The sequence below is a fragment of the Streptomyces sp. NPDC005784 genome, assembly GCF_042871525.1.
GTDB lineage: Bacteria > Actinomycetota > Actinomycetes > Streptomycetales > Streptomycetaceae > Streptomyces.
In genome coordinates this window covers 38,863-205,003 of record NZ_JBIAIQ010000004.1, presented here as the reverse complement: position 1 = coordinate 205,003, position 166,141 = coordinate 38,863, and the positions used below count along the sequence as shown (strand labels likewise).

General features: G+C 70.8%; 143 protein-coding genes and 1 pseudogene. 87 read left to right on the top strand and 57 right to left on the bottom strand.

Annotated features, from left to right (window positions below):
* The first annotated feature begins 295 nt into the window (after window positions 1-295).
* Window positions 296-2,419, top strand: coding sequence for a restriction endonuclease (locus ACFYR3_RS08790; protein ID WP_389282166.1), 2,124 nt, complete (start codon window positions 296-298; stop codon window positions 2,417-2,419).
* Between the two features lie 84 nt (window positions 2,420-2,503).
* Here the strand turns inward: ACFYR3_RS08790 and ACFYR3_RS08785 are convergent, their stop codons facing one another.
* Entirely contained in the window at window positions 2,504-3,733 is a 1,230-nt protein-coding gene (locus ACFYR3_RS08785; protein WP_355847455.1) for a serine hydrolase domain-containing protein, read from the bottom strand.
* 366 nt (window positions 3,734-4,099) lie between these two features.
* Between ACFYR3_RS08785 and ACFYR3_RS08780 the strand changes: the two genes are divergently transcribed.
* Window positions 4,100-4,630: a hypothetical protein gene (locus ACFYR3_RS08780; protein ID WP_355847458.1), complete on the top strand. Its 531-nt coding sequence runs from the start codon at window positions 4,100-4,102 to the stop codon at window positions 4,628-4,630.
* A 341-nt stretch (window positions 4,631-4,971) separates the two neighbouring features.
* On the opposite strand, the gene ACFYR3_RS08775 is transcribed toward ACFYR3_RS08780, so the two are convergent.
* A complete protein-coding gene (locus ACFYR3_RS08775) occupies window positions 4,972-6,078 on the bottom strand; it encodes a serine hydrolase domain-containing protein (protein ID WP_355847461.1) in 1,107 nt (368 codons plus the stop codon).
* Between the two features lie 95 nt (window positions 6,079-6,173).
* Window positions 6,174-7,292 carry a hypothetical protein gene (locus tag ACFYR3_RS08770; RefSeq protein ID WP_389282163.1) on the bottom strand — a complete coding sequence of 373 codons (1,119 nt, stop codon included), beginning with the start codon at window positions 7,290-7,292 and terminating at the stop codon, window positions 6,174-6,176.
* A gap of 156 nt (window positions 7,293-7,448) precedes the next feature.
* Between ACFYR3_RS08770 and ACFYR3_RS08765 the strand changes: the two genes are divergently transcribed.
* Window positions 7,449-8,603, top strand: a complete 1,155-nt coding sequence (locus ACFYR3_RS08765) for a cystathionine gamma-synthase (protein ID WP_355847466.1) — start codon at window positions 7,449-7,451, stop codon at window positions 8,601-8,603.
* Between the two features lie 216 nt (window positions 8,604-8,819).
* Here the strand turns inward: ACFYR3_RS08765 and ACFYR3_RS08760 are convergent, their stop codons facing one another.
* The 3 genes from ACFYR3_RS08760 to ACFYR3_RS08750 all read right to left on the bottom strand — a co-directional run bounded on the left by ACFYR3_RS08760 (window position 8,820) and on the right by ACFYR3_RS08750 (window position 10,266).
* On the bottom strand, window positions 8,820-9,068 hold the full coding sequence (locus tag ACFYR3_RS08760) for a hypothetical protein (protein ID WP_355847469.1): 249 nt from the start codon (window positions 9,066-9,068) through the stop codon (window positions 8,820-8,822).
* A complete protein-coding gene (locus tag ACFYR3_RS08755; RefSeq protein ID WP_355847780.1) occupies window positions 9,065-9,562 on the bottom strand; it encodes a sigma factor-like helix-turn-helix DNA-binding protein in 498 nt (165 codons plus the stop codon). The genes ACFYR3_RS08760 and ACFYR3_RS08755 overlap by 4 nt, the downstream gene beginning before the upstream one ends.
* 197 nt (window positions 9,563-9,759) lie before the next feature.
* Window positions 9,760-10,266 (bottom strand): MarR family transcriptional regulator, encoded by a 507-nt coding sequence (locus tag ACFYR3_RS08750; RefSeq protein WP_355847472.1) that lies wholly within the window; start codon window positions 10,264-10,266, stop codon window positions 9,760-9,762.
* 165 nt (window positions 10,267-10,431) lie between these two features.
* On the opposite strand from ACFYR3_RS08750, the gene ilvA reads away from it, so the two are divergent.
* From ilvA to ACFYR3_RS08735, 3 genes are all read left to right on the top strand, one after another.
* Window positions 10,432-11,661, top strand: a complete 1,230-nt coding sequence (gene ilvA, locus ACFYR3_RS08745; protein ID WP_355847475.1) for a threonine ammonia-lyase — start codon at window positions 10,432-10,434, stop codon at window positions 11,659-11,661.
* A gap of 187 nt (window positions 11,662-11,848) precedes the next feature.
* Complete coding sequence (locus ACFYR3_RS08740) at window positions 11,849-12,883, top strand: ATP-binding cassette domain-containing protein (RefSeq protein ID WP_355847478.1); 1,035 nt, start codon at window positions 11,849-11,851, stop codon at window positions 12,881-12,883.
* Entirely contained in the window at window positions 12,880-13,737 is an 858-nt protein-coding gene (locus ACFYR3_RS08735; protein ID WP_356785616.1) for an ABC transporter permease, read from the top strand. The genes ACFYR3_RS08740 and ACFYR3_RS08735 overlap by 4 nt, the downstream gene beginning before the upstream one ends.
* Before the next feature lie 140 nt (window positions 13,738-13,877).
* Here the strand turns inward: ACFYR3_RS08735 and greA are convergent, their stop codons facing one another.
* The gene (gene greA / locus ACFYR3_RS08730; protein ID WP_355847484.1) at window positions 13,878-14,375 is read right to left on the bottom strand and encodes a transcription elongation factor GreA; all 498 of its coding nucleotides are present in this window, start codon (window positions 14,373-14,375) and stop codon (window positions 13,878-13,880) included.
* A gap of 210 nt (window positions 14,376-14,585) precedes the next feature.
* Complete coding sequence (locus tag ACFYR3_RS08725; RefSeq protein ID WP_355847487.1) at window positions 14,586-14,987, bottom strand: DUF4307 domain-containing protein; 402 nt, start codon at window positions 14,985-14,987, stop codon at window positions 14,586-14,588.
* Between the two features lie 151 nt (window positions 14,988-15,138).
* Here ACFYR3_RS08725 and mca point away from each other — a divergent pair, with 151 nt between their 5' ends.
* Both mca and ACFYR3_RS08715 read left to right on the top strand, forming a co-directional pair.
* Window positions 15,139-16,020, top strand: a complete 882-nt coding sequence (gene mca, locus ACFYR3_RS08720) for a mycothiol conjugate amidase Mca (RefSeq protein ID WP_355847490.1) — start codon at window positions 15,139-15,141, stop codon at window positions 16,018-16,020.
* Window positions 16,013-16,306 (top strand): hypothetical protein, encoded by a 294-nt coding sequence (locus ACFYR3_RS08715; RefSeq protein WP_355847492.1) that lies wholly within the window; start codon window positions 16,013-16,015, stop codon window positions 16,304-16,306. The genes mca and ACFYR3_RS08715 overlap by 8 nt, the downstream gene beginning before the upstream one ends.
* A gap of 157 nt (window positions 16,307-16,463) precedes the next feature.
* Here ACFYR3_RS08715 and ACFYR3_RS08710 read toward each other — a convergent pair whose 3' ends face one another.
* Entirely contained in the window at window positions 16,464-19,658 is a 3,195-nt protein-coding gene (locus ACFYR3_RS08710) for a tetratricopeptide repeat protein (RefSeq protein ID WP_355847495.1), read from the bottom strand.
* 201 nt (window positions 19,659-19,859) lie between these two features.
* Between ACFYR3_RS08710 and ACFYR3_RS08705 the strand changes: the two genes are divergently transcribed.
* The 6 genes from ACFYR3_RS08705 to ACFYR3_RS08680 all read left to right on the top strand — a co-directional run bounded on the left by ACFYR3_RS08705 (window position 19,860) and on the right by ACFYR3_RS08680 (window position 30,460).
* Window positions 19,860-21,515, top strand: a complete 1,656-nt coding sequence (locus ACFYR3_RS08705; protein ID WP_389282157.1) for a recombinase family protein — start codon at window positions 19,860-19,862, stop codon at window positions 21,513-21,515.
* A 151-nt stretch (window positions 21,516-21,666) separates the two neighbouring features.
* Window positions 21,667-23,718: a thioredoxin domain-containing protein gene (locus tag ACFYR3_RS08700; RefSeq protein ID WP_355847501.1), complete on the top strand. Its 2,052-nt coding sequence runs from the start codon at window positions 21,667-21,669 to the stop codon at window positions 23,716-23,718.
* Window positions 23,719-23,902: 184 nt separating this feature from the next.
* Window positions 23,903-25,165: a glycosyltransferase gene (locus ACFYR3_RS08695; protein ID WP_355847504.1), complete on the top strand. Its 1,263-nt coding sequence runs from the start codon at window positions 23,903-23,905 to the stop codon at window positions 25,163-25,165.
* Window positions 25,162-26,838, top strand: coding sequence for a glycosyltransferase family 39 protein (locus ACFYR3_RS08690; RefSeq protein ID WP_355847507.1), 1,677 nt, complete (start codon window positions 25,162-25,164; stop codon window positions 26,836-26,838). Before ACFYR3_RS08695 ends, ACFYR3_RS08690 begins: the two co-directional genes overlap by 4 nt.
* Complete coding sequence (locus ACFYR3_RS08685) at window positions 26,835-28,037, top strand: glycosyltransferase family 2 protein (protein ID WP_355847510.1); 1,203 nt, start codon at window positions 26,835-26,837, stop codon at window positions 28,035-28,037. Before ACFYR3_RS08690 ends, ACFYR3_RS08685 begins: the two co-directional genes overlap by 4 nt.
* Window positions 28,038-28,180: 143 nt before the next feature.
* Window positions 28,181-30,460, top strand: a complete 2,280-nt coding sequence (locus ACFYR3_RS08680; RefSeq protein ID WP_389282387.1) for a galactose oxidase-like domain-containing protein — start codon at window positions 28,181-28,183, stop codon at window positions 30,458-30,460.
* 114 nt (window positions 30,461-30,574) lie between these two features.
* On the opposite strand, the gene ACFYR3_RS08675 is transcribed toward ACFYR3_RS08680, so the two are convergent.
* From ACFYR3_RS08675 to ACFYR3_RS08660, 4 genes are all read right to left on the bottom strand, one after another.
* Window positions 30,575-31,300, bottom strand: coding sequence for a Mut7-C RNAse domain-containing protein (locus tag ACFYR3_RS08675; protein ID WP_355847513.1), 726 nt, complete (start codon window positions 31,298-31,300; stop codon window positions 30,575-30,577).
* A 4-nt stretch (window positions 31,301-31,304) separates the two neighbouring features.
* Window positions 31,305-31,967 carry a TetR family transcriptional regulator gene (locus ACFYR3_RS08670; RefSeq protein ID WP_355847516.1) on the bottom strand — a complete coding sequence of 221 codons (663 nt, stop codon included), beginning with the start codon at window positions 31,965-31,967 and terminating at the stop codon, window positions 31,305-31,307.
* Between the two features lie 5 nt (window positions 31,968-31,972).
* Window positions 31,973-33,538 carry an MFS transporter gene (locus ACFYR3_RS08665; RefSeq protein ID WP_356785606.1) on the bottom strand — a complete coding sequence of 522 codons (1,566 nt, stop codon included), beginning with the start codon at window positions 33,536-33,538 and terminating at the stop codon, window positions 31,973-31,975.
* A gap of 197 nt (window positions 33,539-33,735) precedes the next feature.
* On the bottom strand, window positions 33,736-34,449 hold the full coding sequence (locus tag ACFYR3_RS08660) for a hemolysin III family protein (RefSeq protein ID WP_355847522.1): 714 nt from the start codon (window positions 34,447-34,449) through the stop codon (window positions 33,736-33,738).
* A gap of 324 nt (window positions 34,450-34,773) precedes the next feature.
* Between ACFYR3_RS08660 and ACFYR3_RS08655 the strand changes: the two genes are divergently transcribed.
* The 7 genes from ACFYR3_RS08655 (at window position 34,774) to ACFYR3_RS08625 (ending at window position 42,320) form a co-directional block, all read left to right on the top strand.
* Window positions 34,774-36,591: a phosphoenolpyruvate carboxykinase (GTP) gene (locus ACFYR3_RS08655; protein WP_355847524.1), complete on the top strand. Its 1,818-nt coding sequence runs from the start codon at window positions 34,774-34,776 to the stop codon at window positions 36,589-36,591.
* Between the two features lie 245 nt (window positions 36,592-36,836).
* Window positions 36,837-37,799 (top strand): serine/threonine-protein kinase, encoded by a 963-nt coding sequence (locus ACFYR3_RS08650; RefSeq protein ID WP_389282152.1) that lies wholly within the window; start codon window positions 36,837-36,839, stop codon window positions 37,797-37,799.
* Window positions 37,786-38,250 (top strand): hypothetical protein, encoded by a 465-nt coding sequence (locus ACFYR3_RS08645; RefSeq protein ID WP_355847527.1) that lies wholly within the window; start codon window positions 37,786-37,788, stop codon window positions 38,248-38,250. The genes ACFYR3_RS08650 and ACFYR3_RS08645 overlap by 14 nt, the downstream gene beginning before the upstream one ends.
* Window positions 38,251-38,365: 115 nt before the next feature.
* Window positions 38,366-39,550: a hypothetical protein gene (locus ACFYR3_RS08640; RefSeq protein ID WP_355847530.1), complete on the top strand. Its 1,185-nt coding sequence runs from the start codon at window positions 38,366-38,368 to the stop codon at window positions 39,548-39,550.
* A gap of 17 nt (window positions 39,551-39,567) precedes the next feature.
* On the top strand, window positions 39,568-40,329 hold the full coding sequence (locus tag ACFYR3_RS08635) for a hypothetical protein (RefSeq protein ID WP_355847533.1): 762 nt from the start codon (window positions 39,568-39,570) through the stop codon (window positions 40,327-40,329).
* A gap of 27 nt (window positions 40,330-40,356) precedes the next feature.
* Window positions 40,357-41,163, top strand: a complete 807-nt coding sequence (locus tag ACFYR3_RS08630) for a PP2C family serine/threonine-protein phosphatase (RefSeq protein WP_355847536.1) — start codon at window positions 40,357-40,359, stop codon at window positions 41,161-41,163.
* A complete protein-coding gene (locus tag ACFYR3_RS08625; RefSeq protein ID WP_355847539.1) occupies window positions 41,160-42,320 on the top strand; it encodes a hypothetical protein in 1,161 nt (386 codons plus the stop codon). Before ACFYR3_RS08630 ends, ACFYR3_RS08625 begins: the two co-directional genes overlap by 4 nt.
* A 209-nt stretch (window positions 42,321-42,529) precedes the next feature.
* Here ACFYR3_RS08625 and ACFYR3_RS08620 read toward each other — a convergent pair whose 3' ends face one another.
* The 6 genes from ACFYR3_RS08620 to ACFYR3_RS08595 form a co-directional block, all read right to left on the bottom strand.
* Window positions 42,530-43,138, bottom strand: coding sequence for a hypothetical protein (locus ACFYR3_RS08620; RefSeq protein ID WP_355847542.1), 609 nt, complete (start codon window positions 43,136-43,138; stop codon window positions 42,530-42,532).
* Window positions 43,125-44,669 carry a VWA domain-containing protein gene (locus ACFYR3_RS08615; protein WP_355847545.1) on the bottom strand — a complete coding sequence of 515 codons (1,545 nt, stop codon included), beginning with the start codon at window positions 44,667-44,669 and terminating at the stop codon, window positions 43,125-43,127. Before ACFYR3_RS08615 ends, ACFYR3_RS08620 begins: the two co-directional genes overlap by 14 nt.
* Window positions 44,666-45,838 carry a toxic anion resistance protein gene (locus ACFYR3_RS08610; RefSeq protein WP_355847548.1) on the bottom strand — a complete coding sequence of 391 codons (1,173 nt, stop codon included), beginning with the start codon at window positions 45,836-45,838 and terminating at the stop codon, window positions 44,666-44,668. Before ACFYR3_RS08610 ends, ACFYR3_RS08615 begins: the two co-directional genes overlap by 4 nt.
* Window positions 45,839-45,850: 12 nt before the next feature.
* The gene (locus ACFYR3_RS08605) at window positions 45,851-46,924 is read right to left on the bottom strand and encodes a substrate-binding domain-containing protein (RefSeq protein ID WP_355847550.1); all 1,074 of its coding nucleotides are present in this window, start codon (window positions 46,922-46,924) and stop codon (window positions 45,851-45,853) included.
* A gap of 235 nt (window positions 46,925-47,159) precedes the next feature.
* The gene (locus tag ACFYR3_RS08600; protein WP_355847553.1) at window positions 47,160-47,582 is read right to left on the bottom strand and encodes a hypothetical protein; all 423 of its coding nucleotides are present in this window, start codon (window positions 47,580-47,582) and stop codon (window positions 47,160-47,162) included.
* A 124-nt stretch (window positions 47,583-47,706) separates the two neighbouring features.
* Window positions 47,707-48,918, bottom strand: a complete 1,212-nt coding sequence (locus ACFYR3_RS08595; RefSeq protein WP_355847556.1) for a pyridoxal phosphate-dependent aminotransferase — start codon at window positions 48,916-48,918, stop codon at window positions 47,707-47,709.
* Window positions 48,919-49,044: 126 nt separating this feature from the next.
* On the opposite strand from ACFYR3_RS08595, the gene ACFYR3_RS08590 reads away from it, so the two are divergent.
* The 3 genes from ACFYR3_RS08590 (at window position 49,045) to ACFYR3_RS08580 (ending at window position 52,536) form a co-directional block, all read left to right on the top strand.
* Window positions 49,045-49,674: a hypothetical protein gene (locus tag ACFYR3_RS08590; RefSeq protein ID WP_355847559.1), complete on the top strand. Its 630-nt coding sequence runs from the start codon at window positions 49,045-49,047 to the stop codon at window positions 49,672-49,674.
* Between the two features lie 46 nt (window positions 49,675-49,720).
* A complete protein-coding gene (locus ACFYR3_RS08585) occupies window positions 49,721-51,499 on the top strand; it encodes a P-loop NTPase fold protein (RefSeq protein ID WP_355847562.1) in 1,779 nt (592 codons plus the stop codon).
* Between the two features lie 137 nt (window positions 51,500-51,636).
* The gene (locus ACFYR3_RS08580; protein WP_355847565.1) at window positions 51,637-52,536 is read left to right on the top strand and encodes a serine protease; all 900 of its coding nucleotides are present in this window, start codon (window positions 51,637-51,639) and stop codon (window positions 52,534-52,536) included.
* Between the two features lie 20 nt (window positions 52,537-52,556).
* Here ACFYR3_RS08580 and ACFYR3_RS08575 read toward each other — a convergent pair whose 3' ends face one another.
* The gene (locus ACFYR3_RS08575) at window positions 52,557-54,185 is read right to left on the bottom strand and encodes an amidohydrolase family protein (RefSeq protein WP_389282147.1); all 1,629 of its coding nucleotides are present in this window, start codon (window positions 54,183-54,185) and stop codon (window positions 52,557-52,559) included.
* A 42-nt stretch (window positions 54,186-54,227) separates the two neighbouring features.
* Entirely contained in the window at window positions 54,228-55,505 is a 1,278-nt protein-coding gene (locus ACFYR3_RS08570; protein WP_389282145.1) for an amino acid deaminase, read from the bottom strand.
* Window positions 55,506-55,815: 310 nt separating this feature from the next.
* Between ACFYR3_RS08570 and ACFYR3_RS08565 the strand changes: the two genes are divergently transcribed.
* From ACFYR3_RS08565 to ACFYR3_RS08545, 5 genes are all read left to right on the top strand, one after another.
* Window positions 55,816-56,991: a sugar kinase gene (locus ACFYR3_RS08565; RefSeq protein ID WP_389282385.1), complete on the top strand. Its 1,176-nt coding sequence runs from the start codon at window positions 55,816-55,818 to the stop codon at window positions 56,989-56,991.
* The gene (locus ACFYR3_RS08560; protein ID WP_389282143.1) at window positions 56,988-57,755 is read left to right on the top strand and encodes an IclR family transcriptional regulator; all 768 of its coding nucleotides are present in this window, start codon (window positions 56,988-56,990) and stop codon (window positions 57,753-57,755) included. Before ACFYR3_RS08565 ends, ACFYR3_RS08560 begins: the two co-directional genes overlap by 4 nt.
* Before the next feature lie 7 nt (window positions 57,756-57,762).
* Window positions 57,763-58,173, top strand: a complete 411-nt coding sequence (locus ACFYR3_RS08555; RefSeq protein WP_355847577.1) for a RidA family protein — start codon at window positions 57,763-57,765, stop codon at window positions 58,171-58,173.
* A gap of 156 nt (window positions 58,174-58,329) precedes the next feature.
* Window positions 58,330-59,853, top strand: a complete 1,524-nt coding sequence (locus ACFYR3_RS08550) for a gluconate:H+ symporter (protein WP_355847580.1) — start codon at window positions 58,330-58,332, stop codon at window positions 59,851-59,853.
* A gap of 157 nt (window positions 59,854-60,010) precedes the next feature.
* Window positions 60,011-60,820, top strand: a complete 810-nt coding sequence (locus tag ACFYR3_RS08545; protein ID WP_389282140.1) for a hypothetical protein — start codon at window positions 60,011-60,013, stop codon at window positions 60,818-60,820.
* Between the two features lie 79 nt (window positions 60,821-60,899).
* On the opposite strand, the gene ACFYR3_RS08540 is transcribed toward ACFYR3_RS08545, so the two are convergent.
* Together ACFYR3_RS08540 and ACFYR3_RS08535 are read right to left on the bottom strand one after the other, a co-directional pair.
* Window positions 60,900-62,270, bottom strand: a complete 1,371-nt coding sequence (locus ACFYR3_RS08540) for a M14 family metallopeptidase (protein ID WP_389282138.1) — start codon at window positions 62,268-62,270, stop codon at window positions 60,900-60,902.
* A 379-nt stretch (window positions 62,271-62,649) separates the two neighbouring features.
* Window positions 62,650-64,335, bottom strand: coding sequence for a chitinase (locus ACFYR3_RS08535; RefSeq protein WP_389282383.1), 1,686 nt, complete (start codon window positions 64,333-64,335; stop codon window positions 62,650-62,652).
* 378 nt (window positions 64,336-64,713) lie between these two features.
* Here ACFYR3_RS08535 and ACFYR3_RS08530 point away from each other — a divergent pair, with 378 nt between their 5' ends.
* From ACFYR3_RS08530 to ACFYR3_RS08460, 15 genes are all read left to right on the top strand, one after another.
* Window positions 64,714-65,595, top strand: coding sequence for a hypothetical protein (locus ACFYR3_RS08530; protein ID WP_356786812.1), 882 nt, complete (start codon window positions 64,714-64,716; stop codon window positions 65,593-65,595).
* A 191-nt stretch (window positions 65,596-65,786) separates the two neighbouring features.
* Entirely contained in the window at window positions 65,787-66,500 is a 714-nt protein-coding gene (gene cpaB, locus ACFYR3_RS08525) for a Flp pilus assembly protein CpaB (RefSeq protein WP_389282136.1), read from the top strand.
* Window positions 66,501-66,980: 480 nt separating this feature from the next.
* Window positions 66,981-68,600, top strand: coding sequence for a CpaE family protein (locus tag ACFYR3_RS08520; protein WP_389282134.1), 1,620 nt, complete (start codon window positions 66,981-66,983; stop codon window positions 68,598-68,600).
* 344 nt (window positions 68,601-68,944) lie between these two features.
* Complete coding sequence (locus tag ACFYR3_RS08515; protein ID WP_389282133.1) at window positions 68,945-69,247, top strand: TadE/TadG family type IV pilus assembly protein; 303 nt, start codon at window positions 68,945-68,947, stop codon at window positions 69,245-69,247.
* A gap of 18 nt (window positions 69,248-69,265) precedes the next feature.
* A complete protein-coding gene (locus tag ACFYR3_RS08510) occupies window positions 69,266-70,606 on the top strand; it encodes a CpaF family protein (RefSeq protein ID WP_355847598.1) in 1,341 nt (446 codons plus the stop codon).
* A 238-nt stretch (window positions 70,607-70,844) separates the two neighbouring features.
* The gene (locus ACFYR3_RS08505; RefSeq protein WP_261702240.1) at window positions 70,845-71,786 is read left to right on the top strand and encodes a type II secretion system F family protein; all 942 of its coding nucleotides are present in this window, start codon (window positions 70,845-70,847) and stop codon (window positions 71,784-71,786) included.
* Window positions 71,787-71,799: 13 nt separating this feature from the next.
* On the top strand, window positions 71,800-72,690 hold the full coding sequence (locus ACFYR3_RS08500; RefSeq protein ID WP_261702241.1) for a type II secretion system F family protein: 891 nt from the start codon (window positions 71,800-71,802) through the stop codon (window positions 72,688-72,690).
* A complete protein-coding gene (locus ACFYR3_RS08495; RefSeq protein ID WP_389282130.1) occupies window positions 72,690-74,126 on the top strand; it encodes a sensor histidine kinase in 1,437 nt (478 codons plus the stop codon). Before ACFYR3_RS08500 ends, ACFYR3_RS08495 begins: the two co-directional genes overlap by 1 nt.
* Window positions 74,119-74,850, top strand: a complete 732-nt coding sequence (locus tag ACFYR3_RS08490; RefSeq protein ID WP_355847607.1) for a response regulator transcription factor — start codon at window positions 74,119-74,121, stop codon at window positions 74,848-74,850. The genes ACFYR3_RS08495 and ACFYR3_RS08490 overlap by 8 nt, the downstream gene beginning before the upstream one ends.
* Before the next feature lie 102 nt (window positions 74,851-74,952).
* Window positions 74,953-75,156, top strand: coding sequence for a hypothetical protein (locus ACFYR3_RS08485; protein WP_355847610.1), 204 nt, complete (start codon window positions 74,953-74,955; stop codon window positions 75,154-75,156).
* Window positions 75,153-75,758, top strand: a complete 606-nt coding sequence (locus tag ACFYR3_RS08480; protein ID WP_355847793.1) for a pilus assembly protein TadG-related protein — start codon at window positions 75,153-75,155, stop codon at window positions 75,756-75,758. The genes ACFYR3_RS08485 and ACFYR3_RS08480 overlap by 4 nt, the downstream gene beginning before the upstream one ends.
* A 15-nt stretch (window positions 75,759-75,773) precedes the next feature.
* The gene (locus tag ACFYR3_RS08475) at window positions 75,774-76,367 is read left to right on the top strand and encodes a hypothetical protein (RefSeq protein ID WP_355847613.1); all 594 of its coding nucleotides are present in this window, start codon (window positions 75,774-75,776) and stop codon (window positions 76,365-76,367) included.
* 3 nt (window positions 76,368-76,370) lie between these two features.
* Entirely contained in the window at window positions 76,371-77,018 is a 648-nt protein-coding gene (locus ACFYR3_RS08470) for an OmpA family protein (protein ID WP_389282127.1), read from the top strand.
* 85 nt (window positions 77,019-77,103) lie between these two features.
* The gene (locus ACFYR3_RS08465) at window positions 77,104-77,727 is read left to right on the top strand and encodes a dihydrofolate reductase family protein (protein WP_389282125.1); all 624 of its coding nucleotides are present in this window, start codon (window positions 77,104-77,106) and stop codon (window positions 77,725-77,727) included.
* Between the two features lie 40 nt (window positions 77,728-77,767).
* Complete coding sequence (locus ACFYR3_RS08460; RefSeq protein WP_389282123.1) at window positions 77,768-78,664, top strand: LLM class flavin-dependent oxidoreductase; 897 nt, start codon at window positions 77,768-77,770, stop codon at window positions 78,662-78,664.
* A gap of 26 nt (window positions 78,665-78,690) precedes the next feature.
* Here the strand turns inward: ACFYR3_RS08460 and ACFYR3_RS08455 are convergent, their stop codons facing one another.
* Window positions 78,691-79,203 (bottom strand): DinB family protein, encoded by a 513-nt coding sequence (locus ACFYR3_RS08455; RefSeq protein ID WP_389282121.1) that lies wholly within the window; start codon window positions 79,201-79,203, stop codon window positions 78,691-78,693.
* An 85-nt stretch (window positions 79,204-79,288) separates the two neighbouring features.
* Here ACFYR3_RS08455 and ACFYR3_RS08450 point away from each other — a divergent pair, with 85 nt between their 5' ends.
* Window positions 79,289-80,077 (top strand): class I SAM-dependent methyltransferase, encoded by a 789-nt coding sequence (locus ACFYR3_RS08450; protein WP_389282119.1) that lies wholly within the window; start codon window positions 79,289-79,291, stop codon window positions 80,075-80,077.
* A 222-nt stretch (window positions 80,078-80,299) separates the two neighbouring features.
* On the opposite strand, the gene ACFYR3_RS08445 is transcribed toward ACFYR3_RS08450, so the two are convergent.
* The 3 genes from ACFYR3_RS08445 to mgrA form a co-directional block, all read right to left on the bottom strand.
* Window positions 80,300-81,451 carry a winged helix DNA-binding domain-containing protein gene (locus ACFYR3_RS08445; protein ID WP_355847631.1) on the bottom strand — a complete coding sequence of 384 codons (1,152 nt, stop codon included), beginning with the start codon at window positions 81,449-81,451 and terminating at the stop codon, window positions 80,300-80,302.
* A 358-nt stretch (window positions 81,452-81,809) separates the two neighbouring features.
* Window positions 81,810-82,154, bottom strand: a complete 345-nt coding sequence (locus tag ACFYR3_RS08440; protein WP_355847633.1) for a DUF192 domain-containing protein — start codon at window positions 82,152-82,154, stop codon at window positions 81,810-81,812.
* A gap of 411 nt (window positions 82,155-82,565) precedes the next feature.
* Complete coding sequence (gene mgrA / locus ACFYR3_RS08435; RefSeq protein ID WP_355847636.1) at window positions 82,566-83,603, bottom strand: L-glyceraldehyde 3-phosphate reductase; 1,038 nt, start codon at window positions 83,601-83,603, stop codon at window positions 82,566-82,568.
* Window positions 83,604-83,747: 144 nt separating this feature from the next.
* Between mgrA and ACFYR3_RS08430 the strand changes: the two genes are divergently transcribed.
* The 4 genes from ACFYR3_RS08430 to ACFYR3_RS08415 all read left to right on the top strand — a co-directional run bounded on the left by ACFYR3_RS08430 (window position 83,748) and on the right by ACFYR3_RS08415 (window position 88,840).
* Window positions 83,748-84,521, top strand: a complete 774-nt coding sequence (locus ACFYR3_RS08430; protein WP_355847639.1) for an isoprenyl transferase — start codon at window positions 83,748-83,750, stop codon at window positions 84,519-84,521.
* Between the two features lie 320 nt (window positions 84,522-84,841).
* Window positions 84,842-86,167 carry a PhoH family protein gene (locus ACFYR3_RS08425; protein ID WP_355847642.1) on the top strand — a complete coding sequence of 442 codons (1,326 nt, stop codon included), beginning with the start codon at window positions 84,842-84,844 and terminating at the stop codon, window positions 86,165-86,167.
* A gap of 410 nt (window positions 86,168-86,577) precedes the next feature.
* Entirely contained in the window at window positions 86,578-87,294 is a 717-nt protein-coding gene (locus ACFYR3_RS08420) for a transglycosylase SLT domain-containing protein (RefSeq protein WP_355847645.1), read from the top strand.
* Between the two features lie 136 nt (window positions 87,295-87,430).
* Entirely contained in the window at window positions 87,431-88,840 is a 1,410-nt protein-coding gene (locus ACFYR3_RS08415; RefSeq protein WP_355847648.1) for an AI-2E family transporter, read from the top strand.
* A 165-nt stretch (window positions 88,841-89,005) separates the two neighbouring features.
* Here ACFYR3_RS08415 and ACFYR3_RS08410 read toward each other — a convergent pair whose 3' ends face one another.
* Both ACFYR3_RS08410 and ACFYR3_RS08405 read right to left on the bottom strand, forming a co-directional pair.
* Window positions 89,006-89,539: an alkyl hydroperoxide reductase gene (locus tag ACFYR3_RS08410; RefSeq protein WP_389282115.1), complete on the bottom strand. Its 534-nt coding sequence runs from the start codon at window positions 89,537-89,539 to the stop codon at window positions 89,006-89,008.
* Window positions 89,540-89,545: 6 nt separating this feature from the next.
* Window positions 89,546-90,100 carry a peroxiredoxin gene (locus ACFYR3_RS08405; protein WP_356781109.1) on the bottom strand — a complete coding sequence of 185 codons (555 nt, stop codon included), beginning with the start codon at window positions 90,098-90,100 and terminating at the stop codon, window positions 89,546-89,548.
* Between the two features lie 299 nt (window positions 90,101-90,399).
* Here ACFYR3_RS08405 and ACFYR3_RS08400 point away from each other — a divergent pair, with 299 nt between their 5' ends.
* The 4 genes from ACFYR3_RS08400 to ACFYR3_RS08385 all read left to right on the top strand — a co-directional run bounded on the left by ACFYR3_RS08400 (window position 90,400) and on the right by ACFYR3_RS08385 (window position 93,515).
* Complete coding sequence (locus ACFYR3_RS08400) at window positions 90,400-91,308, top strand: LysR substrate-binding domain-containing protein (protein ID WP_355847796.1); 909 nt, start codon at window positions 90,400-90,402, stop codon at window positions 91,306-91,308.
* A 179-nt stretch (window positions 91,309-91,487) separates the two neighbouring features.
* A complete protein-coding gene (locus tag ACFYR3_RS08395) occupies window positions 91,488-92,576 on the top strand; it encodes a MarR family transcriptional regulator (RefSeq protein WP_355847656.1) in 1,089 nt (362 codons plus the stop codon).
* 53 nt (window positions 92,577-92,629) lie between these two features.
* Window positions 92,630-93,082, top strand: coding sequence for a roadblock/LC7 domain-containing protein (locus ACFYR3_RS08390; RefSeq protein WP_355847659.1), 453 nt, complete (start codon window positions 92,630-92,632; stop codon window positions 93,080-93,082).
* Window positions 93,083-93,086: 4 nt separating this feature from the next.
* The gene (locus ACFYR3_RS08385) at window positions 93,087-93,515 is read left to right on the top strand and encodes a hypothetical protein (protein WP_355847662.1); all 429 of its coding nucleotides are present in this window, start codon (window positions 93,087-93,089) and stop codon (window positions 93,513-93,515) included.
* Between the two features lie 142 nt (window positions 93,516-93,657).
* Here ACFYR3_RS08385 and ACFYR3_RS08380 read toward each other — a convergent pair whose 3' ends face one another.
* The 5 genes from ACFYR3_RS08380 to ACFYR3_RS08360 form a co-directional block, all read right to left on the bottom strand.
* Entirely contained in the window at window positions 93,658-95,988 is a 2,331-nt protein-coding gene (locus tag ACFYR3_RS08380; RefSeq protein WP_355847664.1) for an FtsX-like permease family protein, read from the bottom strand.
* Window positions 95,985-96,674, bottom strand: a complete 690-nt coding sequence (locus ACFYR3_RS08375) for an ABC transporter ATP-binding protein (protein ID WP_355847667.1) — start codon at window positions 96,672-96,674, stop codon at window positions 95,985-95,987. The genes ACFYR3_RS08380 and ACFYR3_RS08375 overlap by 4 nt, the downstream gene beginning before the upstream one ends.
* Window positions 96,675-96,679: 5 nt before the next feature.
* Window positions 96,680-97,207, bottom strand: coding sequence for a PadR family transcriptional regulator (locus ACFYR3_RS08370; protein WP_355847670.1), 528 nt, complete (start codon window positions 97,205-97,207; stop codon window positions 96,680-96,682).
* Window positions 97,208-97,411: 204 nt separating this feature from the next.
* Entirely contained in the window at window positions 97,412-97,675 is a 264-nt protein-coding gene (locus tag ACFYR3_RS08365) for a hypothetical protein (protein ID WP_389282111.1), read from the bottom strand.
* Window positions 97,672-97,830: a hypothetical protein gene (locus ACFYR3_RS08360; protein ID WP_389282109.1), complete on the bottom strand. Its 159-nt coding sequence runs from the start codon at window positions 97,828-97,830 to the stop codon at window positions 97,672-97,674. Before ACFYR3_RS08360 ends, ACFYR3_RS08365 begins: the two co-directional genes overlap by 4 nt.
* A 318-nt stretch (window positions 97,831-98,148) precedes the next feature.
* Here ACFYR3_RS08360 and ACFYR3_RS08355 point away from each other — a divergent pair, with 318 nt between their 5' ends.
* Window positions 98,149-100,467: a transglycosylase domain-containing protein gene (locus ACFYR3_RS08355; protein ID WP_389282107.1), complete on the top strand. Its 2,319-nt coding sequence runs from the start codon at window positions 98,149-98,151 to the stop codon at window positions 100,465-100,467.
* Between the two features lie 101 nt (window positions 100,468-100,568).
* Here the strand turns inward: ACFYR3_RS08355 and ACFYR3_RS08350 are convergent, their stop codons facing one another.
* The 5 genes from ACFYR3_RS08350 to ACFYR3_RS08330 form a co-directional block, all read right to left on the bottom strand.
* On the bottom strand, window positions 100,569-102,032 hold the full coding sequence (locus ACFYR3_RS08350) for a catalase (protein WP_355847678.1): 1,464 nt from the start codon (window positions 102,030-102,032) through the stop codon (window positions 100,569-100,571).
* 279 nt (window positions 102,033-102,311) lie between these two features.
* Window positions 102,312-104,471, bottom strand: a complete 2,160-nt coding sequence (locus ACFYR3_RS08345) for a SpoIIE family protein phosphatase (RefSeq protein ID WP_389282104.1) — start codon at window positions 104,469-104,471, stop codon at window positions 102,312-102,314.
* Window positions 104,472-104,883: 412 nt separating this feature from the next.
* The gene (locus ACFYR3_RS08340) at window positions 104,884-105,576 is read right to left on the bottom strand and encodes a DUF402 domain-containing protein (protein ID WP_356781117.1); all 693 of its coding nucleotides are present in this window, start codon (window positions 105,574-105,576) and stop codon (window positions 104,884-104,886) included.
* 115 nt (window positions 105,577-105,691) lie between these two features.
* Window positions 105,692-107,095, bottom strand: a complete 1,404-nt coding sequence (locus tag ACFYR3_RS08335) for a class II fumarate hydratase (RefSeq protein WP_356781118.1) — start codon at window positions 107,093-107,095, stop codon at window positions 105,692-105,694.
* Between the two features lie 213 nt (window positions 107,096-107,308).
* Window positions 107,309-108,976 (bottom strand): fumarate hydratase, encoded by a 1,668-nt coding sequence (locus ACFYR3_RS08330; protein ID WP_355847690.1) that lies wholly within the window; start codon window positions 108,974-108,976, stop codon window positions 107,309-107,311.
* A 249-nt stretch (window positions 108,977-109,225) separates the two neighbouring features.
* Here ACFYR3_RS08330 and ACFYR3_RS08325 point away from each other — a divergent pair, with 249 nt between their 5' ends.
* Window positions 109,226-109,954: a DUF1707 domain-containing protein gene (locus ACFYR3_RS08325; RefSeq protein WP_355847693.1), complete on the top strand. Its 729-nt coding sequence runs from the start codon at window positions 109,226-109,228 to the stop codon at window positions 109,952-109,954.
* Between the two features lie 214 nt (window positions 109,955-110,168).
* Window positions 110,169-110,540 (top strand): WhiB family transcriptional regulator, encoded by a 372-nt coding sequence (locus tag ACFYR3_RS08320; protein WP_355847696.1) that lies wholly within the window; start codon window positions 110,169-110,171, stop codon window positions 110,538-110,540.
* A 675-nt stretch (window positions 110,541-111,215) separates the two neighbouring features.
* Here the strand turns inward: ACFYR3_RS08320 and glpX are convergent.
* Window positions 111,216-112,247, bottom strand: a complete 1,032-nt coding sequence (gene glpX / locus ACFYR3_RS08315; protein ID WP_355847699.1) for a class II fructose-bisphosphatase — start codon at window positions 112,245-112,247, stop codon at window positions 111,216-111,218.
* A gap of 126 nt (window positions 112,248-112,373) precedes the next feature.
* Here glpX and ACFYR3_RS08310 point away from each other — a divergent pair, with 126 nt between their 5' ends.
* Complete coding sequence (locus ACFYR3_RS08310; RefSeq protein WP_355847702.1) at window positions 112,374-112,892, top strand: DUF4245 domain-containing protein; 519 nt, start codon at window positions 112,374-112,376, stop codon at window positions 112,890-112,892.
* A 170-nt stretch (window positions 112,893-113,062) separates the two neighbouring features.
* Here ACFYR3_RS08310 and ACFYR3_RS08305 read toward each other — a convergent pair whose 3' ends face one another.
* The 4 genes and pseudogenes from ACFYR3_RS08305 to ACFYR3_RS08290 all read right to left on the bottom strand — a co-directional run bounded on the left by ACFYR3_RS08305 (window position 113,063) and on the right by ACFYR3_RS08290 (window position 116,906).
* On the bottom strand, window positions 113,063-113,653 hold the full coding sequence (locus ACFYR3_RS08305) for a malonic semialdehyde reductase (RefSeq protein ID WP_355847705.1): 591 nt from the start codon (window positions 113,651-113,653) through the stop codon (window positions 113,063-113,065).
* A 268-nt stretch (window positions 113,654-113,921) separates the two neighbouring features.
* Window positions 113,922-114,179 (bottom strand): exodeoxyribonuclease VII small subunit, encoded by a 258-nt coding sequence (locus tag ACFYR3_RS08300; protein ID WP_389282100.1) that lies wholly within the window; start codon window positions 114,177-114,179, stop codon window positions 113,922-113,924.
* A gap of 9 nt (window positions 114,180-114,188) precedes the next feature.
* Window positions 114,189-115,397: an exodeoxyribonuclease VII large subunit gene (gene xseA / locus ACFYR3_RS08295; protein ID WP_355847711.1), complete on the bottom strand. Its 1,209-nt coding sequence runs from the start codon at window positions 115,395-115,397 to the stop codon at window positions 114,189-114,191.
* Window positions 115,398-115,530: 133 nt separating this feature from the next.
* Window positions 115,531-116,906 (bottom strand): annotated as a pseudogene (locus tag ACFYR3_RS08290) (APC family permease).
* 137 nt (window positions 116,907-117,043) lie between these two features.
* Here ACFYR3_RS08290 and ACFYR3_RS08285 point away from each other — a divergent pair.
* Both ACFYR3_RS08285 and ppgK read left to right on the top strand, forming a co-directional pair.
* Window positions 117,044-118,057, top strand: a complete 1,014-nt coding sequence (locus tag ACFYR3_RS08285) for a 4-hydroxy-3-methylbut-2-enyl diphosphate reductase (protein WP_389282097.1) — start codon at window positions 117,044-117,046, stop codon at window positions 118,055-118,057.
* Between the two features lie 29 nt (window positions 118,058-118,086).
* Entirely contained in the window at window positions 118,087-118,836 is a 750-nt protein-coding gene (gene ppgK, locus ACFYR3_RS08280; RefSeq protein ID WP_355847720.1) for a polyphosphate--glucose phosphotransferase, read from the top strand.
* 45 nt (window positions 118,837-118,881) lie between these two features.
* Here ppgK and ACFYR3_RS08275 read toward each other — a convergent pair whose 3' ends face one another.
* Window positions 118,882-119,352, bottom strand: a complete 471-nt coding sequence (locus ACFYR3_RS08275) for a DUF6542 domain-containing protein (RefSeq protein ID WP_389282095.1) — start codon at window positions 119,350-119,352, stop codon at window positions 118,882-118,884.
* A gap of 305 nt (window positions 119,353-119,657) precedes the next feature.
* Between ACFYR3_RS08275 and ychF the strand changes: the two genes are divergently transcribed.
* Window positions 119,658-120,746, top strand: a complete 1,089-nt coding sequence (gene ychF / locus ACFYR3_RS08270; protein ID WP_355847726.1) for a redox-regulated ATPase YchF — start codon at window positions 119,658-119,660, stop codon at window positions 120,744-120,746.
* Window positions 120,747-120,880: 134 nt separating this feature from the next.
* Here ychF and ACFYR3_RS08265 read toward each other — a convergent pair whose 3' ends face one another.
* The 3 genes from ACFYR3_RS08265 to ACFYR3_RS08255 form a co-directional block, all read right to left on the bottom strand.
* Window positions 120,881-121,144, bottom strand: coding sequence for a type II toxin-antitoxin system RelE/ParE family toxin (locus tag ACFYR3_RS08265; RefSeq protein ID WP_355847729.1), 264 nt, complete (start codon window positions 121,142-121,144; stop codon window positions 120,881-120,883).
* Window positions 121,137-121,406, bottom strand: a complete 270-nt coding sequence (locus ACFYR3_RS08260) for a type II toxin-antitoxin system Phd/YefM family antitoxin (protein WP_355847732.1) — start codon at window positions 121,404-121,406, stop codon at window positions 121,137-121,139. Before ACFYR3_RS08260 ends, ACFYR3_RS08265 begins: the two co-directional genes overlap by 8 nt.
* Window positions 121,407-121,562: 156 nt before the next feature.
* Complete coding sequence (locus tag ACFYR3_RS08255; RefSeq protein WP_389282092.1) at window positions 121,563-121,802, bottom strand: hypothetical protein; 240 nt, start codon at window positions 121,800-121,802, stop codon at window positions 121,563-121,565.
* A 71-nt stretch (window positions 121,803-121,873) separates the two neighbouring features.
* Between ACFYR3_RS08255 and ACFYR3_RS08250 the strand changes: the two genes are divergently transcribed.
* Window positions 121,874-124,063: a DEAD/DEAH box helicase gene (locus ACFYR3_RS08250; protein ID WP_389282090.1), complete on the top strand. Its 2,190-nt coding sequence runs from the start codon at window positions 121,874-121,876 to the stop codon at window positions 124,061-124,063.
* A gap of 49 nt (window positions 124,064-124,112) precedes the next feature.
* Here ACFYR3_RS08250 and ACFYR3_RS08245 read toward each other — a convergent pair whose 3' ends face one another.
* The 3 genes from ACFYR3_RS08245 to ACFYR3_RS08235 all read right to left on the bottom strand — a co-directional run bounded on the left by ACFYR3_RS08245 (window position 124,113) and on the right by ACFYR3_RS08235 (window position 126,453).
* On the bottom strand, window positions 124,113-124,409 hold the full coding sequence (locus tag ACFYR3_RS08245; protein ID WP_355847738.1) for a hypothetical protein: 297 nt from the start codon (window positions 124,407-124,409) through the stop codon (window positions 124,113-124,115).
* Window positions 124,410-124,484: 75 nt separating this feature from the next.
* On the bottom strand, window positions 124,485-125,525 hold the full coding sequence (locus ACFYR3_RS08240; protein ID WP_389282088.1) for a glycoside hydrolase family 25 protein: 1,041 nt from the start codon (window positions 125,523-125,525) through the stop codon (window positions 124,485-124,487).
* A gap of 241 nt (window positions 125,526-125,766) precedes the next feature.
* A complete protein-coding gene (locus tag ACFYR3_RS08235; protein WP_389282086.1) occupies window positions 125,767-126,453 on the bottom strand; it encodes a BTAD domain-containing putative transcriptional regulator in 687 nt (228 codons plus the stop codon).
* 708 nt (window positions 126,454-127,161) lie between these two features.
* Between ACFYR3_RS08235 and ACFYR3_RS08230 the strand changes: the two genes are divergently transcribed.
* The 19 genes from ACFYR3_RS08230 to ACFYR3_RS08140 all read left to right on the top strand — a co-directional run bounded on the left by ACFYR3_RS08230 (window position 127,162) and on the right by ACFYR3_RS08140 (window position 151,470).
* Window positions 127,162-128,178 carry a hypothetical protein gene (locus ACFYR3_RS08230; RefSeq protein ID WP_355847747.1) on the top strand — a complete coding sequence of 339 codons (1,017 nt, stop codon included), beginning with the start codon at window positions 127,162-127,164 and terminating at the stop codon, window positions 128,176-128,178.
* Complete coding sequence (locus ACFYR3_RS08225) at window positions 128,175-128,381, top strand: hypothetical protein (protein WP_355847750.1); 207 nt, start codon at window positions 128,175-128,177, stop codon at window positions 128,379-128,381. The genes ACFYR3_RS08230 and ACFYR3_RS08225 overlap by 4 nt, the downstream gene beginning before the upstream one ends.
* A gap of 23 nt (window positions 128,382-128,404) precedes the next feature.
* Window positions 128,405-130,510 (top strand): phage tail sheath subtilisin-like domain-containing protein, encoded by a 2,106-nt coding sequence (locus ACFYR3_RS08220; protein ID WP_356781135.1) that lies wholly within the window; start codon window positions 128,405-128,407, stop codon window positions 130,508-130,510.
* A 91-nt stretch (window positions 130,511-130,601) separates the two neighbouring features.
* On the top strand, window positions 130,602-131,072 hold the full coding sequence (locus ACFYR3_RS08215; protein ID WP_261702309.1) for a phage tail protein: 471 nt from the start codon (window positions 130,602-130,604) through the stop codon (window positions 131,070-131,072).
* Window positions 131,073-131,082: 10 nt separating this feature from the next.
* Window positions 131,083-131,877, top strand: coding sequence for a hypothetical protein (locus ACFYR3_RS08210; RefSeq protein ID WP_355847756.1), 795 nt, complete (start codon window positions 131,083-131,085; stop codon window positions 131,875-131,877).
* Entirely contained in the window at window positions 131,874-132,047 is a 174-nt protein-coding gene (locus ACFYR3_RS08205; protein WP_355847759.1) for a hypothetical protein, read from the top strand. Before ACFYR3_RS08210 ends, ACFYR3_RS08205 begins: the two co-directional genes overlap by 4 nt.
* A gap of 106 nt (window positions 132,048-132,153) precedes the next feature.
* Window positions 132,154-133,785 (top strand): hypothetical protein, encoded by a 1,632-nt coding sequence (locus tag ACFYR3_RS08200; RefSeq protein WP_389282082.1) that lies wholly within the window; start codon window positions 132,154-132,156, stop codon window positions 133,783-133,785.
* 5 nt (window positions 133,786-133,790) lie between these two features.
* Window positions 133,791-135,623 (top strand): hypothetical protein, encoded by a 1,833-nt coding sequence (locus ACFYR3_RS08195; protein WP_389282080.1) that lies wholly within the window; start codon window positions 133,791-133,793, stop codon window positions 135,621-135,623.
* Between the two features lies 1 nt (window position 135,624).
* Window positions 135,625-137,421 carry a hypothetical protein gene (locus ACFYR3_RS08190; RefSeq protein WP_356781139.1) on the top strand — a complete coding sequence of 599 codons (1,797 nt, stop codon included), beginning with the start codon at window positions 135,625-135,627 and terminating at the stop codon, window positions 137,419-137,421.
* Window positions 137,422-137,429: 8 nt separating this feature from the next.
* Window positions 137,430-138,179, top strand: a complete 750-nt coding sequence (locus ACFYR3_RS08185; RefSeq protein ID WP_389282078.1) for a hypothetical protein — start codon at window positions 137,430-137,432, stop codon at window positions 138,177-138,179.
* Window positions 138,180-138,193: 14 nt separating this feature from the next.
* Entirely contained in the window at window positions 138,194-138,511 is a 318-nt protein-coding gene (locus tag ACFYR3_RS08180) for a hypothetical protein (RefSeq protein ID WP_355847772.1), read from the top strand.
* Window position 138,512: 1 nt separating this feature from the next.
* Window positions 138,513-139,694: a hypothetical protein gene (locus ACFYR3_RS08175; protein WP_389282076.1), complete on the top strand. Its 1,182-nt coding sequence runs from the start codon at window positions 138,513-138,515 to the stop codon at window positions 139,692-139,694.
* Window positions 139,695-139,707: 13 nt separating this feature from the next.
* Window positions 139,708-140,346 (top strand): phage baseplate assembly protein V, encoded by a 639-nt coding sequence (locus ACFYR3_RS08170; protein ID WP_355847777.1) that lies wholly within the window; start codon window positions 139,708-139,710, stop codon window positions 140,344-140,346.
* 158 nt (window positions 140,347-140,504) lie between these two features.
* Complete coding sequence (locus ACFYR3_RS08165; protein ID WP_355845082.1) at window positions 140,505-140,870, top strand: GPW/gp25 family protein; 366 nt, start codon at window positions 140,505-140,507, stop codon at window positions 140,868-140,870.
* Between the two features lie 3 nt (window positions 140,871-140,873).
* A complete protein-coding gene (locus ACFYR3_RS08160) occupies window positions 140,874-142,478 on the top strand; it encodes a baseplate J/gp47 family protein (protein WP_355845079.1) in 1,605 nt (534 codons plus the stop codon).
* A complete protein-coding gene (locus ACFYR3_RS08155; RefSeq protein WP_389282073.1) occupies window positions 142,475-146,470 on the top strand; it encodes a hypothetical protein in 3,996 nt (1,331 codons plus the stop codon). The genes ACFYR3_RS08160 and ACFYR3_RS08155 overlap by 4 nt, the downstream gene beginning before the upstream one ends.
* A gap of 11 nt (window positions 146,471-146,481) precedes the next feature.
* Complete coding sequence (locus tag ACFYR3_RS08150; RefSeq protein WP_355845074.1) at window positions 146,482-147,021, top strand: hypothetical protein; 540 nt, start codon at window positions 146,482-146,484, stop codon at window positions 147,019-147,021.
* Window positions 147,022-147,033: 12 nt separating this feature from the next.
* Window positions 147,034-148,929, top strand: a complete 1,896-nt coding sequence (locus ACFYR3_RS08145) for a DUF6519 domain-containing protein (protein ID WP_389282071.1) — start codon at window positions 147,034-147,036, stop codon at window positions 148,927-148,929.
* Window positions 148,930-148,941: 12 nt separating this feature from the next.
* Entirely contained in the window at window positions 148,942-151,470 is a 2,529-nt protein-coding gene (locus tag ACFYR3_RS08140) for a VWA domain-containing protein (RefSeq protein ID WP_389282069.1), read from the top strand.
* Window positions 151,471-151,532: 62 nt separating this feature from the next.
* Here ACFYR3_RS08140 and ACFYR3_RS08135 read toward each other — a convergent pair whose 3' ends face one another.
* Entirely contained in the window at window positions 151,533-152,651 is a 1,119-nt protein-coding gene (locus ACFYR3_RS08135; protein WP_355845065.1) for a threonine synthase, read from the bottom strand.
* Window positions 152,652-152,800: 149 nt separating this feature from the next.
* Between ACFYR3_RS08135 and ACFYR3_RS08130 the strand changes: the two genes are divergently transcribed.
* The 6 genes from ACFYR3_RS08130 to ACFYR3_RS08105 all read left to right on the top strand — a co-directional run bounded on the left by ACFYR3_RS08130 (window position 152,801) and on the right by ACFYR3_RS08105 (window position 159,550).
* Complete coding sequence (locus tag ACFYR3_RS08130) at window positions 152,801-154,105, top strand: DUF4190 domain-containing protein (RefSeq protein WP_389282067.1); 1,305 nt, start codon at window positions 152,801-152,803, stop codon at window positions 154,103-154,105.
* 148 nt (window positions 154,106-154,253) lie between these two features.
* Window positions 154,254-155,006 carry a GntR family transcriptional regulator gene (locus ACFYR3_RS08125; RefSeq protein WP_355845059.1) on the top strand — a complete coding sequence of 251 codons (753 nt, stop codon included), beginning with the start codon at window positions 154,254-154,256 and terminating at the stop codon, window positions 155,004-155,006.
* Between the two features lie 426 nt (window positions 155,007-155,432).
* Window positions 155,433-155,615 (top strand): SPOR domain-containing protein, encoded by a 183-nt coding sequence (locus tag ACFYR3_RS08120; RefSeq protein ID WP_266454873.1) that lies wholly within the window; start codon window positions 155,433-155,435, stop codon window positions 155,613-155,615.
* Window positions 155,616-155,660: 45 nt separating this feature from the next.
* Complete coding sequence (locus ACFYR3_RS08115; protein ID WP_355845056.1) at window positions 155,661-156,068, top strand: (deoxy)nucleoside triphosphate pyrophosphohydrolase; 408 nt, start codon at window positions 155,661-155,663, stop codon at window positions 156,066-156,068.
* 106 nt (window positions 156,069-156,174) lie between these two features.
* Entirely contained in the window at window positions 156,175-156,606 is a 432-nt protein-coding gene (locus ACFYR3_RS08110; RefSeq protein ID WP_355845053.1) for an ATP-binding protein, read from the top strand.
* Window positions 156,607-156,853: 247 nt separating this feature from the next.
* Window positions 156,854-159,550: a SpoIIE family protein phosphatase gene (locus tag ACFYR3_RS08105; protein WP_356781148.1), complete on the top strand. Its 2,697-nt coding sequence runs from the start codon at window positions 156,854-156,856 to the stop codon at window positions 159,548-159,550.
* Window positions 159,551-159,554: 4 nt separating this feature from the next.
* On the opposite strand, the gene ACFYR3_RS08100 is transcribed toward ACFYR3_RS08105, so the two are convergent.
* Window positions 159,555-161,078 (bottom strand): hypothetical protein, encoded by a 1,524-nt coding sequence (locus ACFYR3_RS08100; protein ID WP_389282064.1) that lies wholly within the window; start codon window positions 161,076-161,078, stop codon window positions 159,555-159,557.
* Between the two features lie 318 nt (window positions 161,079-161,396).
* Between ACFYR3_RS08100 and ACFYR3_RS08095 the strand changes: the two genes are divergently transcribed.
* The gene (locus tag ACFYR3_RS08095) at window positions 161,397-161,720 is read left to right on the top strand and encodes a hypothetical protein (RefSeq protein WP_355845044.1); all 324 of its coding nucleotides are present in this window, start codon (window positions 161,397-161,399) and stop codon (window positions 161,718-161,720) included.
* 39 nt (window positions 161,721-161,759) lie between these two features.
* Here ACFYR3_RS08095 and ACFYR3_RS08090 read toward each other — a convergent pair whose 3' ends face one another.
* From ACFYR3_RS08090 to ACFYR3_RS08075, 4 genes are read right to left on the bottom strand one after another with little or no spacing between them, the layout of a single operon-like run.
* Complete coding sequence (locus tag ACFYR3_RS08090) at window positions 161,760-162,530, bottom strand: succinate dehydrogenase/fumarate reductase iron-sulfur subunit (RefSeq protein ID WP_355845041.1); 771 nt, start codon at window positions 162,528-162,530, stop codon at window positions 161,760-161,762.
* A 37-nt stretch (window positions 162,531-162,567) separates the two neighbouring features.
* Window positions 162,568-164,544 (bottom strand): fumarate reductase/succinate dehydrogenase flavoprotein subunit, encoded by a 1,977-nt coding sequence (locus tag ACFYR3_RS08085; RefSeq protein WP_389282062.1) that lies wholly within the window; start codon window positions 164,542-164,544, stop codon window positions 162,568-162,570.
* A gap of 18 nt (window positions 164,545-164,562) precedes the next feature.
* On the bottom strand, window positions 164,563-165,384 hold the full coding sequence (locus tag ACFYR3_RS08080; protein WP_355845035.1) for a hypothetical protein: 822 nt from the start codon (window positions 165,382-165,384) through the stop codon (window positions 164,563-164,565).
* Between the two features lie 44 nt (window positions 165,385-165,428).
* Entirely contained in the window at window positions 165,429-165,752 is a 324-nt protein-coding gene (locus tag ACFYR3_RS08075) for a hypothetical protein (protein ID WP_355845032.1), read from the bottom strand.
* Between the last annotated feature and the right edge of the window lie 389 nt (window positions 165,753-166,141).

Genomic DNA, 166,141 nt, shown 5'->3' with positions numbered 1-166,141 from the left:
GCGGCCCGCCCCGCCAGCGTTTGCCACCCCCCCCCCCCCTCTCTGTCGCCCCGCCGCCCCCCCCCCCCCGCCGGCGCGCGGGCGGGCGCGCGGCCCCCCCCCCCCCCCCCCCGCCTTCGTGCTTCCGACGTGCTTCCGACGGGATGTGACCTGCGCGGATACCCCGGGCGGGCGGCCCTCGCAGGATGGATGTGCGGGACGCCGATTACTGGATAGAGTCACCCTTTTACACATGGTTGTGGGGACAGCCAAGGGGGCCTCTCGGCTGCCGACATCGGGGGAGGGCCTGCAGCACATGAGTCGTCGCTCTACTGGTTTCGTCGGCGTCTGGGCCGAGGTGCAACGGCAGCAGCAGCGCCAGCTGGAACTCGACGCCAGACGGCGGCGGCAGGAAGAACAGCAGGCCCGGGCCCAGCAGCGGCGAGCCGCCCAGGAGTACCGCGAGTACCGGCAGGCCGAGGCACAACGCCGTACCGAAGAACTGGACGCACAGGTCGCCTCGCTGCAGGGCCTTCTCGCCGCGGGTTGCCGGGCCCCCGCCTTCCGGGCCGCCTCGCTCCTGCGCGCCGAACAGATCCAGCCCTTCGCCCCGGGACCGCTGGCGCAGCCGGTCGTCATGCCGGGCATCGGCCAGTACCAGGCGCAGAGCGGCTGGACCGCGAACCGCCGGGCGCAGGCGCAGGCCGAGGCGCAGGCGCGCTTCGAGCGGGACTGGCACGCGGCCCAGGCCGCCGAGGCGCACCGGCAGCGGCAACTGGCTTCGTACCAGCGGGAGTACCAGCAGTGGGCCGATGCCCTTCTGGCTGACGTGCGTCGGCACAACGCCGGTGTCGTCGAGGTGTCCGAAGGGGTCCGCCGCAGGGATCCCGACTCCGTGATCGAGTACTTCTCCGCCGCTCTCTACTCCTCGTCGGCCTGGCCGGAGGGCTTCCCGCGCCAGATCGCCGCCGCCTATGACGCCGCGGCCGGGCAGCTGGTGCTGGACTGGGAGCTGCCCGGGTACGACGTCGTCCCCGAGGGGAAGTCCGTCCGGTACCTGTCCGGGGCCGATCAGGACAAGGAAACCCCTCGTCCTGTGACCCAGCGGCGGAGCCTGTACCGGGAGGTTCTCGCGCAGTGCGCGCTGCTCGTGCTGCACGAACTCTTCGGAGCCGATGACCAGGGCGCACTCGAATCGGTGGTCCTGAACGGCTTCGTGGACGGACACGATCCCACGACGGGCCGGCCGGGCCACATCTTCCTCACGACGGTCATGGCCGCCCGCTCTTCGTTCCTCGAACTGCACCTGGCGCAGGTGGACGCGGGCAGCTGTCTGGCCGACGGACTGCGCGGGCAGCTGTCGGCCCGGCCGGACCAGCTCACTCCCGTACGGCCGAGCCGCCGGCCGCAGGATGTCGGCAACCGCGTTGTCGCACACGGCAGCGACGAGGAACCCGATCTGTACGCCATGGATCCGATCGAGTTCGAGGAACTCGTGGCCGACCTCTTCCGGGCCATGGGGATGCAGGCGGTGACGACCCAGCGCTCGAACGACGGCGGCGTGGACGTCGACGCGCTGGACCCGACACCGATCCGGGGCGGCAAGATCGTCGTGCAGGTGAAGCGCTACCGCAACACCGTGCCGCCCACCGCCGTACGCGACCTGTACGGGACGGTGCAGGACGCGGGCGCCAACAAGGGTGTGCTCGTGACGACGTCGGGGTTCGGCCCCGGCTCGCACACCTTCGCCAACGGCAAGCCGCTGGAGCTGATCCCGGGACCTGAACTCGTGGACCTGCTGCATCGCCATGGCCTGCGGGGAAGGCTGGGCGACGGCGGCCGTTCGCCCGCGGCATCGCCGGCGCAACCGGCGCAGCCGTCGCCGTCGACCATGCAGGCACAGGCCGGTCCGGCGACACCGTCGGCACCGTCGGATCCGGGGACCCGGCTGCCCGACGACCACAACATCCTGGGCATGTCGTGGACCGGACGTGTCGCGCTGGACGTCTGCGCACTCGTCTGCCGGGGCGGACGCGTCCTCAGCTACGATCACTTCGTCTTCTACAACAACCCGCGGACACCGGACGGTTCGGTGCGCGCAGTGCCCGCGGCGCCGCCCGACAAGGCCGCGATCCGGGTCTCCTTCGACGGGCTGCCGGCGGAGGCCGACCGGTTCGTACTCGTGGCCGCCATCGACCCCGAGGTCAACCCGGACGCGGACCTGTCCGGTTTCACGGACGCCGGCATCCGGCTGCTCGATCCGAACCTGGCCGAACTGGACCGGCTCGACGTCTCCGACGGCCGGCCGGGCGAGACCGCCCTGGTGCTCGGCTCCTTCCGCAGAAGGGCCGACGGGGACTGGAAGTTCGTCCTCGGCGGCAAGGGCTACACGGGCGGTCTGGAAGAACTCGTACGGGACTTCGGCATCGCGGTGGAGTAGGGCCGCGGGCGGTCCCAACTCCCGTTGACCGCCTGTGGTCCCCCTGCCTGTGGCAGAGGGACCACCCTGCACAGCCTCCGGAGTTCAGGGCGAGACGACCGCGCCGTCGTAGACGTTGTTCGGCGTGACGATCTGTGTGATGGCCCTGGCGAGCAATGTGGACGGCTCCTGGCCCTGGGGGGAGGCGTCGGTGTTGATCATGATGACCAGGGTGGCCTTCTTCGAGGGCAGGTAGACGGTCACGGTCTCGTATCCCGGCAGGGAGCCGTTGTGCCCGATCCATCCGTTGGCGTCGAAGATGCCGAGGCCGTAGGTCGTTCCCGGGAAGCCGGTCGGCAGTGTTTCGAGGCGCTCCGCCTGGCTCTCGGGGCTGAGCAGGGTGCCGGTGGCGACGATCTTGGCCCAGCGGCGCAGGTCGTGCAGGTTCGAGATCATCGCCCCGGCCGCCCAGGCCCAACTGGGGTTCCAGTCGGTGGCGTTCGCGATGCCACCGCTCAGCGTCTGGTCGGTGTAGCCCTGCGGGTGCGGCTTCGGGAACTCGTTCCCCTTCGGGAACAGCGTGTCGCGCAGACGAGCCGGGCGGAGGACCCGCCGGTCGATGAAGTCGCGGAGCTTGTGACCGCTGACCTTCTCGACGACCAGGCCGAGCAGGATGAGGTTGGAGTTGCAGTACTGGAACTGCGTGCCGGGCGTGAAGGTGTTCGGATGCTTGTAGCCGTACGCGAGCAGTTCCCGCGGGGTGAAGGTGCGCTGCGGGTTGCTCAGCAGGTCGTGTTCGAAGTCCGCGTCGGAGGTGTACGGGAACAGGCCGCTGCGCATCTCGGCGAGCTGACGCAGCGTGATGTGGCGGCCGTTCGGTACGCCGTGGATGTAGCGGGAGATCGGGTCGTCCAGCCGGACACGGCCGTCGTCGACGAGCTTGAGCAGCGCGGTGACGGTGAAGGTCTTGGTCTCGCTGCCGATCCGGACGTAGGAGTCGACGGACATCGGCTTGCGGGTGGCGAGGTCGGCGACACCGGTCGCGCGGACGTAGTTCCCCTTGCCCGGCATCCACAGTCCGATGACGACACCGGGGATGTGGGCCTGCGTACGGACGTCCTCGATGGCCTTGTCCAGCCGGGCGTTCAGCTGGGGGCTGAGGCCGTGCTGCGGGCCGTCGTCGTCGCCGTACCCGTCGGCGTCCACTGCGCGGACGCCTGCTGCGTGGACTCCCGCCGCGTGTTCGGCCGCGGCGGGAGTGGCTGTCATCGGGGCCAGGACGGACGCCACGAGCAGTGCCGAGGCGAACGGGAGGCGGTAGGAGATACGTCGCATGTCGGGGCGCCTCTTCCGGGTCAGGGGAGCAGACGGCAACACCACCATCCGCACCCCCGGCAAAAGCCAGGGTCCGATGCGCGTTCCGTCAAGTCCACTCATTCGGAGCCACGGGCGTCGGCGACACGGCCCAGCCCCCCGTCCGCCACAGGCCTCAAGACCGCCCGCACCCACCCGCGCCCCCGCCCCCGCCGGGCGACCGAACCCATCCCCTTGCATGACAGCCCGGCAACCGCACCGGGGGCGCTGTCCTCAGGAATCGGGTCCTTCGCGAGCGCTCTTTGCCGTGACGTGAGCGAAGTTGTGCGGGATTCGGGCTGGCGTCCCGTCGGAATCGTTTGGGGGGACGGTCGTTCGGGGGGACGGATGAACGGTTGGGATCGGCTCCGGGAGGGAGCGCGGGCAGGTCGTCCGCTGCTGCTGATCGCCGGCCTGTTCGCCGCGGGCACCGTCGTGACCTGGCTCGCGGTAACTCAACTTGCCTACGCCACGGGTGTGGCGGGCACGTCCGGGTACCTCCGGGTCGAGGCCTGCTCCTGGAGCTACACCGGGGGCCACCGCTATCCGCACTGCCACGGCACCTTCCGCTCCGCCGACGGGACCGTGGTGGACCCCGACGCCACGATCGACACCGGCCTGCCCGTCGGAGGAACGGTCGCGTTGCAGCGAACAGCTTCCGCCGGATACGAGCAGACGGGCGTCGGCGCCTCGTTCGGGTGGCTGGCGCTCTCCCTGTTCGGCCTGATGGTGCTGGTCCTGGGGACCCTGCTCGTACGCGCCAGGTCGGGTGCGCGCGGCAGACCTGGCGCCCTGCTGGTGCTGCTGGGCGTACTGGGCGCCGTGATGCTGCTCAGCGCGTTCATAGGCGGAGTGGCCGGCGTGGTCGAGGCGTTCTGAGGTTGCGATTGCGGCCTCCATGGGCCCGACTGTTCGGCTACGGCCGACGACGTCGACACCTCGACGGACGGGCCGTCGGGGCTCTTTTCCGCGTCGCGCACCTACTGCTCGCACGACGGGTACACCGCGACGGTTGCCCCTCGGCACCGCTGGACCAAGCTCGACAACGGTTCCCTCTTCCACTGGAAGAACACCCTCGACACGGAAACGCGCGCCTACACCTCGTAAGACTGCGATCACCTTGGACCGCGTGGACGGCTCCGGCGTCCGGGACGCGCACGGCGCCGGAGTTGCATCATGCGGACGTGGCGGCGAGCCCGTGCCGCCGCACCGCCATTGGATCAGGTCCGCAGACCCTGGAGTCCGTCGTAGGCGGCCATCACCATTTCCAGTCCCCGGTTGTCGTCCGCGGGCTCGCGCATCTGATTCGTCACGTAGGCCACCGTCATACGGATTTCGGGATCGATCACGACCAACGAACCACCCCAGCCGCCCCACCCGTAGGTGTTGCCGAACAGTCCGTAGCCCATGCCCCAACGGATGGGCATGCCCAGGAGGCGGTCCTCGCCGCTGAACTGCTCCTCCCTTGCTCGGTCGCAGCCCGACCGCGACAGCAGCCGTGTCGCGCGTACCGCCCCTCCGCAGGCCATCACCGACTGCACGAGACCGACCGAGCGGGCGTTGCCGAATCCGTTCGCCGCGGGGATCTCCGCACGACGCCAGGCCACGCTGTTGCCGTCGCGGACCCGTATACGGGTGGCGGCGGTGGGAGGCGCCTTGCTGCTGGGCGCGCTCGCGGCGTAGTCCTCGTCCTGGGAGGACGGCGGGATCGCGAGTGCCACCCGGTCGTCGTGCTCGGCGGGCAGCCCGATGTGGAAGTCGGCGCCCAGCGGTCCGGCCACCTCCTCCGCGAAGAACTCACCCAGGCTGCGGCCGGTGATCCGGCGTACGACCTCGCCCACGAGGAACCCCTGGGTGAGCGAGTGGTACCCGGCCGCGCTGCCCGGCTCCCATTGCGGAGTCTGTGCCTCCAGACGTGCCGTGGCGGACGGCCAGTCGTAGAGCTCCTCGACCGGCCCGTCCCAGTCAGGCAGGCCCGCGGTGTGTGCGAGCAGGTGCCGCACCAGCACTTTTTCCTTGCCCGCCCTGGCGAACCCGGGCCAGTAGTGGCCGACAGGCGCGTCCAGGTCGAGCTCGCCACGGTCGGCCAGGATCAGCGCGCACAGCGCCGTCATCGTCTTGGTGACGGACCAGACGCTGGTGATCGTGTCCCGCTGCCACGGGATCGAGCGGTCCGCGTCGGCGAACCCGCCCCACACGTCCACCACCGGTTCGCCGTCCACGAAGACGGCCACCGAGGCGCCGGCGTCCCCCTCGTCCAGCAACGCGGACAGTGCGTTGGGCACGGCGGTGAAGAGGTCGTCGTACGAGCCCTGGATGTCGGCCATGCGTGGTATTTAGCCCGCAAGGGCGAGGCTGGGCAACCGAATATTTTTGGCCACGGACCCGCGGTGTCGTGTCGCCCTCGCCTCGCGTGGCGCCGTCAGTGCGACAGCGTCGCCGGGCTTCCGCCGTTCGCCTCGTATCCCGCTACCGCCAGGGCGCGGTATATCGCGTAGTCCGCGGCCGGGTCGGGGGTCAGGGTCCAGGGCAGGGCGCCGACGTGGCCGTCGATGTGCACCAGCTGGTCCATGGCCTCGGACCAGCGCTCGCCGCGGACGAGGAAAAGGACCAGCAGGTGGCGGACGTGGGCGAGCATCGGGTCGTCGGGGCGGGCAGCGTGGACCGCGTACAGCGCGCCGTGGACGGCCTTGGTCACGACCTCGCTCTGGTAGAAGCTGCGGACCAGGTTCACCTCGGGGAGGTGCTCGAACACCGCGAAGAGCGGCATCGCCGCGAGGAGGGAGCCCTGCGGCGCGCGTGCCGCCGCGGCCTCCGCGAAGGAGTACGCCGTCTCGCGCGAGCCGTGCCACTTCTCGCACCAGTAGTGCAGGGCCGCCAGATGCGCGCCCATGTGGGAGGGCGCGCGGTCCAGGATCTTCATCCAGAGCTTCTCGAACTCCGGCTGGGAGTAGGCGAGTCCACGGGCCACCGACAGCTCGATGATGTACGGGACCGGGTCACCGGGGGACAGTAGCGCCGCATCGCCGCACGCGGACCGCGCCTCCTCCATGATGATCCGGAAGTCGTCGGTCCCCGGCGTCGACGTCCGCCATGCCTGCTGCACCAGGAACTCGGCGTGCACCGCCGCGCCGCCCGCGTCCTTGGGGGCCTCGGCGCGCCACACCCGCAGCCACTGCCCGCCGGGCGTCTCGCTGACCCCGCCGGGGCGCTGCTGAAGCTCCAGCGACGCGGCGCCCGCGAAGGCCTGCACCCGCTGCCAGCGGGTCTCGCCCTCCGTCTCCGTGCCGGCCAGCAGCTGCGAGGCCGCGCGGTAGTCCTGGGTCCGCTGCACCACGTCCAGCACGTTCAGCAGATCCGCGTCCGGGCCCGGCATGCGGATGTCCAGCTCCTCCTGGCGCAGGAACCCGTAGTTCGCCGGGTCAGCGGCGTCCGGGTCGCCGGGCGAGACCAGCTGTACACCGGCGCGCCTGCGCCGCAGCACCGGCAGCAGCACCAGGCTGAACATGGCCAGCGACATCAGGCCCCACAGAATCTCCATGCCTCAAGCGAACCAGACGGGTCCGACAATTGGCCAACCCGGTCCCGCCTCGGGTTCCGTCCACGGTCCCGCCCCGGATCCCGAAGCGGGACCCGGCGGTCCCCGCGAGGGGTGTACGACGTCATGAACGCCGGGGGAGCACTACGCTCGGGACTCATGAGCGACAGGCACATCAGTCAGCATTTCGAGACACTCGCGATTCACGCGGGCAACACCGCCGATCCCCTCACCGGCGCGGTCGTCCCGCCGATCTACCAGGTCTCGACCTATAAGCAGGACGGCGTGGGCGGGCTGCGCGGCGGTTACGAGTACAGCCGCAGCGCCAACCCCACCAGGACCGCCCTTGAGGAGAACCTCGCCGCCCTGGAGGGCGGTCGCCGCGGCCTCGCGTTCGCGTCGGGACTGGCGGCCGAGGACTGCCTGTTGCGTACGCTGCTGAGCCCCGGCGACCACGTGGTGATCCCCAACGACGCGTACGGCGGCACCTTCCGGCTCTTCGCGAAGGTCGTCTCGCGGTGGGGCGTGGAGTGGTCGGTGGCCGACACCAGCGACCCCGGCTCGGTACGCGCGGCCCTCACCCCGAAGACCAAGGCGATCTGGGTCGAGACGCCCTCCAACCCCCTCCTCGGCATCACGGACATCGCCGTGGTCGCGCAGATCGCGCGTGAGGCCGGTGCCCGGCTCGTCGTCGACAACACCTTCGCGACGCCCTACCTCCAGCAGCCGCTCGCCCTCGGCGCCGACGTCGTCGTGCACTCCCTGACCAAGTACATGGGCGGCCACTCGGACGTCGTGGGCGGCGCCCTGATCACCGGCGACCAGGAACTCGGCGAGGAGCTCGCGTACCACCAGAACGCGATGGGCGCGGTCGCCGGGCCCTTCGACTCCTGGCTCGTGCTGCGCGGCACCAAGACGCTCTCCGTGCGCATGGACCGGCACAGTGAGAACGCGGGCCGGGTCGCCGAGATGCTGACCCGGCACGCGCGCGTGACGCGCGTTCTGTACCCGGGTCTCCCGGAGCACCCTGGTCACGAGATCGCCGCCAAGCAGATGAGGGCGTTCGGCGGCATGGTCTCCTTCCAGGTCGAAGGCGGCGAGGAGGCGGCCGTCGAGGTCTGCAACCGCGCCAAGGTGTTCACGCTCGGTGAGTCGCTGGGCGGGGTGGAGTCCCTGATCGAGCACCCGGGACGCATGACGCACGCCTCGGTCGCCGGTTCGGCGCTGGAGGTCCCCGCCGACCTCGTCCGCATCTCCGTGGGCATCGAGAACATCGACGACCTGCTCGAGGACCTTCAGCAGGCCCTGGGCTGAGCGGGAGCCGTCGTCCGGCCGGAGGGCACGGCCGGCGCTCCCCGGGGCGGCGGGAGCGGTCGTCCCTCCGGAGGACCACGGTTGGACCAGGTTTGGGCCAGGTTTGGGCCACGGTTTCAGCAGGCCCGCGGTCGAGCGGAGACCTTCGTCCGGTCGGCGGTCACCAGCCCCGTCGGTGGCGGAGGCGGGTCGTCAGCCCGTCAGCGACGGGGCCGGTCACCAGCCCGTCAGCGGTGGGGTCGTCTGCGACGGCGGCTCCACCCACGGCCGGGCCGTCGCCGCCCAGACCACGAAGACGACGGCCGCGGTGATCAGCACCAGCCACAGCAGTCGCCGGGCCACCCTCCTGCGGCGCAGCATGCGCCCTCCGCGGCGTACGACCTCGCCGTACAGGTCGGGGGGCACCGGGGGCGGTGACTGCTCCATCATCTGTCGTACGGCCGCCTCGCGCTCCGGCAGATTCATGACGGGGCCACCTCCACCCTGGTCGGCGCCGGGCCGCGGGGCGGGTGCAGCAGGGTCGCCATGGCGCGGGCGCAGATCGCCCCTACACGTTCTGTGGGGAGCCCGAGCAGGGCCGCTGCCTGCTCCTCGGCGACCCCCTCGTACAGCCTGAGGACGAGGATCAGCCGTTCCTGGGGCGTGAGCGGGGCCAGGACGTTGCCCGGGGAGGGGCGCTGCCGCCCGAAGCTCCCGTACTGGTGCCAGGCGGTGCGCTGGAAGCGTGCGGCCAGTTCCCGGCGGGCGCTGTCGTAGGGGTCCTCGCCGTGCAGCCGGTCCCAGGAGGCGTACGTATGGGCGAGGGCGAACGTCAGCAGTCGCCGCGCGCGCGGGTTGGCGTCCCGGGGCTCCGCGGTGAGCAGCGTGGCGGTGTGCAGCAGCCGCCCTGCCGCGCCCGCCACGAACGCCTCGAACTCCCGGGCCCGGCGGACGCCTTGGGACGCACGCCGTTCTCGCACCATGCCTCCCGCCTGAGGGCAACCTTGAGGAAGGGCCCGCGGCCGCGTGCGACCCGTCGCACCGTGTACGACTAGGACCCGGTCTCATATGAGGCCAGGTGCCGCCTTCCGGTCAAGGGTTCGGCCCACATGCACGCGCGCGTGGAGGGGTGGGGAGGCCCGGGGGTACCGGGCACGGAGCACCGTCTCCGCGCAGTTCAAGAGGTCGGTTCGGACTCCGGCACCGGCATGCCCTGGGCCGCCTGGCGGGCGGAGAGCGCGCTGTTGAAGCGTGTGAGGAGCGCGCAGAACACCTCGCGCTCCTCCGGTGCCCATTCGTGTGTCAGCTCTGCCATCAACTGACGCCGGGAAAGCCGTACTTCGTCGAGCCTGGACTGGCCGCGCGGGGACAGCTGGAGCACCACGGCGCGTCCGTCCTCGGGGTGCGAGGTGCGCTTGACGAGCCCGGTGTCGACCAGCGGGGCGACCTGCCGGGTGACCGTCGAGGAGTCGATGCCCATGCTCGCCGCGAGCGCCTTGACGCCCATCGGCCCTTCTTTGTCGAGACGGTTGAGCAGCAGGTACGCGGCCCGGTCCATGGAGTTGCGCACCTGCCCCACCCCGCCGAGCCGGGTCTGTTCCGCACGGCGCGCGAATACCGCGACCTCGTGCTGCAGGGTTTCGAGAAGACCGGTGTCACCGACGGTCGTCATGTCCATCGACATTTCTGGTGTTGTGGGCATGGCCGGGGGCTCAATTCATGCGTGGGGAGCTGGGTTGGGGGACAGGGTACGCGGCCGGGGCGCGGGCCGTACCGGGGCTGCGCAAACACAGTCTCGGAGCGTGGTCACGCCGGGAGTGCGCCCGCGTGAACTGCGAGACTGGTGGTCATGAGCTACAGCACGGCTGACTCCTTTCCCAGTGTGACTCTCGACGACGTACGCGGCGCGCAGAAGATGCTCACGGGTGTGGCGCGGGTGACCGCGATGGAGGGCAGCAGGTACCTGTCCCAGCTGGTGGGCGCACCGGTGCAGTTCAAGTGCGAGAACCTCCAGCGGACGGGCTCGTTCAAGCTGCGCGGGGCGTACGTGCGGATCGCGGGCCTGCTTCCCGAGGAGCGCGCCGCGGGTGTCGTCGCCGCGAGCGCCGGCAATCACGCGCAGGGCGTCGCGCTCGCGTCCTCGCTGCTCGGCGTGCGGTCCACCGTGTTCATGCCGACCGGCGCACCACTGCCGAAGGTCGCGGCCACCCGTGACTACGGCGCCGAGGTGAGGCTGCACGGGCAGGTGGTCGACGAGACCCTGGCCGCCGCGCAGGAGTACGCGCGGAAGACGGGCGCCGTGTTCATCCACCCCTTCGACCACCCCGACATCATCGCGGGCCAGGGCACGGTCGGCCTGGAGATCCTGGAGCAGTGCCCCGAGGTACGCACGATCGTTCTGGGGATCGGCGGCGGCGGGCTGGCGGCGGGCGTGGCCCTCGCGGTGAAGTCGCTGCGCCCGGACGTACGGATCATCGGGGTGCAGGCGGAGGGTGCGGCGGCGTACCCGCCCTCGCTGGCAGCCGGACGGCCGGTGTCGATCGAGAACCCGGCCACGATGGCCGACGGCATCAAGGTGGGCCGGCCCGGCGACGTGCCGTTCCGCCTCGTCGAGGAGCTGGTCGACGAGGTCCGTACGGTCTCCGAGAACAACCTGTCCAGCGCGCTGCTGCTGTGCCTGGAGCGCGCCAAACTGGTCGTCGAACCGGCCGGCGCGAGCTCCGTCGCGGCACTGCTGCGCGCGCCCGGGTCCTTCGAGGGCCCGGTGGTGGCACTGCTGTCGGGCGGGAACGTGGATCCGCTGCTGATGCAGCGCATCCTGCGGCACGGCATGGCGGCGGGCGGCCGCTATCTGGCGGTCACGCTGCGGCTCACGGACCGGCCCGGCGCCCTGGCCACACTTCTCGGGGTGTTGTCAGTGGCGGACGCTAACGTCCTGGACGTGAGCCATGTACGGACCGATCCACGGCTCGGGCTCACGGAGGTGGAGGTCGAGCTGCACCTGGAGACGAAGGGGCACGACCACTGCGCCGAGGTGAATCTGGCGCTGCGCGAGGCGGGTTACACGGTCATCGACTGAGGTCGGAGCCACCCGCGGAGTCCGGTCGTCCCACTAGGGAAAAATCCATTGAGAGACGCGATACATCGCGTTATGGTGTGTGTCTGGGTCGGCGCCCGGGCGGGGCCGAGCCGGAAGCTTTTCTCGTTGCGTAAAAGTCTGAATTGCGTGCAAATCCGAAAAATCCCCAACGACGTGGAGAACTCTCATGCCAGGCGCCATCTACGCCGAAGGCCTGGTGAAGACCTTCGGTGACGTAAGGGCTCTGGACGGCGTAGACCTCGATGTTCCGGAAGGCACCGTGCTCGGCCTGCTCGGGCCGAACGGCGCGGGCAAGACGACCGCGGTCCGCTGTCTTACGACCCTGCTGCGCCCCGACAGCGGCAGGGCCGTCGTCGCGGGCATCGACGTGGTCAAGGACCCCGACGCGGTACGGCGCAGGGTCGGCCTCTCCGGACAGTTCGCGGCGGTCGACGAGTACCTGACCGGCCGCGAAAACCTCCAGATGGTCGGACAGCTGTACCAGATGAAGGCGAAGGCCGCGAAGATCCGCGCGGCCGAGCTCCTGGAGCAGTTCCACCTCGCCGACGCCGCCGACCGCACCGCGAAGACGTACTCGGGCGGTATGCGCCGCCGCCTCGACCTGGCGGCGGCCCTGGTCGTGTCACCCCCGGTGATGTTCATGGACGAGCCGACGACCGGCCTCGACCCGCGCAACCGTCAGCAGCTGTGGGACGTCATCAAGCAGCTGGTCTCCGGCGGTACGACGCTGCTGCTGACCACCCAGTACCTCGAAGAGGCCGACCACCTCGCGCACGACATCTGCGTGGTCGACCACGGCCGCGTCATCGCCCGCGGCACCGCCGACGAGCTCAAGGCGCAGACCGGTGGCGAGCGCGTCGAGGTCGTCGTGCACGAGCGTGAACACATGGAGACCGCCTCCGAGGTGCTGCGCGGTTTCGGCAAGGGCGAGACCACGGTCGAGGAGCACACCCGCAAGCTCACCGTGCCCGTCACCGGCGGCGCGAAGCTCCTCGCGGAGGTGATCCGCGAGCTGGACTCCCGCGGCATCGAGATCGACGACATAGGCCTGCGCCGCCCCACCCTCGACGACGTCTTCCTCTCCCTCACCGGCCACGTGGCCGAGGAGAAGGCCGAGGAGAACGGCGGGTCGGCGGACGCCCGGGCCGGCAAGGGCAAGGAAGCCCGGACCGACAAGACCAAGAAGGAGGCCGCGAAGTGAGCGCCGTCAGCGACGCCGTGCAGGTCACGGCACCCTCGAACCCGGTCGTCCAGTCCATCCGGGATTCCCTGGTCATTGCCAGGCGGAACCTGATAAGGATGTCCCGGATCCCTGAGATGGTCATCTTCGGACTCATCCAGCCGATCATGTTCGTGGTGCTGTTCACCTACGTCTTCGGCGGGTCCATGAAGATCGGCGGCAGCACCAGCGCCACCGACTACACCAACTTCCTGATGGCCGGCATCTTCGCCCAGACCGTCACCTTCGCCACCGCGGGCGCCGGAGCGGGCATAGCCGACGACATGCACAAGGGCCTCATAGACCGCTTCCGGTCGCTGCCCATGGCGCGGGGCGCGGTGCTCACCGGCCGCACCCTGGCCGACCTCGTGCAGACCGCGCTGACCCTGCTGGTCCTCGCGATCGTCGCCCTGATGGTCGGCTGGCGGGTCGGCTCGAACGGCAGCACCGACGCGTTCCGTGTCCTCGGGGCCTTCGGGCTGCTGCTCCTGCTGGGGTACGCGTTCACCTGGATCGGCGCGCTCATCGGCCTGTCCGTGCGGACACCCGAGGCGGCCACCTCCGGCGGGCTGATCTGGCTCTTCCCGGTCACGTTCATCTCGAACGCGTTCGTGGACACCAGCAACATGACCCCCTGGCTGCAGCATGTCGCGGACTGGAACCCGTTCAGCGCCACCGTGCAGGCCTGCCGCGTCCTGTTCGCCAACCCCGGGGTGTCGACGTCCGACGCCTGGCCCATGCAGCACCCGGTCTGGGCCTCGGCGATCTACTCCGTCCTGATCGTGCTGATCTTCCGGACACTCGCGGTCCGCAAGTACCGCTCGGCGACGGCGTGACGCGGACATCGGCCCGGACATCGACCCGGTGACGCGGACATCGGCCCGAACGTCGACGTAGACATCGGCCCGGACGTCGACGCGGATATGACGATGCCCCCGGCATGCGGCCGGGGGCATCGTCGTCGCTGGTCCTGGGCTCAGCCCTGGTACGGCACGGCCTTGAGGATCTTCACCGAGGCGAGCTTGCCGTTCGGCAGCTCGTACTGGGCGTCCTCGCCGACCTTCTTGCCGTTCACGCCGGAGCCCAGCGGGGACTGCGGAGAGTACGTCTCGATGTCGGAGCTCGCGTACTCGCGCGAGCCGAGCAGGAAGTCCAGGGCGTCGTCCTCGTCGCCGTCGAAGGCGATGGTGACGACCATGCCCGGTGCGACCACGCCGTCCGCAGCGGGAGCCTCGCCGACCTTGGCGTTCTCCAGGAGCTGGGTCAGCTGGCGCACTCGGAGCTCCTGCTTGCCCTGCTCTTCCTTGGCCGCGTGGTACCCGCCGTTCTCGCGCAGGTCGCCCTCCTCGCGCGCGGCGGCGATCTTGCCGGCGATCTCCGTGCGCGCAGGACCAGACAGGTACTCCAGCTCGGCCCTGAGCTGGTTGTACGCCTCCTGGGTCAGCCAGGTGACGTTCTCGCTGGTCTGGGTCACAGGTGCTCCTCGTAGGTACTGGGATACAAAGCATCGCCCTACCCAGAAGCATGTTCTCTCACGGGTGGGCGAAACCACGAGCCTAACAATTCAGCGGCTCTGAGGGGAGGACATAAGACATCAGAATTGCATCAACGCAGGTCAGCTACTAGTTGCTGAGAGTGATGCAGGTCTGTGTCGATGCCGTCGGGTCCGGGTCGGCGGTGCCGCTCAGCCCGTGTGACAGCCGAGGAGTTCCGCTGTGGAGCCGCGGGCCGTCGTACGCAGGGTAACCACCTTGTCGAGGCGGGAGGAGCCCTGGTCGAAGCGGAAGTCGGCGCGGCCCACCTCGAGGCCGTCGGCGCTCTGTGAACGCAACGTGCAGTAGCCGTTCGTGCCCGAGTCCTTGTGCACCTCCAGGTGCACCTCGACCGCGCTGTCCGAGACCGCCTTGAAGGTGATCACCTGGGCGCTGATCTTGGTCCCGGCGATGTAGTCGTAGCCGAACCAGCCGACCAGACCGATCAGGGCGACGCCCAGGACGCTCCCGATGATCTTGAGCTTCCGGTCGGCACGCTCGTCCGCGGAGCGGCCGTACCGGCCCTCGGGCAGCTGCGTGCTCGCCGTGCTCATGATCGTCCTCTCGGCTGGGATCCGTGAGAAGGGCCCCGGAATTATTCGCCCCCCGATTCCGTCACTATAGAAGCCGCCCAAAGCGCTGATTCACGCCGGGCGCCGACAGCCGACCTACTCAGGCGACAGCCGACTGACCGAGGATTGAGTCTTGACTGACCAGCTGCGACTGATGGCCGTTCACGCCCACCCCGACGACGAGTCGAGCAAGGGCGCGGCCACCATGGCGAAGTACGTGTCCGAGGGGGTGGACGTGCTGGTCGTGACCTGCACGGGCGGGGAGCGCGGCTCCATCCTCAACCCCAAGCTTCAGGGCGACAAGTACATCGAGGAGCACATCCACGAGGTACGCAAGAAGGAGATGGACGAGGCCCGCGAGATCCTCGGCGTCAAGCAGGAGTGGCTCGGCTTCGTCGACTCGGGCCTGCCCGAGGGTGACCCGCTGCCCCCGCTCCCCGAGGGCTGTTTCGCCCTGGAGGACCTCGACAAGGCGGCCGGCGAGCTGGTCAAGCAGATCCGCTCGTTCCGCCCGCAGGTGATCACCACGTACGACGAGAACGGTGGCTACCCGCACCCCGACCACATCATGACCCACCAGATCTCGATGGTGGCGTTCGAGGGCGCGACGGACACCGAGAAGTACCCGGAGTCCGAGTTCGGACCGGCGTTCCAGCCGCGGAAGCTCTACTACAACCAGGGCTTCAACCGCCCGCGCACCGAGGCGCTGCACCACGCGCTCCTGGACCGCGGAATGGAGTCGCCCTACGGGGACTGGCTGAAGCGCTGGAGCGAGTTCCAGCGCGCCGAGCGCACGCTGACCACGCACGTTCCGTGCGCGGACTTCTTCGAGATCCGTGACAAGGCGCTGATCGCGCACGCCACGCAGATCGACCCCGACGGCGGCTGGTTCAAGGTCCCCATGGACATCCAGCGGGAGGTCTGGCCGACCGAGGAGTACGAGCTCGCGAAGTCCCTCGTCGATACATCCCTCCCCGAGGACGACCTCTTTGCGGGCATCCGCGACAATGCCTGACATGAGCGCAAGCCTGGCACTGACGCACCTCGTCCCCCTCGCCAAGGAGGTCGACCAGAACAAGGTCACCCCCGGCGTCCTCGGCTTCATCGTCTTCGCGGCGATGGCCCTGGCCGTCTGGGGCCTGATGAAGTCCATGAACCGCCACATGGGCAAGGTCACCTTCGAGCAGGACCCCGAGAACAAGGCGGCGGGTTCCGGCGGCGCGGAGCGGTCCGCCTCCGGTAAGGCGACGTCCGGCACCGGCACCGGCACCGGGGGGAAGGCCGCTCCCGCGAAGGGCTGAGCCAACCCCTGCGGGAGTGCCGGTCCTTATGGGAGTGCCGGTCCTTACGGGAGCGCTGGCCCTTACGGGAGTGTCGGCGCCCGCGGGAGCGCCCGCCTCTGCGGGAACTCCTGCCCCCGCGGGAACTCCTGCCCCCGCGGGAGCGCCTCGCCACTCCTTACGTCACCACGGTCACGCCCATCACCTCGCGGGCGTGCCGTCCCGGCACCATGCCCAGGCGCCAGGCCTGCCAGCCGGCGTCCAGGTCCACTCCCCGCTCCAGCAGCAGCTGATACGCCTCGATGAAGTCGTCGAGCCTGCCGTCGCGGGTGGGGTGGCCGGCGCGCGAGAGTTGCGACAGTTCCTCATGGGCCACCGCGGTCCCCACCTCGTGGCCGCCCGGGGCCGCGTACGGGAGCAGGGTGCAGCGCAGGAAGCGGGCCCAGTCCTCCCCTCGATGGTCGCCGTACGAGGCGAACAGGCCGACCGCCTCGTCGCACAGGGAAAGCGCCTGCTGGGTGCGGGCGTTGCCCGCGTCGACGACGGCGAGCTCCAGACAGGTCCACGCCTCGCCGTGTGCCACCCCGATGCGCTGGAAGTCCGCGCGGGCGTCGACGAGGAGCTGGCGGGCGAAGCCCGAGTTCCGCAGCGAGCCCGTCTGCGCGGCGCGCTGGTCGCGGGTCACGCGGGCCGAGTGGTGACGCGCGCAGGCCAGGCCGTAGACGTCCCGCATACGGGAGAACATCGTGCGGGAGCGCTCCAGTTCGCGCACCGCCTGGTTCAGGTTGCCGGTCTCCTCCAGGGCCTGGCCCAGGTAGTAGACCGTCCATGCCTCGCCGCGCGCGTCCTCGTTCTCGCGGTGCCGGGAGGCCGCCTGGCGCAGCCCGTCGACCGCGGAGGACGGGTCGCCCCCGACGAGCCGGGCGCGGGCCAGCTGAGTGAGTGCCCAGGCCTCGCCGCGGGCGTCGCGCGTACGCCCGTACAGGTCGAGCGCCTCGCGCAGTTCACGCTCGGCGCGCGGCACGTCGCCCATGCGCAGGCCCAGCTGGCCGAGCTGGAAGTGGGCCCAGGCCTCGCCGTGCACCGAGCCGCTCTCGCGATGCAGGACCAGGGCCTCGGTGAGGAGGTCGAGAGCCTGCACGAGCCGGGATCTGTCGCGCTCCACCGCCGCCAGCGCGTGCATCGTCCAGGCGCGGTCGGCCGCCAGCTCGGGTGAGGCCTGAAGGTCCATGGCCTCCTGGAGCTTGGCCGCCGCCTCGATCAGGTTGCCCTGGTGGTGCAGCGTGATGCCGAGGGAACACAGCGCCCTGGCCGCCCCCGCGTCGTGATGGGCCTCGAAATAGAGGTCCACCACCGCCGCCAGGGTCGTCCGCGCCTTGTCCAGCTCGCCGAGCTGGCGGGCCGCGATACCGGTCCGCCACTGGACCGAGCGGACGAGGAGCCCCTGGTCGACGGCCTGGGTCAGCTCGCTGATCTCGCCCAGCCGGTAGAGGTCGCCGCGCAGCAGGCAGTAGTCGCACAGGGCGCCCAGCAGGTTGAGCACCGCCGCCTGGTTCACCCCCTCCGCGTGCCGCAGCGCCGCCGTGATGAAGCTCGACTCGTCGTCCAGCCAGCGCAGCGCGGCGTCCAGGGAGGTGAAGCCGTGCGGCCCGAACTGGTCGGCGCGCGTCGACGTCTTGCCGTCCACCAGGCGGATCACCGAGTCTGCGAGCTCCGCGTAGTTCACGATCAGGCGCTCCTGCGCCGCCGTGCGCTCCGAGGGCTCCTCCTCGTCGAGGAGACGGGCCGCGGCGAAGGCCCGCACGAGATCGTGCAGGCGATAGCGGCTGCCGCGCACATGGTCGATCAGGCCCGCCCTGGAGAGGGCGGTCAGATGACGGACGGCCTCGGGTTCGTCCGTCGCGAGGAGGGACGCCGCCGCTGCCGCGCCCAGTGAGGCGCGACCGGCCAGGGCGAGCCGGCGCAGCAGGCGGCGCGCCATGTCCGACTGGTCCGTGTAGCGCAGCCACAGCACCCGCTCGACGGGTTCCACGGGGCCGTAGGCCGCGAGGTCGGTGGCGAGTGCGCGTGGGGTGCGCGGGCCGAGCGAGGAGCCGGCGACACGCAGGGCCAGCGGCAGGCCGCCGCACAACTCCCTTATCCGGTCGGTGGATTCGGCGTCGTACGGACCGGACGTGTCCTCCGCCGCCGCGGCCAGCAGCTCCTCGGAGCCCGCCGCGTCCAGGGCCTCGACGGGGAGCTGGTGCACCCAGGCGGGGAGGTCGGCGGGCAGATCGAGGGGCTTGCGTGCGGTGACCAGGACCAGGCTGTCCGAGCGCTCGGGGACCAGCGTGCGCACCTGCTCGGCGTCGCTCGCGTCGTCCAGCACGATCGTCACGGGCAGGCCCGTCAGATGCTGGTGATACAGCTCGCTCAGACGTCTGACCTGCTGGTCCTGCGAGGAGCGCTCGCGGAAGAGGAGCTGTTCGCGCGGGGCGCCGAGCCGGTTCAGCAAGTGGAGCAGCGCGTCGCGGGTGGGGAGAGGCGGGTCGTCCGGGCTGTCGCCCCGCAGGTCGACCACGCACGCGCCGCGGAACTGGTCCTTGAGGGCGTGCGCCGCCCGTACCGCGAGCGTGCTGCGGCCGGAGCCGGGCGCGCCGTGCAGCACCACGACCGTCGGCCTCGTCTCCGTGCTCGCCCGAGCCGCGTGCACCCACTGCGCGACCCGCGACAGCTCGGTCCGGCGCCCGGTGAACGGGCCTTCCCGCTCCGGAAGCTGACCGAAGGACTGCTCGAGCACACTGCGCCGGCGGGCAGCCGCGCTCTTGTCCGTGCGCCGTAACTGGGGCGCACCCTTCTTGGCGCCGGTGGAAGCGTTGAGGACTCGCTGCTGGTCGAGGTACGGGCGGACGCCCCGTACCTCCAGGGCCGTCAGCCATTGGAGGCGCAACTGCTCGGGGCCTCCGGGCTGCCCCAGGGCTCCGGCCCGGCGGCTCGCGGCCGGCACGTGTGAGGCCGTCACCTTGAGGACGGTCGCCGCCGCGCCCGCCACGGCCACCGTCGCTCCGGTGCCGACGGCCGTGCCCGCGCCGGTGCCGAGGGCCAGGTCGGCGACGACGGCCGCGAGCGCGCCAACGGCCGCCACCAGCAGGGGAGTTCCGGATCCCTCGCGCGCGAACCGCTGCCCGAAGGTCTGCCGGCCCGCTTCCGACTCGTCCAGCGCCCGTGTGTACGCCGTGTACTCCCCGGCGGCGGTCTCCGCCATCGCGTCGAGCGCGGCCCGCGCCCGCGACAGCAGCGCGCCCCCGTCCACGCGCCCTCCGGAGCGGCGTACCTCCTCCTCGACGGACCGGACCAACAGCCGCTCGGCCTCCGCCCGATGGCCGTCCCGCATGTCACGTCCCCCTCCGACAGCAACTCCCTGGCCTACGAGTGTCCTTCGGGGAGGACGCGAACGCGAGAGGGCCGTCGATCAATCCCGCCGGGAGATTGTCCGGAGTATCCATTACTGCCGGTGGATAGTGCTGCATTTCAGAAAAGTAGGAGTCAAAGATCCATTCCTCCCTATTCTTTCTCTTGATCGGGAGGGACTGACATGCGCGAGGATCACGCGACATTGGCCGGGCTGGGGTTCAGCCCGGACGACTTGGCGTCACTGGGGGTGGACAAGCCCGCGACGGCGGAGCCGTCCGGACTCATGGATGCCTATCTGCGACGCAGCACCAAGAAGGAGGACCTGGCCACGCTGCGAGGTCACGTGCGAGATGTGGTGCGCTGGGCGCAGGCGAACGGGCTCCAGATCCGGCACATTTGGTTTGAACAGCTCTCGGCGTCCAAGAGCTACGTACGGCGGCGGGAGTTCGAAAAGGCCACCCAAGCGATCATGGACGGGAAGTCCGGGACGCTCGGCGTTTGGAAGACGGACCGCTTCGACCGGCGGGGCATGGGTGCGGTCGGCAGGATGCTCGACGAGTTCGACCGTCGGCAGGCACGGCTCGTGTCCGTCTCCGAGGGCCTGGACTCGTCGAGGGGCGGTCGGATGGTCTTCGCCATTTTGAGCGAGCGCGCCCGGGAGGAAGCCAAGGACATGGCACAGCGCGTCAAGATCGGTCATGAGTCGCACAAGGCGGAGGGGCGACGAGGCACGGGCAGGCCGCCGTTCGGGCTCCGCAGCGCACCGGGGAGCGGCAAGGTCGAACCCCACTCCGAGGAGTACGGCACGGCCCGCAGGCTGGCGGACCTGCTGCTCGAGAAGTGGACGACGAAGAACACGGCCCACAAGCTCAACGAGGAAGGGCACCGGACCCGGAGCGGCGCCACATGGTCGCCCACGGCGGTGAGCAAGCTCGCTCAGTCCCCGCTCTTCGCGGGCATGGTCCCGGTCCGGAGGCGCAGGACGGACGAGCACGGCAACCCTCTGGACATTTGGGAGGGTTACGGCGAGCCGCTGCGCGACGAGATGGGCGAGATCGTCATGTGCGGTACGGGGGTGGTGACGCCAGCCGAGTGGTTCAGGGTCAAGGCGCTCATCGCGGAGCGGACCGACACACGCTGGGCGAAGGGAAAGCCGGAAGGGAAGTACCTGGGGACGGGGAGCTACCGGTGCGGTCGGATGCGCGAAGGGGCGGGTTCGGGGGAGCCGCGGCTCTGCGGCGGCCGTATGAGCCATCGGGGAGGACGCTATCGATGTGAGGTGCGACAGATGCGCGGCAGATCAGTCTGTCAGGGCGTCGTGACCCTCGCCGATCGCATCGATCGGGCTGTTGGGCAAGCGTGGATCGACCACGTCGCCGCCCTTGAGCCCGACAACCCCGTAGTCATCGCGTTGGCACGCCGGTGGCTCGCCTTCGCGGCTCCCGAGACGCAGGTGCGGAAGGAGGAAGCGCAGAAGGCGCTTGAAGCCGCACGCCAGCGGGTGAGGAAGCTCGAAGACGACTTCTACGTGTACGGGAAGATGGACGAAGAGCGATTCGAGGAGCTCAGTGAGGGGCAACGCACCGTCATCGAGAGCATGACCGCAACCCTGGACGGGCTGGACGCGGAAGCCGCCCTGTCGCCGGTGACGATCGAAAGCCTGCGTGAGGCGTGGAAAACTGCGGACATGGCGGACAGACGGATGCTTCGCAAGTGCGCCCTCGGCGACAAGGGCGTCACGGTCAGGCCGGCCACCCGGCAAGGGGATCACACCCCGATCTTGGAGCGGCTCGAATTCGACTGGCTCTCGCAGAAGGACCTCGCCACCAGGCCGTGAAACCGGATGGAGACCGGGCCGTCCAGCAACGGTCGGAAAGCCCTTCCGTGGATGGACGCGAGCACGACGGGCACCAGGTCCAGGGTCCGAGACCGCTGCCGTTCCCTCGTGGCACGTGGGCATGGCTTTGCCGCGTGCGTAAGGATGGAGTATGGCCAACCGACTTGCGCACGCGACATCCCCGTACCTCCTCCAGCACGCGGACAATCCCGTCGACTGGTGGCAGTGGGAGCCCGCCGCCTTCGAGGAAGCGCGTAGGCGCGACGTGCCGGTCTTCCTGAGCGTGGGCTACAGCGCGTGTCACTGGTGTCATGTGCTCGCTCACGAGAGCTTCGAGGACGTGGTGACGGCGGCCTTCATGAACGAACATTTCGTCAATATCAAGGTGGACCGGGAAGAGCGGCCGGACGTCGACGCCGTCTATATGGAGGCGGTGCAGGCGGCAACCGGGCAGGGCGGGTGGCCCATGTCTGTCTTCATGACCCCCGAAGGCGAGCCCTTCTACTTCGGTACGTACTTCCCGCCCGAGCCCCGCCACGGTGCGCCGTCTTTCCGCCAGGTGCTCGAAGGTGTTCACGGCGCGTGGGCGACCCGACGTGACGAGGTCGGGGAAATCGCCGAGAAGATCACCCGTGATCTGGCCGAGCGGGAGCTGGATCACGGAGCGGGCGGGCTTCCTGGTGAGAGTGAACTCGCTCAGGCGCTGCTGGGAATCAGCCGGGACTACGACCCGTCCAGCGGGTGGCTCGGCAGTGGGGACACCAAGTTCCCGCCGAGCATGGTGATCGAGTTCCTGTTGCGGCACCACGCCCGGACGCAGTCCGAGGCAGCTCTGGAAATGGCCGAGGGAATCTGCGACGCCATGGCGCGCTCGAGCCTCTTCGACCAGTTGGGCGGGGGCTTTCACCGCTATGTGCTGCGTCAGCGCCCAAGTGGACCTCTGATCCCGCACTTCGAAAAGATGCTCTACGACAATGCGCTGCTCTGCCGGGTCTACGCACATCTCTGGCGTTCCACCGGGTCCGAGCTCGCCCGGCGGGTCGCTCTGGAGACCGCGGACTTCCTGGTGCGTGAACTCCGTACGAACGAGGGCGGGTTCGCCTCCGCGCTCGACGCCGACAGTGATGACGGCACCGGCAGGCACGTCGAGGGCGCGTACTACGTGTGGACGCCCGAGCAACTGCGTGAGCTGCTCGGGGACGCCGACGCCGAACTCGCCGCCCAGTACTTCGGGGTCACCGAGGAGGGCACCTTCGAGGAGGGCGCGTCCGTACTGCAACTCCCGCAACAGGAAGGCGTCTTCGACGCCGAGAAGCTCGCCTCCGTGCGGGGGCGGCTGCTCGCGGCGCGGGCCGGGCGGCCCGCCCCCGGGCGCGACGACAAGGTGGTCGCCGCCTGGAACGGGCTCGCGGTGGCCGCTCTGGCGGAGACCGGCGCCTACTTCGACCGCCCCGATCTGGTGGAGGCCGCGATCGGCGCCGCCGACCTCCTCGTACGGCTGCACATGGACGACCGGGCGCGGCTGGCCCGTACCAGCAAGGACGGCCGGGTCGGCGCCCACGCCGGGGTGCTGGAGGACTACGCGGACGTCGCCGAGGGTTTCCTCGCGCTGACGTCCGTGACCGGGGAAGGGGTCTGGCTGGAGTTCGCCGGGTTCCTGCTCGACCATGTCCTGGCGCAGTTCACGGACGACGGTTCGGGTGCCCTGTACGACACGGCGGCCGATGCCGAGCGGTTGATCCGCCGCCCGCAGGACCCCACCGACAACGCCACGCCCTCGGGGTGGAGCGCGGCGGCCGGAGCGCTGCTGTCGTATGCCGCGCAGACCGGCGCGGAGCCCCATCGCACCGCCGCCGAGCGGGCGTTGGGCGTGGTGAAGGCGCTCGGGCCGCGGGCGCCCCGTTTCATCGGGTGGGGGCTCGCGGTGGCCGAGGCGCTGCTCGACGGTCCCCGGGAGGTCGCGGTGGTGGGAGAGGGAAGCGATCCGGCCACAACGGCCTTGCGGCGCACGGCACTTCTGGGCACCGCGCCGGGTGCCGTGGTGGCGGTGGGGACGCCGGAGAGTGACGAGCTACCGCTGCTTTCCGGCCGCTCTCTGGTGGACGGCAAGCCGGCCGCGTATGTCTGCCGTAACTTCGCGTGCGACGTCCCGACGACCGATCCCGACCGACTTCGCACGGCTCTGAACGGCCGAAACGCGTGACTACCAACCGGTTCAAACGCCCCTAGAGCGCCGATTGTTCAGCAAGTCGACCGAGTGTGATGAAACACGCTCTTCACCGGAAGAACCTGTGCGCTTCACAGACCGCCCATAGTCTCGGCCCGGTGACGCGACGGCAGTGACACGCTGTCGCGACTGGGGGTATTTGGGGATCTGGGGGGATCTGTTGCTCACGTCTGTCTTTATCGCTGCCGTTTCTCTGGCGCTCTTCTGGATGGCGGCCTTCACCCTGTGGTGGCAGATGCACGCGTGGCGTACGCCCGAAGTGCTGGCCTCCACCCGGTTCAGCAGTCCGGACGGGGGTGAGAGCCTGTCCTTCTCGCTGCTGCTGCCCGCGCGGCACGAGCAGGCCGTGCTCGACCACACCATCCAGCGGCTGCTGGTATCCAGCCACGCCGACTTCGAGATCATCGTCATCGTGGGGCACGACGACCCGGAGACCACCGAGGTGGCCCGGAGTGCCGAGGCGCGCGATCCGCGGGTCCGTGTCGTCGTCGACCACCACGAGAAGAAGAACAAGCCGAAGGCCATGAACACGGCCCTGCCGCACTGCCGCGGCGATGTGGTCGGGGTCTTCGACGCCGAGGACCAGGTCCATCCGGAGTTGCTCGCCCATGTCGACCACGCGTTCCGCACGACGGACGCGGACGTCGTCCAGGGCGGGGTGCAGCTCATCAACTTCAACTCCAGCTGGTACAGCCTGCGCAACTGCCTGGAGTACTTCTTCTGGTTCCGCTCGCGCCTTCATCTGCATGCGCAGAAAGGGTTCATCCCGCTCGGCGGCAACACCGTCTTCGTACGGACGAAGGTCTTGCGGGAGGCTGACGGCTGGGATCCCAACTGCCTCGCGGAGGACTGCGATCTGGGCGTACGGCTGTCCAGTGTCGGCAAGAAGGTCGTCGTCGCGTACGACTCCGACATGGTGACCAAGGAGGAGACGCCGGGCTCCCTGATGTCGCTGCTCAAGCAGCGCACCCGGTGGAACCAGGGCTTCCTGCAGGTCTACCGCAAGCGCGACTGGAAGCAACTGCCGGGCTTCGGGCAACGGTTGCTCGCCCGCTACACGCTGATGACGCCGTATCTCCAGGCGATCTCCGGAGTGATCATCCCGCTCAACGTGGCGGTCGCGCTCTTCCTCGACGTGCCCGTCGGGATCGCCTTCATCACGTTCCTGCCGGCCGTGACCGCCCTGGTCACCTTCGTCTTCGAGATCGTCGGACTGCACGACTTCGGCAAGCAGTACGGGCTTCGCGTTCGGCCCGTGCACTACCTGAAGCTCGTCGTCGGCGGTCCCTTCTATCAGGTGCTGCTCGCGGGTGCCGCCGTGCGCGCCGTCTGGCGCGAACAACGGGGGCGCAACGACTGGGAGTTGACCAGTCATGTCGGCGCGCATCTCACCGACGTGATCCGAGAGGACGTTCCTGCGTGACCTCCACACTTCCCGCGGCGACCACACCCACGGTCCCCGCGCAGCGGCCTCGTGCGCCCAAAATCGTCCCGGCATCCCTGCGCGTACCGCGTTTTCGCGGCTCCCGCTCCGATCTGATCCTGTGTGCGGTGCTGCTCGCGGCGATCCTCGTCGTGCAGGGCTGGAACATCGCCGCCTACCCGACCCTCAGCGACGACGAGGGCACCTACCTGGCCCAGGCCTGGGCCGTCCAGCAGGGCAAGGGCCTGGCCCACTACACCTACTGGTACGACCACCCGCCGCTCGGCTGGATCCAGATAGCCGCGCTGACCTGGATTCCCGCGCACCTCAGCCCGTCGCTGATGACGGTCGGCTCGATGCGTTTCGCGATGCTCGTGGTCAGCGCGGTGAGCGCGGTCCTGCTGTACGTCCTCGCGCGCCGACTGTCACTGCCGCAGTGGGCGGCCGGCCTCGCGATGGTCCTGTTCGGGCTCTCCCCGCTCTCGGTCGTGCTCCAGCGGGAGATCTTCCTCGACAACATCGCGGTGATGTGGACGCTGCTCGCGTTCTGCCTGGCCGCGTCGCCGAGCCGTCATCTCTGGCACCACTTCGGCGCGGGCCTCGCGGCCGCCACCGCCGTGCTGACCAAGGAGACGATGCTCGTCGTCCTGCCCGCGCTGTTCATCACCATGTGGCGGCACAGCCATCGGGACACCCGCAAGTTCGCGCTCACCGGCGCCGTCACGGCCTGCGTGCTGATCGGCACCGCGTACCCGCTCTTCGCCCTGCTCAAGGGTGAGTTGTTCCCGGGCGGCGGACATGTCTCGCTCTGGGAGGGCATCACCTACCAGATGAGCCGCCCCGGCTCCGGGTTCATCCTGGAGAGAGGCACCGGCTCGTACGGGGTGCTTCACTCCTGGCTGTACTACGACCGGGTCCTGCCGCTCGGCGGGCTCGCGGGCGCCCTGCTGCTCCTGGCCACCCTCCGCTGGTCGGTGACCGCGCGCGCCCTGGCCGGACCCGCGCTCACCGTGGCGATCCTCGCCCTGGTGGCCATGCGCCCGAACGGCTACCTGCCCGCGATGTACGTCATCCAGGCGCTCCCCTTCCTCGCCCTCGTCCTCGCCGGAGGCACCGCGAGCGTCGCGCACGCGGTGCTGCGCAGACGGCGGACCGCCGAGGAGCGGACGTATGTGACGTGGGGACGGCGCGGGCTGGCCGCGGTGCTGGTGGTGGCCGCCGGCGCCTACGTCGTGCCCCATTGGTACGACGGTGACCGCACGGCCGTGACCGCCGACGCCAACGCCCCCTACCGGGCGGCCTCTTCGTGGCTGAGGACCGAGGTGAAGGACCCGCGGGACACCCGCGTCCTGGTCGACGACGCGCTCTGGCTCGACCTCGTGCACGACGGCTACCGGCCGGGCCTCGGCGCCATCTGGTTCTACAAGGCCGACCTCGACCCCGCGGTCACCAAGACGATGCCGCGCGGCTGGAAGGACCTCGACTACGTGGTCGCGTCCCCGACCGTACGGCGCGACGCGGTCGACCTGCCCAACGTGAAGGCCGCGATCGAGCACTCCACGGCCGTCGCCACCTTCGGCACGGGCGAGGACCGGATCGAGATCCGGCGGATCGACGACACCGCCGACACCAACGACCACACCAACACGGCCCGTTCCGGAGGCAGTCGATGAGCAGCTTCGAGAGCACTGTCCCGGACGAACTGGGCGATCCGGCGGTACGCGGCGCCGAGGTCCCGGAGCCCGGTGCCGTCACCATTGTCGTACCGACCTTCAACGAGTCGGCGAACATACGGGAGTTGCTGCACCAGATAACCGAGTCCGTGCCGGCGCGGCTGCCCTGCGAGGTCGTCTTCGTGGACGACTCCACGGACGACACCCCCGAGGTGATCTCCGAGGCCGCGCGGGACTGCCCGTTCCCGGTGACCGTGCTGCACCGCGAGGTGCCCGAGGGCGGGCTCGGCGGCGCGGTCGTCGAGGGGCTGAAGGCGGCGAGCTCCCAGTGGATCGTCGTCATGGACGGGGACTGCCAGCATCCGCCGTCCCTGATACCGGAGTTGGTCGCCTCGGGCGAGCGTGCGAACGCGGGCCTCGTGGTCGCCAGCAGGTACATCAAGGGCGGCAGCCGGGAAGGACTCGCGGGCGGCTACCGGATCGCGGTGTCACGCGGCGCGACCTGGCTGACCAAGACGCTCTTCCCGCGCAAGCTGCGGGGCATCAGCGACCCGATGAGCGGGTTCTTCGCGATCCGCCGCAGCGCGGTCACCGCCGAGGTCCTGCGGCCCCTCGGCTACAAGATCCTGCTCGAACTCGCCGTACGCAGCCGGCCCCGCCAGGTCACCGAGGTGCCCTTCGTCTTCCAGGACCGCTTCGCGGGCGAGTCCAAGTCGAGCGCGCAGGAGGGCTTCAGGTTCCTGCGTCACCTCGTCGGGCTGCGCACCGCCTCGCCGGTCGCCCGCATGGTGGTCTTCGGGCTGATCGGCGCCACCGGCTTCGTGCCGAACCTGCTCGGTCTGTACGCGCTCACCGCCGCCGGACTGCACTACGTACCGGCGGAGATCCTCGCCAACCAGCTCGGTGTGGCCTGGAACTTCCTGCTCATCGAGCAGCTGCTGTTCCGCGAGCGCCGCAAGCACCGGGGCCGCTGGGACCGGACGGGCCGGTTCGCGTTGCTCGCCAACGCCGACCTGGTGCTGCGCATCCCGCTGATCGCGTTCTTCGTCCACCAGTTCGGCATGGGTGCCCTGTCCGCCACGGCGCTGGCCCTGGTGACGACCTTCGTTGTGCGCTTCGCCGGGACCGAAGCGCTGGTCTATCTGCCGCGCCGCAGCGAGAGCGGTCGTGGGAGCCGTACGGCAAGGAGAACCGTGTGAAATTCCGGGTGAGACCACGACGGAGAACCGTCCTGCTGGCCGTGACGGGCCTCGCCGCCGGGCTGCTGCTCGTGTCACCGCAGCCCGCGTCGGCCGTCAACCTCGTCACCAACCCGGGCTTCGAGACCGCCGGTACGGACGGCATGCCGTCCTGCTGGGAGAAGTCCGGCTGGGGCGACAACGACTTCAGCTTCGCGACCGTGACCGACGCCCACTCCGGCTCCAAGGCCATGAAGGTCACGCTGACCCGCCGGGTCGACGGCGACCGAAAGGCGCTGATCACGGAGTCCACCGCGTGCGCGCCGGTGGTCACCGCAGGCAAACAGTACGACCTGGGTCTGTACTACAAGACGACGACGCCGGACGCGGCGATCACGCTCTTCCGGCACGACACCACGGCGGGCTGGCAGTACTGGACCGACCTCAAGACCCTGGACATGGCGGCGGCCTGGACGCAGGCGACGGTGCGCACCCCGGCCGTCCCGGCGGGCACCGACCGCATCACCTGGGGCGTCTCCGTGTACGGCACGGGTTCGGCGACCACCGACGACTACACGATGGAACAGGTCTCCGACCCCATTCCGCCGGCCACCTGCACGGGAACGGCCGAGGAGTGCGCGAACGGGAAGTGGACGGTCCTGCCCACGCAGAACCCGGTCCGCTCCATGCACTCCGTCGTGCTCAACAACGGCAAGGTGCTCTTGATCGCGGGCTCCGGGAACAGCGAGGAGAACTTCGACGCGGGCACGTTCACGTCGGCGGTGTACGACCCGGCGACCGGCTCGTACAAGGTGATCCCCACGCCCAAGGACATGTTCTGCTCCGGGCACGTCCAGCTCGCCGACGGGCGGGTGCTGGTGATGAGCGGCAACAAGGCGTTCCCGGTCGCGGGCGGGCACGGGTACGAGGGGTACAAGGACTCGTACATCTTCGACCCCGTCACCGAGACGTACAGCAGGACGAACGACCTGAACGACGGCCACTGGTATCCGTCCGCCACCGAGCTGGGCAACGGCGACATCATCTCGTTCGGCGGGCTGCGCGAGGACTCGTCGGGTTCGGTGACCGCCGAGCGCTGGTCGAACGCCCAGCAGCAGTGGCTGCCGCTGTGGCAGGTCAACCAGACCTGGTCGTTCTGGGGGCTGTACCCGTCGATGATCCTCATGCAGGACGGGCGGCTCTTCTACTCGGGCAGTCATGTCTTCGGCAACGGCACCCCGGGGACGGGATCGGCGATCTACGACTACGACGCCAACACCACGACCGCGGTCTCGGGCCTGGAGAACAAGGACCAACGCGACCAGTCCGCGAGCGTGCTGCTGCCTCCCGCGCAGGACCAGAAGGTCCTGACCATCGGCGGCGGCAACATCGACTCGAACCCGGACGCCAATCGGCTCACCGACATCATCGACCTCAAGGCCGCCAACCCGGCGTACACGGTGGGCCCGCAGATCCCACAGGGCACGGTGGACCTCGGCAACGGCAAGGTGGCCGAGACCGGCGCCCAGGGCAAGATGTACGTCTCCGCCGTCCTGCTGCCCGACGGCAAGGTCCTGGAGACGGGCGGCGGACTGCACAACCGCGCCAATCCCGTCTACGAGGCGTCGATCTTCGACCCCGCGACCTCGGCCTTCGACCCGGTGGCCGCCGACCCGGAGGCCCGCGGCTACCACTCCTCCGCGTTCCTGCTGCCCGACGGCCGGGTGATGGCCACCGGCGACAACCCGGGCAACGGCACCTGGAACCACGACGTGTCCATCTACACCCCGCCGTACCTCCTCAAGGGCACCCGCCCGACGATCACTTCGGTGATCGACAACGAGTGGGTGTACGGGGACACGCAGCGCATCACGGTCGACCGGCCCATCGTCAAGGCGGAGTTGATCCGGCCCGCCGCGGTGACGCACTCCTCCGACCCCAACCAGCGCTTCGTGGACCTGCCGTTGAGCGTGGACGGCAACAACGTCGACCTCAATGTCACGAGCAACCCCAACATGGCGCCGCCCGGCTGGTACATGCTCTTCGCGGTCGACGCCAACGGCGTTCCCTCGGTGGCCAAATGGGTGCATCTCCAGGGCCCGTCCGCGCTCGCCACGGACACCGCCTCGGCCCACGTCCACTCCTTCGCCGACTCCCCGGCCGGCACCGTCACGGGGGCGGGCAAGAAGCGGACCTCGCAGAAGGTGTCCACGACCATCTCCGGCTGCGACCGCCACTACGGCACGATCAACGTCTGCGTGCCGACGGTCTTCCCGGAAGGGGTGAGGAAGACGACGGTCTCCCGCTGCGCCTGGCTGAAGAAGAACGACTACGGGCGGCTCAGGATCAACGGCACGGACGATCCCCTCGGACTCGACCCCAGCGGGGACGGACTGGCCTGCGGGGCAAAGGATCTGATCAAACGTCAGGGGACCGGGGCCTGAAGCGGATCCGGTCCGTCGAAGGATTCGGTCCGTCGAAGGATCCGGTTCAGGCCCTGGACGCCATCCGGGGCCGACTCGCGGCTCCCGGATTCTCAGCTGCCGAACGCCGCATTCTCAGCTGCCGAACTCCGCCAGGGCGCGCTCCACGACGGTCTCCAGCCGGTCGTGGTGCGCGCCCTTCCAGTAGGCGCGCCCGCACTCCGCGCACTGGGCGAAGACGTCGTACGACCGCTCGGTGCCGCTCTCCAGCTGGTCCGCGACCTGCTCCTTGGTGGCCTCGCGGAGCAGGCCGTTGCACGCGGTGCAGCGCGTCCAGGGCTTCAGCTCGGGCGCGAACCGGCCGAGGACGTCACGGAGTTGGTCATCGGGTTGGGTGCTGTAGACGAAGCCGCCCGCCCACAGTTCGCGGCGCCGCAGCAGGCCGCGGTCGCGGCTGAGCAGCACGCGCCGCTCGGCCGCCGAACGGGCGGCGAGAGCCGGGTCGCCGATGTCGGTGGACTCGTACGCCGTGTCGACACCGAGCAGGCGCATCCGGCGGGCGAGGGTGCCGAGGTGCACGTCGAGGAGGAAGCGCAGCGGGGCGCCCGTGACCTGCTGCGGGCGTTCGACCGCGCGGACCCGCACGGACTCGTCCGCCGCCGGGATGTGCGAGAAGGGCACCTCACGCCCGTCCACGACCAGGGCGCCGACCTCCGTCAGCGGGACGCCGAGCGACTCGACGACATGACCGAGGGTGGAGGAGCCGTCGGTGCCGACGGGGGTGACACCGGCGCGGCGGGCGTGCGGGACGAACAGCCCGAGTTCGGGGGCGAATTCGATGTGGATCTCCGGTCCGTTCACGCGGTCAGGATGTCATGCGGGGCGTGCCCCCGGCCTCCGGGTTTCGCGGCGGCAGACCGTGCTCCAAGACGTTCACGGTGCGTTCGACGAGCTCGGCGAGGTCGTCCCCCTGGCCGGTCTCGGCCCAGTACAGGGAGGTCTCCATGAGACCGCCGATCAGGGACATCGCGAAGACCCGGACCTCCAGGCTGTCCGGGTCCCGGCCGGAGCGCTCGCCGATGGCCCGGCTCAGCAGCCGCCCGGTGACGGACATGCTCTCCATCATCCGGGAACGCACCGCGGGGACCTCGACCAGCAGCCGTGTCCGGAGCCGGGTGATCTCGGGGTCCTCGGAACTGCTGACACCGATGGCCTTCCTGATCACATGGCGCAGGGACTCGAACCACGGCTCGTCCGCGGGACGCTCGCGCAGTTCCCGTTCCAGCAGCGGGTCGTACTCGTCCGTGAGGACGATGTCCTCCTTGGTCGGGAAGTAGCGGAACACCGTGGACGGGGAGACCTCGGCCGCCTCCGCGATCTGCTCGATCGTCGTCGCGTCGTATCCCTGCTCCGCGATCAGCCGGTACGTCGCCTCGCGGATCGCGATGCGGGTCTTGATCTTCTTCCGCTCGCGGAGCCCCGGCTGGGGCTCCGCGGCGGGAGGGGAACTCTGTGTGGTGGCGGCCATGCTTCCTATTGTCCGGCATCCGCCGGGGCCGGGGCCATGGCGGTGTCCTCCTTCGGCGCCGGGGCGGGCTGTCGGGGGCTGGGCAGCAGGGCCGCCGCCAGCAGTGCGGTGACCAGCGCCGCGACCCCGCTGACGAGCAGGACCAGGTCCATGCCGTGGATGTACGCGGCGTTCGCGGAGGCGGCGAGCGCAGGGTCGCCGAGCCGGTCGGCGACCACGTGGGCGCCGACCACCGAGTCGCCGGCGACCTCAGCGGCGGCACGCGGCAGCGCGGAGGTGTCGAGCCGGTCGGCGTACGTGCTCGCCAGCAGGGAGCCGAGCAGGGCGATGCCGATCGCGCTGCCCACCTGGCGCACCGTCATCAGCAGCCCGGAGCCGCTGCCGGCCCGGTCGCGGGGGAGGGCGCCGAGGGCGGTGGACATCGCGGGCACCACGGCGAAGCCGAAGCCGAGCCCGGTGACGGACAGCCACAGGGCGGTGGCGCCGTACCCGTCGTGGACGCTCGTACGGCTGCCCAGGAACGCGGCGAAGGCGAGGGCGACGAGACCCGCGCTGATCACCGCGCGCGCCCCGAAGCGGGTGACCAGCGGCTGCGCGCCCCGGGAGGCGATCAGCAGTCCGCCCATCATCGGCAGCATCCGCACCCCGGTCGCGAGCGCGTCGTGGCCGAGCACCGCCTGGAGGTACTGCGGCAGTACGAACATCAGGCCGGACAGGACGAACATGACGAGCGTCGCGGCGAGCGTGTTGAGCAGGAAGCCGCGCTGGGCGAGCAGGGACAGATCCAGCATCGGGCGGGGGCTGCGGCGTTCGCGGACGACGAGCAGCGCGATCAGGACGACGGAGAGGGCGAAGCAGCCGAGGACGAGCGGGTCGCCCCAGCCGCGGGTCGGGGCCTCGATGATGGCGTAGATCAGGACGCTTAGGCCGGCCGCGGTGAGCGCGGTGGAGACGGCGTCGACCCTGGGCGAGGCGGGGTCGCTGGTCTCGGGGAGCAGGAAGACGCAGGCGGTGATGCCGATGGCGGCCATCGGCACGTTGACCAGGAAGACCGAGCCCCACCAGAAGTGGTTCAGCAGCCAGCCGCCGATGATCGGGCCGAGCGGCAGGCCGAGGGCCGAGGCGGCGGCGACGGCCCCGACCGCCTTGGTGCGCTCGTCGGGTCCGAACAGCGAGGGCAGCACGGCGAGCGCGAGCGGCATCACCAGCGCGCCGCCGACACCCATCAGGGCGCGGGCGACGATCACCCAGGTGACGTCGTCGACGAGCGAGCCGGCCAGGGAGCCGGCCAGGAAGACGCCGAGGCCGGTGACGAGCATCCGGCGCCGTCCGAAGCGGTCGCCGAGCAGGCCCGCCGGGAGCATCAGCGAGGCGAACACGACGACGTACGCGTCCGCCATCCACTGCTGCTGCCCGGTGGACGCGCCGAGGTCCCGGGCCATCGTCGGCAGCGCCACATTGAGGATCGTCATGTCGAAGCCGAGCACGAGCATGCTCGCGACCAGGGCCCCGAGGGCCCACCAGCGGCGGGGATCGCGCCGAACGGCGCTGTCTTGCGTGGGAGTCGGCATAAAATGAGAGTAGCTCTCAAAAGGTGGTTACTGTCAATCCAGTGAGGCTTTCAGTTAGAGGGAGGGTGGGTGCGGGCGGTGTCGTCGCGGGGGAGCAGAGGGCGTGTCGTCGGGCCGGAAACGGGCGACGGCCGCAAAACGCGCAGTGGCCGCGGCTGGGGAGCCGCGGCCACTGAGGAAGAGGGGAGTCGGGTGGGTCAGCCGTGCTGGTAGGCCACCAGGGAGATGCCGACGTAGTGCACGATGAACGCGGCGAGGGTCAGCGAGTGGAAGACCTCGTGGAATCCGAACCAGCGCGGTGACGGGTTCGGGCGCTTGATCCCGTAGATCACCCCGCCCGCGCTGTAGAGCAGACCGCCGACGATCACCAGGACGAGGACGGCGATGCCGCCCGTGCGCATGAAGTCGGGCAGGAAGAAGACGGCCGCCCAGCCCATCGCGATGTAGCAGGGCGTGTAGAGCCAGCGCGGAGCGCCGACCCAGAACACCCGGAAGACGATGCCGGCCGCGGCGGCGGCCCAGATGCTCCACAGGAGCCACTGCCCCTTGGCCTCCGGCAGCAGCAGCATCGTCAGCGGGGTGTAGGTGCCCGCGATGATCAGGAAGATGTTCGCGTGGTCGAGTCTGCGCAGGATGCCGTCCATCCGCGGACTCCAGTCGCCGCGGTGGTAGAGGGCGCTCACTCCGAACAGGAGGCAGGCCGTCAGGGCGAAGACGCCGCAGGCGATGCGCCCGCGGGTCGAGTCCGCCAGGGCAGTGAGGACCAGTCCGGAGACGAGGGCGGCCGGGAACATCCCGAGGTGCAGCCAGCCGCGGAGCTTGGGCTTGATCTCTTCCGACAAGGAGTGCGCGACAGAGACGTGGCCGGCGGCCGGCGTGTCCGTGGGCGCGTCGGGGACGGGCGCAGTCATGGGCCGAATCGTACCTACGGAACCGTAAGTTACGTGTCAGTCCCGCGTAAGCGAACCGCAATAGTGGCCATGATCTCACGCGAGTGGCCGGACGGCCCGGGGGTACTCGCGATGAACCCGGAGCAAGCGGGGGGAAACCTTCCGGCGAGTGGCGATGCTCACTCCGCTCAGGTGTGAGGCCCTCTGGACATATGCGCGACTCAGTCGGATCATCAAATGAGTGCGGTCGGCACCGGATGAGCGCCAGGGGTTCAATCACCGTGAAGCATCCGGGTCGCAGCCCCCACGGGGCACCAAAACAAAACCCCTCATTTAGGAGCAATCGTGGCGCGCGACATCGCGGCTCCCGTCCCGACCAACCACAAAGAACTGATCTCGTGGGTCAACGAGATCGCCGAACTGACCGAGCCGGACAGTGTGGTCTGGTGTGACGGATCCGAGGCCGAGTACGAGCGACTGAGCGAGGAGCTCGTCCGCAAGGGCACCTTCAAGAAGCTCGACCCGATCAAGCGCCCCAACTCCTACTACGCCGCTTCCGACCCGACCGATGTCGCGCGGGTCGAGGACCGGACGTTCATCTGCTCCGAGAAGGAGGAGGACGCGGGCCCGACCAACCACTGGAAGGCCCCCGCCGAGATGCGGGACATCTTCTCGGGTGAGCAGGGCGTCTTCCGCGGCTCGATGAGGGGCCGGACGATGTACGTCGTCCCGTTCTGCATGGGCCCGCTCGGCTCGGACCTCTCCGCGATCGGCGTCGAGATCACCGACTCCGCCTACGTCGCCGTCTCCATGCGCACCATGACCCGCATGGGACAGCCCGTCCTGGACGAACTCGGCACCGACGGGTTCTTCGTGCGTGCAGTGCACACGCTCGGAGCGCCGCTGGCCGAGGGCGAGGCGGACGTGCCGTGGCCGTGCAACTCCACGAAGTACATCTCGCACTTCCCCGAGACCCGCGAGATCTGGTCGTACGGCTCCGGCTACGGCGGCAACGCGCTCCTCGGCAAGAAGTGCTACGCCCTGCGCATAGCGTCCGTGATGGCGCGTGACGAGGGCTGGCTCGCCGAGCACATGCTCATCCTGAAGCTGACCCCGCCGCACGGTGAGTCGAAGTACGTCGCCGCCGCCTTCCCGAGCGCCTGCGGCAAGACCAACCTCGCCATGCTGGAGCCGACGATCTCGGGCTGGACGGTCGAGACCATCGGTGACGACATCGCCTGGATGCGCTTCGGCGAGGACGGCCAGCTGTACGCGATCAACCCCGAGGCCGGCTTCTTCGGGGTCGCGCCCGGCACCGGTGAGCACACCAACGCCAACGCGATGAAGACGCTGTGGGGCAACTCCGTCTTCACCAACGTCGCGCTCACGGACGACAACGACATCTGGTGGGAGGGCATGACGGAGGAGACTCCGGCACACCTGACCGACTGGAAGGGCAACGACTGGACGCCGGAGTCCGCCACGCCCGCCGCGCACCCCAACGCCCGCTTCACGACGCCCGCCTCGCAGTGCCCGATCATCGCGCCCGAGTGGGAGGACCCCAAGGGCGTGCCGATCTCGGCGATCCTCTTCGGCGGCCGCCGCGCCACGGCCGTACCGCTGGTGACGGAGTCCTTCGACTGGAACCACGGTGTCTTCCTCGGCGCGAACGTCGCCTCCGAGAAGACCGCCGCCGCCGAGGGCAAGGTCGGCGAGCTGCGCCGCGACCCCTTCGCCATGCTGCCGTTCTGCGGCTACAACATGGGCGACTACATGGGTCACTGGGTCGACGTCGCCAAGGACAAGGACCAGGCGAAGCTCCCGAAGATCTACTACGTGAACTGGTTCCGCAAGAACGACGCGGGCAAGTTCGTGTGGCCCGGATTCGGCGAGAACAGCCGCGTCCTGAAGTGGATCGTCGAGCGCCTCGACGGCAAGGCCGAGGGCGTCGAGACCCCGATCGGCGTCCTGCCGACCCGGGAGTCCCTCGACACCGACGGTCTCGAACTGGCCGACACCGACCTCGACTTCCTGCTCACGGTCGACAAGGAGGTCTGGCGCGAGGAGGCCGCCCTGGTCCCCGAGCACCTCAACACCTTCGGCGAGCACACGCCGACGGAGCTGTGGGACGAGTACCGCGCCCTGGTGCAGCGCCTGGGCTGACGCCCCCTGTTACTCCGCGGCCGACCGAGTTGCCCTGACCTGCGACCGTTGTGGCGGTCGGCCGCGGTGACAGCACCCCGCCGGGGCTCCGCGCACATCTGTGCGGGGCCCCGGCTTTTTCGTACTCTCCGCCCCCGCCCGTGCCGGAACGGCTGAAAAAGCGCGGATTTCGAGGGACACTCCTGACATCCTGCAGTGGACCCCGAAATGAGGTGGGCGGGGTGCGTACGCCTGTCAGTGACCCCATGAAGATCGGTCCGTACCGCATTGTGGGCCGGCTCGGCTCCGGTGGCATGGGATGGGTGTATCTCGGCCGCTCGCCCGCCGGGCGCGAGGTCGCGGTGAAGGTGGTGCGGCCCGAACTGGCCGCGCAGGGCGAGTTCCGGGAGCGCTTCGCGCGCGAGGTCGCGGCGGCACGCGTGGTCAGCGGCGCCTACACCGCGGCCGTCGTCGACGCCGACACCGAGGCCGAACTGCCCTGGCTGGCCACCCTGTACGTGCCCGGCCCCTCGCTCGCCGAGGCGGTCCACACCGACGGTCCCCTGCCCGAGCCGCAGGTACGACGGCTCGGCGCGGGTCTGGTCGAGGCGCTCCAGGCCATCCACGCCGCACGTGTGGTGCACCGGGACCTCAAGCCGGCGAACGTGCTCCTCGCCTCCGACGGCCCGCGCGTCATCGACTTCGGGATCTCCCGCGTGGACGGCGCCCCGGGCCTCACCCAGGTCGGCGTCGTCGTCGGTACCCCGCCCTTCATGTCGCCCGAGCAGATCAAGGGGGCCACGGTGGGCCCGCCGAGCGATGTCTTCTCCCTCGGTGGGGTCCTGGTGTACGCGCTCACCGGACGGCCGCCGCACGGCAGCGGAGAGTCCGTGCGCTACCGGGTCGTCCTCGCCGAACCCGAACTCGACGGCCTGGCGGGGCCGATGCGGGAACTGGTCGCGCGCTGTCTGGCGAAGCGGCCCGAGGACCGGCCCCGACTGGACGAACTCCTGGCCGGGTTGCTGGAGGAGGAGCCCCGCCGGGCCGCCTGGCCGCCGCCCACGGTGGCCCACAGCATCAAGGCGCGCACCCAGGATCTGGTGAAGCGCCGCAAGGAGAGCACGAGCGTGTCCGTACCCTCCTGTCTGCTGTCGCACGCCCAGGCGCTGCTCGACGCCGGGCTGACCGACGCCATGGTCGCCGAGGCGGTGGGCCGTGGCGACGCCTGAGTCCTTTCCCGGCCGCGGTCACGAGATCCTCGAAATCGGCACGCACTGGCGGCAGTTGGTGCAGAACTGGGTGACCGGACGGAATTTCCACACGGCGACCGACACGGTTTCCGTCTCCATGCGATTCGACCTGGAGGAAACAGGCCGGATGGTCACCGTGCGATTCATGACGACCAAGAGACTGCTGGTCGCTTTCGCGACCGACGGGCATTTCCTGCGCCAGGACCAACTGGCCGTCGCCGCGGCCGCGTCGAACGCGTGGAACACCGAACAACTGCGTCCCATGCTGTCCGTCTGGGACGTGCGGGGGCCGCGTCCCTGTCTCGCGGGAGTGTGCGACCTCCCCCTGACCTGTCGCATCACGCAAACAGATTTCGATGCTTTGGCCAGCGATTGGGTGGAACGGGCGAGACAAATGTTCACCCGATGCCATCAGGTGTTCGAGTTGTAGAAGTGGTGCCCGTCGCGTTCCTCAAACCCTTTCGGACGCCCGCCGTTTTCCGCCACTATGGGCGAGTGCCTTTCAGGGCCACGGGGGTGTTTTCTTAGGGCCACGGGGGGTCTCCATGCGGCGTCGGCTTTCCTTCCTCATGCTTTCCGGACTCCTGGTCGCGCTCGCTCCGGCGGTCCCCGCGGCGGCCGACGAGTCGTGCGGCGAGACCTTCGGGAAACACCTCGCATGCTGGTCCCGGTGGATCAGCGAGGGAACGGTTCACATCACCCTCGACCGGGCGCTGCCGTTCGACGGCGACGCCGAGAGCCACAAGGTCTCCGAGCAGACCCTGTTGGGCCGGCGCGCGAGACTCGTGGTCGAGGTCCCGCGGCACGGGCACACCGGACAGGGCGGAACGGCACTTCTCCTGCTGGCGAACCGGACGGCCAGGCTCGTCGCGAACGACGCCACCATCGACCCGCTGAAGCCCGAGGTCGTGGACGAGTTGGCCGCCCTCGGGGCCTGCGACCCCAAGAACGAGAAGGACCCCTGCGCCCGGCTCGGCAAGGGCCACTCGTTGAGCGGCGGCGAGTTCGTCGACCTGGGCCTGGCCATCGACCTCTCCCAGCACACGTATGGCGTCGACGGCACCCTGGGCGGGCCGTCCGCCACCTCGACCCCCACCGAGACCGACTCCGGCAAAGTGAGCCAGGGCCAGGGCCAGGGCCAGGGCCACGGACAGAGCCAGGGTCAGGGCCAGGCGACCGGGAACGTCGGCGACCCCGGCAACCCCGGCCCGGGCGCCGGCGCCGGCACCGACTCCGGTGCCGGTTCCGGCTGGGACACCGCCACCCAGGTGCTCGCCGTCCTCTGCGTCGTGCTCGTCCTCCTCCTCGGACTGCTCCTGTTCCTGATCCGCCGTTCCGCCCGTGCCGTCGCCGTCGGCACCCTGTCCCGGCGATCGCTCGCCGCCCCGGGTGTCGGCGCCGTACCGGCCGCCACGGCGCCCCGCCCGCGCACCCGCGCGCCCGACGAGGCCACCACCCGCCTCAGGGTCACGCCGACCCGCAGCCACGGACGGCGGGTCGGCAACGTACCGGGCCCCGCCCGGCCCGCCGTCGTCCGCACCGAACTGCACCCGCAGGGCTATGTCGAGATCGACCACGTGCTGTACCGGGCGGTGTGGGCCGAGCCGGGCCGCCCGCCGCCCGCACCCGGCGGACTCGTCGATGTCACCGAGGCGAGGGAGCGGGACTCCGACGTCCTCTACGCCTTCCCGCCGACGGCCGGACGGCACGCCAAAGCCGGCCGACCCTGAGACCAGGAGAGATCCCCATGCACAGCGAATACCCGCCCACCCTGCCGGCGGAGTACGCCGACATCGAGTTCGAGAACAACGCGCAGCGGCTGCCGCTCGTGCTCTGTCTCGACATCTCCAGCTCCATGGCGGGTCAGCCCATCCAGACGCTCAACAACGCGCTCGCGGAGTGGACCCGGGAACTGCACGACGACGTCAGCCTCAGCTACAGCGTCGAGGTCGCCGTCGTCACCTTCGGCGGCAACGGTGTCGCGGCCTGGCGCGGGCCCCAACTCCTCGCCCCCCGCGCCCCGGTGAGCCCCTTCGTGCCGGCGCACATGTTCCAGCCGCCGCGGCTCGCCGCCGCCGGGGTCACCCTGATGACGGAAGCCCTCGAACTGTCGATGCACATCGTCGCCGCCCGCAAGGCCGAGCTGCGCGCCTCCGGGCTCCAGTACTACCGGCCGCAGATCTGTCTGGTCACGGACGGACTGCCGACCGACGCCACGGGCCATCTCACCGACTCCTGGCACCGGTTGATCCCGGTGCTCGCCGACGAGCAGCGCGCCCGCCGCTTCCGGTTGTACGCGATCGGTGTCGGAGGCATCACGGACCGGGGCGAGCAGGTGCTCCAGTCGTTCGCGCCGAAGTTCAACGCCCGGTTGCAGGGATTCCCGTTCCGCGAGCTGCTCCAGATGATGTCCGCCAGTGCCAACGCCGAGCAGAAGGGCGCGGGCGACGAGGTCTTCGAGAAGATCTTCAGCCAGTTCAAGACGCAGCGCCCGGCCTGGGAATCGTGACCGACGACCGGATGGGATTCCTGACTGATGACCGGAGTCGACGAGCGGGAGACGCCGTGGCGGATCCACGGCATGAGCGTCGAGGGATACCGGCACCGCCGGCAGGGGCTGCCCTGCCAGGACGCCTGCGCCTACACGGTGTCGGCCTCCGTGGCGGTCCTCGCCGTGGCGGACGGCGCGGGCAGCAGACCGCGCTCCGAGGAGGGTTCGCGGCTCGCGGTGGAGCTGGCCACCGAGCACTTCGCGCGCCGGGCCGCCAACGCGGCGGACCGCCGTCCCGGCCAGGCGGTGCACGAACTCCTGGAGGACGCCTTCCACGACGTCTGCAAGGTGTTCCTGGACCGGACGGGCGCCGACGCGGCGGACTTCGCGACCACGCTCACCGTGGTCGTGCTCGCGCGGGGCTGGCTCGGTCATCTGTCCGTGGGTGACGGTTTCGTCGTCCTGCGGGCCGGCACGGAGGACGGCGAGCGGCAGTTCCATCTGCTGCCGCAGCCCGCGGCGGCCAGCGAGTACAGCAACGAGACGGTCTTCCTGACCTCGCCGGACGCGGCCCGCTGGGTGCACACCGACTGTGTGTCCGACGACGGGATCGATGGGGTGCTGCTGTCCACCGACGGACTGGCGCAGGCCGCGCTCAACCCCTCCGGAGGCGGCGCGCTGTCCCCGAACACCTCGTTCGCCGAGGCCGTGTTCCGCTCCCTCGACGTTCCCGGTCCGGTGACCGCGAGCGCCCACGAGGGCCTCGGGACCCTGCTCCGCTCGGACCGGCTCACCGCCCTCAACGCCGACGACAAGACCCTGCTGCGGGCCGTGCTCAAGGCGCGGCCATGAGCGGCCTCACCGTGTTCCTGGACGGCAAGCCGGTCACCCTCGCCGAATTGCCCCTGAAGGGCGGCGGTCAGGCGGCCGTCTTCCCGGTCGTCGGTGACGACGGCATCGTCGTCAAGCTGTACCGCGAACCGCCGGGCCCCGAACAGGAACGGAGGCTGATGCGGATGCTGACCATGTCCCCGCTCGTGACCCGTCCCACCGACGCCTCCCAGCCGCCCGAGCTGGCCTGGCCGACCGCCCTCGCCCGCGGTGCGCAGGGCGAGTTCCTCGGCTACGCCATGCGCCGTTTCGGCGAACCCCAGCATGTGCAGCTGATCGGCCTGTTCACCCGCGCCCAGCGCCTCAAGCTCTTCGCCGACCGGGCCGACTGGCGCTTCCTGCTCGGCGTCGCCTGGAACCTCGCCTTCATGACCGCCCGTATGCACTACGACAACCTCGTCATCGGCGACTTCTCCAGCAGCAATGTCGTCGTCGACGCCAACGGCTTCGTCACCTTCCTCGACTGCGACTCCATCGCCTTCAACGACCCGGTGACCGGGGAACTCTTTCCCTGCCTGATGCACACCACCGACTACTCGTCCCCCGAGCGGCAGGCCGGCGGCCCCGCCACCCGCGCCACCGACGAATTCGCCCTCGCGGTCCTCGTCTACCAGTTGCTGACCGCGGGCAACCACCCCTTCGGCGGCGTCCCGCACGACAGCGCCTCCGAGTCGACCGTCAAGGACAACATCGCCGCGAGCTGCTCCTACGTCGTGCGCCCCGAGCGGGTCGTCATCCCGCGCGGCACGATCGACCCCTCCGTGCTCCCGCCCGAACTCCTCGCGCTGGCCCGCTCCGCCTTCGGCCCCGGTGTGCACGATCCCGCCACCCGGCCCCCGGCGGAGGCCTGGCTGCGCGCCCTGGACAAGGAGCGAGCGCTGGTACGGGTCTGTCCGAGCCGCCCGCTGCACGCGTTCGGCTCGCATCTGACCTCGTGCCCCTGGTGTACTCGGGCGGCGCTCACCGGGCACGACGTGTTCAACGGGCCGGCGGCGGTCCCGGTGCCGGGCGCGATTCCGCAGCCGCCGACCCCGGGCGAGCCGTGGCCCACCGCGCTGAAGGTGGCGCTGCTGATCCTGGCGGTCGTGATCCTGGTGGTGATCGCGGCGAACGCGTGAGCCGCATCACCGCGGGAACAGGAGCGGCCCTCGTCCGCCCCGCCCGCCGTCGCCGCGCCGCGCTGTGCCTGCTGTCGCCGCGTGCCGCCGTGCTCGCCGTTGCCGCGTGCTGCCGTGATCTCGGCCGCCGTGCCCGCCGTCGCCGCGTGCCGCCCCGTCCGCCGTCGCCGTGGTCGTCCGCGGGTGGACCCGGAGCGCGTGCGGCCCGGTCACTGCGAGCGGCCGCGGTCCTCCAGGTAGCGCGTGTGCGACTCCTGGCGCCGCGCCTCCGTCTCGCGCAGTGTCGCCGCGAGCCGGTCCGACTCCTCGTGCAACAGGGTGAGTTGACGCTCCAGGTGGCGCTCCGGCGGTTCGGTGCCGGGGGCCAGCCGGGTCCACCACCGGGTGCGGACGAACGTGTCGACCGCCTCGGGGATGTCCTGCCGTACGGCGCGCGACAGGGCGTGCACGCCTTCCGGGTCCTGGGCGAGGACCTCGGCGACCCAGCCGGGGTCGAGCAGGGCGGTGAGGACCTCCATCAGCTCGGTGAGCCGGCCGGCGGCCGCCGGGGGCAGCTCGACGCCGTCCAGATACTCCCGCAGCTTGTCGAAGTCGGTTCGCAGCTCGGCGAGTTGGGCGGAAGGGGACGGGAAGTCGGGAAGGGCGGGGCGCTCCGGCGGGGCGATCAGCGCGCCCGCGCCGTACAGGCCCGCGACGACGGCCGGCCAGTACGGGCCCGCCACCCCGGCGAAGGTCAGCGCGAGTCCGGCGATCCCGCACGCGCTGCCGGTGAGGTTCTTGCGGGACTCCAGGAAGCCGACGAGCCTATTGGTAGCCACGGATCTCCTCGAAGGCGCCGTCGAGCGAGCCCTTCCGGGCGTCGAAGAGACGGCCGCCGGTCAGGTCGGCGATGTGCTGGAGTTCGCCGCGGTCGGAGTCGCCGAACAGGATGGGGAAGACCGGGATCTCCCGCTGTCCGCCGGGCAGCCGGCGGTAGAAGGCGTCGAAGTCGGAGGGGCTCGCGCCCTTGGTGTTCTCGCCGTCCGTCATCAGCACGATCGAGGTGAATGTGTCGTCGCCGGCGCCCAGATGTTCGTACGCCTTCTCCAGTGAGGTGTAGATCGCGGTGTCACCGTCGGCGCTCAGCGCACGGGTGTCCTCGCGGATGGCGTCGAGCCCGGCCTTCGGGTTCTCGGGCCGCACCACGTGCGTGTGGACGCTCTTGACCTGTGAGCCGAACGGCATCAGCGTCACCTCCTCGCGGTCGCGGAAGTCGCCGGTCAGATCGCCGAGCGACTTCTTCAGCCGGTCGAGGCGGTCGCCGTCCATCGAGCCCGAGGTGTCGAGGACGTATACGGTCCTGGACGGCCGGCGCAGCTTGTTCTCGTAGGAGTCGAGGAGTCGGTCGGCGACGGACCGGCTTCCGGGGAAGGGGAGTTCACGCCGTCGTCCGGTGTCGAGTCCGGCCGCCGGGGCGACGGAGGCGACGACCGGGCGGCGGTGCGTCTGCTCGGTGATCCGCTTCTGGGTGGCCGGTGCGCGCAGTGCCTCGGCGAGGCGCCGCACGGTCTCGCGGGTGTCCTTGGAGGACGCGGCGAGCGAGGAGAGCGGATAGTCGGCGGTCACCACACCGTCGCGCGGGCGGATGACGGTCAGGCCCTTCACGCCCTTGAGGACGGACTCGTAGTTGAGCAGGGCGTCCACGGTGCCGCGGCGTTGGTAGGCGGTGGCCAGCCAGCCCGACGAACCCGACGTCAGCTTCTGCCCCTTGAAGAACTCCCGCAGTCGGGGCGTGGCCTTGTCCACGTCGGCGTCCGTGAGCGCCGACTGGGCTCCGGACAGTCCGGAGGCCACCGAGATCAGCGTGGAGAAACCGGAGTTGGAGCGCGCCGGATCGGTCATGCCGTACGTCAGCTTTCCGTCCGCCACGGCCTGCTCCACCTGCGACCAGGTGACGTCGTCCGGCTTCCAGCCGAGGCTGCTCACCTTCTCCGGCTTGACGCCGATGGCCACCGGGCTCGACATGACCGGCGTCTGTGAGACGACCTTCTTCGCGGCGTCCGGGCGCAGATGCAGATAGGCGTTGGAGGAGAGCCACAGGGCGTCGTACCTGCCGTCCGCCGTGCCCCGCGCGATCAGGTCCACGGCGGCGAGGGTGCCCATGTAGGTGGGCTCGACCGTGATGCCGGTGTCGCGCCTGATCCGGTCGAGGACCGGCTTCATGTCGCTGAGTTCGCTGGAGGCGAGGACGCGGAGGGTGCCGGGCCGCGGGGCCGTGCCGTCCCCGGACTTCCGCTCTCCCTGAGCAGTGCAGGCCGTGACGGCGAGCAGGGCCACGGCGGCGCAGGCCGCCCGTCGGAGCGGTCTCATCCGTGCCCGCCCTCCAGTGCGCCCTGCGTGCGGCTGCGTTCCAAGTAGGCGCCTGCGTGCTGGAGTTCCGAGGTCAGGGACTCCACCGTCGCGGCCATCGTCTCGGTCGCCCGGACCTTGTAGGTGTCGATCGCGTCGAGGGTGCGGTAGATCTCCTGGAAGGCGGTGCGCAGGGTCTCGGCGCCGACGGCCGGGTCGGCGGCGATGCGCTGGATCTCGCCGCTCTGGGTGGCGAGCATCTCGGCGTTGCCGCGGATGAGGTCCTCGGTCGTGCCGCGCAGGGCGTTGACCTGCTCGACGACCTTGCGCTGGTTGTCGAGCGCGGAGGCGAGCATCACGGAGATGCGCAGCGCGGAGACCGTGGTGGTGGCCGCGCGGTCGACGCCCTTGATGAGTTCCTGGTTGTTGCGCCGGACCACGTCCATCGCCAGATAGCCCTGGGCGCACACCGCGAGCTGGGTGAGCAGGTCCTGGTGCTTCTGCCGGACCGGGAAGAGCACGTCGGAGCGGAGCGTGTCGGCCTGCGCCGGGTCGCCGGAGTCGACGCCCGCGATGTGGTCCTCGACCGCGGTGTCCAGGGCCTGGGTCAGCACGACGTACTCCTGGAGCTTGCCCATCGTCTCCCAGAGCCGGACCCGTTCGGTCTGCAAGGCCGCGTTGTCCCGGCGCAGTTCGTCCTGGCCGCCGCGCAGCGAGCCGACGATCTTGTTCAACGTGCCTTGTGCGGAGGCGTACTTGGCGACGTGGTCGCGCAGCTTGTTGCCGCCCGGCAGCCTGGACAGGAACTTGCGGCCCTTGCTCGCGGACAGATCGCGCGGGTCCAGGTCCTCGACCACGCGCCGGAGTTCGACGAGCGAGCCGGCGACGTGCGACTGGGCGTCCTCGCCCTTGGAGGGCAGACTGCGGATCGTCCGTTCCAACATGCGGTTGGACTGGGCGGCGGCACCGCGCATCTCGCTCGCGCCCAGCCCCGCGATCTCCCCGACCTTGCCCGCGAATTCGGGCGAGCGGGCGTCCAGGACGGCGAGCCCGTCGATGTACTCCGCGGCCCGGCGCGCCATCTCGTCCTGTACCCCCGGGTCGACGGGGACGAGCCCGCCGGCCTTCTCTCGGGGCACGGGGGCGACCGCCTCGGGTGGCGTGAGGGTGAATGTCTCTTCGCTGGTCATCTGCGCTTCCCCCTAGTTCCCGGCCCGGCGCGCCATCTCGTGCAGCACCTTGTAGGTGGGCACGGGCACCTGCCGGACGCCGGTCAGCTTCTGATTGAGGTACGTGGCACGGTCGGCGGTCGCCGCCGTGAACTCGGCGGTCGCGCCCTGCGGCCGGAACCCGTGCCGGACGGCGAGCCTGCGCAACGCCGGGTCGGTGCTGAGGAGTTCACCCAGTGCGCGGCCCTCGGGCGTGAGCGGTACGACCGTGTGGTCGCTGTTGGCGGTGGTGTCCGGGTAGAGGACCGTGAGGTCGCCGGTGTCCTGGCCCTCGGCGAGCAGCGCGGCGACCTGGGACTCGTAGACGAGGACCAGCGGATTGCCGGCGCCGCTGATGAAGTCCCCGAACTCCGCGTCGGTGCTGGCCTGCTGGGCGCCCTGGACGCTGATGAGCTGGTGCATCAGGGGCGCGGTGCGGCCGACGGCGGCGTTGTCGGCGGCGACGCGCCCGCCGTCGGCGACATAGGACGCGGCGGCGAGGTAGAGGGCGCCGGAGTTGGAGGTCTCCGGGTCGGTGCTGGCGATGTACAGCGTGCCGGTCAGTTCACCGTGCGCCTTGGCGCCCTTGAGCTGCTGCCACGTTCGTTCGTGCCGGGCCGCGTCGAGGTAGGCGGCCATCTTCAGCGTGCCGGTGTTCCTGTCGAGGGTGGCGAGTCCGTTGGCGGCCAGGACCTGTGCCGCGCTGCGGTGGGCCACCACGACGAGGGGCGAATAGAAGGGCCGGGGCAGCGGCTTGCGGACGTGGTACTTGTCCGCGAGTTCGTCGGCCGGCGCCTGGCTGGAGGGGAAGGCGAAGTCGTATCCCTTGAGGTCGAGGCCGTCCATGGCCCAGGACCCGGAGGTCTCCGTCTTGACGGTGTAGCCCTTGGCGGCGAGGGCCTTCACCACGTCGGGATCGGCGAAGAACTCCGCCTTCTCCGAACCGATCATTCCTTGCACGGTCTTCGTTGCCGTGCCCTTGTCCTGACCATTGCGGCCTGCGACGACGGCTGCTGCCACTCCGCCGATCAACAGGACCGCCAGGACGATTCCCGCGATGCGTCTCACGCCTGGAGCGTGCACCTCGGAATCCAACGTTCCCCGTCTCGGGGGGTGAACACGGGGTGACCACCGGGTCCCGGTACGCAACCGGAGGGGGCAGTGCCGCTACCTGGGCCGGCGGAGCCCTGTGCGGGGCCGTGCGCGGGGCGGGAGCGGGGTGTGTGGCACCCGGTCCGCGCGTCGCTTGGGAAGCGCGCGGACCGGGGCCGTGCGGGGGCCTCGGGCTCGGGGAGCCCGGGGCTCAGTGGGCGGCCAGCTCGCGGGGCCCGACCGCCTGCGCGTGGGCGTCCATGCGCTCGGCGGAGAGGATCGCCGCGGCCGTGTCGGCGCGGGAGGCCGCCACGACGAGGGCACGGCCCGCGAGGGCGTGGGCACGCCGGTGGAGCGTCGCGAGACGGGATGCGTGGGGCGCGTCGGCGGCCGGGGCGCGGACCGGGGCGGAGCCGCCGCGCAGCCGGGTGACCTGCTCGGTGAGCCGCTCGACGCCGGTGTCCAGGTCGGCGGACGGCGCGAGTGCGCGGATCTCGTCCGTGACGGCGAGCAGCGCCGCGAGGTGACCGGCGAGCTGGATGTCCAGCTCCTCCTCGCGCGACCGGTGGGGAAAGTCGGGGGAGCGGGCGCCGGCCATCGTGTGGACCGACTTCGTGCGGATCGGTTCGTACATGGGATGGCCTCCTGTGCCTGACAGGAAGCCATCCTAGCTTGGATTTCGTCTAAAGTTGAGCCGGTTCGCGTAATGGGACGCGCCGCGTACGCAGGGTGAGCGCACCGGGCGCTCCCCGCTGGGGTCACGGCTGGCTGTAGCCGTCCAGGAACGTGCCGATCCTTGTCACCGCGTCCGTCAGATCCGCGACCGCCGGCAGCGTGACCACCCGGAAGTGGTCCGCCTCGGGCCAGTTGAAGCCCGTCCCCTGGACGACCATGATCTTCTCGCGGCGCAGCAGGTCGAGCACCATCTGCCGGTCGTCCTTGATCTTGAAGACCTTCGGGTCGAGGCGCGGGAAGAGGTACAGCGCCCCCTTCGGCTTCACGCAGGTCACACCCGGGATCTGGGTCAGCAGCTCGTGCGCGACGTCGCGCTGCTCCTTCAGGCGCCCGCCCGGCAGGACCAGGTCGTTGATCGTCTGGCGCCCGCTGAGCGCCGCCACCACTCCGTGCTGTCCCGGCATGTTGGCGCACAGTCGCATGTTCGCGAGGATCGTCAGTCCCTCGATGTACGAGGCCGCGTGCGCGCGCGGTCCCGAGACCGACATCCAGCCGACGCGGTAGCCCGCCACCCGGTACGCCTTCGACATGCCGTTGAAGGTGAGGGTGAGCAGATCCGGGGCGATCTTGGCGGTCGCGGTGTGCGTGGCGCCGTCGTAGAGGATCTTGTCGTAGATCTCGTCGGAGCAGACCAGCAGGTTGTGCCGTCGGGCGATGTCCGTGAGCCCCCGGAGCATCGCGTCGTCGTAGACCGCGCCGGTCGGGTTGTTCGGGTTGATGATGACGATCGCCTTGGTGCGGTCGGTGATCTTCCGCTCCACGTCGGCGAGGTCCGGCATCCAGTCGGACTGCTCGTCGCAGCGGTAGTGCACGGCGGTGCCGCCGGACAGGGAGACCGCCGCGGTCCACAGGGGGTAGTCCGGGGCCGGTACGAGTACCTCGTCGCCGTCGTCCAGCAGTCCCTGCATCGCCATCACGATGAGCTCGGAGACGCCGTTGCCGATGAAGACGTGGTCGACGTCCGTCTCGATCCCGAGGGTCTGGTTGTGCATGACGACCGCGCGGCGGGCGGCGAGCAGGCCCTTGGCGTCGCCGTAGCCGTGCGCCGAGGAGACGTTGCGGAGGATGTCCTCGAGGATCTCGGGCGGACACTCGAACCCGAAGGCGGCCGGGTTGCCCGTGTTGAGCTTGAGGATGCGGTGACCGGCCGCTTCGAGCCGCATCGCCTCCTCAAGAACCGGGCCCCGGATCTCGTAGCAGACGTTGGCGAGCTTCGTGGACTGGATCACCTGCATGTCCGTGAGCTTACGGCCGCGTAACGCGCGACGGGGCGTGTTTTCCACCACGTGAGACGTGTCGGTTCGAGCATCTTTGTCCGCCGGCTACGCCGTAGGCCCTGGTGGTCCCTAGAATGCGCGATCATGTCCTGGCAGTCCGGAGATCCCGAAGCCCGGCCGAAGGTCTACCTCCCGCAGAGCGACGGGGAGACGCCTCCGGCCTATGAGACGTACACCGATCCGGCCGAGGCGCACGGCTGGCGGAAGGCGTACGCGGACGGCGACGACACCACCGTCCTGGCCGCGGTGCCCGGTGACCCGGCCGGACGGCAGGAACGGCTGCTGCGCCGCAGGCGCGCCCGGCTGAACCGGCGGATGGCCGTGGCCGGGGGCGCGGCGGGCGTCGTCGTCCTCGGTATCGCCGTCGCGGGGATGTTCGACTCCGGGGCGGCCGGGGAGCCGGGCGGCACGCCGGTGCGGACGGCCGGGCCCGTGCACCTCGCCACCGGACCCGCCCAGCCGGCGGACACCACGTCGGCGCGGGCCGACGTCTCGGCCGCCCCCTCGGGCAGCGCGGGCGCCGCCTCCCCGGGCGCGACCACGACCGCGGGCGCCTCCACGGCACCGAGTGCTTCCACGGCCCCCGCGCCCTCCGCCTCGACAGCGGCCACGACCTCCGTGGCCCCCGCCCCGACCACTCCGACCGCCTCGGCGACGGCCGGCACCGGTGGGCACGGCCATGGGCACGGGCACGGCGGCAGCTGGCCCAATTAGGGCCTGGCCCCAGTAGGTTGGCCCTGCCGCAAGGGGGAGGCAGGGCATGGAATTCTCGCTGTTGAACGACGAACCGGTGGCCGGGCCGGCTGACGATCTGCTGGGCACCGGACGGGCCGCCCGCGAACTCGCCAAACTGCTCCACGACTCGCGCGCCGCGACCCCGCTCACCCTCGCGGTGGACGCCGGGTGGGGCATGGGCAAGAGCAGCCTGATGCGGCTCGTGGACGCCGAGTTGCAGGCCCGCGAGGGCGTCCACACCGTCTGGTACAACGCCTGGACCTCGACGGGCGCCGACGCCCTCGAAGGCCTGATCAAGTCCGTCCTGATGCGGTTCGACCGTCGGGCGCTGCGGCGGGCGGTGCGCCGGGTCTCGGAGCAGCGGGCGCTCATCCGTTGGATCCGCTTGGTGTTGACGTTCGGGGCCGCACTGCTCGGGGCCGCCGCCCTCGTCGACCGGCTCTGGCGGGAACTCTCCATCGACGCCCGGTCCCGCAACGCCATGCGGGACACGCTGCGCGAGCTCACGGCGGACTGGGCCGAGTCCACGTCGTTCGACACCCGGCGTCTGCTCGTCGTCTTCGTCGACGACCTCGACCGCTGTTCCGAGGAGACCGTGCTCGCGGTGTGCGAGGCGGTGAAGGTGTACCTGGACGTGCCGGGGCTCGCCTTCGTCATCGGGTGCGACCGCTCCGCGCTGGGACCGAGCGGGTTGCTGCGGGACCTGTCGCCTGCCGGGTCGGCGTTCATGGAGAAGATCTTCCAGACGAGCTACCGGGTACCGGTCCCGGCGGTCGCCGAGGTCCGCGCGTACGTCGACCGGTGCGCGGAGCGCTCCGGCATCCAGGATCTGCTCGGCGACCACCTCGCGGAGCTGATCGCCCTGCGCTCGGCCCGCAATCCGCGCCGGATCAAGCGGCTCATCAACGGCTTCGGCCTGGAGTGCGCGCTCAACCCCGTCTGGGAGTCGTTCAGGGCGGAGGCGGTGATCCGGGTCCTGCTGCTCCAGCAGCTGTACCCCGACTTCTACCGGGTACTGCTCGCCCGCGACGGCGCCGATGTGCACGCGGCCCGTGAGTTCCTCCGCTACCGCGTGACCCGGCGGGTGCTGAGCCAGCCGTTCGCCCAGCCCGCGGAGGGGACCTGGCCGGTCGCGGTGAGCTGTCTGCTCGCGTACGACCTGGTCGCGCCGGAGCCGGACCGGCCGGCGGACTGGGGCACGCTGCTCGCCCGGCTGGAGGAGCATCTGCCCACCGGATTCCCGGAGTTGGCGCTCGACCCGAACTTCGTCCGGCTCATCGAGGAGCTGATGGCGCTGACCGAGGTGGACGACCTGGTGGGGCAGTTGCAGCAGGGGGCGCCACAACTCGCGGCGGTTCCTCCGGAGCGGGCACCGGAGCCCGGTTCGTCCGTGCAGCCGGGCAGCGCCGGCCCGTCGTACGCCGGGATGCCGTATGCCGGGATGCAGGTGCTCTGGGTCGACGACCACCCCGAGCGCAACACTCAGTTCGTCGAGCTGCTGGAGGCGCAGGGCGCTCGCGTCCGGGTGGCCACGGACCGGGGACGCGCCGAGCAGGTCCTCGACGTCACCCGGATCGACCTGCTCATCTCCGATGTACAGCGCGGACTGGACCGGGAGGCGGGGCTCACCGATCTGGGCCGCTGGCGGGAGAGCGGGCGGTATTCCGGGCCCGCCGTCTTCTTCACCAGCCGCACCACCCCGAACCGCGAGGCCCGCGCCGCGGCCCTCGACGCGAAGGTCGCCACGAGCGGCGCGCTGCTCTTCCGCTACGCCGAGGAGGCCTACGAGGTTTCCGCCGCTTAGGCCGAAAACGGTTCCTTGTCCGCCTTTCCCTCCCCCCTCACAATGCACATGACAAGCAGATGACCGGAAGATCTCCGGTCAACGAAAGGTGACCGGATGACCTTCGGTCGCCCCACGTCGCAAGAGGGGACCCCCACATGAGAAAGCCTCTCGTCGCCGCTCTGTTCGCCCTGGTGATGGCCGGGGCGGGCGCGGCACCCGCGGTCGCGGCACCCGTTCCCCACTCGGCTCCCGCGCACGTGTCGGCCTCCGCCGTCACGACGGGCACCGCGGCGGGCACCAAGGCGGCGGCGCCCACGATCCAGGCAGTCGGCCTCGCCGGGACCGTCGCGCTCAGCAACTGCTCCGGTTCCGTCATCCGCTTCCCCAACTCGGTGGACACCGCCCCGGCGCTCGTGCTCTCCAACGGCCACTGCCTGGAGACCGGCTTCCCGGACCCCGGTGAGGTGATCGTCGGGCAGTCGTCCAGCCGGACCTTCGGTCTGCTGAACTCGGCGGGCACCAAGGTCGCGACCCTGCGCGCGAGCAAGGTCGCGTACTCGACGATGACCGACACGGACATCACGATCTACCAGCTCACCAGCACGTACGCGACCATCAAGAGCTCGTACGGCATCACCGCGCTGACCGTGCAGGACACGCACCCGACCGTCGGCACCGCCATCACCGTGGCCTCCGGCTACTGGAAGCGTCTCTACAACTGCAGCATCGACGGGTTCGTGTACCGCCTCAAGGAGGGCAGCTGGACCTGGAAGGACTCGGTCCGCTACACCTCCGCCTGCAACACCATCGGCGGCACCTCGGGCTCACCGGTCATCGACCAGTCGACCGGCAAGGTCGTCGCCGTCAACAACACCGGCAACGAGAGCGGCGAGACCTGCACGGTGGACAACCCCTGCGAGGTCGACGCGAACGGCAATGTCACCGTCCGCGAGGGCATCAACTACGCCGAGGAGACCTACCAGATACCGGCCTGCTTCACGACCGGCAACCAGCTGAACCTGAGCGCCAGCGGGTGCGTGCTGCCCAAGCCGTAGGGCTGCGGGAGGGCGGGCGGTCACGCCGTGCGGCGGACCGCCCGTCCCGCCAGGACGTCCGTCCGGCGCCCGTCCTCCACGACGAAACGGCCGTCGATCAGGACGTGCGGGACACCGGTCGGCAGGGTGCGCGGCGCCGCGAAGGTCGAACCCGCCGCGACCGTCGCCGGGTCGAAGAGGACCAGATCGGCGCGGTACCCCTCGCGGACGAGGCCGCGGTCGGGCAGCCGCAGCCGGGCGGCGGGGCGGCCGGTGAGATGGGCGACGCACTCCTCCAGCGAGAGGACGCCCAACTCCCTTACGTACCGGCCGAGATAGTGCGGGAAGGTGCCGTAGGCGCGCGGGTGCGGTTTGTCGCCGGTCAGGATGCCGTCGGAGCCGCCGGTGTGCACGGGGTGCCGCATGATCGCCCGGACGTTCTCCTCGTGGCCGACGTGCTGCAGGATCGTCGGGCCGAGCCGGTCCTCGACCAGCAGGCGCCGGGCGGTGGTCCAGGGGGCCTCGCCGCGCAGGTCGGCGGATTCCTGGACGGTCCGGCCGACGTACGACCCGAGGTCCGGGTCGCTCACCCCCGAGATCTCGATCGTGTCCCACTCGATGGGGACGCCGTGGCAGCCGTCCGCGCCCACGACCTCCATGTGGTGCCGGACGCGTTCGGCGGTGGCGTCGTCCCGCAGCCGGGCGAGAACCGCCTCGGGGCCTCCCTCGCCCGCCCAGCTCGGCAGCATCGCCACGAGGGTGGTGCACCCGGGGGTGTACGGATAGGTGTCGAGGGTGATGTCCGCGCCCTGCGCCAGCGCCTTGTCCAATAGAGCGAGGAGCTCCGGCGCCTTTCCGTCGTTCACGCCGAAGTTCATGGTGGCGTGGGCGAGATGGAGCGGACAGTCCGCCTCGCGGGCGAGGGTCACCATCTCCTCGTACGCCTCCAGGGCGCCCGCCCCGTAGGAGCGGTGGTGCGGGCAGTAGTAGCCGCCGTGCACCGCCACCACCCGGCACAGGGCGGTCAGTTCGGCGTCCTTCGCGTACATCCCCGGGGTGTACGTCAGCCCTGAGGACATGCCGACCGCGCCCTCCCGCAGTCCGTCCGCCACCAACTGCCGCATCCGGTCCAGCTCCTGAGGGGTCGCCTCGCGGTCCTCCCAGCCGACGGCGAGCATGCGGACGGTGCCCTGGGGGACGAGGTAGGCGGCGTTCACCGCGATGCCCTCGCCGTCGAAGCCGTGGTCGAGGCGGTCCAGGTACTCGCCCACGGAGCGCCAGCCGAAGTCGATGTCGTCGCCGTGGCCGTTCCAGCCGGTGATCGTCCGGCGGACCTCGGCGAGCGTACGGTCGTCGACCGGGGCGTACGACAGGCCGTCCTGGCCGATGACTTCGAGGGTCACGCCCTGGGCGGCCTTCGCGCTGTGGTCCGGGTCCCGCAGCAGTGCGAGGTCGCTGTGCGCGTGCATGTCGATGAAGCCGGGGGCGAGGACGAGACCCTCGGCGTCCAGCTCCCGTGTGCCGCGCGGCCGTTGACAGCCGGCCGCCGCGGCCTCCTTGACGATCGCGACGATCCGGCCGCCCTTGACGGCCACGTCGGCGCGGTAGGCGGGGCCGCCACCGCCGTCGGCGACGTCCACGTCCTGGATGACGAGATCGGCGTGATCCATGGGGTGTCTCCCAGCCCTAGAAGAACGTGCGGATGCAATCGACTAGAAGAACGTGCGGATGTAGTCGACGACCGTGCCGTCCGCCTCGACCAGCGGGATCAGCTGCCACTTGTCGAAGGACGTGCACGGATGGGACAGCCCCATGCCGAACCAGTCGCCGACCTCCAGGTCCGCCCCGGGGGCCGTACGCAGCCACGCGTGCTGGTCGGAGAGCCCGCTGACCTCGATGCCGGCCGCGGGACGCTCCTCGCCGGCCCGGCGCACCACCTGGGCGAAGGGGAGGCCGAGGTCGTAGGCCGCGTCCCGCTTGCCGGCGTTGGTGAAGGCCTGCTCGGGGGAGGGCCGGGAGACGACCTGCGACCAGAGGCGGAACGCCGGGTGCAGGGCGCCCTCCTCCGGGACGCGGGTGAAGGGGGTCAGCTTCCGGTAGTGGCCGTCGTCGTGCGAGACGTACGCGCCCGAACGCAGCAACTTCAGGACGGGGAGCGAGAGTTCGGGGATCTCGGCGAAGACGTCGGCGACCGCGTCGAACCAGGCGCTGCCACCCGCGCTGACGACGATCGCGTCCAGGCCCTTGAAGCGCCCGGCGCCGTCGAAGGCCGCCGCGAGCGCGGTCAGCCGCCGCAGCCAGGCGTGCACCCGCTCGGGGTTCGCGTCCGGGACCTCGCCCTCGTACCCCGCGACACCGGCCAGCCGGAGCGTCGCCGTCGCGGCCACCGCGTCCGCCACGGCCTCGCACTCCGCCTCCGTACGCACGCCGGTACGGGCGCCCGCACCCGCGGCGAGTTCGACGACGACGTCCACCGGGCGGGCGCTGCCGCGCAGCGCGGCGTCCATCAGCTCCACTCCGCGCACCGAGTCGGCGTAACAGACGAACCGGAAGTCCGGGTCCTCGGCCAGTTCGGCGGCGATCCAGCGCAGGGCCGACGGGTCGACGAGTTCGTTCGCGAGGAAGATCCGGTCGACGCCGAACTCCCGGGCCACCCGCACCTGATGGGGGACCGCGAGAGTGATGCCCCAGGCGCCGTGCTCGATCTGCCGCCAGAACAGCTGAGGCGCCATGGAGGTCTTGCCGTGCGGGGCGAAGGCGAGGCCGTGCCGGGCGGCGTAGGTCTCCATGAGTTCGAGGTTGTGGGTCAGGCGCTCTGCGGAGAGGGCGAGGACGGGGGTGGTGAAGCCGTCCGTGAAGAGATTGAGGCGCTGGGCGGCCAACTCCCCGACGCTCAGGCCGTCCGCGTCCGGAGGCAGGCCCTTGAAACGGTGGTCGACGCGCTCCGCCGCGAGAGCGGCCAGCGGTGCGGCGGCGGTGTCGGCGCTCATGGGGCCTCCTTGGTCTGCCTGTTGAGGCGTCGCGTTGCATCATGTGCAACGCTCATTGCGTATGTCGCTTACTGCTGTCTAACATCCCAGCCAACGCAGGGTCAACGGTGCCGTTCACCGCCGTCGGCCGCCAGAGCGAGGAGCCCCGACCGCCGTGACCAGCAACGGACCCGCAGGTGCCGCGTCCCCCGACGCCGACGCCGACGCCGACGCCGACGCCGACGCCGACATCGATGTTGATGTCGAGACCGGCACCGGCACCGTCGGAACCGGCATCGGCACCGTCGACGTGGTGGCGCTCGGCGAGTCCATGGTCACCTTTCTGCCCACCCGGGCCGGACGCCTCGCCGACGTGCCCTCGTTCGAGCGGGGCATCGGCGGCGCCGAGTCGAACGTGGCGTGCGTGCTCGCCCGTGCCGGTCACTCCGCGCGCTGGGTCGGCCGGGTCGGCGCCGACGGGTTCGGCGACCATCTGGTGGAGGCGATCACCGCGTACGGCGTCGACACCTCCGCCGTACGCCGGGACCCCGACCGCCCGACCGGCGTCTACTTCCGCACGGCGGGCGACCGGGCGACCGACGCCCACGAAGTCGCCTACTACCGAGCCGGATCCGCCGCCTCGGCGATGACGGCGCACAACGTGGACCTGGCCGCCGCCCGGTCCGGCCGCGTGCTGCACCTGTCCGGCATCACCGCCGCACTCTCCGACGACTGCCTGGCCCTGATGCGCGAACTGACCGCCCCACGGCCCGGCCGCCCCCTCGTCTCCTTCGACGTCAACCACCGCCCGGGGCTGTGGCGCGGCCCCGAAGGACCGCGCGTCCTGCTCGACCTCGCCCGCGGCGCCGACATCGTCTTCGTCGGCGACGACGAGGCCCGCGAGGCCTGGGGGCTGAGCGGGGCGCACACGATCCGCGCCGCGTTGCCCGAACCGGCTGTTCTGGTCGTCAAGTACGGCAAGGGCGGAGCCGTCGTGTTCGACAGGAACGCCGGTGGCGGGACAACCGCCGCCGAGGGGGCGAGGGACACCCCCGACGGGATAGAGGGCGCGGCTGAGGGGGCGAGGGACACCCCCGACGGGAGCGAGGGCGCGGTTGAGGGGGCGAAGGGCGCCGCCGACGGGAGCGAGGGCGCGGTCCGGGGGGCCCAGGACGACACCAGGGGGCCTGCGGACGCGGCGGGCACCGCCACCTTCGTCCGCGCCCTGCGGGTCGACGTCGTCGCTGCCGTCGGCGCCGGTGACGCGTTCGCCGCCGGATTCCTCTCCGCCACTCTGCGCGGCCTTTCCGTCCGCGACCGGCTGCGGCACGGCCACCTGATGGCCGCCGCCGCCCTCACCGTGCCGGGCGACCTCGCCGAGCCGCCCGCCCGGGGGCACGCCGACCGGCTGGCGGCTCTCGACGACCGTGCCTGGGAGACACTTCGTCTCGGCCCCGGCTGGACCGAAGCCGACGCACGGGCCGCGGAGGAGGTACGCACGCCATGAGCCAGACCGTCGACCGAGCACTGAGCATTCTGCCGCTGCTCGCCGAGGGCCCCGCCGACCTCGGACAGGTCGCCGACCGTCTCGGCGTCCACAAGTCCACGGCGCTCCGCCTGTTGCGCACCCTGCACGAACACGGCCTGGTGTACCGCCAGTCCGACCTGCGCTACCGCCTCGGCGCCCGGCTCTTCGCCCTCGCCCAGGAGGCCGTCGAGAACCTCGACGTCCGCGAGATCGCCCACCCCCACCTCGTCCGCCTCAACGAGAGCTGCGGACACACGGTCCACCTCGCCGTGTACGAGGAGAACGAGGTGCTCTACATCGACAAGGTGGAGAGCCGCTACCCGGTGCGCATGTACTCGCGGATCGGAAAGCCCGTCGCCATCACCGTCGCGGCGGTGGCCAAACTGCTCCTCGCCGACCTGCCCGAGGCCGAGCGCCGCGCCGTCGCCGACAAGCTCGACTACCCCATGTACACGGCCCGTTCGACCCCCAACGCCCCCGCCTTCCTCAAGGAGCTGGCGACGGTACGCGAACAGGGCTGGGCCACCGACCTCGGCGGCCACGAGGAGTCCATCAACTGCGTGGCCGCCCCCGTCCGCGGCGCCGACGGACGCGTCGCCGCCGCCATGTCGGTCTCCGCGCCCAACGTCGTCGTCACCGCCGAGGAACTCCTCACCCTGCTCCCGCTGGTGCGCCGTACTGCGGACGCCATCAGCCACGACTACTCCGGCCAAGCCCCCACGAAGGAAGACCCGAAGAAATGATCACCGCATGACCGACAAGATCGCCCTGATCCCCGCGACCCACACCGCACCGCCCGCGAGGTTCTCGCACGGTGTGCGGAAGGGGAACATCCTCCAGGTCGCCGGCCAGGTCGGCTTCCTGCCCGCCGAGGAGGGCAAGCCCCCGACGCCCGCAGGCCCGACCCTGCGCGAGCAGACCCTGCAGACCCTCGCCAACGTCAAGGCCGTCCTCGGAGAGGGCGGCTCCGGCTGGGACGACGCGATGATGATCCGCGTCTACCTCACGGACGTCGGCCACTTCGCCGAGATGAACGAGATCTACAACCAGTACTTCGAGGAACAGGGCCTCACCGCGCCCCCCGCCGCCCGCACGACGGTCTACGTCGGCCTGCCGGCCGGACTCCTCGTCGAGATCGACGTACTCGCCGTACTCGGCTGATGTAGCCCCTCCGGGCGTCCTTCCTCCGGGCCCACGCCCGCGCAACTCCCGCACCGCGTACGACGTCACGGTGCGGCACCCGCAGAACCGGGGTGCCGCACCGCGATCCGCCCTGCCCGAAAGCTCCATGGACCCACGAAAACGAGGCCCCCCGACATGTCGTCGTATCCGCTCGCCGCGACAGCTCCAGCCCCGGAGACACCACCTCACACCGGTGGTCTCCTGCTCCTTCTCGACGGCACGGCCGGACTGCTCACGGTCGCCGCCCTCGGTATCGCGCTCCTCCTCTTCCTGATCATCAAGGTCAGGCTCCAGCCGTTCGTCGCCCTGCTCGCCGTCTCCATAGCCGTCGGCCTCTCCGCCGGACTCTCGGTCACGGAGCTGTTCGGCACGGTCCAGCGGTCCACCGCGGTGTCGGTCATCGAGACCGGCATGGGCGGCATCCTCGGCCATGTCGCGATCATCATCGGCCTCGGCACGATGCTCGGCGCGATCCTCGAAGTCAGCGGCGGCGCAGAGGTGTTGGCGTCCCGGCTGCTCAACCTCTTCGGAGAGAAGCGGGCCCCGCTCGCCATGGGCCTGACCGGCCTGATCTTCGGCATCCCGGTCTTCTTCGACGTCGGCATCTTCGTCCTCGCGCCGCTCGTCTACGCCGCCGCCAAGCGCTCCGGCAAGTCGATCCTGCTCTACTGTCTGCCGCTGCTCGCCGGTCTGTCGATGACCCACGCCTTCCTGCCGCCGCACCCCGGCCCGGTCGCCGCCGCGGGACTGCTGCACGTCCAGCTCGGCTGGGTCATCCTCATGGGCATCGTCTGCGGCGTCCCCGCCGTGCTGGCCGCCTGGGTCTACGCCGCCTGGATCGGCAAGCGGATCTTCGTCCCCGTACCGCAGGACATGGTCGAGGCCGCGGCCGAGGCCAAGCTGGCCGTCGTGGCCGAACAGCGGGGCGCGGGTACCCCCTTGCCGGGTGAGGCCGACAGCTCGGGGGACGGCGCCGAGCCGCAGGAGAAGCCGGTGCCGCTCGGCACGGTCCTCGGCATCATCGGTACGCCCCTGGTACTGATCCTCGCCGCCACCTTCTCCTCGATCGCCCTCGACCCCTCCACCCTGCGCTCGGTCATCGAGTTCTTCGGCAGCCCGTTCGTCGCCCTCACGATCGCGCTGCTCCTCGCCTACTACCTGCTCGGCATCCGGCGCGGCTGGTCCCGCAAGTCCCTTGAGACGGTGTCGACTTCGTCCCTCAAGCCGGTCGGCAACATCCTGCTGGTGGTCGGCGCCGGCGGTGTCTTCGGCGCCGTGCTGAAGGCGAGCGGAGTCGCCCAGGCGCTCTCGGACACCTTCAACGACGTCGGCCTCCCGGTGATCGTCCTGGCCTATCTGATCTCCCTGGTCCTGCGGGTCGCCCAGGGCTCGGCGACGGTCGCGATCGTCACCACGGCCGGCATCGTCGCGCCGCTGCTCGTCGAGGGCCACCACTCCCAGGCGTTCGTCGCCTTGGTCATCATGGCGATCTCGGCGGGTTCCATCTTCGCCTCGCACGTCAATGACGGCGGCTTCTGGATGGTGGCCAAGTACTTCGGCATCAGTGAGCGCGACACCCTCAGGACCTGGACCGTCCTGGAGTCGGTGCTGTCCGTCGCGGGGTTCGCCGTGGCCGCCGTGGTCAGCGTCTTCGTCTAGTCCTGGCAGGCGTCCACGTACAGCCGCGGGTCGGCATCCTCGTACAGCGCCTGTCGGCCGCTTCGTACAGCCGCGATGAGTCTCTTCGTGTAACAGAGGCATCGCTAAGTAGGGGCTGGCTGTGTCCGACACAGGATCTTCGACCATACTTCCCGCTGTGGAGCAGCGCATAGGTTCGAAGAGCCAGCCCCTGGACGCCGCCGCGGTGAACCCGGCGTACATCCCCGGGCTTACGTCACCCGTGCCGGCGGAGCCGAAGGACGCGGTCGTGGAGTCCGAGGAGGCCGCCGCCGAGGGGACCGTCTCCGACGAGACGGTCTCCGACGCGGCGTCCGACGAGGCGGCGTCCGACGAGGCGCCCGCCGCCGAGACCCCGAAGGAGCCCGTGTCCGAGGAGGAGACCAGCTCCGAGGAGGAGACCAGCTCCGAGGAGGAGACCGACTCCGGGACGGAGACGGAGTCCGGGACCGACCCGGAAACCGGCCCCGCCCCCGACGGTCCCGTCTTCGAGGCCTCCGACCGGCGCGCCTCGATCACGGCCGACCACAGCGGTGTTCGTCTCCGCCTGGACGACCAGGAGGCGGAGTTCCGCTGGGACGAGATCGGCGCCGTCGAGACGGAGTCGCCGCGCTTCGGCAAGCGGTTCACCATCACGGTGCACACGCCGGAGCGCCGCTGGTATCCGATAGAGATCGAGGCGAACGCCCGAGCACGCTTCAAGGAGTGGGAGGAGCAGCTCGACGCCGTCCTGGACGCCTACTTCGAGGACGGCGAGGACAACACCGAGGCCATCGAGTCCACCGGGGACGCCGACGACGTCACGTCCGTCGCCGGGTCCGAGACGGCGGAGGAGTCCGAGGTGACCGGCGTGTCCGAGGTGACTGCCGAGTCCGAGGCGGTCGAGGACGGCGACGCCGAGGACGGCGAGGTCGAGGCCGAGAGCAAGAACGCGGTCGAAAAGCCGTAAGCCGTACGGGGATCCGCGCGCCCTGTCACGAAGGGCGCGCGGATCCCCGGTCACCGGCCGGATGGGGCCGGTGCGGCGCCTAGGCGCAGTACTGCGCCGCCTTGCCGATGGACCGGTACATGCAGTCGGCGTTCTCCAGGAGCTGGAGCACCGCGTCCCGGTTGCGGGACGTCTCCCGCTCGATGACCTCGTCGGGCGGATAGAAGCCGCCGCCGGAGCTGGACGTCGGATACATCTCGAAGGTGAAGTCGAAGATCTTCTGGGTGCCCCAGAGATAGTCGTCGATCGAGCCGTCCGTGATGTACAGATCACTGGACTGCTCGGCCGTGTAGCCGTTGCTCGCGGCCATCTTCTGGCCCACGGTCTTGAAGGCGTTCGCGTCGTCCGCCGTCATCCCCGTCGCCGTGTCGGAGGTGGTGTACCCGAACGGCCACAGCACCAGCTCGCTGTAGGTGTGGAAGTCGATTCCGGCGGTGATCTGCTGCTTGCCGCCGACGACCCGGCCGCGCACGAAGTCGGCGACCACCTTCACCTCGGGCGCCGACTCGGCCGACGCGCCGCGGAAGGTCTCGGAGGACGTGGAACCCGAAGAGCCGCCGCAGCAGCCGAACTTGTAGTTCCAGTTGCGGTTCAGGTCCGTACCGACGTACGAGGAGCCGGAGTTGGGCTGGCGGTTCTTGCGCCACGAGCGGTAGGAGCCGCTCGCGATGTCGTACTCGCCGCCGTCCGGATTGAGGTCGGGGACGATCCAGATCTCGCGGTTGTTCACCATGTTGGTGACCCGTGAGTCGCTGCCGTAGCCGGCCCCGAGTTCGCGCAGCAGATACAGCGCCATCTCCACCGTGAGGTGTTCGCGGGCGTGCTGGTGGAAGGTGAGCAGGACCTCGGGCTCGCTCTCGTCGGTCGCGACGTTGTCGCTGACCTTGATGGCGACGATGTCCCGGCCCTGGTACGACTTGCCGATCACCTTCTTGCTCATGATGCTCGGGTAGGCCGCGAGCCGCTGGTCGATCTCCGTGTTCATCTCGGCGTAGTTGTGGTACTTCGCGTCCGCCGTCGGGAAGTCGAACAGGCGTACGTCGCCCGCGGAGGCGGCACGGTTGGGCGCGGAGCCCAACAGCGAGACGTCGTAGCCCTGTCGGCGCAAGGTGGCGATCTGGTCCGCGCGGCCCGAGACGACGACGGTCTCCTCGTCGGCCTCGTCCACGGTGACGCCCGACCGCTGGATCTCGGTACGGGACGCGGGGGTCGAGCTCTGGTGGATCTCGTACTGCCTGACGTCGTCGGGTGAGGGCCGAAGGGCCCTGGCCCCGCTCGCCGTGGCGTCGGTGGCCGTGGCGGTCAGGGGAGCCGCGAGGGCGAGCGCGGCGAGGACGGCGAGGGCGGCGGAGCGTCGGCCGCCTCTGCCCCTGCCGTCGGCGCGTGCGCTGCCGTGTGGGCGAAATCGCATGGAGTCTCCTTGTTTCTCCGGTAATCCCGGGATCTCCGGAATTGTGGGGGAGCGGAGCTGGGGAATGGCTCAAGGTGACGTGCCTGGTGCGGGTGTGGCGCTCATGGTGAGGGTCATGGCATGAGCAGGTCAAGAGACGACAAAGAGCCGGTGGCGGGAATCGGCCGCGCCGAGCGGCACCGAACCCGTCCCCCGCCGAGCGGCACCGAGCCCGTCCCCCGCCGAGCCCGTCCCCCGCCGAGCGGCACCGAACCCGCCCCCCGCCGAGCGGCACCGGCCGCGTCCGCCGCGCGCAACGGCACCGGCCCCGCTCGCCGCGACTGCGGCGAGCGGGGCCGGGAGGGGCATCGCCGGGGAAGGGGGAAGGAGGCGGTGGGGACTACAGGGAGTGCACGTGCGGACCGACCGCGTTCGACCAGGCATTACCCGCCGAGGCGTCCCAGTTCGTCGACCAGGTCATCGCGCCGCGCAGCGCCGGGTAGGCCTTGGAGGGCTTGAACGAACCGCAGTTGGTGAGCTTGGTCAGGCAGTCGAGGGCGTTGTTCACGATCGTCGGGGAGACGTAGCCGCTGCCCGCGCCGCTGGTGGAGGCGGGGAGACCGAGGCCGACCTGGGACGGGTCGAGACCGCCCTGGAGCTGGATGCAGGCGAGCGCCGTCAGGAAGTCGACCGAGCCCTGCGAGTAGACCTTGCCGTCGCAGCCGAGCATCGAACCGCTGTTGTAGTACTGCATGTTGACGACGGTGAGGATGTCCTTGATGTTCAGGGCCGTCTGGAAGTACGAGTTCGACGTGGACTGCATGTCGATCGTCTGCGGGGCCATGGTGATGACCAGGGACGAGCCCGCCTTCGCGGACAGGGACCGCAGCGCCTGCGACATATAGGTCGCGTTGAGGCCGTTCTCCAGGTCGATGTCGACGCCGTCGAAGCCGTACGTCTGCATAAGGGAGTAGACGGAGTTGGCGAAGTTCGTGGCCGACGTCGAGTCGCTCACCGAGATGGTGCCGTTCTGGCCGCCGATCGAGATGATGACCTTCTTGCCCGCGGCCTGCTTGGCCTTGATGTCGGCCTTGAACTGGTCGACGGTGTAGCCGCCGAGCCCGGCCGAGTCGAGGGTGAAGCTCACCGCGCCCGGCGTGCTCGTGGCGTCGGCGAAGGCGACGGCGATGATGTCGTACTGCGACTGCACGGCGGAGATCTTCTGCACGGTCGCGCCGTTGTTGAAGTTCTGCCAGTAGCCCGTCACGGCGTGCGCGGGCACGGTCCCGCCGCCCCCACCGCCGCCGGACGCGGTCGTCGTGCCCGTGACGGCCGACGACTTCGCCGACTCACCGGCCGAGTTGGTCGCCGAGACCTGGAACGAGTACGCCGTGGAGGCGATGAGCCCCGAGACGGTCGCGGAGGATCCGGTCACCGCCTGGACCTTGGAGCCGCCCTGGTACACGTTGTAGCCGGTCGCGCCCGACACCGCGTTCCAGGCCAGCGAGACGGACGAAGAGGTCGTGGAGGACACGGCGAGACCCGTCGGGGTCGCCGGGACCGTCGGGGCCGGGTCGCCGCCACCGCCGCCGTCGGGGCCGAACACCGAGACGTCGTCGGCGAAGTAGGCGGGCTGTCCGTACCAGCCGTGCGTCCAGACCGTCACCGACGTCGTCGAGGCACCGGTGGTGAAGGTGGTCGACAGCTGCGTCCAGGTGGTGTTGGGCGTCCAGGTCGAGACGTCCGTCGTCCCCGTGCCGCTCGCGCCGATGTAGGTGTAGGCCCCCTGAACCCAGGCGCTCAGCGTGTACGTCGAGTTGGGCTTCACGGCGACGGACTGGGAGCACTGGGCGAAGTCCTGCCCCGCGGGCGTGGCCTTCAGCGCGGCCGAGCCGCTGTGCACCGGCGAGGAGACGGTCGTGCCACTGCCCGCCGAACAGGTCCAGTTGCTCAGGCCGGACTCGTAGCCGCCGTTCTTGACGTTGTTGATGTCGGCGGCCTGGGCCTGGCCTGCCAGACCGGTGAGCGAGAGAACGGACGCGGTGACGGCGGCGGCGAGGGCTCCCGCCCATCTCCGTCCGGGCATACGGGTGACGCGGTCCACTGGGTCCTCCAGGGAGGTGGGGGAGGGGAGGGGGAACGGAACGGTGGCCACCGCCGGTGGATACAAGTTGGTCCAGACCAATCGGGTTGTCAAGTCCTCTGGAGTTCTCAACACCCTTGCGGGGGAGTTCAGTTGTATTGACCCGGCTTACTCTCCGTTGATCACGTCCGCACCTTCGGTGAGATGATCTCGGAGATTCGGTGTTGAGCGGGCCATGCCGTGGATATGGTGCTGATGCAAGAGGACGTCACAGTGACGATCTGCGGCCGTATCCGGTCGTCCGTGATGCTCCATGGCGATAAAGGGGCGATCTGAGGCGGTGGTTGACCACCCCGCCGCAGCGAACGGGGTGTGTGCAGCGTGCCGACCGCGATAGCCGTCACCAGTCCCGATCTGGTGCTCCCACCGCACGACCGGCAGACCCCGCCGGCGGTCGTCCAGCCGCTCGGCACCCTGGAGAACTCCCTCACCGGGATGCACGCGCTCATCGAACAGCACGGGTATGTCATCTCCCTCTACCCGTCGTCCGCCGACAGCGCGGTCACCCAGCGGCTGCACACCGTCCGCTCCGTCCTGGAGAGCGACCGGATCGCGCTGCTCGGCATCGACCTGCCACCGCTCGGAATCGCGCTGCTGGCCCAGCAGTTGCGCCAGCTGTCCGTCTGCGACTTCAGCCCCGGCGTGCTCGCCTCCGCCGCCCGGCTGCTCGCCCACTACATCTACGCCGGCGCCCTGCTCGGCTCGGTCGCCAAGCTCGACCGGGTCCCGGTCTCCCTGAAGTCGCACGCCAAGTCATGGGTGCCGGGCGCCCAGTTCGCCGTACTCGCCAATCCGCGGCCCGAGCTGATCAGAGTCGGCCAGGACGAGCTGCCCGGACCGGAGTTCGGCACCCGGCTGCTCTCGGCCGCGGGCCAGCCGCCCTCCGACTGGGTGACCTCGACCCTCGCGCAGGCCTGGCAGGTCCAGGGCGTCGCGACCGTCCCGCTGCCCGAGGAATCGGTCCGCTGGTGGGGGACGTCACGGCTCGTCGAATTCGCCGCCGGACTGTACGACGTCTCCGTCCTCTACCAGCTCGTCTCGTCCGTCCGACGGGACGAGTGCCGCTGGTGCGGCCTCGAACTCATCGGTGACCGCTGCGGGTTCTGCGCCGCGCCCCTGCCGCCGCCGTCCGCTCAGGAGCTTCCGGCCACCGTCGTCCGGGCAGCCTCTTCGGTACGTGCTCTGCCCCGAGGCGCCACATAGGCACCCTCGGGCACATCAGAACAGCACCAGGCACGACTGAACAGCAACAGGCACGACCGCTCGACCCCGCCGTCCCCGTAGATCGAGGTTGTCCGGAACATGCTGCATCACCCCGGAGGTCACCCTCCGGATCCCCGGCAGGAACGACAGCTCGGTCCACTCCCCGGTACCGCCCCACGAGGTGAGATTCAGTGAACTCGCGCCAGCGCCGCGGCGTCATCCTGCTGGTCCTCTCGGTCCTGTGCGCCCTCGGCGCCTTCGCCGGAGTCCTCTCGGTGATCCGCGACGTGAACTCCAAGGTCGGCCCGGAGGTCACGGCGTACCGTCTGAAGAACGACATCCCGCCCTACAAGGAGCTGTCGGCCGACCAGTTCGAGAAGATCTCGATGCCCGAGCGCTGGCTGTCGTCCACCGCCGTCACCGACCTCGCCCGCATCCACGGCAAGATCGCCGTCACCAAGCTGGAGAAGGGCTCCCTGCTGCAGGCCGACATGATCGTCGAAAAGCCTCAACTGGCCGCCGGGCAACAGGAGATCGCCATCATGATCGACGCGTCGACCGGCGTCGCGGGCAAGATCGACCCCGGCTCGCGGGTCAACATCTACGCCACCTTCAAGGCCCCGAACGACAAGGGCAAGGACCAGTCCAAGGTGATCGTCGAGAACGCCCGCGTCATCGACGTCGGCAAACTCACCGCCCTCGACCCGGCCCAGTCCAGCTCCGACCGGCGCAACAGCGCCACCCAGGCCGTCCCCATCACCTTCGCGCTCGACACCGCCGACGCCCAACGCGTCGCGTACGCCGAGTCGTTCGCCGAACACGTCCGGCTCGCACTGGTCGCCGGCGGCTCCGACACGATCGTGGTGCCCGGCGACCGTACGTACACCCTCGACGAGGACAAGTAGGAGGCCGCGCATGAGGTCCATGCCCACGGGGCGGTGCGGAGGGTCGCGTACGAGGCCGACGCGCACGGGTCCGGACCGACGGCCGACGGCGTCGCCGCACCGGACGCGCGACGGACGGGGCCGAGCGCCCGCCGCGCCGCGGGCCGCCGGGGCGCAGGGACGGTGGCCCGGGGCGCGGCGGATCCTCGGGGCGGCGGAGCGAACTCCCTGGCCCGGGCCGGCCGGCGGGCTGCCCGGCCCCCGGTCCGGGGTGCGGCGGCAGGCTCGTGGGGTGCCGGGCTCCGGGGCCGGTGTGCGGCGAACCCGCGGACTGCTGGGCCGAGGCTCCGGTGTGTGGTGGGCCCGTGGGGTGTCGGACCGGCGGCCGGAGGCGTGGCGGCAGGCTCGTGGGGTGCCGGGCGCGGGGACCGGTGTGCGGCAGGGCGCCGGGGCGCGGGGCCGATGGTCCGGCGTGCGTCACGTGTGTGAGGGGCTGCGCCGATGACCATCCGTATCCTTCCCGCCGTCGGCGACATCGACTCGGCCCGCGCGCTCACCACCCTGCTGAGCCAGCTCGCCGACACCGAACCCGCCCCGCCCGTACCCGACTCGACGGCCCTCCTCGACACCCTCGCGCGCCTCGCCGCCGAGTCCCTCGACGAGCTCCCCGAAGTGGTCCTGGTTCATGAACGCATAGGTCCCGTACCGGCGTTGGACCTCATCCGCGATCTCGTGATGCGCTTCCCCGCGGTCGGCGTCGTCCTCATCACCGCCGACACCGGCAACAGCGTCCTCACCGCCGCCATGGACTCCGGCGCCCGCGGCATCATCGGCCTGCCCCTCGGCTACGACGCCCTCGCCGAACGCGTCCAGGCCGCCGCCGCCTGGTCCGCGGGCATGCGCCGCCACCTGCACAGCGGCGCGCCCGAGCTGTACGTGGGCCCCGGTGGCACCGTCGTCACGGTGACCGGCGCGAAGGGCGGCGTCGGCGCGACCGTCACAGCGGTCCAACTCGCCCTCGCCGCACGGGCGTCCGGCCGCAACGTGGCGCTGCTCGACCTGGACCTCCAGTCCGGGGACGTGGCCTCGTACCTCGATGTGCAGTTCCGCCGGTCGGTGGCCGACCTGGCGGCCATCACCGACATCAACCCCCGCGTCCTCCAGGACGCCGTCTACACCCACGACAGCGGCATCGCCCTGCTCCTGGCCCCCGCCGAGGGCGAACGGGGCGAGGAGGTCACCGACCGCGTGGCCCGCCAGGTCATCGGCGCGCTGCGCTCCCGTCACGACCTGGTGGTCGTCGACTGCGGCTCCCAGATGAACTCGGCCACCGCGGCGGCCGTCGAGATGGCCGACCAGGCCCTGCTCCTCGTCACCCCCGACGTCATCGCCGTACGGGCCGCCAAACGCATGGTCCGTATGTGGGACCGCCTGCAGATCCGCAAGGCGGAGGAGACCACGACGGTCGTGAACCGCTTCGCCCGCGGTACGGAGATCCAGCCGTCCCTCGTCGAACGCGTCACCGGCACCAAGGTCGCCCGCTCCGCGGTCCCCGCCGCTTTCAAGGAACTCCAGTCGGTCGTCGACGCGGGGCGGCTGCAGGACCTGGACGCCCGCTCGACCGTCAAGCAGGCGCTGTGGGCACTCGCCGCCGAACTGGGTCTCGTGGTCCCCCAGGAAGGCGGGGGTGGCGGCAGGCGCCGCAAGGCGTCCGCGTCGGACCGGGGCGCGCTCTCGCTCCGCCGTCGGGGCGGCGACCGGGGAGCGGTCACCCTCGAATTCGCCGGGATGTTCCCGCTGCTGCTCGTCGTCATGACGATCCTGTGGCAGTGCGTGCTGTACGGCTACTCGTACTCGCTGGCCGGGAACGCGGCGGACGAGGCGGCACGGGCCGCCACCGCCGCGTACGCGGTGCACGGCGACGTCCCGGGCGCGTGCGCGGCGGCCGGGAGCAGGCATCTGCCGGGTTCCTGGAAGGACGCGGGCATCGACTGCGGCCCGGCGGGCCCGGTCATGAGGGCCACCGTCGACGTCGACGTCCCGCTGTTCTTCCCGGGCTTCGACGCCGGCTTCCACGTACGGGGCACGGCGGGCGCGGCACTGGAGGGGGACACCGGATGAAAACGCACCTCCGACCCGGCCCGCACGCCCCGCACGGGTCTCGCCGCGCTCACCGGCCCGGCGCCACGAGTGGCCTCCGGGCCACGGCCGGGTCCCGTGCCGCGACCGGGGCCAAGGTCTCGACCGAGCCCGGTGCCGGGACCGGGCAGGGCGCCGCCGCTCGGTGCCACGCCGCCGCCCGGCTCCGCGGGTTCGCCCGGCTCCGCGCCACGGCCGGGCTCCGCGCCACGGCCGAGAGCCGGGCCGCGGCCCGGCCTCGCACCGCGGCCGGGCTCCGCCCGGTGGGCGGGTTCTGTGGGGCGCGACGGCCTCGGGGGGACCGGGGTGTCTCCATCCTGGAGTTCGTGGGGTTCCTGCCCATCCTGCTGATGATCGGGATGGCGACCATCCAGCTCGGTCTCATCGGGTACGGCATCAACCAGGCCGGTTCCGGGGCGCGGGCCGCCGCGCGGGTCGCCTCGCAGGGCGGCGACGGCGGGGCGGCGGGACAGGCTGCCGTGAGCGGATGGCTCAATCCGCGGGTCCCGCCGCCCGCAAAGGGCCCCGACCTCACCACCGCGACGGTCACGGTCCACGTCCCCGGCGTCATCCCTCTCTTCCCCGGCTACGACCTGACCCGCCGCGCCACCATGCCCACCGACGACTGACCGGGAGGAGCCGACACCATGAGCCTGCGTTCCCGCATCGCCGCCCCCGACGAGGGGGGTCCCGCCCGTGAGGACGGACACCTCGTCGCCGTCTACCGCGCCAAACTCCTCGAAGAGATCGACCTCGCCGAGATGTCCAGCCTGGCGGCGGCCGAACGCCGGGTCCGGCTCGAACGCGTCCTCGGCCACATCATCAGCCGCGAGGGCCCGGTCCTCTCCACCGCCGAACGCTCCCAGCTGATCCGCCGGGTCGTCGACGAGGCCCTCGGGCTCGGCGTCCTCGAACCCCTCCTCGCGGACGCGTCCATCACCGAGATCATGGTCAACGGCCCGGACTCGATCTTCGTGGAGCGAGCCGGCCGCGTCGAACAGCTGCCGCTGCGCTTCGCCTCCAACGAGCAGCTCATGCAGACCATCGAGCGCATCGTCTCGACCGTCAACCGCCGCGTCGACGAGTCCAACCCGATGGTCGACGCCCGCCTGCCCACCGGCGAGCGCGTCAACGTCATCATCCCGCCGCTCGCCCTGACCGGCCCCACCCTCACCATCCGCCGCTTCCCCCGCGCGTACACACTCTCGGAGCTGATCGGTCTCGGCTCGCTCGACGAGCAGACGCTCATGCTGCTCGCCGCGTTCGTGCGGGCCCGCTTCAACGTCATCGTCAGCGGCGGCACCGGCAGCGGGAAGACCACCCTGCTGAACGCGCTCTCCGGCCTGATCCCCTCCCACGAGCGCATCATCACCATCGAGGACTCCGCCGAACTCCAGCTCCAGCAGGAGCACGTCATCCGCCTCGAGTCCCGCCCCCCGAACGTGGAGGGCAAGGGCCAGATCACCATCCGTGACTTGGTGCGCAACTCGCTGCGTATGCGCCCCGACCGCATCATCGTCGGCGAGGTCCGCGGCGGCGAGACCCTCGACATGCTCCAGGCCATGTCGACCGGCCACGACGGCTCCCTCGCCACCGTCCACGCGAACTCCGCCGAGGACGCCCTCATGCGCCTCCAGACCCTCGGTTCGATGTCCGAGGTCCAGATCCCCTTCGAGGCGCTCAAGGACCAGATCAACTCCGCCGTCGAGGTCGTCGTCCAGCTGTCCCGGCACGCCGACGGCTCCCGCAAGGTCACGGAGGTCGCGCTGCTCGTCTCGCACGGCCGCGAACAGTTCCGCGTCACCCCCGTCACCCGGTTCGTGCCCCGCCCGGTCGGTCCCGACCGCGTCGTCCGGGGCCACTTCGAGCACCTCCCGCTCCCGCGCTCGGTCGCCGAGAAGCTGTACGTCGCCAACGAGCCGCTGCCGCCCGCCTTCGGCGTCGCCCAGGCCATCGACGTACTCAACACCAGGCAGGCGATCGGATGACATCCCCCACCTCCGGGTTCCCCACCTCTCGGCCGTCCACCTCCGGGTCCCCCACCTCCGGGTCCCCCGCCTCCGGGTCCCCCGCCTCCGGGTCCCCCGCCTCCGGGTCCCCCGCCTCCGGGTCCCCCGCCTCCGGGTCCCCCACCTCCGGGTCCCCCACCTCCGGGTCCCCCACCTCGGGGTCGCCCACCCCCGGGTCCTCCACACCTGGGTCCTCCACCCCCGAAGGGAGGCAGCCGTGAACGACCCCGCTCTCCTCGCCCTCGGCGGGACGCTCCTCGGCGGCACACTCGCCGTCGCGGGCGTGCACTCCTACGCCTCGGGCCGCGCCCAGCGACGGGATCTGGTCGACCGCCTCTCCGGCGGCGGCCCGTCGCACATGGCGGGCCGCCGCGTCCGCCGCTTCGCGGGCATCGACCGCCGGCTGCGCCGCACCCGCCTCGGCCGAACGATCCACTTGCGCCTGACGGCCACCGGACTCGACGTCACGGCGGGGGAGTTCTTCACCTACGTCGCCACCGTGGTCGTCGCCCTGTGGCTGATCGCGGCCGCCACGCTGGCCCCGTTCTTCGGCCCGATCGCCGCCGTCCTCGGCGTGTGGAGCGCGGCCATCTTCCTCAACTGGCAGCGCCAGAAGCGCATCGAGGCGTTCATCAACCAACTCCCCGACGTGGCACGCCTGCTGGCCAACGCGACGGCGGCCGGCCTCGCCCTGCGTACGGCGCTCGCCATGGCGGCGGAGGAGCTGGAGGCCCCGGCGGGCGAGGAACTCGCTCATGTGGCGGATCAGTTGATGCTGGGCCGCACCATCGACGACGCCCTCGGCGAGCTCTCCGAGCGCCTGCCCTCCCGTGAGCTGATCGTCCTCGTCACGACCCTCGTCCTCGCCAACAAGGCGGGCGGCTCCGTCGTCAGCTCCCTGCGTAACCTCACCCAGACCCTGGAGGACAGGAAGGAGACCCGCCGCGAGGTCCGCACGATGCTCTCCGAGGTCAACGCGACCGCCTTCACGGTCCCCTTCCTCGGCATCGGCTCGCTGGTCCTGATCAACTCCTCGAACGAGGGAGCCCTCGCCCGCGTCACCGGCTCCCCGCTGGGCCAGGGCCTGGTGCTGCTGGCCCTCGGCCTCTACACCGTGGGCTTCTTCGTCATCCGCCGACTCGGCAAGATCGAAGTGTGAGGGAGGGGTCACGTTGCTGCCGCTGCTGCTCGCCGTCCTGATGGGTGCGGCCGTCGCGGGCGTCCTCCTGGGCGTCCGGATGATCCGCGCCGACGTCAAACTCCCCAGCGATCTCCAGCTCGCCCTGGAGGTCGGCGGCACCCGTGTCTCCGCCGCGGACTCGGCTGTCGACCGCCTCGGCATGCGCTTCGCGCCCACCGTCCTGCGCCTGATGGGTCCCCGGCGCGTGGACGCCAAACGCCGCCGCATCGACATGGCGGGCAACCCCGGCGGCATGACGCTGAACCGCTACGCGGCCCGCCGCGCGGTCTACGGCGTCTTCGGCGTCGTCCTCGGCCTGGTCTTCCTCTCCAACGGCCAGCTCCTCTTCGCCGTGCTCACCCTCGCCTTCGGCCTGGTCGCCGCGGACGCCCTCATCTGGCAGGCCGTCCGCGAACGCAAGGAGGTCATCGACCGCACCCTGCCCGACTTCCTCGACGTCCTCGCGGTCGTCGTCTCTGCGGGCCTCGGCTTCCGCCAGGCCCTGGACCGCGTCGCGGAGAAGTACGAGGGTCCCTGGGCCGACGAACTGCGCATCACCCTGCGCCAGATGGACATGGGTGTCAGCCGCCGCCAGGCCTTCGACGAGCTCCGCAGGCGCAACTCCTCAGAGCAGGTGGCCCAGTTCGTCTCGGCCCTCCAACAGGGCGAGGAACTCGGCTCCCCGATCGCCGAGACCCTCATCCAGCTCGCCACGGACATGCGCCGCACCGACGCCCAGAACGCCCGCCGCCGCGCCGCCAAGACCATCCCCAAGGCCACGATGGTCACCCTCGTCTTCATGCTCCCGGCCACGATGATCCTCATCGCCACGGGCATGTTCCTGGGCTCGGGGACGAACTTCGGCTCGATCCTGGGGCGCTGATGAACGCCTTCCTGAGCGGTCGAGGTCACGCGGGCCGACGGTGGCGCTGGTCCGCCCTTTTCGCGCGAAGCCGCGAACGCGACGCCTTCGGACGTGTCTCGCACCATGCTCTTCTGGATGAGCGCGAGGCCCGGACCGGACGGGGCACCGGCTACCTCGCGGACGACGCCCCCGCCCCCGGCGGCATCCGCCTCCAGCTCAACGCCCTCCAGGCCCTGTGCCGTCAGGCCTTCGCCGTCCGCCTCGCGGCCATCGCGGTCGGCGCCCCCTTCGCGATGTCGAACGCCACGGACGGCCTCGCCCGCTACGCCGTCCTGGCCGCGGCCGTCCTCGGCGTCATGGGCTCCTACGCCATGCTCCGGGACTGGGACCGCTTCGGCCCCCGGCTCCTGGCCCACCCGACCCTGATGGGCCTCGACCTCACCTTCGGTGCGGTCCTGCTCCTGACCGCGTCCCCGGCCTCCCCCCTCGCCTACGCCACGGTCTGCACCCCACTCCTCTCGGGCCTGCTCTACGGCTGGCGCGGCGCGGGCGTCTTCACCGGCTTCCAACTCGTCGTCCTGCTCTCGGTGTTCAGGGCCTGGGAGCACCGGCCGGGAGCGGGCTCCAACACCCTCCTCATCGCGGGCTTCTGCGTCGGCGCCGGCATCATCGGCGTGACCCTGCGCAATCTGATGTTCCGCTTCGGCACGGCGAGCCGGGCCCTGTCCGAGGCGACCAGCAGGCTCGCCGTCGCGGAGGCAGTGGAGTCCGAACGGGCCCGCCTGGCGCGCGAGATGCACGACTCGGTGGCCAAGACGCTGTACGGCCTCGCACTCGCGGCGGAGGCCCTGGCCGCCTCGGCGGACGGCGCGAACCCGCGGGTGCTCAAACGCCAGGCGACGGTCGTGGCCGACGCGGCGCGTCTCGCCGCCGCGGAGTCCCGCACGCTCCTGTCGGACCTGCGGCGCCACACCGACCTGACGGACCCGGACAGCGACCTCCTGCCGGAACTCGGTTCCATGGCAACGGACTTCGAGGCTCGAACCGGTCTTCCCACCGCCGTACGACACCGGGGCACGGGCCTGATCCTGCCCTGCAGCGCGGCCCACCACGTCCTCGCGATCGTGTCCGAGGCCCTGGAGAACGCCCACCGGCACGCGGGCGCGAGCGCGGTGACGGTCGAACTCGACGTGTCGGCACACGGGTTCTCGCTGCGCGTAGGTGACGACGGCGTGGGCCTGCCGACGGCCATGACCCCCGCCATGCTCGCCGCCTGGACGAGATCCGGCCATTTCGGCCTGCTCGGCATGACCGAACGGGCCGCCTGCGTCGGCGGCCTCATCACCCTGGACCGCTCCCCGCGAGGGGGCACCGAGGTTCGGCTGACCCTCCCGCTCCCGTCGGCCGCCCTTCCCTCTCCCCCCACTCCCCAAGAGGAGGCCGCACATGCCTGACCAGGCACTTTCCGGCCCGCCCCTGCGTGTCCTCGTCGCCGACGACAACCCGGTGGTACGGGCCGGCCTGACCGCGCTGCTGGACGCGCACCCCGACATCGCCGTCGTCGCGGCGGCCCGGGACGGAGCGGAGGCACTCGCCTGCGCCGCCCGCCTCATCCCGGACGTGGTCCTGCTCGACGTGCGCATGCCCGGCACGGACGGCCTCACCGCACTGCCCGAACTGTGCCGGATCGCCCCGGTGATGATGCTGACATACAGCCGCGAACCCGAGGTCGTGGCGGAAGCCCTGCGTAGAGGAGCCTCCGGCTATCTCGTCCATGGCGAGTTCACGGCGGCCGAACTGATCGCCGCCGTACGGGACGTTCCCAATCGACCCCCGACTGTCCCGGATTCAATCGGACTTTCGCACCAACCGCCCTCTTTCTCTTCGCAGCTGCAATCAACTGTGGCACAGTCTTCGGAGGTTCGGCCCGCACCAACGGCGGGACTTCACCGTCATGCCGGCCATCGGCCCGACTTCGGCCTGAGTTCAAGGGAGGTGGAGGTGATGGACCTCATCGCGGCCGGCATGAACAACCGCCAGATCGCCGCCACCTGCTTCATCGCCGAGAAGACCGTCAAGAATCACATCAATCGCATCTTCGCGAAGCTGCACAGTTCTTCGCGCAGCGAAGCGATCGCCCACTGGCTGGGCACCACCCACGAGGGGTGGAGCCGATGACTCCTCGGCCGAGAAGTTGGGCCCCTGGGCCCACCCGGTGTAGGCGACTTCTCACATACGGTGCTCGGGTCGCTAGTGGCATCGGCCGGGAGGGCAGTCCTGATGAACAGGTTCACCATGTGGACACGAACGGTGATCTCCCGGACACGGGGCACGAACCGGGACGCGGGAGCGGGGTTCGTGGAGTACGCGGGCCTGATGATCATCATCGCGGGGATCTTCACGTTGATCGACCAGATCGGCCTGGACGGGTTGATCTCCACCGCGATCAGGAACGCGGTCACCCAGGTCACCGGCGGCGGCTGAGCCGACCGGTCCGCGGCGACCGGGGGCAGACCCTTCCCATATATATCTGGCTGACGGGGATCCTGCTCTTCGCCGCATTCGCCTTCTTCGCCTTCGCCCAAGCAGCGTCCGCCCGCAATGGAGCTCAATCCGCGGCGGACGCTGCTGCGTTGGCGGCCGCACAGGACTCCCGAGACGAGCTGATGGCCGGGTTGACGGGAGCCGTCGGTACGGACGACCACTGGCTGGACTGGCTCAACGGCGACAGGTTCCAAGGCGTGGGAGCGTCCGCTGCGGCCGACCGGCTGGCCGCCGAGAACGACTCGACGGTGCGAGGCGGTGCCCAGCCCGCCATCGTGAACGGATTCCCCGGCTATCGCGTGGCGATCGAGACCCGTTACACGGTGGGCGACTCAATCATCCCGGGCACGGAGAACCGTCACGCCACGGCCCAGGCGACGGCAGTCATCCAGCCTCGCTGCACCTTCGCCACTGACGCGGATCCCAAGAAGCTCGTGCAGTTGGACTGCGGCGGGCGCATTGTGGACATCGATCCCGAACATTTCAATTCGGACGACCTTCCCGACGCGTCCGTGCTGTTCTCTGTGCATCTGGCCGAGTGAGAGGAAGCCGTACCGATGGATCTCCGGCACACCATGAAGGGCCGCAGGGCCATGGCCGCGGTGGCGATCACGACTGGATTGCTCCTCACGGTGTCCGGGTGCGGCGGGGGAGATGGCGGCGGCAAGCCGACGGCGGACTCGTCCTCCTCTCAGCCGGGCAAGGGGGGCGGCGACGGCGCGAAGCAGGAGTCGCCGACAGCGAGCCAGGACCAGATACTGGCCGAGGTCAAGGGTGACGACGTGACGCTCACGATCACCTCGGCCGTGCGGGACCAGGGCGGATTCGTGACCGTGAGCGGGACGGTGACGAACGGTGGCGGCCAGTTCTGGGTCGCCGCGAACTGGCGGGGCGACGAGCGCGAGTTGAGCCGGAACGGTGCCTCCATGGCCGGAGCCTCCTTGACCGACAGCAAGGGCAAGAAGAAGTACCTGGTTCTGCGGGACACCCAAGGGCGCTGCCTGTGCACCAAGTTCGACGGCGGTGGTGTGGACGCCGGTAAGTCGGCCCAATGGTTCGCCCAGTTCCCCGCACCCCCCGCCGACACCACCGCCGTCGACTTCCAGGTCGGCTCCATGCCCCCCGCCTCCATCGAGATCTCCGAGGGCTGAGCCATGGCCCTCCCGCCCCGCGGCGCCGCGACGACGTTCACGGCCCTCGCCGTGCTGATCACCCTCGGCCTTCCGGGTCCCGCGTACGCGGACGACGGCGACCCCAGCGCCCCGCCCGGCAGCGTCACCACTCCTTCGCCCCCCGAAGTCGACGCCACCAGCCCGGGGCTCAAGCTCGCCGACGGGGCGACGCTGGCGCCCGCCAAGGTGCTGGACATCAAGTCGGTCGTGGAGGACCTCGGAGGTGAGGAGCGCCGGGAGGACACCAACTCGGACGTGACGTTCGCGCTCCAGGCGGAGGTCCTCTTCCCCAAGGACAGCTCGAAACTGAACCCGGAATCCCAGTCCCGTATCCAGGCGATCGCGGACGAGATCAGGGCCCAGCACGCGACGACCGTCCGCGTCTTCGGATTCACCGACAACCTCGGCTCGTACGCGCACGGTCTGACCCTCTCCAAGAACCGCGCGGAACAGGTGCACGACCGGCTGGCCGCCGCGCTCGGTTCCTCGGAGGCGGACATCACCTTCGAGGTGCGTGGCTACAGCGAGGACTACCCGATCGCCGACAACACCTCGGAGCAGGGCCGCCGCAAGAACCGCCGCGTGGAGGTGACCTTCCCGAGGGGCCCGGCCAACGGGAACAGCGCCTGACGCGCGCGTCACCTTCTCCGGCGCCCGGCCTCCTGGCAGCATTCCTCCGACGAACGGGTCGCGCACGAGGTCGATGGAGTCCGCCATGAGGAAGATCGTGTTGATGATGTCGGTGTCCCTCGACGGATTCATCGAGGGCCCGAACCGCGAGATCGACTGGCACCAGGTCAACACCGAGATGCTCCAGCACTTCAACGACGAGATCAGGCAGTTCGGCGCCCTGCTCAGCGGACGGGTGACGCACGAGCTGATGGCCGAGTACTGGCCGACGGCCGACAAGGACCCGCAGATCAGCCCGGAGATGGCCGAGTTCGCCGGGATCTGGCGGAACATGCCCAAGGTGGTGTTCTCCCGGACGCTCAAGCACGCCGAATGGCACACCACGGTCGTACCGGAGGTCGTGCCCGAGGAGATCCGGGCGCTCAAGGCGCAGCCGGGCGGCGACCTCGGCCTCGGGGGAGCCGATCTCGCCGCGGAGTTCCTGCGGCACGACCTCGTGGACCAGTTCAGGCTGTACGTCCACCCCGTGCTGATCGGGCGCGGCAAGCGGCTCTTCCCGGAGTCCGACGCCCCGACCGGGCTCCGCCTCATCGAGACGCGGATCTTCGAAAATGGCGTCGTACTCCTGCGCTACGAGCGCGACACCTCCGCCGACACCGGCACCGACAGCACCTCCGCCGACACCTCCGCCGACCCCGATGACGCGTAAAGCGGTTGTCCCTGGCGGGTGACCTGGGTAGGAAGGCGGGATGACGTCACTCGGTGTTGTCTTCCGGCCCCAACTGCCCCCCGAGCGGCTGCGTGCCCTGGTGCGCGAGGCGGAGGAGGCGGGTCTCGAGGAACTGTGGCTGTGGGAGGACTGTTTCCTCGAAGGGGGCATCTCCGCCGCCGCGGCCGCACTCGCCTGGACCGAGCGCCTGCGGGTGGGAGTGGGACTCCTGCCCGTCCCGCTGCGGAACGTCGCCGTCACCGCGATGGAGGCCGCCACCCTGCACCGGCTGTTCCCCGGGCGAGCCGTCCTCGCGGTCGGCCACGGTGTCCAGGAGTGGATGGGACAGGTCGGGGCGCGGGCCGAGTCGCCCCTGACGTTGCTGCGGGAGCACCTCGACGCGCTGCGCGCCCTGTTGCGCGGCGAGCGCGTGACCACCGACGGGCGATACGTGAAGCTCGACGGTGTCGCCCTCGACTGGCCGCCCGCCGAGGCGCCCGAGGTCCTCACCGGCGCCGCCGGGCCCCGTACGCTCCGCCTCGCCGGTGAGGCCGCCGACGGCACCGTCCTCACCGCCTCGACCACCGTCGACGGGGTACGGCGGGCACTCCGGCTCATCGACGAGGGACGGCGGGCGGCCGGACGGACGACCGGGCACCACCGGGTGGTCGTCTATCTGCGCACCGCCACCGGGGCGGACGCCGCCGCCCGGCTGCGCGCCGAGATCGAGGCCAACGGCGAGGACCCCGTCCCGGAACACGGCGTCGCGGGCGACGCGGACACCGTCGCCAAGGCCGTCCAGCGGCTCGCGGACGCCGGCGCCGACACGGTGGTCCTCCAGCCCACCGCCGACGAGCCGGACCCCGAGGGGTTCGTCCGCTTCGCGGCCGGGCAGGTACGCCCGCTGCTCCCCCAGGACCCGCCCGGTCGGTCATGACGCAGGAGACCGACTGTCCCGGCCCGTCAGTCAGGCCGGTGATCCCCCGTTCCCCCGTCGATCAGCTCCCGCACGATGTCCATGTGGCCCGCGTGCCGTGCCGTCTCCTCGATCATGTGGACCAGCACCCAGCGCAACGAGACCGTCCGTCCGTTCCACGTCGTGCCCACGTCGTCGAGCGTCAGCTCGGTGACGGTCCGGTCGGCGGCGCTGCGGGCGCGGCCGTAGAACTCGACGATCCGCTCCGTCGTCTCGTCCTGGCCCGCGCTCATGTCCTCGTCGGAGAAGGGGTCGAACCACAGCGGCTCGACCTCGCGGCCGAAGGCCGAGCAGAACCAGCCGTACTCGACGGACGCGAGGTGTTTCACCAGCCCGAGCAGATTGGTGCCGGACGGGGTCATCACCCGTCTGACCTGTTCGTCGTCCAGGCCCTGGAGCTTCCACAGCACGGCGTCCCGATGCCGGTCGAGACTGGCGTGCAGGGTTTCCTTCTCGCCGCCGGTGTACGGCGTCGGCGTGGCTCCCGGATTCGTAGGCATGCCCGGAACGTAGCAGCGGCCACTGACATCACCCGCCCGGGAAATCACGTCGCCCCGCGACCGCGTCCGTTGCGAGAATCGCCCCATGAGCACCGCGCGCACCTTCGAAAACTTCGTCGCCGAAGCTGAGACGGCGTCCGTCGACGGCTGGGACTTCTCCTGGTTCGAGGGCCGGGCCACGGAGGAGCGGCCCTCGTGGGGGTACGCGCGGGCGATGGGGGAGCGGCTGGCCCGCGCGCGCGGCGCCCTCGACATCCAGACGGGCGGCGGGGAGGTCCTGAACTCCGCCCCGAAGCTGCCCGCGCTCACCGTCGCCACCGAGGGCTGGCCGCCGAACGCCGCGAAGGCCACCGCCCTGCTCCACCCCCGGGGCGCCGTGGTGGTCGCCTGCCCGGAGGACGCGCCGCTGCCGTTCGCGGCCGGGGCCTTCGACCTGGTCACCAGTCGGCACCCGGTGGCGACGTACTGGGACGAGATCGCTCGCGTGCTGTGCCCCGGCGGCACCTATTTCTCCCAGCAGGTCGGCCCCGCGAGCGTCTTCGAGCTCGTCGAGTACTTCCTCGGCCCGCAGCCTGAGGAGGTCAGGAACGGCCGCGACCCGGGCCGCGCCCGTGCCGCCGCCGAGGCCGCCGGGCTCGACGTCGTCGATCTGCGCTCGGAGCGGCTGCGCATGGAGTTCCACGACGTCGGCGCCGTCGTCCACTTCCTGCGCAAGGTGATCTGGATGGTCCCGGGTTTCACCGTCGACGCCTACCGGCAAAGGCTCCGCGCCCTGCACGAACAGATCGAGACGCAGGGCCCGTTCGTCGCACACAGCGCCCGCTTCCTGATCGAGGCACGCAAGCCCCGGGGGACCGCAGATCCGCGGGACTAGCTACCACACAGGCCCCGGGGGACCGCAGACCCGCAGGCCCAGCCACCGCGCGAGCGTCCCGCGACCACGCCGCGGGCCTGCTGTCGGTCCTACGACTCCGCGACCACGCCCGCGGTCCGCCGTCAGCCACACGACCCCGCGGCCAGGCAAACGGCCCCACCGTCACCCACGCACCCCCACCGTCACCCACGCACCCGTGCCGTCACCCACGCACCCGTGCCGTCACGCATGCGGCCCCGACGTCACTTTCCCCACCACCAACTCCGGTGTCGCCTCCAGGATTTCGCCCACCCGTTCCGCCTGTCGTGCCAACTCCCTCTCCTGCGCCGCTGTCAGCCGTACCAGCGGGTCCACGGTGACCGTCGTGCGGCGTCCGCTGCGCCGCTGGTGCCAGACCCCGGACACCACGCCGTCGACGAGCAGCACCGGATGGTTCCCTGCCTGGCCGCGGGCCAGCGCCCGCTCGTAGGCGGCCCCGGGGAACAGCAGTTCACGCGGTCGGCAGCCGATGCCGTACGCGTCGAAGTACGGCAACAGCCGGACTCCGCACGCCGGTTCACCCGGGAAGTCGGTGTCGCCCGCCGCCACCCACGCCGGTCCGCCCGCGAAGTCGACCTCTTCGATCACCCCGGCGTCGGCCAGCGCGGCGAACAGGTCGCGGGCCCAGCCCCGGGGAGCCGCCGCCCACTGGGCGAAGTGCGCTGCCGTCGCCGGACCGTAGGCGCGCAGATGCCGGCGTACGAGCAGGGAGAGTGCCTCGTCGGCGGCCATCGGCCGGAAGTGCGGAGGCCGGGTGTACGTCACCTTGCGCCCCCGGTTGGGGCCGAGGCACAGGACGCCCCGCTGGCCCGCCCGGTGCATCACCTGCCGCCAGCGCGGCCACATCCCCTGGAACGCGGGCATCACCAGGTCCCCGGCCCACGTTCCGGTGCGCGCCACTACCGCCTCGCTCAGCTCGTCGAGGGTCAGCGAGGTGCCGGCCAGGGCGTCGGCGATCGCGGCGACGACCTCGTCGGCCTGCGCCGCGGTCATCCGCGCATCTTGCGCGAAGGGGCTCGGACCGGTCGGAATCGCCGTCAAAGCGGCGGTCCAGAAGGAGAGCCCGGTGGCCGGCAGCAGATGAAGGGTGCCGCGTGGGCCGTACGTCTTCACCAGCGAGCGCTCCTCCCACAGTGCCGCGCGGACGTCCGCCCGGGTCACGCCCTCGGCCCGTACGCCCACCGACACCTCCGCCGCCGACAGCACCTGCGCGTGGGCGCCGAGCATCGCGCCGACCACCTCGGCGACCGGTGTCCCGGCCCGTGCGGGAATGGACAGGAACTGCCGTTCCAGGCGCCGGGCGCTCGCCTCGGCCCAGGTGATCCTCAAGGTCATACGGCCGACGCTAGACGGGAAAGAGGTCAGTTCCTGTCCGCTGTGCGGAGCCCCGGCGACGCGCGCAACGCGGGCGGGCGGAGTGATCCACGCGGGCCCGAGCAGATTGACCGAAAGCATCCCATTGAGGGGCGCTCGGTGTGAGATGTCCGTCCGGATGACGGACGATGCCCGCCGGGGCGCCTCCCGGCGGGCATCACATCCACACGGGTTTTCCACATCGTTATCGAGCGCGTGTCGCCCTGGATGTTTGGCTCACGTAAGTTCAGACCAAGGTAATTCGCGTGAGCAAAGCTGCGCGTGTGGCACCGCGCAGCGGAGGGGGCTGCGCGGTGCTGCCTTGCCGGGTGACGTGCTGTCAGTCGTCCTGGACCGTGATCCGCGCCCCGCGCCGCACTCCCCACAGCCGCATCGCCCCGGCCTCCGCCTCCAGGACCTGCCGGGCCCGCGGCCGCGGCAGTCCCAGCCGGCCCGGACGCATCGTGCGCACCGCCAGGACCCGCGACGACCGGTCCAGATAGGCGACGTCGATCGCGAACCGCATCCCCAGTGTGTGCACCGAGTTCGCCGGTGTCAGCAGCAGCGCGCCCTCGATCCCCGAGCGCCCGAGCAGTCCGCGCCGCCGGGCGCGCGCCGACGCGGCGACCTCCAGGGGTACCGGCTCGGCCGTCCCCTCCGTCGTGTCCGTCGTGAACGTGGCCATGGGTGCGAAGTTAGCGCCGGAGTCAAGCGGGAGCGCGCCACGCGGATCACTCGCCCGGAGTACCTGGGGACAAGTCGGCGCCACGCCCCATAAGCGGGCGCAGACCCATTGGATCTCTCCCGATCCTCCGTGATTCCCTTTGAATCCGCTGCGATTCGGCCATGATCACACCCGGAATCGATGGTTCCGCGCTCACCGAGGCGTCGCCGGGTGACTCCGGAGAGTAGTTGTGGCACGCGGATGCACGCAGCATCACTTACGAAGGGTTATGGTGGAAACCCCCCCTCGGGCCGGTCCGTCTCCCCCCCCACGGACCGGCCCGTTTTTTGTGTCCTCGACGCCCCCCCCCCGGCAGGCGCCCCCGTGCGCCCCCCGGGCGGGCCGCCCGGCGCGGCCCGGGATTCCGGTGACTCAGTGCCGCTGGGCCCAGATGTTCGTGCCCTGTGTCGACACCGCGAACGTGTCGATCTCCTTCAGCTCCTCGGCCGTGAGCTTCGGGGCAGCCAGCGCCGCCAGGTTCTCCTCCAGCTGCCGCACGCTGGACGCGCCGATGAGGGCGGAGGTCATCCGCTCGTCGCGCAGCACCCAGGTGACCGCGAGCTGGGCGAGGGACTGGCCGCGCCGGGCCGCGATGTCGTTCAGCCCGTTCAGCCGACGTACGACGTCGTCGCTCAGCAGGTCCGGGTCCAGCGACTTGCCCTGGGTGGCACGCGAGCCCTCCGGGATGCCCTGGAGGTACTTGCCCGTCAGCAGGCCCTGCGCGAGAGGCGCGAAGGAGATGCAGCCCATGCCGGCCGCCTCCAGCGTGTCGAGCAGGCGGTCGTCCTCGGTCCAGCGGTTGAGCATCGAGTACGAGGGCTGGTGGATGAGCGGACGGACACCCATCCCGGTGAGGATCCGGGCCGCCTCCGCCGTCTGCTCGCTGGTGTAGGAGGAGACGCCGACGTACAGCGCCTTGCCCTGCTGGACGGCGGACGCGAGCGCGCCCATCGTCTCCTCCAGTGGGGTGTCCGGGTCGAAGCGGTGCGAGTAGAAGATGTCGACGTGGTCGACGCCCATCCGTCGCAGCGAGGCGTCCAGGGAGGACAATAGGTACTTGCGGGAGCCCCACTCGCCGTAGGGCCCCGGATGCATGAGGTAGCCCGCCTTGGTCGAGATGACCAGCTCGTCCCGGTAGGGCGCGAAGTCCTCCTTCAGCAGCCTGCCGAAGTTGATCTCCGCGGAGCCGGGCGGCGGCCCGTAGTTGTTGGCGAGGTCGAAGTGGGTGACGCCGAGATCGAAGGCGCGGCGCAGGATCGCGCGCTGGGAGTCCAGCGAGCGGTCGTCGCCGAAGTTGTGCCACAGGCCGAGCGAGATCGCGGGCAGCTTGAGGCCGCTGCGGCCCGTACGCCGGTATTCCATCGAGTCGTACCGCTCCGTTGCGGCCCGGTACAGAGAGGGGTCGTTCATGGGGACGAACCTATGTCAGGGCTCACAGGCCCCTCGGCAGCTCCCGCGTTTCGCGGGGGTAGGCTTCGCCCCGGGGGATCGTCATATGGACAGGGACTGTGCTCGGGCGCGGCTGTCCGATCCGCACGGAGGGGCTGACAACACGTGACCTTGCGCGACAACCTGCGCCGTCTGCTGGTCAGGTTCTATGCACGCAGGGTGGAAGGCCACCTCGATCACGACCAGGTGCCCAAGCACATCGGCGTCATCATGGACGGCAACCGGCGCTGGGCGAAGGCGGCGGGCTCCACCACCGCCCAGGGCCACCGGGCCGGAGCCGACAAGATCGGGGAGTTCCTCGGCTGGTGCTCCGAGACCGATGTCGAGGTCGTCACCCTCTGGCTGCTGTCCACCGACAACTTCGACCGTCCGCAGGAGGAACTCGGTCCGCTCCTCGGCATCATCGAGGGCGTCGTCCGCACCCTGGCGGCCGACGGCCGCTGGCGGGTGCACCACGTCGGTACGCGGGACATCCTGCCCTCCCCGATGCAGTCGGCGCTCAAGGAGGCCGAGGAGGCCACCGCGCACGTCGAGGGGATAGTCGTCAACGTCGCCATCGGCTACGGCGGCCGCCAGGAGATCGCCGACGCCGTGCGCTCGATGATCCTCGACGCCGCCGACAAGGGCACCTCGATGGAGGACCTCGCGGAGCGCGTCGACGTCGACCTCATCGGCAAGCACCTCTACACCGGTGCCCAGCCCGATCCCGACCTGGTGATCCGCACCAGCGGCGAGCAGCGGCTGTCCGGATTCATGCTCTGGCAGACCGCTCACTCCGAGTACTACTTCTGCGAAGTCTTCTGGCCCGCCTTCCGCAAGGTCGACTTCCTTCGCGCCCTGCGTGACTACGCGGCGCGACACCGTCGTTACGGAGGCTGAATTCCGGGGTGCCCCGCGTTGCCCGGGGCGCCCTGTGGGGACGTACGTCATCGGGAGTTAACGAACGCGCCGTCATATGCCGTGGCATGGCTTCGCTCGTTCGAGGGCATAAGCCTTGCAGGTCGATGCCCGAACCACGGGTGTCGTATCTCAGCGGACGGCTCGGGGCCGTCCGCCCGGGAGGCCCTTTGCACCAGCCCGACCGTGCGGTCAGTACGGACGAAGCGGAGGGCCGGTTTTCGGCCCGTGCATCGGTGCCGGTAACCGGTCCAGATCTCCTTCGTCGCTCCCCGACCTCATCCGAGGGGGTACGTCCTTCCGTGGTGACCAGCACAAAGCGCCGCAAGCCAGACCGGCGCACCTATGTTCTCGACACCAGCGTCCTGCTGGCCGACCCGAATGCCCTGAGCCGCTTCGACGAGCATGAAGTAGTGCTTCCGATCGTCGTGGTCACGGAGCTGGAGGCCAAGCGGCACCATCCCGAACTCGGCTACTTCGCCCGGCAGGCCCTGCGCCTGCTCGACGAGTTCCGGGTCCGGCACGGCCGCCTCGACTCCCCGATTCCCGTCGGGGAGCTCGGCGGGACGGTTCGGGTCGAGCTCAACCACTCGGACCCCAGCGTCCTGCCCAGCGGGTACCGCCTGGGGGACAACGACTCCCGCATCCTCGCGGTCGCCCGCAACCTGCAGGCCGAGGGGTACGACGTCACCGTCGTCTCGAAGGACCTGCCGCTCAGGATCAAGGCGTCCTCCGTGGGTCTCCTCGCCGAGGAGTACCGCGCGGAGCTCGCCATCACGGGCTCCTCCGGCTGGACCGGAATGTCCGAACTGAGCCTGGCCGGCGAGCAGGTGGACATCCTCTTCGAAGAGGGACACGTCCATGTCCCCGAAGCGGCCGGCCTGCCCGTGCACACGGGTCTGACGATCCAGTCGGAGCGCGGCAAGGCCCTCGGCCGTGTCACCGCCGAGGGTGACGTCCGGCTCGTACGCGGCGATCGTGAGGCGTTCGGCATCAAGGGCCGCAGTGCCGAGCAGCGCATCGCGCTCGATCTGCTGCTCGACCCGGACATCGGGATCGTGTCGATGGGCGGCCGGGCCGGCACCGGCAAGTCCGCGCTCGCGCTCTGCGCGGGCCTGGAGGCCGTCCTCGAACGCCGCCAGCACCAGAAGGTGATGGTCTTCCGGCCGCTGTACGCGGTGGGCGGGCAGGAGCTCGGCTATCTGCCCGGCTCCGAGTCCGAGAAGATGAGCCCCTGGGCGCAGGCGGTGTTCGACACGCTCTCCGCGGTCACCAGCCGCGAGGTCATCGAGGAGGTGACCGCGCGCGGCATGCTGGAGGTTCTGCCGCTCACGCACATCCGTGGCCGCTCGCTCCACGACGCGTTCGTGATCGTGGACGAGGCGCAGTCCCTGGAGCGGAACGTCCTGCTGACCGTTCTGTCCCGAATCGGCGCCAATTCGCGGGTTGTTCTGACCCATGATGTGGCGCAAAGGGACAATCTGCGCGTCGGGCGGTACGACGGAGTGGTCGCCGTCGTAGAGAAGTTGAAGGGCCATCCGCTCTTCGCGCACGTCACGCTGAATCGTTCGGAGAGGTCCCAGATTGCGGCACTCGTGACCGAAATGCTGGAGGACGGGCAGATCTGATCCCGACTGTCCTCGCCCCGTCAAAGGCTGGTGGATACACGCTGGTTGGCGCCGCCCGGCAAAGGCAAAAAGCCTAGCCGGGCGGCGTCTTGCTGCGCTGGAGTTTCCAGGAAACAGTTGAGGCAAACGGGGTGTGAGCTTTCACACGCGACGCGGAATTGCCGTGCGGCGTCGGGTTGCGGCTAAAGTCTCACTCCTGTCAGGCCCCGCATACGACACACCTGTACCCCCAGCGGTACGGAAACACCGGAACCTCAGAACTCCATAGAGCCGTCGTATGCCGCCCGCGCACCACGCGGCGCTCCCCGAGCGGGAGTTGCCCACCGGGCCCGTGTCTCCCCGTGACCCCGCAGTTGGGAGGCCAGCGCCGAGGGGCACGATTGCGTCCGCGAGGGTCACCTAAACGGGCGATGCTGGAAGGAAACCGTGTGAGCCGGATTTCGGTCCGGGGATTCGCAGTGGCTTCGGCCACGGCGGTCACCGCTGTCGGAAGCGTGGTCGGAGTTGCCTCGGGCAGCGTCGCCCAGCCCTCGAACGATGCCGAGGCGACGGCGAGCGACTCGACTCTCCTCGCTGACATACCTGCGGGCCAGCAGGCCCAGGTGCAGACCGCGTCACTGACGCAGCAGGCCGATGCCCAGGCCATCGCCGCGGACGCGAGCGCCAAGAAGGGCGCGGAGGAAGCCGCCCGCAAGCAGGCTGCCGACGACGCCGTCGCGAAGCAGAAGGCTGCGGAGAAGGCCGAGAAGGAAGCCAAGGCCCGCAAGGCGGCCGCGGAAGCGGCCAGCCGCTCCGCGACGCGTGACGCCTCCAGCTTCTCCGTCCAGTCCTCGTACACCGTCGCGCAGATCCAGGCGATGGCGGCCCAGATGGTGCCGAGCGGTCAGTTCCAGTGCTTCAGCAACATCGTGAACCACGAGTCGAGCTGGAACTACCACGCCGTCAACGCCTCCTCGGGTGCCTACGGTCTCTTCCAGGCCCTGCCCGGCTCCAAGATGTCGTCCGTCGGTTCCGACTGGCAGACGAACCCGGCCACGCAGATCAAGTGGGGCCTCAACTACATGAACAGCCGGTACGGCAGTCCTTGTGACGCATGGTCGTTCTGGCAGGCCAACAGCTGGTACTAGGCCCCGCGCCTTTCGCCGGCCGCTCAACCTTGCGAAGCCCCTCCCCGTCCTAGGGGGAGGGGCTTCGGCCATGTACGGTCGGACCCGACGACTCCAGGGGGGAGTGGTGGGGAGCAGCGGGGGAAAAGGACGTTTCATGTCGCGTGTACCAGGATGGCTCGGCAGGCTCGGCGCCGGACTCACCGAGCTGGGTGAGCGGTTGGACGAACGCCGCGCCGAGGTCGAGCTTGAATCCCAGGGACCGCTCGACGGCGAGGGCGTCCTCGACGTGCGCGCTCCCGGCACACCTGGCACCCTCCCGGAGGCTCCCGAGTCTCCCAAGGACTCGGTGACGGACGCCGAGCCGTCCGCGCTCCCGGTCCAGCGGCCTTCCGAGGAAACGGCTACGACAGCCGCGTACACGGTGACGTCCCAGCGTCCCGACCCCGCCTTCGCCGTGCCGTGGGGGGTGCGCGTCGCAGCCGAGGCAGGCTGGCGGCTGCTCATCCTCGCGGGCGCGGTCTGGGTGCTGATGCGCGTCATCAGCGCCGTACAGCTCGTGGTGCTGGCCTTCGTGGCCGCGCTGCTCATCACCGCGCTGCTCCAGCCGGCGGTGGCCCGGCTGACGCGTTACGGGGTGCCGCGCGGGCTCGCCACCGCGCTCACCGCGATCCTCGGCTTCGTCATCATGGGGCTGATCGGCTGGTTCGTGGTCTGGCAGGTCCAGGAGAACATCGACAACCTCTCCAACCAGATCCAGGACGGCATCGACGAGCTGCGCAAGTGGCTGCTCAAGGGCCCGTTCCATGTGACGGACAAGCAGATCAACAAGATCGCGAAGAACCTCCGCGAGGCGATCGGCGCGAACACGGACCAGATCACGTCGGCGGGCCTGCAGGGCGTGACGGTGGTCGTGGAGGCCCTCACGGGCATCCTGCTCACGATGTTCTCGACCCTCTTCCTGCTCTACGACGGCAAGCGGATCTGGGAGTGGTCGCTCAAGCTCGTCCCGGCCGCCGCCCGGACCGGGGTCGCGGGCGCGGGCCCGCGCGCGTGGCGCACGCTCACGGCGTACGTCCGCGGCACGGTGATAGTGGCCATGATCGACGCGATCTTCATCGGCCTGGGCATCTATTTCCTCAAGGTCCCCATGGCCGTGCCGCTCGCCGTGTTCATCTTCCTCGGCGCGTTCATCCCGCTGGTGGGCGCGGTGATCTCCGGGGCGCTGGCGGTGGTGGTCGCCCTGGTGACCCAGGGTGTCTTCGCGGCCGTCATGACCCTCCTCGTGGTCCTCGCCGTCCAGCAGATCGAGGGTCACATCCTGCAGCCGTTCATCCTGGGCCGCGCGGTCCGCGTCCACCCGCTCGCGGTGGTCCTCTCGGTGGCCGCGGGCGGCATGGTCGCCGGCATCGGTGGAGCGGTCGTCGCGGTCCCGCTGGTCGCGGTGACCAACACGGTGGTCGTGTACCTGCGTTCGTACGCCCGTGAAGCGGACCTGCGGCACGCCCCGGAACCCCGGGGCGCCACCGCGCTGGACGCGTCCCCGGCCCACCGTCCGACGCCGTAGGACCCTCCCGCCCGGCCGTATGACGCCGTAGAGCCTTCAGGCCGCCGCGGTCCTGCGGCGGGCCGGGTTCCCGAGGGACGCCAACACTCAGGGCCCCGTCCACCACAAAGGTGAACGGGGCCCTGAAAGTTCAGGCGGGCCTGGACTGCCCGGGGCGCGCGAGGACTACTCGGCGAGAACCGCCTCGGCGTCCAGCGTGGCACCGACCGCCTGGAGGACGGCCGCGATCTTGAACGCCTCCTGGATCGTCTCCCGGTCGACGCCCGCCTTGCGGAGCACCTGCTCGTGGGAGTCGAGGCACTGCCCGCAGCCGTTGACGGCGGAGACGGCGAGCGACCACAGCTCGAAGTCCACCTTGTCCACGCCCGGGTTGCCGATGACGTTCATCCGCAGGCCGGCCCGCAGCGTCCCGTACTCCGGGTCGGAGAGCAGGTGCCGCGTCCGGTAGAAGACGTTGTTCATCGCCATGATCGCGGCGGCCGACTTGGCGGCCGTGTACGCGTCGGGCGACAGCTGAGCCTTCGCCTCGGGCTCCAGCTCACGCAGCACGCGCGGCGATCGCGAGGCGATCGCGCAGGCCAGCACGGTGCCCCACAGCTGCTGCTGCGGGAGATCGCTGTTGCCGATCACCGAACCGAGGTTCAGGCGCAGGTCCTTGGCGTAGTCCGGTACGGCGGACTTCAGTTCGTCGAGCGACATGGAAGGTCACTCACCGGCCAGGAGGGCGACCGGGTCGAGGGTGTTCTCGCCCTTGGTCCAGTTGCACGGGCAGAGCTCGTCCGTCTGGAGAGCGTCGAGGACCCGCAGGACCTCCTTGGGGTTACGGCCGACGGAGCCGGCGGTCACCATGGAGAACTGGATCTCGTTGTTCTGGTCGACGATGAAGACGGCGCGCTTGGCGAAGCCGTCCTCGCCCTCGATGCCGAGGTCACGCATGAGCTCGTGCTTCGAGTCGGCCATCATCGGGAAGGGCAGGTCACGCAGGTCGTCGTGGTCCTTGCGCCAGGCGTGGTGCACGAACTCGGAGTCGCCGGAGAAGCCGAGCACCTGGGCGTCGCGGTCGGCGAACTCGTCGTTCAGCTTGCCGAAGGCCGCGATCTCGGTCGGGCACACGAAAGTGAAGTCCTTAGGCCAAGCAAAAACGATTTTCCACGCGCCCTCGTAGGTCTTGTGGTTGATCGTCTCGAACTCCTTGCCCTTCTCCAGTGAGACACAGGCAGCCAGTTCGAACTCGGGGAACTTGTCACCGACAGTGAGCACGTGCTCTCCTTGCAGCGAGGGGCAGCCCTTTTTGGGGGCATTTCCCTGGGGGTTGGACGAACTTGATGTTGGCATGGGCCGCATTGATTCGGGAAATAGCTACACTCGGTCGTGTTGATCGGATCCGACTATCAGTGACGCTCGGTGAACCGAGTCGGAGTGAGAGGTGGGCCATGGCGAGCCCCATCGGCGCCACGGGTTCGGCCCTCGGGGCGACGGGTTCGGCCCTCGGCGGGGCGGGATCCGTCAGCAGGGCGGGCGGCAAGGGGGGCGGGCGCCGCAGCCCCAGCTTCGCGCAGCTGCGCGCCTTCACCGCCGTGGCCGAGCATCTGCACTTCCGTGACGCGGCCGCCGCGATCGGCATGAGCCAGCCCGCACTGTCCGGCGCGGTCTCCGCCCTGGAGGAGATCCTCGGGGTGACCCTGCTGGAGCGTACGACCCGCAAGGTGCTCCTGTCGCCCGCCGGCGAGCGTCTCGCCGTACGCGCCAAGGCGGTACTGGACGAGGTCGGCGCGCTGATGGAGGAGGCTGAGGCCGTGCGCGCGCCGTTCACCGGGGCGCTCCGGCTCGGTGTCATCCCCACCGTCGCCCCGTACCTCCTGCCCACCGTCCTGCGGCTCGTCCACGACCGCTACCCCGACCTCGACCTCCAGGTGCACGAGGAGCAGACGGCCAGCCTGCTGGAGGGCCTCACCGTCGGGCGGCTCGACCTGCTGCTGCTCGCGGTCCCCCTCGGTATGCCCGGCGTCGTCGAACTCCCGATGTTCGACGAGGACTTCGTGCTGGTGACGCCGCTCGACCACTGGCTCGGCGGCCGGGAGGGCATTCCGCGCGAGGCGCTGCGCGAACTCCGTCTGCTGCTGCTCGACGAGGGCCACTGCCTGCGCGACCAGGCCCTGGACATCTGCCGTGAGGCCGGGCGCGCGGACGCCCCCGTCACCACCACCGCCGCGGGCCTGTCGACCCTCGTCCAGCTGGTCGCCGGAGGCCTCGGAGTGACCCTGCTGCCGCGTACCGCCGTCAAGGTGGAGACGACCAGGAGCAATCAGCTCCTCACCGGGTACTTCGCGGATCCGGCGCCCACCCGGCGGATCGCCCTCGTGATGCGGGCGGGTGCCGCGCGGGGCACGGAGTACCGGGAACTGGCGGAGGCCCTGCGCGAGGCGCTGCGCCCCTTGCCCGTAAGGGTGTTGGGCGCGGAAGCCTGAACTGCCGTACAGAGTCGGTCAATCGAACGACCGATGAAGTCTCTCGGGAGGCGGGATATTTCAACTTCCGTCAGGTAGTGCGACTCTCGCTGGGATATCCGCCCCGGCTGATACATATAACCCCCTCAGGGTGACTCGTCAGGCGTCTGTGCGAAGTGCCGGAAGTTCCAAGGGGAGTGATGTCGGGCATTCGGGATTCCCTGGGCAGGGTCGGATACGACCTGCTGTCGCGCGCGCTGAGCGAATGCCAGGGCACACGGGCGACGGGGAAACTGCGGGTGTCCGGAAAGCCCGGGGGAGTCTTCCATCTCCGCGACGGCTGTGTCGTCGCCGTCGAAAGTCCGGGCGCCCCCGGTCCCGAGGCGCGGCTGCTGCGTTCCGGCCGTATCAGCGGTGAGCAGTGGGCCGAACTGCTCCGGGAGGCCGGCGGCACCCGCTGGCCGGAGGCCGGGCTGATCGCGCACGGCTACGCGGGGGCCGCGCAGCTCCGGGTCGTCTGCATGATGGCGATGCAGGACGCGGCGTTCGCCGTCGTGGCCGGTGACGTGGAGGCGTGCGACCCGCTGGACGCCGCCTTCGAGCCGTACGCGCCGGTCGCCCTCGGGGAGGCGCCGACGCGGTTGCTTCAGGACGCGGCTAGGAAGCTCGCGGCCGTCGCCGCCCTGCCGCAGCCCGTACGACCGGACCGTGAGCGCCCCGTGCCCGTGCCGGTACCGGACGAGATACGCGAGCAACTGCCGCCCCCGCACAAGGAGTTGCTGGCCCACGCCGACGGCCGCCGGACCGCCCGTGACATCGCCTTCGCGACCGGCCTCGGCGCCTACACCGCGACGGTGGGTGTGGCCCGCATGCTCGGCGAGGGTCTGCTGGAACTGCCGGAGGAGCCCGAGTCCGCCGCTCCGGTCACCGTGCGGGAGCTGCCGACCGGAGCGCTGCGGCAGCGGCCGTCCGGCGCCCCGCCCGCGATGGACCCCACGGTGTTCTCGGCCCTGTCCTCCGCGGTGGGCTCCCGGGAGACCCCGGCACCGGAACCCCGGCCGACGCCCGGCCCGCTCCCCGGCCTCGTCCCCGGCCCGGATCCCGATCCCGGGGGGATCGCTCCGTCCCTCCCCCGCCGTGAGCCCGGCGCGAATGCCCCGTCCTTGCCCCGCCGTGAGCCCGGCGCGAGCGGAATCACCGAAACGCTCGCCCCCGAAAGGACCGGCGCGAGCTGGAAAGGATTCTTTCGACTCCGGCACCGGATCTGGACCCCGGACTCCGGTACGTGAAACCGCACGCCTGTCATCGATCAAATGCGCACAATAATCAGGGAGTTCAATACATGAATCACGAGGCACTGGCCAGGGAAATGAGAGGGCTCCGGGAACAGGTGCCCGGAATCACCGATACGGCGGTGGCGGCAGCCGACGGAATGCTCATCGCGGCCGACACCGCCGACACCATCGACCCGGAGAGTCTCGCCGCGATCGCCGCCGCGGGCCTCGGCATCGCGCGCCGCGCGACCGCGGTGACCGGCCGGGGCGCGTTCCGCCAGACCGTGACCTACGGCAGCCAGGGTCTCGCGGCCTTCTACGCGGTCGGTGACACCGCGCTGATGATCGTCCTCGGCGACGAGGGCATCGACCTCGAACGGCTCCACGAACACACCCGGCCGGCCCTCGGCCGGATCGGTTCGATTCTCGCCGGGGCCGACCCCGACCCGCTCGCCGGGATCCCGACCGCGCCCGACGCGCTCGTCGGAGCCGGGACCGAAACCGCGACCGAAGGGGTATGACGACATGGCCAGCAAGCGAATGACGCCGGGGTTCTCCGACCAGATCATGGGTCTGGTCAAATCACTGCGCACCGACGCACCGGACTGCCTCGCGTCCGGAGCGGTCGACATGTCGACGGGAATGCTGCTGTCGTACGAGACCGTGGACAACCATCCGCCGGAGGTCCTGGACCTGCTCGCGGGCGCGACCCTCGACCTGTTCCAGGGGCGTACGGTCCAGATGATCGAGGATGTCTTCAAGGAACGCCGCGGCATCGAGTCCGACTCGCACTTCTTCCAGGAGATCCTGGTCAACAGCGACAACCTCACCCATCTGTTCGTGCGCATGAACGATCAGCAGGACGTGGTCGCCGTGGTCGTCTGCCGCAAGGCGGTCAACGTGGGCATGCTCTTCGCCCAAGTCCGGCGCGTGGTGCGGGAGTACAGCCTCTGAACGCGGACCGATGGCCCTCCCCGGCGGGGAGGGCCACCGGCGGTGGCGCGGGACGCGGACGGCGTCCCGCGCCGTATGCGGTCCGTCCGGTCACTCCGTCCGGTCACTCCGTCCGGTCACTCCGTCCGGTCACTCCGTCCGGTTACTCCGTACGCAGTCCGTCCGGCCGCATCAGCCGGATCAGCGGCGGCAGGCTGAGCAGGGTCACCAGGAGTACGACCCCCGCGCCGATGCCGGTCATCGACAGCACGCTCGCCCAGTCGACGCTCACCGAGGTGCCCGTCATCTTGAGCAGGACCGTGCCGAGGGTGAGGCCCACGACCATCGCGAGGCCGAGCCCCAGGGCGATCGGGATCGCGGTCTGCCACAGCACCGACAGGCTCAGCGTGCGGCGCCGGGTGCCGAAGGCGACCAGCGCCGACAGCAGCTTCTTGCGCTCGCGCAGCTGCTCCAGCTGGGAGATCAGCAGGCTCGCGCCGATCAGCATGAGGACGCAGGTCGCGCCGACGGACAGGCCCGTCCGGATGGACGTGAACTTCTGGGACTGGGTCGTCGCCGTCCAGGCGTTGGCGTCGGCCAGCGGGCCGATCTTCGCCGCGCTGTTGCGGACCAGTTCACGGACGTCCGGCACCGACTCGTCGAGCTGGAGATAGACCGTTCCGCGCATGGTGGACGCGGCCCGCTCGGACAGCGCGCCGGGCGTGAAGAGGAAGCCGCCGCGCTCGTCGCCCGAGGGGTCCTTGCGCGAGCCAGCCGGCTTGATGCCCGTGGGCACGGTCCAGGCGACCTCCTTGCCTTCGGAGGAGCCGTAGGACGGGTCGATGTAGAGCGTGGTGCCGGCCTTGTCGAGCTTCGTGGTGCTCGTGTCCCACTCGACGCCCTCCACCGCGAAGACGTCGCCGTCCTTGCAGGAGGGCAGCTCGGCCGCCTCCCGCAGGGCCGCGCAGTCGCCGACCGTCGCGGTCGACTCGTTCGCGGGTTCGTCGCGCCCGTCGCCCACGTCCGTCCGCCCCAGGGCGGTCGTGTGTGTGACGCCCTTCGTCCCGGACAGCTGCCGGACCGCCTGGTCCAGCGGGACGTTCGCCGGCACGTCGACGGACATCTGGGCCCGCGTGAGGTCGTTCTTGTTGACCTTGGTGTAGTCGTTGTCGACCCCGGCGAACAGCATCTGCAGGGCTATCGCGCCGGCCACCGCCACTGCGATGCCGTTGACCAGACGGGCCGCCGAGCCGCTGCTCAACTGGAGCCTGCGGATGGCCAGTTGCCAGGCGACGCCACCCGAGTTCAGCCGGGCCACGACCGCCTCGACCACCCAGGGCAGCAGCGCGGTGATGCCGACCAGCAGCAGCAGGACGCCGCCGATGACGAGGTACTGGTTGAAGTTCCCGTTGGACCGGCCCTGCCCGATCATCGGGTACAGCATCGCGAGGCCGCCCAGCGGCAGCAGCAGCCGCCACCACAGCCGGCGCCGCGAGGGCCGGGCCGTACGCACCACGCCGAGCGGTTCGATGACGACGCCGCGCAGCGCGAGGAGCGTCACCGCGACCGCGGCGGCCGGGACCGCCAGCGCCACCAGCGCCACCAGCGCGGGCGTCGGATTGAGGTCGCTCGGGAAGACGCTGATCCTGAAGACCATGATCAGGCCCGCGATCTGGCGTCCGATCAGGAAGAACCCGGCGCCGAGGACCAGCCCGACCAGCGCACCGGCCAGTGCCTCGCCGGCCGCTATCCGCCGGGCCATCCGCCCGTCCGCGCCGACCAGCCGCAGCGCCGCCAGCCGGCGGTCGCGCCGCTCGCCGCCGAACCGTACGGCCGCGGCGATGAAGACGCCGACCGGCATCAGCAGCACGACGAAGACGATCAGCACGAGGAGCAGCAGGACGGGGTCCATCGCCTCGGACCGCTGCTCGGAGCCGAACGTGTCGATGCGCTCGACCCGGCCGGTGCTCAGCGCGCCGACGGTCAGACCGTCGGCGCCCGCGTAGTAGGCGAGTTCGTGCGGATCGACGAGCCCGCCGTCGGCGATCGTGCCGCTCACACGGTGGTCGAGCCGCTCACGCAGGAGCCTGCCCTCGGGTGACTTCAGCAGCCGGTCGAGAGCGGGGGAGACGACCATGTCGCCGACCGCCGGGAACGTGGACACGCCCGGCGGCAACGGTGCCCGGGAGCCCTCGGGTTCGACCAGCCTGCCGCGTACGTCCTCGTCGCGGAAGACGGTGTCCGCGTTCGCGATGATCAGCGTACGGTCCGACTTCTTCTTGACCGTCGAGCTGTACGTCATGTCGTTGCGGGCGCTCTCCCGGTCGTGCCGGGAGGCCAGCGCGCTCGGGAGCGCCGTGGTGAGCAGCAGCAGCGCCACCCCGAGCCCGACTCCGACGGCCGTCAGCAGGACCCGCACCCAGGCCTCACGGCCTCCGGTCACCGCGAACCTGGCGCCCATGGCGAGGTCGCGGGACCACTGACGGGCACTCATACGATCCGCTCCATGTCCCTGGACTTGCCGTCCCGTACGACGATCTCGCGGTCCGAGTACGCGGCCACGCGAGCCTCGTGCGTGACGAGTACGACGGCGGCGTTCGTCGAGCGGGCCGCGTCGGTCAGCAGCTCCATCACGCGCTCTCCGTTGAGGGAGTCGAGCGCGCCGGTCGGCTCGTCGGCGAACAGCACCCGCGGGCTGGTGACCAGCGAACGGGCGACCGCCACGCGCTGGCCCTGACCGCCGGAGACCTCACCGGGCCGCTTGCCCGAGAGGTCGTCGACCTCCAGCCGCTCCATCCACGACAGCGCGGTGCGCTCGGCCTCCTTGCGGCCCGTGCCGTTCAGCCGCAGCGGCAGCGCGACGTTCTCGACACAGGTCAGCTCCGGTACGAGCTGACCGAACTGGAAGACGAAGCCGAACTCGGAGCGGCGCAGCGCACTGCGCTGGGCGTCGTTCATCGTCGCCATCTCGCGGTCGTTGTACGTGATCGAGCCGGAGTCGGGGGTGACGATCCCGGCGAGACAGTGGAGCAGGGTGGACTTGCCGGAGCCGGAGGGACCCATCACGGCGACGACCTCGCCGGGGTGGATGGAGAACGCGGCGCCGTCCAGCGCGGTGGTCGGGCCGTACGTCTTGCGCAGCTCCGACGCGGTGAGCAGGGAACCCGGGGGAGGGGTCATGGAGGTCATCGGGTCGTCACCGCCTCGGCGAGCTTGTCGAGGCGCGCGGCGGTCAGTTCAAGCCACCGCAGATCGGCCTCCAGATGGAAGAGGGCGTGGTCGCAGATCAGCTGATCGGCCAGGTCGCCCTTGCGCTTGCGTTCGGTCAGCATGCGCATCATCCGCAGATGTTCCGAACGCTGGGTGTCGAGGAGCTCGCTCGCGTCGCGGTGGGTCAGCAGAGCGAGGACGACCTTCGTGTACAGGGTCGACTGGAGGTACGGGTCGGGCGTCTCCGGCGTGGCGAGCCAGCGCTGTACGTCGGTGATCCCGGCTTCGGTGATCGCGTACCGCTTGCGCTCGGGGCCGTCGCCCGCCTCGATCCCGTCGATCTCGACGAGCCCGTTCTTCAGCAGTCGCGACATCGTCGAGTAGACCTGGCCGTAGTGCAGTGGCCGGTCGTGACCGAACTTCTCGTCGAAGGCCCGCTTCAGGTCGTAACCGTGGCGCGGCCCGGACTCCAGGAGCCCTAGGAGGGTGTGACCGATGGACATGCGAAACACTCTACACACGGCGTATACATCGCGTGTATACACGCCGCGCATAGGTCGCCGGAAAGGGGCTCGGGAAGGGGGAAACGGCTGGTCACGGCCGATTGTCACGGTTCTGGAACCGGCCTGTCCTCGCGTTCGACGGCGAGGGCGGCCGGCGGAGCAGGGGCGGTAGCAGGGGGCGGGCCGACGTGGAGGACCGCCCGCCTACTCCTTCCGGCCCTCCGGCGGCTCCCCGGAAACCGGCGGCCGTCCCCGGCGGGGAATCGGCCCCGCGCCGCCGGGCAGGCGTCCGGACTCGGCGAGCGCGCGGCGCAGCAGGAACTCGATCTGCGCGTTGGCCGAGCGCAGTTCGTCGCCCGCCCAACAGGCCAGGGCCTCGTACACCAGCGGATCGAGCCGTAGCAGCACCTGCTTGCGCTGCTGCTGCTGCGGTCGGCGCGGCGGGGTCCCCTCCGCGGGAGCCGTCACCGCTCAGGCCCCGTGTCCGGCCGGACTCCCGCCGCGCCGAGGGCGCTCGGGGCGGCGCCGAGGGGCAGCCCGGGAAGGCCGGGGAGCGGTGCGAGCCCCCTGCCGATGCCGTGCGCGGCGAACTCCCGCACGCGGTGCGCCGGCGTTTCGCGCACACCACCCGGTGTCCCGGCGGCGGATACGCCCGGGGCGGGTGGGAAGTCATGGGAGGCGTGTGACGGCATGGAGGGTCCCCCATTTCGTACGGCATGGCTTCCGCATATCTAACTGATATCACTTTACCGGTCACAGCAACCTTCCGCCCTTCCCGCTCGTCGGATTCAGTGAGGCGGGTGCGTAAGGCGTGCTGATTGTCACGTCCGGAAAAGACCGGATCGGCGGCCCTTTGTCATAGCGCGCGGTGTTAGCTTTCTGAGCTGACCTGACCGACGAACTTGTGTGCCACACGAGAATGAAGCGGAGCGGATCGACCCATGGGACGAGCTGAAGAGAGACGAGCGCGGCAGGCGCAGGGCCACCGCGCGGCGCCCCAGCGCTCGTCGGGACATGAGTCGGCGGGACCCGGGTCCGGCGCGAAGGCGGGCGGCAAGCCCCGCCGCACCGGCATACGCCGGTTCGTGAACTGGAAGACGATCCTCGGGACCTTCTTCGGCTTCTGCCTGCTCGGCATGGGCGGCTTCATCGTGCTGTACATGGTCGTGTCCGTGCCCGTGGGCAACGCGGCCGCGAGGCAGCAGAGCAACATCTACAAGTACGGCGACGGCACGGTCCTCGCGCGCACCGGCGAGGTCAACCGCGAGATCGTCGACCTGTCCAAGGTGCCCAAGAGCGTCCAGAAGACCTTCGTCGCCGCCGAGAACAAGTCCTTCTACAACGACTCGGGTGTCGACCTCAAGGGCACCGCCCGAGGTCTGATCAACACCCTCTCCGGCAAGGGCAAGCAGGGTGGTTCGACGATCACCCAGCAGTACGTCAAGAACTACTACCTCAGCCAGGACCAGACCGTCACGCGCAAGCTGAAGGAAATGGTCATCTCGCTGAAGCTGGACCGCCAGGAGTCCAAGGACGACATCCTCGCGGGCTACATCAACACCAGCTACTACGGCCGCAACGCGTACGGCATCCAGGCGGCGGCGCAGGCCTACTACCGCGTCGACGCCAGCGACCTCTCGGTCGAGCAGGGCGCCTACCTCGCCTCGCTGCTCCAGGCTCCGAGCCAGTACGACTGGGCGGTCGCCTCGAAGACCGGCAAGAAGCTGGTCCAGGCCCGCTGGAACTACACCCTCGACAACATGGTCCAGCAGGACTGGCTCGACGCGGGCAAGCGCGCGGCCATGAAGTTCCCGGTCCCCAAGGACCCCACGGGCGCCCCGGGCATGGCGGGCCAGACCGGCTATCTGGTGGAGGCGGCCAACAACGAGCTGGCCAAGCAGCTCGTCGCCCAGGGCACCGCGGCCGACCTGGGCAACGCCCACGACATCATCGACCGGGGTGGCTGGACCATCACGCTCAACGTGGACAAGAAGAAGCAGGCCCTGCTGCTGAAGACCGTCAAGCAGCAGCTCACCAGCAAGCTGGACGCGAAGAAGCGCAAGGTCGATGCCAACATTCAGGCCGGTGCCGTCTCGGTCGACCCCAAGACCGGCAAGGTCCTCGCGATGTACGGCGGCAAGGACTACTTCAAGCACTACTTCAACAACTCGACGCGCCGTGACTACCAGGCCGCGTCGACGTTCAAGCCGATGATTCTCGCGGCCGCCCTCGCCGAGGAGGCCAAGACGCACACCGGCGATCCGATCACCGCGAACACGATCTACGACGGCACCAACCGCCGTCCCGTCGTCGGCAGCGACATCGGCTTCGCGCCCCCGAACGAGGACGAGCACAGCTACGGCCCCGTCACCGTGCAGACCGCGATGAACAAGTCCATCAACTCCGTCTTCGCGCAGATGGGTGTCGACGTCGGCATGGACGAGGTGCTGAAGGTCGCGGGCAAGCTCGGCATGAACACCAAGGGACTCCAGGCGGTGCCCGCGCAGACCCTCGGCTCCATGGGTGCGAGCCCGCTGGAGATGGCGGGCGCGTACGCCACGCTCGACAACCACGGCAAGAAGGTCACCCCGGCGATCGTCGCCTCGGCCGAGCACAAGGACCGTACGGTCACGATGCCGGAGCCGATCGGCGAGCAGGTCATCAGCGAGGAGGCCGCCGACACGGTCACCTCGGTGCTGACCGGCGTGGTCGACGACGGTACGGCCCGGGTCTCGGTGCGGGACAACCCGTCCCGCGACGGCCAGGTGGTCGCCGGCAAGACCGGTACGTCCGACAACAACAAGTCGGCCTGGTTCACCGGCTACACACCGAAGCTGGTCACCTCGGTCCTGCTGTTCGGCGAGGACGCGAAGACCCACAGCCAGGTCTCCATGAAGGGCGCCACGGGCCTCGTCCTGGAGGGCGGCCGTGTCAACGGCGGTGGCTACCCGGCGAAGATCTGGGCGGCTTACACCTTCGAGGCGATGGCCGGCCAGGTCAGCAAGTTCGACCTGAACACCACGACGGGCGCGGCGGTGGCGCCGACCACCACCCCCACTCCCACCCAGACACCGTCCAGCACACCGTCGTCGACCCCGACCACCGAGGCACCGTCGACGGAGCCGCCCACCACGAGCGCTCCGCCGACCCCCACGGACGAGCCGACGACGACCGAGCCGACGACCACGAGCCCGTCCACGCCGACGGGTTCACCCACCGCAGGCATCCCGGCCAATCCGTTCGACCAGACCGGCCAGTAGGGTCCGAGCGCGCAGGAGGGGGCACCCGGAGTTCCGGGTGCCCCCTCCTTGCGTGCCCTGGGCGCGCGGTCTTCCCGTGACCGAAGCGGCGCGGAGCCGGTTCAGCCGCCGTCGACGCTGTGCGCGATCCGGTCGCCGGTCTCCTTGTCCACGTTGCGCCAGTACTGGACGGCGCGGTCCAGGACCGGGCGGCTCACACCGTCCTTGAGGTGACCGCTCACGTTCTCCACCAGCCGGTCCCGGGCCGCGTCGTCGAGGACCTGGCGGACCATCGTGCCCGCCTGACCCCAGTCGTCGTCCGCGCGGTGCGGCTTGTACGCCTCGCGCACCAGCTCACCGGCGGTCTGCCAGCTCGCGGGGTCACCGAACCGCCCGTAGTCGGCCGCCGGGCCGCCGTAGGAGTTGGGCGCGTAGGGACGGGCCGCGTGCGACGGCTCGTAGCGCATCGGACCGTCCTTGGCGTACGAATTCACCGGGGCGTGCGGCCGGTTGGGCGGCAGCTGGGCGTAGTTGGGGCCGATCCGATACCGGTGGGTGTCGGGGTAGGAGAACAGCCGGCCGAGCAGCATCTTGTCCGGCGAGGGCCCGATGCCCGGCACCAGGTTCGAGGGCTCGAAGGCCGCCTGCTCGATGTGGACGAAGTAGTCCTCGGGATTCCTGTCCAGCACCATGCGGCCCACGTCGATCAGCGGGTAGTCCCCGTGCGGCCAGACCTTCGTCAGGTCGAACGGGTTGAACCGGTAGTCCGCCGCGTCCTCGAACGGCATGATCTGGACCTTCAGCGTCCAGCTCGGCGCGTGCCCGGACTCGATCGACTCGTACAGGTCCTGGCGGTGCAGGTCCGGGTCCGTCCCGGCCAGCTCGTCGGCCTCGGCCTGGGTGAGGAAGTCGACGCCCTGGTCGGTCTTGAAGTGGTACTTCACCCAGAACCGCTCACCGCCGCCGTTGATCCACATATAGGTGTGGGAGCTGTAGCCGTTCATGTTGCGGTACGTCTTCGGGATGCCCCGGTCGCCCATCAGCCAGGTCACCTGGTGCGCCGACTCGGGCGAGAGGGTCCAGAAGTCCCACTGCATGTCGTGGTCCCGCAGCCCCGTGACCGGGTGCCGCTTCTGCGAGCGGATGAAGTCCTGGAACTTGATCGTGTCGCGGACGAAGAAGACCGGGGTGTTGTTGCCGACCATGTCGTAATTGCCGTGCTCGGTGTAGAACTTCAGCGCGAAGCCGCGGGGGTCGCGCCAGGTGTCGGGCGAGCCCTGCTCCCCGGCGACGGTGGAGAAGCGCGCCAGCATCTCGGTGCGCCTGCCCGGCTGGAAGAGGTCGGCCCGGGTGAACTGACTCACGTCGTTGGTGACTTCGAAGAATCCGTACGCGCCACTGCCCTTGGCGTGCACCACCCGCTCGGGCACCCGCTCCCGGTTGAACTGTGCCATCTTCTCGATGAGGTAGTGGTCCTGGAGCAGGATCGGGCCGTCGGGCCCGACGGTGAGCGAGTGTTCGTCGCTCTCCACCGGAATCCCGACGTTGTTCGTGGTGTACGGAGCCTTCCGGGATGCCTGCGTCACGAGCGTCCTCCTGTCGGAGATGAGATCGTCAGGTCGCTTCGTTCACCCCAGCAGTCAACGCCGCCGACACCATGTCGGCAACACGGGACGAGGCCGGGCACCGGCACGTGCAGCGCCGGTACCGGTACCGGCACGGCGCAGCGCCGACACCGTCCGGCACCGGCAGAGTCCGGTGGCACGGTTCAGCGCGCACAGTCCGGCACCGGCCGGTCCGGTACGGGTTCGGCACCGGCACGGTTCAGCGTCGGCCCGCCGGGGCGGGACCGGACGAGTACCCGGTCAGTTCCGGTTCAACTCGAACCAGACGACCTTTCCCGTACTCAGCCGGGTCGCCCCCCACCGCCGCGCCAGCCGGTTCACCAGGAACAGCCCGCGACCGCCCTCGTCCGTGGCCCGCGCCTGCCGCAGCCGCGGAAGCTGCGGCACATCGTCACCGACCTCGCAGCGCAGCACGTCCGTCCGCAGCAGCCGCAGTGTCACCGGCCGTGAGGCGTACCGCACCGCGTTCGTCACGACCTCGCTGACCAGCAGCTCCACGGAGTCGGTCATGTCCTCCATGCCCCAACGGGCCAGCGCCCGCCGGGCGAGGCGCCGGGCCCGGCCCGGCGCCGCGTCCTCCGGCTCCAGGAACCAGTACGCGACATCGCTCGGCGCGATCCCGTCGAACCGCGCGGCGAGCAGCGCGATGTCGTCGTCCCGGTCCCCCGGGCCGAGCATGTCCAGCACCTCGTCGCACAGCGCTTCCAGCGGCGGCGGATGATCAGGTCCGGTCAGCGCCGCGACGGCCGCGAGCTTCTCCCGCAGCTGCTCTATCCCGGTCCAGACGTCCCTGAGCCGCGACTCGACCAGCCCGTCGGTGTACAGCAGCAGCGTCGCCCCGGCGGGCGCGTCCAGCTCCACCGCCTCGAAATCGACCCCGCCCACGCCGATGGGGGCACCCGGCGGCACCCGCAGCACCTCGGCCCGCCCGCCCAGGTGCAGCAGCACCGGCGGCGGATGGCCCGCGTTGGCGATGGTGATCCGGTGCGACACGGGGTCGTAGACGGCGTACAGGCAGGTCGCCATGCGGTCGGTACCGAGCCGCTGCGCCTGCTCGTCCAGATGATGCAGCACCTCCTGCGGCGGCAGATCGAGCCCGGCGAGGGTCTGCGCCGTCGTCCGCAACTGGCCCATGATCGCCGCCGACGTCATGGAGTGGCCCATCACATCACCGACGACCAGGGCGACCCTGCTGCCCGGCAGCGGGATCGCGTCGTACCAGTCGCCGCCCACCCGCGCGGTCTCCGCGGCCGGCAGATAGCGGGACGCGAGCCGTACGCCCGTGGGCCGCGGCAGCGTCTCGGGCAGCATCGTGCGCTGGAGCTCGTCGGCGATGTACGCCTCACGGCCGTACAGCACCGCCTTGTCGATGCCGAGCGCGCTGTGCGTGGCGAGCTGGGCGGCGACCAGCAGATCGTCCGCCTCGAAGGCGAGCCGCTCCGGCCTGCGCAGGAACAGCGCCGCCCCGATCACCCGGCGCCGGCCGCGCAGCGGGGCGAGGATCGCCCGCTGCCCGCTCGGGACCGGCAGATCGTCGCCGAGCAGCTCGGGCAGCGCGGCACGCGCGGCGGGCGCGTCCGCGAACACCGGCCGCACCCCGCGCAGCACCTCGGCGAGCGCGCCGCCGGGGCGCACCTCGCACAGCTCGGCCGTCATCGCCGACAGCTCACTGGGCTCCGGCCGCAGCGCGGACAGGAATCCGCTCTCGGTGTCCCGCTCCTCGGGAATCCGGTCCGTGCGCCGCAGCCGCAGCACGAGAGGCCCGGTCGGCCGCTCGTCGCCGACCGGCAGCGGGTCGCGCAGATAGACGAGGATCGCGTCCGAGAAGGTCGGCACGGTGGCCCGGCACAGCCCCATCACGATCTCGTCGAGGTCTATGCCCCGGGCGATCCGCCGGGTCGCGGCGCCCACGAAACGCAGCCGGTCCCCGTCCCGCCGCATGGGCATGGGGCCGCCCTGCGGCAGGGTCTGCCCGGAACGGCGCTCCTTGCCGCCGGAGGTACGCGACGCCCGGTCCTGCTCGGCGTCCGGCTGGATCGGGATGCCCTCCGGCGCGGGCCGGGGGCGGTGCGGATCGGGCTCGGTCGCCGCGGGCTGCGAGTGCTCCGGACCGGGCCCGGAGGAGGCCGACGGCGAAGGCACGTCCGTGCCCGAGGACGCGGACATGCCGGCGTCGGCGGACACCTGACCGGCGGCCTTGCCGCGCTTGCCGCGCGGCGTGGCCTTACCCGGACTCCTCGGTGCGTCGCCCGTGCGGGCCTGAACCGGTAACGCGCCGGAACCCGGCAGCTGGGACGGCTGCTCCGAGGTACGCAGGAGCGCCCCGCGAGGGTCCGCGGGGGCGGGCGGCCGGCCGGCGCCGCTCTGCCGGCGCTCGTGCGAGGTGGGGTGCTCCGTCACGCGTGTCGAATCCATCCGTCCGGGGCTGCGCGCCGTGCGCGCAGTTCGTCCCGCAGCCCCGATACCCGGAATGTGTGCCCCAGGAACGGATTCTGCGTGTCGTCAGGGCCGGGACCGACGGCAGGAACCGCCGTCGCCCGGCACGGTACGGCCCGCGGGCGGCCGGAAACGACCCGTGCCGACAGGAGGGCGGTGGCCGAAGCCCCCGCCCGCACGGCCGTCGTGGCGAGCCCGCGCGGTGCGGCCTGTCCCTGGCCGGCCACGCCGCCGTACGCCTCGTACCCCTCGCTCACGTCCTGCCGCCCCTCGGTGACATATGGTCAAGCCCGGCTCATCCTGCGGGAGTTGTTGCTGCCGTGCGCCCTTGCGGAAGACGATCCTACGGTTGTACCACGGGGGCGCATCAAGGGTCTCATGAGGACACGTGCGCGGGCGTACGGTCCCAGTCATCCGGCAGAGCGGGAACCGGCCAGCCCGGATCGGGCCTCCAGTGCTGCCATCCGTCCGAGAACGGCGCGCCCCAGGCGCGGATCACCTCCACCGCAGACCACCCCGCTTCCCGCACCCGTGCCGCCAGTTGAGCATCCATCAGACCGGCCCGCTGCGCCATGGCGAATTCGTCCTCGTCGAGCCAGCGCCAACTCCTGTCCGGGTGGACCGAGATGTCGAGGAAGTGATCCTCGGAATCCACTCCGCCCGCCCAACGGGCCAGCGGAGCCTCCAGGTTCACGTACCAGTTCTTGAAACGCCAGCCCTGATCCCAGAACAGCCACACCGACCACGCGTCGCCCGGCCGCGCCAGCTTGAGCACCCCGGCCCCGAACCAGCGGTCCCGCCTCACCGCGCGAGGCTTTGTATAGCGCGACTCCAGCGGCTCTCCATGCACCGGCGAACCGTCGGCGAGCACCGGCTTCACACACTCCGTGCCCGGCGCCATCCACACCGCGAGCAGCTCGGCGTCGTCCCGTGCGACCGTCACGGGGCGGCAGATGTGGACGCGCTCTCCGGCGTTCTCCCGGTACCGCCAAAGGATCTGACTCCCGGGCTTCCAGTACGCCGCCGGCCCGCCCGCTTCCGCTCGTCTCACCGCTCCACCCTCTGCCATGACCAGATATTAGGTGCCCAGGGCATACGACGCTGCGGCACGCGTCACGGTTCGCGCCATCGGCGAACTGCTGTTACGGAGCTGTCATCAGGCGTTTCTCCGCGACTGCGGGCTGTTACGGGTGCGTCATCCGCAGGACATCCAACGCCTCGTCCAACTGCTCAAGGGTCAGGTCCCCGCGCTCCACGTACCCCGACTCCAGCACCACCCGGCGAATCGTCTTGCGCTCCGCCACCGCCTTCTTCGCGACCTTGGCGGCCTCCTCGTACCCGATGTACTTGTTCAGCGGTGTCACCACCGACGGCGACGACTCCGCGTACTCCCGGGCCCGCTCGCGGTGCGCGACGATCCCGTCGACGGTGCGGTCGGCGAGCAGCCGCGAGACGTTCGCGAGCAGCCGGACCGACTCCAGGACGTTCTTGGCGATCACCGGCAGCATCACGTTGAGCTCGAAGTTCCCGGCCGCGCCCGCGACGGCGACGGTCGCGTCGTTCCCCGTCACCTGGGCGGCGACCATCAGCACCGCCTCGGGAATCACCGGGTTCACCTTGCCCGGCATGATCGAGGACCCCGGCTGGAGATCCGGGAGGCTGATCTCGGCCAGCCCGGTGCGCGGCCCGGAGGCCATCCACCGCAGATCGTTCGCGATCTTCGTGAGCCCCACGGCGATGGTCCGCAGCTGCCCGCTCGTCTCCACGATCCCGTCGCGCGCCCCCTGCGCCTCGAAGTGGTCGCGGGCCTCGGTCAGCGGCAGCCCGGTCGCCCGCGCCACCTCCGCGATCACCGCGGCGGAGAACCCGGGCGGCGTGTTGATCCCCGTCCCCACGGCCGTCCCGCCGAGCGGGAGTTCGGCCAGCCGCGGCAGCGAGGCGTGGAGCCGCTCGACCCCGTACCGCACCTGGGCCGCGTACCCCCCGAACTCCTGGCCGAGCGTCACCGGCGTCGCGTCCATGAGGTGCGTGCGGCCCGACTTCACGACATCGGCGAACTCCCGCGACTTGCGCTCGAGCGAGGCGGCGAGATGCTCCAGCGCGGGCACGAGGTCGCGGGTCACGGCGGCGGTCGCGGCGATGTGGATCGAGGACGGGAACACGTCGTTGCTCGACTGCGACGCGTTCACCTGGTCATTGGGGTGGACGTCCCGGCCGAGACGCTCGGTGGCGAGCGTGGCGATGACCTCGTTGGCGTTCATGTTGGAGGACGTCCCGGAGCCCGTCTGGAAGACGTCGATCGGGAACTGCGCGTCCCAGCGCCCCTCGGCGACCTCCGCGGCCACCTCCTGGATCGCCTCCGCGACGTCCTTGTCGATCACGCCCAGCTCGCCGTTCACCTTCGCGGCGGCGGCCTTGATCCGGGCGAGGGCCTCGATGTGCGCGCGCTCGATGCGCTGTCCCGAGATCGGGAAGTTCTCCACGGCGCGCTGCGTCTGCGCCCGCCATTTCGCGTCCACGGGAACCCGCACCTCACCCATGGAGTCGTGCTCGATCCGGTACGCGCCTTCGCCCTGGCCGTCTGCCATTGGTGACACCTCCATGGGGGACAGCATCGCGGAGCCCGCCGCTGTTCCCGCCCGGCGCGCACGAGGCGTTCCGCCGGGCGGCCCGGCACCGGTGCGGCCCAGGACGGACGAACGGCCGCCCGGTGGGCGGCCGTTCACCTGACTCGTACGGTGTCACACACGAGGGCTCCCCGTGCGGCGTCACCCGGAGGGAGTACGCCGCACGGGCCGGCACTAGGCCAGCCCCGGACCCCGCACCGGGATCGTCGTGAAGGTCGGGGCGGGCGCGGGATCCTGGAAGAAGTCGTTGCCCTTGTCGTCGACCACGATGAAGGCCGGGAAGTCCTCGACCTCGATCTTCCAGACGGCCTCCATGCCGAGCTCCTCGTACTCGACGACCTCGACCTTCTTGATGCAGTCCTGGGCGAGACGGGCGGCCGGGCCGCCGATGGAGCCGAGGTAGAAGCCGCCGTGGGTGTCACAGGCGTCCGTGACCTGCTTGCTGCGGTTGCCCTTGGCCAGCATCACCTTGGAGCCGCCCGCCGCCTGGAACTGCTCGACGTAGGAGTCCATGCGGCCGGCGGTCGTCGGGCCGAAGGAGCCGGACGCGTAGCCCGCGGGGGTCTTGGCCGGGCCCGCGTAGTACACCGGGTGGTCCTTCAGGTACTGCGGCATCTCCTCGCCCGCGTCCAGCCGCTCCTTGATCTTCGCGTGCGCGATGTCGCGCGCCACGACGAGCGGGCCGGAGAGCGAGAGGCGGGTCTTGACCGGGTACTTGGTGAGCGCGGCGAGGATGTCGTCCATCGGCTGGTTGAGGTCGATCTTCACGACGTCACCGGCCTCGTCCAGATGCTCGTCCGTGGTCTCCGGCAGGAAGCGCGCGGGGTCGGTCTCCAGCTGCTCCAGGAAGACGCCCTCGGCGGTGATCTTCGCGACGGCCTGGCGGTCCGCCGAGCAGGAGACGGCGATGGCGACCGGGCAGGACGCGCCGTGGCGGGGCAGACGCACCACGCGGACGTCGTGGCAGAAGTACTTGCCGCCGAACTGCGCGCCGATGCCGATCCTCTGGGTCAGCTCGAAGACCTTCTCCTCCAGCTCCTTGTCCCGGAAGCCGTGCCCGAGCTCGGAGCCCTCGGCCGGAATCCCGTCCAGGTAGTGCGCGGAGGCGTACTTCGCGGTCTTCAGCGCGTACTCGGCGCTCGTGCCGCCGACGACGATCGCCAGGTGGTACGGCGGGCAGGCGGCCGTACCCAGGGAGCGGATCTTCTCCTCCAGGAACTTCATCATGGAGCCCTCGTTGAGGACCGCCTTGGTCTCCTGGTAGAGGAACGACTTGTTGGCGGAGCCGCCGCCCTTCGCCATGAACAGGAACTTGTAGGCGCCGCCGTCGGTGGCGTACAGCTCGATCTGCGCCGGCAGGTTCGAGCCCGTGTTCTTCTCGTCCCACATGGTCAGCGGGGCCATCTGCGAATAGCGCAGGTTCAGGTTCAGGTAGGCGTCGTAGATGCCGCGCGAGAGGGCCGCCTCGTCGCCGCCCTCGGTGAGCACGTTCTGGCCACGCTTGCCCATGACGATCGCGGTGCCGGTGTCCTGGCACATGGGCAGGACACCCGCGGCCGCGATGTTCGCGTTCTTCAGCAGGTCCAGGGCGACGAACTTGTCGTTCGCCGAGGCCTCCGGGTCGTCGATGATGCGGCGCAGCTGGGCGAGGTGCGCGGGCCGCAGGTAGTGCTGGATGTCGTGGATGGCCTCCGTGGCGAGCTTGCGCAGCGCCTCCGGCTCCACCTTGAGGAACGTGCGCCCGTCGGCCTCGAAGGTGGAGACACCCTCGGAGGTCACCAGCCGGTACGGGGTGGTGTCCTCTCCCTGGGGGAGCAGATCGGTGTACGCGAACTCAGGCATCTCGGCCCATTCCTCACTCGACAGACAGCTTTTGGGGCTCGGTCGCCTCGGGCGCGCCCCTTCGGCTCACTCGCCGGAGGCCGGCCGTCATCGGCAGCATCCACCAGCGTAGAACCTGGCAGGGACACCGAGGCTGTGAGGTAAGGCTCAGTTCGGGCACCGGACCGACGGCCCGGAGGGGTGGCGGGTTTTCCGCGGGCGGCGGACGAGGGGTAGTCGCGATCTATCGCGTTTGGGTACGCTGTTGTCGTGGACCTTCAAAAGAGCCCCGACGCGAACCCCGCCACGGCGGCGAAGCCGGCCGAGCTGCGTGCCTCCGACGCCGACCGCGACCGGATCACCGACATCCTGCGCGAGGCCGTCGCCGAGGGGCGCCTGACCGCGGAGGAGCATGCCGAGCGGGTGGAGGGCGTGCTGGCCACCAAGACGGTGGGTGAGCTCGACCAGTTCGTCCGGGACCTGCCCGCCGCCCACACCGGCCGCGCGACCTCCGGGTACGCCTCCGCGCCCAACCGCCCCACCCAGGGCGCGATCCCGGTGGAGGCCGACGAGAACGTGGTCGCGGTGTTCAGCTCCGCCGTCCGCAAGGGCCGCTGGCGAGCCGGCCGGCGCATCCACGCGTACTCGGTCTTCGGCAATGTCGAGATCGACCTGAGCGAGGCGATCTTCGAGTACCAGCAGGTAGTGATCAAGGCGATCTCGGTCTTCGGCAATGTCGAGATCTTCGTCCCGGAGAATGTCTCGCTGCGGGGCAGTGGCGGGGGTGTGCTGGGCAACTTCGAGGTGGACACGCTGGATTCGGGCGACCCCGACGCGCCCGTGGTCTACATCGACGGCCTCGCCGTCCTGGGCAACGTCGAAGCGAGGCCCAAGCGCGGCAAGCTGATCGCGGACATCCTCGACCGGGTCACGAGCCGGGTCAACGAGCGGGTGGCGGACCGGCTGGACCGGGGTTTGCGCAAGCACCTGGACCGTTGACGCCTGTGAACGCGCGGACGGCGGACGCGGGGTGGTCCGGCGCGGGGTGGTCCGGTGGCGAACGATCGATCATGCCCGAGAACGGCCGGGCTTCGGAACGCAGTGCATAGGCGCGCGCACAGCGGGTAGGGCTTGCTGCATCGTCTCTTGGAGGGCGCTGTGGAACTTTCCGTGGTGCCCGGCACGCTCGCGAAGCCGTCGTCAGGAGTAGACCGTGCTGCAACCGCCGCATCAGTCCCTGCAGGTAGCTGCCGTTCCGGCCCAGCGGGCGCCAGTGCGGGACAGGGATCAGGAAGCGCCATGGCACACGGAGGCGGTGTGCCGGCGCGACGAAGCCGGCCTGTTCTTCGCCCCCTCCAAGGAGCCGACCGCTTCCCGGCTCTCCCGTGAGGAGGCCGCCAAGCGCGTCTGCGGCCGCTGCCCGGTCATGGTCGAGTGCCGCGAACACGCGTTGCTGCAACCCGAGCCGTACGGCGTCTGGGGCGGCCTCACCGCCGCCGAGCGCCGCGTCGTCCTCGCCAGGCGCCGCCGCCGCGACCTGGAACTCCAGAAGGCCGCCCGCGGCACGATAGCCGCGGCCGGCTGACCACCCGCGGTAAAGCCGGACCGGCCCCCGCACGCAGGGGGCGATCGGCACACGCACCCGGAATCCGGGCCGACAACGGGCCTCGGCACCGGCCGACTCGCACGAGTACGGCTGCCGGGCTCGCCCGCGCACACGGGAGCCGACTGGCTCCCGGGCAGGGATGCCGGGCCACCGAGCGGTTCTCGGTGCCGGCTGACTCGCTCGGCGTATGGCTGTGGGGCTTGCTGGCGCGGGTGTGGGAGTCGACTGGTTTCCGGGCGGGGATGCCGGGTCGTCGAGCGGTTCTCGGTGCCGGCTGACTCGCTCGGCGTATGGCTGTGGGGCTTGCTGGCACGGGTGCGGGAGTCGACTGGTTCCCGGGCGGGGATGCCAGGCCGTCGAGCGGTTCTCGGTGGCGGTCGACTCGCACGGCGTATGGCTGCGGGGCTCGCCCGCGCGCATGAGGGAGTCGACCTGGTTCCCGCGCCTGAAAGCCGGGCCGCCGACGGGTCCCGGTGCCGGTCGACTCGCACGCCCTATGGCTGCCGGGCTTGCCCGCGCGCGGGGGAGCCGGGCTGACAGGCGGGCCTCGACGTCGGATGCCGGTCGGCACGAGCGCAGGAAAAGGGGCGCCCCTCCGCACAAGGGGCGCCCCTTTCGCGCCTCGCGGCGCCCGGCCGCGTTCGGCCGGCGGTCCTACTTGGCGCGATCGAAGTCGATCGCGCTGTACGCACGCAGCTTGCTCAGCCGGTGCTCCGACGTGATCTGGCGGACCGTTCCGGACTTGGACCGCATCACGATCGACTCGGTCGTCGCGGTCTCGGAGCGGTAGCGCACTCCACGCAGCAGCTCGCCGTCGGTGATTCCGGTCGCGACGAAGAAGACGTTCTCGCCGGAGACCAGGTCGCTCGTGGTCAGGACGCGGTCGAGGTCGTGCCCGGCGTCGACCGCCCGCTGCCGCTCCTCGTCGTCCTTGGGCCACAGCTTGCCCTGGATGGTGCCGCCGAGGCACTTGACGGCGCAGGCCGAGATGATGCCCTCGGGCGTGCCGCCGATGCCGAGCAGCAGATCGATGCCGGTGCCCTCGCGCAGCGCGAGGATGGAGCCTGCGACATCGCCGTCGGAGATCAGCTTGATGCGGGCGCCGGTGTCCCGGATCTCCTTGATGATGCCGTCGTGTCGCGGCCGGTCGAGGATGACGACGGTGACGTCCTCGGGCGTGACCCGCTTGGCCTTGGCGACCCGGCGGATGTTCACCGATACGGGGGCGTTGATGTCGACGAAGTCGGCGGCCTCCGGGCCGGTGACCAGCTTGTCCATGTAGAAGACCGCGGACGGGTCGAACATGGTGCCGCGGTCGGCGGCGGCCAGCACGGCGATCGCGTTCGTCATGCCCTTGGCGGTGAGCGTGGTTCCGTCGATCGGGTCGACGGCGATGTCGCACTCGGGGCCGGTTCCGTCGCCCACGCGCTCCCCGTTGAAGAGCATCGGGGCCTCGTCCTTCTCCCCTTCGCCGATGACGACGACGCCGTTCATCGAGACGGTGGAGACGAGGGTGCGCATGGCCCGGACGGCGGCGCCGTCGGCGCCGTTCTTGTCGCCGCGGCCGACCCAGCGGCCCGCGGCCATCGCGGCGGCCTCGGTGACGCGGACGAGTTCGAGGGCGAGGTTCCGGTCGGGGGCTTCCGACGGGACTTCGAGTTCGGAGGGCAGATGATGCTCGGTCATCGACACGCACCTTTCTGATACGACGACGGCCGGATGAGGGTGATGTCCCGACTCTATCGCCAGGCTTACAAAATGAGCAGGGGGGCCCACGGATGAGCAGGCCAGGGCACCTGCGACGATAGGTCCGTGGCAGGTATGAAAGGCAAGCAGTCGGTCCGGGACATGATTCTTTCCCTGGGCCTCATCGGGCTCATGGCGGGCGTTATCTACATCTTCATCCCGCATGACGACTCCAAGCCCGATCTCCAGCGTGTCGACTTCCGGGTCGAGCTGCTGACGGCTCGCCGCGCGGCGAGCTATCCCGTGGCGGCGCCCGAGGGCCTGCCCTCGGCGTGGAAGGCGACCTCGGTGCGGTACGACGGCAGCGAGTTCGACGCCTGGCATCTGGGCTTCCAGGCCCCCGACGGTCAGTACGTCGCGGTCGAGCAGTCCACTCAGCGGCCGGCGGTGTTCATCGACACGGCGAGCCAGGGCGCGCGGCAGACGAAGGCCACCCAGCGCATCGGCGACCGGACCTGGCAGCGCTACGAGGGCGACCACTACGACGCCCTCGTCCTGGAGGGCAAGGGCTCCACGACCGTGGTGACCGGCACCGGGTCGTTCGGCACGCTGGTGAAAATGGCGCAGGCCCTGAAAACGTCGTAGACCCTGCGGCCGCAGATCCCGCGGCCGTAGATCCCGCAGCCGTACAGTCGTAGATCCCGCACACATACGAGAAGGACCCCCCGGTCGTAGCGCCGGGGGGTCCTTCTCATGCGGGTTGCGGGGTCGAACAGTGCTGCAAGTGGTGCAGGTTGTGCAGGTGAAGCCGCTGGTCAGACGGTCGTGATGACCTGGTCGGCCTCCAGGCGCGGGCCGCGCGGGAACCAGGCGTCCTCGCCCGGCTTGCCGATGTTGACGATCATCAGCGGGGTGTGGTCGTCGTCCAGGAACTCCTTCTGGATACCGGCGAGGTCGGCGCCGGTCATCGGGCCCGCGGCGAGACCGGCGGCACGGACGCCGATGATGAAGTACGCGGCCTGGAGCGCGGCGTTCATCGCGGCGCTGGCCTCGCGGACCGGGCGCTCGGAGAAGAAGAGGTCCTTGGCGGCGGGGAAGTGGGGCATGAGCGTCGGCAGTTCCTCGTGGAACTCGTTGTCCGCGGCGAGGATCGCGACCAGCGGGGCGGCGGCGGTCTTCGCCTGGTTGCCCTCGGCGAGGTGCTGCACGAGGCGCTCACGGGCTTCGGGGGAGCGGACCAGGGTGATGCGCAGCGGCGACTGGTTGAAGGCGGTCGGGCCGTACTTGACCAGGTCGTAGATCGCCTGCACCTGCTCGTCGGTCACCGGCTCGTCGGTGAACGTGTTCGAGGTGCGGGCCTCGCGGAACAGCAGGTCCTGAGCGGTGGGGTCAAGGACGAGAGACATGAAGAACCTTCTCGGTATGTGCGGTGGATCCCGGGGGGATCTGCTGGCGAGTACGACAGTACGACGAAGAGGTTTAAATTTCAACGAAAACAGGGGCGTCGTGATCCGCTTCACAGATGCAGGGATCGAAAAGTCGCCTCACCGCGCAGCCGTCCGCGGAGGCTGTCGGCCGCTGTCGGCCGTTACTCCGAGCGGGCCCGTCACTCGGAGCGGCAGGCTATTCGGAATGGCCCGTCACTCGGAGTGGTCCGTTACTCGGAGTGGTCCGTTACTCGGAACCAGAACCAGAACCGGAGCCGGAGCCGGTGTCCTCTTCCTGGGACTCCTCCTCGGCCAGGGCCGCGTCCAGGCGGGCCCGCGCGCCCTCCAGCCAGCGCCGGCACACCTTGGCCAGCTCCTCGCCCCGCTCCCAGAGCGCCAGGGACTCCTCCAGGGTCGTACCACCCGCCTCCAGGCGGCGTACGACCTCGATCAGCTCGTCCCGTGCCTGCTCGTACCCGAGCGCCTCGTCCACCTTGCTGGTCATGCGCCCACCCTATGCATCGACTCGAACCGTGAATTCACCCTCGGCGACCCGCGCCCGCAGCGTCTCGTCCGCCGCGACCTCGGCCGGGTCCCGGACCACATGACCATCGGCTTTCTGAAGCACCGCGTACCCACGCTGGAGCGTCGCGGCGGGGGAGAGGGCCACCACGCGCGCGTGCGTGTGCGTCAGCTCCGAGTCCGCGCGGTCCAGGAGATGCCCGACGGTGCGCCGGCCCCGGTCGAGCAGGGCGGCGACCTGGTCCGCCCGAACGTCGATCATCCGGTGCGGATCCTCTATCGAGGGCCGGGCCAGCGTGTGCGCGAGACCGCGCTCCTCGCGGTCGAGGAACGACTGGACGCAGCGCCGCGCGCGGTCCCGCAGGAACCGCACCCGCTCGTACTCCTCGCCGACGTCCGGCACGACCTTCTTGGCGGCGTCGGTCGGTGTCGACGCCCGCAGGTCGGCCACATGGTCGAGAAGCGGGTTGTCGGGCTCGTGTCCGATGGCCGACACGACGGGCGTACGGCAGGCCGCGACCGCCCGGACGAGTTGCTCGTCGGAGAACGGCAGCAGATCCTCCACGCTGCCGCCGCCGCGCGCCACGACGATCACGTCGACCTCGTCGAGCGCGTCCAGCTCCTTCACCGCCTGCACGACCTGCGGTACGGCGTGGACACCCTGCACGGCGACATTGCGCACCTCGAAGCGGACGGCGGGCCAGCGGTGCCGCGCGTTCTCCAGCACGTCCCGCTCGGCCGCCGACGCACGCCCGCACACCAGCCCGATGAGCTGCGGCAGGAACGGCAGCGCCTTCTTGCGCTCGGCCGCGAACAGTCCCTCGGCCGCCAGCGACTTCTTCAGCTGCTCGAGGCGGGCGAGGAGCTCGCCCACCCCCACCGGCTTGATCTCGGCGGCCCGCAGGGACAGCTGCCCGCGCGGCGCGTACCACTCCGGCTTGGCGTGGACCACCACCCGGGCGCCCTCGCTCACCACGTCGGCGACCGCGTCGAAGACCTGCCGGTAGCAGGTCACGCTCACCGAGATGTCGTACGACGGGTCGCGCAGCGTCAGGAAGACGACGCCCGCGCCGGGGCGCCGCGACAGCTGGGTGATCTGCCCCTCGACCCACACCGCGCCGAGCCGGTCGATCCATCCCCCGATGAGCCGTGACACCTCTCCGACGGGCAGCGGAGCGTCCGCGGACGTGTTGAGAGCCATGCGCCCGAGCGTAGTGGCCACCACCGACAACGCCCGCACGCGCGGCACGGGTCAGGGCGGTCCGGCCCCAGGCGACGTGACTTCGGCCGTCCGGAGCGCCTGTGCGCCCGTGATGCCGGCCCCGGGACAGCCGCTACCCGGCCTCGGACCCGGCCCGCCCCCGCTGGGCGAGCAGCACGACCAGCCCCACCGTCAGCCAGACGAGACCCACCACCTGGGCCGTCCCCGACGCCTCGACGATCACCGCCACGGTGATCGCGGCGCCCAATACGGGCATGAGGACGTGCCGCCACCACACCACGGGACCGCCCCGGTGCCGTACGGCGAACCAGCCCACCACCGACGCGTGCAACAGCGTGAACGCGGTCAGCGCGCCGATGTCGACCACCGAGACCAGCTTGTCGAGGCCGTCGCCGCGGCGCGCCGCCCAGACCGCGGCGACCAGCGTGATCACCGCCGTGCACAGCAGGGCCGCCCGCGGCACCCCGGAGTCGGTCCGCCCCAGCGCCCGCGGCAGCCGCCGGTCGCGGGCCATCGCGAAGACGAGACGTCCGGCCGCGGCCTGCCCGGCCAGCGCCGCGAAGGCCGCGCCGATCGCCTTGCTGACCGCCACCAGGTTGTGCAGCCATGAACCGACGGAGGCGTCCACGGTGTCGTAGAAGGCCGAACCCTGCTTCGCGGGGTCGGCCGCGAGCCGCGCGGACGACAGCGGCTCCAGCAGAGCCACCAGGTAGGTCTGCGCCACGAACAGCACACCCGCCAGGGCCAGACAGAACAGCACGACGCGATCGCCACCTTCTCCGAACCACCCGTGACCTCCTCGGCGAAGGAGGCGATCGCGTCGAAGCCCAGGAAGGAGAGGACGGCGACCGAGACGGCGCCGACGACCGCCGACAGCGCGAACGCGCCCTGTGTCCCGTCACCCGACAGCGGGGACAGCCAGTCGCGGTGCGCCCCGTCGCGCGCGAGCACCACGGCCGCCGACACGACGAAGACAAGAAGGACGGCGATTTCCATCACGAGCACCAGAAGGCCGACCCGCGCCGCCGTGCGGACCCCCCAGAGGTTGAGGAACGTCGTGACGACGACGGCGAGCGTGGTCCACACCCACCGGGAGACCTCCGGGACCAGCGAGTTCATTGCGATCCCGGAGAACAGATAGGCCACCGCCGGAATGAGCAGATAGTCCAACATCACCATCCACCCCGCGATGAACCCGGCCTCCTTGCCCAGCCCCGCGCGCGCGTAGGCGAACACCGAACCCGCCCGGGGGACCACCCGGACCATCTGGGCGTAGCTGAAGGCGGTGAACGTCATGGCGACCGTGGCGACGACGTAGACGAGCGCGACCGCCCCGTGAGACTTCGCGTCCAGGGTCCCGAAGACCCCGACCGGCGCCATCGGGGCGATGAAAAGCAGCCCGTAGACGACCAGGTCCCGGAAACCGAGACTGCGCCGCAGTCCGTGCCCGGCCGAGTCCGTACCGGCGGTGGCCTGCGTGTCGGCCATGGTGTGCCTCCCGAGGATCGCGCCAGCTCCGCCCCTTCGGCTCCCCACAGTCTCTCCGAGGAAGCGATCACCGACCTCTCCAAGGAGGCCGGCCTCTCCGAGGAGGCGATCCTTGACCTGTCGGGCGCGGCCTTACGATGGGGGGCATGACTGCTTCGCCTGGCCGCCGTGTCCTGCTCGCCGCCCCCCGTGGCTACTGCGCGGGCGTGGACCGCGCCGTGATCGCCGTCGAGAAGGCCCTTGAGCAGTACGGGGCCCCGATCTATGTCCGTCACGAGATCGTGCACAACAAGTACGTCGTGCAGACCCTGGAGAAGAAGGGCGCGATCTTCGTCGAGCAGACGGCGGAGGTCCCCGAGGGGTCCATCGTCATGTTCTCGGCGCACGGCGTGTCCCCCGTCGTGCACGACGAGGCCGCCGCCGGCAGGCTCGCCACCATCGACGCGACGTGCCCGCTGGTCACCAAGGTCCACAAGGAAGCCGTCCGCTTCGCGGGCGAGGACTTCGACATCCTCCTCATCGGGCACGAGGGCCACGAGGAGGTCATCGGCACCTCCGGAGAGGCACCCGACCACATCACCCTGGTCGACGGCCCCGAGGATGTCGCCAAGGTCGAGGTCCGCGACCCCTCCAAGGTGGTCTGGCTCTCGCAGACCACCCTCTCGGTCGACGAGACCATGGAGACGGTCGACGCCCTGAAGGAGAAGTTCCCGCTGCTCATCTCCCCGCCGAGCGACGACATCTGCTACGCCACGCAGAACCGCCAGCTCGCCGTGAAGCAGATGGGCGCGGAGGCCGAGCTGGTCATCGTGGTCGGATCCCACAACTCCTCGAACTCGGTGCGTCTGGTCGAGGTCGCCAAGCTCGCCGGCTCCCGCGCGGCCTACCTCGTGGACTTCGCCGACGAGATCGACGAGGCGTGGCTGGAGGGCGTGAGCACGGTCGGCGTCACCTCCGGCGCCTCCGTCCCCGAGATCCTCGTCGAGCAGGTCCTGGAGTTCCTGTCCGGGCGCGGCTTCGAGGACGTGGAGATCGTCAAGGCCGCCGAGGAGTCCATCACCTTCTCGCTGCCCAAGGAGCTGCGCCGCGATCTGCGCGCCGAGGCGGCCGCCCTGGTGGAGCAGCGCACCGGTGGTACGCCCGGGAAGTGACGGTCAGTCGTACGACGTAACGTGGGTCCATGAAGATCTTCGGTGTGGACATTGGCGGATCCGGGATCAAGGGTGCCCCTGTGGACCTTGATCGCGGGGACCTGGCGGAGGAGCGCTTCAAGGTGCTGACTCCGCAACCCGCGACGCCCGACGCGGTGGCCGACGGCGTGAAGGAAGTCATCGGTCACTTCGGCTGGACGGGCCCGGTGGGCATCACGTTCCCCGGTGTGGTGACCGGCGGTTCCACCATCCGTACGGCGGCCAATGTCGACAAGGCCTGGATCGACACCGACGCGCGCGCGTTGCTCGGTGACCGGCTGGGCGGTCTGCCGGTGACCGTGCTGAACGACGCGGACGCGGCGGGTGTCGCCGAGATGGAGTTCGGCGCCGGGAAGGGCCGCAGGGGCACGGTCATCCTGCTCACCTTCGGCACCGGCATCGGCAGCGCCCTCTTCATCGACGGAGAGCTGGTCCCGAACACCGAGCTGGGGCACCTGGAGCTGCATGGCCACGACGCCGAGAAGCGGGCTTCCACCAAGGCGAAGGACGACAACGAACTGACCTGGGAGCACTGGGCGCGCCGCGTCACCAAGTACCTCGCCCATGTCGAGATGCTCTTCTCCCCGGAACTCTTCATCATCGGCGGCGGCGTCAGCCGCAAGGCCGACAAGTTCCTGCCGCTGATCGAGGACATCAAGGCGGAGATCGTCCCGGCGCAGCTCCAGAACAACGCGGGGATCGTGGGCGCGGCGATGCGAGCGGCGAAGCTCGCTCAGTAGCGGCGCGGCCGCCCGCGAGGGCACGGGCGGGCGACGGTACGAGGGTCAGTGGGCCTGCCTGCCGGGCGGCAGGCCCCGCGCCGCCGCCCGCCGCCGGGCGGCCCGGCGGCTCATCACGCGGACCCTGCGGACGGTCACGACGAGGACGGCGACCAGTGTCCCGCCGTACAGCCAGCCGGCCTGGAGGGCGAGGCCCGTGACCAGGCCCATGAGGTGGCCGCCGAAGCCGCCTCCGCTGTCGTAGGTGATCGGCAGCATCCCGAAGGCGAAGGCGATCGGTACGACCACGGGGGCGGTCACCAGGTCACCGGGCCGCACCCACAGCGCGGTCAGCACGCACACCGGCAGGAACAGCACTCCGTACACCGTGGGCGATCCGCCGAACAGCAGGTGGTCGAGGCAGGCGAGCGCGAACATCGTCGCGCCGCAGAACAGCCCGCCGCCGAGCCCGGTCAGCCTGGGACGCGACGTCCGGCGCGTCTCCCGGACGCCCATGGGTGCGGGCGGCCGCGCCACCGGGGCGTCCCGTCGGACACCGCCGCCCGCGGCCCGCCCGGCCTGTGCCGGAACGGGTGCGCCGCGTCGCGGTCTGTACTGAGGGGGACGCGTCCTGTGTTGCTCCACTGGACCAACTTAGGTCGTTTTATGTGTGGAATGGCTCATCGGACACGCCGGAGACCAGCCGAAGGCGAGGCCGTGGAAAGAGCTTGGCCATGCGTTCGATACCTCGCGGGTCGGGGCCGGGTCACGCCGTAGACTGGTGGATCGGCCCGCTCTCCTGGAGGGCCCTTCGCCCATCCTCTCGTACGGGAAGTCGCAACGTGTCGCTCACGATCGGAATCGTCGGTCTGCCCAATGTCGGCAAGTCGACCATGTTCAACGCCCTGACCAAGAACGACGTGCTCGCGGCCAACTACCCGTTCGCCACGATCGAGCCGAACGTCGGCGTGGTCGGTGTCCCCGACGCCCGGCTCACCAAGCTGGCCGAGATCTTCGGTTCGCAGAAGATCCTCCCGGCGACCGTCGACTTCGTCGACATCGCGGGCATCGTGAAGGGTGCCTCGGAGGGTGAGGGCCTGGGCAACAAGTTCCTCGCGAACATCCGCGAGTCGGACGCGATCTGCCAGGTCATCCGCGCCTTCAAGGACGAGAACGTCGTGCACGTCGACGGCAAGGTCTCGCCCAAGGACGACATCGAGACGATCAACACCGAGCTGATCCTCGCCGACCTCCAGACGATCGAGAAGGTCCTGCCGCGCCTCCAGAGGGAGTCGCGCATCAAGAAGGACATCGGCCCGAAGGTCGCGGCGGTCGAGGCGGCCCAGGCGATCCTGGAGAAGGGCGAGACCCTCTTCTCCGCGGGCATCGTCCAGGGCTCCGGCAACGAGGAACTGCTGCACGACCTGCACCTGCTCACCACCAAGCCGTTCCTGTACGTCTTCAACGTCGACGAGGACGAGCTGGTCGACGACGCCTTCAAGGCCGAGCAGAGCGCCCTGGTCGCTCCGGCCGAGGCGATCTTCCTCAACGCCAAGCTGGAGGCGGACCTCGCCGAGCTCGACGAGGAGGACGCGAGGGAGCTGCTGGAGTCGGTCGGCGTAGAGGAGCCCGGCATGGCGACCCTGGCCCGCGTCGGCTTCAACACCCTCGGCCTGCAGACCTACCTGACGGCAGGCCCCAAGGAATCCCGCGCCTGGACGATCAAGAAGGGCGCCACCGCCCCCGAGGCCGCCGGTGTCATCCACACCGACTTCCAGAAGGGCTTCATCAAGGCCGAGGTCATCTCCTTCGCCGACCTGGTGGAAATGGGCTCGGTCGCCGAGGCCCGCGCCAAGGGCAAGGCCCGCATGGAGGGCAAGGAGTACGTCATGCAGGACGGAGACGTGGTGGAGTTCCGCTTCAACGTCTGAGCGGATGAAATAACACCACGCCGCTGACGTGGCAAACATGCAGGTCAGAAGGGGTCGGGCTCAGTCGAGTCCGACCCCTTCGTCGTCACCGTGCTGGATGGGTGCTGGATGTTCTGACGTGGGGTCAGCGGCAATCAGGTTTCGTAAACAGTGGACCGGTGTCCCACGTGAACGACCCAGACCACCAACTCTCCGTTGTCGATCGTGTAGACGACGCGATAGTCGCCGACGCGCAGACGGCGTCGTTCGGGCTGGGACACGAGTGCGGTGGTGTTGAAGCCGAGGGGGTCGGTCTCCAGCTCGGTCAGTTTGGCCAGGATGCGCAGTGCCGTGTCGCGGGGGATCTTCCGAAGCTCGGCCTGCGCCTCGGGGCGGAAGACGGTTCGGTACTCACTCACCGCGCGCCAGCGTCTCCCTCATGATGTCCTCGATCGGGATACCGGGAGCCGGGTTGGCCATGCGCTCGTCGATGATCCGGTTGATCTCGCGCTCTTCCCATTCCTGGTACTTGCGCAGCACCTCGATGGAGACCACGGCGGCGACTTCCTTGCCCCGGCGCGTGATCACCGTGGGTACGTCGTGGCGGTCCGCGCGCTCCACGACCTCGGCCAGATGTGCGCGCACGTCGCGGATGGACTCTATGGGCAGCGGCTGCGTCATGCACACAAGCGTACCGAGTGTCCCATGTGTACACAACTGATGGCGCCCGGCCCGCTTGTTGGCGGGTCGGGCGCAGACGCCCGTCCGTGGGGAATCCTCGTCTGCGAAGTGCTGTGGCTGACGGCCGACCTGGATGGAGTGGCTGTGGCCGGTGCTTCAGACCTTGACGACCTCTACGGAAGGGCCGCACAGGAGCGTCAGGTCCTCGGGGGCGGAAGTGAGGGCGGTGACCGGCTGGTGCGCGTTGCGGGCGATGACGGCGAAGGCGGCGTCGATGGCGTACTCGCTGTCCCCGGTACTTCCCCGCGCACTCCGCCGGTCGCGGTCTCCCGTTGCGGGGTGGCCGATGATCCGCCGCTGACCGCGCACTGGGGACCGGAGGACCTCGTTCGGCATGGCAGCCCCGAGAGCGGAGCTCCGCAGGGCCCCGAGAACGTCCGTCGGAGCCCCGTGTGCGCGGTGGGAGGATGCGGGGAGGGCGAGGAGGGGCGGGAAATGTGGGGCGTGGTGAGCGGGACACGGTCGCGCGGGGAGCGCGACTGCTCGAGGCGGCGCGGACCGTGGTCGGTGACCACGGAACGGCGGTGGAGGCGGTACGGGCGGCACTGAAGCCGATCCACGACGCGGCGGTCAAGCGGGAGCTGGACGCCATCCCTGTCGCCCGGCTGCAGGACGTCACCGAAGGGCGGCTGCGGCTGGGGAGCGTCGAGAAGAGCAGGCTGCGCACCGTGGGCAGTGTCCTCGAAGCGGGCCCCTACCGGTTGCGGCAGATTCCCGGTGTGGGGCAGCGCACCGTCGACCAGATGCTCGCCGCCGCCCGTCGGCTCGCCGAGGTCGTGCACGAGACCGTGGCCGTCCACATCGACGTGGACCGGCCGGAGCCGAGCACCACCGCGCTCGTCATGGCCCTGCACGTACTGGTGGAGGCCGGCCCGGACGTTCGTCGTGCGGTCGGTCAGGCCGCCGTCCTGTCGGAACGGCTCGGTCCGTTGCTCGCCGACGCCAGGCCCGCCGCCGGACGGTTCCGGATGCTTCTGGCGGGCCAGGAGAAGAAGACTCGCGCGTTGGCCGCGGTCACCGAGATCCGGTCGCTGGTGGACGAGGCGGAGCGGGCGGGCCTGCCCGGGCTGTTTGCCCAGACATCGGTGGACCTGCTCCGAGGGCCTTCGTCCGACATCGCGGCCTGGGTGGACTTCGAATTCCGTTCCGCCGAGTACTACAGCCTGCTCGCCGAGATCTCCGAGCGGCTGCCGGACCCGGCCGCCGCAGAGGGCTTCCTGCCGGACGAGATTGCCGAGCGGGTGCGGACACAACACCTCGACGACGCCCACCGGCGGGTCTCCCTGCGCGGTTACCAGGCGTTCGGCGCGCAGTTCGCGCTTGCCCAGCGCAAGGTGATACTCGGCGACGAGATGGGCCTCGGGAAGACCATCCAGGCGATCGCCGTGCTGGCACACCTGGCCGGCGAGGGACAGAGCCACTTCATGGTCGTCTGCCCGGTGAGCGTCCTCGTGAACTGGACACGGGAGATCGAGGCCCGCAGCGCGCTTCGGGTCATGGTGCTCCACGGTCCCGATCGGCACCATGCGCTGGCCGACTGGAAAGGGCGGGGCGGGGTCGCGGTGACCACGTTCGACGCGCTGCGCGGCTTTCCCGCGCCGGGCGCCGGGGAGGTCGGACTGCTCGTGGTCGACGAAGCGCACTTCGTGAAGAACCCGAAGGCCAAGCGGTCGCAGGCGGTCGCCCTGTGGGCGGAGCGTTGCGGTCGCGCCCTCTTCATGACCGGAACCCCGATGGAGAACAGGGTCATGGAGTTCCGCGACCTGGTCCGGATGCTCGACGGCGATGTCGCGGACTCCCTGGGCGAACGGGACGCGTTGGCCGGATCGGTCGCCTTCCGCAAGGCCGCGGCCCCGGTCTACCTGCGACGCAACCAGGAGGACGTGCTGACCGAACTCCCCAGTCTCCAGCGGACCGACGAGTGGGAGGAGCTGACCGCGTCGGACGAGGAGGCATACCGCGAAGCCGTGCGCGCGGGCAACTTCATGGCGATGCGCAGGGCCGCCTACATGCGCCCCGAGAAGTCGGCCAAGCTGGACCGGCTCCGGGAGATCGTCCAGGAGGCCGGCGAGAACGGGCAGAAGACGGTGGTCTTCTCCAATTTCAAGGACGTACTGAGCGTGGTGAAGGAAGAACTCACGGCTGGAACCACCGACGGCACTCCACTGTTCGGTCCGCTCGCGGGGGGTGTCCCGGCCGGGCGGCGGCAGCAGATCGTCGACGACTTCGCCGGCGTCTCGGGCCCCGCGGTGCTCCTCGCGCAGATCCAGGCGGCGGGTGTCGGCCTCAACTTGCAGGCCGCCTCGGTCGTCGTCATCTGCGAACCCCAGATCAAGCCGACCATCGAACACCAGGCGGTGGCCCGGGCCCACCGTATGGGCCAGGTCAGGCCGGTTCGTGTGTACCGTCTCCTCGCCACCGGGGGAGTGGACGAACGCATGGTGAAGATGCTGGAGGACAAGACCCGCCTCTTCGACGCCTACGCCCGCCGCAGTGCCGTGGCCGAAGCCACCCCGGACGCGGTCGACGTGTCGGACACCGAGCTGGCACGCCGGATCGTCGAGGAGGAACAGGCGCGTCTGGGCATGACCGTGTGAGCCAGGGTGCTGTGGTGGCGCTCTGATCGACCGGGGTCATCGACCGGGGTCAGGGACTCTGCCGGGCGGCTGAGTGGATCGCCGGGCGGGCCGTGTTCGGGTAGTCGGGCGGAGTCGCCCAGCCGAGGAGGATTCCGGCGACGGTCGCGAGCGGGCGGGAGTGGATCTTCAGGGCGAGGGTTTCGAGGAGCCGGAACGTCGTGTAGTACAGGCCGGTGAGGAGCGCGGTGACCGCGCTCGCCACCGAAGCCGAACTGAACTCGACGCCGATGCGGACCAGCAGGGTCAGCGCAAGCCCCGCGACGATCGGTACGACGGTGCGCATGAAACTGGCGAAGAGGTTCACGGGAATTCCTGTCTCACGGGTCAGGATGCGGGGTTCAGGACGTGGGGTTCAGGACGCGGGTTCAGGTCGGTGGGTTCAGGACGTGGGGTCGAGGTGGATGACGACCTTGCGCACGGCCGCCTCGATCGCCGCGGTGATCGAGGCGACGAGAGCGGCGGCGTCGATGGTCTTGTCGAACGCCGCGATCGTGGTGGTGAGTTGCGCGATGGCCGCGCTGTGAGCAGCCTCGGTCGCCTGCACGAGGCGCACACGGGCGTTGGTGTCCTTGACGTAGGACTCGAGAGCCCAGAACGGATTGGTCTTCACGTCCGGGGCGTCGGCAGGGGCCGAGATCACCCCGTCCATGGTCAGGACCGCCTTCGCCGCGGCGGACGCCACGTTGTCGACGTCCTGCTTCTCCAGCACACCACCGCCGGCGATGAGCTTCGCGGCGACCGCGGCCGCGACCTTGTTGATGTCGTCGGTGGTGAGTGCCATGTCTGTCTCCGTTCCGGCGGCCCACGCGCGCAGCGCGGACTCGCTCAGGTAGCAGATGGATCGGTCGAGGGGAGTCGAGGTGAACTGCCAGAACAGCGGCGACCTGCCGGACGGGCTGGGCCTCGCGTGTGCCTCGGCCCGCGTGTAGGTCGCCGCCCCGGACCAGGGATAGGCGGGATACCAGAGCGGGACGGCGGGAGGCGCGTGGCCGGCGGCCAGGTCGCTCGCCGAGGTGTAGACGCCGACCCGCTGGCCGGGGAACGCGGCTTGTACCCTCGCGATCCAGGCGGTGGCGTAGGTCTGGATCCCGGCCGCCGTGACGCCCGCGTAGTTCGAGCCGTCGGACCTTCGTTCCAGGTCGAGCCAGTGCACGAAGCCCCGGCCCGCGTGCGGTCGTACGGCGGCGATGTAGTTCGCCGCCTCCGCGGCGACGTCCTGGTTGGGCCAGCCGAAGTGGTAGGCGCCGGGTACGAGACCGGCCTCGACGATGCCCTTGATGTGCAGGGCGAAGTGCTCGTCGTGGGTGTGTTCGCCCTCGCTGGCCTTGGCGAAGGCGAAGACCACGCCTTCAGCCTTGCGGGTCTTCCAGTCCTGGGCTCCCTGATAGACGGAGAGATCGATTCCGCGGCATGTGGCCATGGCGGGCCGCCCCCTTTCATGTTGTCGATCGCGTACTGGATGTGCGTGGCGTCCTCGGCCCGCGGCGGTCGCCCGGGGCGGGTGCGATCGCCTCTCGCGATCCCGTCCGCCCGGCGGACGGGATCGCACGTGGCGGCGGGTGACCGCCCCGCGACCGGTCCGATGACGCTGAATGACGCTGACAGGCACCCCGTGACCGGTACGTCACCGCCGCGTCAACTCCCCTGCCGGTACCGCGCCTTCAGCCCAGCCGGTCGCGCGTCCCGGGCACCGGGACCAGGGGGGAGGACGTTCGCGCACCGTCCTTGGCCCGGTACGGGAACATGCCGGCGAAGCGCGCCGAGGGTTCGAGTCCCAGTTCCTCGCGGAGCAGCCGCGAGAACGCCTCGTAGTGCCGTATCGCCTCCACGACGTTGTTCTCGGCCAGGTGCACGGCCACCAGCGCGCAGTGCGCGCTCTCCCGGAGGGGCTCGATCGCGACGCATTTGAGGGCGGCCTCCAGCGCGAGTGCGTAGCAGCCGCGTCGGATGAACCAGGTGCTCAGCGATTCGAGCGCGTGCAGGCGGAGTTGGCGAAGCCGCTCCCGTTCGAAGGAGATCCACTCCTCGTCCCATCCCGGCAGCAGGTCGCCGCCCTCCAGGAGGCCCAGCGGGGGCGGCGCGTCACCCGCGTCGTGCGCGGGGCCGGTCAGGCGCAGGGCCGCCCGGGTGAGGTCGTCGACGTCCACGGACACGCCGTCCGCCAGGTGCAGCGTGTCGCCGTCCGTGCGGACGGCCGGATGCCTGGCGCGGCGGAGCCGCCAGAGTGCCGTACGCAGGCTGCCGTGCGCGTGTTCCTCGGTGACGTCGGGCCAGAGGGTTCCGGCGACGACCGAACGCGTCGCGTGCTTGTGCAGGCCGAGGTAGGCCAGCAGTCGCTGTTCGTTCACCGGGACGGTGATGCTCCCGTGCGCGCCCTCCAGCCGGAATGCGTCGAACAGACGCAGTCTGGCCGTCGCCGCCTGTCCCGACCCTGTCAGGTGGTCTCTCCGTGGCTTCGTGGGTAATTCGTTCCAGACCATCGATCGTTCCTGTTCCCCCGTGTCGAGGCCGCCGGTTGAGCGGCCTGTGTGCCCAGGCGGTTCGCATATGCCCGGGTGGCCAGAGTGAAAGGCCGGAGGCGGTCTGTCACGTGGTGTTCCGCTCAGCGAACCGGACCCTGTACGCCCGCGGTCACGGAATCGCCGACGGATGCCGACTGCCCGCCGAAGCCGCCGAGACCGCCGGGGCGGCCTCGGCGGTCCGCGGCCGGGAGCGTGAGGGGCGGCTCCCGGCCAGGGGCATGCCGTCGTCCGCGCCGTCGGCCCTGGGGGGCCACGGCCGCGGCGCGGGCCGACCGCCGGTGGACAGAGTGAGCCCCTGGCCACCGGCTGTCGCGTCCCGGTCCGGTCAACGGACCGGACCAGGACAGCGTCCGCGCGGCTCGGCATGAGGGGCGGTCCGGCGCGGGAACAGGAAAGCGCGCAGGCCAAGGGCGCAGGTCGGGCGGGAAAGGGTGCAGGTCGGGTCCGGGGTTCGGGACCGGTGACGTGGGGGTGACGGCGTGGTGACGGCCGGCCCTGCACAGTCGGCGGCATGCGACAGCACGGATGCAGGCAATGACCGCCCGGGTCATCGAACCCATGGGCGACGCGGCCCAGTGGGCGGCCGTGGAGCCGGACGGCTCCACTCCGTCCACCGAGGTCACCATCGCCGACGAGACGGTCGTGGTCGGCTACGGCCCCGACCGGCGCGGCGCGAAGGTCTCCGCCACGCCACGGGCCGACGGGCACCGCCTGCGTCGCACTCTCGCACCGGTGGACCTGAGCGGGTTCACCGAACTCCGGCTGTCCGTCCGGGCCGATCGCCCGGCGGGCCACGGCCGTGCCCCGTTCTTCCTCGAACTCCGCCTCGGGTCGGCGGCGACCGCGATCGACGACCCGGCGAACACTTGGCACCGCCTGCTGCCGGTGAGGGCCGCGGGCCGCTGGGAGACCGTGCGACTGAGCCTCGACGACCTCACCGCGGCCGGCGCCCTGGCCGAGATGCAGTTGCGCTGCCTCGGCGGCACGGGATTCACCGCCTACCTCGACGACGTGATCGCGGTCGCGCCGCAGCCGTTCGCCGACGCCGACCGTGCCCTCGCCGTACGGCTGGCCGGTATCGAGATCGGTGGCAGCGCCGTACCCGTGACCGTACGCGCGGCCGGCGAGCCGTCGCCGGTGGCACCGGCACTCGACGTCGTCCAGTTCGACGTGCGCTGCGCGTACGACCGGGTGGTGGACGCCGTCGTCCCCCGTGATTTCACCAGCGCCGGTTCGCGACAGGCGGTTCCCGGCGACCCCTACGACATCGACTACGCCGTCACGCCGGTCGCAGCCACGCGCGGCGACCAGGCGGCTCTGCTCGAAGCGGTGCTGGACCGGCTGTCCCCCGTGGACGAGCTGGTCGCCGACGGCGAGCGGCTGCCCACCCGTCTCGTGTGGATCCCCGGTCCGAACCGGATCGGCGGCTTCCTGACCGATGTCCCCGCCCTCACCTACCGCGTGAGCGTCCGGCGCACCCCGCCGGCCGTCCCGCCGGTCCGCCCGGTCGACCAACTCGCCGTCACCGCAGACCTCTTGGAGACCGTATGAGCACGGCTCTCGCCAACACCCGCAGCCGACCCGTCGAACTGCATCTGAGCTCCGGCGTGGTCGTCGTCGGACCACTCGGCCAAGTGCCCTGCGATGCCGAGGACCTCGATCTCGGCCAGGTCCGATTCCTGTGCCGCACCGGCGTCCTGGTCGCGCACACCGTGTCCGACAAACCGGCCCGCCGCCCCCGCAAGCGCGGCTGAGAGCAAGGAAGGAGAACCCTGCGATGGCCTTCAACATCGGCGTCAACGTCATCGAGACCGACGGCACCGAGGCACCCACGGTCACGGGTGCCGCCGTCTCGGTCGGCGCGTTCAACGTGCTGACCCAACGCGGCGTACCCAACACACCGGTACGGGTGACCAGTTTCGTGCAGTTCGTGGCCCAGTTCGGCAGCTACTTCGCCAGTGGTCTGGGCGCGTACCTGGTGAAGGGGTTCTTCGACAACGGCGGTCAGACGGCGTACGTCAACCGGGTGGTCGACCCGACGCTCAGCGCCGCCGACGCGGTCGCGAGCCGGACGCTGCCCGACACCGGCGGCACCAACGGCACCCTGCGCCTGGAGGCCGGCTATCGCGGACAGGCCGACCCCGGCGCGTGGGGCCGCGGGCTGTCCGTGCGGACGGCGCTCAGCGCGTCGGCGTCCAGCCGGCTGCGCGAGTCGGCACGGGCCACGGTCACCGGCTCCCCGCTCGCCGCCACGGTCAACCTGTCCTCGCCGCCGACCCTGTCGGTCAAGGTGGACGGCGCGAGCGCGCCGACCGCGCTCACCTTCGTCAGCACCGACTTCGCCAACCCGGCGGCCGCCACCCGACAGGAGATCCGCGACGCGATCAACCGGCAGACACACCTGCTGGTCGCCTCGCTCAGCGGCGGCAACGCCCTGGTCCTCACCTCGACCGGCGAGCGGGCCGCGGTCGGCGGCGGCTGGACCGGGCTCCAGGTCACCGCGGACGCGACGGCGCTCGGCTTCACCGTGATGGCCAACCCGGTGCAGGGCACGCCGGTCGCGCTGAGCGCCGGGGGCACCCAACTGGCCCGGCCGGACGGCTTCGACGTGGGCGACGCGATCGTCGTCACCGACAACACCACCACCGCCCGCGTCCGGCTGCTCTCCGTCGACACGGCGAGCGGCGCCGTCACCTGGGCGCCGGACCTGCCCAACCCCGGCGCGTTCACCGACCTGCGCGCGGTCGCCGTATCCAACGCGGAGTTCGACCTGACCATCGCGCGGGGGACCGGTGACGCCGACCACGCCGTCGAGACGTACACCGGGCTGTCCATGGAGCCCGGCGTCGCGAACTACGCGCCCACCGTGCTGAACAACCCGCTCTCCGGGTCGCGTTACGTACGGCTGGTCGATGTCGGCACGCCGAGCCCGGGAGCCGACCGGCCGGCCGCGACGAACGGCTTCCTGTCCTTGCAGGGCGGCGCCGACGGCACTCCCACCGCCACTCACTTCATCGGCGATCCCGCGGCCCGTACCGGCTTCTTCGCGTTCGACCCGTTCGACGTCCAGCTGGTGTGCTGCGAGCGCACCGACACCGCGATCGCCCAAGCGGGCCTCGCCTACTGCGCAGGCCGGGGCGACGCCATGTTCGTCGGCTCCGTCCCGGAGGGCTTCGTGGCCGCCGGGCAGGCCGTCGCGTACGGGCAGGCGCTGCAGACGAAGAAGGCGTACGGAGCGCTGTACGGGCCGTGGATCGTCGTACCCGACCCGATCGGCACCGGGACCGGCCCGCAGATCACGCTCCCGCCGGTCGGGCACGTGCTGGGCGTCTGCGCGCGGATCGAGGCGACCCGCGGGATCTGGAAGGCACCGGCCGGCGACGAGGCCAACCTGCTCGGCGTGCTGGACGTGGAGACCCGCCTCTCCGACGCCGACCACACGGACCTCGTCGTCAACGGCGGCGTCAACGGCATCCGGCCGGTCCCGCGGGCCGGGATCGTGGTGGACGCCTCCCGGACCCTCAGCTCCGACCCGCGCTGGCGCTACGTCAACGTGCGGCTGCTGTTCAACTTCGTCGAGAGCAGCCTCCGTACCGGACTGCGCTGGGCGCGCCAGGAGCCCAACCGCGAATCGCTGTGGAGCGCCGTCAAGTTCGGCACTGTGACCCCGTTCCTGATGGGGCTGTGGCGCCAGGGCGCGTTCGGTACCGGCAGCCCCGACCAGACCTTCAAGGTCACCGTCGACGCCACCAACAACCCGCCGGACCAGGTGCAGCAGGGCCTGCTGCAGGTCCAGGTGCTGTTCTACCCGTCCAGGCCGGCCGAGACGATCGTGATCGTCGTCGGCCAGCAGGCGAGCGGTGCCACGACCAGCGAGGTCTGAGCCCACCGGCGGTCCGCCGGAAGTCACACCGGAACGTCACACCGGACAGTCCCGGCGGATGGTCCCACCACAGGGAAAGTGAGGAGCGGTCATGCCCAGGGTCAACGACTTCGACGAGGGTTACCGGGCCAATGAGTTCGTCCTCGTCATCGAGGGCGTGGAGAGCCCCAGTGTGAGCAAGGTGTCCGGGCTCAGCGAGGGGGAGCTGGACACGATCGAGCAACCGGACGGCGGCAGCGGCCACGTGTACAAACTGGCCGCCGCGAAGATGAAGTTCGAGCCGCTGACCATCGAGCGGCGGGTCGACGGCAGCGCCGACGACAAGCGGTTCCTGGACTGGTTCCAGCAGACGTTCCGCCTCAACGCCCCTCGGCAGGGCGGCTCTTCGGTGCGCAAGAACGGCATGATCGTCAAGCGTCACTTCGGGGATGTCGTCCTGCAGTTCGCCTTCTACGGCGCATGGGTCAAGTCGTCCAAGTTCACCGACCTCGAAGCCGGGTCGACGAACCTCTTCCTGCAGACCATCGTGCTGGAGCACGAGGGCCTGGAACGCGTCTCCTAGGAGCCCGCAGATGACCCTCACCGATACCGCGCCCGGCCGGGCCGGCGTCCGCGAACTGGACGTCACCCTCCCGATCGGCTACGTCGACCACGACGGACAGACGCACCGGCAGGTGACGTTGCGCAAGATGACCGGCCGCGAGGAGGCGCTCCTCGCCGACCCGGCCAACCAGCGCAACGGCGGCCGGCTGGTCACCGCGCTCCTGCACAGCTGTGTCGTGCGGCTCGGCGACCTGCAGCAGGTCCGCCGCGGCGACATCGACGCCATGTACTCGCTGGACCGCAACTTCCTGCTGATCCGGCTGCGCAGCTTCACGTTCGGGCCGGAGCTGAAGGCCGGCTACACCTGCCCGTCCTGCGGCGACCGCTTCGAGCAGAACGAGGATCTGGACACACTGCCGGTGCGCCCGCTCGCCGACGGGGAGCCGCCGCAGGACGTGGTGGTCGAACTCCTCGACGGCTACGTCGACCGCGACGGGTCGGTGCACACCGCGATGACGTTGCGGCTGGCGCGCGGCGACGACGAGGCGGCGGCGGCACCCCAGCTGCGCAAGAACGCGTCGCTGGGCAAGAACGCGCTGCTCGCCCGCTGTCTTCGGTCCCTCGGCGACCTGCCGCCGCACCGGCTGGAGGCGCTCGGCCCGAAGATCCTCGCCGATCTCACCCTGACCGACCGCCGGCTGATCGACCGGGCCTTCAACGACGGAGCGCCGGGCATCGACCTGATCCGCGAGCTGGACTGCCCGGCCTGCGGCCACGAGATGCGGGCCACCTTGGACATGACGAATTTTTTAGTTCTGGAGTGAGTCTCGACCAGCTCCGCCGGGAGGTCTTCTTTCTCGGCTACCACCTGCACTGGCCCTACGGCGAGCTGATGGACATGGCCGCCGGGGACCGGCGCGAGTTCGTGGATCTGCTCGTCGAGCAGATCCAGCGGGAGAACGCCCAGGTCGAGGCGGCCCGCGAGCGGACCTGACCGGAGCACCGGCCGGCCGACCCGCACCGACCAAGTGACCCGCACTGACCACCAGCCGACCCGCACCGACCGGGTCGGACAGCCGACGGAGGGGAGGGCTGACACGATGCCGGTGATCATGCTGCTGCGCGGACTGACCCGCTCGCTGTGCGCGACGGTCCGCACCCTGACGCCGTGGCTGGAGATCGTCGACCACGAGTCGGTGGTCGTCGAGCGCGCCCGCGCCGCGTTCCTGGTGCACTGGTGGGGGTTCGAGACCCCCCTCGCCCGGCTGAACCTGAGCGGGTACATCGTCAACATCGGCCAGATGGAAGAGCAGTTCGCGGCCGCCCAGCGCTCGGTGCCGGTGAGCCAGGGCGGCCCGAACGCCACGGGGTCGCTGCTCGGGTTCGCCGGGAAGATCGTCGGCATGGCGCTCGACCCGCTGTACGCCATGGCCGGAATCCACCTGCTGATGAGGTTCACCGACTTCAGCTGGAAGACGCTGGTCCTCGCGGTGGTGTGGAGGCTGGCCCCGTTCGCGCTCGCCGTCGGCATGGTGGTCGCGCCGGTCGGCACAGCCGTCCTCGTCGGTGGCGGACTGGCCGCCGCGGGCTTCGGTTACGGCCTGCTCGTGGCGCTCGGCGACCGCCGCGAAGTACGCGCCGTCCACGACCTGTTCGGGTCTTTGACCCGGCTGTTCATCGCCGCCCGGGACGTGATCGGCCAGGTGCTCGGCGACCGGATGCGCAACCCGCTCACGGCGGGTCTCGTCATCGTCGGGACGCGGCTCGGGCGGCTGCTCGGCCAGGTGCTCGGCGCCATGGCCTTCCTCGTCGTCCGGGTGGGTCCGGCACTCGCACCCGTCGCCGCGCTGATGAAAGGCCTCGCCCTGCTCGCCGGCGCGGCGGCCGGCGCGATCGGCGAGGTGGTCACCGGCGCGATGTCCTACGCGGACGACGCGCTCTCGGCCGACCGCCTCCTCACCCGGGCGACCGGCGTCCTGCGCGCGCAGCTCACCGTGGCGGGCGCCGCGTTCAGGGACGGTCTCGGTGTCCTGGAGTCCGCGCTGTCGGCGGTGGGCGCCAAGCTGACCGTGGCTACGTTTCCCGCCGAACTCGCCACGTTCGTAGGGGAGTTGATCGCCGGGCATCCGACCGTCCGGGTCGTCACCACACTGCGTACCGAGGCGGGCGTCTTCACGGCCGCCCTGGACGCCGCACCGCCGAAACCCGCCGAACCGTCGTCCGGGCCGAGCCGGCTCGCGCCGCTGATCGCCGCGCTGCCGGAGCTGCCGTCCGTCTCCTTCCCGCCGCTGCCCTCGCTGCCCGACGTCACGGTGCCGCCACCCGTGCCGGTCGCCGCACCGCCCGTCGCACTCCGGGTCCCGGCGGTCCGGATCCCGGCCGTCCGGATCCCGGCCGTCCGGGTGCCGGCCGTCCGGGTGCCGGCCGTGACCGGGTTGGAGCTGCCGGAGCTGCCGCGCTTCCTGAGCGCGCCGGTCGACCTCACGCCGCTGAGGGCGGTGGTCGACCGCCTGATGCCGGCCGAGTTGCGGGGCCCGGTGCGGGAGACGCTGGACAAGCTGCTGTCCAAATTCCCGGTCGCCGAGCTGCCGGAGAGCGGCGTGCTGCGGCCGGTGGTGCACACGCTGCGACTGCGGGTGCCCGACGCCGACCCGGACGACGTGCGCCGCTTCCAGGACGGACTCCTGGCGCGGCTGCGGAAGCAGCCCTACCTGACCGGCGCGGGCGGGTGATGACGATGCCGATCGACTTCGCGACGGCCGCCGCCCGGTTCGCCGGGGCCTTCGCCGCCCAGGAGCAGGCCATGCACGTGGCGCGTCGGGCCGTGCGTCCGGTACTGGAACGCCGGCTGCTGGCCGGGCGGCAGGCCGACCGGGCCACCGCGCGCTTCCCGGTACTGCGGTTCGTCGACGGCGCGGTGACCCTGCGCGTCGTACCGTCGCAGCGCCGTGCGCTCACCCGGACCGCACCCGTGCCGACCCTGGCCGACGCCGGGCTCGCGTTCCTCGCCGGCCTGACCCGGCCGCTGCGGCTCGACGACGCGAACGCGATCCCCGGCCTGCTGGAGCAGATCGTTGCGATCGCCGCCGCGCTCGACGCGTCGGTGTCCGGCGCGTCGCCGCGGCCGGACATGTTCGACAGCTCGGACCTCGTCGCAGTCGCGGTGCTGGCCTTCCGGGCCCTCTCGGAGGCCAGTGTCAAGGGCGGTGAGCTCGAACGGTTCACGAAGCAGATCCAGCCCTTCGTGCCGGTTCCTCGGCCCGGGACGGCACCGCCGTCACCGTCTTCGACCGAGTCGCTGGACGGGATCGCGGCGGGCATCGCCACCGGGATCGCGGTCGTCGTGCTGCTGCCCGGCGCGGCCGAGGCGCTGCTGGGCGTACTCGGCGCGGTGGTCGGGCGCACCCTCCAGCGGCAGCGGCAGGCAGTGCTGGATCTGAGGCGCGACGCGCTGAGCACCGCGTTCGGCCTCTTCGCCGGCCTGACCGGCACGGCGTCGCGACTGGCCCGCGGGATCGCCGGACCGCTCGGCTCGCACCTGGACTTCACGGTGCGCTTCTGGCTGGCGTTCGGCACCGCCCTGGGCACCGGGATCCGTGACTTCGTCGGCGCGCTCGGCTACTCGCTGCGTGGCGTGGTCCGGCTCATGCGGGTGGCGCTGTTCGTCATCACCACCGCGTTCGACTTCAACCTGACCCGCCTGATCCCCTGGATCGGCGGCACGTTCGTGGCGAACGTGGCCGACTTCTCGCTCAACGACCTCCTCGACAAGCCCGGGACCGGACTCAACCGGGCCCTGTACAACGTCCTGTCGGACGTCCTGGACGGGATCGACAAGCGAGTGCGCCGCAGCCCGCTGGTGCTGTGGCCGTACCTGCGCCGGCAGCGCCGCCGCGCCCGGCGGCTCCTGGACGCGCTGTTCGACACGCACGGCCCGGGGCATGTGCTCCTGCCCGCGTTCCCCGAGGGCCCGCCCCTCGCCTTCCGCTCGGACTTCCCGCGACTGGTGGATCCGGCGCTCGGTCCTGCCCTGGCCGACGCGGTCGGTGCGCTGGGCGACGGGCTGCGCACCGCCGTCCGGGGAGCACTCACCAGCACCGCCACCGGCCTGGGCGAGCTCGCCGACGCGAGCCTCGCCGCACAGCGCGACACGAGCCGACTCCCCGGTCTGGACCGGATCGGCGGCCAGTCCGCCGCGCTCGCCGACCGGGTGTTCGGCGACGAGATCCGGCGGCAGAGTGCGGCTCCGCCACCGGACCAGCTCGCGCGGAAGTTCGAGTCGTGGCTGGCGGACAGCGGATTCGTGGTGATCGGCGCGGTCGTCGACGGGTACGTCGGCGGGCTGGTCGACCGCGCGCACGAACCCCTTCCCACGTCGCCGTGGATCCTGCGCCGGGCCGCGCTCGGGCGGGTCGTCCTGCCCCGGCTGACCCTGCGCGTCCGCGCCGGCGGCGACCTCGACGATGACCTCGCCGACGCGGTGGCCGCCGCGTTCGCCGGCGCCGTCCGGGACGCCTTCCGCACGGGCGAGCGACGGCTGCGCATTCTCACCGAGGGGGTGCGGGCCTGACATGGACGAGACCGAGGAACTCATCACCCAGCTCGGGCTGCTGCTCACCCAGACCCGGTTCGGGCGCCGCGCCCTGGAGGACATCGAGCGCGCCACGTCGACCTACGGCACGTTCGCGTTCACGTCCGTCATCACCGCAGGGCCGAACTTCGGCGCGCCGCCGATGTACGAGGGCGCCCTCAAGGTGTACGTCGTCAACATCAACGACCTGGCGCCGGGCGGCGGGTTCGGCGACTTCCTCTCCGGACTGCTGGGCGGTATCGGCGGGTTCGTCGGCAACCTGATCGGAGGCGTCGCCGGCGGCGCCGTCTCGCAGTTCCGGCTGGTCTGGTCGTTCCAGGACATCGCGAAGCTCGCCGAGCACGTCGAACACATCCTCACCATGATCGGCACATCCGCGGTCAAGCCCGCGGCCACGTCCGCATCCGACGCGGCGGCTCCTCCGAGCCCGGGGACCAGCCTGATCGCCCAGCTGGAAAGCATCAAGGGCGCGGTCGACTCGCTCACCAAACTGTTCCAGTCCGCCGGCAGCGCGCCCGTCGGCATACAGCCGCCGGTCGACCAGCTGGGCAGTGCCACCGCGATGCTGAACGCCGTCGCGAAGGTCGTGGACGGCCTCGTCCTCGTACTGCCCATCGCCGTCGGCTCGATCGCGTCGCTGATCACCCGGCTCGGCGACATCCGGCTCGGGATCGCCGAGACACTCCGCTTCGGGCTGCGGGTCACGCTGCTCCTGCGCGACGCGCTCCTTGTCCTCGCGCTGGACACGGTGGCCGTCGTGGCCCGGGTCGGAGCCACCGTCGTAGGCGTCCTGGCATCCACCGTGGACGGGATCATCGGCGGTGTCTTCGACGGCGTCCAGCAGGCGCTCCTCGCGGTGCTGCGGATCGGCGTCGTGCTCGGCGACGCCGTCAGGGCCACCGTGGACGGTCTGCTCAACTGGCTGATCCCGACGATCGACGCGGTCCTGCGCAACCTCGGCGACCTGCGGGCGTTCCGGATCATCACGCATCTGGTCCGGATCCTGCCCGCGGTGCTCCCGTTGGTCTTCGAGCTGAAGACCGACACCCAGTTGTCCGACAAGCAGCAGGACGCGCTCACCGACGCGGCCAAGCTCGGTCTGCCGGCCACCACGTTCGACAGCGTGGGCCCGGTGGCCGTTCGGCCCGCGCCACCGAACTTCGGCGCGGCGTTGTCCGACCCGGCGTTCGTCGCGGGCCTGACCGAGCCGCTCGGCAAGCTGCGCAAGCTCGGCACGGACGCGGTCGGCCTCGGCGCCGGGCAGCTCTCGAACGGGCTGGGCACCATCGGGTCCACGCTGGAGGCCGCCGCGCTGGCCGAGACCAAGCTGTCCGACGCGCGGCTCGGCCGCGCCCTGGACGACGCCGGCACCCGGTCGGCACGGCTGGCCGACAGGCTCGTGATCGGCGAGGCGGCGACACCGCAGACCGGCCTGACAGCGGTCGCGAACGCGTACGAGGCATGGCTGACCCACGGCGGACTCGACGGCCTGCTGTCCTCGATCACCGGCCATTTCGAGAGTCCGGCGGGTCATGACGGGATCCCGCGCCGCGCGGCCGAGTCGGCGGACCGGACCCGGGCCACCATCCAGATCGACGAGGTGGTCGTCGACGTGGGGAGCACCACGCCCGGACCGGTCGCGACACCCCACGTCACCTGGACCACCAGCGAACCCGCTCTCTCCACCGCCCCGTCGGACGACATCGATCAGCACGCCCGGATGTGGTTCGACTACGACCAGCGCGGCGGCGGCAGCCGGCTGCCCCTACCGATCTAGGAGTCGCCATGGCACGCACCGCCGGCTACCTCGCCAACCTCATCGCCGTCCCACCGCTGATCTTCCGGTTCCAGTTCAACCCGGAGCTGCTGTCGGAGAAGAAGAGCTTCACCTACCGGGAGACCACCAGCCTCGGCAACTGGGCGTTCGACCAGACCAAGGCGTCCAAGGGCTTCGGCAACGTCAGCGGGATCGCCACCGACCTGAAGGAGATCGGCAGTTCACTGGTCGCGACGAAGGCGCTGGAGGCCGACTTCGGCAAGCCGCGCTCGTTCGCACTGGACTTCGCCCTCGACGCGCGGTCCCTGCCCGACATCCCGCCGCGGCAGAGCGGCGACGGCTCGGCGCCGGACGACGCGCGGTTCGGCGGCCGGATCGAGCCCAGCCTCGCGGTGCTGCGCTCGTTCATGAATCCGGCCTGGGACCCGGTCAACGACGTACTCGCCTGGTTCAGCGGTGCCAAGACGTTCTGTCCGCCGGCCCAGCCACCGGTGTGCACGCTCAAGCTCGGCGGCATCGACCTGGACTGTGTGATGACCGACCTCAACATCAAGATCACCAAGTTCAAGCCCGATCTCACGCCGGAGCGCGCCGAGGTCAGCCTGACCCTCAACGAACAGACCGCGTCGATCACCACCAGCCTCGACGTGCTCGACCGGCTGGTCGAGGTCGGCAAGTCCTACGGGCAACTGGACTTCCAGGACTGGCTGCAGGCCGTACCGGGCGCCGGCCTGGTGCAGAACATCTTCGAACTCTGAGAGGGCGCCCGATCATGTCCGTGTCGATCACCTCGCGTTACCGGCAGGCCGCGGTCTACCCGGCCGTGGACGCCACCGGCACCACGCGGGCCACCGTGGCGATCCGCAGATACGCGCCGCCCGCCGCCGACGCCATCAACTACGAGCACCGGGTCACCGGCGTCGAGGACATCGAGTACCTGTCCTGGCGCTACTTCGGCGACAGCCAGGTGTGGTGGCGCATCGCCGACGCCAACCCGGTGGAGTTCCCCCTCGACCTGCGACCGGGCGCCGCCCTGTCGGTACCGGCCTCCCAGGACATCGGCCAGGTCAGCCGGGACCGGGTGTTCTGAGATGGCCGTACCCGTCCCGCCCCCGACCGGCAGTGACAACCGGGCCGCGTTCGCCACCGTGAAGATCGGCACCGGTCCGGACGACCTGGCCGACGTCACGGTGCCGGTGCGCTCGGTCGCCGTGGAGGACCACGACCGGCTCACGGACGAGGCGAAGGTGGTCTTCGACGACCCCACGGGCGTCCTCGCGCACGCCTCGTTCGAGGGCCTCGTCGTGCAGCTCACGATGGGCCGGCTGATGCAGCACGCGGCGCTCTTCGAGGGAGTCGTGGTCAGCGCCGTGGTGCAGGCGCGCCCCGATGGCCAGCAGATCGAACTGACCGCCCGGGACTACAGCCACCGGCTGGCGCAGACCCCGTTCGACCCGAAGACGTGGAACACCGGCGAGCCGCTCAGCGCGTTGCTCCGCAAACTGGTCACCGCGCCCGGCACCGGGATCACCGTGGGGACGATCGAGCCGGTCGACGACACCGCGCCGGACGCCCGCGTCGCCGGCCGCTACGTCGCCACCTCGGTCTGGGACTTCATCCTGGACCAGGCCCGCGGCCAGGGCTGCCTGGCGTTCGTCGAACTGACCGACAGCAAGGAGTCCCAGTTCTCGTTCCGGCCGATCGCGGCGATCGCGGCTTCCGATCCGGTGGGCACACTGCGGTACTGCCGGGTGGGCAGCGACCTCGTCACGTTCACCTACGAGCGGATCAGCTCGGGTGCGCTCCCGGCCCGCTCGGCGAGCACCGTCGACCCGGACACCGGCCGGCTCGTCGACCAGCCGGCGCCGGTGACCCCGCCCCGGCCTCCGCTGGCCGCACCCCGGACGGAGCGTGCCCCGGCCGCGGGGGACCGGATGCGCGCGGCGATCGAGGCGCTGACCGGGAAGGCGGCCGTGGCACAGGCCCAGCTCAGCACGCCGGCCGAGCGGGTCGTCGGCAAGGCGGCGGGCACCGCCCAGGACGCGAAGAACCGGGTGAGCGTCGACCCGACCCGGATCGTCGGGATGAGCGGCCGGGGCAAGGCCGTCGGCAACGCGCTGCTACGGGCGAAGGCGATGCTGCGGATCACCGGGCTCGCGCCGTGGGCCGAGGGGGTCTGGTACCTGACGAAGGTCAACCACGTGTACACCCGCGACCTGGTCGGCGACCACCAGGACTCCAGCTACTTCACCCACATCACCGCGACCCGGTGACAGGAGGCCCGACATGCTGTCCGACGAGCTGACCCGGCACACCGGCAACTACTACGGCAAGTACCGCGGGATCGTGCGGGACAACACCGACGACGACCGGCGCGGCCGGCTCACGGTGATCGTGCCGGACATCTTCGGACCGGAGGCGCTCGTCACCGCCGAGCCGTGCTTCCCGCACGGACACTTCTTCGTACCGCCCAAGGACGCCAACGTATGGGTGGAGTTCGCGGCCGGAGACACCCGGGCCCCGATCTGGGTGGGGGTCTGGTACCCGGCGGACGCCGTTCCGCCCGAGGCCCGGGTGACGCCGCCCGACCATCAGGTCATCCGGACCACCGCCGGGCACACCGTCGACCTCACCGACACCGGCGGCGGGGAACGGATCCTGATCCGGCACAGCGGCGGCGCCTCTCTCTCGATCGAGTCCGACGGCAGCGTGCACGTGAGCGCCGACCACATCGTGCTGGACGGGTCGAAGGTCGAGGTGGGCAGCGGCGCGAGCGAGCCGACGCTCCTCGGTAACGGTTTCGGCCAGTTGTGGACCCAACTGCTCACGCACGTCCACGGTCCGCCCGGCTCCCCGTCGCCCCAGCTCGCACCGCTCGCCCTGCAGCCCGGTGTGCACCTGAGCCAGTCCGCTGTCGTGAAGTGATCAGCCCGCCAGCCCGCCAGCCCGCCAGCCCGCCAGCCCGCCAGCCCGCCAGCCCGCCAGCCCGCCAGCCCGCCAGCCCGCCAGCCCGCCAGCCCGCCCGCCAGTCCGCCAGCCAGTCATCCGTCCTGAAGCAAGACGAGTAAGACAAGGAGTCCCCTATGGCCGACGCCCGCGGAGCGGCGTTCCCGTTCCGGATCGACCCGCACACCGGCGGCATCGCCTGGACCGAAGGCACCGAGAAGATCCGCGACGACCTGCGGATCCTGCTCGGCACCCGGCTCGGCGAACGGCCCATGCTGCGCGACTTCGGCACCCGGGTGCACACCCTGGTCCACGAGCCGGACGACGACGTGACCGCCGACCTGCTCCGCAAGCAGGCGCACGAGGCGGTCGTGCGCTGGGAGCGGCGCGTCATCGTCACCCGCGCCCGGCTGTCCCGTTCGGACGGCGGACTGCGGCTGCTGCTGAGCTATGTGCACAGCGACAAGCCGGTGTCCGCCGAGATGATCGTCCCCCTGGTGTAGACGATGACGACACCGGCACCCGCGATCGACTACACCGACAAGGACTTCGCGTCCCTGCGTACGGCGATGCTCCGGCTGGCCCAGCAGCGCCTGCCGGAGTGGACCGACCAGAGTCCCGCCGACCTCGGCATGCTGCTGGTCGACCTGTTCGCCTACGTCGGCGACATCACGCTCTACTACCAGGACCGCATCGCCGGCGAACTGTTCCCGGGCACCGCCACCGAGCGGGCCAGCATCGTGGATCTGCTGCGGCTGATCGGCTACGAGCTGACCCCGGCCGCGCCCGCGATGGCCGATCTGATGCTGACCTTCCCCCGGCCGGCCGGGGTACGCACCGTGACCGTCCCCAGCGGCGCGCAGTTCGCCGCCCGGCCGCCGGGCGCCGCCGCGATCGAGTTCACCTATCTCGGTCCCGACCTGGACCTGGTCCTTCTCTCCGACCAACTGCGTCCGGGTACCGGCGCGGACGGCAAGCCGGTGGTGCGCTACGACCGGCTTCCGGTCGAGCAGAGCCGCCCGGTCGGGCCGGTGCTGATCGGCTCGTCCACCGGCGAGGCCAGCCAGTCCTTCGCGCTGCCCGACGCGTCCGTGGTCGTCGCGTCCGTGGTCGTCGAGGTGAACGAGGGCGCCGGCTGGGTGACCTGGGACCGCCGGGACAGCCTGCTCTTCGACATCGCCCCGGACGGGCGGGCCGTGTTCTCCCACCCGGAGGCGCGCTACTACCAGCTGCTCTTCGACGCCGACGGGATCGGACACGCGGTGTTCGGCGCCGGCCGGGTGCCGCCCGCCGGGCCGAACAACGTCCGCGCCTCCTACCGGGTCTGCCAGGGCACCGCCGGCAACCTCGCGGCCGGAACCGTCACCACCGCTCTCACCGCGATCGACACGCTGCAGGCCGTGGTGAACGAAGCCGCGGCGGCGGGCGGCAGCGACGCCGAACGCTCCGACCACGCCGCGCGGTACGCGCCGTTCGCGTTCCGGTCGACCAACCGGGCGGTGACCGCGAGCGACTACGAGGCGCTGGCGCACAGTACGGGCACGGTGGCCAAGGTCCGGGCCCGCAGCGTCTCCTGGAACCAGATCGACCTGTTCGTCGCGCCCGCCGGGGACACCCTGGTCCCGGTCCCGGAAGCGCTGCGCAACCGGCTCGTCGGCTACTTCGAGGACAAGCGGATGGCCGGCTGTCTGGTCCGGGTGCTGGACGCACAGCCGGTCGCCGTGGACATCGGCGTCGAACTGCTCGTCGACGAGCGGTTCGTCACGGACGCGGTGGCCGGACAGGTGGAGGCCGCGATCAACGGACTCCTGTCGTTCTCCCGGGTCGACTTCGGCCGGCCGCTGTTCCAGAGCGAGGTGTTCGCGGCCGCCGAGTCCGTCCCGGGCGTCCTCGCGGCGACCGTGACCGGCCTTCGCCGACAGGACAGGCCCGCGCCGGACGTCGACGCGGAGCTGGCGCGGCACAACCTGCCACCGCTCGCCGAGCTGCCCGCCTTCCTGCGCGACGCGGTCTCGCTCGACGTTGCCACCGACGGGCGGATCGACATCGGCGAGTTCGAGATGGCCGTCCCCGGCACCCTCGACGTGACCGTACGGACGACACTGCCATGAGGATCGACACGTTCACCGCGAGCGCCGACCTGATCGGCCGACGGATCTGGGTCCGCTGGGCGTTCACGCCGGACGCGGGCGAGACGGTACTCGACGCGCCGCCTGTCACCGTGCGGCGCAAGACGCGCGACTTCGCGTTCCCGGACACCGGCGCGCCCTGGCTGCTCCACGACAGCGCCGCGTTCCCGCCCGCACCGGTGCCCGGCGCGCTCGCCGTGACCGATCTGCCGGACAGCGACGCGGCCGCCGGCGCGCGGCGGGTCAGGGAGCGGACCGTCACCGTGACCGAGACGGTCGCCGCGGTGTCCCGGGAGGTGCTCCGGCTCGTCACCCGCACCGTCTTCGGTGCCGATCGCGCTGTGCTGCGTCTGGAACTCGACCTGCTCGACGTCGGCGGCGTCGGCGGCGGCGAGCTGGACGCCGGCACGCCGTACTACTACGAGCTGGACAGCCCGGCCCTGGGCCGCCCCATGCGGGCCGTCGCCACCCCCGGCGACGTGCACGGCGCGCACCGCACGCTGTACGAGCTGATCCCCGAGGTGTACCGACGTCACGACACCGTCACCCGGGTACCCGACGCCGCCACCGGCCTGCTCCCCGAGGCCGGCACGAACGGCGGGCAGTTACGACGCTTCGTCGACGTCTACGGCGCCGCCGTGGACGCGATCCGCAGCTCCGCGGACAACCTGCGCGGGCTGCGCGCCGTGTCGGACGTGGACAGCCGGTTCCTGCCCCTGCTCTCGCAGTGGGTCGGCTGGGACCTGACGGCCGACACGGACGTGGCACGGCAGCGCAACGAGATCCGCACGGCGCCGAGGCTCTACGACTCCGTCGGCACCGTCCCCGGACTGCGCAGCCTCGTCGACTTCTACACCGGTTGGTCCACCCGGGTCGCCGAGTTCTCCCAGCACGTCGCGCGGGCCGGGCTGGCGCCGCAGCGCAATGTCTTCGCCGCGGCGCGACGCGACGGGGCGTGGTGGGGTGCCGAGGAGGCGTCCGCCGTGCTCGGCCTCACCGCGCCGCACGACATCGCGACCGGCACCGCCACCGCCAACGCCGTGCTGACCGGCGCGGCCACCGAGCCGTTCGCGCTGCGCACCGGGATGACCTTCACCGTCGCGCCGGACGGTGGCCTGCCGATCACCCTGACGTTCGGCCCGGCCGACTTCGCCGACCTCGGCGCCGCGACCGCCGCCGAGGTCGCGGCGGTCGTGAACCGGGACATCGGCGAGTTGCGCGCGGACGGGACCGGCGGCGCGGTGCGGCTCATGTCGCGCCTCACCGGTGAGGCGTCCCGGATAGAGGTGCGTACCGCGGCCGCGAGCCTGGTCTCGCTGGACGGCGCGGCCCGCGGCCGGCTCGCCACCGTCACCGACCCGACCGGTCGGCTGTGGATGGCGCATGCCTCCACCGTCGGCGCCGGCGGAGTCGTCCCCCGGCTGCACCTCAAGGCGTATTTCCGGGGAGCCTGGGCGGACACCCGGGTGGTCGAGCCCCGGCCGGTCGCGCCGCAGGCCGATCCGGCGCCGGTCGCGCTGCCGGACGGCCGGCTCGGCCTGGCCTGGGTCGAGCACCCGGACACCGGTGCGGCGCGGCTGCGCTGGCGGCTGGGGACACCGTCCGCACCCACCCCGGCCCGGCTGCGCGGCGACGCGTCGCAGCCGTACGCGTTGACCACCGGCACCGTTGTGACCCTCACCGGCTACGGCGCCACCGAGCGGTTCACCGTGCGCGCGGCCGACTACGCCGATCCGTCCGCCGCCCGCGCGGACGAGGTCACCGCCGCGTTCAACGCGCAGCTCACCGGCGTCACGGCGGCCGTCGCCGGGGACGGTTCGCTGGCCCTGGCCACGACCGCGACCGGACCGGGGGTCGCGCTGCGTGCCGATCCGGCCGCGTCGACCGCGGCCCGGGCACTGGGGTTCGGCGACCGGGCGCTGACCGGGCAGGGCGGCTGGCAGCCCGACGTCGACTGGGCCGCCGCCACCGACATCCCGGCGGTTCCGGCGGGCCGGCACGCCGACTGCACCGCCGTACTCGACCCGGAGGGGGCGGTACGGCTGTGCTGGGCGAGCCTGCTCGACGGGTGGCGGCTGTACCGGCTGCGGTGGGACGGCCGGGTACGGATCGCCACCGCGGCCGGGGTGCGGGTGCTGGCCCGGGACGGCGCGGTCACCACGCTCACCGGGCTCCCGTCCGCGGACGTACGGGGTGTCGCGGTCGACGCCGACGGGTCGAGCTGGTTCGCCACCGGCGCCGGGGGTGCCGTCCGCCGGCCGGACGGGACGACGACCGTGTTCACGCCCGGCACCACCGCCGGAAGCCTCGCCACCACCGACGTGCGGACGGTGGCCGTGGACCCCTCCGGCACGGTGTGGTTCGGCCACGGCGCCGGCGCCGCCGGGCTCTCGGCGGGCGGCTCGTGGCAGGTGATCACCGCGACGACGGGCGGTCTCGCGAGCAACGACGTGCGGCACATCGTCGCCGACATGACCGGCGCGGTGTGGTTCGCCACCGGCGCGGGCCTGTCCCGGCTCGACCCGGCGGGCACCTGGACCACGTTCCTGGCCGGAACGGAGGTGCGGCACGCGGCACCGGCCCAGGACGGTTCGCTGTGGACGGCGCTGGCGCACGGCGTCGCCCGCGTCGGCGCCGACGCGTCGGTGCGCACCGTGGACCTCGGCGCGACCGCCGACGTCCGGCAGGTCGCCCCGGCACCCCCCGCGGCGAACCCGAAGCCGCAGGCGGACGACGCGGGGCCGGTGTGGGCCGCGACCGCCGCCGGGCCGGCCGAGATCCGGTCGGTACGCGACATCCGCGTGCACACACCCGCAGAAGGCCTGCCCAGTGGTGACTGCCGGGCCGTCCTCGTCGACCAGGGCACCGTCTGGGCGGGCACCGCCGCCGGTCTGTCCTTCCTGGACGGTTCCGGATCGTGGCGCACGGTGCCCGGACTCGCCACCCCGGTCCGGGCGTTGAGCGGTTCCTGGTCCGTCCCGGGCCGGTTCGCCCCCGGTGGCCCCGGCGAGCGCGACCCGCACCTGACCGGCGACGGGAACCGGCTGTGGCTGGCGTCGGCCGTCCGGCACGCCTACGCGGACCCGGACGATCGGTGGCAGATCGTCGTACGGCACCTCGACTTCCCGTCCGTCGGCTGGTCGGCGCCGACCGCCGTCACCGGCGTCACCGGCACCGACCGGGAACCGGCGCTCGCCCCGCTGCCGGCCGGTGCCGCCCGTGTCCACTTCCGCTCCAACCGGGGCGGCGGCCCGCGCCTGTGGTCCGCCGATCTGGACGCCACCGGCAGCCCGTCGGCGCCCACCGTGCTCACGAGCGGGCCGGCATCGGACGCGAATCCGGCCCCGGTCACGTTTCCGGACGGCACGACCTGGCTGTTGTTCCGCAGCGACCGCAACGTCGGTCTCGGCCGGCTCGGCGGCGGTGTGCCCGGCCCCGGCCTCGACCAGTCCGGCCGACGCGCGCCGGAGGAGGCGTCCGTCCGCCGGTTCGCCGGCACCGTCACCGCGACCCCCGCCGACCTCGACCGCAACCGCGGCACCCGGCAGTTCGGCGACCTGCTCGACTACACGCCGCAGCGGCCGGACGGCGCCGCCCTCGCCGCCGACGAGGTCTACACGCCGTCCACGATCGGGCTCTACGTCGAACGCGGGCCCACCGGACGACCGCTCGTGCAGCGCGACGCCGACCGCCTGCGACAGCTCCTGGAGCGGTTCCTGCCGGTCAACCTGCGTGCCGTCGTCGTGCTCGGCTCGGGCCCGCTGGAGGAGCTCCTCTTCCCGGCGGGGCACGAGCTCGCCGACGCGTTCAGCGACGACTACCCGATCGCGGAGGTGCTCCGGATCGCCGAGGAGACCGCGGTCAGCCTGCCCGGCTGGCAGGTGTTCCTGTCCACCGACGGTACGAGCGTCACCGTCGACCCCACGAAGCCCACCACCCTGCGCCGGCGCAGTTGGTGGCCACCGTTCCGGTAGGAGGAGCGCACATGTCCGCAATGGAGTACCCGGCCGGGCAGTTGCACGGTCAGTACCGCGACGTCCTGTTCGACACCGCGGGCCGGGTGGTGTGGGACCACGGCTGGCGGTCCAACACGATCGTCGGGGACTGCCGCCGACTGCTGGCCACCATGCTGCGCGGCACACCCGGGTCGACCGGGCTGCTCGGCCTGCGGGTCGGGGCCGGGCTGAGCCAGTGGGACGGCGCCGGTCCACCACCGCCCACCGTCGGGCAGACCGCGCTGGTCGACCCTCATCCGCACACCGTGGCCGCGGCGGACCTGCGGATGGACTTCCTCGACTCGGCGGCCGTGTCCGCCGCGCCCACCAACCGGCTGCAGATTCAGGCGACCCTCGGGCCCAGCGTGCCGAACTGGCCGGACGCGAACCACATCAGCGGCAATCTGCGCGAGTTCGGCCTGATCGCGAGCCTGGACGGGACCACCGTGCTCGTCAACTACGTCACCCACCCCGTCATCGCCAAGGATCCCGCGAGCACGTTGCAGCGGACCGTCTGGCTGACGTTCTGAAGCGGAGAACCCATGGCCTCGATGACCTCCAGCACGTTCCACCCGCTGCTGCGGTATGTGAACGTGCGGCTGCAGCAGGGCGTACCGATCGTCGACTCGGACCTCAACGAGCTGGACGACGTCCGCAAGTTCGAGCTCAGGGCGTTCCTCAAGTGGTACGTCGGCGACGGCGTGCCCGAGGGCACCAACGGCTTCCAGATCACCGGCGGTCTGAACAACGACTTCACCATCGGCGCCGGCGCGCCGGCCGGCAGCGGCGGCAGCGAGCTGGACACCGCGCTCGCCCACACCGGCCGGATCATCATCGACGGCCTCGATGTCATGATCACGACCGATCTGGCGTTCTCGGCCCAGCCGCTGCACGCGTCGCAGTCCGGCGCCGCGGCCCTCGCGGCGAAGCTCGGCGTACCCGTCGTGCCGGCCCTCACCACCCCGGGCACGGCCACGACGCTGGTCGCCTACCTGGACGTATGGGAGCACCTGGTCACTCCCGACGACGATCCGAACCTGATCCTGCCCGCGCTCGGCGTCGAGTCGTGCGCCCGGATCAAGCGCGAGTGGGTGGTACGCGTAGGTGCCGCCGTACCCGCGCCCGGGTCCTCGGACTTCCTGGCCGGGCACTCCTACACCGCGCTCGCCGGGATCAACCGCCCGGCCACCGCCCTCATCGCGTCGTCGAACGTCGTGGACAAGCGCCAGCGGCGGCTGCTGCTTCCGCCGGCGCACCTGATCGCCGACACCGTGGGCGTCGATCCGTTCGACTACCGCAGTGGGGTCAACCGTCCGCTGATCAGTCTGCGCACCGCGATCAACGCGCTGCTCGCCGGGCAGCTGCCCACCACGGGGGAGGTCGCCGTCGCCAACGGTCCGGGCGCCGACCTGCTCGGCAAGGCGGTGTTCCTGGACAACGCGAACGGTCTGGTGATCGTGTGGCAGTCCGGCCAGTCGGGCACCAGCCAGGTGGCCCTGTCCCGGATCGACCTGACCAACCCGAGCCTCACGAGCGTCCCGGCGACGCCGTTGACCAGCGGCGGCGTGCACGCGGCACCGGCGGCGCTGATGCTGCCCAACGGGGACTTCCTGGTCGCCTACCAGACCGCGGCGACCGAGGACCCGAACGCCGACCTGAAGCTGAAGAGGGGGCCGTTGGCCTCCCTCGCGGGCGCCAATGAGGTGACGATCGCCGCCACTGCCAACGTCGCCGACCAGCGGATGCAGGCGGTCCTGGCCGGCGACTTCGTGGTCTTCGTCTTCGACCAGTCGGGCAGCAGCACCGACAAGTGGTCCTACCTCCGCTACAAGCACACCGACAACTCCTTCCCGGACACCGCGCCGGTGCAGCTGGCGACGAACTCCGGCGGCCGGGCCGTGCACACGGCGTCGGCCGGGAACGTGGTGTTCATCGCCTTCCACGACGGCACCAAGCTCACCGCGGTGCTGCTGAACCCGGTCACCAACACCGTCAGCAGCAGTACGCAGCAGACCGGGCAGGCGACCGACATCCACGTCCTGGCGCTCGGTGCCACATCGGCGCTGGTGTTCTACAACAGCGGCAGCGGGTTGTCCGTGCTCACGTTCAGCGGGACCACCTGGAGCGGTCCGGCCGCCATCTCCGGCACCGACGCCAACGACAGCCAGCCGGCCGCGGTCCAGGACACCGACGGCACCATCTGGCTGCTGTCCACCCGGAAGTTCTCCGACAACACCAACCACGTCGTCGTACGCCGCCGCAACGCGGCCAGCGGCGACTGGACCGCGCCGCAGCGGCTGGCCCCGGCCACGGGGAACGACGGGTTCCCGGCCGCGGTCCCCGTCCCGGGCCAGGGCATCTGGGCCGTCTGGGCGAACGACCGCAACGGCTCCACCAACACCGACCTGTTCGCACGGCGGGTCATCACCGCCATCTGAGAAGGGCGTTCCATGCCACAGCCACGCATCACCAGGTCCACCGTCCCGGCCACCAACTCCTACACGGTCAGCGACGCGAAGGCGTTCGTGCTGCACTTCCACCAGGACATCGGCGCCGGGGCCACCAAGGCCGTCAACATCACCTACGGTGTGGCCGCCGCCGACCCGATCCTCGAACTCACCCTCACCGGCAACGCTCCGATCAACCTGCTGACCGTCCCGCCGGGCCAGGAGGTGACGGTCGGCGACTTCACCGTGGGGGTCACGGTCGGCCCGCCGGACACCGACACCGGCACCGTCCTGGTCAACTGCCGGATCACCAACCAGACCCTCGGTTCCCTCGGCTCCCCGTGGACCCTGCGCGGCAGCCGGACCGCGCCGAACCACTGGGACATCCGGTTCTCCGACACCAGCGCCCTGGTCGACTACGTGATCTGCGACCCGCGCGCGGTGGTCCAGGACCCGGGAACGGTGCTGGAACAGGATCACGTCACGCTGGTGGCCGACGACGCGACGGGCCCGGCCGCCGAGCCGACCGTGCTCGGGCTCGCCAACCTGCCGCCGAACGCGTTCACGCCGAGCTACCTCTGGCACCATGACGCCGATCTCGCGATCCTTCCGATGGACGAGACCACCGACACGCCGACGCTCGACGTGACGCTTCCGGGCGTGTACGCGACGATCGCAGCCCCGCTGACACTCACCACCTCGTTCGGCACCGACGGCTTCCTCACCAACGTGAGCGAGCCCAAGCAGCTGACGATCAGCCACCGGCCGCAGGACATCGTGCTGGTGCTGGACCGCTCGGGCAGCATGGCCTCCGAGGACAAGTGGACCAACGCGGTCATCGCCACCCGGGCCCTCGTCCACCTCATCGCCGACGCCCGCGCGGGCGTCAACGACCAGGACCGGATCGGCATCGTCACGTTCACCGACCCCGGCGGCTGGCACGGGCTGCCGATCTCCGACGAGGTCGAGATCGCGATGCCGCTCACGGCCCTGAAGGACGCGCGCGAGGCCATCAACCCGCTCGACCTGGGACAGCCGGCCGACAACACCAACATCGGCGACGGCCTGGTCGCCGCCCTCGACCTGCTCGCCGACGCCGGCCCGATCGGCGACCGGCGTTTCACCGTGGTCTGCATGACCGACGGGCTCCAGAACGCGGGCCACTACTACATCGGTGACACAGTGCCGGACAACGCGCCGCCCGGGACGGTGGAGGCGCTCACCAGCGTCACCGGTGCCAGGAAGCTGATCCTGGCCGGCGCGCGCATGTACGTCATCGGCCTCGGTTCGACCATCGACGTCGAACTGCTCAGGAAACTCACCGACACCGGATTCACCCAGGTCCTCGACCCGGCCGACCTGCCCGGGGTGTTCACCGACATGCTGCACTTCTCCCAGGAGGTCAACCGGCCCAGCCCGAGCGACAAGGCGCCCGAGCCCATCCCCAGCGAGGCCGGCCGGGTCTACGTCAGGACCACGGACGCCGACCGGGTCGTCCTCTCGGTGATCGCCCCGCCGACGGACGGCACCATCGCGCTCGACGTGTGGGACGGCGCCGAATTCGTCCAGCCGCCCTTCACGGTGCCCGAAGCCAACGTGTCGGAGACCGACCAGGCCCTTTCGGTCGGCGCGCCGGACAAGCTGCCCGAGGGGGAGGTCATATGGCGGGTGAGTCTGCTGGACAAGACCACCGGGGCTCCGAAGGCGCTCACGCCCGACCAGGTGCTGCTCTACGAGGACCTGCACCTCAAGGCCGAGCTGACGCTGGACGAGCAGGCGTACCTGACCGGCGACGACATGGTCCTGACGGTCCGCATCCGCCGTGACGCGGCACCGGTGCTCGGCGCCGTCGTCCGCGCCGAACTCGACGCCCCCGCCATAGGTCTTGGCGAGGCGCTGTCGGCGGCCGCCGTGTCGGCGACCCCGCCGCCGGCGACCGCGGCGAACCCGGGCGGCAGGGACGTCCCGCCGCCGGCCGAGCAGCGCGTCATCGACCTCATGCGCCACAACGGCTGGTCCCGGTGGCCGCGCCACCAGGCGCCGGGTCTGTTCGCGGACGGCACCGACCTCCTGCACGACAAGGACGGCACCGGCGACTACAGCAACACGTTCAGCCGGGTGTTCAAGGCCGGCACGTACGGCTGGAAGGTCTTCGCCGACGGACAGGACCCGCAGGGCAACACGTTCGACCGCCAGCTCACCATCTCGACGGTGGCCGCGGTGAAGGTCGACGCCCGCACGACGAGGGTGAAGACCGAGCGCATACTCCACCACCCCAGCGGGCTGCGGGCGACGAGGATCACCATCACGCCGCAGGACGTACGGCACGAGCGGCTGGGCCCCGGTCACGACGACGCGGTCGTCTTCGCCCTGAAGGACGGCATGTTCGAGGAGATCTTCAACCACCAGCCCGCGCCGGTGTTCACCGACGGGACCTATCAGCGGGTCATCCTGTTCAAGGCCAACCAGCATCCGGTCGTCGCGGTCCGCGCCGCCGGCACGCTGCTCAGGCCGATCGACGCCACCGGGTGACACGCCCGCGGCCACGCGGCCCGGATCCCACCCGGGCCGCGTGGCCGAAGGGCACCGCGCGATCAGGCCTGCGACCAGGCCCGTGCCATTCCCGTCTTCACCCCGGCGCCGCACAGCGGCACCACGGCCTCCCGTCCGCCCAGCGCACCCTCCCGGACCGCCGCCCAGCAGGCCACCCCCGTGGACTCCACGTACAGCCCGCGTCCCGCGAGATCCGTCTGCGCGTGGCGGATCTGGTCCTCCGTCACGGTCAGGAACGTGCCCCCGGAGGCGCGTACCGCGCGCAGGATCTGGCGGGCCCGGAGCGGATGCGGGATCGCGATGCCCTCGGCGAACGTGGGCGCCACGGGGGTGACGCCGACGAGATCGTCGGCCCCCTCGGACCAGGCGCGGGCCAGCGGGGCGACCGCCGCGGACTGGACGGCGTACAGGGCGGGCCTGCGGTCGATCAGCCCGGCCGCGTGCAGTTCGGCCACGGCGAGTGCGGCGCCGAGGAGCAGCGTGCCGTTGCCGACCGGTACCACGACGACCTCCGGGAGGCGTCCGCCGAGGTCCTCCCAGAGTTCGTGGACGTATGTCTTCGTGCCGTGCAGGAAGTACGGGTTGAAGACGTGCGAGGCGTAGAACACGCCGTCCTCGTCGGCCGCCTCGCGCGCCGCGCGTGCCGTCGCCTCGCGGTCGCCCTCGACCACCCGCAGCCGCGCCCCGTGCGCCTCGATCTGCTCCAGCTTCTTCGCGGAGGTGCCCTCGGGGACGTACACGGTGCAGGGCAGCCCGGCCCGCGCGCAGTACGCGGCGACCGCCGTGCCCGCGTTGCCGCTGCTGTCCGCGAGCACCCGCCGGGGCCCCAGCCGCAGCGCCAGCTCGGCCAGCAGCACCGCCCCGCGGTCCTTGAACGACAGGGTCGGCATCAGGAAGTCGAGCTTGGCCGAGACGCCCTCGCGGAGCGGGACCAGCGGAGTGCGGCCCTCGCCGAGGCTGACCGTGGGGGCGGCCAGCGGCAGGCACTCCGCGTACCGCCACAGCGAGTTCACCCGCCCGGTGAGCGAGGTGAGGGGAGCCGGTGTCGGCGCGAAGTCCAGATCGAGCGGACCGCGGCAGACCGGGCAGCACCAGGCGAGCGAGCCGGCGGGGACACGGGTCCCGTCCGTCGGGCAGAAGCAGTCCGGCAGTGGAGTCATAGGCGCAGATTAGACGCGCCGGGGGGTGACGGAGCGTCACGAGCGGACGCCCGCTGTCATGGCCCCGCCGTGTCGCGCTTACGATGCGCGCAGTCATTCGGCAGTCGTACGTAAGTTCCACCGCAGGTGGATGAGGAGCAAGGGAACTCGTGGCCACACCCCCGCCGCCCGGCCCGCAGCAGCCCGAGGGGCAGTATCCGCCGCCAGGGACACCGCCGGGCGCTCCGGAGACGCCGTACGGCGCTCCGGAGGCACCCGGCGCCCACCCGCCTCCGTATCCGCACGCTCCGTACCCCCAAGGACCTTTTCCGCAAGGCCCCTTCCAGCAAGGGCCGTATCAGCAGTCCCCGTACGCGGGTCCGTACCAGCCCTGGGGTCAGGGCTACTCCCCGTACAACCGGCCCGTGCCCTTCAACGGGTTCGCGATCGCCTCCCTGGTGCTCGGCATCCTCTGCTTCCTGCCCGCCGTCGGGCTGGTTTTCGGGACCGTGGCGCTCGTCCAGATCAAGAAGCGTGGCGAGCGCGGCAAGGGAATGGCGGTGGGCGGCATGGTGATGTCGTCGATCGGTGTCCTCCTGCTCGGGCTCATGGTCGCCACGGGTGGCGCGCGCGACTTCTGGGACGGCTTCCAGGACGCGGCGAACGACTCGGGAGGCGCCGCGTTCTCGCTTGAGGTGGGCGAGTGCTTCGACACGCCCAGCGGCTCGCTGGGGACCGTGGTGTTCGACGTCGACAAGGTGCCGTGCGCGGGCGAGCACGACGCCGAGGTGTTCGCGGACTTCGAGATGGGCGACGGCGGCTACCCGGGGGACAAGAAGGTCGCCGATGCCGCCGACCAGCGGTGCTACCTGCTCCGGAACACGTACGCGATGGACTCCTGGGCCGTCCCGGACAACGTCGACGTGTACTCCTTCACGCCGACTTCGCAGAGCTGGCGCCGCGGCGACCGCGACGTCAGCTGCCTGTTCGGGAACACTGACGAGAAGGGCGGCCTGACGGGCTCCCTGCGCAAGGACCAGCTGACGCTGGACCCCGACCAGTACTCCTATCTCAGCTCGGCGCGGGCCATCGACAACGCCCTGGACTCGGCGCCCGCTGCGGAGTACATCGAGGACGATCTGCCCGGCTACAAGAAGTGGGCGGCCAGTGTCTCGGAGGCGGTGGCGTGGGAGGCGGACGGGCTGCCCGCCCACAGGTTCGGGCCGGCCGCGCGTGGGCGGATCGCCGCCCTGGCCAAGGACATGGCCCTCTCGGCGAAGGAGTGGGCGAAGGCCGCGGACGCGCCGGACGTGGACACCTTCTACGCGCACTACGACAAGGCCCTGAAGCTCATCGACCCCAAGAGGACGGTCACCACCCGCAAGGCTCTGGGGCTCGCGACGACCCCGCCGAAGTACGACGAGAGCGGGGGCGGCGGTAGCGGTGGCGAAGGCGGCGGCGGAATCGAGGTGTGACGGCGGCCACAGTGGGGAGAAAGTGCCTGCGTAATGCCCTCAAGGGGCTTGCGTCATCACATCGAGTGATTCTCTGGCCTTTGCTTGCATGGCACAACCCACGGTTGCCACGCTGTTGCTGTCTGTACAACCTGATGGGAGCGGCCAAGTGACTTTCGGTGAGCAGCCGGCGTACTTGCGTGTCGCGGGTGATCTCCGCAAGAAGATCGTCGACGGCTCGCTGCCACCGCACACGCGACTCCCCTCGCAGGCCAGAATCCGCGAGGAGTACGGCGTCTCGGACACGGTCGCCCTGGAAGCGCGCAAGGTGCTCATGGCCGAGGGCCTGGTCGAGGGCCGCTCCGGTTCGGGCACCTATGTGCGGGAGCGGCCGGTGCCGCGTCGCGTCGCCCGGTCCGGATACCGGTCGGACAGCGGCGCCACCCCCTTCCGCCAGGAGCAGGCCGACCTCGCCGTGCGCGGCACCTGGGAGTCCCACAGCCGGCAGGTCGAGGCGAGCGGCGCGATCGCCGAGCGGCTCGCCATCCAGCCGGGCGACCGCGTGATGTGCACGAACTACGTCTACCGCGACGGCGGCGAGGCGATGATGCTCTCCACGTCGTGGGAGCCGCTCGCCGTCACCGGGCGTTCGCCGGTCATGCTCCCCGAGGAGGGCCCGCTCGGCGGCATGGGCGTCGTCGAGCGCATGGCGGCCATCGACGTGATCGTGGACAACGTCACGGAGGAGGTGGGCGCGCGCCCCGGCCTCGCCGAGGAACTCCTCGCGCTGGGCGGCGTACCGGGGCATGTGGTCGTCGTCATCCAGCGCACCTTCTACGCCTCGGGCCGTCCGGTGGAGACGGCGGACGTGGTGGTCCCGGCGGACCGGTACCGGATCGCCTACCACCTGCCGGTGAAGTGACCGCGCGTCACCTTCGTACGGCATTTCGTCCGGCCCGGCGTCCGGCATGACGTCGGGCATGGCGTCGGGCATGGCGTCGGGCATGGCGTCCGGCCTTCGGGTGGACGCCATGAGCCGCGGTGCCCGGTCCGGATTGCCGGTGCCTCAACGGGAGCGCCCGTGGCCCCGGTTGGAATCTGGCCTTTCTCAAGTGGCAGGCCGGGGAAGGACTTTGCCCTGTTCGAGGGCGCGCGGGGAGTCGCGGGCGGCGCGTTCGACGGTGTGCGCCCCCCGGGTCGACGTTCCCTACTGGCCGGTTGCGTACCTCTTTGTGTAAAGCCGTATTCGCTGCGTGAAGGTTAGGCGTAGGCTCGGGCATATGCGGATTGCGGTTTCCTTGGATTGCGGGGTTCGACGGGGGCCCGGGGCGGGAAGTGGAGGGGCTTGATGAACGACGGCACGATCACTCTTCCCTGGCTCGTCATACGGCAGGACGACAACGGCAATCGCTACCGCGTGGGCAGGTACGCGACCCGCGCCGAGGCTCAGAAGATCGCGGACAGCCTCGACGACCGCGGGCACAAGCAGCTCTACTGGGTCGAGCGGATCGGGCAGAACGGAACCCGGTGATCCGTCTCGACCGGGACGCCGCCCCGCTCCCGTAGGCTCCGGCGCATGACGGAACGGATCGTGGTGGTCGGAGGCGCCCTGGTGCGCGACGGACGCCTGCTCGCCGCCCGCCGCAGCGCACCCCCCGACCTCGCCGGGCGCTGGGAACTGCCGGGCGGCAAGGTCGAGCCCGGCGAGACTCCCGACCGCGCCCTCGTGCGCGAGCTGCGCGAAGAGCTCGGCGTCGACGCGGAAGCGGTGGAGCGCGTCCCCGGCGAGTGGCCCCTGAAGCCGGGATACGTCCTGGTGGTGTGGGCCGCCCGGCTGCTGCCCGGCTCGGCCGAACCCGGGGCCCTGCAGGATCACGACGAGCTGCGCTGGCTGACCCCCGAAGAGATCTGGGACGTGGACTGGCTGGATCAGGACGTACCGGCGGTCAAGGGCGCGCTGCCGTGGCTCGATCAGGGCGTGTGATGGGCCGGGTGCGGATTCGTGCGCCGTTCGCGCCATAGTGTGCCCCCCGGTGCGGTAAAGCATCGCGGATATCGGGTATGTGCCAATCAATCCCACGAAACCGGACATGGGTGGGTTCCTGGTCTGGGAAGTGATCGGCTTGATCGACACCGAAGGCGACTGCGCAGAGTGGACCTTTCCCGCGGAGCCCGGTGCCGTCCGCACCGCCCGCGCAGTCGTCCGGGGACAGCTGCGCGATTGGGGTCTCGACTCCCTCGGCGACATCGCCGCGCTGCTGGTCAGTGAACTGGTGACGAACTCGCTCCGGCACGCGACCGGCCCGATCGGCGTCCGGCTGGTGCGTCCCGCGGATGTGCCGGGCGCCCTGCGCGTCGAGGTCTCCGACCCGCTGCCGGACCCGCCCCGTGAACGGGCCGCCGACACCTCCGACGAGAGCGGCCGCGGACTCCAGCTCGTGGCCGGCTCGTGCAGGCGCTGGGGCACCCGGCCCGCGGACACGGGCAAGACCGTCTGGTTCGAGCTGGCCGTGCCGGGCTGAGGCGCGGAGGTTTCGATGCCCTCGCCCGATCCGGCCGGATCGGGCTCCGACGGGTGTCGCATTGTTTGGTTCGACGGGGTGCCACCTGGTTAGAAGACTTGGGAGTATGTCGCGGCCGGTCCAAAAACCATCGGGACCGTGCTGTGATCGTGAACACCGTGTTGTGCGGCGCCGTAGTGCTGGATACTGCGGGCAGCCGCCTCCGGTGACTGGTGCCGGACGTGGTGAGCTGGAGGGGACGGTTCGCGTGAGCGAGATACCAGCGAAGGCCACGGAGTCCGAGGACCCGTCGGACGGCGCGAGGGCTGATGCGGCGGACGATTTCGCGCGCACGGTTCCCGGCGCGGCCGCGGGCACCACCACGGGCGAAGAGGCCGACGGCACGGTGGCCGACCTGGCCGGTGACGCGGTCGGCGAATTGCCGGGTGACGCGATGTGGCAGAGCAGTCCACCCGGTTCGATCTACGACTACATCAAGGCCGCCTCCTTCTCCATCGGCGCCGACGGGCTGGTCGACCAGTGGAGTCTGCGGGCCGAGCAGCTCTTCGGGATCTCCGCGGAGCGGGCCGTCGGCATGGACCCCATCGAGGCGTTCGTCACCGCCGACCGGCGTGAGTTCGGTCAGCGGAAGATGGCGGAGATCCTGGACGGCCGCGAGTGGACCGGTCTGGTGCCCTTCCGGACGCCCGCCTCCGAGGATGCGGGTGAGGGCGCCGAGAACTCCGGGGGCACCGAGGGCCTCGCCGAGGTCTATGTGATGCCGACCACGACCGAGCACGGTGAGCGGGCCGCCCTCTGCATCGTCGTGGACGTCCGCACCCTGCGCACCATCGAGACGGACCTCGCCGCCTCGCAGGCGATTTTCGGTCAATCTCCGTTCGGATTCCTGCTGATCGACACGGACCTCCGGGTCCGGCGAGCCAACCAGCGGTTCGCCTCCATTTTCGGCGGCAGCGTCGACGACCACCGCGGCAAGGGCGTTCACGACTATCTGCCGCGCGCGGAGGCCGAGCGGGTGACGGCGATCCTGCGCCGGGTCCTGGAGACCGGTGACTCGATCACGGACATGCACGTCACCGGACAGGTCCCCGGTTCCGACGAGCGCCGCCACTGGTCCATCAACCTCTACCGGGTGCACAGCGGCAGCGGCCGTCCCATCGGTATCGCCTGGCTCGGAACCGACATCACCTCCCGCCGTGCCGCAGCCCGTGAAGCGGCCGCCGCACGGCGCAATCTCGCCCTTCTGAACGAGGCGGGCGCCCGCATAGGCAACTCCCTCGACCTGGAGACCACCGCACGCGAACTCCTCGACGTCGTGGTCCCCGGTTTCTGCGACCTCGCGACGGTCGACCTGTACCAGGGTCTGCTGGCCGGTGACGAGACGCCGCCGGGCCTCGCGGACGGCAGTGCCGAACTCCGCCGGGTCGCCTTCGCCAGCGCCGTCTCCGACGCGCCCTTCGTCGGTGGTCCGGCGCCCGTCGCCGTCGGCGCGGTCCACCACTACCCGTTCAACTCGCTCTGCGCGGACGCCCTGCGCACCGCACGGCCGCAGCACATCCCCGCCGAAGAGGGCGGCCTCATCCAGTCGACGCTCGCGGTCCCGATGGTCGCCCACGACACCGTCGTGGGACTCGCCCAGTTCTCCCGTACGAAGGGCAGCGAGCCGTTCGGGGAACGCGACCGCGCCCTGGCCGTGGAACTGGCCGCCCGCGCCGCCGTCTGCATCGACAACGCCCGTCTGTACCGCCGCGAGCACGAACGCGCCCTCATCCTGCAGCGGTCCCTGCTGCCCCCGGGCGACCCCGAGGCCTCCGGTCTCGACATCGCGTGCCGCTACCTGCCGGGCAACGCGGCGACGGAGGTCGGTGGCGACTGGTTCGACGTCATCGAACTCCCCGGCCACCGCACGGCCCTCGTGGTGGGCGACGTGATGGGCCGAGGACTGCGCGCCGCGGTGGCGATGGGCGAACTCCGCACCGCGGTACGCACCTTGGCCCTGCTCGACCTCGAACCCGCCGAGGTCCTCTCGGCGCTGGACGAGATCGCGCGCGGCCTCGGCACCCCCGGCGGGGTGCAGCAGGCCACCCGTACGGCACGCCAGCCCCGCGACGCCGACCTCTCCGAGGTGTACCTCGCGACCTGCGTGTACGCCGTCTACGACTCGGTGACCCGCCGGTGCACCTTCGCCAACGCGGGCCATCTGCCCCCCGTGCTGGTGGAGCCCGGCGAGAGCGCGCTGATGCTCGACGTGCCGCCGGGGATGCCGCTCGGAGTGGGCGGCGAGCCCTTCGAGGAGGTGGAGGTCGAACTGCCCGAGGGCGCACTGTTGGCGCTCTACACGGATGGACTGGTCGAATCGCGCGACCACCCCCTCGACGAGGGCCTGCAAGCGTTCGTCGGCGCCCTCACCGACCCCTCCAGCGTGCTGGAGGACGTCTGCGACCACGTCCTCAACACCCTCGACACCCACCACGGCGAGGACGACATCGCCCTGCTCATGGCACGCGTCCAGGGGCTGCCCGCCGACTCCGTCGGCGACTGGACCCTGCCGCGCGAGCCGCGCAGCGTGGGCCGGGCACGTGAGTACGCGCGCAACCAGCTCGTCGCCTGGGACCTGGAGCCGCTCGTCGACACGACGGAACTGCTGGTCAGCGAACTGGTGACGAACGCCCTGCGGTACGGCGAGGGCGAGATCAGGCTGCGGCTGCTGCTCGACCGCACCCTCGTCTGCGAGGTCTGGGACGCCGGCCTCGTCCAGCCGCGCCGCCGCCGTGCCCGCGACACCGACGAGGGCGGGCGGGGCCTGCAGCTCGTCGGCCTCCTTTCCGCCGGGTGGGGCTCCCGCCGGACCCCGCGCGGGAAGACCGTGTGGTTCGAACTCCCGCTGCCGGACGGGGGGACGGGGCTCACCGACCCGGCGGAGGCGTTGTTGAGCCTGTTCTGAGGGCTCAGGTGAAGGAGGCCGCCCGGCGGCCGCGGGTGTGCGGGCCGCCGTAGCTCATCGGACCGCCCTCGCCGTCGCTCAGGAGGATCCCGCCGAGTACCGCGCCGCCCGCTCCGGCGCCCCCGCGGCCGGCCGCGGGATTCCCGTACGCCCGTACGTCCCGCTCGGCGAGGCGGCGCGCCTCCCGGGCGAGGTCATCGGCCCTCCGCACCTCGGACAGGGTGGCGGACCCCGACCCGAGCAGCCGTTCCGCCTCGGCCAACCGGGTCCGGGCCTCGCTGTCGACCGCTCCGCGGTGCGTGCCGATGAAGCACGACGCCCCGGCGAGCGCGCTGCGGGCGGGGAGGAGCGCGTAGGCGCGCCCGTCGGGAACGTCACCGCCTCCTGCCCGGGCGAGGCCCGCGGCCGCCTCCACCACCCGGCGCAGCGCGTCCAGCGGGTCGTACGGCCCGGCCGCCGTCACATGACGCACCCCGGAGAGAAGCGTCTCGGTGTGCCCCAACTGCCCTACGAGCCCGGCGGAACCGTTCGCCGGGTGCCTGCGGGCCGCGTCCCGTACGGCCTCCACCGCCGCGAGCGCCACGGGCAACTCCGCTGCCGCCGAGGCCAGTTCCCCCGCCAGCCGGTCCACGCCGTTCACCAGGTCGGCGGCCTGCCCCAACGCTCCCTCCGCCGCCCGTAGATGGGCGGCGGCCTTCGCTCCGTCGCCCCGGTCCGCGTACCACCGTGCCTGGTTGAGATGGAACGTGGTGAACACGAGCCGGTCCTTGGCCTGTCCGGCGTCGCCGACGACCGGGAGCGAGGTGGCGGGGGTGTACCGCTTGTGCAGATCGGCGATCGTGGCCTCGGCGGCCGGGGTGCGCGTGGCGACCTTCCGGAAGCGGCTCTCCGCGGACTCCACGGCGGCCGCCGCGTTCCGCTCCAGCGCCCGGATCTGATCGAACCCCGGAGCCGCCGCGTCCAGCCGCCGCCCGGCGTCCTGGCACCGGGCGATGATCTCCTCCAGGACCTCCCTGCTGTCGTCCTCGCCCTCGGCCAGGGTGACGCCACTCGCCTCCGCCTCGTCGAGGCGCTGCCGCAGCCGGAAGGCGGCGGCGAGTTCGGCCTCCGCCTGCCGCAGGTCGTACACGAACGGTTCGACCGCGTCGCCCGCCGACCGGTCCGCGGCGAGGCCGAGCTCCTCGGCGCCGACGCGCACACAGTCGTCGATCTCGACGAGCAACTGCCGGGCCTTCCGGTCGAGTTCATGGAGGGGCACGACCTCGGGGCCGCCGCCGGGTGTCGTCCGGGTGGCCGCCCGCCGCCTGCGGCGCGTGTACGCGTACGCCGCCAGCGCGCCGGCGGCGCCGACCGCGACCAGGGGCGGCACGAGATCGCCGGTCGTCGTCCCGTCCTGCGGGGCCGCGACCGGCGGAGCGGTGACCCCCGCACCGCGTGCCACGGTCGCTGGGGTGTCGGCTCCCGCCCGCGCCAGCGGCAGCACCAGCCATCCCACCGCGACCAGCCCCCCGAGCACGGCATGCGTCACCCGCACGGCTCTGTGCGACGGGGCCCGGTGCGACCGGCTTCGACTCGGGGACGACGTCACATTTGGGAGCGTATGGCCGTTCGAGCCCTTCCGCGACCGGTATACGGGGAGTTGGCGGCATCCGCGGTACGGGAGATGCGGGGGCGTACGGGAGGGGTGCGGGGGTCGTGCTCCCCGGCGCCCTCGCAGCCCTCGCAGCCCCGAGGCCGAGGGGACGGCGTACCGGGGAGGACGGCTCGCGAGGGATGACCGTCGTGGCCCCGCGTGCCATGATCGGGACGCGTGCCCCTTTCCGGTACGCGGGGGAATGGGGGCTCGATGCACTGGTATCTGGTGGGGTTCGCCGCGCTGGCCGTCACCGCGCAGGCCGGATTCGGGATCGCGGCCATCACGACGTACTGGATTCCGCCGTGGTTCCGCGGCCGGGTCGTGCGCCCGACGCTGTGGGGATGGGGCGCGCTGGCGGGGGCCGTCGGCGTGTCCCTGTTCGTGTTCCTCGGGCCGTTCCACGGACCCGACGCCGACATGACGCCTTACGCCCTGGGCGGGATGGCCTTGTTCCTCGTGGGCCAGACTGCCCAGATGCTGGGGCAGCGCCCGGGCAGCCGCGCCGCGGTCCTGCCGGACACCGAAGAGCGATGACGGCAGGACGCGCGTGGACAGGGACGGCGTGAGGTCGCCCTAGTTGCTCCGCCTGCCGATCTTCGAGCCCAGCCACACCAGCGGGTCGTACTTGCGGTCGACGGCCCGTTCCTTCAAGGGGATCAGCGCGTTGTCCGTGATCTTGATGCCCTCGGGGCAGACCTCCGTGCAGCACTTGGTGATGTTGCAGTAGCCGAGGCCGTGCTCGTCCTGGGCCGTGCGCTTGCGGTCCAGGCCGGACTCCGCCGCCGCGTCCAGCGGGTGCATGTCCAGCTCCGCCACCCGCATCAGGAAACGCGGTCCGGCGAACGCGGGCTTGTTCTCCTCGTGGTCCCGGACGACATGGCAGGTGTCCTGGCACAGGAAGCACTCGATGCACTTGCGGAACTCCTGCGAACGGTCGACGTCCTCCTGCATCATCCGGTACTCACCGGGTCCGACCCCGGCGGGCGGCACGAAGGCGGGGACCTCGCGAGCCTTGTCGTAGTTGAAGCCGACGTCGGTCACCAGATCCCGTACGACCGGGAACGCGCGCAGCGGCGTGACGGTGATCGTCTCCTCCCGGGTGAACACCGACATCCGCGTCATGCACATCAGCCGCGGCCGCCCGTTGATCTCCGCCGAGCACGAACCGCACTTGCCCGCCTTGCAGTTCCAGCGCACGGCGAGGTCGGGGGCCTGGGTGGCCTGCAGCCGGTGGATGATGTCCAGCACCACCTCGCCGTCGTTGACCTCGACCTCGAAGTCCTTCAGGCCACCGCCCTTCACATCTCCGCGCCACACCTTGAAGCGGGCCTCGTAGCTGCTCACGCGTACCGCGCCTCCTCGTACCGCTCCTGCTCCCTGCTCACTCGTACAGCTCCTCTTCGGCGAGGTACTTGACCAGCTCCTCCTTCTCGAAGAGGGCGAGCAGGTCGGGGCGGATGGGCTGGGTGGTCTCGTTCACCAGGTCGATCTGTCCGGCCACGGGGTCGGTGGCGGCCAGCCCGCCGGTGGGGTCCGTGAGCTGGCACAGGAGGTTGATCCGGCGCCAGGAGCGCTCCATCGCCGGGTGGTCCTCGCGGGTGTGCCCGCCGCGCGACTCGGTGCGCTCCAGCGCCGCCCGTGCCACGCACTCGCTGACCAGGAGCATGTTGCGCAGGTCGAGGGAGAGGTGCCAGCCCGGGTTGAACTGCCGGTGGCCCTCCACCCCGGCCCGGCGCGCCCGTACCCGCAGCTCGGCGAGTTTCTCCAGGGCCCGCTCCATCTCGCCCTCCCGGCGGATGATGCCGACCAGGTCGTTCATGGTCTGCTGGAGCTCCTGGTGCAGGGTGTACGGGTTCTCGGGCGGGTGCGCGCCGGAGGCCGGGGCGCCGTCCGCCGACGCGGCGGGGACGGATTCCGGTCCCTCGGCCGAGAAGGGCCGCAGCGCCTCCGCGGCGGCCGCGTCGATCTGGGCGTCGTCCAGCGGCGGGCGGGCGCCGTCCCCGGTGAGACCGGCCGCGTACTCGGCCGCGTGCCACCCGGCCCGCCGCCCGAACACCAGCAGGTCGGAGAGCGAGTTGCCGCCCAGCCGGTTGGAGCCGTGCATACCGCCCGCGACCTCACCGGCCGCGAACAGGCCGGGTACCCCGCGGGCCGCCGCCGTGTCCGACTCGACCGCGATGCCGCCCATCACGTAGTGACAGGTGGGCCCGACCTCCATGGCCTCCGCCGTGATGTCGACGTCGGCCAGCTCCTTGAACTGGTGGTACATGGAAGGGAGTCGGCGCTTGATCACCTCGGCGGGCATCCGGGTCGACACGTCGAGGAAGACGCCGCCGTGCGGGGATCCGCGGCCCGCCTTCACCTCGGAGTTGATCGCCCGCGCGACCTCGTCGCGCGGCAGCAGCTCCGGTGGGCGCCGGTTGTGGTCCGGGTCCTCGTACCAGCGGTCGCCCTCCTCCTCCGACTGCGCGTACTTCTCCTTGAAGACATCGGGGATGTAGTCGAACATGAACCGCTTGCCGTCGGAGTTGCGCAGCACTCCGCCGTCGCCGCGGACCGACTCGGTGACGAGGATGCCCTTGACCGACGGCGGCCAGACCATGCCCGTCGGATGGAACTGCACGAACTCCATGTTCAGCAGCGGCGCCCCGGCGAGCAGCGCCAGCGCGTGCCCGTCGCCCGTGTACTCCCACGAGTTGGACGTCACCTTGAAGGACTTGCCGATGCCGCCGGTGGCGATCACCACGGAGGGAGCTTCGAGGACGAAGAAGCGGCCGGACTCGCGTTCGTAGCAGAAGGTCCCGGAGATGCGCTCGCCGTCCTTCAGGAGCCGGGTGACGGTGCACTCCTGATAGACCTTCAGGCGCGACTCGTAGTCACCGGTCTCCTTCATGTCCTCCTGCTGGAGGGACACGATCTTCTGCTGGAGCGTGCGGATCAGTTCGAGTCCGGTGCGGTCGCCGACGTGGGCGAGGCGCGGATACTCGTGGCCGCCGAAGTTGCGCTGCGAGATCCGCCCGTCCCTGGTGCGGTCGAAGAGCGCGCCCCAGGTCTCCAACTCCCATACGCGGTCCGGGGCTTCCCGGGCGTGCAGCTCGGCCATCCGCCACTGGTTGAGGAACTTGCCGCCGCGCATGGTGTCGCGGAAGTGGACCTGCCAGTTGTCGCCGGAGTTCACGTTGCCCATGGCGGCCGCGATGCCGCCCTCGGCCATCACCGTGTGCGCCTTGCCGAACAGCGACTTGCAGATCACCGCCGTACGGGCGCCGCGCTCGCGTGCCTCGATGGCGGCACGCAGTCCGGCGCCACCGGCACCGACCACGACGACGTCCCACTCCTGTCGGTCGACCACGGACATCAGAAGGCCCCACTCATGTCAGAAGAAGCGCGGATCGTCGAAGGCGCCGGACGCGACCAGGTACACGTAGAAGTCGGCGAGCGCCACGCTCACCAACGACGCCCAGGCCAGCAACATGTGACGGGCATTCAGCTTCCCGACCCACTGCCACATCCGGTAACGCACGGGGTGCTGGGAGAAGTGCTTGAGCTTCCCGCCGACGATGTGCCGGCAGGAGTGGCAGGAGAGGGTGTACGCCCAGATCAGCGTGATGTTGACCAGGAACACCAGCGTGCCGAGGCCCATGTGGCCCCAGTGGTAGTGCTCGTCGCGGAAGGAGAGCACGGTGTCGTACGTGAGGATGCCCGCGACGAGGAGGGCCGCGTAGAAGAAGTACCGGTGGATGTTCTGCAGGATCAGCGGGAAGCGGGTCTCGCCGGTGTACTTCTTGTGCGGCTCGGCGACCGCGCAGGCCGGCGGGCTCGCCCAGAAGCCCCGGTAGTAGGCCTTGCGGTAGTAGTAGCAGGTCAGCCGGAAGCCGAGCGGGAAGATCAGGATGATGATCGCGGGGGAGACGGCCCACCAGCTCCCGAACAGGTCCGCGTTCGGTCCGGCGTGCATGGTCCCGCACCGCTCGGCCAGACAGGGCGAGTAGAACGGCGAGACGTACGGCGCCGCGTAGTAGTGCGCGTCCGAGAAGGCCCGCCAGGTCGAGTACACGACGAAGGCCAGCAACCCGGCCGCGGTGGCGGCGGGCGCCAGCCACCAGCGGTCGGTCCGCAGATGCGGGGCGGCGATCGCGGCGCGCGTACCGGTTCGTACTCCGCCGCTGTTCAGATGAGGTTCCGTACCAGTGGCCAACTTCGCACTCCGGTCGGTTCGGGGGCGCGCCGGTGTCGAGGGCGCTAGTGGGAGGGACCGTGGTGCGCGCCGAGACCCTCGTCGTCGGAATCGGTCCACAAGGAGCTGTCGTACGGGGTGTCGGGGACGGGCACCAGGTCGGGCAGCCGGCCGGACGCGGACACCGCCGGTCCGGGCCCGGTGGAGAGCCTGGGGGAGGGGCCGGTGGCCTCGCGCAGCAGCGCGACGCTCTCCCGCAGGTGGTCGGCGTCGGCGCGCACGCGGCGCATCTCCAGACCGGCGCCCATCTGCTGTTCCAGGCGCCGCACCGACCGCTGCAGATCGTCGAGGCTGCGCTGGACTGACGTCAGGTCGTCGTGCACGGACATGACTTGCCCTCACTTCCGCGGGCCCTGCGGCCCCAGGCGGCAACGTTCATGCGCCTGCGAGTGTTGCGCGTCACCCGCACTCGTGTGAAGGCGTGTGCACGGATTGAAGGTCGACGCGCTTCAGAACGAAGCGTGCGCGCCGGTGGATTTCCCTGTGCGCCGGTCGAATCCGACCGGCGCACAGGGAAAATCCCGGCCGCCGGGGTACCCCGGGCGCCCGGGACGCCCGGGACGGTACGAGGAGACGCGTCCCGGGGTGTCCGGGGCCGAGGAATCCCGCGGCGGGCCCTTCGCCCTGCGGGCGCCACGGCGCCGACGGACCCGTCGCCCCTGCTCGCCACGGGCGTGCCGCGGGCCCCCACGGGCCTCGCGGGCGTGCCTCGGCCCCC

Excerpts from the sequence above, each read along its gene's own strand:
- ACFYR3_RS08790 (WP_389282166.1), top strand. The coding sequence starts at position 296 with ATGAGTCGTCGCTCTACTGGTTTCGTCGGCGTCTGGGCCGAGGTGCAA.
- ACFYR3_RS08785 (WP_355847455.1), bottom strand. The coding sequence starts at position 3,733 with ATGCGACGTATCTCCTACCGCCTCCCGTTCGCCTCGGCACTGCTCGTG.
- ACFYR3_RS08780 (WP_355847458.1), top strand. The coding sequence starts at position 4,100 with ATGAACGGTTGGGATCGGCTCCGGGAGGGAGCGCGGGCAGGTCGTCCG.
- ACFYR3_RS08775 (WP_355847461.1), bottom strand. The coding sequence starts at position 6,078 with ATGGCCGACATCCAGGGCTCGTACGACGACCTCTTCACCGCCGTGCCC.
- ACFYR3_RS08770 (WP_389282163.1), bottom strand. The coding sequence starts at position 7,292 with ATGGAGATTCTGTGGGGCCTGATGTCGCTGGCCATGTTCAGCCTGGTG.
- ACFYR3_RS08765 (WP_355847466.1), top strand. The coding sequence starts at position 7,449 with ATGAGCGACAGGCACATCAGTCAGCATTTCGAGACACTCGCGATTCAC.
- ACFYR3_RS08760 (WP_355847469.1), bottom strand. The coding sequence starts at position 9,068 with ATGAATCTGCCGGAGCGCGAGGCGGCCGTACGACAGATGATGGAGCAG.
- ACFYR3_RS08750 (WP_355847472.1), bottom strand. The coding sequence starts at position 10,266 with ATGTCGATGGACATGACGACCGTCGGTGACACCGGTCTTCTCGAAACC.
- ilvA (WP_355847475.1), top strand. The coding sequence starts at position 10,432 with ATGAGCTACAGCACGGCTGACTCCTTTCCCAGTGTGACTCTCGACGAC.
- ACFYR3_RS08740 (WP_355847478.1), top strand. The coding sequence starts at position 11,849 with ATGCCAGGCGCCATCTACGCCGAAGGCCTGGTGAAGACCTTCGGTGAC.
- ACFYR3_RS08725 (WP_355847487.1), bottom strand. The coding sequence starts at position 14,987 with ATGAGCACGGCGAGCACGCAGCTGCCCGAGGGCCGGTACGGCCGCTCC.
- ACFYR3_RS08715 (WP_355847492.1), top strand. The coding sequence starts at position 16,013 with ATGCCTGACATGAGCGCAAGCCTGGCACTGACGCACCTCGTCCCCCTC.
- ACFYR3_RS08710 (WP_355847495.1), bottom strand. The coding sequence starts at position 19,658 with ATGCGGGACGGCCATCGGGCGGAGGCCGAGCGGCTGTTGGTCCGGTCC.
- ACFYR3_RS08705 (WP_389282157.1), top strand. The coding sequence starts at position 19,860 with ATGCGCGAGGATCACGCGACATTGGCCGGGCTGGGGTTCAGCCCGGAC.
- ACFYR3_RS08700 (WP_355847501.1), top strand. The coding sequence starts at position 21,667 with ATGGCCAACCGACTTGCGCACGCGACATCCCCGTACCTCCTCCAGCAC.
- ACFYR3_RS08685 (WP_355847510.1), top strand. The coding sequence starts at position 26,835 with ATGAGCAGCTTCGAGAGCACTGTCCCGGACGAACTGGGCGATCCGGCG.
- ACFYR3_RS08680 (WP_389282387.1), top strand. The coding sequence starts at position 28,181 with ATGCCGTCCTGCTGGGAGAAGTCCGGCTGGGGCGACAACGACTTCAGC.
- ACFYR3_RS08670 (WP_355847516.1), bottom strand. The coding sequence starts at position 31,967 with ATGGCCGCCACCACACAGAGTTCCCCTCCCGCCGCGGAGCCCCAGCCG.
- ACFYR3_RS08665 (WP_356785606.1), bottom strand. The coding sequence starts at position 33,538 with ATGCCGACTCCCACGCAAGACAGCGCCGTTCGGCGCGATCCCCGCCGC.
- ACFYR3_RS08660 (WP_355847522.1), bottom strand. The coding sequence starts at position 34,449 with ATGACTGCGCCCGTCCCCGACGCGCCCACGGACACGCCGGCCGCCGGC.
- ACFYR3_RS08650 (WP_389282152.1), top strand. The coding sequence starts at position 36,837 with ATGAAGATCGGTCCGTACCGCATTGTGGGCCGGCTCGGCTCCGGTGGC.
- ACFYR3_RS08640 (WP_355847530.1), top strand. The coding sequence starts at position 38,366 with ATGCGGCGTCGGCTTTCCTTCCTCATGCTTTCCGGACTCCTGGTCGCG.
- ACFYR3_RS08635 (WP_355847533.1), top strand. The coding sequence starts at position 39,568 with ATGCACAGCGAATACCCGCCCACCCTGCCGGCGGAGTACGCCGACATC.
- ACFYR3_RS08630 (WP_355847536.1), top strand. The coding sequence starts at position 40,357 with ATGACCGGAGTCGACGAGCGGGAGACGCCGTGGCGGATCCACGGCATG.
- ACFYR3_RS08625 (WP_355847539.1), top strand. The coding sequence starts at position 41,160 with ATGAGCGGCCTCACCGTGTTCCTGGACGGCAAGCCGGTCACCCTCGCC.
- ACFYR3_RS08615 (WP_355847545.1), bottom strand. The coding sequence starts at position 44,669 with ATGAGACCGCTCCGACGGGCGGCCTGCGCCGCCGTGGCCCTGCTCGCC.
- ACFYR3_RS08610 (WP_355847548.1), bottom strand. The coding sequence starts at position 45,838 with ATGACCAGCGAAGAGACATTCACCCTCACGCCACCCGAGGCGGTCGCC.
- ACFYR3_RS08600 (WP_355847553.1), bottom strand. The coding sequence starts at position 47,582 with ATGTACGAACCGATCCGCACGAAGTCGGTCCACACGATGGCCGGCGCC.
- ACFYR3_RS08595 (WP_355847556.1), bottom strand. The coding sequence starts at position 48,918 with ATGCAGGTGATCCAGTCCACGAAGCTCGCCAACGTCTGCTACGAGATC.
- ACFYR3_RS08590 (WP_355847559.1), top strand. The coding sequence starts at position 49,045 with ATGTCCTGGCAGTCCGGAGATCCCGAAGCCCGGCCGAAGGTCTACCTC.
- ACFYR3_RS08585 (WP_355847562.1), top strand. The coding sequence starts at position 49,721 with ATGGAATTCTCGCTGTTGAACGACGAACCGGTGGCCGGGCCGGCTGAC.
- ACFYR3_RS08580 (WP_355847565.1), top strand. The coding sequence starts at position 51,637 with ATGAGAAAGCCTCTCGTCGCCGCTCTGTTCGCCCTGGTGATGGCCGGG.
- ACFYR3_RS08575 (WP_389282147.1), bottom strand. The coding sequence starts at position 54,185 with ATGGATCACGCCGATCTCGTCATCCAGGACGTGGACGTCGCCGACGGC.
- ACFYR3_RS08570 (WP_389282145.1), bottom strand. The coding sequence starts at position 55,505 with ATGAGCGCCGACACCGCCGCCGCACCGCTGGCCGCTCTCGCGGCGGAG.
- ACFYR3_RS08565 (WP_389282385.1), top strand. The coding sequence starts at position 55,816 with ATGGTCACCTTTCTGCCCACCCGGGCCGGACGCCTCGCCGACGTGCCC.
- ACFYR3_RS08560 (WP_389282143.1), top strand. The coding sequence starts at position 56,988 with ATGAGCCAGACCGTCGACCGAGCACTGAGCATTCTGCCGCTGCTCGCC.
- ACFYR3_RS08555 (WP_355847577.1), top strand. The coding sequence starts at position 57,763 with ATGACCGACAAGATCGCCCTGATCCCCGCGACCCACACCGCACCGCCC.
- ACFYR3_RS08550 (WP_355847580.1), top strand. The coding sequence starts at position 58,330 with ATGTCGTCGTATCCGCTCGCCGCGACAGCTCCAGCCCCGGAGACACCA.
- ACFYR3_RS08540 (WP_389282138.1), bottom strand. The coding sequence starts at position 62,270 with ATGCGATTTCGCCCACACGGCAGCGCACGCGCCGACGGCAGGGGCAGA.
- ACFYR3_RS08535 (WP_389282383.1), bottom strand. The coding sequence starts at position 64,335 with ATGCCCGGACGGAGATGGGCGGGAGCCCTCGCCGCCGCCGTCACCGCG.
- ACFYR3_RS08520 (WP_389282134.1), top strand. The coding sequence starts at position 66,981 with ATGACCATCCGTATCCTTCCCGCCGTCGGCGACATCGACTCGGCCCGC.
- ACFYR3_RS08510 (WP_355847598.1), top strand. The coding sequence starts at position 69,266 with ATGAGCCTGCGTTCCCGCATCGCCGCCCCCGACGAGGGGGGTCCCGCC.
- ACFYR3_RS08495 (WP_389282130.1), top strand. The coding sequence starts at position 72,690 with ATGAACGCCTTCCTGAGCGGTCGAGGTCACGCGGGCCGACGGTGGCGC.
- ACFYR3_RS08490 (WP_355847607.1), top strand. The coding sequence starts at position 74,119 with ATGCCTGACCAGGCACTTTCCGGCCCGCCCCTGCGTGTCCTCGTCGCC.
- ACFYR3_RS08485 (WP_355847610.1), top strand. The coding sequence starts at position 74,953 with ATGAACAGGTTCACCATGTGGACACGAACGGTGATCTCCCGGACACGG.
- ACFYR3_RS08475 (WP_355847613.1), top strand. The coding sequence starts at position 75,774 with ATGGATCTCCGGCACACCATGAAGGGCCGCAGGGCCATGGCCGCGGTG.
- ACFYR3_RS08470 (WP_389282127.1), top strand. The coding sequence starts at position 76,371 with ATGGCCCTCCCGCCCCGCGGCGCCGCGACGACGTTCACGGCCCTCGCC.
- ACFYR3_RS08465 (WP_389282125.1), top strand. The coding sequence starts at position 77,104 with ATGAGGAAGATCGTGTTGATGATGTCGGTGTCCCTCGACGGATTCATC.
- ACFYR3_RS08460 (WP_389282123.1), top strand. The coding sequence starts at position 77,768 with ATGACGTCACTCGGTGTTGTCTTCCGGCCCCAACTGCCCCCCGAGCGG.
- ACFYR3_RS08455 (WP_389282121.1), bottom strand. The coding sequence starts at position 79,203 with ATGCCTACGAATCCGGGAGCCACGCCGACGCCGTACACCGGCGGCGAG.
- ACFYR3_RS08450 (WP_389282119.1), top strand. The coding sequence starts at position 79,289 with ATGAGCACCGCGCGCACCTTCGAAAACTTCGTCGCCGAAGCTGAGACG.
- ACFYR3_RS08445 (WP_355847631.1), bottom strand. The coding sequence starts at position 81,451 with ATGACCTTGAGGATCACCTGGGCCGAGGCGAGCGCCCGGCGCCTGGAA.
- ACFYR3_RS08440 (WP_355847633.1), bottom strand. The coding sequence starts at position 82,154 with ATGGCCACGTTCACGACGGACACGACGGAGGGGACGGCCGAGCCGGTA.
- mgrA (WP_355847636.1), bottom strand. The coding sequence starts at position 83,603 with ATGAACGACCCCTCTCTGTACCGGGCCGCAACGGAGCGGTACGACTCG.
- ACFYR3_RS08420 (WP_355847645.1), top strand. The coding sequence starts at position 86,578 with ATGCTGGAAGGAAACCGTGTGAGCCGGATTTCGGTCCGGGGATTCGCA.
- ACFYR3_RS08415 (WP_355847648.1), top strand. The coding sequence starts at position 87,431 with ATGTCGCGTGTACCAGGATGGCTCGGCAGGCTCGGCGCCGGACTCACC.
- ACFYR3_RS08410 (WP_389282115.1), bottom strand. The coding sequence starts at position 89,539 with ATGTCGCTCGACGAACTGAAGTCCGCCGTACCGGACTACGCCAAGGAC.
- ACFYR3_RS08395 (WP_355847656.1), top strand. The coding sequence starts at position 91,488 with ATGTCGGGCATTCGGGATTCCCTGGGCAGGGTCGGATACGACCTGCTG.
- ACFYR3_RS08390 (WP_355847659.1), top strand. The coding sequence starts at position 92,630 with ATGAATCACGAGGCACTGGCCAGGGAAATGAGAGGGCTCCGGGAACAG.
- ACFYR3_RS08385 (WP_355847662.1), top strand. The coding sequence starts at position 93,087 with ATGGCCAGCAAGCGAATGACGCCGGGGTTCTCCGACCAGATCATGGGT.
- ACFYR3_RS08380 (WP_355847664.1), bottom strand. The coding sequence starts at position 95,988 with ATGAGTGCCCGTCAGTGGTCCCGCGACCTCGCCATGGGCGCCAGGTTC.
- ACFYR3_RS08375 (WP_355847667.1), bottom strand. The coding sequence starts at position 96,674 with ATGACCCCTCCCCCGGGTTCCCTGCTCACCGCGTCGGAGCTGCGCAAG.
- ACFYR3_RS08370 (WP_355847670.1), bottom strand. The coding sequence starts at position 97,207 with ATGTCCATCGGTCACACCCTCCTAGGGCTCCTGGAGTCCGGGCCGCGC.
- ACFYR3_RS08355 (WP_389282107.1), top strand. The coding sequence starts at position 98,149 with ATGGGACGAGCTGAAGAGAGACGAGCGCGGCAGGCGCAGGGCCACCGC.
- ACFYR3_RS08340 (WP_356781117.1), bottom strand. The coding sequence starts at position 105,576 with ATGGCAGAGGGTGGAGCGGTGAGACGAGCGGAAGCGGGCGGGCCGGCG.
- ACFYR3_RS08335 (WP_356781118.1), bottom strand. The coding sequence starts at position 107,095 with ATGGCAGACGGCCAGGGCGAAGGCGCGTACCGGATCGAGCACGACTCC.
- ACFYR3_RS08330 (WP_355847690.1), bottom strand. The coding sequence starts at position 108,976 with ATGCCTGAGTTCGCGTACACCGATCTGCTCCCCCAGGGAGAGGACACC.
- glpX (WP_355847699.1), bottom strand. The coding sequence starts at position 112,247 with ATGACCGAGCATCATCTGCCCTCCGAACTCGAAGTCCCGTCGGAAGCC.
- ACFYR3_RS08305 (WP_355847705.1), bottom strand. The coding sequence starts at position 113,653 with ATGTCTCTCGTCCTTGACCCCACCGCTCAGGACCTGCTGTTCCGCGAG.
- ACFYR3_RS08300 (WP_389282100.1), bottom strand. The coding sequence starts at position 114,179 with ATGACCAGCAAGGTGGACGAGGCGCTCGGGTACGAGCAGGCACGGGAC.
- xseA (WP_355847711.1), bottom strand. The coding sequence starts at position 115,397 with ATGGCTCTCAACACGTCCGCGGACGCTCCGCTGCCCGTCGGAGAGGTG.
- ACFYR3_RS08285 (WP_389282097.1), top strand. The coding sequence starts at position 117,044 with ATGGGGGGCATGACTGCTTCGCCTGGCCGCCGTGTCCTGCTCGCCGCC.
- ppgK (WP_355847720.1), top strand. The coding sequence starts at position 118,087 with ATGAAGATCTTCGGTGTGGACATTGGCGGATCCGGGATCAAGGGTGCC.
- ACFYR3_RS08260 (WP_355847732.1), bottom strand. The coding sequence starts at position 121,406 with ATGACGCAGCCGCTGCCCATAGAGTCCATCCGCGACGTGCGCGCACAT.
- ACFYR3_RS08255 (WP_389282092.1), bottom strand. The coding sequence starts at position 121,802 with ATGCCGAACGAGGTCCTCCGGTCCCCAGTGCGCGGTCAGCGGCGGATC.
- ACFYR3_RS08250 (WP_389282090.1), top strand. The coding sequence starts at position 121,874 with ATGCGGGGAGGGCGAGGAGGGGCGGGAAATGTGGGGCGTGGTGAGCGG.
- ACFYR3_RS08240 (WP_389282088.1), bottom strand. The coding sequence starts at position 125,525 with ATGGCCACATGCCGCGGAATCGATCTCTCCGTCTATCAGGGAGCCCAG.
- ACFYR3_RS08230 (WP_355847747.1), top strand. The coding sequence starts at position 127,162 with ATGACCGCCCGGGTCATCGAACCCATGGGCGACGCGGCCCAGTGGGCG.
- ACFYR3_RS08225 (WP_355847750.1), top strand. The coding sequence starts at position 128,175 with ATGAGCACGGCTCTCGCCAACACCCGCAGCCGACCCGTCGAACTGCAT.
- ACFYR3_RS08220 (WP_356781135.1), top strand. The coding sequence starts at position 128,405 with ATGGCCTTCAACATCGGCGTCAACGTCATCGAGACCGACGGCACCGAG.
- ACFYR3_RS08215 (WP_261702309.1), top strand. The coding sequence starts at position 130,602 with ATGCCCAGGGTCAACGACTTCGACGAGGGTTACCGGGCCAATGAGTTC.
- ACFYR3_RS08210 (WP_355847756.1), top strand. The coding sequence starts at position 131,083 with ATGACCCTCACCGATACCGCGCCCGGCCGGGCCGGCGTCCGCGAACTG.
- ACFYR3_RS08200 (WP_389282082.1), top strand. The coding sequence starts at position 132,154 with ATGCCGGTGATCATGCTGCTGCGCGGACTGACCCGCTCGCTGTGCGCG.
- ACFYR3_RS08195 (WP_389282080.1), top strand. The coding sequence starts at position 133,791 with ATGCCGATCGACTTCGCGACGGCCGCCGCCCGGTTCGCCGGGGCCTTC.
- ACFYR3_RS08190 (WP_356781139.1), top strand. The coding sequence starts at position 135,625 with ATGGACGAGACCGAGGAACTCATCACCCAGCTCGGGCTGCTGCTCACC.
- ACFYR3_RS08185 (WP_389282078.1), top strand. The coding sequence starts at position 137,430 with ATGGCACGCACCGCCGGCTACCTCGCCAACCTCATCGCCGTCCCACCG.
- ACFYR3_RS08180 (WP_355847772.1), top strand. The coding sequence starts at position 138,194 with ATGTCCGTGTCGATCACCTCGCGTTACCGGCAGGCCGCGGTCTACCCG.
- ACFYR3_RS08175 (WP_389282076.1), top strand. The coding sequence starts at position 138,513 with ATGGCCGTACCCGTCCCGCCCCCGACCGGCAGTGACAACCGGGCCGCG.
- ACFYR3_RS08170 (WP_355847777.1), top strand. The coding sequence starts at position 139,708 with ATGCTGTCCGACGAGCTGACCCGGCACACCGGCAACTACTACGGCAAG.
- ACFYR3_RS08165 (WP_355845082.1), top strand. The coding sequence starts at position 140,505 with ATGGCCGACGCCCGCGGAGCGGCGTTCCCGTTCCGGATCGACCCGCAC.
- ACFYR3_RS08160 (WP_355845079.1), top strand. The coding sequence starts at position 140,874 with ATGACGACACCGGCACCCGCGATCGACTACACCGACAAGGACTTCGCG.
- ACFYR3_RS08155 (WP_389282073.1), top strand. The coding sequence starts at position 142,475 with ATGAGGATCGACACGTTCACCGCGAGCGCCGACCTGATCGGCCGACGG.
- ACFYR3_RS08150 (WP_355845074.1), top strand. The coding sequence starts at position 146,482 with ATGTCCGCAATGGAGTACCCGGCCGGGCAGTTGCACGGTCAGTACCGC.
- ACFYR3_RS08145 (WP_389282071.1), top strand. The coding sequence starts at position 147,034 with ATGGCCTCGATGACCTCCAGCACGTTCCACCCGCTGCTGCGGTATGTG.
- ACFYR3_RS08140 (WP_389282069.1), top strand. The coding sequence starts at position 148,942 with ATGCCACAGCCACGCATCACCAGGTCCACCGTCCCGGCCACCAACTCC.
- ACFYR3_RS08135 (WP_355845065.1), bottom strand. The coding sequence starts at position 152,651 with ATGACTCCACTGCCGGACTGCTTCTGCCCGACGGACGGGACCCGTGTC.
- ACFYR3_RS08120 (WP_266454873.1), top strand. The coding sequence starts at position 155,433 with ATGAACGACGGCACGATCACTCTTCCCTGGCTCGTCATACGGCAGGAC.
- ACFYR3_RS08115 (WP_355845056.1), top strand. The coding sequence starts at position 155,661 with ATGACGGAACGGATCGTGGTGGTCGGAGGCGCCCTGGTGCGCGACGGA.
- ACFYR3_RS08110 (WP_355845053.1), top strand. The coding sequence starts at position 156,175 with ATGGGTGGGTTCCTGGTCTGGGAAGTGATCGGCTTGATCGACACCGAA.
- ACFYR3_RS08095 (WP_355845044.1), top strand. The coding sequence starts at position 161,397 with ATGCACTGGTATCTGGTGGGGTTCGCCGCGCTGGCCGTCACCGCGCAG.
- ACFYR3_RS08085 (WP_389282062.1), bottom strand. The coding sequence starts at position 164,544 with ATGTCCGTGGTCGACCGACAGGAGTGGGACGTCGTCGTGGTCGGTGCC.
- ACFYR3_RS08075 (WP_355845032.1), bottom strand. The coding sequence starts at position 165,752 with ATGTCCGTGCACGACGACCTGACGTCAGTCCAGCGCAGCCTCGACGAT.